This window comes from Solibacillus daqui (assembly GCF_028747805.1).
In the GTDB taxonomy this organism is placed as follows: Bacteria; Bacillota; Bacilli; order Bacillales_A; family Planococcaceae; genus Solibacillus; species Solibacillus daqui.
In genome coordinates, this window is the sequence record NZ_CP114887.1 from 1,040,244 (window position 1) to 1,270,929 (window position 230,686).

Below are 230,686 nucleotides of genomic sequence, written 5' to 3' on the forward strand. Positions count from 1 at the left end.
TAGCAAAACAAGCAAATGGTGCTGCAATGATTCGCTATGGCGAAACAGCGGTATTAGCAACTGCAACAATGTCAAAACAAGCAAAAACAACAGACTTCTTCCCGTTAACAGTTAACTATGAAGAACGTTTATATGCAGCAGGTAAAATTCCAGGAGGTTTCATTAAACGTGAAGGCCGTCCATCTGAGACAGCTGTATTAACATCTCGTTTAATCGACCGTCCAATTCGTCCTATGTTCCCAGACGGCTTCCGTAACGAAGTTCAATCGATTTTAATGGTTATGTCTAACGACCAAGATTGCCCATCAGACGTTGCTGCAATGTTTGGTTCATCGTTATCATTAGCTGTATCTGATATCCCATTTGATGGCCCAATTGCGGGTGTACATGTTGGTTATATCGATGGCGAATTTGTATTGAACCCAACGTTAGAGCAATCAGCAAAATCAACAGTGCACTTAACAGTAGCTGGTAACAAAGATGCAATCAACATGGTAGAAGCAGGCGCTTTAGAAGTTCCTGAAGAAATTATGTTAGAGGCAATTATGTTCGGTCATGAAGAAATAAAAAAATTAATCGCATTCCAAGAAGAAATCGTTGCAGCAGTTGGTAAAGAGAAAATCGAAGTTGTACTTTTCGAATTAGATGCAGAATTAACGGCAGCGATTAAAGCGGCGTGTGAAGCAGATATGAACACGGCAATTCAAACAGTGGATAAGCAAGAGCGCCAAGAAAATATTACAGCTGTAAAAGAACGTGTAATTGAATCTTATGAAGCACAAGAAGCTGATGAAAATACAATGAAGCACGTACATTCAATCTTAGATAAAATGGTGAAAGATGAAGTACGTCGTTTAATTACAGACGATAAAATCCGTCCAGATGGTCGTAAACAAGACGAAATCCGTCCGTTATCATCTGAAACAGACCTTTTACCTCGTGTACATGGTTCAGCAATGTTCACACGTGGTCAAACACAAGCGGTTTCGATTACAACATTAGGTCCTTTAGGTGATGTACAAATCATTGACGGATTAGGTGTTGAAGAAACAAAACGCTTCATGCATCACTACAACTTCCCAGCGTTCTCTGTAGGGGAAACGGGTCGTTATGGTTCTCCAGGTCGTCGTGAAATCGGTCACGGTGCACTAGGTGAGCGTGCTATTTTAGCTGTATTACCATCTGAAGAAGAATTCCCATATGCAATTCGTTGTGTAGCGGAAGTGTTAGAATCAAATGGTTCTACTTCTCAAGCATCAATCTGTGCATCAGTCATGTCTCTAATGGCGGCAGGTGTGCCGATTAAAGCACCAGTTGCAGGTATCGCGATGGGTCTTGTGAAAAAAGGCGACAACTATACAGTATTAACAGATATTCAAGGTATGGAAGACCACCTTGGCGATATGGACTTTAAAGTAGCTGGTACAGCAAAAGGTGTAACAGCACTTCAAATGGACATCAAAATCGACGGTCTTTCTCGCAACATTTTAGAAGAAGCGTTAACACAGGCAAAAATCGGCCGTATGCAAATTTTAGAGCATATGATGGCGACAATTTCTGAACCACGTACGTCGTTATCAACATATGCACCAAAAATTATTTCAATCAAAATCAACCCAGATAAAATCCGTGACGTAATCGGACCTGGTGGTAAACAAATTAACAAAATTATCGACGAAACAGGCGTTAAAATTGATACAGAACAAGACGGTACAATCTACATCGCTTCTGCTGATGAAGCAATGATTAACCGCGCGAAAGAAATTATCGAATCAATCGTACGTGAAGCAAAAGTAGGCGAGTACTACATGTCTACAGTAAAACGTATTGAAAAATTCGGCGCATTCTGTGAAATCTTCCCTGGAAAAGACGGCTTACTACACATTTCAGAAATTCAAGAAGAACGTACGAAAGCGGTAGAAGACGTATTAAAAATCGGCGATCAATTACTTGTGAAATGTATCGAAATCGATAACCAAGGCCGCGTAAACTTATCACGCAAAATCGTAATCAAAGAAGAAAAAGAGCGCGCAGAACAAGCGTAATTTTTAGGTAATATAAAAGGGAGGTTGTACACAATTGTACAGCCTCTTTTTTGGTGGATAGCAACATATAAAATATATAAGGGGATTCATGTAAGGAAATACGTGCGTTTTTTTAGGGTTTGCGTGCGAAATACAACTTTTTTACTATAAATCAACATTTTAATGAAAAATTAGGTCAACTCCAACTCATGGATATTACCCTAAAATATATCTTTCTAAAATAAAGGAGAATACAATGGTACAAATTATTACAGCTAAAAATGGTGTGCGCATCGTTGCGGAGCAGATGGCACATGTGCGCTCATTATCAGTTGGTATTTGGGTGAATGCAGGCTCACGCTATGAAACAATCGAAGAAAACGGCATCACGCATTTCATTGAACATATGCTTTTTAAAGGCACAAAAAATCGTACTGCGCGTCAAATTGCTGAGGAGTTTGACCGCATTGGTGGCGAAATTAATGCCTTCACATCCAAGGAGAACACATGCTATTATGCTAAGGTTTTAGACCATCATGGAGAAATTGCCGTAGATATTTTAGCGGATATGTTTTTTAATTCGTTGTTTACAAAAGAAGATATCGAGCGTGAGCGCCAAGTTGTGCTTGAAGAAATTTACATGAGTGAAGATGATCCCGCAGACGATGTTCATGAAAAGCTGTGGGCAGTCACGTATCCAAACGATGCACTCGGTCGACCAATTTTAGGAACATCTGAAACGTTAGCGACATTTAATGAAGCGATGATTCGCAACTATATGGCCAAGCATTATGGACCACAAAATGTCGTGATTTCTATTGCGGGTAATATTGAAGAGGGCTTACTTGAAAAAATAGAGCAGCTTTTCGGTCAATATGAAGCAAGCGAACAGATGATTATATCGAAACCTTCATTCCCAATATTCACAGCGGGGGAAGTTGAAAAGACACGCGATACCGAACAGGCACATATCGCGATTTCATTCCCAGCAATTAGTATAAAAGATGCAAGAATGTATAGCTTTATTGCGATGAATAATATAATTGGTGGCAATATGAGCTCGCGTTTGTTTCAAGATGTACGTGAAGAACGCGGTTTAGCATATTCCGTATTTAGCTATCAATCTAGTTATGAGGACGTAGGGGTGTTTACGATTTATGCATCCGCTTCCAAGCAAAACTTAGACGCCTTAAAACAGCAAATCGACCAAACATTATTTGATGTAGTCACAGGTGGCGTGACGGAAGAAGAGCTTGAAAATGCGAAAGAGCAGCTAAAGGGCAGCTTTGTATTAGGTTTAGAGGGAACAGAAGACTACATGAATCGCAACGGGGTCAATGAACTCATTCATCAACATCATCGTACGGTTGATGAAGTATTGGCAAAAATTGATGCCATATCAATGGATACGATTGATGAGCTCATTACAGAAATACTATTAACAGAACCAGCAATCGCCATTATTGGCCCAGAAAACGAAGAATAAAAAACAACAGCGCAGACAAAGTGCGCTGTTGTTTTTTTTAAAGATATTCGGCTTGTTCATAAAGTTTGATGGAAGCTTTGTATTGTTTATAGAAAATTACGAAACAGATAATCGGTGTAATAAGTGCGCCAACAAAGATTAAATCGAATAGAGAAAATAAAAAGCAAAGTAGTGTATGGGGAATGAAAACAAATAGAATATAAAAGAACATATCTGAACCCGAAAAGGATTTACTATTTGCAGGGTGTTTAAAATGTGCTTTTAATACACCACCAGTTGTAACAATGCTAAATGCAAAAATGCCAAGTGTGTAGCACAATGCAAATACGGTTATACTTCCTTTGAAATATTGATTGGCTAATACTATAAAAACGGGAATAATCATGACACTATATAAAATTATTATATATAAATAAGAGCTTTTCACAAATTGTTTGAATGAAATTGGAAATGTTCGGATTAGTTTACTAAATGGTTCACTTAAAAGATGTGCAATACAAAGCGTTGGAATATAAATTGTAAGAATTGTTACAAGTGAGACTAGGTTAATATTAATCACTTGATTTGAGTTTAAGAAACCTAAAGCAATTGCTAATACTATAAAAAATACAATGGACTTACTGGAATAACGAAGATGAAAGCGAAATAAGGTCAACATTTAAATGCTCCCCTCCTTTTTCCTAGCGATGTCATACTAAAATAGCTCAAACTAGTAATCACAAGCATCAAAAAGAAAAAATGAAGCCCATAAGAACTTGCAAACAATGTCAAATTAATTTCATTAAAAAGCATTGATAAAAGGAAAATTGTAATCATAAATGTATTCATCGGAGCTATATTTAGTGTGAGTATTCCAATATTAAGAGCAATGAGTGCTAAACAACAAGCGATAATAAACCCAAGCTGGTGTACCGTGGGAAATATAAATTCCTTTTCAATGAGTAATGTTAAAACAGTAATTGCTCCTAACGCATAGCTTACATAGCACAAAGCAACCCATCCTAAAAAAGCAAAATCAGTTTGAACAATCATTTTCGAAGGAAGTGGAGCGACGGCTAATGTCGTTGAATACTTGCTTCGTAATTCATTATATTTTGAAAACACAACTGAACAAGAATAAATAATGAGTAGTAAAGAAAAATAGAAGGGAAGCCCCGTGGCCGCTCCAATTAATAAAAAAGGGATAAGTGCTAGCGGAGTAATCCATACCCACGCCGATAGTTCTCTTAAAAAATAACGCGTCAAAAACAGCGTCATCGCTTACGCCCCCTCACAAAAAACAGCATCAATTCATCAATTGTGGGCTTTGTTAGCTCAATAACAGGACTTACAAACTCTCGCTGTACTAAATACTCCACGCCGAAAACATAGTCACGTTTACCGATTATTGCGTGATTAGGAATGACCTTAGCCTCCTCATGAGTACCTTTCCAAATACCGTAGCCATACTGCAATTCATCTTTATTTTCATGAAATAATATTTTACCTTCATGAATAAAAACAATCGAATCGGCAATTTTTTCTAAATCACTCGTAATATGTGAGGAAATTAAAATTGCGCGATCCTCCTGCTCCATAAAAGTTTGTAATAACTCAAGAACCTCATCGCGAACAATTGGGTCAAGTCCACTTGTCGGTTCATCGAGCAATAACACTTTCGGATCATAAGAAAGTGCCACAATAATACCGAGCTTAGCCTTCATTCCCTTTGACATTTTTTTAATTGCATCATATTTCGGCACATCAAAGCGTTCAAGAAATTCATAAAAAGTGTCCGTCTTCCATTTCGGATACAATTCACGATATAACGAATTAATATCTTTTGCTGTTAAATGCTGTGGGATATGTAGTTCATCAAATACCACACCAATTTGAGCTTTAATGTCGACCTCATTATCCGCAACATTTTTTCCTAAAATAAAGAGTTCTCCTTCATCAGGCTTTAATAAGTTCAGCAATAATTTCAATGTTGTTGATTTTCCTGCTCCATTTTGCCCGATAAAGCCAGCAATTGTTCCCGCTTCAACGTGGAACGAAATATTAGTAAGCTGAAATTTCTTAATCCGTTTCGAAACATTATTCACTTCAATGACATTCATGGCGATTCCTCCAATAGTAAGTCTAGTAGCTCGTGAAGCGAGTCTTTGTCAACAGAGGCTAATTTTGCAACGGACACCGCTTTTGTCAAATGAACCTCAATTTGACGAATGAGCTCTTCGCGTAAAAAATCCTGATTGCGCTCGGATACATAGCTACCTTTGCCAGCAATCGTTTCAATAAAGCCATCACGTTCTAAATTGGCATAGGCACGCTTTGTCGTCATCACACTAATTTTTAATTCTTTAGCAAGTGCACGAATTGAAGGTAGGGCATCACCCGTCATAAGCACACCAGATAAAATCGCTTGTTTTAATTGATCGGTAATTTGCTCGTAAATGGGCTGGTTGCTATTGTTACTCAACTTTATAATCATCCAATCACCACCTGTGCTTTAACTGTATATATACAGTGTACACAGTTCTCCGGCAATTGTCTATAAAAAATCTGAAAATTCAACTTTCACGCTTATAGGCGAAGGCGCATATAGTATTGGTAGCTCATATAAAGGAGGAGAAGGATGCTGTTGTCAGAGCTTGCAGAAAAGGAATTAATCGAAATGAATAATGGTGTGCGCTATGGATATTTAGCGGAGACAGAATGTATATTTGATGCAAAAACAGGGAAAATTATCGGTTTTGAAATGCCTGCGCAAATGGTAAAAATACCTTTTCAAAAAAAGAAAGGCGGAATGGTGAAGTACATTCCGTGGGAGGAAATCCGACTTATAGGAGAAGACCGAATCTTATTTCATAAAACAACATCAACGTTAAAGCAGATTGAACGATGACGGAGCGCTGGCTTGTTATAGGGACCGATGAACGGATGAAGTATTTAGCGAAACAGTTAACAAATGATTCGCGTACAGTGTATTACAAAAATCGGGATGCATGGGACGCGGAGCTAAATAAAACGGCATTAGAATTCCACCCAACCCATGTTGTGCTACCAATCCAACCACTTCATTTAAGGGTCGATCAACTTGCAGGAATCAGTCAGGCGCAGATTTTTGCGGGGAGATTGACGGATTTATGGTATGAGGTATTAAAAAATAAAGAGATCTATTTTTACTTGCAAGATGAAACGTTTATTTGGAAAAATGCAGCACTCACTGCTGAAGGTTTGTTAGCACATCTTTATGCAGAAAAGTTCAGTGTACAGCACAAAAAAGTACTCATTACAGGCTTTGGTCGTGTTGGAAAGATGCTTGCGTTATTTTTAAATCGTTTGCATGCGCAGGTCATTATTGCAGTTCGTTCTAAGGCACAGCAAGCAGAGGCGATTGCATATGGGTATGAAGGAATCGAACTTAACCAAAAAATGCCAAAAACAGATTTGATGATTAATACTATTCCAACAAAGTGGTTGAATGAAACGTATCAGCCACTATTGAACTGTCCAATATATGATGTCGCGTCTGCACCGGGGTGTTTAGATGAGCTGAAATTATCGCAATATGAATTACTGCCAGCATTGCCTGGGAAATTTTTTCCGCATGCTGCTGCAAATGTAATGTGTGAGACGGTTTTACGTTTAAGAAAGGAGCACATCAATGCTTGAAGGAAAACGAATCGGATTAGGTATCACGGCATCGCATTGTACGTATGAAGATGTTGTACCGAAAATTACAGATCTACGAAATGCGGGAGCAACAGTTGTACCAATTATTACACCGTCAGTTTTACATGCCGCAACACGTTTTGGAACAGGTGAAGAATGGATTGAAAAAATCGAAGCGCTTGCCGGGGAAAAAGTGGTAAGCTCGATTGCTGAAGCAGAGCCATTCGGACCGAAAAATCCACTTGATTGTATGGTTATTGCTCCGTTAACAGGGAATTCCCTGAGTAAATTTGCCAACGCTTCAACTGATAGTGCAGTATTAATGGCTGCTAAGGCTACACTTCGTAATGGTTCACCTGTTGTCCTCGGTATTTCTACAAACGATGCACTTGGATTAAACGGTATGAATTTAATGAAATTAATGAATGCCAAAAACATTTTCTTTATTCCATTCGGTCAAGATGATCCAATAAAAAAACCTACGTCCTGTATATCAGACTTCACGAAAATGCTCGAAACTGTCGCATATACGCTCGCTCATAAAAAACAAATACAACCTATATTTATACAATATTTTAAATAGTCAAAAATTCTAGCGCAATTCAAATAATTTATGTTACAATATCCAACATTATATACATACCGATTATTTATAGGAGAGATGAGACATGACGAAAAAATTAAATGTTGCAGTAGTTGGTGCAACAGGAGCAGTAGGATCAAAAATGATGGAGAAGTTAGTGGAGCGTAATTTCCCAATCGAGACAATCAAATTTTTAGCCTCGGCTCGTTCTGCAGGTAAAACAATTGAATTTAATGGAACACAATATAAAATCGAAGAAGCAACACCAGAAAGCTTTGAAGGTGTAGATGTAGCATTATTCTCTGCTGGAGGCTCAGTGTCTGAGGTATTAGCACCAGAAGCAGCAAAACGTGGGGCAATCGTTATTGATAACACTAGTCACTTCCGTATGGACCCAGAAGTACCACTTGTTGTACCAGAAGTAAACCGCCATGCTTTAAAAACAATTCCTAAAGGGATTATTGCCAATCCAAACTGTTCAACAATCCAGATGGTAGCAGCTCTTCAACCAATTCGTGAAAAATTTGGTTTAACAAAAATTATCGTCTCTACTTACCAAGCCGTTTCAGGTTCAGGTATTGCAGCAATTGAAGAATTACGCGAGCAAAGTGCACAGTGGGAAGCTGGCAAAAATGTAGAAGCAAACGTATTACCGGTTAAATCAGATGTAAAGCATTATCCAATCGCACGTAACGTCATTCCCCAAATTGACAAGTTTACTGATAATGGCTTTACGTATGAAGAAATGAAAATGATTAACGAAACGAAAAAAATTATGGAAGCACCTGGCATGAAAGTAGCAGCTACATGTGTACGTGTACCAGTAGTTTCAGGTCACTCAGAATCTGTATATATCGAGGTAGAGCAAGAAACAACAGTACAAGAAATTTTTGAAGCCTTAAAAGCTGCACCAGGTATTACATTGCAAGATGACATTTCACAACAGCTTTACCCGATGCCAATTTTTGCAGAAAACGAAGAAGCAACATTCGTAGGCCGTATTCGCCAAGATCTAGATAACAAAAAAGGCTTCCACTTATGGATTGTTTCTGACAATTTACTAAAGGGTGCTGCACTAAATTCTATTCAAATTGCAGAAGCTATGTTAGAGGATAACTTACTATAAGAGGGGGATTTGCTAATGGATTTTGGACGAATTGGTACAGCGATGATTACGCCATTTAAAAAAGATGGCACCATTAATTATCCTGAACTTGAGCGTATTATAAATCATCTAATTGAAAATGGAACAGATTGCATTGTCGCGTGCGGTACAACTTCAGAAAACCCGACAATGTCAACAGAAGAAAAAATTGAAGTAGTACGTTTCACAGTTGAAAAATCAGCAGGTCGTGTGCCGGTTATTGCGGGAACAGGGGATAACGAAACGGCATATTCAATTATGATGACACATAAAGCTGAAGAAAACGGTGCAGATGGTATTATGCTTGTAACACCATACTACAATAAGCCTAACCAACGCGGTATGTATGCCCACTTTGAAACAATCGCAAAAGAAACGCAACTGCCAGTCATGCTATATAATGTACCAGGTCGTACAGGTGCCAATATTTTAGCTGACACGACAATATCATTAAGCCGTGATGTTGAAAATATTACATGTATTAAAGAAGCGAGCGGTAACTTGGACCAAATGGGTGACATTATCGAAAATGTTGAGCCAGACTTTTACGTATATTCTGGTGATGACGGCTTAACCTTACCGTTACTTGCGATTGGTGGTCGCGGTATAATCTCAGTAGCCTCACATGTAGTCGGAAAAGATATGCAGCAAATGATTCGAGCGTTTGAGGAAGGTCGTCATCAGGAGGCGGCTCAAATTCACCGAGCTTTATTACCACTTGTCCGTGCGCTATTTGCACAGCCAAATCCATCGCCAATTAAATATGCGATGACAAAGCTAGGCTTTGATACTTTAGATGTACGCATGCCGATGATGGAAATGCTTCCAGAAGAAAAAGAAGCATTTGACGTGATTTGGGATACGTATCAAGCAAAAGCCGATAAATTCCGTGCCTTACAAAACAGTTAACACAAAATATCACCAACTTCGTAATGGAGTTGGTGTTTTTTACTTCTATCATTAGTTTTGATCGAAAATGAAGTACATAAAGTATATAGCTCAATAAATAGATAAATAACATTTTTTTATTTGTACTAACACCGTTTCCACCGTATAATGAAATTTAAGTGGTTGCTGTTCGGAACATTTTAGGAGGAAACAAAGTGACAAAGACAAAAAACGAATTAATCCGTGTCATCCCGCTTGGCGGCGTTGGCGAAATCGGAAAATCAATGTATGTAATTGAAATCGACGAAGAGCTTTTCGTAGTAGACAGTGGGTTAATGTTCCCAGAGGACGAGATGCTTGGAATTGATATCGTCATTCCAGATATTACGTATCTAGAAGAAAATAAAGAACGCGTAAAAGGGATTTTCTTAACGCACGGACACGAAGACGCAATTGGTTCGATCGCGTATGTGTTAAGAAAAGTAAAAGCACCTGTTTACGGCTCAAAATTATCAATCGCACTAGCAAAAGAGCATTTGAAAGAATTACCAGCACCTTACCAAGTGAAGTTCTTCGAGGTAACGAGCAATAGTCGCATGAACTTCAATTCAACGTATGTAACGTTTTTCCATACAACACACAGTATTCCGGATTCACTAGGGATTGTGTTCCATACGTCTGAAGGGGCAATCGTTCACACAGGTGAATTTAAATTTGACCAAGCTGCTAAAGGCAAATTCAAGCCGGACTTAGCAAAAATGGCGATGGTAGGGGAAGAAGGTGTATTTATGCTTCTTTCAGAGTCGATTGAAGCAGAACGCCCAGGCTATACAACGAGTGAAGCAGTCATCGCAGAGGAGTTACAAAAAACATTTCATTCTGCGCCAGGCCGTATTATTGTAGCACTTTATGCATCAAACTTTATCCGCATTCAACAAATATTCACACAAGCAGCCGAGTCTTATCGTAAAGTAGCGGTAGTTGGAAAATCATTAGAGAAAATTGTTGATATTGGTGTGAATTTAGGCTATTTAGAAGTCGATGAAGATACAATTATTCCAGTAAACGAAATCAGCAAATACGAAGACGATGAAATAATTATTATGGCAACAGGTAACAAAGGTGAACCACTTGATGCGCTAGACAAAATCGTGCGCAAACACCACCGTGATGTCAAAATTAAAAATACAGATACTGTTTTAATTACTTTCACGCCATCACCATCGATGGAAGTGCAAATGTATAACACTATGAACCAATTAGCAAAAGCCGGTGCAAATGTCTTAACATCTAACAAAAAAGTACATGTATCGGGGCATGGTAGCGCAGAAGATTTAAAATTAATGTTAAACTTCATGAAACCAAAGTATTTTGTGCCGATTCAAGGTGAATACCGTATGTTAATTGCGCACTCAAAATTAGCACAAGAAATAGGGCTACAAAAATCACAAATTTTCATCGCAGATAAAGGCGATATTATAGAATACAAAAGTGGCAAAATGCGCATGACTGGTCGTGTACAAGCTGGTAATGTTTTAATCGACGGAATCGGCGTTGGTGATGTTGGAAATATCGTATTGCGTGATCGTAAGTTATTATCACAAGATGGTATTTTTATTGTTGTTGTGACACTTAACCGTGCGCAAAAGAAAATTGCATCAGGTCCAGAAATTTTATCACGTGGTTTCGTTTACGTTCGTGAGTCAGAGCAGCTAATGGAAGAAGCTTCAGACATTGCACGTGAAGTTATCGAAAAATACGTTGGTAAAGAAACATTTGAATGGACAAACATTAAGCAAGAAATTCGTGACACTTTAAATCAATATCTATTCCAAAAAACAAAGCGTCGTCCAATGATTATTCCAATTATTATGGAATACTAGGATTAGCGAAAATTGAAAAGGGTTTTCTTACAGCAGTGTGAGAAAGCCTTTTTTGTTACTATGAAAGCAACGAAGAAGTAGGTGAATGAACTATTGGAACGAAAATCAAAATCGGGAAAAGCGAAAGCAAAACCAAAACAAAAAAACAAGCCCAAGTTAAAGGCTGATAGTAAAAAAGAGTTACATCCACTCGCATATGAAATTATCGGTATTGTTTTAATCGCACTGGCCTTAATTGAGTTTTTGGAATTTGGACTAGTCGGTAGATGGATGCATTCGATTGCGATGTTTATCTTTGGTAATCTGCATTTTATTGTGCCGTTATTATGTTTTATCATTTCGGGCATGTTAATGGTCAAACGTCGTGGAGTAGCATTTAAGACACGTATCATTTATGGTGTGTTATTTGTTGGTATGAGCTTAACAATTTTTAGTCACAGTATGTTATTTGAACAGTTGCATAATACGAATGGATTGTTATCAAATTCAGTATTAAAAGAAACGTGGCGAATTTTAATTAGCACAGATGGAATTGTCAATCGCAGTAATGCGTTGGGTGGCGGTATGATTGGTGGCTTATTATTTAGTATTTTGCACGTTCTATTCGACGCGGGTGGTGCAAAAATTGCTGCCTTTGTGTTGTTTGTAATAGGCGTGATTTTAATTACAGGAAAAGCACTTGTACCATTTTTAGTTGAAAAAGCACCTTCTGTAAAAGGAAAAATAAAATTACCAAAGCGTCGTGCCAAAGTAGAGCAGCCACAGGAAACAAAGAAACGTGCGCGTCGTCCGCAGCAAGAAATCGAGGAAGATCAATTCGCACAAAATTATGAAGAAATTGTAATCACGGCGGCAAATCATGAGCCTGCAAATGTGTCGAATTTTACTGAAGAAAAGCTGTCACCACAAGTAATAGAGTTAGAAGAAGTAGAGGTAGATGTAACGCCGCTTGTTCAGGAACCTCCTACAACGCAGCAGTCATATAAATTACCGTCTATTCAACTATTGAATGCGCCACCGCAACATGATCAAAGTGGAGAGTATTCCATCATTCAGATGAATGCCAAAAAACTTGAACAAACCTTTGCAAGCTTTGGTGTAAAGGCCAAAGTGACACAGGCTCATTTAGGACCGGCTGTTACGAAATACGAGGTGATGCCAGATACGGGAGTTAAGGTTAGCAAAATTGTGGGCTTGCAGGATGATTTAGCATTGGCACTAGCCGCAAAGGATATTCGAATTGAAGCGCCAATTCCAGGGAAATCGGCAGTAGGAATTGAAGTGCCCAATAGTGAAATTGCAATGGTAACATTACGTGAAGTAATCGAATCCAATGAAATAGTAAAGCCTGATTCAAAACTGTTTGTCAGTTTAGGTCGAGATGTAACAGGGCAAGCGATCTCTGCAGAGCTAAACAGAATGCCGCACTTATTAGTTGCTGGTTCGACAGGTAGTGGTAAAAGTGTATGTATTAATGGCATTATTGTGTCACTTTTAATGCGTGCTACACCGAGTGAAGTTCGCTTGATGATGATTGACCCGAAAATGGTTGAATTAAGTGTATATAACGGAATTCCTCACTTGTTAGCGCCTGTTGTAACAGATGCTAGAAAAGCGTCACAAGCTTTACAAAAGGTAGTAGCTGAAATGGAACGTCGTTATGATCTCTTTTCGATGTCAGGTACACGGAATATTGAAGGTTATAATGCTTACATTATGCGTCATAATATGGAAACAGGAGAGGAACAACCGAAGCTACCGTTCATCGTCGTGATTGTCGATGAGTTAGCGGATTTAATGATGGTTGCCTCACATGAGGTGGAGGATGCGATTACACGATTAGCGCAAATGGCACGTGCTGCAGGGATTCATTTAATTATTGCCACACAGCGACCATCTGTAGATGTCATTACTGGTATTATTAAAGCGAATATTCCATCACGAATTGCCTTTGCAGTATCATCAGCAGTTGATTCACGTACAATATTAGATATGGGCGGTGCGGAACGATTATTAGGACGTGGCGATATGCTGTATTTACCGGCTGGTGCATCAAAACCAGTCCGTGTACAAGGTGCATTTGTAAGCGATCAAGAAGTGGAAAAGGTAATTGACAGCGTAGTAGAGCAGCAAAAAGCACAATACGAAGAGGCGATGATTCCAACTGATGAACCAGTAGCAAATGAATTAGATGACACGGATGAGCTTTATGATGAAGCCGTACAGCTTGTAATAGAAATGCAAACCGCTTCGGTGTCATTATTACAGCGTCGATTCCGTATAGGCTATTCTCGTGCTGCGCGAATCGTTGATCAAATGGAAGCGCGCGGAGTTGTCGGACCTCCTGAAGGAAGTAAACCAAGACAAGTATTAGGAAATCGTTATAATTAAGTAAAAATTAAAGTAAATTATTTTTTCAGAAATGAATTATTTTTGTAGATTTTTTAAATAATTTCGCTCAATATTTCATTTAACATAACACATTATTAGAAATATGTTTTCTTTTTGTGTTTAAAGTGTTATATTATTTACGAATTAGTAGGAATGTTGTACATCAGATGTCTGATCTCTATGTTATGGTGGTGATATTAAGTGTCCATTAAAGCTGATCATCGTCATTTATACCTGCAAGTAATTGACCGTTTAAAGTCAGATATTGAAAAAGGGACTTATCGTGAAAACGAAAAATTACCTTCTGAGTTTGAATTATCAAAGACACTAGGTGTAAGTCGTGCAACGCTTCGTGAAGCACTTCGACTTTTGGAAGAAGAAAACATCATCGTGCGTCGTCATGGTGTTGGCACATTTGTAAATCCAAAACCGTTGTTTACATCTGGTATTGAGCATTTATCGAGTGTGTCTTCTATGATTGAAAATGCCGGAATGCGACCTGGTACGATTTTTATTAGTGCCAAGGAAGAAAAGGCAACAGAAGATGATGTGGAACGTTTCCAAACTGACATTGATGACAATGTTATAACGATTGAACGTGTAAGAACGGCAGATAATGAGCCGGTAGTTTACTGTGTGGACAGAGTGCCAGCGAATCTTTTGCCAAGTGAATTTTTAAACAATCAAAATGTTTCAATTTTTTCGGCTTTAGAGCAAACGGGCAATATTCGTGTTGCTTATGCAGTTACTTATATTGATCCGGTGGGCTTCCATGACGAAGTATCTCCAATTTTGAAATGTGGTCCAGAAACCGCTCTACTTGTTTTGAAACAGCTACATTATGATGAAAATGATCGTGTAGTACTTTATTCGAAAAATTATTTCAGAGCTGATAAATTCAGCTTCCATGTAGTACGTAAACGGGTGTAGAACAAATTTTTTAATTATTCCTGCTAATATCATCAATCAATTACCTTTGAGGGGGACTCATTTATGAAAAAGCGTAAATTTGGTTTATTAATTTCTTCTGTAGTAGCAACTGGTGCTATCTTAGCTGCATGTGGTAGCGACGAAGCTAAAGAAAAAGACACAAACAAAGGCTCTGGTAACGAAGGTGATAATTTCTCAGTAGCCATGGTAACAGACGTTGGTGGTGTTGATGACAAATCATTCAACCAATCAGCTTGGGAAGGTGTTCAAAAATTTGGTGCTGACAACGGCCTATCTAAAGGCGATGGCGGTTTCGATTACTTACAATCTCAATCAGACGCTGACTACAACACAAACTTAAACAACTTATTACGTCGTGACTTCGACTTAGTATTCGGTGTTGGTTTCATGATGGGTGACGCGATTGGTGAAGTAGCAACTGAAAATCCAGATGCTCAAATCGCACTTATTGACGCTGAAGTAGATGCGCCAAACGTAGCAAGCATCCTGTTCAAAGAGCAAGAAGGTGCATTCTTAGCAGGTGTTGTTGCTGCTGAAATGTCTAAATCAGGTAAAATTGGTTTCGTAGGTGGCGTTGATATCCCAGTTATCAACCGTTTCCATGCTGGTTTCGTTCAAGGTGCTAAAGCAGTAAACCCTGACATCGAAATCCAAGTAAACTACACAGAAGCATTTGATGACGCTTCTAAAGGTAAAATCGCTGCAAACTCTATGTACTCTTCAGGCGTAGATATTATCTTCCACGCTGCTGGTGGTACTGGTAACGGTGTATTCTCTGAAGCAAAAGAACGTAAAGCAAAAGACCCTAACGCTAACGTATGGGTAATCGGTGTAGACGCTGACCAATACGCTGAAGGACAAGTTGATGGTTCAACAAACATCACATTAACTTCTATGTTAAAAGGTGTTAACAACGCAGTAGTAGATATCTCTAATAAAGCTAAAGAAGGTAAATTCCCTGGTGGTGAAACAACTGTTTACGGTTTAGCTGAAGATGGTGTTGGCTTAGCAGATTCTCGTGGCGCAATTCCACAAGAAATTTTAGATGATGTAGAAGATTACAAACAAAAAATTTCTTCTGGCGAAATTAAGGTTTCTGAAGAAAAACCTAAAGAATAGTTCGTTTATTATTGGAGGAAATCATCATAGGTGGCAAAGGTCGCCTATGATGATTTTGTGATTTAAAGAACAGTTCGAAAAATTCTGATAAACATTGTGGTAGGATTTGAAAAGGTGTTTATTTGATTGATAGATAAATGAAAGCGTTCTATTTAGAAGTGTAATATAAAGGGAATATTCAATCTTTATCGAATAATATAAAATTGATAGATGAAAGATTTTCTTGAAAAATCTTTCATGTGTTAATTTTAAACTAATACTAATTTTTATTTTTAAATAGCCTAAAGGAGTGAATTGAGTGGAACATGTGATTGAGATGCTTGGAATCCGAAAAGAATTCGGAAACTTTGTAGCAAATAACAATATCACCCTCCAATTAAAAAAAGGCGAAATTCATGCACTGTTAGGAGAAAACGGTGCAGGTAAGTCGACTTTAATGAATGTGCTTTTCGGTCTTTACCAACCAGAAGCTGGTGAAATAAAAGTACGTGGGAAAGTAGAAAAAATTACAGATCCAAACAAAGCGAATGATTTAGGAATCGGGATGGTTCACCAACACTTCATGTTAGTGGAAAACTTCACGGTAACAGAAAATATCATTTTAGGTAGTGAGCCAACAAAATTTGGTTCTATCAACATTAAAGATGCAGCAAAGAAAATTGCAGATTTATCGAAGCAATACAATTTAGATGTAGATCCATACGCAAAAATTGAAGATATTTCTGTTGGGATGCAGCAACGTGTAGAAATTTTAAAAACGTTATACCGTGGAGCTGAAATTTTAATTTTCGACGAGCCAACAGCGTCACTAACTCCTCAAGAAATTACAGAATTAATGGCGATTTTAAAACTTCTTATTAAAGAGGGGAAATCAATCATCATTATTACACACAAACTAAAAGAAATTATGGAGGTATCAGACCGCGTTACGATTATTCGTAAAGGTGAAGGTATTGGTACAGTTGTTACAGCTGAAACGAATCCAGATCAGCTAGCTGAATTAATGGTTGGACGTCAAGTGGAGTTCAAAACAGAAAAGACAGAAGCACATCCTACTGAAGAAGTACTTTCAGTTGAAAACTTAGTTGTAACGGATTACCGTAATATTGAGAAGGTAAAAGGCTTAAATTTATCAGTGCGCCGTGGTGAAATTGTGGGTATCGCAGGGATTGATGGAAATGGTCAATCTGAATTGATCGAAGCAATTACAGGACTTCGTAAAATTAAGAGCGGTAAAGTGACGCTAAACGGTAAAGAAATTACAGGCTTAAAGCCACGTGAAATTACTGAAACAGGCTTAGGGCATATCCCACAAGACCGTCATAAGCATGGACTTGTACTGGATTTCCCGATTGGTCATAATATTGCACTGCAAACTTATTACAAAGAACCAATTTCAAAAGGTTTTGTAATGAACTATAAAAAAATTAACGAAAAAGCACGTCAAGTTATTGAAGAGTTCGACGTTCGTACGGGTCAAGGTGAAATGACGCCAGCCCGTGCACTTTCTGGTGGTAACCAACAAAAGGCGATTATTGGTCGTGAGGTTGATCGAGACCCGGATTTATTAATTGCGGCACTTCCTACACGTGGTCTTGATGTTGGTGCGATTGAATTTATTCATTCACGCTTAATCGAACAACGTGATAAAGGAAAAGCGGTATTACTAATTTCGTTTGAGTTGGATGAAGTTATGAATGTTTCCGACAAAATTGCTGTTATTTATGATGGAACAATTATTGATACAGTCAATCCAAAAGAAACAACTGAACAAGAGCTAGGTCTATTAATGGCCGGCGAAAAGCGTAAGGCGAAGGAGGGGAACGAATAATGTCTAATCGTACAATCAATATTCTCGTTCCTGTCATCTCCGTTATTTTAGGTTTATTAGTAGGTGGAATCGTGATGATAGTCAGTGGTTACAATGCCATTGATGGCTACATCGCGTTATGGAACGGTATTTTTGGTGATGCGTATTCAATAGGGAATACAATTCGTCAAATTACACCATATATTTTATCTGGTCTTGCGGTAGCGTTTGCGTTCCGTACAGGGCTATTTAATATCGGGGTAGAAGGTCAATTATTAATGGGATGGGTAGCAGCGGCATATGTTGGTTATGCAATTGAGGGCTTACCTCGTATTATCCATTTACCATTGGCTTTACTTGCAGCGGCAGCAGCGGGTGCTTTCTGGGCATTTATTGTTGGTTATTTAAAGGCCAAGCTTCATGTTCATGAAGTAATTGCTTCCATCATGTTAAACTATACAGCACTTTATGTTACAAATGCAGTCATTAGATCATTATCAGACGGTGGCTTTAAAACACCAACTGTTTTAGAATCGGCAACTTTACGTAATCAATGGCTACGTGAGTTTACAGATAACTCTAGTATGCATTTAGGGATTATTGTTGCCATTTTAATGGTATTTATTATGTGGTTCTTACTTGAAAAAACAACACGTGGTTACGAACTAAAGGCAGTAGGTTTTAACAAAAATGCTGCTGAATATGCAGGGATGAATGTAAAGAAAAACATCATTTTAGCAATGACAATTTCAGGTGTTTTTGCAGGTCTTGCTGGTGCGATGGAAGCCCTTGGTACATACCAAAACGCTTCGATTAAAGCAGCGCAATCTGGCATTGGTTTTGACGGAATCGCAGTAGCGTTACTTGGTGCCAATAACCCAATTGGTGTATTCTTCGGGGCATCATTATTTGGTTCTTTAAAATATGGGGCATTAAATATGCCAAACGCTGCTGGAATTCCAGAAGAAATCGTGTCAATTATTATTGCTGTAATTATTATATTCGTAGCTTCTGGCTATATTTTACGCGTTGGTTTAGAGAAATTCGGAAAGAAAAAGGAGGGCAAGTAACATGAGCTTTTTAGAGGTGTTATACTTTATCGTCCCTTCTGCTCTACTTTATGCAACACCACTTATTTTTACAGGTATAGGCGCATTATTTTCTGAGCGTGCTGGGGTAATTGGTCTTGGTGTTGAAGGTTTAATGGTTGTTGGTGCGTTTACAGGGATTTATGTAAACTTAGAATTTTACGATCAATTTGGTAAAGCGGTTATTTGGGTCGCATTACTTGCCGCTTTAGTAGCAGGCGCCATCTTCTCTTTAATCATCGCTATAGCGGCAGTAACATTCCGCGCAGACCAAACTGTTACAGGGGTAGCGTCCAATTTGTTAGCCGCTGCGATTACAGTATTCTTAGTAAAATTAATTTATGATAAAGGCCAAACGGATATGATCCAGGCACCGATTCGTCGTTTTGAAGTGCCATATTTATCAGATATACCGTTCTTTGGTAAGCTACTATTCCATGATGTATATGCAACAACGATTATCGCGTTAATCGTAGCAATTGGTGCTTGGTACATTTTATTCAAAACGCCATTTGGTTTACGTATTCGTGCAGTTGGGGAACATCCAATGGCAGCAGATACGATGGGGATTAACGTAGCAAAAATGCGTTATATCGGTGTTATGATTTCAGGTGCATTAGCGGCAGTTGGTGGTGCGTCATTAGCAATGACTGTATCAGGCGACTTCTCAGCTTCAACAATTGCGGGGCAAGGGTTCATTGCCATCGCAGCGATGATCTTTGGTAAATGGCATCCACTTGGTACATTAGGTGCCGCACTATTCTTCGGTTTAGCGCAAACACTAAGTATCGCAGGTGGTAATATTCCATTCATCCAGGACATCCCACCAGTAATTCTACAAATTTTACCGTATATATTAACGATTCTTGCATTAGCAGGTTTCATCGGTAAAGCAGTAGCACCAAAAGCGTCAGGTATACCTTACATTAAAGGTAAGCGATAAAATGAATTTCAAACCTCTGTACAATTTCATTGTACAGAGGTTTTTGCATTAGTTGCGGAGTAAATGCTCATATGTGCGAAATAGTGAGAGATGTGCACGAGTTTATGTCAAGCGTGGATACGTGCGATAATTCATAAATTATGTGCGCTTTTCAGAATTTACGTGCGAATACCCATAAAACACCACTCCGCGCAATCCCAATCTCCAGCAACCAAACGGCTAGAAAAGCAATATTCACTACGTAGAATATTTATTGTCCAAATCGCCATACTAAAACGAAAAACAGATGAATTTCATGGATTTCTTGCCGGTTTCGACAACTTTTGGATAATAATTTTGCACAAAGCGATACAACACATGTATAGTAGAAGAAGAATGATTTTATTAGGTAGTCAGGAGGAGTTTTTTTGTTTTTAACGACTGAAATTGCGAAAGGTGTTTCGCTTCATATACGACAAACGGCTCAATTTAAAACTATCAATTTTTCAATTAAGTGGAGAGCCCCACTTTCTGAAAAAACAGCATCAGAGCGCACGGTACTTTCAAATGTCTTGCAGCATAGTAACGAAAAATTCCCAACTTCAGCAAGCTACCGTAGCTATTTAGATGATCTATTTGGCACAGTGTTATACTTTGATACAACAAAGCGTGGCGCGGAGCATACGCTTTTATTCAATGTGGAAACGGTTAATGACCAGTATTTATCGCACGGTAATGTATTAAATGAAGCAATTGAGTTAATTCATGAAGCAATCTTTAAACCGAATTTTGAAAATGGCCAATTTAAAGAAGCAATTGTAGAACGCGAAAAAAGTATGGTTGTGCAGCGTATTCAATCTATATTTGATGACAAATCACGCTATGCACAAAAGCGTTTAACTGAAATTTTACGTCCTAATTCGCCGGCTTCATTTTCAGCGAACGGTACGATTGGCGATGTAAAAGCAATTACACCTGCCACATTAACAAAAACTTATGAAGAAATGCTAAAAAACGACGTTATCGACATTTATGTAGTAGGTGATGTCGATGTAGAGGAAATGACAGCCAAAATTAAAAAGACGTTACCATTTGCAGATCGTGGAACCGTCAACTTACCAAAAGTACCAGCATTTAATGATCAAGTACAACAATACACAAAAGAAACACAAGAAATGAAGCAAGGTAAGCTGCATATTGGTTATTCAACACCTGTGAGCTTTGGCGATGAAGATTTTGCGAAAATGCAAATCTTTAACGGTATTTTCGGCGGCTATGCCCATTCGAAAATTTTTATGAATGTGCGTGAAAAGGAAAGTTTAGCGTATTATGCCTCAAGTTCGTATTCTTCACACTATGGTTTACTATTTGTTGTATCAGGAATTGAGCCTACAAATGAAGAAAAAGCGCGCTTAGTAATCGTAGAGCAGTTAACTTCGATTCAAAATGGAGAAATTACCGATCTGGAGTTAGCGCAAACAAAAGCGATGCTTATTAACCAATTAAAAGAAGCATTAGATTCATCGCGCGGTCAAATTGAAATTTTTGACCAATATAAAGAACTGCAAGAGTCATTTTCATTAGACACATGGGTTACGCGCTGGTCAAATGTGACAAAACAAGATGTACAAGAAATGGCAAAGCAAATTAAATTACAGGCAACGTATTTCTTATGCGGTAAGGAGGAGTAACACTTGCAAACGATTGAATTTAAACAACTAGAAGAAACCCTTTATTATAAAAAATTAAACAATGGCTTAGACGTTTACATTTTGCCCAAAAAAGGCTTTTCAAAAGCATTTGTAACGTTTACGACAAAGTATGGTTCGACTGATCGTACATTCGTGCCAATTGGTGAAACAGAAGCGATTACTGTTCCAGACGGGATTGCGCACTTTTTAGAGCACAAAATGTTCGAAAAAGAAGATGGCGACGTATTCCAAAAATTTAGCGAAGTCGGCGCGCAAGCAAATGCCTTCACGTCATTTACACGAACAGCTTATTTATTTTCGGCAACCGATCATATTAAGAAAAGCACAGAAACACTATTAAACTTCGTGCAGGAGCCTTATTTCACAGAAGAAACAGTAAACAAAGAGAAGGGCATTATCGGACAGGAAATTACGATGTATGATGATCAACCAGATTGGCGTTTATACTTTGGCGCAATCGAGAACATGTACCACAATCATCCTGTAAAAATTGATATCGCCGGTACAATTGAAACGATAGGTGGCATTACAGCCGAGCATTTATATACATGCTACAACACGTTTTACCATCCATCGAATATGCTGCTATTTGTCATTGGTGCAGTAGACCCAACAGAAATGATGACATTTATCGAAAACAACCAAAACGAAAAAACATTCCCTGAAGCGACACCGTTAAAGCGTCTATTTGATGAAGAGCCATCAACAGTTGCGATAAAAGAACGTGAACTTCATATGGATGTCCAAAAACCGAAAGTATATGTAGGATTGAAAGCAAAAGATGTGAATTTAAGCGGTGAAGCGATGCTAAAGCATGAGCTATCAGTACAAATTGCATTAGAATGCCTATTTGGTCGTGCTTCACAATTCTACACAGACATTTATGAAAATGACTTAATTGATGAATCATATGGCTATGATTTCTCATTAGAACAGGGCTATGGCTTTGCATTAATCGGTTCTGATACAGAGCAACCAGATAAGTTAATAGAAGTTATTAAAGAAAAATTAGCGCAAGCAGAAAATGCAAACGTATTTACAGCAGAAGATGTAGAGCGAATCAAACGTAAAAAAATCGGCTTCTTCTTACGTGCATTAAATTCAATCGAATTTATCGCCAACCAATTTACACGCTATAAATTTAACGATATGAACTTATTTGATGTTGTGCCAATGTTAGAAACACTCACAGTAGAAGATATCGTGCAAGCATTCAAAACTATACAAGGTGAAGAACAGCAAACCGTATTCACGATTTTACCGGTTAGTCAGCGCAAGGCATAATGAAGAAATTTGCATTAGTTTGTGGATCGTCTGGTGCGATTGGCGAAGCAATTTGTCGAAGTCTCGCACAAGACGGCTGGTCGTTGTATTTGCATTACAACGCGAGTAGAGAAAAGGTACAAGTGTTGTATGCGCAATTAGCGGAAAGTTATCCACAGCAAGAATTTATTCCGGTGCAAGCTGATTTTAGTGCTGAAACAAGTGCAGAACAGCTTGCAGCACAAATTTTTTCATTGCAGGCAATTATATTTGCAAATGGCCATGCGTATTACGGGTTACTTGAAGATACATCAAGTGCCGATATGAACAAATTATGGTGTGTACATGTTCAAAATCCGATGCGAACTACGGCTCTTTTAGCAAGTAAATTACGAGCTCATAAAGTAAGCTATGTACTTGTCATTGGGTCCATTTGGGGCGATGTTGGCGCGGCAGGAGAAGTTGTGTATTCTGCAGTAAAAGGGGCACAACATAGTTTTGTGAAGGCCTATGCACAAGAGGTCGCCTTTAATGGCATTCGAGTTAATGCGATTGCACCGGGAATTATTGATACAGCAATGAATGCAAAATTAGATGCGACTGAACGCGAAGAGCTTGAGAGCCAGATTCCACTGCAGGCTTTTGGTGAAGCACGTGATATTGCCAATATGGTCGCATTTTATGTGAGTGGTAAAGCCGATTATGTTACGGGTCAAATTATTCGAGTAAACGGTGGATGGTACATATAATTCCCTCTTCTTGTTCATACTAAGTGTGCGAGAGGAGGGAAACGTATGGGTATATTGCAAAACTGGGAGCAATGGACAAGTTTTTTAGGGCAGCAAGTATCGGATGCAAAGGATAGTGGCGTACCGAAAAAGATGATCGAAAAAGCAGCAGTTCAAATTGGGGAATACTTAGCAAAAAATGTAGATCCGCAAAATGAACAGGAACGCGTGCTTTCAGATTTATGGGCTGTCGCTGAAAAAGATGAAAAGCAAGCGTTAGCGAGTTGTGTTATGAAACTTGTTCAACAAAAACCGACAAATTAACTGAATAGCAAAGAAGGATGTCACTCACAAAATATGTGTGAGTGGCATCTTTTTTTAGTGAAGAAAGGAACAAATTTTTACATTCATAGCAATAAAATTTCATTTTGCCATTATAATTTTTAGAAATAGCATATTTTTCATTAGAAATTTCTAGAAAACTAACAAAAACAATGTTTTCGAACTTTTCAATAGGTACAAAATCCGCTATGATGGAACTTAGAAGAAATAATTACGTTTCTATTATGAGGGGACAGATAAAAAATGGGCGAATGGTATTTCGAATATGAAATTCAAGTGAATCGACCAGGCTTATTGGGGGATATTTCGTCGTTATTGGGGATGCTGCGTGTAAATATCGTATCCATTAATGGGGTAGATGAGGACCGCCGTGGCATGCTATTATCGACGGACAATGAAGAATCGATACAGCGTTTTATTTCCATCGTTTCGACAATGGAAAACATTAATGTCACTAGATTTCGTCAACCAAAGCTTCGCGATCATTTAGCACTTCGCCATGGCCATTATATTCCACGCGATGCGGATGAAAAAAATACATTCCGCTTTGTTCGAGATGAGCTCGGCATATTAGTTGATTTCATGGCCGAATTATTTAAGAAAGAAGGTCATAAGTTAATAGGGATTCGTGGAATGCCTCGCGTAGGGAAAACCGAATCCATCGTAGCAGCAAGTGTCTGTGCCAATAAACGCTGGCTGTTTATATCTTCAACAATGATTAAACAAACTGTTCGTAGCTCACTGATGGGCGACGAATTTAATGGCAATAATATTTTCATTTTAGATGGTGCGGTTACTCGTCGATCGAATGATGAACGTCACCAACAATTAGTGCGTGAAATTATGGGGATGCCAATGATTAAAGTAATTGAACATCCGGACCTTTTTGTACAGCATTCATCTTATAAATTAGAGGATTTCGATTATATTATTGAATTGCGCAATCACCCAGACGAAGAAATTACGTACGAAATCATTCAAAAAAATGATGTATTTCCTGATACGAATGATTTAGGGGGTTTCGGGGGATTTAGTTTTTAGTTAATAGCAAATTTTAACGACAATGTTTGTTAAAATGATTATTTGAATATATTAAAAGTAGGTGTTTTTTTTGACGGAACTAGGAGCTCGCTTAAAAGAGGCGAGATTAGCGAAGGGATATAGCTTAGATGATTTGCAAGAAATTACGAAAATTCAAAAGCGCTATTTAATCGGAATTGAAGAAGGTAACTATTCGATTATGCCGGGTTCTTTTTACGTACGTGCATTTATTAAGCAATATGCAGAAGCTGTGGGGTTAGATGCAGAACAAATTTTAACTGAATATCGTAGTGATATTCCAATGGTGCAAAAAGAAGAAGTGGCACAATCGTTTACACATAGTCCAAGTCGACGTAAAATGACTTCTTCATCGAATAGTAAAATGATGGAGGCTATGCCGAAATTGATTGTCGCATTATTTGCGATTGTTATTTTAGTGGTCATTACAACACTTTATATGCAAAAAACAAGCAATGTTTCGGATGTAGTAGAAGATGATAATAAACCAATCGAATATGAACAAAATCAAAATTCTTTGCAAAATAAACCACAAACACCTGAAGAAGATGAAAAAGATCCTGAAGAGGACGTGCAACCAGAAGAGCCTGTGCAACAAGAGCCGGAAGTTGTTCAAGTCATCAGCCCTGGGGTTGCAGATGGTGAAAATACAACATATGAAGTAACAGGTACAGATACATTAAATATTCGAATTGAAGTATCAGGTTTAACATGGGTAGGGATTCGTAACGAACAGCGTCGAGAGCAGGTAGAAGCAAGATCATATAATGCCGGAGATGTTGTTGAGCACGATTCAACTGAAAATGGTTATGCTCGAATTCGTTTAGGAAATGCAAAAGCGGCTAAAGTATATGTAAATGATGAAGAAGTGCAATACGCTCAAGATCGTACGACACAAAATATTATTATTAAGTTAGTGAAAGAAGAACAACAAGGAGAGTAGTCATCTATTAGGATGGCTCTTTTCTTTCGGATGAAAGGTGTTAACAAATGAATATTCCAAATAAGATTACAGTGTCACGAATTTTGCTAATCCCGGTATTTGTCATTGTAATGATGTTTGACTTTGGTTGGGGAAATATGACGCTATTTGGTGCGGAAATGCAAGTAAACTATTTTGTAGGGGCACTCATCTTTATCATCGCATCTGCTACAGACTGGGTGGACGGATACTATGCGCGTAAATACAATTTAGTTACAAACTTAGGGAAGTTTTTAGATCCACTAGCCGATAAATTATTAGTATCAGCTGCGTTTATTTTACTAGTAGAAATTGACTTAGCACCTGCATGGATTGTTATTGTCATTATTTCTCGTGAATTTGCAGTAACAGGCTTGCGTTTAATTTTAGCGGGGCAAGGAGAAGTTGTTGCAGCCAACCAATTAGGTAAAATTAAAACATGGGCGCAAATTGTTGCAATCTCAGCGTTAATTTTACACAATACGATTTTTACATTAATCGGTATTCCGTTTGATGTCATTATGCTTTATGTAGCGTTATTCTTCACATTATGGTCTGGATGGGATTACTTCTATCTAAACCGTCGCGTATTATTAGATTCAAAATAAAACAAGTAAGCTTTAGTTTTTTTGTTTTAACAACTCGTACTATAATTAGTGCGAGTTTTCTTAAATTTAAGGAGGAAATCTAATGAATGTAGAGATTATTGCGGTTGGTTCGGAATTATTATTAGGGCAAATCGCAAATACCAATGCAAAATATATTTCCAGTCAGCTTTCCGAGCTCGGTATTAATGTGTATTATCATACGGTTGTTGGTGATAATAGTGCGCGATTAGTTGAAGCGATTCAAATTGCGGAGCAGCGCGCAGATTTAATTATCTTTTCGGGTGGCTTAGGGCCGACGAAAGATGACCTAACAAAAGAAACTATTGCCAAGCACTTAAATCGTGAACTTATAATGGATGACATGGCGCTACAAGCAATTGAACAATTTTTTAACAAGCAAAACCGAGTGATGACAGAAAATAATCGCAAACAGGCGCTTGTGTTAGAAGGCTGTGACGTATTAACAAATCATCATGGCATGGCACCGGGGATGTTGTTAAAGGAAGGAAAGCAACTATATATGCTACTGCCTGGTCCCCCGAAGGAACTTGAGCCAATGTTTCAGTTTGAAGCGAAGCCAAAGCTTGCGGCATTACTTCATGATGGTGGGGTCATTACCTCGCATGTGCTTCGTTTTTATGGAATTGGAGAAGCTGAGCTAGAGGTGCGTGTACAGCATATATTAGATGCGCAAACGAATCCGACTGTTGCACCACTTGCTTCTGACGGAGAAGTCACGTTGCGTATTACCGCAAAAGCTAATAACGAACAACAAGCTTACATTTTAATAGAAGATAAAAAGCGTGAAATTCTTGATATTGTAGGTGACTATCATTATGGTGACAATGATGATTCGCTTGCGTCAAAGCTTGTAGAAATGTTGCTCGAAAATAAATTAACAATCGCTGCTGCAGAAAGTTTAACGGCGGGGTTATTCCAATCCGAGCTTGCTGAGATTTCTGGAGTATCTTCAGTGTTAGAAGGTGGCGTTGTAACTTATTCAGAACAAGCAAAGACAATGCAATTAGGCATTTCTGCACAATTAATTAATCGTTACAGTGTTGTAAGTAGTGAGTGTGCATCTGAAATGGCATTAAAGGTACGGGAAAAATTAGGCACGGATATTGGAGTTGGCTTAACAGGTGTAGCTGGCCCAGGAAGTCATTACGATCAGCCGGCAGGTACGGTTTGGATAGGCCTTGCGATTGGGAATAATCCCCCAGTAACGCATCGCTTACAATTATCAGGTGCGCGTAATACGAATCGCTTACGTGCAGTGAAATTTACATGTAGCTATTTAATGCGTGAGTTGGCCAAGCTTGGCTATAAAAAATAGTTCAATAATAAAACACTGGCAAATAGGAAATTTAGTCGTTTAAAATAGGATAAACAGAGAGTTTAAAAGAAACCGAAAATATGTTCGCTTTTTTCTTGAATGTTATCTCATTAGCAAGTATAATAGAGACATAAAACAATAAAGCTTTTTCTTAAGGAGGAAATGGTTTGAGCGATCGTAAAGCAGCGTTAGATATGGCACTAAAGCAAATTGAAAAACAATTCGGTAAAGGTTCTGTTATGAAGCTAGGAGAAAATACAGACCGTAAAATCGAAACATCTTCATCAGGTTCAATTGCAATTGATGCGGCATTAGGGGTTGGCGGTTATCCACGCGGACGTATTGTGGAAATCTATGGTCCAGAGTCTTCTGGTAAAACAACAGTTACATTACATGCCATTGCAGAAATTCAAGCAAATGGTGGTACTGCAGCATTTATCGATGCGGAGCACGCATTAGATCCAGTTTATGCACAAAAGCTAGGTGTCAATATTGACGAATTATTATTAGCGCAGCCAGATACAGGTGAACAAGCCCTTGAAATCGCAGAAGCATTAGTACGTTCTGGTGCGATCGATATTATTGTTATCGACTCTGTAGCAGCACTAGTACCAAAAGCAGAGATTGAGGGCGAGATGGGTGACTCACATATGGGTCTTCAAGCTCGTTTAATGTCTCAAGCATTACGTAAATTATCAGGTGTTATTAACAAGTCAAACACACTTGCAATCTTCATCAACCAAGTACGTGAAAAAATCGGGGTAATGTTCGGGAACCCAGAAACAACTACAGGTGGACGTGCATTAAAATTCTATTCATCTATCCGTTTAGAAGTACGTCGCGGTGAAGCGATTAAGCAAGGTACAGAAATCGTTGGTAACAAAACAAAAATTAAAGTCGTTAAAAATAAAGTTGCACCACCATTCCGCACAGCAGAAGTAGATATTATGTACGGTGAAGGGATTTCAAAAGAAGGTGAAATCGTTGACATTGGTGCAGAATTAGAAATTATTCAAAAGAGCGGTTCTTGGTATTCTTACAATAATGAGCGAATCGGTCAAGGTCGTGAAAATGTAAAAGCCTTCTTAAAAGAAAATCCAGCAATTCGTGAAGAAGTTGCTGAGAAAATCCGTCAAAGCTTCGGCATCGGTGGCGATATTGGCTACACAATCGGCTCACACGATACAGCAGAAGAAGAGGAAATTGACGAATTAGAATTATTCGAAGACAAAAAATAAGCTATTCTGGACATGTCATGCGCAAAATGCATGGCATGTTTTTTTGTTGACGAAATTCACCAACATCGAATCAGATGGAAGGGGATTACTGGGTATTGGCACATATATTTTGAAAAGCGTACATACCCACTATGATTTTGCGCATAAAATCCAAAAAGTACTTCAATTTTTGGATACAGGTAATAAGATTCAAAAAAGCGTGGAGTTATGGCTATTCTTGACATAGCTAAATTGGAACTATACAATTAAACATGTATACTTTCTAAATTTTGAAATGAAATAGGCACTATGTTTGAAATTTAAACATATTAGGCCGACTGAAAGAACATCAGACATATAGGCTTAGGAGGGGGTTTTAAAGATGGAGATCATTATCCCTGCTTTGCTAGGATTCGCTGTCGGTGTCGCTGTTATCTATTTCTACATGAAAAACGTGAATGAATCAAAGGTGACTGGTGCAAAGCATGTTGCCGAGCAAATCGTTGATGAGGCGAAGCGTGAAGCAGATGCATTGAAAAAAGAAGCACTACTTGAAGCAAAAGATGAAACTCACAAATTTCGAACTGAAGCCGAAAACGACATTCGTGAACGTCGCAACGAACTTCAGAAACAAGAGAACCGTTTATTGCAAAGAGAAGAAAATCTTGACCGCAAAGATGAGGCTCTGAACAAAAGAGAGACAGGTCTAGAGCGTAAGGAAGATGCTCTAGCAAACAGACAACAGCATATTGAACAGATGGAAAGCAAAGTGGAAGAATTAGTTGCAAGTCAAAAAACAGAGCTTGAGCGTATTGCAGCACTTACTCGTGATGAAGCGAAGGAAATTATCCTGAAGGAAGTTGAAGATGAACTGACAACGGATATCGCGGTTATGACGAAGGAATCTGAAACACGCGCGAAAGAAGAGTCAGACAAAAAAGCACGCGAAATTTTATCGCTTGCACTACAACGCTTTGCAGCTGACCATGTTGCCGAAACAACAGTGTCCGTTGTAAACTTACCAAACGATGAGATGAAAGGTCGCATCATTGGTCGAGAAGGTCGTAACATTCGAACACTGGAGACACTTACAGGAATCGATTTAATCATCGATGATACACCTGAAGCAGTTATTCTATCTGGTTTCGATCCAATTCGTCGTGAAACAGCACGCCTTGCACTTGAAAAATTAGTACAAGATGGCCGTATCCACCCAGCACGCATTGAAGAAATGGTTGAAAAATCACGTCGTGAAGTGGATGAACAAATCCGCGAAACAGGTGAACAAACAACATTCGAAGTAGGTATTCATAACCTACATCCGGATTTAATGAAAATTCTTGGTCGTATGAAATATCGTACAAGCTATGGTCAAAACGTGTTAAAGCACTCAATCGAGGTAGCGCATTTAGCTGGTTTACTTGCAGCTGAGCTAGGCGAAGATGTGACGTTAGCACGCCGAGCAGGTTTATTACATGATATTGGTAAAGCGATTGACCATGAAGTCGAAGGAAGCCACGTTGAAATTGGTGTTGAATTAGCAACCAAATATAAAGAACACCCAGTTGTTATTAACTCAATTGCATCTCACCATGGTGATACAGAAGCAACTTCGGTTATTGCGGTACTTGTAGCAGCAGCAGATGCGTTATCAGCAGCTCGCCCAGGTGCACGTAGTGAGACTTTAGAAAACTATATTCGCCGCCTTGAAAAGCTTGAAGAAATTTCAGAAAGCTATGATGGTGTCGAAAAATCATTTGCGATTCAAGCTGGTCGTGAAGTACGTATTATCGTACAGCCAGAAAAAATTGATGATCTTGCATCACATCGCCTAGCTCGCGATATTCGTAAGCGTATCGAGGAAGAGTTGGACTACCCTGGACATATAAAAGTGACGGTTATCCGTGAAACACGCGCCGTTGAATACGCAAAATAATAACGAAAATTAAGCCTTAAACTAAGTGGGATTTTATAATCCTGCTTTAGTTTAAGGCTTTTGTGTTTACTTTGTTATTATAATTTTCTAATAATATCCAAAGACATCTTCTGGTCAAAATTAATTTATTAACGTAACAAAAAAGATTAATGCTGTGTAATAAATGATATAAAATTGGGATGCAAAAAGTGAATCAAATAAAAGTTGGAGCAATGTTATCATATGTTTCATTTAAATTTACTCTTGTTATATCATTAATCTATATTCCAATTTTAGTTAAAAACTTGGGACAAGCTGAATATGGTGTTTATTCATTGATGGCAGCCTTTGTATAATATTTAACAATTTTTGATATGGACCTAGGTAACAAAGCCAATGATTGAAAACAGCTAAACAATAATTAGTAAATTAATAGAATCGCAATGTAAGCATACAATTTTAGTTGTAAGCTTCAATTGCGCCCACCTGTTATTCGGGGGGGCGCTATTTGACGTTAATTTTTAATATAGGAAAAACCTATAATAGTAGTCATATATTAAATGATTCGAGACTATACTATTAAAAAGATAGAAATTGACTTTATATTAATTCATCAAAAAATAAAACAAAGTATAAAAATACTCCATCACCACTATCCCTACTCTATTATTCACAGTTAATTTCAACTAATCTACTTAATTTAGTACCAATTAGTCATGTGAAAAATAATAGGAGGAGGCGTAGTATATTCATGAAATTACCAATACAGGCCAAGCGTTATGCATTTTCGCAAATCGTGAAGTTATCACCGATTGTCGGGAGTAAACTGTTGTTTTGGAAAACTTTTAAATACCGTTTGAATTTGGAAAATCCGCAAACTTTTACTGAGAAATTGATGTGGTTGAAATTGTTTGAGGATGTAGAGTTTAAAAGAAGATTTACAGATAAGGTGAAGGCACGAGAATATATGATTACGCTGGGCTATAGCCATTTGTTGGTGCCGACTATAGGGATATTTGATGAAGTAGACGATATTATATTTGAGCAATTGCCAAGAAAGTTTGTTTTGAAATGCTCGCATGGCGCTAGACTTACGATTGTTTGTGAAAATAAAAGAGAAATGGATTACAGACAAACAAGGCTACAATTAGCGGAAATGATGGCGATGGATTATTCGTTGGAGCATGCGGAGCCTCATTATGCAATGATTCACCCTAGAATTATTATCGAGCATTTTATAGAACCTTCGACTAGCAATGTTTCGAATGAATATAAAATTCATTGCTTCCACGGGGAGCCGAAGCTTATTGAAGCGACTGTGGATTGTTCTATTCCAAAGCAGCAGACGTTAATGCTGACGTCTGATTGGCAGAATACGGATTATATGAAGAAAAAGTCTTCGCATGATGAAGCAATAGCAAAGCCAGAGCAGCTCGAGGAATTGTTGGCAATTGCTAAAAAGCTGAGCAAGCCATTTACGTACGTACGGGTCGATTTGAAAATTGTAGATGAGAAAATTTATTTTAATAACTTTACTTTTTCACCTGAAGCATGCTTATATGTCAACATTCACGAAGAGGCCAATCAAAAGCTTGGGCAATGGCTAGAGCTGGACATCGGTAAAACAAAGCAGCAAGTTTCATACGCTCGTTCTAAATAGTAATCACCTTAACTTTCAAGGTGGATGTAGCATGATACTCATTGTGTCTATTATTGCTACTTATACTGTTGAATAAGCGATCAAAGGTTGTTTTTAAAGCCTTCAACAGCAAACATTGATATCGTTGGAAAGTCAAATTATTCGGGAATGCAAAATTTTATCTCAGCTACTATGGAAACGCCGGTTGATGAAGCCGCTAGTGAATCTGAGACCGTATCTAACTTTTATCCGATTAGTGCATAATGTAAAAACTTGATCATAGATTTATCAACATTGTTACTGTACAACTAAATTTTAAAATAGTATATGGGGGCGTGTACGTTGATTTTAGTCGTTGGTGGAGCAGGCTATATTGGGAGCCATGTTGTTAAAGAACTTATTCAAACAGAGCAAGTTATCGTTTATGATAATTTATCTACAGGGCATCGTGAGGCAGTGGATGAACGTGCTATTTTTGTACAAGGGGATATAAAGGATGAAGTAAAGTTAACACAATTGTTTACACTTTTTCCGATTACTGCAGTAGTACATTTTGCTGCGGCTAGTTCGGTTGAGGAATCCGTCCGAAATCCTTGGCATTATTATGAAAATAATGTAGGTGCAACACTAAATTTACTAAAAGTGATGCGTGTCCATAAAGTAAATAAGTTAATTTTCTCTTCTACAGCTGCAACATATCAACCGATCGAGCAAGGGTTCCTCAATGAAGACAGCGCAACTTGTCCAGCAAATCCATATGGGCGCTCAAAGCGAATGGTTGAACAAATTTTAGAAGATTATACAACTGCTTATGATTTTCAATGTACAGTTTTAAGATATTTTAATGTAGCTGGAGCAGATGCATTTGCGCAAATCGGCGAAAGTCATTTACCTGAAACGCATTTAATTCCTCTTGTATTGAAGAATTTAAATGGCGAAACAGAGTCCATAAAGATTTACGGGGATGACTATGACACAGCGGATGGAACATGTATTCGAGATTTTGTACACGTTGAGGATTTGGCGACAGCACATATCTTAGCGTTGGAGGCTTTAACTATTGAGCAAACACCTTTTACGATTTATAACGTAGGCAATGAGCATGGCTATTCTGTGAAAGAAATTATTAAGACATGCGAACAGGTGACAAATAAAAAAGCGACGATTGAAAATGCTAAAAGACGTAGTGGCGATCCAGCGCGGCTTGTAGCATCATCTAAGAAAATAAGACAAGCGCTTGGTTGGGATGCGGAAAGGGACCTACAAACGATGGTTGAGCACGCTTGGAACTGGCATCAACTTCAGAAGTATTAACCGATAAAAGCCTTCTGGGAATTCGCAAATAAACTCCGAAAATCGCACATGTCTCCCGTGAATTCGCACATATACGCCAAAAAACCACACATATCCTTTCAAAGTGGTCGTACTGCTGCATGGATCAAATGCAGCAGTTTTTATTTTGCCAAAAGTACTGAATAACCTTATTCAATAATTGCTTGCTTATCAGAAACAGTGGTAAAATGGAGTAATGTTTAGCTTATGGAATTATGCTAGGGCATATGGATTAGTAGAAAGTGTGGTTTTAAAAATGAAAGTATTATTTATTGGTGATATCGTAGGTTCGATTGGTCGCGATGCGGTTGCGACGTATTTACCTCGTTTAAAAAAGAAATACAATTTAGATGTTGTGATTGCCAATGGTGAAAATGCAGCAGCAGGGCGCGGTATTACACGAAGCATTTACAATGATTTATTACAAATGGGTGTAGATGTTATCACGATGGGGAACCATACGTGGGATAACAAAGACATATTTGATTTTATCGACGATGCGGATTATTTAGTGCGTCCAGCAAACTTTTCAAAAGATGCACCTGGTCGTGGCGTGACACAAGTGACGAAAAATGGTGTGACAATTTCAGTCATTAATCTACATGGACGTGTATTTTTGCCACCTCATGAAGATCCATTTGCAATGGGCTTAGAACTTGTCGAAGAAGCACGTAAAACGTCACCACTTGTATTCGTCGATTTCCACGCTGAAGCAACAAGTGAGAAAATCGCGTTAAGCTGGCATTTAGAGGGCAAAGCGTCTGTCGTTGTTGGTACACATACGCATGTACAAACAGCGGATAACCGCATTTATCCAGGCGGAACAGCGTATATTACCGATGTTGGGATGACAGGCCCTTATGATGAAGTATTAGGAATGGGTAAAGACAATGTCATTTATAAATTTTTAACGAATATGCCAGCGCGCTATGAAGTGCCAAAAAAGGGCCGCGAAGTGTTAAGTGCATTCTTCGTTGAAATTGATGACAAAACAGGTAAAGCAGTACGTCAAGAGCGCGTATTAATAAACGAAGATAATCCGTTTCAGGCATAAATAAAAATAATAATATGAATCCAATAAACACCTATCAAATCAATGTATAGGTGTTTTTTCTTGTGAATAAGTAATTTAGTTTATTCGATATAGAAAATTAATATAAAATCGAGAACAAAAAGATAAAAAATAATATGCATATTATTGGGTTTAAAAAGAATAAGTAATAGTAGAGGTGGGGATTATGGTTGATATGCATTGTCATATAATATGGAATGAAGATGATGGTCCAAGGTCTATGGTAGAATCTATGAAGTTAATCGAACAGGCGGTGAAAGAAGGAATAACAGCACTCATTGCCACCTCACATAGCAATCATCCGCAATATGATGTGGGGTACAACGTAGTATCGGATCAAATTGACATTTTACAAAACGAAATAATAAACAACAAAATACCTCTCACACTATATACCGGTCATGAAGTACGGTTATCCGAAAAAATTATTCCACTCTATCAAGCAAATCTCATTCATACACTAGCAAACTCACAATTTTTACTATTAGAATTACCTTCCTATACTGTACCTAGTTATACTAATCACATCATTCATGCGTTGTTAATGGAAGGTATCACGCCCATTATTGCACATCCTGAGCGCAATAAAGCAATTGCCGAAAATCCAAATCGGTTAGTGCAGCTTATTCGACAAGGGGCGTTTTCACAAATAACGGCCGGCAGTTTAACCGGTCATTTTGGGCGTGCCGTACAAAAGCTGTCGCTTGATTTAGTGAGGGCTAATCTCGTGCATGTGTATGGATCTGATGTCCATAATTTAACGACACGCCCATTTCTTTTTGATCAAGGTCTTTGCTATTTAGAAAAGAAAAAAGAATTAGAGACTGTGGACATTTTACTTGAAAATAATGCGAGGATTTTACAAAATATCCCCTTCATTATTAAAGAACCTGAAGAAACTGCTACAGCGAAGTGGTGGAAAATATATTAACATGCAGTTGCAAGTACTATTAGTAAATCAACAGCGAATTTAAGCAATAACAAATAGGAGGCCATTGATGAAAAAATGGAAGTGGGCGGTTGGCATTGCCTTCGTAATATGCATTGCAAGCCTAATCGTTGTGATTAATGTTTATGGTGATATTAAAAGTACAGCAAATGAAATGTATGCCCCAATTAATAATGAAGTATCCGTAATTCGCCCACAACCAGTTGATATTACATCAAAAAAAGAGCCGTTTTCTGTCCTTGTTTTAGGAGTAGATGAACGAGAAGATGACACGGGTCGTTCTGATACGATGATTGTATTAACCGTTAACCCAACACTTCAAACAACGAAAATGCTTAGTATACCTCGTGATACGTATACGGAGATCATTGGTAAAAGCTATAAAGACAAGATTAATCATGCTTATGCATTTGGTGGGGTCGAAATGTCAATGAAAACAGTGGAAAATTTATTAGCCATTCCGATTGATTATGTTGCAAAGGTCAATATGGAAAGCTTTGTTGATATTGTAGACATTGTGGGAGGAATTACAGTTGATAACACATTAGATTTTCAATATGATGGGGAGCATTTTTCAACTGGTGAATTGAAATTAGATGGAGAAAAGGCTCTAAAATATGTCCGAATGCGCTATGAGGATCCAGCAGGTGATTTTGGTCGGCAAAATCGACAAAAACAAGTCATTCAAGGTGTTTTAAAAGAGAGTTTGTCACTTAATACTTTATGGAACTATAAATCGATTTTCAAAACATTGGAAAAAAATGTTGAATTAAACGTGGCTTTTGAAGATCTTCTGAACATTCGAAAAAACTATGGCGATAGTTTCAAAACGATTGAGCAGCTTTATTTTAAAGAAGGCACTGGTACCATGATGAATGAGATTTATTATTATGTTCCGAATGAAGCTGAATTGCTCGATATTCAAAATATGCTTAAAGATCATATGGAAATGTAAAAAAAGAGGATAGAGCTTTGTCGAATAATGGGTACTGCCCTTTTTATTGAGGGAAGTATGAATAGTCCCGTTTTTAAATGAATATGATAAAGCTTACAAACTCTTTTTTAAGAGATATAACTAAGTCTTTTTTACCTGATAAAAACATTAGAAATAGAGGGGGAACGACAACGAATATTTTAGTAACTGGCGGTGCGGGATACATTGGTACACATACTTGTATAGCGCTAATTGAATCAGGACATACAGTGGTTGTCGCTGACAATCTCAGTAATAGTAAAAGGGAGTCTATAGAAAAAATCAAACGGATTACAAACAAAGAATTTCCTTTTTACGAAATTGATATATCCAATAAACAAGCAGTTGAGACTATTTTCGAAAATCATCGGATTGATGGCGTCATTCATTTTGCTGGGTTGAAAGCTGTCGGTGAATCCGTTGAGAAACCGTCTATGTATTATGAAAATAATCTTGTTAGTACACTTGTATTGGCTAATAGTTGTTTGAAGTTTGGAATAAATCGATTTGTATTTAGTTCATCGGCCACAGTGTACGGTGAAAATGAAGTGCCGTTTGTTGAGACGATGGATTTATTACCCACTACCAATCCATATGGTGAAACAAAGGCAATGTGTGAGCGGATTTTGACAGATATCGCTAAAGCAAATCCGTCATTTTCAGTATCGTTACTACGTTATTTTAATCCAATTGGAGCACATGAAAGTGGGTTGATTGGTGAAGTACCGAATGGAATACCAAATAATTTAATGCCATTTATAACACAAGTCGCTAAAGGAATGCGAGAATATTTAAGCATCTTTGGCAACGATTATCCAACGATTGATGGCACGGGTGTTCGTGATTATATTCATGTGATGGATTTAGCAGAAGGGCATGTGGCTGCTATCAATTTTGTATCGGAAGGGGTCCATATATATAATCTTGGTACAGGTCAAGGAACAAGCGTATTGCAATTAGTAAAGGCATTTGAAGAAGCGAATGGCGTTACGATACGCTATGAAATTGAGGATCGTAGGCCAGGAGACATTGCTTCTTGCTATGCGAATGTATTTAAAGCTAGACGAGAGTTGTGTTGGATAGCAAAGCGCGATGTTGTGACGATGTGCAAAGACGCATGGCGATTTGAAAAAAATTATCAACATCAAGTAGTTTAAAAAAAGTAAGGTAAAACAAAGACGAAGGGCAAACTTAATTCCAAACTTTGTATTGGGAAATGATCATTTTTAGTATTTAAGTAATATTACTCTTTTTACTTAGGACATTTCCTGTAAACCATTTGTAAAAATTTTTCAATACGAGGAATAGAACTCTGTAACATAGTCATATAATATGAATCACGCATTATAATACTATGAACTATTATTTTGAGGGAGGATAGTTTGTGAATTATACAGTAAGGTATACAATATTTTTTATAATAGATTCACTTATTGTGTTATCAGCTATTTTTATTAGTTACTACTTATTGCATCCTACATTTCATATTTATTCTGACTCATTAATCATCTTGAGTTCAATCACATTATTAATTAGTCATCATATTATGGCCTATTTTTTCCAACTGTATAATCGTATCTGGAGTTTAGCTTCAGTTAGAGAATTGTTAACGATAGCTTATGCGGTGACTATTTCAGTTATTGCAGCGAGTGTTATGCAACTTCTAATAAAAGGTGATATCTATTTCCGAGTTATGGTTGTTACATGGCTATTGCATATTGTATTGATCGGTGGCTCGCGCTTTTTATTAAGAATTGTGCATGATAGGACATCATTTAAACCGAATGGCAATTTAAAACGAGTATTAATCATCGGCGCTGGGGAGGCAGGAACAATGCTCCTCCGTAGTATTAAGAAGAATCCATCCGAATATCAAGTGGTGGCCGTTGTAGATGATGATCGAAATAAAAAACATTTAAAATTAATGGATATTAATGTGTGTGGAACAACAAAAGATATTCCACGTATTGTGCAAGATAAAAAAATTGATGAAATTTTTTTAGCAATCCCTTCCCTAAGTAAAAAGGAAATTCGAGAAGTTTATTCACGTTGCTTAGAGACGAAAGCAACTATCAAAATTATGCCAAAAATTGAGGATGTCATGACAGGTAAAGTTTCGGTTAATGATATGCAAGAAATAAAAATCGAAGACCTACTAGGACGTGAAGAAATCAAACTCGATATGTTGGCGCTCTCCAATAATCTAACAAATAAAATAATCCTCGTAACAGGTGCTGGCGGATCCATAGGTTCTGAAATCTGCCGTCAAGTAGCACAATTCCAACCAACACAAGTCATTTTACTCGGTCACGGTGAAAACTCAATATACTCAATCCATATGGAATTATCAGAAAATATAGATTTTAAAGAAATAGAATTCATTCCAATTATTGCGGATGTACAAGATAGAGAGCGAATTTTTGAAGTGGTCGAACATTTTCAGCCAGATGTAATTTATCATGCAGCTGCTCATAAACATGTACCGATGATGGAATATAACCCACGAGAAGCAGTGAAAAATAATATTTTTGGGACAAAAAATGTAGCAGATGCGGCACATACATTTGGTGTCTCTAATTTTGTCATGATTTCAACTGATAAAGCGGTGAATCCGCCAAACATTATGGGAGCAACGAAGCGAATTGCCGAAATGATTATTCAGAATTTAGCAAAATATAGCGATACGAACTTTGCTGCAGTCCGTTTTGGTAATGTACTTGGCTCACGTGGAAGTGTCATTCCAAGATTCAAGGCACAGATTGCTGCAGGAGGCCCAGTCACCGTTACACATCCGGAAATGACTCGGTATTTTATGACCATACCAGAAGCATCAAGACTCGTATTGCAAGCTGGGGTACTTGCGCGTGGCGGAGTAGTTTTCGTACTTGATATGGGGGAGCCGTTGAAAATTGTAGATTTAGCAAAAAATCTCATTCGCTTATCAGGATTTACCGAAGATGAAATCGGTATTGAATTTTCGGGTATTCGCCCCGGGGAAAAGATGTATGAGGAATTACTAAATGCAGCGGAAATTCAGGAGGAACATGTTTATCCTAAAATCCATGTTGGCAAAGCAAATTGTATTAGCGAGCAACAATTAATGTCTATGCTAATCGAAATAGAAGAATGTGATTCAGAGAAATTAAAACAAAAGCTAGTTGATATCGCAAATGGAAGGTGGATGAAAAGTACTGATTTTCTACCTGAAATAATAGTTTGAGTAAGTAATAGATACCGGAAAGGGAGATTTGCATAATGGAGGATAAAATTTTTCTTTCATCTCCACATATGAGTGATGAAGGGTATGAGATGCAATATATTAAGGAAGCTTTTGATACGAATTGGATTTCTCCACTCGGTGAAAATGTAAATCAGTTTGAAAAAGAGCTGGCAGAAAAAGTAGGAAGCAAATCTGCAGTAGCTTTATCGTCAGGAACGGCGGCAATTCACTTGGCATTAAAAGCTGCAGGAGTAATGGATGGAGATATCGTTTTTTGTTCAACACTTACATTCGCAGCTACAGCCAATCCAATTATTTATCAAAATGCGATTCCAGTTTTCATTGATAGTGACTATGAAACTTGGAATATGTGCCCGAAATCTTTGGAAGAGGCATTTCTGAAATATCCAAATGTAAAGGCTGTTATTGTGGTCCATCTTTATGGCTTATCTGCAAATATGGAAAAAATCGTTCATCTCTGTCAAGAATATAATGTTGCATTGATCGAAGATGCTGCTGAATCACTTGGAAGCTACTATAGAGGTCAGCCTAGTGGAACGCATGGTGACTATGGTATTTATTCTTTTAACGGCAACAAAATCATTACGACCTCTGGCGGAGGGATGCTTGTTTCAAATAATGAAATGAAAATGGATAAGGTGAAATTTTGGGCAACGCAATCAAGAGACCCTGCAAGGCATTATCAACATAGCGAATTAGGATTCAACTATCGAATGAGCAATATTGTTGCTGGAATTGGGAGAGGGCAATTGAAAGTGTTAGATCAAAGAGTAGAAAAAAAGAAATATATTTTTGAATATTATAGAAACGAATTAAGTTCTCTAAAGGATATTGAGTTTATGCCAATCAATGACTGGAATGAGCCTAATTACTGGTTAAGCGCTATAACAATGAATGGAAAGATAAGACCGCTAAATGTGATAGAGGCGTTAGAAAAAGAGAATATTGAATCGAGACCTATTTGGAAGCCAATGCATCTGCAACCGTTCTTTGAAAAATATGATTTTATTGGTACTAACGTGTCGGAAGAATTGTTTGAGAATGGCGTTTGTTTACCTTCTGATACAAAGATGACGGAAAAGGATTTGGAAAAAGTTGTGGACATCATTAAAACAGTTATGTTGGTAGGTACTCATGCAAGCATGTAACCTTTCAATTTATAGCAGATTTGTAAAAAGGCCAATGGATTTCATATTAGCATTATTAGCAATTATAATACTTAGTCCAATTTTTTTTATTGTTACTATATTAGTGCGTATTAACCTTGGAAGATCTGTGATATTTAAACAGAAAAGGCCTGGCAAAGATGAACAAATTTTTACTTTGTATAAGTTTAGAACAATGACAGATGAAAGAGATGAACAGGGAGAGTTATTACCAAATAGTTTGAGGTTAACAAAATTTGGTAGGTTTCTTCGTTCAACATCACTTGATGAGCTTCCTGAACTTTTCAATATTTTAAAGGGGGATATGTCAATTATTGGACCAAGGCCTTTGGTTATCGAATATTTACCCCATTATACGGAGCAAGAAAGAATTAGGCATTCCGTGAGGCCAGGATTATCAGGATTAGCTCAGATTAATGGTAGAAATACTGTTAACTGGGAAATGCGTTTTGCTTATGATATTAAATACGTTGATAAAATTACTTTTATCGGAGATTTAAAGATAATTATAAAAACAATTATCCAAGTTATTAAGAGAGCTGATATTGGGGAGAGTGGTGTGGATACTCCAATAGACTTTGATCAGTATAGACAAGGGAAACTCGAAGTAAGTGATTCTTAAATTGTTTGAGTAAGTATAGCTTAATAAGAAATGTGTTGAAAATGGGGGATAAAGAGATGTTAACAATGATTACATTTGATGAAACAGAAAAATGGAATACGATTGTTGAAAAATTTAAAGATTTTGATGTTTATTATCTATCTACCTATTTAGAGGCATTTAAAATTCATGGCGATGGGGAACCGATACTCTTTTATTACGAGGATGAAAATATTACGGCGATCAATGTAGTGATGAAACGAGATATAGCAGCAGATGTAAGGTTTCACAACAAAGTAAATCCCCACACCTTTTATGACATCGCTACGCCATATGGTTATGGTGGCTTTTTAATAGAAGGAACGATAACAGAAGCGAATTTGCAAAAATTGAACGATGAATACAATGAACTATGTGCGAAAGAGGGCATTGTGAGCGAAATTGTTCGATTTCACCCAGTTCTAAATAATTGCGAATATGTAAGCAGCATGTATGAAATCTCTAATCTTGGTAAAACCATTACTTTAACGTTGGCTTCACAAGAAGAAATTTGGAATAACCTAAATACGAATAAAAAGAGATGGATAAAGAAGGCTTTAAAATCAGGCGTCCAAATATACTGGGGAAGGAGTCCAGAATTATTTACTGAATTTAGGAGCTTGTATCATCAGACAATGGAAAAGAATAATGCTAAAAATTACTACAATTTTAATGATGATTTTTTTCAAAGTGTGCTACAGGATATGCCCTATAATTCATTAATTTTTTATGCGCAATTTGAAAAAAGAACAATTGCAATGGTTATAACAACATTTGGAAATGGACAAATCCATCACCATTTGTCTGCATCGGATATTAACTTTCAACATCTTGGCCCAACCAATCTATTAATGTATGAAATCGCATGTTGGGGAAATGCGAATGGATTTAAAACCTTTCATTTAGGCGGAGGGGTTGGTAGTAAAGCAGATAGCCTTTATGAATTTAAACAAGGCTTTAATAAAAATTCGGATACGATTTTTTCAATAGGAAAGAAAATATTTGATGTAGAAAAATACAACCATTTGCTGAGAATTAGAAAAAAAGATGAAAATTTCGACGAATCGGAAGCTTTCTTCCCGAGCTATAGAATTTAGTTTTAATAATCAGCATTCGATTATTAAAGGTGGGGTTTAAATAAATGAAAATATTATTTCTTTCAATTAGTTACATCAAGACAATAGAGGAAAAAGGAATCTACACCGATCTGATTAGACAGTTTCGAGATGGCGGTCACCAGGTGTATGTAGTTAATCCGATTGAAAAACGCTTGAACAAACCTACTCAGTATGTGATAGAAAATGGTGTGCATTTTCTTAGGGTGAGAATAGGTAATATTACGCAAAATAATCTGATTGAAAAAGGGTTATCCACTCTAATAATTGAACGCCAATTTTTGAACGCTATTAAGCACCATTATAGGGAAGTAGTTTTTGATTTGATCATCAATTCAACTCCGCCGATCACATTTGAAAAAGTAATAAGGTTCGTTAAAAAAAGGGATAATGCGAAATCTTACTTATTACTTAAAGATATTTTTCCGCAAAATGCTGTTGATTTAAACATGTTTCGTAAAAATGGTTTGATTTATAAGTATTTTAGGATGAAGGAAAAGAGATTATACCAAATTTCCGATTATATAGGCTGTATGTCACAGGCGAATGTCGATTATATAAAGAAACATAATCCAAGAATTTCTGCTAATAAAATTGAAATATGCCCAAATAGTATCGATATTTTATCGATAAATAATAACGATGACAGCGTAAAACAGATTAGGGAAAAGTATAACATTCCTTCTGATAAAACAATTTTCATCTATGGAGGCAACCTAGGTAAACCCCAAGGAATTGATTTTCTAATCGAATGCTTGAAAGGGAATAATTATATACATCAGGCATTTTTTGTTATTGCAGGGGCTGGGACAGAATTTAACAAACTCAAACATTACTTTGATGCCGAGAAACCTACAAATGCGCGATTGCTTGAAGAATTACCAAAAGATGAATATGAGCTGTTAGCAAATTCATGTGATGTCGGTTTAATTTTTCTTGACCATCGATTTACAATCCCGAATTTCCCATCACGATTACTTTCTTACATGCAATCTTCCATGCCAGTGTTAGCTGCTACGGACGTTCATACGGATATTGGGCAAGTGATTGAACAAGGAAAATTTGGTCTGTGGTGTGAGAGTAATAATGTTGAGCAATTCAACAAAAAGATAAATCAATTTGTTGATTCAACATTAAGAGAATCAATGGGGAAAAATGCGAAAACCTATTTAGAACAAAATTATTCTAGCAAACACTCATATGAAATAATAATGAACCATTTTAAATAACTGAAAAGAGGTTATTGGATGTTTAAAGATAATATTTTATTGATTACAGGTGGTACGGGTTCGTTCGGAAATGCCGTGATGGAGAGATTTTTAGACACAGATATCAAAGAAATTCGTATTTTTTCTCGCGATGAAAAGAAACAAGATGATATGCGGAAAAAATATAACAACGATAAACTAAAATTCTATCTTGGAGATGTGCGCAATATAGATAGTTTAAAAAATGCTATGTACGGTGTTAATTATATATTTCATGCAGCGGCCTTAAAGCAAGTACCATCATGTGAGTTTTTCCCACTTGAAGCAGTAAAAACAAATATTTTAGGAACTGAAAATGTATTAAATGCTGCAATTGAAAGTGGAGTAAAAAAAGTAATTTGTCTTTCAACAGATAAGGCGGCTTATCCAATCAATGCAATGGGGATTTCAAAGGCAATGATGGAAAAGGTTTTTGTCGCAAAATCAAAAACAGTTTCTCCAGAAAATACACTCATTTGTGGAACAAGATACGGCAATGTAATGGCCTCACGTGGTTCAGTCATACCGTTATTTATTGAACAAATAAAAAAAGGATTTCCTTTGACAATAACAGATCCCCATATGACAAGGTTTCTTATGAGTTTAGAAGAGGCAGTAGAACTCGTATTATTTGCTTTTGAACATGCAGAAGCAGGTGATATTATGGTCCAAAAATCTCCAGCTAGTACAATAGGTGATCTTGCTCAGGCCTTGAAGGAGCTATTTAACGTTGACAACGAAATAAAAATTATTGGGACACGACATGGGGAAAAACGCTATGAAACGCTACTTACTAAAGAAGAATATGCAGTCGCAGTGGACTTAGCTGGATTCTTTAAGGTCCCTGCTGATCAAAGAAATCTCAACTACAATAAATATTTTGTAGAAGGTCATCCGGAACTTACAAATATCAAAGAGTACAATTCAGACAATACTAGGCAATTAAATATAGAAGAAATTAAAGAAACATTAATGCAATTAGATTACATTCAGGCAGAACTAAAGGAATGGAATAAAAATATTCATATCATGAACTAAGGTGGGATTGGATAGATGAACATTCTTGTAACAGGTGCAAAAGGATTTATAGGTAAAAATCTAATTGCAGAACTCAAAAACTGCGGAATAAATCAAATATTTGAGTATTCAAGAGATAGCGATCCATCGCTGCTCGAAAAATATGCTAAAGAATGTGACTTTGTCTTTCATTTAGCTGGTGTAAATAGACCTCAAAATGAAAATGATTTTTTTGAAGGAAATACTAACTTTACTTCTCAGCTGTTAGAGCTACTAAAAAAATTCGAAAATAATACACCTATTGTCGTAACTTCTTCTATTCAAGCTGAATTGGATAATCCTTATGGGAGAAGCAAAAAGGCAATGGAACAGTTGTTGTTTCAATATCAACAGCAAACAGGTGCCCCTGTTTATATGTATCGATTACCAAATGTATTTGGAAAATGGAGTAAACCGAATTACAACAGCGTAGTTGCTACTTTTTGTTATAACATCGCAAGAAATTTAGAAATTCAAGTAAACAACCCTGATACAGAGTTAAACCTTTGTTATATCGATGATGTTTTAGAAGAAATGTTACGAGCGTTAGTCGGAACACCAACAGAACAAGGAGAATTCTGTGTGATACCTATTACACACCAAATTGAACTTGGAACATTAGCAAATCTAGTAAAAAGTTTCAAGGATAGTAGAACGAATTTAAACATTGTAAATATGGATGATCCTCTCACGAAAAAGCTGTATAGTACGTATTTAAGTTTTTTACCTGTAGATCAATTTTCATATGACTTAAAAATGAATCTAGACAATCGTGGTTCATTTACTGAATTTATTCGAACTCCGAATCAAGGTCAAGTTTCGGTTAATGTATCAAAGCCTGGAATTACAAAAGGAAATCATTGGCACCATACTAAAAATGAAAAGTTTTTAGTTGTTAGTGGTGAAGGGTTAATACGGTTCAGAAAGTTAGGAGCCGAGGACATTATTGAATATAGGGTGAGTGGAGAAAAGCTACAGGTCGTTGATATACCTACTGGATATACACATTCCATTGTTAACGTAGGAGAAACAGATCTAATAACAGTGATGTGGGCAAATGAATGTTTCGACCCAGTAAAGCCGGATACGTACTATTTGGAGGTTTAAATCTTGAAAAAACTAAAAGTGATGACGGTAGTAGGGACTAGACCAGAAATTATTCGATTGTCTGCAGTAATCAATAAGTTAGAACAGTCTAATGTAGTGGAACATACGCTTGTTCATACAGGGCAAAATTATGATTACGAATTGAATGAAGTTTTCTTTCAAGATTTCGGTTTGAAAAAGCCAGATTTTTTCTTAAATGCAGCTACTGGGTCAGCAACTGAAACAATCGGCAATATTTTGAGTAAAATCGATCCTGTATTAGAAGAAGTACAGCCAGAGGCCTTTTTAGTATTAGGGGACACAAATAGTTGTCTATGTGCAATCGCTGCGAAAAGAAAGCAAATCCCAATTTTCCATATGGAAGCTGGTAATAGATGTTTTGACCAACGCGTACCGGAAGAGACGAATCGAAAAATTGTCGATCATATTTCAGATGTTAACTTAACGTACAGTGATATCGCTCGAGAATATCTCCTAAGGGAAGGTTTTCCAGCCGATCGAATTATTAAGACAGGTAGTCCAATGTTTGAAGTACTTCATTCGAAAAAAGCGGATATTGAAAAATCGGATGTACTCCAAAGATTAGAACTTGAGGGTGGGAAGTATTTTGTTGTTTCGGCACACCGTGAAGAAAATATTAATTCCACCCGAAATTTTCTTCATTTAGTTGAAAGTTTAAATGCTGTTGCAGAAAAGTACCAACTACCGGTCATTGTGAGTACACATCCTCGTACACAGAAAATGATTGAAGCGAAAGAAATCGAATTTAATCCGCTAGTAAAAATAATGAAGCCTTTAGGTTTTAACGATTATGTAAAACTGCAACTAAAATCAAAAGCCGTTCTGAGTGATAGTGGAACAATTAGTGAAGAGTCCTCCATTCTTGGATTCAACGCACTTAATATTCGCCAAGCGCATGAACGACCAGAGGCGATGGAAGAAGCTTCGGTGATGATGGTTGGGCTTGAAAAGGAAAGAATATTACAAGGGTTAGAAATATTAGAAACACAGGAAACAGATACATTAAGACTTGTGGGAGATTATGGGATGCCGAATGTTTCAGATAAAATGTTAAGAATTATTTTGTCGTATACACATTATGTGAATCGGGTTGTATGGGGGAGTACGTATCCATGAAAATTGCATTAATTTGCCCATCAAATATGCTATTTATGCCATACGTAAAAAGTTACGAGCAAATATTAGATGAACAACATATAGACTATGACATTATTAATTGGGATAGGTTTCAGATGGAGGAAGAAAAAGAAAATACGTATAAGGATAACAAAATCGGACATCATAGAAATTTTTTTGAATATTTAAAATTTCGGAGATTTGTGATAGAAAGATTAAGAATGGACCGGTACAACAAAATTGTCGTGTTTGGAATTCAATTAGCGTATTTACTTCATGGAATACTAAAGAAAAAATTTAAAGGTGCATATGTGCTGGATATTCGAGATTTTCATAAACTTCATCAATTTTTTAATATAAAGAAGACAATTGAGGGTTCCGCCTTTACCGTAATATCTTCGCCAGGCTTTGAAGAATGGCTGCCACATAGCAAGAAATATATCACCAATCATAATACGCAAATTAAAAGCATAAATGAAATAGAGACGGTTGAAAATATGTCCTACAAAGAACAAATTTCGGTTGCAAATATTGGTGCACTAAGGGACTTTTCGATTAATAAGGACTTCATTAGTGTCTTAAAAAATAACCGAAAGTTTGTGTTGAATTACTATGGGGAAGGCAATAGTAATCAACATATAAACGACTATTTGGTTGGCAATCAGATTCGAAATGTTAGATTAACAGGAAGGTATTATCCTGAGGAGGAAGAACAATTTTATCATCAAAACGATTTTATCAATGTTCTTCGATACAATGATGGCATCAATAATAAAACGGCATTACCGAATCGATTATATAATGCCTTAATTTATGGGAAACCCTTAATCGCATTCAAAGGAACCTATTTAGCAGAAATTATCTCCTTGAATCATATTGGGGTTGTTTTACATTCCTTTGAATTCGCAGAGAATGACCTTTTGCAATATGCATCGAAATTTAATTCAGCTAACTATTACAAAGGTAGAAAAAATTTTTTGGAGAAAGTTTTACAAGATAATATTCTCTTTGAAAAGCAGTTCAAAACATTCATCCGATATTGAAATAGATTGAGGAGCAACTTACATGGTTTTTTATTGTTTTTTTCTTTTCGTAATCATGGGTGTCATGGTCTTAGATAAAATGAGCACCTTTATCCATTGTAGCAATGTACAACTTAGTGATGATAGTAGAATTCTTCCAAATGAATATGCTAAAAAGAATGTCTTTTTAATGGTTGCCTTTCTTTTGTTATTTTGCTTTTCTGCCTTTCGTTTCGATGTTGGTTGGGATTATTTAGCGTATTATGACACGGTTAAATATAATATCCAAACGAATATTGTCGGTGGTGAAGAGTTCGCAACCATTCTATTGATTGAGCTTTCTAGGTCGATAGGTATCTATAATTTGTTTTTCGTAGTCAATTCATTTATTTGCCTTTTTTTAATTTACAAAACGATTAATAAATATAGTGTAGATCCATGGCTTAGTTTACTGTTTTTTTTATGTTTTCCACTTTACTTTTTAAATTCCTTAAGCGTCATCCGTTTTTTTACTGCATTAGCGATTACCTTTTATGGATTTAAATACATTGAACAAAAGCGACCGATTCCATACATTGTTTTAGTAGTGATAGCTATTTTATTTCATAAAGCATCATTAATAGCATTTGTCTTTTATTTAGCAAGATATATAAAGTTAGGCACCTTTAAGCTGGTAATCCTTTTAGCCTCACTTCCTGTTATTGCGAATCTGTTAAATGGCCTAGTTTTAAATTATTTACCTAAATATGCTGTTTATACGAAAGAAACAGCAAGTCAGGAAGGTACTAAGGCAATTGTTTTTTTCTTAATCCTAGCTTTTATTGCACTATTATTAAGAAAGAAAATTACAGATGATGATGAGCCATCAAGGATTTACTTAAATATTTTTTTCATGGGAATCGCGATTTATTTAATGTTCTATGCCCAGGGAACAATGGGACATCGATTATCGCTGTTTGGTACGATTTATGGATTATTAGTTGTACCAAAGATGATTTCTTTATTTAACAATGCAATCGTTCATTTTTATTTGAAGTTACTATTTTATACGTTATTAGTCGCCATGTTTCTATATATCATAAATAGCGGAGCAGCTACGTACATCCCATATCGAACCATTTTTGAGTAATCGTTTTAGCTGTAGTAGTGAATTGAAGTAGATAAGAAGTGATCATTCGTAGGTTTTGTAAAAAGGGGTGTATGAATTGGGCAATGAAGTAACAAAGGCAAAAATCGTTTCCTCATTATTATGGAGTTTATTGCAACGAAGCGGGGTTCAAGGAATTCAACTACTGATAACTCTTATATTAGCTCGATTGCTTTTGCCAGAAGATTTTGGATTAATTGTGATTGTGACGATCTTTAATACATTTGCTATCGTGATAGTACAAAGTGGATTTACGACGGCGCTCATTCAAAAGAAAAAAGTCGATCATGTCGATTTGTCCTCCGTTTTTTATGTGAATATAATATCTAGCAGTATCATTTATATGCTCCTTTTTTATCTTGCTCCTACTATTGCCTTCTTTTTTGAGCAACAGCAATTAATTTTAATTTTAAGAGTCTTATCTTTATCACTATTTTTGAGTGCATTTCATTCAATCCAATATGTGATTGTTTCTCGTAATATGCAATTTAAAGATTTGTTTCTTGCAAGCTCTATCGCCCACGCACTTTCGGGCATGATCGCAGTTGGAATGGCATACGCTGACTTTGGCGTTTGGGCACTTGTATTTCAACAATTAGCTAGTCATCTAATAACGCCTTTTTTATTAAGCTTTAAAGTAGAGTGGAGACCACAATTATTTTTTTCAATGCGAAACGTAATGCAGCTTTTTTCATTCGGTTGGAAAATACTGGTATCATCGTTATTGAATGCAATTTATAGCAATATGCACAGTGTGATTATCGGCAAACTGTTTAGCCCAGCAATGATCGGTTATTACAATAAAGCAGATCAGTTTCCGAATATTATTGTAAGTAATGTGAACGGCTCCATACAAGCTGTCATGTTACCGGCCTTGTCTTCTTATCAAGATAATCGTCAAAGGGTCAAAGAAATGGTACGGCGAACGATTGTTACAAGTTCATACGTTGTATTTCCAATGATGATAGGTTTGGCAATGATTGCTGAACCATTAGTAAGGCTATTATTGACGGATAAATGGTTACCAACAGTTCCGTTTTTACAAATTTTTTGTATGGTTTATGCGTTATATCCAATTCAAACCGCCAATTTACAGGCAATCAATGCTCTTGGGCGTAGTGATGTGTTTTTGAAACTCGAAGTACTAAAAACATTGCTTGGACTAGGAATTCTGATTATTTCAATACAATTTGGTCTCTATGTCATGGTCTTTGGTGTGTTTATTAGTAGCGTCCTATTTACTATTATTGATGCTTATCCAAATAAGCAGTTATTAAATTACGGAATGCTGGAGCAACTTCGCGATGTATTCCCGTCCTTGTTAATCGCGTTAGCAATGGGAGGCTTATTATTTTTAACTCATGGACTTGAATTTTCTATGCTCACAACCGTTTTTATTCAAATTATTTTAGGGTCCATCATCTATGTAGTTCTATCCCGGATATTTAAACTCGAATGTTATGAGTACTTACGATCGACGCTACTTAGTATTTTAGGGTCTAGTACAAAGAAATATAACTTAACTTTTTATAACAAAGAGGACAACAAAGAAATATAACTTTGTTTGAGGACTCTGTATATTCAATTTGATTTTGCAGATTTCTTTAATAAAAAATGATTTTAGTTTAGACAGGAGGTACAAATGATTGAAGAAACTTTTAATGTTAGGTGGGGCTTTATCCCAAGTTGCAGCGATTAAAAAAGCTCGGGAAATGGGCTGCTATGTGATAGTCTGTGACGGTAATGGGAATGCTCCTGGTAAACAATTCGCCCAAGAATTTTATGAAGTTTGTACGACCGACAAAGAATTAATTTTAAGCTTAGCGAAATCTTTGCAAATTGATGGAATTGTATGTTATGCAGCTGAGTCAGGGGCAGCAACAGTCGCATATGTTGCAGAAAAATTAGGTTTACCAACACATCCATATAATTCTGTAGAGATACTAACGAATAAAGAATTATTTCGAAATTTCCAAAGAAAAAATAATTTCAATGTTCCAAGGGCAGAAGGATTTCATACGTATGAAGAGGCTAAAGCCCAAATTCATAAATTTAATATGCCGGTCATGATAAAACCCGTTGATTCTTCGGGCAGTAAAGGCGTTTCGAAAATAGATTCAATTGATCAACTTGAACAAAATGCATTCGATGCCTTACGTTTTTCAAAAGTAAAACGATTTATTATAGAAGAATATATTGAAAATTATGGTCCACATATTGGCGGAGATGGATTTTCGGTAGATGGTAAACTTGTGTTTCGGTGTTTTTCGAATGAATATTTTTCAACAGATTGTATCAATCCCTTTGTTCCAGTTATAACAACTTGGCCATACACAATGCCAGAACAAATCCAAAAAAATGTTCATAACGAGATTCAGAAAGTTTTGGATTTATTAAATATGAAAACAGGTTCTTATAATTTCGATATTCGAATCGATGAAAATAAGAACGTCTATTTGATTGAGGTCACGCCGAGAAATGGTGGTGATTGGAATCCAGAGGCAATCCAATATGCCACTAAAATCGATTTAATGGAAAATACAATTAAAGCAGCTTTAGGCAAAGATTGTAGTGATGTAAAGATGGTTAAACCTACAGGATATTGGGCCACATATGTACTAAACAGTGAAAAGAGTGGCATATTTGAAGGATTAGAAATACAAGAGGACTTCTTAGAAAAAAATGTAGTGGAGTATGAATTATTAGTGAATCCAGATGACCCGATTTCAGACCTTTCTGGATCTCACGAAAAAATTGGATTAATGATACTGAAATATCAATCTGAAAAAGAGATGATGGAAAAAATGAATAATATAAAAAAATTAGTGAAGGTAAAAGTGAATGATCTTTTGATTTCGGGAAGCATTCCATTTTTATTACTACAAGAAAGAGTAGCTAATCTAATATAAAAGATGAGCTCGCATAATTTGATTCAAAAATAAACCCAATTGAGAATGAGGTAAATTATGAAAAAACTATTAATCCTTAGTGGAGACCCATACCATGTACCCTTTATTAAAAAGGCAATAGAGATGGGCTATTATACGATTACATGTGATTTTTTTGAACATAACCCAGGTCATAAATTGGCGCATGAGTATCACAATGTTAGCTATATGGATAAAGAAGCAGTTCTTTCTTTAGCTAGAGATTTAAAAATTGATGGAATCACTTGTTTTGCTGCCGATGAAGCCATGACTACAGTTTCTTACGTTGCTGAAAAGTTGGGATTACCGTCCTATTCATATGAGTCCATTAAAATAATTAATAATAAGGACTTGTTTAGAGACTTTTTAATGAAAAATAACTTTAATGTCCCTAAAGCAAAAGGATATACCTCATTTGAAGAAGCAAAATCTGAAATACTCCATTACAAAATGCCAGTGATGATCAAACCAGTGGATTCATCTGGAAGTAGAGGAATTTCAAAAATAGATACCATTGAATATCTTGAAGAAAAGATAGAATATGCTTTAAGTTTCTCAAAAGCTAAACGCTTTATCATAGAAGAGTATATTGATCGAAAAGGATATCAAGTCGGAGGCGATGGCTTCTCGGTTAATGGTGAACTCGTATTTCGATGCTTCACAAATAATCATCTTAATCCTACAAATATCAATCCGTTTGCACCAATAGGAGGAAGCTGGCCAAGTGTATTGCCGGAACATATTCAAAATAAAATTCATAGGGAAATTCAAAGATTAATCCATTTACTTGAAATGAAAACAGGTCCTTATGATTTTGATATACAAGTAGATAAACATGATCGTGTTTTTTTTATAGAAATGGGTGCAAGAGTTGGAGGGAATTTGATTCCTCATATAACGAAAAAGGCAACAGGTGTCGATTTAATTGAATATACGATAAAGGCTGCCTTAGGGGAAGATTGTAGTGATTTGAAAATGGTAGAACCTACAGGCTATTGGTCATGTTATGTGTTAAATAGTCAGAAAAGCGGGATATTTGAAGGGCTCGAAATGGACAAAGAGTTTGAGGAAAATAATATTGTAGAATATGAACTCTCCATTAAACCGAAGGATAGTTTATCTGCTTTTACAGGATCAGATAAAAAAATAGGAACAATGGTGCTGAAATATTCATCACTAGAAGAAATGCTAAGAAAAATGGATAGTATCACAGATTTTATCAATGTGAACGTAGAAGATTCTTTCGTATATTAGATACTGAAGAAATATGAAATGAAATCCCAAAGTATGATCGATACTATGGGATTTTTTTAGAGGATAAGCGTAAAATGTCAAATACTTTTTTTAGTTTTTAGACAATTTAAATACACCTACCGTAATTGGTATTTCTTACAGGTAACATAGTAGCATGATACGACAATTAGATTAACAGATACCGGTTAATAGATACCGGTTAATGAATTGTGAAAATTAATTTTTGGAAGTGATTGATTGTTAAAAATATCAGTCTTAATGAGTGTATATAATAAAGAAGCAAGATTAAAAGAAAGTATTTCTAGTGTATTATCTCAAAGCTTTCAGGATTTTGAATTAATAATTATAAATGATGGCTCGACAGATAAAAGTGGGGAAATATGTGAATATTTCAGAAAAAAAGATAGTAGGGTTAGAGTATATCATCAGGAAAATAAAGGTGTGTCCTATACACGTAATTTATCAATAAAAATGGCGGAAACCGAATTTATTAGTTTTCTAGATGCAGATGATACTTACGAGAAAACATTTTTAGAAAATATGCTAAGGAAAATTGGAAATAAGGATGTTTGTTATTGTGGTCATTTTTATATAGGTAATAAGAAAAGAAAAGCTAAAATTAATTTTAAGTCAGGGTTTATATTAATGAATTATTTAAAAAATACCACAACGCCTAACACTAATTCTTGGTTGATTAGAAAAAGTTTTTTGTTAAAACATGATTTATTGTTTAGAGAAGATTTGAACTTTGGAGAAGATATGTTGTTTTTCGCTAACTTACTTAAGCAATCTAAAGATGTCCAATGCGTTAAGAAGAGGCTTACTAATTATCATTTAGAAATCGAGGGTAGTCTTAGTGAAAATAATATTGATAAAATTAACTTAGATTTAAAATGGATGAATATTCTTATCAATGATATTTTACATTCAAAATTGTTAGTAGAAGAAAAAATGAAATTGACTAAAATTATGATAAACTACAGAATTCCGGGTGGCATAATTTACAGGGTATATCAAAATTGTGAGTTTTTAATTGAAAATAATCTCTTGGAAGAGATTATATTAAACAATACCCCACATATTGTAAATCTGAAATCAATTAATGGAATTAGGAGTTTAAAACTTATTTATTTTAAAAAAAAGATCTTGAAAATTTATAAAAATAGAATTCTCCACTCCACAAATTAAAATTGGGTTTAATGTCAAAACTTTTATTGCTTAAAAAGACAGCCCTATTTAATAAATACAATTGATTATACAATTGATCGAAATGGCTAAAGTGATAATTTTACTTTTCAATTCATATAATAAGTGAGATATCATGTCTTGTTAATTTATTGAAATTTGATTGATATTATTGGAGGCTAATAAATTGTAAATGTTTTTCAAGGAGGCAACAGTATTGGAAGAACTAATCCGTTTACAAGAAATAATCAAAATAATAAAAAAACGAATATTACTAATTATTACCTTTACTGTTATTAGTATTGGCATTGCAGCAGCTGTAAGTTTTTATTTATTGACTCCAATGTATCAAGCACAAACACAAATTTTAGTAAATCAAAAAAGCAACAGCGAGGAAACGTATTCATGGTCGCAAATGGAAACAGATTTACAATTAATAAAAACCTATAATGTGATCATTACAACCCCTGCTATTTTAAGTAAAGTAATTGAGAATTTAGAGATAAACATAATGCCAGAAGTATTGAAAAATCAAATTTCTATATCTCATGAAAATGAATCAAAGGTTGTAAATATTATAGTAGAAGATCAAAGCCCAGAGCAAGCTGTGGAAATTTCGAACACGGTGGCGGAAGTATTTAAAGAGGAAATTCCAAAGCTGATGAATGTTGATAATATAAATATTTTAACTGTTGCAAAATTAAGCGGAAATCCTACCCCGGTAAAACCAAATAAAATGCTTAATATGGCTATTGCGGCAGTTATTGGTCTAATGGTAGGTATTGGGTTGGTATTTCTACTAGAATTTTTAGACACTACAATTAAGAGCGAGAAAGACATCGAAGAACAATATGGTTTACCTGTCATAGGTGTAGTTGGCTTCATTGATGAAAAAAAAGAAAAGAAAATTTCCCTTAAATCTCGTAGAGTTAGGAGGAACGAAAATGTTTAGCTTGAGAAGTAGAAAAAAGAAAAAACAATTAATGTTATCAAAAACAGCTCGAAATTTAATTACTGTTTCAGATACGAAATCAATTATTTCAGAGCAATTTCGTACGATTCGTGCAAACATCACATTTTCAATGCCAGATCAAGAATTAAAAACGATTTTGGTCACTTCGTCTACTCCAGGCGAAGGAAAATCCACTAATGCTGCAAATTTAGGGGTTGTATTTGCGCAAGAGGGGAAAAGGGTACTGATCATCGATGGAGATTTGCGAAAACCGACTTTGCATCAAACTTTTAAAACCTTCAATAATGTCGGGCTATCTAACGTAATTGCAAAAAAGGCTACTTTAAATGAAGCGATACAGGAGACATTTATATTTAGGCTTCATGTATTAACAAGTGGTCCTATTCCACCAAATCCTGCTGAATTACTTTCTTCAAAATCGATGGATGCGTTGATTCTTGATGTGAAGAGGGATTTTGACATCGTAATTATTGATGCACCTCCATTATTATCTGTATCGGATGCGCAAATATTGGCGAATAAATGCGATGGTACAGTATTAATCGTAAATACAGGTGTTGTCGAAAAGGAAGCTGTTCGAAAAGCGCATGTAATTTTGTCTAACTCTCAATCAATAATTATAGGTGTAGTATTAAATAATTATGTAACACCAAAACATCAGCATTATTATAAGGAATATAGTTTAAGTGAATAATTTTCTGAAGAGTTATAATTTTCGGATTCTAAAGTATAATCATACCGCATACAATGACGTACAGGCAATAAAAATTGTCTAAAAAGCAGTACTAGATGAGGAGGAAATAGCTGTGGATTCATTAAAAGTATCATCTCGTTCTAATCCTAATTCTGTTGCAGGAGCACTTGTGGCGGTCATAAGAGAACAGGGCTTTGCAGAAATGCAAGCGGTAGGTGCAGGCGCGCTCAACCAAGCAATTAAAGCTGTAGCCATTGCACGAGGGTTTGTGGCACCGAGTGGAACGGATTTGATTTGTGCACCAGCCTTCGCAGACATTACTATTGCAGGGGAAGATCGAACGGCGTTAAAATTACTTGTTGAAAAAAGATCACGATAAATAAACAAACACTTACGCAAATGAAACAAATTTGCGTGAGTGTTTTTTATTTTGAGGTTTTAAGTGCCAGACTGCTTTTTTGAGTGGCTCTCCAATAAATCTATGCCGTTATTTTTTAAATTGTTTAGGAACAAAATAACGATAAATTCGTTTCATTACTTAACAAAATTGATTTCAAACTAATTTGTGTACAAAACCTTCCGTCAAAGGTCTGATTTTTTTACGCTTTATGACATTTGCAATAGTAGGAACTTACACTTCATGTTAAACTAATGAAGGAAATTTAACTAAATTCATTGGTTCTTTCCATGAATGCAGTTAAGCCTTTGGTAATCATGCACAGAGGTGTAATGGAGTTTACATAGCTGTAGCGTTATCCAGCTACCTAATAAAGTAATAACAACTACTTTATTTATATAAATAGAAAACTTAAGGAGATGTTGATATGTTACATCAGCTTTCATGGAAAGTCGGTGGGCAACAAGGTGAAGGGATCGAGAGTACAGGTGAAATTTTCTCAATGGCAATGAATCGTTTAGGTTATTTCCTATACGGTTACCGTCATTTCTCTTCTCGTATTAAAGGTGGCCATACGAATAATAAAATTACAGTTCGTCCAACAGAAGTACGTTCGATTGCGGACGATTTAGATATTTTAGTGGCGTTCGATCAAGAAACAATCGACGTGAACTATAAAGAATTAACGGCATCAAGTATCATTTTAGCTGATGCAAAATTTAATCCAACAAACCCAGAGGACTGTGTAGCACCTCTATATTCAGTACCATTTACAGAAATCGCAGCTGAACTAGGTACGTCATTAATGAAAAACATGGTGGCGATTGGGGCAACTGCAGCACTTTTAAACTTAAATGAAGAAGTATTCCAAAGTGTAGTAGATGAAATCTTTGGTCGTAAAGGCGAAGAGGTTGTTGCGAAAAACATCGAAGCGATTCAACGTGGGCGTGAAGCAATTGCTGAACAAATCGGTGATCGTGTAGGTGCATGGGAGTTAGAACCAGCAGACGGAAAACGTCGAATGTTCATGATTGGGAATGATGCAGCGGCATTAGGTGCACTAGCGGCAGGCTCTCGCTTCATGGCAGCTTACCCAATTACACCGGCTTCTGAAATTATGGAGTACATGATTAAAAAGCTACCATTAGTTGGTGGTGCGGTCATTCAAACAGAAGATGAAATCGCAGCAGCTACAATGGCAATTGGTGCAAACTACGGTGGTGTCCGTGCGTTTACTGCATCGGCAGGTCCTGGTCTATCACTTATGATGGAAGCAATCGGTCTTTCAGGTATGACAGAGCAACCGTTAGTTATTTTTGATACGCAGCGTGGTGGCCCATCAACAGGTTTACCAACAAAACAAGAGCAATCGGATTTAATGGCCATGATTTACGGTACACACGGTGAAATTCCGAAAGTCGTAATCGCACCTTCTACAATTGAAGAGGCATTCTACGATACAATCCAAGCATTTAACATCGCAGAGGAACTACAATTACCGGTTATCGTTATGACTGATTTACAATTAGCATTAGGTAAACAAACGGTGGAGCCATTTGATTACAGCAAAATTGAAATCCGTCGCGGTAAAATTGTCGATGCGGTTGAAGATGAAGAATCAAAAGATTACTTCAAACGTTATGAAAACACAGCAGATGGAGTGTCACCTCGTGTATTACCAGGCTTAAAAGGTGGTATTCACCACGTAACAGGTGTAGAGCATGATGAGACAGGGAAGCCATCTGAAGCAACGGGCAACCGTCGTACACAAATGGATAAACGTATGCGCAAGCTTAACTACTTACGTTTTGATAACGCCGTATATGTAAACGCGCCACACGAAGAAGCAGACGTATTATTAGTAGGCTTTAACTCAACGCGCGGTGCATTAGAAGAAGTACAAGAAACGTTAAATAATGAAGGCTTAAAAGTAAACCACGCTCACATCAAATTAGTGCATCCATTCCCAGCAGACGAAATGACTGCTTTAATGGATCGTGCTAAAAAGGTCATTGTGGTAGAAAATAATGCTACAGGTCAATTAGCGAACATTATGAAAATGAACATCGGTGGTCACGCGAAGACAAAATCGATTTTAAAATACGATGGTACACCATTCCTACCACGTGAATTAACAAACTTAGTGAAGGAGGAAATTTAATCATGGCAACATTTAAAGATTTCCGAAATTCAGTAAAACCGAACTGGTGCCCAGGCTGTGGTGACTTCTCTGTGCAAGCAGCGATTCAACGTGCAGCAGCAAATGTAGGTTACGAGCCAAATGAATTAGCGGTTATTTCTGGTATTGGCTGTTCAGGTCGTATTTCAGGTTACATTAACTCATACGGCTTCCACGGGATTCACGGGCGCGCATTACCAATCGCACAAGGCTTAAAAATGGCCAACAAAGATTTAAAAGTTATCGCCTCTGGTGGTGACGGTGACGGCTTTGCAATCGGTATGGGACACACAATCCATGCAATTCGCCGTAACATCGACATTACGTACGTAGTAATGGATAACCAAATTTACGGTTTAACAAAGGGACAAACATCGCCACGTTCAGCAGCTGGTTTCATTACGAAATCAACGCCAGGTGGGGCAATTGAGCCATCATTAAAACCATTAGAAGTTGCACTTACAAGCGGCGCAACATTTGTGGCACAAGGCTTCTCAACAGATATTAAAGAATTAACAGCTATAATCGAAGCAGGCTTAAATCATAAAGGCTTCTCATTCATCAACGTATTCTCACCATGTGTCACTTACAACAAAGTGAACACATATGAATGGTTCAAGGAGCATATAACGAAATTAGCGGATATCGAAGGTTATGATAACTCAAATCGTGAGCAAGCGATGCAAACTGTTATGAAACATGAAGGTTTAGTAACAGGGATTATTTATCAAGATACTGAAACAAAATCATATCAAGAAAAAATCCAAGGCTATTCGGAGTTGCCATTAACAGACATCGATATTAGCTTATCAGAAGTGCAATTCGATAAATTAGTAAAAGAATTTATGTAATCTTTACAGCACAGGGCATCTTCGCTCTGTGCTTTTTTGATTTACAAGGAATTAACAATTCTCCTAAAGTCTCTTTACACAAATTTCCTATAGTAATAATTAAAAATAAATGTAAAGAGGTAAAGTGCCGTGCGCTTTTATAAAGCAGTGAAAGTAAAAGATCGACTAGCAGTTTTAATGATTATTTGTATTTTATCGAATATCATATTAACCGTTTTTAGCTTGGATTATTTACGCAAAATGGAGCGTGAAACCGCGAGTATGTATCATGAAAAATTACTAGCGACACAGGTGTTACAGGAAGTAATGCTGCAAGTTGAAACAACAAACTCCATTTCTAATGAAACGCGGCAACAATTAAAATCCATTGCGTTTGATGGAAAGATGGAGCATTACATCAAGCAAGTATCTGCAAATCCGTCACCGAGCTTACTTGTGGAAATCAATACATATATATTAGAACGTGCGCAAAAGCAACTCGAAAACCACGAGCAGGATATTGCATTTGGCTATCGGTTAATTGTAAGCATTTCTGTTATTTTAATGGCGCTCATTTTATTTTTTGGCTTTCAAGCGATTCAATCGATTAACAAGCCGACCCGTGAGTTAAAGCGGTTATTTAAGCTTGCACAGCAGGGGGATTTAACAAAATATGCAACCTATAGTGCACGCGATGAGCTAGGGGAAACAACGAAGTACTACAACTTAATGATTGCGGATATGAAAGAGCTCCTAAAAACGGTTCGTCACGGAGCAAGTGAAGCAACAGGGGCCAATCAAGAATTAACCTATAATTTTGAGCAGATTACTAAGGGCGCGGTGCATATTGCGTCAAATGCAGATGTCATGACAAGCTCGCTACATTATGCAACGGCACAGCTTGCAGATAATACAGCATCGATTCAACAGGTGGCAGCAGGTGTTGAAGAAATTTCGCAACGAATGCATGAAATCGAGCGTGTTGTTCAAACAACCGTTTATAAAGCTTCCGATGGCGAAATTCTTGTAGAGCAAAATTTGTCACAAATGCAATCGATTGAGCATACGATGGAACAGTCTAGTAACAAGTTAATGCAATTAAAGGGGCAGTCACAAGAAATATCACAGGCGGTCCATATTATTCATGAAATTGCCGATCAAACAAATTTATTAGCATTAAATGCCTCCATTGAAGCAGCACGCGCCGGGGAGCATGGTAAAGGCTTTGCGGTTGTTGCTCAGGAAGTACGCAAACTAGCAGAACAATCGAAGCGCTTTACAAATTCCATTGCTACGATTGTCAAAGACATTCAGCAAGGCACAATTGATGCATCGCAAAGTATGGAACAGGCGATGAAAAGTGTTATGACAGGGGCAAAATATACAGAGCAGAGTGCCTATAAATTTAGAGAAATTACCGATGAAGTACATCAAATTGGGCCGCAAATCGAACAGATGGCACAGGTAATGGGCGAAATTGTGAGCCATACACACGAGGTCTCAATTAGTGCAGTGGAACTTAGCAATCGCTCCGAGGAAAATTTAGCGTCTATGCAGAAAATTCAGCAGCAAGTCGAGCTTCAAAAACAATCAACTAGTGAAATATCTGATGAAATTCGCAGCATTGCAAAAAATATGCGTTCATTGACACATGCTGTGGACAGATTCCAAGTATAAACCCAAAAAACTTTTGACGGTCTCATAAACGTCAGAAGTTTTTTGCTGTTATAATTTCTCATCTAATAATTCCCAAGGAAATTAATCTACTTTGTGGGAAAAGAGGTTATTATCAAAAAAATATGAAAATTTTAAAAAAATAGTGAAATTTATTGGGATAATTGATATTATATAATTATTAAGTCATGATACTGCTCAATAAGTGAAAGTTACATAAGATTAATTTACTAGAAAAATATGTAAAATACGAAAAGTAGCTATAAAATTGACGCTATTATTAAATTATTGATTGTAGTAAAATGGTTTTAATTGTTTTATAGATGCGTTAGTTAATAAGGATTTGGAACCTAATTGATATATAGTAAAATACGCATGTATAAATTGCATTAAAAATTGTGAATGACTAGTCGTTTGCTGTTCAAAGGAATAGAATAAAGTTAATTGTGTTCAACGTTTTAAAATCATTGCTCGTACAATTTACGTAGCATAACACTTCATATTATCAGGGGGATGAATTTTATGAACAATCAAATTCAATTAATAGTTCCAGAGTGGTTTGTATTGGATGAACTACATATTATCGAAACGGTGGTCGGTGAATCGTCAACAGAAATTGGGCTTGTTATTGCAGGAGAAAATTTTGATTCAATGAAACAATGTTGTCCTACAGTTCGGTTATATATGATTCGCTTAATTGGAGAACAATATGAACTGATGAAGGAACTTGACGCTTTTCAATTCCAGTCAGTAGAAGATGCCAAAGCTTTTAGTGAAAAATTGCCACAGTTAAATGCAATTGACTTAATTATGCTTATGAATAATCAAGAGCCGATGTTTGCTTAATAATAATATTTACCGTACTCCAAAATGGGTACGGTATTTTTTTGTGAAATTCAGGGCTAAGTGTAATTATCTATTAAAATCCGTTCTGCTACGCTACGGGAGGCCAACACGATGTTGGTCATGAATGCGTTGCCACACGATGTGGCGATTTTAGCATTTGTTCCATTGTTCCTGAGGGCGTGGCTACAACTAACTTGTATGTGCCTCTTACGGTGGCACATACAAGTGGATTTTCCGCGCACGCTTAATCCTCTAGGAGTCGCCCCCTTCACTTCGCGGCACTCTACTATAAAGTTAATATTGGATTCTATTACAAAGAAATTGAATAAAATGTACTGAATTAACTTCGTTATTGAAATAAAGTCTAAGGATGTTTTTACTTTGACGCAATAAAAGTAGCTAATTTCTATCATTTAATCAAAGATACAATATTGTATACAGCGTACTATTTTATTCATCCCCGCCGCCTCGCGATAGCGCAAGCGGTAGCATTGGACTCTTTTAACTAAATTAAGACGCAACATTTTAGTTTGGCGGGCCTTGCATGCGGCATTAAAGACAGTAGTATGGACACGTACCACTTGGCCATAATGCTGTCATGCCGTAGCCCGCCGAAATAACACTGATTTAATCTATTTTTTGTTAGTAAATTTGCTCAATGTGAGTAAAATCACAATATTAGGGCACAATTTGTGTTTTTCTAGTGCAATTTGAAATGGTAATGACTATGATGTGCTTTCTAACTAGACATTGCTTTATAATGGAGAGAGTATTTAAGATATTTTCTAAAGGAAGTGATTTTAATGGCTAGAGGTGTATATATTCACATTCCTTTTTGTCATCAAATTTGTAATTACTGTGATTTTAATAAGGTGTTTTTTAAAAACCAACCTGTTGATGAATATATTGAAGCGCTAGGCCGTGAAATGGAGTTAACAGTTCAGCAAATGCCTGAAGCGTTCGCAAATGTTGAAACGATTTTTTTAGGTGGTGGCACACCGACTGCTTTATCAGCTGTGCAAATTGAAAAATTATTAGCACTTATTGCGAAACATATTCCACTGTCAAACGTAAAAGAATTTAGTAGTGAAGCAAACCCAGATGAATTAACTGTAGAAAAATTACAGGCCCTTTTTAACGGCGGTGTAAATCGTTTAAGCATGGGCGTACAATCGTTTGATCAAGATTTACTAAAGAAAATTGGTCGTACACATTCTAACGAGCATGTGTATAAAACAATTCAAAACGCTAAGGATGTTGGCTTTACGAATATTAGTATCGATTTAATGTACGGTTTACCTGGGCAAACGATGGAGCAATGGCAACATACGTTAGAAAAGGCACTGGCACTAAAGTTACCACATTATTCGGCGTATTCATTAATCGTTGAGCCGAAAACGATTTTTTATATTCAATATGCGAAAGGAAAGCTGAACTTACCGACCGAGGATTTAGAGGCGGATATGTATGGTGTGCTTATTGACACAATGGTAGCACACGGTGTACATCAATATGAAATTAGTAATTTTGCGCATGAAGGATTTGAGTCAACGCATAATAAAATTTATTGGGATAATGATGAATACGCAGGTTTTGGAGCAGGTGCACATGGCTACTTACAAGGTGTGCGCTATTCTAATGTTGCCCCGATTAAAAAGTATATTGAACTTGTGATGGAAGGCAATCGCCCTTTATTGCATGAGCATAGTGTTACAAAAGCTGAAAAGCTTGAGGAGCAAATGTTTTTAGGTTTGCGTAAAGCAGTAGGTGTAACGCATGGAGAGTTTGAACAAAAATTTGGTCAGTCAATGGCTTCGGTATATGGAGAGACGATTCCTAAGTTACAGCGGGAAGGTTTGCTAGAAACAGACGCGCAAGGAGTACGTTTAACACGCAAAGGTCGCTTTGTTGGCAATGAAGTTTTCCAACGCTTTTTAATAGAAGATGAATGACTTAATTCAGCCGAGATTCAAACCCCGGCTGAATTAAGTCAAGCTCCCGGCGGATGTCACAGATTTTTTAGAGGGGTTTTCAAGCGAGCTTGAAAAAAATCTGGACGCAATTACGCTGAGGCGTAATTGATTGAAAAAGATTTGAAAAAAGTTGGGCGATTTCGTTGACATCAATTTAGGGATTTGTTAATTTATATAATATATTAGCACTCCATTTGAACGAGTGCTAACAGAGGTGAAAAAGATGTTAACAAATCGGCAGTTACAAATATTGCAAGTGATTGTAGATGATTTTGTGATGTCTGCTCAGCCTGTTGGTTCGCGTCAATTATCTAAAAAGGATGGCATTACGTATAGTGCAGCTACGATTCGTAATGAGATGGCAGATTTAGAGGAATTAGGCTTTTTAGAAAAAACGCACACTTCTTCAGGACGAGTTCCATCAGAAAAGGGCTACCGTTATTACGTAGACCATTTATTACAGCCTCAGATTATTACATCTGGGGAAGTTGAACAAATCCACTCACTATTTGAAAAACAAATGTTAGAGGCCGAACAACTAATTAAAGAATCGGCCAATATTTTATCAGAACTAACAACCTATACAACGATTTTGCTTGGCCCAGATGTTGCTAAGCACCGTGTAAAGAAATTTCAAATTGTTCCATTAACCGAACAAACTGCGGTTGCCATTATAGTGACAGATAACGGACATGTAGAAAATCGCACATTAACATTACCACCTGGTTTTAGCCCAGTAGACATTGAAAAGACCGTGAACATTTTAAATGAACGCTTAGTAGGGATTCCGTTATTTGAATTGCCAATAAAGCTTCAAACAGAGGCATTGTCTGTCTTGAAACAGCATGTGAATGCATCGGAATCCGTTGTACGCTCATTGCTATCCATTTCATCAGGTCAATCGGAAAACAAAGTGTATTATGGTGGTAAAACGAACATGTTAAATCAGCCTGAATTCCATGATTTGAATAAAATGCGCATGTTGATGGATTTAATGGATAAAGACAGCCAAGTGCAATCTTTATTTGATCCACAAGACTATCGTATTAGTAACAATCTGGGTATTCAAATTCGCATAGGCTCAGAAAATAATCATTTGGCTATGGAAAATTGTAGCGTCATTACCGCTTCGTTTTTAGTTGGTCAAGAACAGCAAGGAGCGATAGCCATTATCGGTCCAACACGCATGGATTATCGCCGTGTAGTGACGTTACTTGACGTGATGCGCAACAGTTTATCACAGGCCTTTTTCGAACAGAAAAAATGATGTAGATCCGAGGAGGAAAAGAAGTGACAGAAACTACAAAGACACCAGAAGAATTGCAACAAGAAACAACTACAGAAACAGAAGTAGTAGAAGAAATTGTTGTAGATGAAAACGAATTAAAAATTGCTGATTTAGAAACAAAAATAGCAGAAGAAGAAGCGAAATACTTACGTTTACGCGCTGACTACGATAACTTATCTCGTCGCAATCGTTTAGACCGTGAAGCATCAGAAAAATATCGCGCACAAAGTTTGTTAACAGAGCTTTTACCAGTATTAGATAACTTAGATCGCGCTTTACAAGTAGAAGTAACATCAGAAGAAGCGACTTCATTATTTAAAGGTGTAGAAATGGTCTACCAACAACTACTTGCTGCTACCGAAAAAGAAGGCTTAGAATTAATCGCAGCAGAAGGGGAAGCATTTGATCCAAACTTCCACCAAGCAGTAATGCAAGAACAAGATAGCGAAAAAGAAGCGGGTACAGTATTACGTGAGCTACAAAAAGGCTACAAGCTAAAAGACCGCGTCCTAAGACCATCAATGGTTTCGGTGAATGAATAAAATTCTTTGCCATGCTTAGAGCAAAGTATGGCAACATTTGAATATAAATTGTAAATAAACACAGTAGTGTTTTAATAATAGGAGGAAAACGAATTATGAGCAAAATTATCGGTATTGACTTAGGTACAACAAACTCTTGCGTATCAGTATTAGAAGGCGGCGAGCCTAAAGTAATTCCAAACCCAGAAGGTAACCGTACAACGCCATCTGTTGTAGCTTTCAAAAATGGTGAAAAACAAGTTGGTGAAGTAGCAAAACGCCAAGCAGTTACAAACCCAAACACAATCATCTCAATCAAATCTAAAATGGGTACAAATGATAAAGTAACTGTAGATGGCACTGATTACACTCCACAAGAAATTTCGGCAATGATTTTACAATACTTAAAAGGTTATGCAGAAGATTACTTAGGTGAAAAAGTAACAAAAGCTGTTATTACAGTTCCTGCTTACTTCAACGATGCACAACGTCAAGCAACAAAAGACGCTGGTAAGATTGCTGGTTTAGAAGTAGAACGTATTATCAACGAACCAACAGCTGCTGCACTTGCTTACGGTTTAGATCAACAAGATGTTGACCAAAAAATCTTAGTGTTCGACTTAGGTGGCGGTACATTCGACGTTTCGATTCTTGAGTTAGCTGACGGTGTATTCGAAGTATTAGCAACAGCAGGTGACAACAAGCTTGGTGGCGATAACTTTGACGACAAAATCATCGAATACTTAGTAGCTGAATTCAAAAAAGAAAACGGTGTTGATTTATCAAAAGATAAAATGGCAATGCAACGCTTAAAAGATGCAGCTGAAAAAGCGAAAAAAGACTTATCAGGTGTAACTGCTGCACAAATTTCATTACCATTCATCACAGCTGGCGCTGAAGGTCCATTACACTTAGAAATCAACTTAACTCGTGCAAAATTCGATGAGTTAACACATGACTTAGTAGAGCGTACAATCGTACCAACTCGCCAAGCATTATCAGATGCAGGTCTTTCTGCTTCAGAATTAGATAAAGTAATCTTAGTAGGTGGTTCTACTCGTATTCCTGCAGTAGTAGAAGCAATCAAAAAAGCAACTGGTCACGAGGCATACAAAGGCGTAAACCCAGACGAAGTAGTAGCAATGGGTGCTGCTGTACAAGGTGGAGTATTAGCTGGTGACGTACAAGGCGTGTTATTATTAGACGTAACACCATTATCATTAGGTATCGAAACAATGGGCGGTGTTATGACAAAATTAATCGACCGTAACACAACGATTCCAACGTCTAAATCTCAAGTGTTCTCAACAGCTGCAGATAACCAACCAGCAGTAGACATTCACGTATTACAAGGTGAGCGTTCAATGGCTGCAGACAACAAAACATTAGGTCGCTTCCAATTATCTGATATACCAGCAGCACCACGTGGTATTCCACAAATCGAAGTAACATTCGACATTGATGCGAACGGTATTGTATCAGTAAAAGCTAAAGACTTAGGTACTCAAAAAGAGCAAACAATCGTGATTCAATCTGATTCTGGTTTAACAGAAGAAGAAATCGAACGCATGGTGAAAGATGCAGAAGCAAATGCTGAAGCCGATGCAAAACGTAAAGAAGAGGTTGATCTTCGCAACGAAGCAGACCAATTAGTGTTCCAAGTGGACAAAACAATTACAGACTTAGGCGAGCAAATTTCAGAAGATGAGAAAAAATCTGTTGAAGACGCACGTGATGAGTTAAAAGCTGCTTTAGAAGCTGGTGAGTTAGAAGGCATCAAAGCTGCTAAAGAAAAATTAGAAGGCGTATTACAACCATTAGTAATGAAAGTTTATGAGCAAGCTGCGGCTGCACAACAAGCAGCTAGTGGTGGAGCTGAAGGCTTCGATGGTCAAGCTGACGCTAGTAAAAAAGACGACAGTATCGTAGACGCTGATTTTGAAGAAGTAAAAGACGATAAATAATCAACGTACACATATTTAATTGAAAGCCAAAGACCGCTCGCGGCTTTGGCTTTTAATTTTTAACTTGCTTCAGAAGAAGTAAGTTAGAGCCCCGGCGGATGTCACAGATTTTTAGAGGATTTTTTCTTTTAATTTCGAAAAAATCTGAACAAAAGTTAGCCGAGGTGTAATTGATAAAATATGATGTATCAAATGGTATACATCATTTTTTTAACATGTTAAAATAGACGTTATGTAAATAGAGCGGAGAGTGGAATATGAGTAAGCGCGATTACTATGAAGTGCTAGGCATTAGTAAGGGTGCCAGCAAAGACGAAATTAAAAAAGCGTATCGTAAATTATCAAAACAATATCACCCTGACGTAAACAAAGAAGAAGGCGCAGACGAAAAATTCAAAGAAGTAGCAGAAGCATACGAAGTGCTTTCAGACGACCAAAAACGTGCACGCTACGACCAATTCGGCCATGAAGATCCAAATGCTGGCTTTGGTGGTGGTGGCTTCGGAGGCGGCGGTGGTTTCGGTGGCTTCGAGGACATTTTCAGTTCATTCTTCGGTGGTGGACGACGCCAAGATCCAAACGCACCTCGCAAAGGCGATGACCTACAATTCCGTATGAACATCACGTTTGAGGAAGCGGTATTCGGTAAAGAAACAGAAATTGAAATTCCAAAAGAAGAAACATGTGATACGTGTCACGGTTCAGGTGCAAAACCTGGTACACAACCACAAGCTTGTTCACAATGTAATGGAGCAGGTCAAATTAACCAAGCGGTGGATACGCCATTTGGTCGTATGATGAATAAACGCACATGTCCAAGTTGTCGTGGTGCAGGTAAAATCATCGTTGAAAAATGTACATCTTGTCGTGGTGCAGGTAGTGTAACGAAAAAGAAAAAAATTAAAATCACAATTCCTGCAGGTGTGGATGACGGTCAACAATTACGTGTAGCAGGTCAAGGTGAAGCCGGCTTTAACAATGGCCCAGCTGGTGATTTATACATTATTTTCTCTGTTCGTAAGCATGAATACTTCGAACGTGACGGTGACGATATTTTATATGAGTTAAATTTAACATTCTCACAAGCTGCATTAGGAGATGAAATTGAAGTCCCAACAATTCACGGGAAAGTGAAGCTGAAAATTCCAGCAGGTACACAATCAGGAGCACAATTCCGTTTGAAAGATAAAGGGGTTAAAAACGTACATGGCTACGGTCTAGGTAACCAGTATGTAGTGGTGAAAGTAGTCATTCCGAAAAAGCTAACAGAAAAGCAAAAACAATTATTACGTGAATTCGCAGAAATTAGTGGCGACATTCCTGAAGAACATGGAAGCTCACTTTTCGATAAAATCAAGAAAAAAATAAAAGGTGACTAAAAGGGGAGATTGCAAGTGAAATGGACAGAACTTTCGATTTTAACAACGCATGAAGCTGTTGATGCTGTGACGAACATTTTACATGAAGCCGGAGCTAGCGGTGTAGTTATTGAAGATTCAAAAGAATTAGATAAAGAAAGAATCGATAAATTTGGTGAGATTTATGCACTAAATCCAGAGGACTTCCCAAAAACAGGTGTAGTTGTTAAAGCGTATTTATCAGCGTCTAGCTTCCTATCGGAGACAATCGAAGAAATTAAGCTTGCAATTGCCAACCTTGTGAACTTTGATATTAATATCGGTGAAAACATTCTGACAATGTGTGAAGTAGATGATGAAGATTGGTCTACAGCGTGGAAGCAATATTACCATCCTGTAAAAATTTCTGAAAGATTTACAATTGTGCCGACATGGGAAGACTATGAGCCTGTTTCAACAGATGAACTGATTATCGAACTTGACCCAGGTATGGCATTCGGTACAGGTACGCACCCAACGACGGTGATGTGTTTACAAGGACTTGAAAAGGTCGTAAATGAGGGGAACACAGTAATTGACGTTGGTACGGGTTCAGGTGTACTGTCAATTGGTGCAGCGATGCTTGGTGCAAAAAGCGTACATGCTTTAGATTTAGATGAGGTGGCCGTTACAGCAGCACGTGAAAACGTTGAGCTAAACAAAATGGAATCAATCGTAGAAGTATTCCACGGTAACTTATTGGATACGGTAAAAGAACCAGCAGATGTTGTCGTAGCGAATATATTAGCAGAAATCATTATGTCATTTACGGACGATGCGTTTTCAATCGTAAAACCAGGTGGCGTTTATGTTACATCTGGTATTATTGGCGCGAAAAAAGACGATGTTAAAGCAGCATTAAAAGCTTCAGGCTTTGTTATTGAAGAAATATTAATGATGGAAGACTGGGTAGCGATTATTTCTCGCCGTCCATAAAGTGAAACAATGCTTGGTGGGGAGATTCTCATCCACCACTTAACTGTCTCTTAATGCGGGATAAACTCTAGCAACAGCTGTTTTATACAGCTGTTGCTTTTGTATAAAGGAGAATGACAAACTAATGCAACGATATTTTGTAGAGCAGCAAAACAATGAGCAAAATGAATTTATTATTTCGGGTGAAAATGCAAGGCATATTAGCAAAGTGATGCGTATGTCCGTTGGCGATGAAATCATTATCGTTCATGACAATACAGCAAACATATGCGAAATTACAGCAATCGACCAAGAAGTTACAGCAAAAAAAACAGGGCGAACAATTCCCTCTCCTGAAATGCCAGTAAAGGTCGATATTGCTTGCGGGTTACCAAAGGGCGATAAGCTTGAACTAATAGCACAAAAAGCAACTGAATTAGGCATGCATGCATTAGTTCCTTTTGCGGCAGAGCGTTCAATCGTAAAATGGGATGATAAAAAAGCGAAAAAAAACCAAGAACGCTTACAGAAAATTGCGCAAGAGGCAGCAGAGCAATCTCATCGTACACATTTACCTGAAATCATTCAGCCCGTAAGCTTTAAGCAGCTGGTGCAAACTTTCGTTAACTATGACGCAGTATTTATTGCCGATGAAGAAGATGCAAAATTAGCTGAACGTACAAGCTTTAAGCAAAAGTTACAGGTATTAGATACTTCTCAAGAGCTGAGAATCTTATGTATTTTTGGTCCAGAAGGTGGAATTTCACGTCAAGAATCAACTGCAATGCTTGAGGCAGGAGCACAAACAATGTCACTAGGACCACGTATTTTACGTGCAGAAACCGCTCCGTTTTATGCATTAGCCGCGATTTCCTATGAGTTTGAATAATGAGGTATAATGAGAGTGACCGTGAGAAACATCTACGGCGCTCTTCTTTTTTTGAACGACGAACAAGACAAGACAGGAATTAATGATTTTTTTAAGCGTATAGGACAAAATGCCTTTCTTTAAATGGGGAATAATTATTGTTATTCATACATTAAATTTACTTATTCGAGGAATATTACCTCTAGTTTCAAATGAGATTGTGCAATAATATATATTTGAGTTATCTTTACATACGAAATAATAAGGAGAACCGATAAATGAAAAAGATTATATGGGGAGTACTTTTTATTGCGGTTGTTTTATCTCCGTGGTGGCTATATTACATAAAAACAGAGGCTCCGCTTGATGTAATTGTACTTGATGTAAGCTCTACAAATGATGAATTAAAAGAAAGAATGGGTATTTACGAGGCATTAGCATTAAATAAAGTCGTGGATCTAGAAGGCGATACTTATGAGGCGGGTAGAGATTATTTTGGTGTCAAAGTAGTCGATGCACGTAAAACGATTGAGACGAAAGAATTACCACTTCGAATAGATAAAGCAGATATCATTTATTTAGCTGATTTGCAGGGAATTCATGAACGTGATTTATCTTGGGAAAATACAACTTCGAATAAATTATTGTTCGGCGGTCTTACAGGTAGTGCATGGCGTACAATTCAGAGTAGATTACATCAAACTACGCCTAGCACACTTATTGTTGAATATAATAGTTTTACAGATGCTACTGAAGCAACAATTCGCGAACAGCTGGCTGCCCAGTTAGGTATTGAACAAAGTGGTTATCGCGCGAAATATTTCTCTGATTTAAGTGAAGCGCCTTTAGCGACTAGAGAAAGTGGGAGTGGCTTAGTTATTCAACAAAAGTCTACGAATGAAACTGTTGTATTAAAGAGTGCGAAGCCAGTTCAATTTCAATCGACTGCAAGAGGCGAGCAGATATTCGATTTTCAGCAATTTGAAGTTTTCACAGGTTGGTTTGATTTAGCGATAGCAGTGGATTCCGAGACGCTTGCAACCTATGAGCCAGACATTTCAGCACAAGATAGTGCCCAGCTACAAGCATTAAATTTACCTGCGTCATTTGCTGTTATCACGACAAATACGCGAGAGCATAATACAAATTATTATTTTGCAGGTAAATTTTCGTACCAGTCAAAACAATCATTACCAATTCCTAAGATGTATGGCTATAAATGGTTGCAGCAGCTATTTGCGAAAGATGATGCATTTTATTGGAAAAATTACGAACCAATGTTACAGCAAATATTAAAGCAAACGTCTCATCGTGAACAAAAGGAGCTTGAAGCAATATCTGTAGAGCCTGAAACATACGAAGCGTTATCGTATAATGCACGTATTGCTAATGATAAGTATGAAGTATTGCAAAATGGGCAATGGAAAGCAATAACAATTAAAGGTGTCAATATTGGAATGGCGAAGCCTGGTGCGTTTCCAGGGGAAGCAGCTATTACCAAAAGTGATTATGCGGATTGGTTCAAGGCGATTGGTGAAATGGGATCCAATGCTATTCGTGTTTATACGGTGCATCCGCCTGGGTTTTATGAGGCGTTGCTAGAATATAATACTACGCATGAACAACCGCTTTATTTATTTCACGGTGTTTGGTTAGATGAGGAGCCCGTAGAAGAAAAGTTAGATGTATACGGTGAGCCAACCGAAAACTTCCAGCAGGAAATACGACATATAGTTGATATTATTCATGGGAATGCTACTATTGAGCCGCGGCCAGGTCATGCATCAGGTACATATAAAGCCGATGTTTCTCCGTATATTTTAGGATGGATGATCGGTATTGAGTGGTATCCAAAAGCGGTAGAAAATGTGAACAAAGTATACAAAGACCAAGCACAATTTAATGGAACATATTTTTCTACAAAGGATGCACAGCCATTTGAAATTTGGCTTGCACAGCAAATGGACTATACAGCTAGTTATGAAGCACAAACGTATAAATGGATGCGTCCATTTAGTTTTACAAATTGGGTAACAACCGATTTATTAGAGCATCCTTATGAGCCAAGTGATGAGGAAGATTTAGTCTCTGTTGATCCGAATGTTATTTATGAAAAGGGAGCTTTAGAAAAAGTGGGGCAATTTGCGAGCTATCATGTATATCCGTATTATCCTGACTTTTTAAATTACACACCAAAATATGTGAATTATACAGATCATCGTGGTCAAAAAAATAACTATGCTGCCTATTTAAAGGATTTACATGCAGCCCATCGTATGCCGATATTAATTTCGGAGTTTGGGATACCTGCATCACGTGGCTTAACGCACCGTAATCCATTTGGTTGGAATCAAGGTTTTATTTCCGAACGCGAACAAGGGGAAATACTTGTTCATTTATATGAAGACATATTACATGAGGGCTTATTAGGGGGCTTAGTATTTACTTGGCAAGATGAGTGGTTCAAGCGAACGTGGAACACAATGGATTTAGATAATCCAGACGAGCGCCCTTATTGGTCAAATGCGCAAACAAATGAGCAGCAATTTGGTGTATTAAGCTTTGATACCTTAAAAATGAAAGTGGATGGAGATTCGACTGATTGGTATGGTATTACACCATTTTATGAATCAGAAGAACTTTCGATGTATGTGGAGTCTGATGAACGTTATTTATACATGAAGTTAGATGTTGAAAATACAAACTTTAGTGACACCTATTATCCGCTTATTTATATGAATACGCTAGAAGCGCAAGGCAATTCGCGCTATCATGAGATTCCTTTGTTAGCGGAGTCAGAATTTGTCCTCACGATTAAGGGGGATCAAAATGCACGTGTTGAAGTAGATGCCTATTATGATATATTCCAAAAACTATACAGTGAACAAATACAATTAGTCCCGTTTGAAGGTACAAAACAAAAAAATAGCGGTCAGTTTAATACAATCGATTATGCGCTCAATAAATCATTAACGATTCCGATTAGTAACATAACTTTGCCATTTGAAAAGTATGAAACAGGTATTTTACGACGTGGAAACGGAAATCCAAATAGCACAGACTATGATTCGTTAGCAGATTATGAAATCAACGAGCAAGAAGGGGTTATCGAAATTCGAATTCCTTGGTTATTATTAAATGTGACCGATCCTAGCCGATTAGAAGTAAGATCAGATTTATATGCCAACGAACAGTTAAAGACAGAAATTATCGATGGGATTGAGTTAGGTGCTGTACTCGTTAATAATAAACAAATCGTTGCAAATGTCCCAAAGGAAGCAAAGCAACTCCAAACATATAGTTGGAAAACTTGGAGACTACCTGAATATAAGGAACGTTTAAAAGAATCGTATTATCTATTACAAGAAAAGTTTTTAGAAGACGAAGTAAGGGAATAAGTAAGGTAACTGACCATGAGGTGTGAGATGAAAAATAGGAGTGAGCAAAAATGAAAAAAATAGTGGTAATATTTGTCGTCGCGCTCGTTGTTTTTTCACCACGCCTCTATTGGCAATGGAAAGACAGTACGCCATTAGAAGTATTAATTATCGACAAAACCGTTCCGAATGAACAATATCGGGAGCATCAAGGCTTGCTATGGTTTTTAACAAATCAAAAAATCGTCAAATCAAATGGGCAACTATATGATGGAAAAGTAGATTATTACGGCTATGATAGCTACATGCAACAACCAATGGCGAGCTATAAGCATCATCAAGCGATGGATATCATTTATATAGCGGATACCTATGGTGTGTACTCAGATGATTTAGAGCAGTTTAGTGAAGGCGACCGCTCTGAAAAAATTTATGGCGGAATGACACTACAGGAATGGAATGAAATTATGAAATCCAAACAACCGCATACGACATTAATTGCGGAATATAATTCATTTGCTACTCCAACAGAAGCAAGTGTTCGTCAAGTGATGGAGCAGCAATTGAATGTTCAATGGTCAGGATGGACAGGGCGTTATTTTGAGGATTTAATGAGCGATGAAGTTCCCGATTGGCTCATACAAAATTATGAATCGCAATATCAAAAACAATGGCCCTTTAAACATGGTGGCATTGCATTTGTACATACATCTGATCAAGTAGTGATTATTGATGAACAGGAGCTAGATGGTCCAATTTCATTTAAAATGACGTCAGCAGGTAAAGAACGCTTGCCGGGAGTTGATAATTCGGAATATCCCTATTGGTTTGATATTGTCACTCCAATTAATGATTCAGTGGTCTATGCACAATATGAATTAGCCGTTTCTCAACAGGCGCAACAATTATTAGCACAACAAGGGATCCCACTTACATTTCCGGCAGTAACTGCGGATGAACAAACAAATGTGTTTTATTTTTCAGGAGATTTTGCAGATTATACAAAGGATAATTTAATGAAATGGCAAGGAAGCGAGCATGTAATGAAGATTTTTTCGAATGAGGTATCTGACTTTATGTGGGCGACCTATATCCCTTTACTGCAAAATATTATTACTCCAACTAACTAAATGAGAGGGTGAATCGCATGATAGATGTAGAGATTAGTTATGAACCAAAGATTATCGAATACGCACAATTACAACAACTCTATGGATTACAGCTCGCGTATGTTATGCGGAAGAAAATTCACTTTTCAATTGTACTCATTGAGTATAAAGAGGAGTTTCCTATTTCCTATCATAAATTTTATGAGCAATTAAAAGAGCAATTACGAAATTCGGATTTTGCTTTTATGCAATCGGAAAACCAATATATTGTGCTATTATTGACGATTAGCAAAATTGCGGAGGCCAAATCATTTATTCAGCGAATTCAAGGTGTGTTTGCACGTATAAATATCCCCATTGTTTCAGTTATTTCAGAAGTTGCGAATGATGTACATTCGTTAGATGAGGTTTTAGCCATTAGTGAATCGGCGTTATTATATCACGAACATAAAGGACATGAGCCTGTTGTAATAAATGATTTTTTAGAAAGATCAAAAGTTGTCATTAAAGTAAGTATTATTGAAAATGACCGTATTACGCAGTCAATTTTTACTAATTTATTTCAACATATTTCGCTGGACAATGTGCAATTAGACATTCAAACGTTTAGTGATGGCTTGCAATTTATCGAATCGGATTTTTACCGCAGTGGGCATAATCATATCGTCGTTTTAAATGATATTTTACCGAAAAAAAATGGCTTAGAAGTATTGGATTATTTACGGTCATTACCAAATGAGCAAAAGTACATTATTTTATTCTGTTCGTCGAGAGTGTCCGAAGATGCACAGTTATATTGTTTCGAACACGGTGCGGATGCGTATATAGTTCGTCCATTTAATTTAAGAATCGTCGAAAAACAAATTAAAAATTATTTACGAAGGTTGTATTAACGATGATTACAAGTCAAATATTAATATTGTCGATCGTGGCAATTGTCGTCTTGCTTGGGATTGTTGCTGTCCTCTTTTTTTATTTAGTATTTATGAAAAAAAGAGAGCAACGAAAAGAGAAAAAAATTAAGGATTATTTCGAAAAGCATGAAATCGAATGGTACAATTATTTAGTCAATCATACGCCTTTAACAAAGTATCCGGGGCACAAAACAAATAAAGAGGCAGTTGATAAATTATTTGTAACCTATATGTTGACAGTCAATAATGAGGACGTACGAAATCACATCGCCACTTATGCAGAATTAAATATGAAATCGTATTATTTGAAGCAGCTACAAAGCAAACATTTAGTTCGGCGCATCAATGTATTACATCGTGCTCTATTATTCAATTTTAGCTTTGTAGTGCCAATCATTGAAAAGCAATTAAAAGCAGGCACTCCTGAATCAATTGAAGAATATATGCTACTGTTGCAAATCATCGCGAAAAATAATCCGAATTTATTTTTGGCCCATATGTATCAACCACGGTTTGACTTTCATGAATACGAGTACAATGTGCTGTTAGCAAAAATTGATCCAAACTATATTAGAAAATTTAAAGACAACTTTGAAGAGCTGCCGATTGATTTACGCTTATCATTACTTACCTTTTTTAGTTTCAATTCGAACTTTGGTGAAAGTGCTTTGCAATTTTATGAGAGCTTATTATCATCTATTTATACAGAAATTCGAATTCGTGCATTAAAGGATATTGCGTCGTTTGGGATGATTACGTCTTTGAAGCCCTATCGTACATTTTTAAAATCAGAGTTTTGGGAAGAAAGGCTAATGTTCGCGAAAATTTTACCTTTTGCAAATGACCCACAAGCGTATGAATTGTTGCGAATTTTAATGACTGATAGCGTATGGACTGTACGTAGACAAGCTGCGGTATCACTTATGTCTATGAAGCAGGGCGAACAAATTTTACAAGAAATTGTAGATAAAAAAGAAGATTTATTTGCTGCTGAGATGGCACAGGAAGTATTGAAAGTAGGCTGATTGGAATGATAGATTTTTTGCTATATTGGCTCCATGAGATTTTTGGCGTCTTTCTAATTTTTTATATGCTTTTGGTCATCGGGATATATTCGCTCATGTTAGTAGTGGCATTTTCTCATTTAAAGAAAACGCATCGCTTGGACAAGTATATTGAGAATACAGTGAATTTACAATATGCATATTCTAAACCTGTGTCGGTAATTGTACCTGCCTATAACGAAGAAATTGGAATCGTCAGTACGATCCATTCATTACTCACTATCGAGTATCCGCAATTTGAAATCATTGTTGTAAACGATGGCTCCAAAGACTCAACGTTACAAAATGTGATTGAAGCCTTTCATATGGAGCAAGTTTTTAAAACGGTGCGCAAACAATTGCCAACAGAAGATATTAATGCCATTTACCGTTCGAAAATCCATCATAATATTGTTTTGATCGATAAAAATAATGGTGGGAAAGCTGATGCGCTCAATGCGGGAATCAATGTATCGCAGTATCCTTATTTTTGTTCAATTGATGGAGATTCAATTTTGTCGGGTAAATCCTTATTACAAGTTATGAAACCGATCGTTGCTTCAAATGGTCATGTAATAGCTGCTGGCGGAAGTGTGCGAATTGCCAATGGTTCAAATTTTCAATATGGGACATTTATGCACGCGGTTTTGCCAAATAATCCAGTTGTGCTCATGCAAATTATTGAGTATTTACGTGCTTTTTACATGGGACGAATTGCGTTAAGTCGTTTTAATTTGTTGTTAATTGTATCTGGGGCATTTAGTGTGTTCTCGAAGCACTATGCGATAAAAGTTGGAGGTTACAATAGGCAAACCATTGGCGAGGACATGGAGTTAATTGTGCGTCTGCATCGTTATTTGCTGAAAAATAATATTAACAAAGCTATTGAATATGTGCCCGATCCAGTTTGTTGGACAGAAGCACCGGATAATTTAAAGGATTTGCAAACGCAGCGTCGACGTTGGCATCAAGGCTTGATTAGTAGCCTTATGCTGAATCGAGGGATGCTGTTTAATCCGAAGTATAAGCAAATTGGAATGATCTCAATACCGTATTATGTTTTTGTAGAACTTTTAGGACCAATTATTGAATTGATTGGTTATGTTTACGTTATTATTTCATTTGCTGTGGGGAATATTTATTGGCAATCGGCAATAATATTAACGACACTGTTTTTAATTTATAGTACGGTTATTTCGATGTTTGCTATTTTGCTAGAATCTTGGGGTATGAATACATACCCGCGCGCACGGGATACTTTAAAGTTAATGTTGTACTCATTAACTGAGTTATTTTGGTTCCGACCGTTAACAACCTGGTATCGAATTCAAGGGTTTTGGTATTATTTACGTGGCAAAAATGACTGGGGAAAATTAAGCCGCAAAGGTTTATAGAAGTTGAAAAAAGAATAGGCTGTCCAAATAGAGATTATTTTTTGGACAGTTTTTTTCATTGTGTGTAATGGTAATATGGTAGATCTTATTTTCTGTTATATGAATGTGATAACCTCTCCCCCAGAATTAATATGCCTGCCGGAATAAATTCTTCGTCATCTGTTGTGATGTTTTCATATTTCAAAGCCAGTAATTTTAGTGAGTCATTATTTCGAATGAAAAATGCAGCTCATGAAGTAATCCATGGGGTTAAGTTAAAAAAATAGGCTTTAACTGGCGATTTATGCTATGATTAAAAACGTTGATATTTATTCAGTATGTGTCTAAATGCTAGTAAATAGGATTAATTTTGAACGTCAAGCTAAAGCCTCCGGCGGATGTCACAGATTTATTAGAGGGTTTTTTCGAGCTAGCTCGAAAAAAAATCTGGACGCAATTACGTCATGGCGTAATTGATTGAAGTTAAAAGCAATCTTGGGCACAATCACTATGAAATGTAATAGATATATAAATGAAGAGTAACCTTGAAAGGATGATATAAATTATGAGTTACGAGCAAGTAAAAACCGTATCTCTACATACATTAGGGTGTAAAGTAAACCACTATGAGACAGAAGCGATTTGGCAATTGTTCAAAGAGCAAGGGTATGAACGAGTTGATTTTGATCACCAATCGGATGTCTATGTCATTAATACATGTACAGTAACAAATACAGGGGATAAAAAATCTCGCCAAGTGATTCGTCGTGCAATTCGTCAAAATCCAGACTCGGTTATTTGTGTAACAGGCTGTTATGCACAAACATCACCGGCTGAAATTATGGCAATTCCAGGCGTTGATATCGTTGTTGGTACACAGGACCGTGAAAAAATGCTTGGTTATATTGACCAATACCGTGAAGAGCGTAAGCCAATTAATGCAGTTCGTAACATTATGAAAAATCGTGTATACGAAGAGTTAGACGTACCAGCGTTTACTGACCGCACACGTGCATCTTTAAAAATACAAGAAGGCTGTAACAACTTCTGTACGTTTTGTATTATTCCTTGGGCGCGTGGCTTAATGCGTTCTCGTGATCCTGAAGAAGTAATTCGCCAAGCGCAGCAATTAGTGGATGCAGGCTATTTAGAAATCGTCTTAACAGGAATCCATACAGGTGGTTACGGACAAGATTTCAAAGATTATAACCTAGCACAATTACTGCGTGATATGGAAACACAAGTGAAGGGATTAAAACGTTTACGTATTTCTTCTATTGAAGCATCTCAATTAACGGACGAAGTAATCGAAGTGTTACAAAACTCAGAAATCGTTGTAAATCACTTACACATTCCGATTCAATCGGGTTCGGATACTGTATTAAAACGTATGCGTCGTAAATACACGATGGAGTTTTTCGCGGAACGTTTAGAAAAACTTAAAGTTGCTTTACCCGATTTAGCTGTCACTTCTGATGTAATCGTAGGCTTCCCAGGTGAAACAGAAGAAGAATTTATGGAAACATATAACTTTATCCGTGATCACAAATTCTCTGAATTACACGTATTCCCATATTCGCAACGTACAGGTACTCCAGCAGCTCGCATGGATGACCAAATTGATGAAGAAGTGAAGAACGAACGTGTTCACCGTTTAATTGCTTTAAATGACCAATTAGCTAAAGAATATGCTTCTCGCTTTGAAAATGAAGTAGTAGAAGTAATCCCTGAAGAACGCTTTAAAGATGGGAACAATGAAAATTTATATGTAGGTTACACAACCAACTACTTAAAAGTTGTCTTCGAGGGTAATGAAAACATGATCGGTCAATTAACGAAAGTAAAAATTACAAAAGCAGGCTATCCATACAATGAAGGGCAGTTTGTGCGTATATTAGAAGAACAGAATCATTAATTTAAGGCTCATCGATTGTAATTTATACAATTGATCCAATCATAAAAATTAGAGGCATCTCTTTTAGGTACAACCTATAAGAGATGCTTTTATTATGCAAAAAAATGATATTTTAAAAGGTAAGATTCCCTCAAATGATTACATTCCTTAAAAAAAATCATCTTTTCCGAATGAAATAATTGGAAAAGATGATTTGTGATAGGCAATAATTGAATAAATTCTTTGTAAATGTTAGTTTTCAGTTGGTTGTGGTTTTTTCTTCCACTCAATTCCGCTAGATACGCAACCAAATGTTACGATTAATAATAAAACAAATAATGTGTTGTGTAACCAATAAGGCATAGGGAATGCTCCTTTTCTATTTAGTTGCTGGCACTTATGGTGCGTAGTCATTATTTTAGCATATTAATGTGTATTAATCTATTATTCAATCATTCGATTATTAGTTGACGATGGAAAATCCCCATAGGTCCGTAATAGCAAATTGTACTAATAAAACTACTTTTTCGAGAAAGTAAAATAAGAGGCTCCCCATTCTTAACTTATTAAGGGAGATGCACGTATTGAATAGTGTATAAAACTAATTAATTTTAAATGTTTTCTCTTTTGATTATTTTTATAAATTTAGGGTAATAATCTTTATTGGTGTGTGTAGGGGGCGGAAAAAGTGAAGCAAAATCTTTCGAATGAAAAATTCACTAAATTATCTATCGTAGAAGTGCCAGATGGTGTTATTGGGAACATTCATCAATTTAGAAATTTTGATCCTTCTCGAATAGTACATTATGAATTGAAAAATGAGCGTTTGCTACTATTTATGGATGAAGAAATGCGTCTAGAGGCAATGGCTGAATTTCGAAGTACAGCTGAGGCCTTTCATTATGAGGTAGGGCGAGGAGTTCGTCCAGAGGTGGAGGCGTTTTATCGATTTGATTATAAAGATGATTTTTCGGAATTGTTATTTACAGTTGATCGAATTAAATATGAGCAAGATATTTCAGCGGAAATGATTGAAATGAGTATTGTCGAGGATGCAATAAAATATCAAATTTATAGCAGAAGGGCTATCCACGTACAGGTAAAATATATTGATTATGCAACAAATCAAATTTTTGTACAGCGAAATTATCCAGTGGTACGATAAACATTATGTTTTGGTTCCTATGTGTAAGAAGATTGAGTTGTCTGATAATTTATCTCTTAACAATAACATGCTAAACTATAGAGGTACGGACAACTAAATAAATATAAAGGGAGTAATTCAAAATGACTCAAAACTATGCAGCAATGATTGACCACACGTTATTAAAGGCAGAATCTACACAAAAGCAAGTAGAGCAAATTTGTGCAGAAGCAAAACAATACGGCTTTGCTTCAGTATGTGTCAATCCAACTTGGGTAAAATTTTGCTCACAGCAATTAGCTGGTACAGAGGTAAAAGTATGTACTGTAATTGGTTTTCCTTTAGGTGCTAATACTTCAGCTGTAAAGGCTTTTGAAACAAAGGATGCTATTGCTAACGGTGCTGGCGAAATTGATATGGTTATTAATATTGGTGCTTTAAAAGAGGGTAACTTTGATTTAGTTCGCGACGATATTAAAGCTGTAGTTGATGCAGCAAATGGTACACTTGTTAAAGTAATTATTGAAGCTTGCTTATTAACGAATGAAGAAAAAGTAAAAGCTTGTGAATTATCAGTTGAAGCAGGTGCTGATTTCGTAAAAACTTCTACTGGTTTCTCAACTGGTGGTGCAACAGCGGAAGATATTGCATTAATGCGTAAAACGGTAGGTCCAGACCTTGGTGTTAAAGCTTCTGGTGGCGTTCGTAGTTTAGAAGATATGCAATCAATGATAGAAAATGGCGCAACTCGTATTGGTGCTTCATCAGGTGTTGCAATCATGAATGGATTAAAGTCAGATTCGAACTATTAATTGTAATAGTTTCTGTTGACTCTTATGGAACTATGCGTTATACTACTTTAGTACACATTAGCTAGATGTTAATGTTGTATTGACGTGTGTTCGGAGGGAGGGAAAGAGAGATGTCAAAAACTGTCGTTCGCAAAAACGAATCGCTTGAAGATGCTCTTCGTCGCTTCAAACGTACTGTATCAAAATCAGGTACAATTCAAGAAGTTAGAAAGCGCGAATTCTACGAAAAACCTAGCGTAAAACGTAAAAAGAAATCAGAAGCTGCACGTAAACGTAAGTGGTAATTTCCCTGTAAATCCCTACGTTCATAACACGCAATTTTCAGATTCAATTGAGCAAATCAATGATATACCCCGCAGTTGCCTTTAGGCAACTGCGGGGTATTTGTATTATATTAGAAAGAATGCGTTTTTCGAGTAAACTCGAAAAATCTGATCGTAATTACATCAAGACATAATTGATAAAGCTAAAGCAAATCACGTATAATGAAGAGGTCTAGAAAGAATATCCGAAAAATTGAATAATTTAACTACATCTTTAATATTTTGAAACTTTTTGTTTTTTACTCCGTATAGTTAATGTACATAAAATTCGATGATAAAGAGAGGTGATTGAAAATTAAACGAACAAAAGTAGTTAGTTGGCTTTTTCTAATGGTGATGTCACTTGTCTTAGTATTTCCATCGATAACTGCCTTTGCAAAAGGGACGGTTTATGAAATATCTGTTAATGATGAAATTGAAATGGGGCTACATGAATATTTAAAACGGGGCTTTCAAGAAGCAACAAATGCTGGTGCAGATATGATTATTCTAAATATGCATACACCAGGTGGTTCTGTAAATGCAGCTGTTGAAATTGGGAAGCTTATTGATTCGACGGAAATTCCTGTAATAGCGTTTGTCAATACGAATGCGATTTCAGCTGGCGCATATATTGCACTACATGCCGATCAAATTTATATGATGTCTACAGCGACAATGGGTTCTGCTGCGCCAATCGATACATCGGGTAATACAGCTGGAGCTAAGGTGGAAAGCTATTGGTTAAAAGAAATGACAGCTGCCGCACAAAGTTCGGACAACAACCGAGATCCAAAATTCGCTCAAGCAATGGTTGTGGATACAATCGATTTGCCAGAACTAAACCAGCCAGCCGGTAAATTGTTAACGTTAACGGCACAAGAGGCTGAAAAAGTTGGGTATTCAGAAGGAACCGTTTCCTCTTTTAACGACCTTCTACAGAAATTAAATTTGGCTGATAGTGAAATTGTTCAAGTCGAACAAACATTTGCTGAAAAATTAGCGCGTTTAATTACGAATCCGATTATTGTACCAATTTTACTTTCAATTGGGAGTATTGGTTTAGTTGTTGAATTGTATTCACCTGGCTTCGGTATTCCAGGTACGATGGGGCTAGCTGCACTTGGGATGTTTTTCTTTGGGCATATGGTTGCCGGATTTGCGGGCTATGAATCATTGATTTTATTTGCGATTGGTCTGATTTTAGTTGTCGCCGAGTTAGTTGTTCCAGGGGGTATTATTGGGATAATAGGTGGTGTATTAATCATCGGAAGTATACTTTTTGCAGGGGAAAGCTTTGTTCATATGGCCTATTCAATATTAATCGCAATGATAATTGCAGGTATAGGAATGGTGATACTTATGAAATTCTTCGGGAAAAAACTTCATCTGTTCAACCGCCTTGTATTAAAAGATGCGACGACAACAGAGGAAGGCTATGTATCCAATACAAACCGAATTGAATTAATCGGCAAGCAAGGAAAGTCTATTACACCATTACGTCCTTCTGGTACAGTGGTACTAGATGGTGAGCGTCTGGATGTCGTAACAGAAGGTAGCTATGTTGATGGTGGTAAAACAGTGGAAGTTGTAAAAGTGGAAGGCTCGCGCATTGTTGTGCGAGAAATTTAAAGAGAAGGTGGAGAAGTAATATGTTTTTAGATGCAGGAACAATTTCATTAATTATCGGAATTGTAATCGTCTTTCTAATTTTAGCAGTTTTCTTCACATTTGTTCCGGTTGCACTATGGATTAGCGCACTGGCAGCAGGTGTAAGAGTAAGTATTTTCACATTAATCGGAATGCGCTTACGTCGCGTAATTCCTTCACGTATCGTGAATCCGTTAATTAAAGCGCATAAAGCAGGTTTAGAAATATCTATTAACCAATTAGAGTCACACTATTTAGCAGGTGGTAATGTTGACCGTGTAGTAAATGCATTAATCGCGGCGCATCGTGCAAATATTGAATTAACATTTGAGCGTTGTGCTGCAATCGACTTAGCTGGTCGTGATGTATTAGAAGCGGTACAAATGTCGGTAAATCCAAAAGTAATCGAAACACCATTTATTTCTGGTGTTGCAATGAACGGGATTGAGGTAAAGGCAAAGGCACGAATTACAGTACGTGCAAACATCGAACGTTTAGTCGGTGGTGCTGGTGAAGATACAATCGTTGCACGTGTTGGTGAGGGGATTGTATCAACTTTAGGTAGCTCTGAATCGCATTCGAAGGTTTTAGAAAATCCAGACTTAATTTCTCAAACAGTACTTTCTAAAGGGTTAGACTCTGGTACAGCATTCGAAATCTTATCGATTGATATTGCAGATGTTGATATCGGTAAAAACATCGGTGCGGAATTACAAATTGAGCAAGCACAAGCGGATAAAAATATCGCACAAGCAAAAGCTGAAGAACGTCGTGCAATGGCCGTTGCCAATGAGCAAGAGATGATTGCGCGCGTACAAGAAATGAAGGCAAAAGTAGTGGAAGCAGAAGCAGAAGTACCAATGGCGTTAGCAGAAGCTTTACGTTCTGGAAACTTCGGGATTATGGATTACATGAACTACAAAAACATCCAAGCGGATACGTCGATGCGTGATTCGATTTCAAAAGCATCGAATAACGATCATCAAGATCCGAAAAACAAATAATCGAGGAAGGGAGTGAGCACTAAATGGAAGCTTTAATTATTGCAATTGTCATTGGGATTATTAGCTCGTTATTTAAGGATAAAAACCAAAAACAACAGCCTAATAAAAAGCCGACTAAACAAATGCCGCCATTTAGCAGTCAACCTGCTCCTCGAAAACAAGATACACGACCAGATACAAAACAGCAAAATCGCCCAAAAACATTGGAAGATTTTGCGAATGAAGTATTTGGCCAGTTAAATGAAAAAACAAAGCCGGTTGTGAAGAAGGTGGAGCCAGCTCTTGAAGTAGTGTTACCTCAAGAAGTAGTTCCAAAAGTAAATGAACGGCCAAAAATGGCAGAATCAACGCGTACTTTAAAAGAGCGACCAATCGTTGAAAAGCTAAAGGAACAATCTGAAGGTCTTCAAGTTGTGCCGAAAAACAATAAAGAGCTCATGCAGGCGATTGTCATGGCAGAAGTGCTAGGCCCCCCTAAAGCTCGTCGTAAATAATGGAAAAGGGAATGTTGAACTTGGTTTCAGCATTCCTTTTTTTACGATTTGGAAAATACCTAATACAAATGCATGTTCATGTCCCTTTTAATCACTGCATATAGTGCATAAAGGGGGAAATTTTTTTTGAAAAAATTATTCGAAGCACAAAATATGTTGTCGATGAAGCAATTTGAACGGCTGCGATTTGATGGAATGTATGCACTTGAACAAATTACAGAGCAACAATATGCATGTCAGACAGATAGGTTTCACATACTAATTGAAGCAAAGAAAATTAACGTGCAGCATTTATTTGATTCGGGATTTTTATTGGACTGCGAATCATTACAAAAACTTGTAATTGAGCGTATTTCATGATGAATCATCAAGTAGTTATCATTTCAGTAAAACAAAGTGAAAATGTCTCTAAGTTTTTACAACAATTAAAATTACAACATATTCCTATACGTAAGCTAGGATTTTCAAAAGAACATTTGATGTTTGAAATTGATGTGCAGCATTTGCGAGCATTACGTAAAATTCGAAAACGCTATGCTGTGAAACTAACAATTCGGTATAAAGCGCCACATAAAATTTTGCAAAGAGACGGGACTACTCTTATCGGGTTACTATTTTTAACGATTGTTCCGGTAATTTTAGCACAATTTATTTGGCGAGTAGAGGTAGATGCAAATACAGTGGAGTTAGTGGATGAAATGGACAACTATTTGCAAAGTGAAATGGAAATAACCATGCCCATTTTTAAACGACAGTTTTATTCGGATCGGGAATTACGTCAACAGCTAATGGAACATTTTCGACAATTTTCTTGGGTACATATTACAAAGCAAGGAAGTAGAGTGACGCTTACACCACAGTTAGCACCAAAGGAAACAATATCGTTAAAACAAAGCATGAATCAGCATTTAATTGCATCGAATAGTGGCGTGATTACGCATTTTGATATTGAGCGTGGTGTACGTAAAGTAGAACCAAATATGACTGTTTATAAAGGGGATACACTTGTATCAGGTGTATTGATGCGCGATGATGAGGTGTTTGTTGTGGGGGCGCAAGGTGAGGTTTATGCGGATTATTGGCTTGAAACAACCTTTTCAATTCCAAAAACGATTGAAATGCAAGTACTGGATGAGATTAACTGGGATATAGAAATAAATTGGAATCAATTAGCTAGTAGTTGGAAAGAAAAATCGCTTACCCCGTTAAAGTCGCTTATTGTGAATACGCCTTCTCGTGTATTTCATAACAAAACGGAAACAATAAGCGAAAATGATGTTGAAAAAGTAATTTTACCATTATTACATGAAAAAATGATCCGTTCTTTGCCGCTAAAATCTACGATAAAATCTGAAAAACTTTTGCACGTCTACGCTGATGATGATACAGTAAAGGGGAAAGTCCTATATTTGGTAAATGAAAATATTGCAACACCACTACCAATTCACCAAGGAGAATGAGTATGTCACTAAAATTTATTGAGCTTCAAATCGACAATCCAAATGAAGCGGTCATGCTGTTAGGAATGTCTGATGCAAATATAACATTAATTGAAGAAACGTATGGAGTTCAAATTATTACGCGCGGTGAAGTAATTCAAATCGCGGGTGAAGATGAAGTGAAGAAAAAACATGCATATGACGTATTAGCAGCACTATTAAAGGTCATTCGTAAAAATATTAATATTGACCAGCGTGACGTTTCTACGGCTATTGAAATGGCGAATAAAGGCACGATTGAGTATTACGCAGAACTATATGATGAAGAAATTGCACGTAACACAAAAGGTAAGCCAATTCGTGCAAAAACGATTGGACAACGTGAATATATCCGTGCGATTCGTCATAAAGATTTAATTTTTGGAATTGGGCCAGCTGGTACGGGGAAAACGTATTTAGCTGTTGTAATGGCAACGCAGGCATTAAAAAATGGCTATGTGAAGCGGATTATTTTAACGCGTCCAGCAGTGGAAGCCGGGGAATCTCTAGGCTTTCTACCAGGGGATTTAAAGGAAAAAGTGGACCCGTATTTACGTCCACTATATGACGCATTGCATGACATTTATGGTCAAGAGCAAACACAGCGTCTTATTGAACGTGGAACAATTGAAATTGCGCCACTTGCTTATATGCGTGGTCGTACATTAGACGATGCTTTTGTAATTTTAGACGAGGCTCAAAACACAACACATCAGCAAATGAAAATGTTTTTAACGCGATTAGGCTTTGGTTCTAAAATGGTTATCACTGGCGATAAAACGCAAATTGATTTACCTAAAAACACGGAATCTGGTTTAATTATTGCCGAGCGCACATTAAAGTATGTAAAAGACATTCACTTCCAAATTTTAGAACAGGGAGATGTTGTCCGACATCCGCTTGTAGCAAAAGTGATTCAAGCATATTCAGATCAAGAATTATAAAATCGACCACCCAATTTCGAAATAAGTTGGGTGGTTTTTCTATGAGTAGATTCATTAATTTGAAAAACATGTAACCTTTTCGTCAACAGAGAGTAATAAATTTGTTAGAATAAATACTATAGAGAAAAAATGGAGGTGCCTGATGAAAGGAAAGTTAAACAAGCTCATCCAACTCATTAGTTTTCGGACATTATTGATTGTCATTTTGTCGATTACTGCTGTCCTGCAATTTTCACTGATGGTTGAAAATGTACGTGGGGTTACATATGATATTAAGTTGACGGAATTATCGCCAGAAACAATCCGTTCAATGAAAACGGTTGAAGATACAGCGAAAACTGAAATTGATAAGGATCATGCAGAAGAGGCTGTAGAACCTGTTTACGTTTTTAAAGAAGACATAGCTGATCATCGTGCCACATTTGTAACAACGATTTTTGATATAGTATTAGAGGCGAAAAAAGATATAGAAGAGGATGGCGAGTACACGCAAGAAGAGCAAGAGGAATTATTGCGTGCAGATTTAAAAAATATTTTAGAAAATCAGCAATCACTAACGATTTCAGATGCACAGTTAAAAAATTTGTTAGCTGCAACAACCGAACAAATAGAATCTACCCGTGATACACTAGCGTCCTTAGTGGAAGAAAATTTAGATCGCCCATTACGTAAAGAAAATTTAATCACATATCGTAATGATTTAGAAAGTAAAATTCGTCAACAGCCTGCTATTTTGGACAGCTTAATGAGTGTTGCAGTTATTGTTGGACGAGCAGCAGTTGTTGAAACAGAAATTTTAGATGAAGAGAAAACGGCAATTGCTAAGCAGCAAGCTCGTGAAGCGATAGAACCGACGCGAATTTTACAAGGACAAATTATTGTGCAAGAAGGGGAAGTCGTTACACGAGAAATTTATCGCCAGCTTGAGCTACTTGGAATGCTTGATAATAAAGTATCTATCAAGCCGATTATTGGTCTATTGTTTTTGATTTTATTGCAAATGGCATTTTTATTTGTACTATTCGATCAATCAAAAAAAGATGTATTAAAAAAGCGCAAAGATTTGTTTGTGACAGTAATTGTTTATGCGGTTGCGCTTGTGACGATGAAGATTATTGGGTTAATCGCTTCCAATTTCGATGTAATGTTGGCGTTTATCTATCCGTCAGCTATGGCGACAATGCTTGTTCGTATTTTAGCAAATGAAAAGGCGGCTAGCATTGTAACGGTAATAACAGCAGCATCAGCGGGAATCATCTTCCATGAAGGTTATGCGGCAGTGTTACAAATGGATGCGGCCCTGTATATTTTGTTTGGTGGCTTTGCTGCGTTGATATTTATGCGTAGCTTTGAAAAGCGTTCTGATATTTTACAGGCAGTAGCGATTATTACACTAGTAAATTTGATTTTTATTGCGTTTTATTTATTGATGTCTCAAACCGGTTTTGAATTTAAGGAGATTTCCTTTTATATTGGAGCTGCTATCATTTCAGGATTACTATCTGGAGCACTGACGATGGGGCTGTTGCCGTACTTTGAATCGGCCTTTGGTATTTTATCGACGATGCGCTTAATTGAACTATCGAATCCGAATCATCCATTATTGAAAAAAGTACTAACGGAAACGCCTGGTACGTATCATCATAGTATTATGGTAGCGAATTTGGCTGAGGCAGCCTGTGAGGCAATTGGTGCGGATGGCTTGCTTGCGCGTGTTGGTTGCTATTATCATGATGTAGGGAAAACACGCAGACCGCTATTTTTCATCGAAAATCAAATGGGCACTAATCCGCATGATTCATTACCTCCTGAAAGTAGCGCAGAAATTATTATTGCGCACACAACAGATGGTGCAGAACTCCTGCGTAAATACAAAATGCCGCAAGAAATTATTGATATTTGTTTGCAGCATCATGGGACAAGCTTACTAAAATTCTTCCTGTTTAAAGCAAAAGAAGAAGGGAAACAATTGGATGAAAAAACATTCCGTTATCCCGGACCGAAGCCACAAACAAAGGAAGCCGCAATTATTAGTGTAGCAGATAGTGTGGAGGCAGCTGTGCGTTCGATAAAGGAACCAAACGCACAAAAAATTCAAAAGCTTGTGCAGTCGATAATTCAAGACCGTGTACAAGATGATCAGTTTGACGAATGCGATATTTCGTTAAAAGAATTAAAAATGATTGAAGATGTATTATGTGAAACATTGAATGGGACGTTCCACTCGCGTATTGAATATCCAAAATAATTGTAGGAGGGAACAATAATGTTATTAATCGATTTTTTAGATGAAACCAATAAAGTGCAAGAAACACATATTGAATTAGTAGAAAAATTATTACAGCACGCGGCACAAATGGAAGGTATTGAAGACGGTTCGGAAGTGTCGATTACATTCGTAACGAACGAAGCCATTCATGATATTAACCGTGAATATCGTGATAAAGACCAACCAACAGATGTTATTTCCTTTGCGTTAGAAGAAATGGGTGAAGGGGAAGTGCAAATTATTGGAGAAGGCATTCCACGAATTTTAGGTGATATTATTATTTCGACAGATCGTACACGTGAACAAGCCGAGGACTTCGGTCATTCATTTGAACGTGAATTAGGCTTTTTAGCGGTGCATGGTTTCTTACATCTATTAGGCTATGACCATATGGAGCCAGAAGATGAGAAGATTATGTTCGGGAAGCAAGACGAAATTTTAGAATCATACGGCTTAGGTCGTGATACGAATGAACGCGAGTAAATTTATTAAATCGTTTCGTTATGCGGTGGCAGGTATAGTGACTGCAACAAAGGAGCAAAATTTACGCTTTCATTTATTGAGCGCAGTCATCGTTTTACTTGCAGGTATTTTTACCGGCTTAAACATGATAGAATGGCTCATCATTATTTTAGTTATAGCGCTTGTCATTGGTACGGAAATGGTCAATACTGCAATTGAACGTGTAGTTGACCTTGCTTCACCGGAAATCCATCCATTAGCGAAGCAAGCAAAAGACATCGCAGCTGGAGCTGTTCTTGTTTTTGCCATAGCAAGTGTTATAATCGGACTACTCATATTTTTACCAAAATGGTTATAATACGAATAATTTGTACTGGCGGAAGGAGCCATCTTTAATGACAATGGAACAATTAATCGAGCAATCGAAATTAGCACGTGAATTTGCGTATGTGCCCTACTCAAAATTTAAAGTAGGGGCAGCGTTACTTGCTGAGGACGGTAAGGTTTATCAAGGCTGTAATATCGAAAATGCAGGGTATAGCATGACAAACTGCGCAGAGCGTACAGCGTTTTTCAAAGCAGTTTCAGAAGGAAATATGAAATTTAAAGCACTTGCGATTGTAGCAGACACACCAGGTCCATGCTCACCATGTGGAGCTTGCCGTCAAGTAATGAGTGAATTTTGCGCACCAGACATGCCCGTTTATTTAACAAACATGAACGGTGACGTACAACAAACAACTGTGGCCGAGCTAATTCCAGGCGCGTTCACAACGGAGGATATGAAAAATGCAGGAAAATAAAGGATACAAATCGGGATTCGTCTCGATTGTTGGTCGTCCAAACGTCGGCAAATCAACATTTTTAAACCGAGTAATCGGTCAAAAAATCGCGATTATGTCAGACAAACCACAAACAACTCGTAACAAGGTACAAGGTGTATTAACACAAGAACATTCACAAACAATTTTCATTGATACACCAGGGATTCACAAACCGAAGCATAAGCTGGGAGAATTCATGTTAAAAACATCACGAAACGCACTAAAAGAGGTGGACGTGATAATGTTCATGGTTAACGCAGAGCAAGCAATCGGTAAAGGTGACGAGTTTATCATCGATTTATTAGAAGGCAACAAAACGCCAGTATTTTTAATCATCAATAAAATCGATTTAGTACACCCTGATGAATTAATCAATATTATCGCATCATATAAAGATAAATTTGATTTTGCAGAAATTATTCCGATTTCAGCATTACAGGGTAATAACGTTGAAAACTTACTTTCAACAATTGAAAAATACTTACCTGAAGGACCACAATATTACCCAGCAGACCAAGTAACGGATCATCCGGAGCGCTTCATTATCTCTGAATTAATTCGTGAAAAGGTATTACACTTAACACGCGAAGAAATTCCGCATTCAATCGCAGTCGTAATTGACCGCATTAAGCCGCATGAAGAAAAAGAAAACATGATTCATGTACAAGCAACAATTATGGTAGAGCGTGATTCACAAAAAGGGATTGTTATTGGTAAACGCGGCGCCTTATTAAAAGAGGTAGGCTCACAGGCGCGTAAAGATATCGAAATGCTACTTGGCTCAAAAGTGTATTTAGAACTTTGGGTAAAAGTACAAAAAGATTGGCGTAATAAGCAAACGCATTTACGTGATTTCGGTTTTAGAGAAGACGAATATTAATAGTTTAAACAGATGTGACGTATAATTGTCATATCTGTTTTTATTTTCCTTTGCATAAATAGTAATGTTTGATACTATTTATTAGGGAATATTTTACATAAAAGGTAGGTGAGAGGTTGAATAAGTTAAATCAATTTTTATTAGGTTTATGGATAGTTTCCCTATCCGTTTTAATATTCATTATATTGTCGATGGATAATGGACATGAAATACAAGTAGTAGAGGGGCATATGAATAATGAATCTGAGCTGGTAGCGGATGAGAAAGAAGACTCAGATGAAATTGCATCACAACCATTAATGATTGAACAAGAGCATGAACCTGAAACAGTACCAGAGCCAGAACCGGTTCCTGTTGTTACAAAAGAGACCATTCGATTAGCAATGATGGGGGATGTACTGCTGCATTATCGTTTGGCGCAGTATAAGGATTTTACATCATCCTTTGCTGCTGTTGGGTCACTAATGCAAAGCTATGATTATTTAGTAGCGAATCAGGAATCGCTCCCTGTTGGTAATAAATATGCGCTAAGTGGCTATCCACAATTTTCAAGTCCGCCTCATATTTTACGAGATCTTCAACAGGCTGGTGTCGATATGGTGACGGTTGCGAATAATCATACAGTTGATAAGGGTGAGGGTGGTATTCGAACATTATTTGAAAATTTGGATGCACAACAGATGCCCTACGTTGGCGCATATAAGAATCAAGAAGATAAAAATACAAAGCGCATCATTGAATTAGGCTCGATAGAGATTGGTATGCTTGCATATACATACGGCACAAACGGCTTGTATTTACCGAAAGGCTCACCATTTATCGTAAATTATATCGATGAAACAACAATGAAAGCAGATATAGAAGCTATTCGTAGTGAGGTAGATGTGCTTGTAGTTTCGATGCACTGGGGTTCTGAATATGCATATGAAGAAAATGATTATCAACGCACTTATGCCAAAATGTTAAATGAGGCTGGTGTGGATATTGTATTTGGTACACACCCACATGTATTGCAGCCATATAAAAAGTGGATAAGTGAATCTCAGCATGAAACACATGTTTTTTATTCGCTAGGTAACTACTACTCAACAATTTTAACAGTTCCAAATTCTATGATTGGTGGCATTGCGAGTATGGAAATTACAAAGGAAGGCGATGTAATAACGATTAATAATCCTACACTGGATGCAACTTCAGTCTTATTGGATGCTGATGGTGTGTATCGTGTTTACCCGCTAAAGGATGTAGAGGCGCGTTCTGTGAAAAATTTAGAATGGGTGAAGCAAGTTGTTGGCTCTGAAGTAAGCGTCCATTAGCCCCTATTAACGGCTGTCATAGATTCGCTTTACGCGAGTAAAAGGCCAAGGTTAGTCGAATTACACCGATGCGTTATTGCTATCATTTGAAAACAAGCTTTTAGCGTCCGAATACTTTATAATGAAAACTATGATAGATAGTAAAGGATGTGCAATCGATGCTACATAAATGGGAAGGCATCATTTTAAAAGCGCGTGCTTACGGTGAATCAAATAAAATTGTTACGTTAATGACACGTGAAGCTGGCAAGGTAGCTTGTATGGCTCGTGGTGCAAAAAAACCAACAAGTCGATTAGCGGGGGTTACACAGCCCTTTATGCATGGATCATTTTTAGTGCAGCGAACATCCGGGATGGGGACACTACAGCAAGGTGAGCACTTTAATACGATGCGCCATATTCAAACGGATATTATGGCAACAGCTTATGCGAGTTATATTGTTGAATTGGTTGATCGCTTAGTTGAAGAGAGTGGACCAGTGCCACATGCATTTGAAGTATTACTACAAGCGTTAAATGCTATTGAGGAAGGTCATGATCCAGAGGCTATAACACTTTTTGTCGATTGGAAGATGCTCCCGTATGCTGGGGTACAACCGATTCTTCATGCGTGTGCGGGGTGTGGTGCGGTTGATGGGGAATTTGCATTTTCATTCCCACAGGGTGGTTTTTTATGTCATCGCTGCTTCCACTTAGACCCTTATATTATCCGTTTATCACCTACTCAGTTGAAGCTGATTCGAATGTTTTATACGGTGCCAATTGAACAAGTCGGAAAGCTAGAGTTAAAGCTGCAAACGAAGCAATTTATAAAAAAAATTGTTACGACAATTTATGAAGAACAAACAGGCATTCGTCTGAAATCGCGAAGTTTCATCGAGCAATTAGAGCGAACACCGCTACTACAGCCTAAACCGAAAAAAGAAGAATAAGAGATTGAGCCAGTCCGTTTGTGCGGCTGGCTTTTAACTTGCTACAGCTAGTTAAAGCCTCTGGCGGATGTCACAGATATTTAAAGGGTTTTTTCGAGTGTTCTCGAATAAAATCTGGACGCATTTACGCCGAGGCTTAAATGATATGGAGGGAAGTTCAATGATTCAATATCAAAACGAGCAATTGACAGTATTTCAAAGTGCGCTTTATCAAACGACATGCGCTGTAATACAAACGGAAAAAGCAATAATTATAACTGACCCAAATTGGTTGCCTCATGAAGTTGAGGCGATTAAAGCTTATGTTGAAAGCAGAATTGGAAATCGTCAACTATATGTGATTTTTACGCATAGTGATTTCGATCATATTATCGCTGCAGGGGCATTTCCGCAGGCGATAAAAATTGCGAGTGAAGCATTTGTTAATCTTGCAGATAAGGAAAAGGTGCTCAACGATATTGTTGATTTTGATGCACAATATTATATAACTCGTGATTATCCGATTACTTATCCAACCATTGATATTGTGATTCGACAAGATGGGCAACAGGAAGTACTTGGTGATGTGATGTGTAGCTTTTATCTTGCACCAGGGCATACGGAGGATGGGATTTTTACAATTGTCGAACCCCTAGGCATAATGCTTGTAGGAGACTATTTGTCGAATGTAGAATTTCCGTTAGTTAGCAATATAACGGAATATGAAACGACCTTACAAAAGGCGAAGTATTTGTTAGAACAGTTTGAAGTGCATGCTTTAGTATCAGGGCATGGACAGATGACAACCGATCAATTAGAAATGGAAAATCGTATTGAGGAATCTCAGGATTATTTAACGAATCTACAACAAGGTGTTAATCAAGAACACGCACTAGAAGCAAGGTATTCTTATTATCGCTCGTTAAAGGCATTGCATGAAGCGAATAAAAAAGTGGCTGCGCGAAAAAAGTAAATACTTTTCGCGCAGTGCTTCGTTCGTGTATTAATTATCCGCTGCAGGCGGTGCTTCTGCGGTGGTCGAAATAAAATTTCCACCATCCTCGGCGCAAAGGAGGTGTCCCAGAATCACTTCTCGGACACATCCTTTTTTATGTTAATCGGTAGCGTCATTTAAACGTTCTAGTATACGGCGTTTTCGATAAAGCATCATGCCTGCTTCAGCAATATCTTCAATCATGGATTTATTGATAAATGCTCCGAAAATCATACCGGCAATCGGAATCATTTGGAACAGCTTTTTCATTCCGAAATTGTCGCGATATGTATAAAACACCTCTTGCCAGCCTTTTAATTGAGACATCATATTTTCACCAGAACGGGCATTTTCAAAGCTATTCGTCAGCTCTATTAAAATTTTCTCTTTTCCAACGATATCTGATGAGGCGAATTGAATACACTTGACGATAAAAACTCGTTCTTGTTTTTCATTCGGATCGTAGCCATGAATAATAGCGATTTCCTGTAAAGTTTTTAACGCAATTCCTAAAATAACAGGAATATCAATTGCTAGTGTGAAAATGCCGCCAAAGCCAGTGGAAGCACCTTGGACAGTTGCGATATTTGCGCGGCTTTTTTGCAGTTTTGCACTGAGCTCTACCATATCGCTAATCGGCATTTGCTTGATGTCTTCAAGTGAAGTGACGTTGTGCAATGTATGCTTTTGAATATGGCGTATCGTTGATTGCTGGTTTACTAAATATTTGCCACCATTTTGAACGTAACTTACAAGTTCGTCGATTAATAAGGCGATTTTCTCATGTACAAATTTTGGTGTTAGTTTATCTAATAGTTTAAAAGGGATACGACCGAGTTTTTCCCAAAACCATAGGCCGCTTTGATCTTTCTCCCATTTTTGAATATCAGTTAAATATTGTTGTAGCTGTTGTTTGGTTTCCATAGTAGCCCTCCTATTGGATGCGTTTTTTACTATACGTTTCCAAGTGAGAAAGGTTTCAAAAAGTTATTCGAATTGCGTTAATAGTGGTGCTACATCATTTTTTAAGTGCTCATAAAATGATGTTTCAAGCTGTAGCTGCTTATGATGATCTTTATTTGAAAATAATGCATGAAATGTATCGATTTTTTCTTTTGAAAAACGAAAATGATGATTAAAATGCTCGCGCTGCGTATCATCGCTTAAGTACATATAACCACGAATAATCGTATACAGCTGATTGTATTTTTGATTTGCGAGTTGATAAGCTTCGCGGCTGAATTGACCGAGTGAGGTACTAGGATCATCAAATGGACGGTAGAAATCACGTGCCTCACGATAGCTTTCAAGTTTTGAATTGGCACTATATAAAATATGATGATTTGCGCTATGGTCAGTGCATTCGAAATAGAGAATTGCACATACAAGCTCGGAAATTTTATCGTATGTATCAAGTGTTTTTTTGGGAGCTTCTTTCAATTGAAAAAACATGTATATCCCTCCAAACGTGGTTGTCAGAAAATTATAACTCATTTTTGGAAATATTGTTCATTTTGTTCGCAAAAAATGGATAAAAAGTGTAGTAGCATAGTAATTACGTTAAATTGTAAGGGATGGTGGCGTTATGAAATATGAAATTGTGTTATTTGATTTGGATGGAACGATAATCGATCCGAAAGAGGGCATTACAAAAAGTGTACAATATGCATTAGGAAAAATGGGGGTAGCAGTGGAAAACTGTGAGGCGTTAGAAAGTTTTATCGGCCCACCTTTGCAACAATCATTTAAGGAGCAATTCGGTTTTAGTGACCATCAAGCAAATGAGGCCATCAGCTATTACCGAGAGCGTTATAAACCAACAGGTATTTATGAAAATACAGTGTATGAGGGTATGAACGAATTATTAGCTGAACTAAAATCTGCTGGCTGTCAGTTGGCAATTGCGACATCAAAGCCAACAGTGTTTGCACAAAATATTGCAGAACACTATGATTTCGCACGTTATTTTGATGTGATCATAGGTAGTGAATTGGATGGTTCACGTACATTAAAGGCAGAGGTAATTGAAGAGGCATTGAATCGATTAGGGAACCCTGAAATCTCAAAATGTGTCATGATTGGTGACCGGAAATATGACATTATTGGTTCAAAGACAAATGATATGGAAAGCGTGGGGGTGGAATTCGGCTATGGCTCGAAGCAAGAATTAGCCGAAGCGAACGCAACTTATATTGCGCAATCAATAGCGCAATTACGTGACGTACTAATGAAATAAACGTAAAAAGAAGCTGTTCTCCGCAAATGGGGAACAGCTTCTTATGGTTTAGATTAAAATTGTAAGTACTTCTCGATATAAGCCTTTACATCAGCGATCGGCATGCGAAATGTGCTCGGATTTACCATGCTAAAGCATCGTAATCCACTCGCAAGTCCGTATCTTAAATCGAAATGTTACTTAGAATACAAGGTGTTTTTCAATATAAGCTTTTACATCTGTAATCGGCATACGGACTTGCTCCATTGAATCGCGGTGGCGTACTGTTACTTGTCCGTCTTCTTTTGAATCGAAGTCGTATGTGATACAGAATGGTGTACCGATTTCGTCTTGACGACGGTAGCGTTTACCGATTGATTGAGACTCATCAAAATCAACTGGGAATGCTTTACGTAATTCAGCCCATACGTCGCCAGCTTCTTCTGATAATTTTTTTGATAATGGTAATACCGCTGCTTTGAATGGTGCTAAAGCAGGGTGGAAGCGTAATACTGTACGTGTATCGTCGCCTTCTAATTGCTCTTCTTCGTAAGCGTCGCATAAGAATGCTAACGTTACACGGTCAGCGCCTAAAGATGGTTCGATGCAGTATGGTACATAACGTTCGTTTGTTACTGGATCAATGTAAGTGAAATCTTCGCCTGAATGCTCCATATGTTGTTTTAAGTCGAAATCTGTACGGTCTGCGATACCCCATAATTCGCCCCAACCGAATGGGAATCGGAATTCAATATCAGTTGTTGCGTTCGAGTAGTGAGATAACTCATCATCTTCGTGGTCACGTAAACGCATAGAATCTTCTTTCATACCTAGGTTTAGTAACCAATCTTTACAGAAGTTTTTCCAGTAAGAGTGCCATTCTAAGTCTTCACCTGGCTTACAGAAGAATTCTAATTCCATTTGTTCGAATTCACGTGTACGGAATGTGAAGTTACCTGGTGTAATTTCGTTACGGAATGATTTACCAACTTGTGCGATACCAAATGGCGTACGTTTACGCATAGAACGTTGCACATTTTTAAAGTTAACGAAAATCCCTTGAGCTGTTTCAGGACGTAGGTAAATTTCATTTGATGAAGATTCTGTTACACCTTGGTGTGTTTTGAACATTAAGTTGAATTGACGGATGTCAGTGAAATCGATTTTACCGCAGTCAGGACAAGCTACTTCTAACTCTTCCATCTTGGCTTTCATTTGGTCGAATGTCATACCATCAACGATAATTTCTTTACCTGTTTTTGTTAATGAAGCATCTTCAATTAATTTGTCGGCACGGTGACGCGCTTTACATGCTTTACAGTCAATCATTGGGTCATTGAAGTTACCAACGTGACCAGAAGCAACCCAAGCTTTAGGATTCATTAGAATTGCTGCGTCAAGACCTACATTGTGTTCAGATTCTTGAACGAATTTTAGCCACCATGCTTTTTTAACGTTGTTTTTTAATTCCACACCTAATGGACCGTAATCCCAAGTGTTTGCTAAACCGCCGTAAATTTCAGAACCTGGGAATACGAAGCCGCGGTGTTTTGCTAAAGATACGATTGTTTCCATTGATTTTTCTGCCATGAAAAATTCCTCCTAAATAAATAATCTTTTGTGCCTCTGCATCATTGCGTCCAGAGGCTTATCTATATTCATCAAATGGCTAAGCATTTGGGTGAATATAGATAAAAAGCACCCATCTCCGGGCACAGAAGCTATGCCCGGGGACGAGTGCATCAAATGTGATTTACCCGCGGTTCCACCCCGCTTGTTTTTATGTAAAATAAAAACCTCTTTAATAAAATAGCTCAGGGGTGCCGTTTCTCAAATCCAATTGTAGGCTTACACTATCCCTACTCGCTTGTGTTAGAATTGATACTTATTATTCCCGTCATCGCTTACATATAAAATTAAATGTTAGAACAACTTTTTCGTTCGCTCATATTGTAACAAAAGATTCTTTTCTTCGCAATATAGAACAAAATAGTATATAATAATTAAGGAATAAGTATAACATTATTTTGAAGCGGGTGAGTCTAATAGAACTCAATAAACGTCAAGATGCGATCTTGCAAATTGTAAAAGAAAACGGCCCAATTACGGGTGAGCATATAGCTGAGCGCCTCGGTTTAACACGTGCAACTTTGCGACCGGATTTAGCAATATTGACAATGGCGGGATTTTTAGATGCGCGACCAAGAGTCGGCTATTTTTATGCGGGGAAAAAGTCTGCAGTTGTATTAACGGAGTCAATGCTTAACTTAAAAGTAAAAGATTTTCAAGCATCTCCTGTAGTCGTACTTGACCAAATGACGGTGTACGATGCGATTATTCATATGTTTTCAGAAGATGTCGGAACACTATTTGTCATTGATGGCGATGAAATCTTACAAGGTGTATTATCGCGTAAAGACTTGTTACGCTCGAGTATCGGTTCTCAAGATTTAAATAAAATCCCTGTGCACATGATTATGACACGTATGCCAAACATTGCCTATTGCAAGAATTCAGATACCTTAGTTGATGCAGCTAAAAAACTAATTGAACGTGCAATTGACTCGATGCCAGTTGTTAAAGAAACAGAAGCAGGAGTTCAAGTTATTGGTCGATTAACAAAGACAAATATTACTCGTGCCTTTATTTCTTTGGCAGAAACTCATGATTTATAGGTGAACTATGAAAAAGATTACGATATTCGTTGTTTCGGACTCAGTCGGTGAAACGGGGGAAGCGGCAGCAAAGGCAGCGGTTAGCCAATTTCGTCCAAGTTTTGAGAATGTAAGAATTCGCAAGTTTCCTCACATTAATAATGAAGAGTTGTTAGAAAAGATTGTTCATATCGCGGTATTAAATGAAGCGACTATTATTTTTACATTGGTTTCTAGAGAGATGCGTAGGGAAATGCGGGAGCTCGCACAACAGCATCAAATTTCAGCTATCGATTTATTAGGCTCGATGATGGATTTAATCGAAACATCAACAGGGGAAGAGCCGCTACAAAGACCTGGTCTTGTACATAAACTTGATGATGATTATTTCAAAAAAATTGAAGCGATTGAATTTGCAGTGAAATATGATGATGGGCAGGACCCACGTGGGATTCCATTAGCTGATATTGTATTGATTGGAGTTTCGCGTACATCTAAAACGCCGCTCTCTCAATATTTAGCTCATAAAAGTTATAAAGTAGCGAATGTACCACTTGTGCCTGAAGTAACACCACCAGAAGAATTGATGCAAATCGACCCGAAAAAATGCTTCGGTTTAGTCATCACACCAGAAAAATTAAACAATATTCGAAAAGAACGTCTCATAACACTTGGTCTTACAGAAGATGCCTTTTATGCGCAACAGGCACGAATTGAGCAAGAAATTAGCTATTTTTATAGTATTGTTGATAAAATAGGTTGTCAGGCAATCGATGTTACAAATCGTGCGGTTGAAGAAACGGCTCATAAAATTATTGATTTATATGAACGAGAATATAAATAACTTCGAAAACCACCTCGAAAAATATTTTATGAGGAGGTTTTTTAAGGTTTTAAGCGAAACAATAAAAGACACTATATATGTAGAAATTTTATAATTCTATATCTGATTGTTATCGTTTTCTCAAAAAAATATAGCAGTATAAGCCTTTTTGTTTTATAATAATAAAATTGTGGTAAAAATATTAATTATAGGGACTTACAATAATTATTCTAAAAAATTTGTCGAAATTTAGAGGATTTTTGTAATAAGTCTCGAAATATTTAGATGGTGATAAAGTGGCTGGGAAAATACCTGAACATGTAATTGAGCAGATTCGTTCACAGTCTGATATAGTCGACGTTATAAGTGACTATATGCAGCTAACGAAAAGAGGGCGCAACTATTTTGGATTATGTCCATTCCATGGGGAGCAAACACCCTCTTTTTCCGTGTCTCAAGAAAAGCAAATTTTCCACTGTTTTGGCTGTGGTGCAGGTGGAAACGCCATTACATTTGTTATGGATATTGAACACATTCCATTTCCAGATGCACTTGTAAAGCTAAGCCAGCGTGCAGGGATTCCGCTCGAAGTGGAACTTGTAGGCGAACAACAGGCGGAAAACAATCCTTTTTCGAAAAAAGAACAACAAATGCGAGAAGCACATGCATTTGCGGTAGAGTTTTATCATCATATATTAATGAATACAGAAGATGGAGAGCAAGCGTTAAATTACTTGCTTGAAAGAGGATTTACACGCGACCAAATCGAAACACATCAAATAGGATGGGCAATGCCAAATTGGGACACACTGTCTATACTATTGGATCGTAAAGGATTTGATTTAGAAGATATGGCAGAGAGCGGACTTATCATCCATAAAGAGAATGATAATAGCTATTTTGATCGCTTTAGAGGGCGCATAATGTTCCCGATTCGTGATGAAAATGGTAAGACAATCGCTTTTTCTGGTCGGATTTTAAATACGAATGGCGACGATGCCAAATATTTAAATAGTCCAGAAACGCCAATTTTCCATAAAAGTCAGGTGCTTTACAATTTAGATAAAGCACGTGCTTCGATTCGTAAGACAAGACAAGTAATTTTAATGGAAGGCTTTATTGATGTATTAGCAGCAAATCGTGCAGGTGTTTTTAATGCAGTTGCGACGATGGGTACGTCTCTTACATCCCAGCATATTACAAAGCTAAAGCGCTTAGTGCAGCAAGTTACAGTTTGCTATGATGGTGATAATGCTGGTTTTGAGGCGGCCAAACGTGCAGCGCAAATGCTTCACGAAGAGCAATTGAAAGTGGAAGTTTCGGTATTACCAGATAAACTTGATCCGGATGAATTTATCCGAGCAAATGGTGCTGAAGTTTTTAAAAATCAAATTATTGATAAGCCGCATGCCTATATTGCATTTATGATGATGCATGCAAAGCGTGGAAAAAACTTTCAATTTGAAAATGATACATTGCAATATATTCAGGAAGTATTAGAAACGTTAAAAGGTGATACTTCTCCAACAGAACGAGATTTATATATTCGTCAAATCGCAGCAGATACGAACATTTCACCTGAGGCTATTAATGCACAGCTTCGAAAATTAACAGCAGATACTGTGAAAGAACAAAAGCGAAGTCAAGTTGTGTTACAAACGCCACCAAGTGAACTCGCGATGCAAGAGCGTAAAAGAGATGCAACAGATCGCGCTGAAAGCTTGTTATTAGCGCATATGTTGCATGATGTAAATGTAGTCAATAAAGTGCTCAAAGGTGGAAACAATGAGCCCTTTATTCACGAAGAATATTTAGCAGTTTTTGTTCGTTTAATTGGTTTTTACGAAGAATATGAAATGGCAGATTTTCACCGCTTTGTCGAGGTGTTAAACGACGCTGAGTTGCGCAAAATTGTAATGGAAGCAGCTTATATTGATCGTGATCCTGAACACGGTGAAGCTGAAATCACGGATTGCCTAAAGCAAATCGAAAAGCGTCGCCTAGAATTACAAATTGAACAATTAAAACACAATCAAAAAGAAGCGGAAAAGATGCACGAACATAGACGGGCTCTTGAAATCGCCCAACAAATTATTGATCTTAGCAGAAAAATAAAAATGGGCATTTAACGCGATTTGTTTTTAGAAGGAGGAAGGTTTATGGCGGATAAGTCAAAACATTCAAAAGATACGATGGTAAACGGTGTTTCATTAGAACAAATTAAAAAACAACTATTAGCAAAAGCAAAATCAGTTGGCGAAATTTCGATGAAAGAAATTTCAGATACATTAGCATTTTTTGAATTAGAAAACGAAGAAATTTTCAACTTTGCAGATGAAATCGAAAAAAGTGATGTAACAGTTGAAGGTAAAGAAGAATTTGAAGAAGAAGCACTTTCAAAGCAAGAATCAAGCGAGGAAGTTTTTGATTTAAACGATTTAAGCGTTCCTCCTGGCGTTAAAATTAATGACCCAGTTCGTATGTATTTAAAAGAAATTGGTCGAGTAGATTTACTTTCTGCTGAAGAAGAAATTCGTTTAGCAGAACGTATTGAACAAGGTGACGAAGAAGCGCGTAAACGATTAGCTGAAGCGAATTTACGTCTTGTAGTTTCGATTGCTAAGCGTTATGTAGGGCGCGGAATGTTATTCTTAGACCTAATTCAAGAAGGAAATATGGGGCTTATTAAAGCAGTTGAAAAGTTTGACCACCGTAAAGGGTTCAAATTCTCAACTTATGCAACATGGTGGATTCGACAAGCGATTACTCGTGCGATTGCTGACCAAGCACGTACAATTCGTATCCCAGTACACATGGTAGAAACAATTAACAAGTTAATTCGTGTACAACGTCAACTTCTTCAAGACTTAGGTCGCGAACCATCTCCAGAGGAAATCGGAGAAGAAATGGATTTAACTCCTGAAAAAGTACGTGAAATTTTAAAAATTGCACAAGAACCAGTTTCGCTTGAAACACCAATCGGCGAAGAAGATGATTCACATTTAGGTGATTTCATCGAAGATTCAGAAGCCCAATCTCCAGCAGATCACGCGGCTTACGAATTATTAAAAGAGCAATTAGAAGACGTGCTAGACACATTAACAGACCGTGAAGAAAACGTATTACGATTACGTTTCGGTTTAGATGATGGCCGTACGCGTACATTAGAAGAGGTAGGGAAAGTATTTGGTGTTACACGTGAGCGTATCCGTCAAATTGAGGCTAAGGCATTACGCAAGCTACGCCACCCATCTCGTTCAAAACGCTTAAAAGATTTCTTAGAATAAAATTGGTTTAACTTTTTTGGCGGAATCTCCCTACTTCTATAAGTGGGGATGAATGGCAAGTATGTACTTAATTCAGTAGAGCTTCAAACCCATTAAGCTAAAGGAACAACGTCTAAGAGCGTCACGACCTGTGACAACGGCTTTGTACTAATATCGTGTTGGCACAATGCCACGGTAGACGCCTTGGTATAATTGATAAGAGATTGTTCGGAAAGGAATTTCTGAACAATCTTTTTTTGAGGCTAATTTGAATTTGTTAGTATAAAGGTAATGGTTTTTGAATCTATGATGCTACTTTTTACTGATGATTCGTTGACATTAATTACTTACAATAAAAGGGATAATAAAATACATATTACTAGATTTGGAGCGAAATTATGTCAAATCAAAAAAAGCAAATTATTATAAATGAAATTACATTTTGGAAACAAAATAAGCTATTACCTGGGCATTATTGCGATTTTTTAATGACGCTCTATTCAGAAGGCAATCATAGTGAAGAAATTGAAGGCAAAGCTAAAAATGCAGTAATAAGCATTGAGAAACGTAAAAAGCTTAGCATGGCAACATTTTTTCCAATAGTTGCGTCTGTAATCGTTTTGTTGCTTTTCACAATCCAATATGAATGGGTAGTGATTGGCGTTGCTGGTGTTTTTGCTTCCTGCTGCTTAGTTGGAGCGATGTATTTCGCCAAGAAAAATAAGATATTGGCGACGATGCTACAACTAGCGACTGCACTTGCCGCACTAGGTGTTACATTAAAAGTTTGTACCTCTTATTTTGATGGCAATAATGAAATGCTCTATATATTACTGCTTGTGAACTGTATATTTTGGTTATTAAGCGGAATTATTATGCGTATTATTTATTTTTCCATTTCAGGCGTGCTTGGCTTAATTATTATTATTGGCACGTGGATGTATTTTTAATAATGAACCAAGGCTCGTTTCATTTCCAAATAGGAATGAAACAAGCTTTTTTTCTGGAAATTTTAGGTTAACTGCGAATCTTTGAGTCTTAGAAAAAAAGTGACTCGAATGCTGAAATCGCCACTTCGTATGGCAACGCATTCTAACCAACATCGTGTTGGATTCCCCAAGCAAAGCAAAACGACCCTTATAAAAATAACCATAGGAAACAAAAAAACATTCAAAATAATAATGTCTGCGAAAATATGAATATAACGAATATTTCTCTAAAATGTATGTATTTTCTGTAAAAATAACAATTTTTAGATTACAATAAACTTGTAAACTACGTTGGTTGAGAGGATGAATACAATGCATTTTGATTTATCGACAGAGCAAGCAATGTTACAAAAAATGATTCGGGAGTTTTCAGATGAAGTGGTAGCACCAGGGGCGGTAGAACGTGATCGAACAAAAGAATTTCCACTTGAAATTTTTAATGAGCTTTCGCAAATGGGCATTATGGGCTTACCGTTTTCTGAAGAATATGGTGGGAGTGGTGCAGATACAATTAGCTTTGCGATTGTAACGGAAGAATTGAGCCGTGTATGTGCATCAACTGGTATTACGTATTCGGCGCATATTTCTTTAGGTGGTGCGCCTTTGAATTTATTTGGCACAGAAGCACAAAAGCAAAAATACTTAGTGCCGATTTGTACAGGGGAATCATTTGGCGCATTTGGATTAACAGAACCAAATGCCGGATCAGATGCAGGGGGAACAGAAACAACGGCCACGCTTAATAATAGGGAATTCGTAATTAATGGTACGAAGGTGTTCATTACAAATGCGAGCTATGCCAAGCATCTAGCATTGACAGCAATTACAGATCGAGTTGGTAACCAAAAAGAAATTAGTTCGATCATTGTACCGACCGATGTGCCTGGTTTTACAATTAAATCAGATTATGAAAAAATGGGCCTACATGCCTCGAATACGACTGAATTGATTTTGCAGGATGTGCATGTACCAGAGGAAAACTTGCTCGGTGTTCGTGGTAATGGATTTAAGCAATTTTTAACAACGCTTGATGGTGGACGAATTGGTATAGCCGCAATGGCAGTTGGGATTGCGCAAGGTGCATTAAATAAAGCGCTACAATATTCGAAAGAGCGCAAGCAATTTGGCAAAGCATTAGCGGACTTTCAGGCAACACAGTTTAAACTTGCCGATATGGAGGTAAAAATCCAATTAGCAAGAACATTTGTTTATAAAGCGGCATGGCTTAAAGATCAAGGACGTCCTTTTAGTAAAGAAGCAGCGATTGCCAAATACTATGCTTCAGAAATGGCCATGGAAGTATGTGATGAAGCAATTCAAATCCATGGTGGCTATGGTTATATGAAAGAATATGAAGTGGAACGTTTTATGCGCGATGCAAAACTGCTTGAAATTGGTGAAGGGACTTCCGAAGTTCAAAAAATGGTTATTGCAAGACATATCTTATAATGTTATATAAAAATGGAAGAAATGTTACAAAGCTAGTAAAACTTGTTGGTTAGGTCTTTTCGTTTTTTACAGAATCAAGTACAATTAGAATTGTTTACTAGACTTTTGTTTAGTTAGAAAAACATATTTCGTGTCATAATGGCTCGAAATAACGTCTTTTCTGTTGTGGATTTACTAGAAAAGTTTATTCTTTTTTACCCACAATAAAAAGAATAATTAATGAGGGAGGGGAACTCAATGAAAAACAATCCACTTATTCCTTACGTTCTTATCATGGTATTCGGTATCGGTCTAATTTTCTTCATGTCATTTGAGGGTGCTGCTGATAAAAACAGTGCGGATGGGGAAGGTTCAGGTGCAACAGCTGAAATCAGCGGTGAAGAAGTTGCTCAAAAGAACTGTATCTCTTGTCACGGTGGTGACTTACAAGGTCAAGGTCCTGCGCCTGCAATTGCTGGTTTAGATGCTGCTCATATTCAAGAAGTAGCGTTAAACGGTCAAGGTGCGATGCCTGCTATCTTAAAAACAGAAGCAGAGGCTCAAGCAGTAGCTGAATATATTTCAGGACTATAATTGTAGAAAGTGTAGAAGTAGAACAATCTATTTCTGCACTTTTTTGTTTTGTAAAAGACTTAAGCGAGACGTGTCATAGAAATTTTTATATAATGAAAGTAATTTGTTATATAGAAAAGAGGAACTATTTTTATGAACGCTCAAAAATTATCAAAACGATTGGAAACAGTGGCGTCATTTGTACCAACAGGAGCAGTCGTAGCTGATATCGGCAGTGACCACGCTTATTTACCATGCTACTTAGTACATAAAGGGATTGCAGCACGTGCGGTTGCGGGTGAAGTCGTAAAAGGTCCTTACGATTCAGCCGTACGTCAGGTGCGCACAGAAGGGCTATCAGAAAAAATTACGGTGCGTTTAGCAGATGGCCTTGCAGCAGTAGAAGAAGCAGATGGTATCACAGCTATTACAATTGCAGGTATGGGTGGTCCGTTAATCGTATCCATTTTAGAAAAACACCCACAAGCCTTAAAAAATGTGACGCGTCTCATTTTACAGCCGAATATCCATGCAAAGGCGATCCGCGAATGGGCACTTGAACATGGATGGGCATTGCAGGATGAAGTGATTTTACAAGAAGATGGCAAAGTGTATGAAGTACTAGTATTGCAACGCGGTTCGATGGATTTAAATGAAGCACAAACATTACTAGGACCAAAGTTAATGAACACAAAAAGTGCGGTATTTGTGGAAAAATGGTCTCGAGAAGTAGCAAACTGGCAGCGTGTACAACAAGCGATTAGTAATGCCGAACAAACAGACGAAAATAAGGCAAAGTTTGATGAATTAACACATTTAATTGCGTTGGTACAGGGGGCGATTGCGTGAAAAACGTAAACGGTAACGAAATCATTCAACTTTTTGAATCATGGTCACCAAAAAAGTATGCCTGCATGCCGAATGACCCGATTGGCTTAGCGATTGGAACTTTAAATAAACAGGTATCAAAGGTGTTAGTGACATTAGACGTTACGCATGAAGTCGTAGAAGAGGCAATTGCACAGGGCTGTGAGTTAATCATTGCCCATCACCCACCAATTTTTATGAAACTATCCAATTTACGTACAGATAATCCACAAGGTGCGCTGTACGAAAAGTGTTTAAAAAATGATATCGCGGTTTACGCGGCGCATACAAATTTAGATGTCGCTCCAGGCGGTGTTAATGATTTATTAGCGGATGCCTTACAACTAGAAAATCGACAAATTTTAGATTATTCTTACGAAGAAAAAATGATGAAGCTTGCTGTATTTGTACCAGTTGCTGAAAGTAATAGGATGCGTGAAGCGTTAGCAAAAGCTGGCGCAGGTCAAATCGGGAATTATGAGGCATGCAGCTACACAGTTGCAGGTGAGGGACGTTTCCGCGCATTAGATGGAGCGAATCCGACTGTAGGAGAAGTGGGCGAATTGCATGTGGAGAGCGAAGAAAAAATTGAAGTAGTGTTCCCACAATCAATAAAAAATAAAGTATTGAAAGCGATGTTAAATGCACATAGCTATGAAGAGCCAGCTTATGATTTATTTATAATGGATATAGTAACAAACGAGCAAGGCTTAGGTCGAATTGGTAAGCTGAAAGAGCCGATGACATTGCACGAATTTGCAGAGTTTGTGAAGGTGCAGTTAGATGTACCTGCATTACGCGTAGTAGGGCCATTGGATCGTGTCGTTCAGAAGGTTGCGGTTGTTGGTGGAGACGGCAACAAATACATTAAAACTGCAAAATTTGCGGGGGCGGATGTATTTGTGACTGGAGATATTGGCTTCCATATGGCGCAAGATGCAGAGGTGAATGGCCTATGCATCGTCGACCCAGGACATCATGTGGAAAAGGTAATGATTAAAGGGGTAGCAGAAAAAATGACTGCCTTATGTGGGGATAAAAAACTTCCAGTAACATTCATTCAATCAACAATCCATACAGAGCCGTTTAAATTTATATAAAAGCAAAAAAAAGTTGTTCATTTTGATAATCCGAAATGAGCAACTTTTTTAGGTTGTAAAATTATTTTGGCTGTTGCATTAAATAAGAATAGGATAATACTAAGCCGACAACATAAAGCACACATAAAAAATAGAGTGGTACTAGATGAATGAAGCTTGTGTATCCAATTGCAAAATGTGTTCCAATCCCCGCTAAAAACGCAGGAAGTGCACCAAAAGCAAGAGTAAACCATAGCCAGCGTTCGCTTGCGCGGAATCCCCAAAGTGATAAGCAAAGTACAAGTATACCAACACTGACAAGCGCACTACCAAAACCAGCTCGGTCATGGGCAATTACAGGAATTAAACGGTCGCTAATAGCTTGTAGCGTAGCTGCGTCCATGCATAAAAAGCTAATATCTGTTGTAACGAAAACGGTTGTAATGCCAATTGTCGAAATTACCAAGCCGCCGATTAATAATGAAAATCCGAGTATGACAAATAAAAGTTGTCCATAAACAGCACGTTTCCATGCAAGGTCATTTGTGTCATGCCAACTTTGCGGACTGGCTTTGAGATTCTTTCTTTCACGCCAGCTCATAATGTAGATAGGGAGAAGTGCCAACCAAAATAATCCATGTAACCAATCAAAATAACCATAGCCGATGAATAGTAAAATACCTAAAAAGCCAATGATTGCGGCACTATGAGAGGTTAATTTCGCCCAATGAAGCTGCCGACGTAATCCAAAATAGGCTAGTGTCATATACAAAATACCTGCAGAAATCATCGTCCCCGCGAGCGACATCCGATCATGTGCCATAAATGCTATTATTTTTGGATTAATTAATAATAATTGACTACTCGTTAGTCCAATAAATTTTTCATCGTACTGTAAAATGACAGTTGTTAGTGCAAAATAGAGTGCAATGAAGCCACCAATAAAAATCGAAAGGCCAAATAGAAAGGACCAATGCCATTGCGATGTAGAATGGGAGGGCATTTTATCTACTAAAAGCCGTTCGTGTATTCGCTTTGGTAACCCTGGACCTGCATTTACATAGCCTTCTGTTAGCATCATTAAATCTGCTCCCGCTTTATTTAAAATAAGCGCATCTGAAGGAGCGTTTATTGCTCCATTCGTAATGATTGGGAGATTTGAAAATTGCTTTTTCATGAGCTGGACGGCTTCTTGAAGTAGATTTAACCCATCTGCTTGTTCGATTAGGCGGTCTCCTCTATTTGAATATGGGGCGTCAATTACAACGCCAGATATGGAGTTTGCAAGCTGAATTGAGGACTGCACCTGATTTGCCGAGAGAATTTGATAGATCGGTACGCCAACTTCATAACGAAGCAACTCAAGCTGTTTTGAATATAAAAAGAAACCATCAACAAACGGTGAAAGCTGTTCCATACAGCGCTGTAAATCTACTGTACATAGGCTTTCATCTAAGCGAGCAAATAGCGGCACATGAAATTTATTTGCAACAACGACCTGTAATGCTCGTTTTAGTGTTACCTTTTCACTTGAAGTGGAAAAGGCAATCTGATTTTGCTGCCATTGTGGGGCGATTTGGGTAGTAGGTGCTCGGAAAACAATCGGGCCAATTTCAATATAGCCAAAGCCCAGCTCTTGAAAGGCCTTGGTTCCGGTTAATTCAGGATCAAGCATGCCACTCAAACCAATGGGCGACTTAAAATTTGTGTTGTTTAACTGTTTATGCAAAAGTGAGCTTGTTGCATTGTGCCCTAAAAATTCAATAACATGTTTCCCACCTGGCAGAGAAGCTATGGTACTCATGGAATAATGGATAAATTGCCGGCTTTTTTTAGCTTCAATTTTCGAAAATGCGATTTTTTTTAATGGATGATATGACCAATCAGGCATAAAATTTCACCTCAATTTTTTCCAATTATCTAATAGTTTAACATAGCTACTGTTTGAAAAGAGAAACAGGAAAATTTAACTTCGTGCGGAAAATCCTGAGTGACCACCATCGTGTTAGGCTAAGTCCCGGCGGATGTCACAGATTTTAAGGGGATTTTTTCAAGTAAACTTAAAAAAAAATCTGGACGGGATTACGCTGAGGTGTAATTGATAATACAAAAAAGCCCCTCATTGATGCATGAGGAGCTTTTGTAATTATGCTTTTACAGGAATTGCTTTTGCAGCCATTTCCTCGTCAAAGTCATTTTCTGATTTAGAAATAACGACACATGCTACCCCATTACCAATTAAGTTGGTTACAGCACGTGCTTCTGACATGAAGCGGTCAACCCCGATTAATAATGCAATCCCTTCAACTGGAACCATTGGGAATGCGGCAAGTGTTGCAGCTAATGTGATGAAGCCAGAACCTGTTACACCAGCAGCCCCTTTAGATGTTATCATTAATACCCCTAGAAGTGTTGCAATTTCTAACCAAGATAAATCTACACCGTAAGCTTGTGCAATGAATAATGCCGCCATTGATAAGTAAATAGAAGTCCCGTCTAAGTTAAATGAATAGCCTGTAGGGACAACTAAACCAACAACTTGCTTTCCGCAGCCATAGTTTTCTAACTTGCGCATCATTGATGGCAATGCCGATTCAGAAGAAGATGTACCAATTACGATAAAGATTTCTTCTTTAATGTATGCGATGAAACGGAAGATGTTGAAGCCGAAGTATTTCGCGATTAAACCTAATACAATAACAATGAATAAGAACATTGTAATATAAACGGCTGCCATTAATAAACCAAGTGATTTTAACGAATCTAAACCAAAGTTACCAATTGTGTATGCCATTGCACCGAATGCACCGATTGGTGAGAATTTCATTACAATTCCTACGATTCTGAAGAAGATTTCGGATACTTGCTCAAAGAACGTAATAACTGGACGAGTTTTTTCACCTAAAGATGCAGCAGCGATACCGAATAGTACAGCAGCAAATAATGTTGGAAGTAATGCACCTGACGCAATCGCACCTACGAAGTTTTCTGGAATAATGTCATAGATGAACCCACTTAAACCAGCTTCACTATTTGCATCCGCAGCGTCTGTATATTTAGAAATATCCGCATCCGCAGCTTTTGATGTGTCAATTCCAGCACCTGCGTTTACAGTAACAGCAACCACAATACCGATTGCAAGTGCGATAGTTGATACGATTTCGAAGTAAAGTAATGCTTTCCCTCCGATTTTCCCAACCTTTTTCATATCGCCCATGCCACCAATACCGATAACAACTGTTAGGAAGATAATTGGTGCAATTAACATTTTAATTAACTTGATGAATAAATCAGCTAAGATTTTTAAGCTTGCTCCAAATTCAGGCCAAATTGCCCCTACGATTACCCCTAAAATAATCGCGATTATAACTTGGATAGTTAGATTTTTTAATAGTTTCACGATTGCTTCCTCCTAGAAAAAATTTGGTAGATAAGTATGTATAAATTTCTCAAAGAAATCTACATAAGAAAAGCGGCATTTTTCGTTAAGTAAAGCGAAATGTAATTTTCTTATATGATAACGTTTACATTTGCAATGATAGCGTATGATTATTCAAAATATTTATTTTGATAATAAAAAACTTATCGTTCTTTTTGTTCAAAATTGCTCGAAAAATACGGGAGCTATTGATACATAGGGGGTTTTGTTGTTATATTACTGATGTTTCTAAAATTGAATTTGTACTATAACAAAATAAAAAAGCTACTTATTTTGATAAGTAGCGAAGTTTTGTTCATTATGTTCAATTATTTACTTCTGAAAGTTCCTCTCGAAGTTGTTTTAAATAGTTTTTTGAAATTTGTTGCTCATAGTATTGATAAATAGGTTGCAGTACTTCTTTCCATTCGTTACGTTGTGCTTCTGTTAATGTATAGAGCTGTGCTTGACCAGAGCGTTGAAGCTGTTGTAAATTTTCGGCATTGAGTTTGACTGCCTCGTCATGCTGCCAGCGTTGAAGCTCATTGATGGATTCCGTTATTATTTGTTGTTGTTGCTTTGTTAGGCTGTTCCAAAAATCTTCGTTCATTAAAACGCTATATGCCAAAATCCCATGATTAGATTGTGTAATATGTGGGTGCATCTTGTAATAGCCTTTTGAGTAGATGTTAGAGATTGTGTTTTCCTGACTGGCAATTGTGTCATTTTGAATCGACGCATACAAATCATTAAATGACGTTACAATAGGCTCTGCATGGAGTAATTGGATTTGTTTAATCAGTACTTTACTTGGCATTGAGCGCATCGTTAGACCTATGAAATCAGAAGTGTCTAGCAACGGACCATTTTTTGCTGCCATTTGTTTAAAGCCATTGTGCCAAAAGGTAAGTCCATGGATATGTATAGATTCAAGTTCTTTTAGAAGCTGTTCACTTAAGGGACCATGTAGCACTTCATATACTTGTTCATTGTTTTCAAATAAGAAAGGTAGGTCGAGTACTTGCCATGATGGGAGCTCTTCGGTCAGTTTTGAAAAGGTTGGTGCAATCATTTGGATGTCACCCTCTTTTAATGCAGCAAGTTCGTTTTTATCATTGTATAAAATTCCGTTTGGATAAATATGAACAATCATATTGCCGTTAGATTTTTCATTAATTAGCTCGGCAAATTTACTCGCAGCAAGTCCTTTTGGGGTATTTTCAGCAACAACATGACTAAAGTTGATAACGATTTGATCCTTAAGTCCGATTTGTTCATCATCATAGGGAAGATCGCGCTGATTCCAAAAATCAAAGCGAAATGAAATGGAAATAATTAGTGCAGCAATTGTTATAAAAGCTGTAATGATATAAAAACGCATAATAATCGCCTCTTTTTCTGGAATATTAAAAATAGTTTGCAAAATTGACTACAAATAGAAGTTGTTTGTTATATTATATAGCAAAAAGGAGGCGGAAAATGAAAACAAAACAATTAACGATGAATGGAAAAATTGTATTACTAACTTTTTTCATAATCGCCTTTTCCTTTTTAGTTGCAGGTACATTATTATTAAGTAATTTAGCGCAAAATAATGAAGAAACATTAGGGCAGCGCGCCATGCTTGTTGCACGTACGATATCTGATTTACCGGATATCCAAAAACAATTAGAACAAGATAATTTACAGCTTGCTCAAACCAATATTAATAAAATGATATACGATATTAAAATAATAAATAAAGCAGAGTACATAGTTGTCATGAATATGGACCGCATCAAATTATCGCATCCATCTCCAAATCAGCTTGGACAAAAAAGCAACTCGACGGATATTGACGCAGCATTTAGTGAAAATTATTATATTTCAAAAGCAATAGGAGAACAAGGGAAAATGGTGCGAGCATTTGTACCTATTTTAAATGATGCAAGAAAGCAAATTGGTGTCGTAGTTGTAGGCTTTGCGCTCCCTACGTTTTTAGATATATTAAAGCAACATGTAAATGAAATTTTTGTAACAGTCGTGCTGTCTATTTTATTTAGTATTTGGGGTGCACATACATTAGGCCGCCATATTAAACATCAGATGTTTGGCCTTGAGCCTCAAGAAATTGCGAAGGTATATGTAGAACTTAATGAAACCTTCAACGCGATGCATGAAGGAATTATCGCTGTCGATAAAGATATGATTATTACGATTTTCAATAAAAAGGCGAGCAAAATTTTAGGAGTTAGGGGTAATCCGAAAAAATATATAGGAAAGTATATTTTTGACGTGTTACCTGATACGCGTTTGCCAGAAATTGTGGAAAGTGGTCGCACTGTGTACAACCAAGAAATTTATGTGAATAGTCATAGCATTTTAAGTAACCGTATTCCCATTTTTGTAAACGGAAAAACGGTAGGTGCGGTTGCAGTATTCAAAGATTTAACTGAATTTAAGCAGCTTGCAGAAGAATTGACTGGTGTAAAGGCGTTTGTACAAGCACTTCGTATCCAAACACACGAGTATAAAAATAAACTTCATACAATCGCCGGATTACTGCAGTTAGGGCATCATCAGCAAGCGCTTGATTATTTATCTCAAGTGAAAATTCAGCATGATGAAGTAACAAAATTTTTAAACGAGCGTATATATAATGAAAATATTTCGGGGCTGTTACTGAGTAAAATTAGCCGTGGTAAAGAACTAGGAATCGACGTGAAAATTGACGAGGAAAGTCAATTAACCCATTTTCCAGCGCTTTTAGACCACCATGATTTTGTACTGTTGTTCGGGAATTTGATTGAAAATGCATTTGATGCACTAGTAGGTGTCGAACGTGAGTATAAGGAAATACTCATTTCGATTGATGATAATGATGGGATGATTGCCATTATGGTATCGGATAATGGAGTAGGCATACCGCAAGAGCATCAGGAACATATTTTGGAAAGCGGTTTTTCAACAAAGCAAAATGCTAATCGGGGAATAGGTTTGTTTTTAATTAATGAAATTGTTAAAAAAGGTAATGGAACAATTGAAATATCAAGTGAAGTAAACAAGGGGACAACATTTATTTTGACATTTGAGTTTTAATGAGGGGGCTTTTCACTTGAAAACGATTCAAGTATTGCTAGTAGAAGATGATCCTATGGTACGCGAAGTGAATCGCCAGTTTATCGAGCGTGTTGAAGGGTTTAAAGTTATGGATATGGCATCAGATGGTAAAAAAGGAATCGATAAAATTAAAGCGCTGAAGCCGGATTTAGTTGTGATGGATATTTTTATGCCAGAGCAAGACGGTATCGAGACACTGCATCAAATTCGTTCTGAAAATTTAAACGTGGATTGTTTAACGGTGACTGCAGCGAATGATGTACAGACGATTCAGCAAATTTTACATCTAGGTGTGTTTGATTATATTATGAAGCCGTTTACGTTTGAACGTATGGAGCAAGCACTAATTCAATATCGCAAGTTCAAAGAAAAGATGTCTTCAGCAAGTGATGTATCGCAAGCCGAGCTAGATGAAATGATTGGACAAGCGTGGCAGCCAATAAATGAAGAACCAGAGCAATTAGTAAAAGTATCGCAGCATTTACCGAAAGGCTTTAACCGCGCGACGATGGACAAGGTGCTTATATATTTAAAGGAATGTGAAACAGGGGCATCTGCTGATGATGTGGCATCAGGAATTGGAGTAGCTCGTGTTACAGCGCGTCGTTATTTGGATTATATGGAAAAAAACAAAATGATTCGTGTAGACATCCAATACGGCAGTGTAGGTCGTCCTGTAAATCAATACTTTTTTGGTGAATAAGTAAAGAGATTAAAAAAAAGTGTCCAAGAAATAGTTCTCGGACACTTTTTTTATATTAATGGGGCATGATTTTTTCAACGGGCTTTGGTTCTTTAATTTTCGGTAGAATTTTGTCGAGTGTTACTGAACGAACGATAGTATGTGTGGAAGGATCATTTTTGTCGTACTTTTCGATGAAAGCAAGCACTTCTTTTACGATAGGTGTTGGTGTTGATGCACCTGCTGTAATCGCAACCGTTTCAACATTATCAAACCATTCTAGCTTTAACTCTGAAATATCAGAAATACGGTACGATGGTGTACCGGCGATTTCTACAGATACTTGTGTTAAACGATTGGAGTTGTTTGATTTTGGGTCGCCAACTACGATTAATAAATCAGCGGCACCCGCTTGTTCTGCAACCGCTTCTTGACGAACTTGTGTTGCTAAGCAAATTTCTTTGTGTACTTCGATATGCGGGAACTTTTCTTTTAAACTATCCATTAAAAAAGCAACGTCCCATTGACTCATTGTCGTTTGGTTCGTAACTAAAATTTTATCACTGACAAATGTCAAATTGTCGATATCACGTGTTGATTGAACAAGGTGAACATGTTCAGGAGCAACCCCGATTGCGCCTTCTGGTTCTGGGTGTCCCTTTTTACCGATGTAAACAATTTCATAACCTTCCGCTGTTTTTTCACGAATTAAATCATGTGTTACCGTAACATCAGGGCAAGTTGCATCAATTGCTACAAGTCCTTTACGTTTTGCAATTTCACGGATTTCAGGTGATACACCGTGAGCAGTGAAAATAACAGTCCCTTGTTCAACTTGCTCAATAATTTCTTTACGGTTTTCACCGTCTAATGTGATAATTCCATCTTGTTCGAATGCATCTGTTACATGTTTATTGTGTACAATCATACCTAAAATGTAGATTGGTCTTGGTAAAGTTTTATCAAGTGCTGCATTTCGTGCGATAACCATTGCATCTACAACACCATAGCAATAACCACGTGGGGTAATTTTAATGACTTTCATTGTACGAAACTCCCTTCAAAGCTCTGTAATATTTATTATATAGGACGTTATAGGATTATTCAAAGTTCGGTTACTAATAAATAGTGGTATTTGCGTAATTGATTAGTAGCAAGCTTCGTAAGAAAAGTCGTTGATTGTTCAAAACTTTGTGATTTTTTGCTTTTTTAACAGAAAATTGTACTAGATGTTTTGTATAATGATAGCAATAGTATTTTGGAGGGATGAAATATGGCATTTTCATTTTTTAAAAGAAAGAAGGACTTAAAAAATCAAGTGGAGTTTTGTATGACGAATATTTCACTTGGTTCGGCCGATGTTTATGATGTTTTACTGGAACGTGATGATGTAGAAATCACAGAATCAGGCTGTACATCAAATTGTGAAATATGCGAGTGTCAGCTATTTGCAATTGTTAATGGTGAATTGATAGAAGAGGAAACAGCAGAGCAGTTATTAAAAGCGGTTGAAAAAGAATTAGAGGAAAGCTCAGTTATTGCATAAGGTGATAGCTCTATTGCATGCACATTAGAGCTTTTTTATTTGACTCAATACGGAATATAAAATTTATTTTTAATATTATAGAGGCTGCTAAAGAAGCCAGGCCGATTTTTCTTGAATTTTGATTCAAAAAGTACAAATAATCGAGGGAATTTTCCAATTCATAAAATTTTATGTATCATTACTGTGTGAGGTGAAAATATGATTTTTGTATTTGATTTAGATGGTACTATTTGTTTTCAGGGGGCACCGTTAGATAAGAAAATTGTGAACGCATTACATACGATTCAAGCGCAGGGGCATGAAATCATTTTTGCATCGGCACGTCCGATTCGTGATATGTTGCCGGTTCTTCCAGAATCTCTACATCGTTGTCGCATGATTGGCAGTAATGGTGCTTTTACGTATGTAGGTGGGCATATAGAAGTGGAATTTTTACAGTCAAATATTCAAAAGCAAATTATTGAGCTAGTTGAAAAGTATCAATTAGCGTATTTGGCAGATAGTGATTGGGATTATGCGTATACAGGAAGTGTCGATCACCCCATGTATAAAGGTATTGATAGTGCAAATAAGGCAACTAAACGCTCGATTTATGAGCTAGAGGGTTTTTCCAAGGTATTATTATTTAATCCGCCAACAAATGTTATGCAGCATGTAAAAACATGGCCAGTTACAACGTTTGAATATACAGAAGAAGGAATTCTGGATATTTTTTCACAGCATTTAAACAAAATTAAAGGGCTTGAACGTTTAGGTGTGTCACAATATATTGCATTTGGTAATGATATTAATGACCGTCTAATGTTTGAGCAGGCTCTTCACAGTGTTTGTGTTGGTATGCATAGTGTTGGAGAAGTGGCGACCGAGCGAATAGCAGAAGCAGACGTGCATTTGAAAATTGTAGAGCTAGGTCAAATTTGGGGCAACCAATAGGGGTGGAACAATGATTCGCCAAGTGTTTGAGAATAAGGAAGTATATATGGATCTACTGCTATTAGCAGATGAACAGGAAAGTATGATTGCTCGTTATTTAAAGCGCGGGGAGTTATTTATTTTTGAAGACATACAAGGTGATGTAAAAGCGGTGTGTGTTGTAACTCATGAAAGAAATGGATTGTTTGAATTAAAAAATTTAGCGACGAAGCCTACCGAACAGCGTAAAGGCTACGGCAAGCAAATGGTGGATTTTGTTTGTGAACATTTCAAAAAGCGTGGTCATACAATGCAGGTTGGGACTGGAGATAGTCCGCTAACGATGCCATTTTACGAGGCATGTGGGTTTACCAAGTCACACCAAATTGATAACTTTTTTATCGATCATTACGATCATCCTATTTTTGAAGCAGGTCAGCAGCTTGTACATATGATTGTATTATCGAAAAAATTAAACTCGTGAAGCTACCATTTTCCAAGCTACTTCATTATTTTGTTTGGTACAGGGACCGCTTTACCAAACTGTTTAAGCTTAACGCTCATTGACTTTCAAGACGTCAAATGGATCTGCGGGAGCGATATTTAGCATAGGTTACTATTTACTCGTCAGCGCTACAATCTATGGTATTTGCATTTTCCATAACGGAACAGTCCTTGCGATGCCACTATATTTTTTAGTACTAGGGATTGTTATGCTTCTAATAAGCCTACCCTTACTTAATAAAAAGGTGCATCGAATGTTTCATAATCGAGCAATATGGGGGAAGAAAATGAAGATATTAGAACTACCAATTGAATTTGAATTTAATGGACAAAAAAATTATATTTATCCAAGCTTAATTATATCAAATAATGAATTAACATTGGTCGATACAGGTTATACAAATTTTTTAACTTTAATTGAAAATGAAATTTTAAAAAATGGATATGAAATGGAGAATTTAAAGAATATAATCATTACCCACTATGATGATGATCATATAGGTTCCTTATATGATTTCAAAGAAAAGTATCCATGGATTAACATTATATCTAGTGAAATTGAATCAATATACATTAGTGGTGAAATGAAGTCAGAGAGATTGGTTCAAGCCGAAGAAATGCTAGAAAACATGCAAAATGAGGAAATCGAATTTGGTAAATGGTTTATACAGCAATTAAAGAATTTGAAGCATGTTTCAATTGATGAAAAGGTCCATGATGGTGATATGATTCTAGATAACAAATGTAGAGTAGTAGCAACACCTGGGCACACTTCAGGGCATATTTCATTATATTTTCCAAGTTTAAAAAGTGTAATTACAGGTGATGCAGCTGTTCATGAGAATCATGAATTGGTGATTGCTAATCCACACTTTTGTTTAAATATTGAGAAAGCAGAACAGTCTTTGAGAAAAGTAAAAAATCTTAAAGCTGAAATTTACTATTGTTATCATGGTGGGAAATTTACTATATAAATTGGGACTAAACGTAAATATGCTGTAGTTTTAAGTATATTTTTACCTTGATGGCAGAGATATACTTAATTTTATTTTTTGGAAGTTTTATGATTTGTATAATATTTTTATAATTTATAATCCTGAATTATTTCAAGATTAACTTTCATGTAGTCAAAATTGTATCTAATAATTTTTTAACAACTTGAAAGAGGATTACTACACACGAACTGTAGTAATCCTCTTATTATTTTACTTCAAAAGAAAATAACTTTATTAGCTATTTCAACTACTCCCACTTACTCATTGGGTTCGGGAAACGATAAATTTATCAAGGGTATCCATAAAGATGCCACAATAATTCATGCTATTTGGTGTGAACTATTTTTTCTAATATTAAAACTAAACCGTTACTAAAACACTTTTAGATTCATTCTAACGGGGGTTGGAAAATTTTTGGTAAGGATGGTTTTGGTGTTCTTGGTTCATTTGGCTGTTGTGGTTGACGTGATCCGCGTTGCTGTCTAGGTGGTTGTTCTACAGGTGCTACAATTGTTGAAGATTCTAGTATATCTGGGGAACTTTTAAAACCTCGGTACATTCTCCATAAGGCTGGAAGATTTTTAAGCATTGGCGTTGCTTGTTGGATATAAGGTGTGAATTTTTGCGCATTTTCAAAGAGGCTATTGGCACCTGATAAAAAACCTTCCAAGCGAGGTGTTCCAGCAGCAGCGTTTGCTACCGGCATCTGTGGCGGCATGGGAGGCATAGAGTTCATGGGCATAGAATTCATCGGCATAGCATTCATGGGCATAGTATTCATAGGCATGCGCGCATTCATCGGCATGTTCATCATATATGGTGCATACATCGGAAAGCGTGGGGTAACGGGCATTTGCGGCATCATTCCCCCAGGAGGCATGTAAAATGGTCGTCGCATAATGAGCTCCTTCCTCAATTTCGTCATCAAAAGTTGCATTTCTTTTAAAATTTTGTCTTAACTGTTTGACGGCAGTTCTATTTATCGTTATGATATGCAGATGGTCACTAAAATGTACGAAACATGGTACAATAGGACAGATGTAAGGAGGTACGAAAAATGTCAAAATATACTGATTATCAATTCAAGCCATTTTTGCAGGACGCCATTGCAAAACTTGGATTTACAGAACCGACACCTATCCAAAAAGAGATAATTCCACTCGTATTAAAAGGTAAGAGTGCAATCGGACAAGCGCATACAGGTACAGGGAAAACACATAGTTTTTTATTACCTATCGTACAGCGTATTGTAGAAAACAAACAAGAAGTACAAGCGGTAATCACTTCACCAACTCGTGAATTAGCGCAACAAATTTTTGATGCGTTAAACCAATTAGTAGAAGGTACAGAAATTTCGACTAAGCTATTTATTGGTGGTACGGACAAACAACGTACAATCGATCGTTTAAAGACACAACCTCAAATTGTTGTCGGTACACCAGGTCGTATTAAAGACTTAGTAAAAGAAAACGCACTTTTAGTACACACTGCGCCGATTTTAGTAATCGATGAGGCAGATTTAGCATTCGACATGGGGTTCATTGAAGAAATTGATGGCTTTGCTTCTCACATGCCTGAAAAATTAGAAATGTTCGTGTTCTCAGCAACGATTCCAGAAAAATTAAAGCCGTTCTTAAAGAAATACATGGATTCACCAGTTCATGTTCATATGAATGACAAACGCCCGGTTGCGGAAGGTATTGATTTTGTATTAGTACCTGTACGTTCTAAATCACGTAATTCTCGTTTAATGGACGTTATTAAAGGTATTAACCCGTTCTTAGCGGTTATTTTCTGTAACACACGTAAAACAGCGGAACATGTTGCTGGCTATTTAGCAGAGCAAGGCATTCGCGCAGGTCAAATTCATGGGGATCTTTCTCCACGGGATCGTAAAAAAATGATGAAGCAAATTCGCGATTTAGAATTCCAATACATCGTAGCGACAGACTTAGCTGCACGTGGTATTGATATTCAAGGAATTTCACACGTGATTAACTATGAAATTCCTGAAGATTTAGAGTTCTTCATTCACCGTGTAGGTCGTACTGCACGTGCTGGTTCAAAAGGTACTGCCATCACATTATTCAATCCAGAAGATGAAGATGCATTAGTACGTGTTGAAAAAATGGGTATTCCATTCGTTCAAAAAGACATTAAAAATGGTGAATGGACCGAATTAAAAGACCGTCACCAACGTGCTAGCCGTAAAGGTGAGCGTCAAGAAGACGAAATTGATGTAAAAGCCAAATCAATGGTACGTAAGCCAAAGAAAGTAAAACCAGGCTACAAACGTAATATGCGTTGGGAAATGGACAAAATCAAGAAACGCGAACGTCGTATTAAACGTCGTACAAATAAATAAAATTGCGAATACGGCTGCTTAGAAAACTCTATGCAGCCGGTTTGTTGTTTAGGGGGAAAAAGGATGTTATTAGGATCACACGTTTCGATGAGCGGTAAAAAAATGCTGCTTGGCTCAAGTGAAGAGGCACTAAGTTACGGTGCCAATACATTTATGATTTACACAGGCGCACCTCAAAATACGCGTCGTAAACCAATCGAAGAATTAAACATTATGAAGGGCCTACTGCATATGCAAGAAAACGGTATGTCAAATATCGTTGTACATGCACCTTATATTATTAATTTAGGAAACACAACAAAGCCTGAAACATTTGAGCTTGGTGTTAACTTCCTACAAGAAGAAATCAAACGTACGGCGGCACTTGAAGCTACGCAAATCGTTTTACATCCAGGTGCTCACGTGGGTGCGGGTGTTGATGCAGGGATAGCTAAAATTGTCGAAGGATTAAATGAAGTATTAGCGCAAGATTACCCAGTTCAAATTGCACTAGAAACTATGGCAGGGAAAGGTACTGAAATTGGCCGTAACTTTGAAGAACTAGCACGAATTATTGATGGAGTGAGTAATAATGAACGTCTTTCGATTTGTATGGATACGTGCCACATTCATGATGGAGGCTATGATATCGTCAACGATTTTGATGGTGTGTTAAATGAATTTGACAAAACAATCGGCTTAGATCGTTTAAAAGTATTACACATTAATGACTCGAAAAATGTACGTGGTGCGGCAAAAGACCGTCATGAAAACATTGGCTTTGGTGAAATTGGTTTTGACACATTAAAATATATCGTACATCACCCACAGTTAATGCACTTACCTAAAATTTTAGAAACGCCATTTGTAGGTAGTGATGCGAAAAACAAATTAGCGCCGTATAAACATGAAATCGCCATGTTACGTGATGGAGAATTTCGTCCAGAGCTAATCGATCAAATGCGCGGATAATTTGAATAAACACCTTTTGCACTATTTTAACGCAAAAGGTGTTTTTTTACTTTTCATTACTAAGTTTTTGATATAATTAATTGATAGTATATGGAAAATATTAGAGTGGGGGTAATTTATGAAGAAAGTAATTCAGCTGTTGGCACTTAGTATCTTGTGTTTAGCATTACCATTGCAAAGCTTTGCATCAATTAATAGTGCAGTGATTTCAAATTTAGGTTCAGGAGATGCTGCGGTGACAATTCGTGATATTGATACAGGGAAGATTGTTTATTCGCATAACGGAAATAAATTAATGCGCCCTGCTTCGAATATGAAGCTCGTATCTGGTGCGGCTGCATTAGGTATTTTGGGTGAGGATTATCGCTTTACAACTGACCTTTATATTGATGGTAAAATTCAAAATAACGTACTCAACGGCAATGTATACATAAAAGGCAGTGGCGATCCTACATTAACGAAGGCAGATTTTATTGAGTTTGTATATATATTAAAGCAAAAAGGCATCCGTAAAATAAACGGTAATTTAATAGGGGATGATAAGGCTTTTTCGGGTAGTACATTACCAGTTGGAGTTGAGAAGGTTGATGAATCGTATTATTTCGGTGCAAGAACTTCAGCAATTACGATGTCACAAAATGAGGATTTTGATGCAAGTACCGTCATTATTAATGCAACTCCAGGCAATATTGGCTCAAAGCCAAGCTATACAATTCAACCGAATTTAAGTGGTTTGGTCATTTCGAATCAAGCAAGAACAGTGAGGAATGGACAGAAAAACACCTTAAAGATTGAACGAGTTTACAATTCAAATAAAGTCATCATATCGGGTGATCTACCAAAAGGTAGTAGTAAGAAGGAATGGGTTACATTACTAGATCCATCTGTGAACACAATGCAAGCAATAAAATTAGTTATGCAAGGATCAGGGATTACATTTAGTTCAAATTCAAAAATTGTATTAGCACCAGTAAAAGATGATGCGAGATTATTGTACACAAACAAATCAAAGCCATTAGCAATGATATTCCCTGCTTTTATGAAGCTAAGCAATAATAGCATTGCCGATATTTTAGTGAAAACAATGGGAAGACAAGAATTGGATGAAGGAAGTACAACAGCAGGTACAAAAGTGTTGAAATCATATAGTCAATCCATTGGTTTGGCAGTAGATAACTGGCGCTTTGTAGATGGATCTGGTTTGGCTAATTCAAATCGAGTAACGTCAAACGGTTTATCGCAGTTATTATTTGCCGTGCAGCAAGAGTCATATTTTAACACGTACTTTAACTCGCTTCCAGTGGCGGGAAATAGTGAGCGTATGGTGGGCGGTACATTGCGAAAACGGTTAACGGCAACAAACTTACAAAACCGTGTTTTTGCAAAAACGGGCTATATTCCTAATGTCTACACATTATCAGGTTATATTAAGGGGAATAGTGGTAAGCAATATATTTTCTCTATTCTATTAGAAAATAAAGCGAATGGAATAACGTACATTGATCGTACAGTGACGGAGCTTGTAAAAAATTTATAAGGTAGGTAAATAAGTATGCAGAAGATTTTATTAACTGGTTTCGAACCATTCTTGTCGAATCCAATTAATCCAACAAAGGATATCGTAGAGGGACTAAATGGCAAAGTATTTGGGGATTATGAAGTGATTGGCAGCGTGTTATCGGTTGACTTTAAACAAGCACCACAACAGTTTTTAGCTTTGATAAAGGAAGTACAGCCGACCATCATTATTTCATTAGGCTTAGCAGCCGGCAACACACGCATAATGCCTGAGCGTGTCGCAATTAATGTCAAGGATGGCGAGAAGGATAATAGTGGTGTTGCATTTGTAGATGCACCAATTCATGAAGATGGAGACGCTGCTTATTTTTCAACATTGCCAATCCGTAATATCGTCAATCGTTTAAATGAAGCAGGCTACCCAGCAGCGATTTCAAATTCTGCTGGTACGTATTTATGTAATAACATCATGTATGAAGGATTACATTATGCAAAATCTCACTGCACTGTTCAAGCAACGGGCTTTATTCATATTCCTGCTTCGTTTGAATTAGCCATTCAAAATGGACGTATTGCAGGTTGGTCACAGGTGGATTTACAAGCTGCAATCGAGCTAGCAATAACAGAATGCATTGCAAATGATTAAAAATTGTCATAATTAGCAAGGTAGTAAGCCAGCTTTAACGTTGATTTGGCGCTTTATATCAAAATTCGATAAAATTCTTCTAAAAACGATATGTAATAACGAGAAATAAATTATTGTTGTATAACGTCTTCCTGTTGTAATTTTATTAGTAGATAACAGGAAGGCGGGGAGAAATACGATGAACAAAGATTATCGAAAAGCAATGCCAATTTTACCAATTCGTACGGTGATGCAAATTACGAATTTATCAGCTCGACAAATTCGCTACTATGAGGAGCATGAATTAGTGGAGCCAATGCGTACTGATGGCAATCGTCGTATATTTTCGCTCCAAAACGTCGATGAATTATTAGAAATTCAAGAGCTATTGGAAGAAGGCGTCAATATCGCGGGTATTAAAAAAGTATTTGCGTTGAAGCGTGCGAGCAATAGCCATACATATCGTGGTAAAACAATTAGCAATGAAGAGTTACGGGCAATGGTGCTAAGAGAATTGCAGGCGTTATCGTAATTGTATGCATTTCTTGTGGAAAAACGAAAAGTAATCGTTCACTTTGCACCGAGGATGGAGGTTAGATTGTTCTGTATCAGGTGCAATTCTGAGTTCCATTCCCGTTGAATTGAAAAACCTTGAAGCATAAAACCTCCTCACTTGTGCACATTACATAGTGGGAGGTGAACATCAATGGGAAATAAAAACGGCAATCATAACAATCGAAACAGCAAGAAGACAATGAATGCAAGAACGCATAATCCTTTTGGTACCTACAAAAACAAAGATTTAGATGCCAGCAATAGTAATAATAACAACCCTAATGATAATCTAAACGAAGAATTCTCAGCAGAATTTGATGCCAAACTCAAAAATGCAAATAATAAAACGAATCATGACAAACATCAACAATCCAATAAAAATAAATAGCCAAACCTATCTTTTGTAAAAAATCAGGATCTCATAACACTATGCGTTATTGATTAAATTATGGAGGTGGACAAGCAATGGCGAAGAAAGGTAAAACAAGCTTTAAAAAGAAAAAGAAAGATGATAAGCCTAAAACTAACAACAAACGTGAAGAATATGCACCAGAATTCAACGCAGTAATTCATAATAATGTTCAAAAACCTAAGCAGTAAATAAAAATGGTTAGAAAATAGATGCTTCAAGAAGTGAAAGGTAAAACTTCAGGAGCATCTATTTTTGTTGTTATTTCATTTGCTTAGCGCACTTTACATACCTATATTCAAGCAATAGCATCGTATTAACATCCAGAAAATAGCGTACTTGTTATCGATTGATTTCCCCTAAGTTGCACAAACTATAAATGAGGTGAGAAGATCAATGAAATTCAAAAAAATTGGAGTACGTATTGTTTTAATAACGGCTTTATTTATGCCGTTAAACACGCTACCGATAGTTCATGCCCAGCAAGAAGCACCTGCTTATGCGAAGTGGGGCATACTCGCCATGGAAGAAACTCAAAAAAGATATCCTGGTGCAAAAATAATCGATTATTTGCATCAAGGAAGGGAAATAAAAGGAATCGTAACGATTGAAAAGTTTAAATTATGGTTAAAAAAGGGCGACAAAGAATTTGGTGTATTTGTAAGCATCGTGTTTGTAACGGATACAGAAAAGATAGTTGTGATAGAATTTCAAGAAACTGACAGATAATAAACGGTGTTATATTGAAGTATGTGCATTTAAATGATTTTTTTTCATTGATTTCCTTATAAATTGAACTTTTATAATGTTGGGGTTTATGAATTAAATCCCAACTAGCCTCATTAATTTTTTATAGCGCTGTTCACCAAGTAACTTATGCAATTTTTGTAATACTTCATTGGGAATACCGGTAATTGCCCAGCTAATATTGGCGTGCTTCATGATTTTACGTAGCTTTTTAATTTCCTCCAATGTTAATTCAATATCATTTTTTTTGGCGAATTGCTGAAGCTGTTCATCATTCATTTGTTGCAATCTATTTAACAATTCCAAATTCCTCATTATAGCTCTCCTTTAAAGTTTTTTTCCTTTACATTGTAAAAAAAGTCTACTATACTAATTTGATGTAAATCGTAATGATTTTGAATTAGAAAGAAGCGAAAAAAATGAACAAACCATTGATTGAATTGAAGGATGTTTCCTTTCAATATGAATACACACAAGTATTAAAAAACATTTCTTTACGCGTGAATGAGGGCGATTTTTTGGCGTTAATCGGTCAAAATGGCTCTGGTAAATCGACGCTATTAAAATTGATTTTAGGGTTATTAAAGCCGATGTCTGGGGAAATTAAATTATTTGATGAGCCAGCAAACCAGTTTAAACACCGCGAATGGATTGGCTATGTGTCACAGAAATCTAATGCCTTTAACTCTGGTTTTCCGGCAACTGTTGAAGAAGTAGTAAAAAGTGGCTTATCACAAAAGGTTGGACTGTTTAAGCGTTATCCAAAAGATGCAGACCTTTTAGTGAAGGCGGCCTTGAAAGATGTTGGCATGGAGCAATTTATGAAGCGGAATATTGGACAGCTTTCAGGAGGACAGCAGCAGCGTGTATTTATTGCGCGCGCATTAGTAGCTGATCCAAAGCTACTTATTTTAGACGAGCCAACTGTTGGGATTGACCGTGAAAACGTGCAAGCATTTTATGATATGCTCGCTCATTTAAATAGGCATCATAAAATGACTATGATTTTAGTAACACATGATGTCGATACCGTATCAGACCGTGTAAGCCACGTGGCATGCTTAAATCAAACAATTCATTTCCACGGTTATAAAAATGATTTTGATACGATTTCGGAAGAACAGATTGAAAGCTGGAACGGTCACACTGTTCGAAAGATTCATTAAGAGGAGTAGGCCATTATGATCGAAGCAATATTAAACTATGAATTTTTACAAAACGCCTTTTTCTCAGGGCTCATTATTGGTGTCATTGCCCCGTTACTGGGAGTATTTATTGTTGTTCGTCGTCTGTCGCTAATCGCGGATGCGCTGTCACATGTAACGCTTGCAGGCATTGCTGGAAGTCTTTACATAAGTCAGTCTTTTGCCGGTTTGGCGCTGCTTAATCCGATTTACTTAGGAATTGTTGCGTCGGTAAGTGGTTCAATCTTAATCGAGCGCTTGCGACGTTTGTATAAGCACTATGAAGAGCTTGCAATTCCAATTATTATGTCGGGTGGTATCGGGGTTAGTGCGATTTTAATTTCACTAGCAAGTGGCTTTAATACAGATTTAATGAGCTATTTATTCGGCTCGGTATCTGCTGTTTCGAGACAGGATTTATTTGTTGTCATTGCGATTGCGATTGTCGTGGTGATATTCTTAGTATTATTTTTCAAAGAATTATTCGTTCTATCTTTTGACGAAGAATATGCAAAAGCAAGTGGGTTGCCGGCAAAATGGATTCATTTGTTATTTATGGTTGTTGTGGCACTTGTCATTGCAGCTAGCATGCGTATTGTTGGGATATTGTTAGTATCTAGCTTAATGACATTACCGGTAGCAGCAGCAATGCGTTTAGCACATGGCTTTAAACAGGCGATTATTTTAGCGATTGTATTTGGTGAACTTGCGGTATTAATAGGTTTAGTGAGTGCATTTTATTTAAATTTAGCGCCAGGTGGTACGATTGTCGTAACTTCAATTATCATTCTATTATTTGTCATTATCATTAAAAAAATGGTTTTAAAATTATCAACTAAGGTGGAAGGGGAAGAAGCACAGTGAATACAACACGCGCGTGGGAAATATTAAAAGACAATGGCTATAAAAAAACAGATAAACGAGAGTTAATTTTGGGTATGTTTGCGGCTACGGATAAATATTTGACTGCCCGTGATTTACTGCAAGTGCTGAAAAAAGACTTCCCAGGCATGAGCTTTGATACGATTTATCGTAACTTAGCAACGTTTGTTGAATTAGATATTTTAGAAGAAACCGAGCTAAATGGTGAACGTAATTTCCGCATGCATTGTGAATCGGATCATCACCATCATCATTTTATTTGTCGCGATTGTGGGAATGTGAAGGAATTATCACTGTGTCCGATGGAGATGCTTGGAGAAAAGCTGCCAGGTTATGCAATAGAAGCTCATAAATTCGAAATATATGGAAAATGCCCGAGCTGCTTATAAAGGTATAAATTTTATGTTTTAATCCATGAAATCGATGTGAATTTAAAAACTATTTGCATAATTTCATCAGTATGATAAAGTAAACTTTACAAATTGAATAGTTTGCAAGAAAGAGATGCCTAGTGCATAAATGGGAATTCGGTGTAAATCCGAAGCTATATCCGTAACTGTAAGCGTAGATGAAAGTAAGCAAAATACCACTGCTAAAAGCGGGAAGGTGCTTATGTTTAAAGTGAAGCGCGAAGCCAGGAGACCAATCTTTTTCTGATCGTAACACACCTCTTCGGAAATAAAGAGAATGTACGGCAGCCATACATCAAATGAGCGTTTTTAAATATACCTTTTTGATTTTATGAAGCCATCCATTTTCTGGGTGGCTTTTTTCATGCCATTTAAAATTTCAAAGAGCAATGAATTTGAAGTGAGGTTGAGAAAGTTGAAGAAGGATATTCGTTATTCGTGCTATCCATTCATGCGTGAAAAATCGAGTTGTGTTGATTATGAAATTCGTACAGATTCACTAACGACACGTATTGGTGCAGTTATTCCGACATTAGTGGATGATGAACGCGGTCGGATTGTATTAGAAGATTTACGTCTCATACAACCGCTTGCTTATCACGTAAATGGTTCAGTGCGCGGAAAATTAGCGATTACAGAAGATGACTTAAAGTGGTTAAGCGATCGTTATGATTTTTATGTGAGTGAAGTAAAAGAAGCCATTCAGCAGTTTTTATTACCTCAAGGGGTGGAAAGCGCGGCTCGTCTTCATATTTGCCGTAGTGAAGCGAAAAAATCATATCGCGCATTACATAAAGTAAGTGAGGAAAGAGATGTTCCTGAAATTTTATTCGACTTTTTAGGCTTACTTGCCAATGTATTGTTTGTGATGGCTGTGTACATGAACAAGCAACACGAATGTGATGAAATTGTCTTTACCTCAAAATCATATCCAATGAAAAAGAAAAAGGAGCAAAACAATGAACTTTAAAATGAAATGGGTTGCACCTGTTGCAGCAGCACTACTTTTAGCAGCATGTGGAGCAGACGAAGAAAAAGCATCAAAAGATCCAGTTAAGCAAACTGAGGCAGATGGTCCCTACACAGTTGTAGATGACCGCGGTATTGAAGTAACTTTCGAGGAAGTACCAGAAACAATCGTATCATTACAGCCAAGTAATACAGAAATTTTATTTGAATTAGGTGTCGGTGCTCAAATTGTTGGTGCAACAGACTATGATACATATCCAGAAGCGGCACAAAAAATCGAACGTGTTTCTACGTCAACAGTCATTAACGCAGAACGTATCGTTGAGTTAAATCCAGACGTAGTCGTAGCTTACACAGCCGGTGATGAGGCACAAATTGCACAGTTAGAAGACACGGGCTTAAAGGTGTTTGTCATCGCTTCAGCTACATCATTTGACGATGTCTACACAGATATCATTCAGCTTTCTGAAGTAATGGGCGTTGAGGAAAAGGGAAATGAAGTCGTAGCAGACATTAAAGGACAAATTGCAGCAGTTCAAGAGAAAACAAATACTGTAGATGCAAAGAAAAAAGTGTACTATGAAGTATCACCAGCTCCAGACATTTGGACAACTGGTAGCGATACATTCCAACAAGAAATTATGAATACAGCCGGTGTTGAAAATATTTTCGCAGACCAAAATAGCTGGTTAAGCGTAACAGAAGAAGATGTAATTACACGTAATCCAGAAGTAATTATTACTCCAGCAACTTATATGGAAAATGCAGTGGATGAAATTTTAGGTCGTGCAGGCTGGGATCAAATTCAGGCAGTTTCAGATAAGGCTGTTGTGTTAGTAGATGGAGATGTTATGTCTCGCCCGGGGCCACGTATAGGTGAAGCGGTAGAAATTATGGCAGAAGCCGTATACCCAGAATTATTTAAATAGGCTTATAATAATAGAACATGCCTGATTGTAGGTGTGTTCTTTTAATTATTTGCAAAGGTGGACTACAATGATCTTTATAACTGGCGGAGTACGTAGTGGTAAAAGTGCCTATGCCGAGCAACGTGCCCTAGCTTTGGGGGACGAAAAACATTATTACTATTTTGCAACGGGTGCCGCGTTTGACGAAGAAATGAAAAAGCGAATTATACGACATCAGCAAGATCGCATACAGCAAGAAATCAAATGGACAACAGTGGAAATGCAAGTGGAAATACCTCAACAAATCAATCAATTATCATCTAATGATGTTGTATTATTTGAATGTGTTACGACATGGCTTTCAAATGTGCTCTATTTAAGTGAACAGCAAAAAAATCGTAGCGAATATATCAATAACTGCATCGAATCCCTACAAAAGCAATTGCAAAATTGGCAAGTACAAGGTGCTACAATAATAGTTGTATCGAATGAAGTATTAGACGAGCTGCCTTCAAAATATGAGGAAGTGAATTTATATCGCAAGTTGTTAGGAAACTTGCATCAATGGCTTGTGCAGCATAGCCATGAAGCTTATGAAGTACAGTTTCAACTTGTACAACGATGGAAATAGGGGGTGAGCAGGTTGAAAAATGCAAGTCAAGGTTTCTTATTAGCGTGGCAGTTTTTTTCTTTCATACCGATAAAAAAGCAATTAGATATGAATAAAAGCTCGATTACGTGGATGTATGCGAGTTTACCGCTCGTTGGTTTAGTAATTGGTGCAATGATAAGCTGTGGTGCGTATTTACTTGTTAGCTATAGCGATATATCCAATTTATTATTGTCGATTTTACTTGTAATTGGCATGGTTATTTTTACTGGTGGGTTACATTTAGATGGCTTTATCGATATGTGTGATGCCTTTTTTTCATATGGTGATAAAGATAAGCGATTGCAAGTGCTAGATGATCCTCGCACAGGCGCTTTTGGTGTGTTAGGGATTGTATCATTACTTTTGTTGAAGCTTGGTTTTGTTTATGAAACACTAGCACAAGGGCAGCTAGCAATGCTTGTGTATATTGTCATTATTCCATATATTGCGCGCATCGGGATGCTTGTGTATTTTGTAACAATGAATACGTCGAAACAAACAGGTTTAGCCGCCTATTTTAAAGAGCAGGTAGTAAGAAAGCAGCTCATTATTTATAGTGCAGTGCTGTTTACACTACTGAGTGCGGCGCTGATATATACTGGGATTTATAGCTTCTTTATTTTAGTAGCCATAATGCTAGCTGTAGTTGTAATTTACCGTAAATGGTCGTATCGGAATTTTGGGGGTATGAGTGGTGATTTACTCGGTGCATTAGGTGAAAGCTTGGAGGTTGTTTTATGGCTAACAGTGTTACTGTGCATTTAATTCGGCATGAAAAAACGGATGCTAATATAAAGCGCAAATATATCGGCTGGACGGATGAGCCAATTGTTGAAAATGTAAATATGAGACCGATTTTGCAGCCAGACATTGTCTATGGTAGTGATTTAATGCGCTGTGAACAAACTGCCAATCGCTATTTCCCGCAGGCAAAATTTAAAGCATACCAAAGTTTACGTGAGCTTCATTTTGGCGACTTTGAAATGAAGACGTATGAAGAATTACAACATAATAAAATGTATCGTGCATGGATTGATGATCCGTACAATGTAACACCGCCAAATGGTGAAAGCTTTGAACAATTTAAGCAGAGAGTAGTTCAGACGTTTATGCAAATCGTTGAAGCGCAACAAGACTACACTTTCATTGTGCATGGTGGCGTTATTCGAATACTTCTTTCGCAATTTGGACTTAAAGAAAAAACATTTCAACAAGTGATGGCCAATCATCGGACCATTTATACGTTACAATGGGCAACACTTGAGGATTTTATAGGAGGTACGAAATGCACGTCATACTCGGAGGCGCACATAACGGGAAACGTGCGTATGTAGAAAGAGAAATCTTAAAATTCAAACAAAGAGATACAGTGTTTTTTGAAGGGATAATACCCGATTCATCGTATGAAAATGCAGGAAAAGTACTTGTTATTAGTGAATTTGAAAAAATCATTGCACCTTTTTTAAATCAACCCGAACAAATTATTGCGCAGGAAATATTTGAGCAAATTGAACATCTGGCACAAAATAATTTATTGTACTGTATATGTACTGATACGAGCCGTGGTATTGTACCAATAGAGAAAGAGGCACGTCAATTACGAGATACATGTGGACGTTTGTATCAATTACTATGTGCGCACGCCGACGCAGTAACGCGCGTATGGTATGGAATTCCTCAGCAACTAAAAGGAGATAGTTATGGAGAAAAATAAATTACGACTAATTATTTTAACGGCTTTAATTGCCGCAATTTGTGTGATTGGCAGCATGATTAAAGTGCCAGTAGGAATGATTACAACTGCGGCACTTGATTCGGCCCCGGCTTTTATTAGCGCGGTTTTTTTACCACCTGTTTTTGCAGGAGCAGCAGGTGCGTTTGGACATATTGCAACAGGGTTAACTTCAGGATTTCCACTTGGCGTATTTCATGTTTTAATTGCGATTGAGATGTTTGTTATTGTAGCTGTTTTTGCCTGGTTACATCGAAAAGAGTATCACTTTTTGAAATGGGTTTTTGCGATTGTAGCGAATGGCATTATTTCACCGTTACCGTTTTATTTCTTAATTTCGCCAGCGTTTTATATCGGTGCATTGCCTTCATTATTCATTGCGACTGTAATCAATGTTGCGATTGCGGCGGTTGTCATGCCAGTTCTTAAAACCGTAATTCATCGTGTTGGGGTGAATGCATGAGAAATGCAATTGAAGTGAATGATTTCATCGTGACGATTGATAATTCGGGCTGTATTGGTAGTAAAGATTTGGACGCAGTGCACGTACCAGACGAAATTACTGCCTATTTCACTGCGCGTACAGCAATATTAGAACAGCTTTGTGCAGGCGCTAAGCCAATTCAATTATTAATGGCCAATTTTTCGGGTGATGAGGTTTGGGCAAGTTACGAACAGGGCTTTCAACGTGCCTTTGACGAAATGAAGCTTGCCATGCCACCGCTTACTGGTTCGAGTGAGTCCAATTTTCAAGCGCTACAATCGGCCGTGTCTTTAACGATTATTGGTCAGAAAAAATTTCAACGCACGATACAAGACTGTGCATTTTTTGTTGTAGGCGAGCCACTTGTTGGAAATGATGTGTTAGCTAATCCAAATAAAGTAGCAAAATTACATGAGCTTTATGAGGGCTTAGTAGATGAAACCATTGCAGCAATTTGGCCAACTGGGTCGAAGGGTATTGCAACGGAAATCGAACGCTTTATCGGCAATGGCTATACAAGTAATGTGGAGTTACATACTTCTGCTGGGCCATCCTGTGCAGTACTAGTCGCGGTACAATACCAAAATATACAGTCATTTAAAGAGAAAATCTCTGCGCCAATATATGAAATTACTGCTCTAAAAAAATATTTTGAATAAATATTACAAAATTATAAATTTTCTAAAAATAAAGTGGTATGATAGAGTGTATCAATCTATTTTTAGTTAAGGAGCATGAACAATGACAACGTATCAAATTTCAACGAAGTTAATAACAAATAAAAAAGAGAAAACGCCTGCTGATCAGCTTGGCTTTGGTCAAGTATTTACAGATCATATGTTTGTGATGGACTATGTGGAAGGGCAAGGCTGGGTAAACCCAACAATTACCGCATATGCTCCAATCGAATTAAGCCCGGCTGCAATGGTATTCCATTATGGTCAAGCGGTATTTGAAGGCTTAAAGGCATATTTGACAGAAGATGGGGAAGTACAATTATTCCGTCCAGACCGCAATTTCAAACGCTTAAATGATTCAAATGCGCGCCTATGTATCCCAGCAATTGACGAGGAACTAGCATTACATGCGTTAAAAGAATTAATTCGTGTGGATCGTGAATGGGTTCCTTCTTCACCAGGTACATCACTATATATTCGTCCATTTATTATTGCGACTGAGCCATATTTAGGCGTAAATCCTGCAAAGAACTATAAATTTATGATTATTATGTCGCCGGTAGGCTCTTATTATAAAGAAGGCATTAATCCGGTGAAAATTTTAGTAGAGCAGCATTATGTACGCGCTGTAGTAGGTGGTACAGGTGAAGCAAAAACAGCAGGTAACTATGCGTCAAGTTTAAAAGGTTCTGAATTAGCGGCACAACAAGGCTACTCACAGACACTTTGGCTAGATGGTAAGGAAAATAAATATGTTGAAGAAGTAGGAAGCATGAATATCTTCTTCAAAATTGATGGTAAAGTGATTACACCAGCATTAAACGGCAGTATTCTACCAGGGATTACACGCGACTCGATGATTCAAGTGTTAAAATCGAAAAACATCCCAGTAGAAGAGCGTGCGATTGCGTTTGAGGAAGTATTAACTGCAGCGAAAAACGGTACGCTTGAGGAAGTATTTGGCACAGGTACAGCAGCTGTTATTTCTCCTGTAGGTGAGCTGAAATGGTTAGATGAAATTATTGCTATCAATGATGGACAAATCGGGGAAGTAACGCAAATGCTATATGATACATTATTAGGTATTCAATATGGTACATTAGAAGATCCATTTGGTTGGACGATTAAGCTATAACATAAAAGTAACGCCACGAGCGCTAGTATTAGCTCGTGGCGTTATTCTTTATTTTTCCCTGCACTTCAATCAATTCATAAGGTGTGAATTTTCTAATAAAGTAACAAGCCCTTTGCTAATGAAATTTCACTTTTAGCACAGTCCTGTTGTTTCTTATTACTTCACTAATTCCTCAACTTGTGAAAATACTTCATGTGGAACAGAAGTGGATCGTTCCAAAGTATTTTTTCCGACATACGTTTCGATTAAATTCTTCACATCAATTCCAGATGATGCTTTTAACGTTTCTTGCAAACCAGCCATTAAATCTGTAGCGTAGCCCGTAACTTTGCCAGCACCGCCATTTGCGCCACTACCTGTATCAACGACTGTAATCTTATCAATATTTGATAATGGGCTTGCAATTTGTTTTGCGTATTCTGGTAACATTTTCACGATCATATCAAGGACAGCCGCTTGACCAAATTGCTCAAAGGCTTCTGCGATTTTTTGTTTTGCTTCGGCTTCGGCTAAACCACGAAGGCGAATAATTTCTGCATCAGCTGTACCTTGTGCGCGCTCAGCATCGGCTTTTGCTATACCATCTAAGCGAATGCGCTCTGCATCAGCTTGTGCTTGCATTTCAATACGGTATTTATCTGCGTCAGCTTGAGCCAATTGCTTCGATTTTTCGGCAATGGCACGTTGCTCAATCGCATAGCGCTCAGCATCGGCCTTTTTCTTAACTTCTGAATCATATTGACGTTCACGACGTAAAATTTCACGTTCTTCTAATTCAATTTGCTTTTGACGTTCGATGATTTGAATTTGCATTTCCTGTTCGGTTACTTCTTGCTTTGCACGAGCTGTTTCTAATTCATAAGCTTGGTCAGCACGGGCTTTTGCAATATCTTGCTCACGACGATATTCTGCTACTTTTAATTGATTATCTTTTTCTGCCTCGGCAATTTCAGTAGCACGGGCTAGTTCTGCTTTTTGAGCCTCTTGAGCTGCTTGCGCACGTTTAATACGTGTTTCCTTATCCGCTTCAGCTGTAGCGATATCCGCATCACGCTTCACTTGTGCAATACGCGGCTTTCCGAGAGACTCTAAGTAGCCATTTTTATCACGTACATCTTTAATCGTAAACGAAACGATGATTAAGCCCATTTTCGCTAAATCCTGAGAGGCGACACGTTGTACTTCTTGCGAGAATTTATCACGATTTTTATAAATTTCCTCAACGGTCATTGAGCCAAGGATTGAACGCAAATGCCCTTCTAATACTTCACGAGCCTCGCCTTCACGCTCGTGCTTATCTTTACCTAAAAATTGTTCAGCAGCTGTAGCAATTTCAGAAATGGACCCGCCGATTTTAATAATTGCTGTTCCATCTGCCATAACAGGTACGCCTTGCTCTGTATAAACTTCAGGAGTAGTTACTTCAAGTTTACTTGATAGTAAGCTTAAAGGTCTTGCTTGTTGGAAAACAGGGAATACAAATGTACCACCACCGCGGATAATTTTAATGCGATTGCCCGATTCATCGGTATGTACATTGTTATTTCCTAAATAGCTACCCGTAACAATAAGTGCTTCATCTGGACCTGCTGTGCGGTATTTCATAATATAGACCGCTACAATAGCAAGAATTAAGAATAAGACAACGCCAATGGCAATAAGTGTACCTAACATAAACATCCTCCTCGAATATTAAAATGTAAATTCTTCGTTTTCATAGATTGCTACAAAAGCTGTTCCTTCACGAACTTCAATGATTAAAACGTGGGTATTATAAGGAATTTCTAAATTGTGAAAACTAGCTGCTCGTTTTGAAATAATGCCATTTACCCCTTCAATCACAATTTCTCCAAAGCCGTCTAACGGAATAGGGACAATTACTCGAGCAACTTGGCTTTCAAGTGATTCATCAGTATAGGCTAATGAAACTTCGGCAGAGCGTAGTGGAACAAGTAAGAAAAAATAAAGTAGTGCGGTAAAAATGCTCGCGATAAAAAGTGCGATTACTAAAATGATAAAGCTTGTAAATGATGTGAAGTGTTCGAAAATGTATCCAGCTGCGGCTGTAAAAGTGATAAATGATAAAATAATTGCTGGATCGAAAATAGGGATTGTGTCTAAAGAAGTGTCTGCCACGTCAGCGAAAAATAAATACAAAACAGTACAGCAGCCGATGACGATTAAAATGGTTAAGTAAATCACTTCTAATGAGTACCCAAACATGTTACACCTCCTTTTATTTAATTAATATATACGGAGCGAAAAGGAAAAAGTTTCAGAAAAAACAAAATTTTAGAAAAAAGTAAAATCATTTCCGAATGAGGAAATGATTTTTTACTTGTGTTTGTATGGGGCTATTTTTTTGAATGTATGCCATCATTAGTTTTGGGACAAATTCGCTAGTTTCGTAAATAGGATTTTTATGAAACATAGCATAATCATGTGCACCAGTTGCTCGGTAGCTATTGATGACAACACTAAATATTTCGTTGTCTTGCATTTCATGTCCATTATATTCACATGAGACAACTCGCTGACCAACAGGATGACTTAAACAAATTTCATAATCCAAGCCTCCCCAAAGATCATAAACAAAAGGCTGTGGCTGTGGGTAATGGACATTCATACTAAAATCGATTTTGTCTTGCGTATTGATAGCGAATACACTGGCACTTAATTCGAGTGCTTCTCGAATTTCAGCACCCGTCATTTCAATTTTTACTAATCGATTTTGGCGCGGTAAATTATGTAACACATCTTTTCGAGTAATTTGCTTTTGGAATCCACCGTTTTGATGATACGGAAGCTCGATAACTGATAACTGTGCCATTGTATAGTGCATTTGCATGTCGTGCAGAAGCTGTACATAACCTGTTTGCATGGTGCGAGGTGTGAAAAAATCGCTGTATTGTAAATCGCATGCGCTCTCGCCAATCATTTCATTTTTCCACCTATCAAATGTAGCATCAGTAAATGAAGGTAATGATTCATCCACGTAAACTAATGTTGGTTCATGTGTAATATTGTCGCCCTCGATTGAGACATCGATTTGTGCAAAACATTTAGCATTGGCTCCAGGCTGAACGACAGAGATACCATTTATTTTTGTAGCAATTTCTAAATGCTGATGTCCAGTGATGAAAAGGTCAATACCATCAATTTCACGAAGCATGCGATAACCCTCATTTTCGCCTTCTAGCAAATCAATCAGATGACCGGTCTGTAAATCTCGTTCAAAGCCACCGTGGTAGCATAAAATAACGAAATCTACCTGTTCATTTGCGCGTACATGCTTAACGGTTCTTTGCGCAGCGTTAAATGCTTGTTCAAAATGTAATGATTTCGTTGCATTGCCCTCATCCCAAAAGGGTGTAAAATGTGTCACAACGCCAATAACCGCAACGCGTATTCCATGAATGTCTTTAATAACATAATCTTTAGCAAACCCATTAATATTGGCTGCAATCCAAGGGAAATTGCATGCACTACGCATTCTTTCAATTGCATTAAGAGGATAATTGAATTCGTGATTTCCGAATACAGCAACATCATATTGAAGTGCATTGGCCATGTTAATTTGTGGATGTTCACATCGCTGTATATTTTCATAAAAATAGCTTAAGTGACTCCCTTGCAAAAAATCGCCATTATCGATTAAAAGATCGGGTTGTCGGCTATTTATCATGGAGGCAAGCTGTGAAAAACGTTCGGTATGTCCGTGTATGTCACTTGTTGCGATAATTGAAAATTTCATGTACATACTTCCTTTGTGCTTCGTTGTTGCTATTATAGCGCGAATTATTGCGCAATAGTGATGAAAATGATTAAATGAAGATGAAGAGCAAATAATGAGGAGTGATTTTCATGATTACAGTAACAAACCGTATTAAAGTAAAAAAAGGATTTGCTACAATGATGGCACCAAAATTTGCACAGCCAGGGCCATTACAACAATTTAAGGGCTTTCAAAAAGTTGAAGTATTAATTGCTACTCAATTTGAAGAGTATGATGAGATGAGCGTTGTAATGTATTGGGATACAAAAGAGGATTTTGCTGTTTGGCGTGAAAGCGATACTTTTAAAGAATCACATAAACGTCCAGCTGGTGGGCAAGGCGAGTCACTGATGCTAGGCTCTGAAATTGTTATTGCTGAAGTAGCAGCTTCCATTTCAAAATAACGAGCAACAATTTTGTCTAAGAATAAAAATAGCCTGTCGATTTGTAAACGACAGGCTCCTTTTATAATGTTTGATACGATTCATTATTGAGAAAGTCTTGGTAGAAGAAACTTGCTTCGTCACAACATTTTTTGACGAGACGTTCAAATTCATTGGAAGAATTCAAATGCTGAATCAAAATTTTCACTAGTATCGCTTGATCTTTCATAAAGGGTTGTAATAATTCCTTACTTTGCAAATGCATTAAATAATAGTGACATTGCTGATTGCGTTTAATTAAGGGACGCTGGTTAGCGATTTTTAAGATTTTTATATACCAATTATTTATTTGCTTTGTTAGTAGGATTGATAAAATATAGATATGTTCTTTTGTAGTGTCTGGATGAGAGCGGAAATAATTAATATAGTAATCATTTTTCAAAGCATTAAACATTATATGGTTCGAAGAATAGTAGAGTATTTTATCGAAAGACTCGATAATATCTTCTTCTTCGCGATGTAATAGCACCCAAAAATTAAATGCAGAAATCCACATATCTTCCGTATTATAATAACTAGTATTATCAATCGGTATCGTCAATAAGGGATTCATTTTTTCAGCTAATTGCCGGAAATCTAAGACATACTGCTCATTGATAAAAAATAAACTGTGCTCAAGTGTGATCTGATTATACATAGATTTTCCACCTCTTTTAACTTGCTTCAGCAAATTCTTTTTGTACCATAAGCAAAAGGACGGGTACAGAAGTCTCCTTTTCAGCAAGGGGCCAAACCCAGGCTGAATGGAGGAACTCAGGCTAAGACGCCGCGTCGTGCGGCAACACCTGAGTGACCAACATCGTGTTGGCCCAAGCCTCTGGCAGATGTCACAGATTTTTTAGAGGAGTTTTTCGAGCCTGCTCGAAAAAATCTGGACGCAATTACGCAAAAGCGTAATTGATTATTGCTACTAGATTTGGTGTAGTTATGATCTATTGTTTAAACTTCCTATGAAATATCAATAAAACCAACAATTAGGTCTTATGATTGTACTTATTATCGCCAACTTTGGATAGATTTTCATCTAAAAAGCGATATATAGTTCAATTGAATAGTAGAAATCCTAAAATAGTATGATGTTGAGGGAACATTATTCCTCGAATATTCACATAAATGAATTTGAAATTACAAGGTAAAAGGTAGGGGAAACCGACTTATGATGAACATGGAGCAATACTTTTACGATGGTCAATTTTTAAAAAGCTATAAAGCAGCACTACAGGATCTAACAAATGAAAGTAGAAAACAGTATTTAGTAATATTCGAGAAGTATGAATACGCAAATTTCCCTCAGCCATCTGAACAGCTTCAACAGAGTATAGAACGTGCTAATGAAAGCTATGAGGAATTAGATGAGGTCGAACAAATACGTGCGATTCAAGATGAAGCACAATTTGCACAAGCTATTAAAGAACTTGAAAATGACGCACGTACAGCCGGTGATGTGCGGAAAGCGGAATCCTTTTTCGTGCAAGCTCAGTTATTTTTAATGGCACATCATTACGATGAAAGTATTCATTGCTTTATGCAAACAGTAAAGCATAATCCAAATAAGGCATTATATTATGGCTTTGCAGGGCAAACGATGAATCGTTTTAGTTGGTCGCCGTTTGATACATTACCTTACATAGAACGCGCCATTGATTTGGATCCACAAAATGCACGTTGGTATTGGAATAAGGCACTGGTATTAACCCAGTTATATAAAGATCTGCAAGCAGAGCCGTTTTTAGAAAATGCGCTAATTGCGATTGAAAAAGCAAATGAAGTTTGTCGTGAAGACCAAATATCATTACGAAATGGTATCGACTCAACGTTGGAAAATTTAAAGGAATATTTATTTAATTAAACGGGGGCACAGCATGAAGAGCAAAAAGTTTTTGTCATGGAAAGGTATTTCGATTTATTTAACGATTATTTTATTTTTAGTCATTTTCATTCAAATGATGGATCAAAATAAGCGTGATGAAAAAGAAGGGCAGTACTTAGCAGAAATCGAAAAGGCTTATTTACATCTTGTTGATTTTCAAACGTATATTTTAAATGATGAAGTGCAAGTAGATGACAACAAGCATGTATTAGTGATGGCGCAGAGGGATTTCCAATATCAGTTAAGCCTGTTTATCGATATTTTTGGTAATAAGGAAAAAGGTGAGGTTAGCTTGTATGACTTTTATGCTGAAGCAGACAAAGCGTTGCAAGCCTTTTATGACGCCTCTACAAAAGAGCAACAAACGGCTGCACACGAACAGCTACTTGCAATCAAACAGCCTCTATTTACACTGATTGGCGATCAAAAATAAAACGAAAAAAGCTCACAGGACGAAAATTCGTTTTGTGAGCTTTTCATTATTTTTTCTTTGATTTGACAAACGCTATCACTAAGCAAATAACTTGAATTACCACTATGGCAATTAACATATAAAAGTCATTTTTTGAGCCGCTTAAGTTCAATTCATCAACTAAAATTCCTGAAATATAGAATAGCTGTGCACTTAGAAGGATGATAAACGTCCCAATAAATAGCATGATTTTTGGATTAATCGCAAAACGCAGTACGATTATAACAAATAGTGCACTGAAGATTAACATCAATGTGAATAATGGATCCAGTAATGTTAAAGTACCGTCCTTGGCAAAGTTTTCGTACGTATAATTCATAAAGGCAACTCCTTATTTTACAAGTCCATTTTGGAACGCATAGACAACAGCCTGGGTGCGGTCTTGAACTTCTAATTTACTTAAAATATTACTAACATGTGTTTTTACCGTTTTTAAGGCAATAAATAATTCCTCGGCAATTTCTTGATTCGCTAAACCGCGCGCCATACATTGCAATACTTCCATTTCGCGCTCTGTTAAATGGTCATGTAATGCAGGGGCAACTCCACGCATACGCGCCATGACCTTTGTTGTTGCTTCGGGTTCTAGTACCGTTTCACCTGCAATCGTTTTACGAATCGCATCGGCAATTTGCTTGGCATTACTTGTTTTTAAAATATAGCTTACGGCACCAGCTTCTAACGCAGGATATAGCTTATCATCATCAATAAAGCTAGTTACCATCATCACTTTTGCTTGCGGCCAGCTTGCTAAAATTTCGGCAGTTGCTTGTGCCCCATTTTTAATAGGCATGACATTGTCCATGAGCACAATATCAGGCTTTAGGGAAAGTGCTTTTTCTATCGCTTCTTGGCCATTCGATGCTTCTCCGATTACTTCAATATCCGGTTGTGCAGAAAGGTAAGCGGCTACACCAATTCGAACCATTTCATGGTCATCTGCAATGACGACTTTAATCATTTGTTTGTTCCTCCTTCTTTAATGGAACTTTTACTTCAACAATTGTCCCCTTGTTTGGAACGGATACAATTTTATACGAACAACCAATTTCTACCGCACGCTCTGCGATATTGCGTAGGCCGTAAGAGGAGGTTTTATCACCGTCATTATCGAAGCCAAGGCCGTTATCTTGAATGCGTAAAATGGCTAAGTCGTCACGCGAAATAAATAATAGCTCGACTTCGTTCGCTTTTGCATGACGTAGCGTATTGGATAATGCTTCTTGGGCGATGCGGAAAAGATGGTCTTCTTCGGCTTTTCCTAGTGTAATTTCTTCGATTTGATAGTCAATATTAAAGTACACTTTTTCTTGAAGCTCAACAATTAAATCCTCTAATCCTTCTGCCAAGCTTTTATTGCGCAGTGCGACAGGGCGTAGATGTAACAGCAACGCGCGCATTTCAAGTTGGGCTTGCTGTACGACTTTCTCGACTTGGGCTAGCTGTTTTTGTGAATGTTCGTTAGCTTCTTGCTCAGTTAATGCAGATAGAAGCATGGATGCCGCAAAAAGCTGCTGTGATACAGAGTCGTGTAGTTCACGTGCTAAACGCTGGCGCTCGGCAAGTAGGCGTTCTTGAACAATCGCATCGTTTGTTTCTACCTTTTCACTTGCTAGGCGCTGTAATGATGAACGCTGTGTTTCGATCAGTTCGTTTGCATCATGCAATGCTTTTTTTAGAGAGCTATTTGCATGTTTTACTTTTTGAGGAAAATCTGGCTGTGCCACTTTTTTGACAAGACGTGTCGTTTGATTTTCCTTTAGTTTTACGGCAATAGTCATCCAAATGGCAATAAAAAAGCTAAAGCTTGCTGCGACAATGACCATTATTGCAGCGAGAGGCAGATCAAATTCGCGATTATCTATTAAAAAGCGCCATGTATCCTCCTGCGGTGCGCCGTATAAAAAAATTAAAATATTGAATGCGAAAGATAGAAAAAGTAATAAGAGAATCGTTAAGCGGACTAAAAAGGCAATCATGCGCGTTGCACCTCCACATCCCCAATCCAAGTAGTCACATAGATGACAAGTATACGTTTTGCATCTTGTGGGCCGTCGTCAAATTGTAATTGCTCATTCACACATTGTTTTGGTGCATAGCTGAAACATGTCGCTTGGCCGTATAGTGTTGAATAATTCAATTGAACGGTTACTTCGTAGGGGACGACAATACGAATTTTACCAAGTGACTGCTGAATGACGATAAGCGACTTTCCAGGTGGTAAAATGGTTTCAGTCGCATCAATTGTTATATCTCCAATAAAACGTTGTATATGCACATCCTGCCACTGATAGCTTTCTGTTGGTGCATTTGTAGTACCGATTAACTGATTTTGCTGCGCAATAGACGTTATATGTTTTTTGATTTCTAGTACTTGCTCTTTTTTCGTTAAATATTGATACAGTAAAAAAATTAGAGTACCAATAATCAGTAGGCGCAATGTCCAAATGTTAATGACAGCTAAAAATAAAAAGAAAAGTCCAGCCCATAGTAAGTATTGCTTTTTCTTTTTAAAGCTAAAATACAATAGGGCTGCACCAATAATCAGTAAAAACACCGTACCATTATTGAATAATGTCAATTCGATTAACACGACAAGGGCAAAGCAAATCACAATGATAGCAAGGTGATCGGTTGTAATCTTCGGCATGATGTCCCTCCTTAAACGTACAAAATGGAGAAAGCACTTTAAGGCTTTCTCCTTGAACTTGATTCAGCAAAATCTTTTTGTACCATAAGCAAAGCGACAGGTACAGAAGTCCTCCACTTCTATAAGTGGGGGACACTCTTAGTTTAGCTAAAGCGCTAGTATATTTGCTCTATTATACCATTATTTTGGTTGATCGATTAGTTTTTGCTCTTTTTCTAATTGTGCTAAACGCGCTTCAAATGATGTGACTTCATATTTACGCTCGATGTTTTGTGATAAGTCGTCAATATAGCTTGATAGCTCATCAAAATTATCGGCATTATTTGTTGTTAACACTTTATCCATTTGATAGTTGGCACGTACGACATTTTCTTTACCCATTAATTGCAGTTGGCGTACTTTCATGTCTTTAATTTTATGCTTCATTGTTTCGAATTTACGCTCAAGTGCGAAGTATTCGTTGTTTGCTGCATCAATACTTGTTAGTAATGCTTGTTTGCGTGTAGTATAGGCAGCTACTTCATCTTGTGCAAAGGCAATTAATTCAGCTTCTTCTGTGCTTTGTGCAATTGTTAATTGTGATTCGCGTTTTTCAAGCATATCAATTGTTTGTGAAAATTGTACTTCTAACTCTTTTTTCAGTTGACCTTGGCGTGCCAGTAATTTACCTGTTTCTTCTGTTTGTTTCTCTGCTTCACGAATGTATTGGTTTAACATTTTGATTGGATTTTTTTCTACCTTCTTATCGAATAATTCGTGTAAGTCTGCTTGAATTGAGTATTTGAACTTTGTTAATAAATTTTTCATTATGCATTCACTCCTTATTATTTGTTTAAGTTAGCCCATTCGCGTTCGAAATTTGTAAACGGATCGTCTTCTTTTTTAGAGAGAATTTCGACCTTTTCGTTATTACGTGCTTTGTAAATGTAGAATACAATTCCGATTGCGACTAAGCCGATAAAGCCTGGGATGTTTGATAATGCGCTTATTAAACCAGCAAGTGCGACAACTAAGCTCATTACTTTTCCAAAAGTACTTGTGCTTTCTGTGTAATAATGTAAGCCTGCTGCAAGTAGTAAGCCTGATACTAGTAATCCAGCAACCGGTGCTAATAAACCAAACGCGATAATCGCTGCTACAAAGCCTGCTGAATATAAGAAAAACTTCTTCATTGTATTGTTCCTCCTCGTATTTGATGTCTTAATAGTACCGTGTATGCAACTCTTTCATAACGACCTGTAATTGTATTTTCAACTAGGTCTAGAGGCTGAGGGTGAGTAAGCCTAAATTGTTCAAATTAAATATATAGAAAGACTATTCTTTTTAGTGTATAATCCTTCATGGAGAGTTTTTCTCGGTACATAGGTAGCGGAGGAGGTTGGACAAGTTATGACATGGGCATGGATTTTAGGTATTATTATTGCTTTAATCGCGGGTGTTGCAATCGGTTTCTACGCAGCTCGACAATATATGATGAAGTATTTAAAAGAGAACCCACCTATTAACGAACAAATGATTCGTGTAATGATGGCACAAATGGGACGCAAACCATCTGAAAAGCAAGTACGTCAAATGATGTCGCAAATGAACAAGTTCCAAGATAAATAATGAAATCAAGGCTACCTAATGGTTCGCTTGCGGATTGTTGTGGTGGCTTTTTTGTGCGTTTTTTTTAGAGAGGTATTAATTTTGTATGAGGTGTCTGTTATTGCACAGCTATTCACAAGAAAATGAGTCTACAATTTTATATGAAACGAAACAGCCAGTCACCGGAACAATACCGTCGACTGGCTGATATTATTGATGCTGTCAGTAAACTTCATTTTCAGCCGCTATTTTAATGAAATAACTGCGTACAAGACGAAAAATAAAACCATCATCATTAAAATAAAAAAGTTTGAAATGGCGATACTATTAATGAAAATCATAACGATAAAGCATAGTAAAAAGATTAGAAGTATTAAAAAATAATGCTTTTTTAATTTTACATTTGCCTCACGAAACGGATGGAATACAAATAAAGTAGCAACTACATACATTAGCATAGCAAAGAAAATAAATTCAAGAATAAATACCGTATTCATTTTTGCCTCAAATAAAAGGCGAACGGAAATAGTAATCATACTAATTGCCATTAAAATGAATAAATGGCCATAAATAATTCGGTGGCCGGTAGCCTGCGTCGTTTTATTCACTTTAAAATCTAAGTTATCAAAGTATTGCCAGCCCATCGAAATAATTAAAATGAAAAATAACGCGCCGTACAATATATTTTCCCATTCTCCCGGATGCGGTTGAATGATCACAATAGTACTGACAAGCATTTCACCAAATAAAATCGTTGTAAACTGGCTAAATCTTTCAATGAGATGCTCGCTATTTACGGGACTCTTAATGAGATATTTACGACCAAAAAGTGGCACGATGATATCGATTAAAATACCTGCATATAAAAAACCATAGCGCCACCACGAGTCAAAAAATACAGAGCAGAGCGAAATGACAATCCCTACCCAAAAATATCTCCCTAAAAATTGCGCGGCCTGTTTTTGTGCTTCGGTCTCAACCCGAGCAACTACGCTATACTGGATCGCCGTTAACGCACGTACACCTAAATAGCCGACTAAAAAGGGAATAAAATAAGAATCAAAGTCTGTATTTAAGCTGGCAATCATAATTAACGAAAAAATCATTTGGGTAATCAGAAAAATTCGATGATGGATTAAATCTTTGCCGAAACGATTGGTAAATAGCGTTTGACCAACCCAGCTCCACCAAATCGGAATAAAGATTAAAATAAATTTAAAAATAAATTCGGTCGGTATTTCTCCATCCTCAACGTGAAATAACACGCCTGTAACGACGGATATTGCACCAACAAATAGTAAATCTGAAAAAAGCTCTAACCAAGTCACTTTTTTAATTTCCATATAAAAAACCCAGTCCTTACTAAATAAAATGTAATAATTTTGTTTAATCCTGAAACATAAAGTTTCACAATTAATGGTTACGTGTTCACTCTAATTTACCACCTCATCCTGTTAAATGCCATATAGCTGGGGATTTCCTTTCTTGGTGAATAGGAAAGTATAAGTTTTTAAGGAAATCCACATAAGAAAAGACATCAATTCGCGCTATAAAAATCTGAATATTCTATTGATTCTATCGTCCCAGTGGTCTAATCTAAAGAAGGAATACAATTTGGAGGGACGCAAAATGACGACTGAGAAAACAAACGTAGAAAGCTTTGACTTAGATCATACAAAGGTAGTTGCTCCATATGTACGCTTAGCTGGTACAAAACAAGGCGTAAAAGGGGATGTTGTAACAAAATACGATATTCGCTTTAAGCAACCAAACAAAGAACATATGGAAATGCCAGCGCTTCACTCATTAGAGCATTTAATGGCTGACCGCATTCGCAATCATTCAGATGCCGTAGTAGACCTATCGCCTATGGGTTGCCAAACAGGCTTCTATGTATCATTCATTAATTATGATGATTACGAAGGTATCTTAGCAATTTTAGAAAAAACAGCACAAGATGTGTTGGCAGCAACTTCAGTACCTGCATGTAATGAAGTACAATGCGGTTGGGCAGCGAGCCATAGTTTAGAAGGTGCACAGGCGTTAGCGAAAGAGTTTTTAGACAAACGCGCAGAATGGCATATTGTTTTTAATGAAGACTAAAAAGCTGAACGTTACGGTAATGAAATCGTAGCGTTCAGCTTTTCACTTATAATAATGTATGAGTATCGCTTCGGTAGGCGGGCACAAAATCATGTAAAAACTTCGCTACTGCTTGCTCGTAATCACCAGGATTTTCATTAAATGACTTAGCATGCGCCCCTTGATCAAATAATTTGAGTCTTTTCGGCTCAGGCTTAGCTTCGTATAATTCCTCGGCCATTCTAGAAGGAATGAAATCGTCTGGTGTGCTGTGGATAAACATTACAGGCTTTTCGATATGTTTAACTGCAACGATTGGCATTACTTCTTTTACTGAGTAGCCATCTCGAATACGCATGAAAAAGTCAGCAAAGGAAATCGTATATTTGGCATCAATTGGCACTGTATTTTCAAAAATTTCTTTTAACAAAGCGGGGAAGTTAGAAAAGGCACAATCCGAAATATAAAAGTCCGCATCATCAGCAATTGTTCCAGCATATAACAGCGTTGTCGCAGCGCCCATGGATTCACCGTGAATGCCTAAAATCGCATCTGGTCCAATTTCTTCGCGCACTTTAGCAACAACTGCTTGTAAATCAAATTTCTCGTAATGGCCGTAGCTTGTCGTTTTTCCTTCTGATTCGCCATGACGACGATGGTCATAAACAACCGCGTTAAAACCAAGTCGTTCGAACAAACGTGCATAGCGCATAGAATTGATTTTGTTTTCCGTAACACCATGACAAATGATCACGGTATTTTTCGTTTCTAACGGTTTTAAAAAAATGCCGCTTATCATATAGCCGTTTGGGGATTTGATTGATAGTAACTCTTTTGGACATCCCTCGTACCATGCCTCATCAAAACGCTTTGAGGTAATTTCACGCTCTAAAATGAAAGCATCGTCTTTTTTCTTAATATACATAAGGCGATTTGTCATTACGACACCTGTTACCGTTGTCGCAGCGGCAAGCAATGTTGTCACGATACTTCCAGATAAAAATAACGTACGCTTTTTCATATGAAGTCACTCCCTTGATAACTTTATTATTCAATGAACATCGAACAGAAATCAACTAAAATGTACCAAATAATGTTAGTGAACTTGGGTGTTAAAAATGGAAAATGTTTGATAAAATTTTTAATAAGCAACATTGTTTGCTATGGGATGGAGTATGAAAGGGGCAAAGGTTTATGACACAAGAAGTAGTAATTGTAAGTGCAGTACGTACCGCAATTGGTGCGTTCCAAGGAACATTAAAAGATATTGCAGCACCAACATTAGGTAGTATTGTCATTAAAGAGGCTTTACAACGAATTAATTTAGATTCAGCACTTGTAGATGAAGTCATTATGGGAAATGTATTAGCAGCAGGCACAGGTCAAAATCCAGCGAGACAGGCGAGTATCCAAGCCGGGATTCCATCTGCAGTACCCGCCATGACGATTAATAAAGTATGTGGCTCGGGTTTAAAAGCAGTTCATTTAGCAGCGCAAGCAATTTTAGCGGGAGATGCAGAAATCGTTATCGCAGGTGGCTTTGAAAATATGAGCCAGGCACCCTATATTATGCAAAATGCTCGAGAAGGCTTCCGAATGGGCGACCAAAAAATTATTGATACCATGATTAAGGATGGATTATGGTGCGCATTTAACGATTATCATATGGGCGTTACTGCGGAAAATTTATGCGATCAATATGACATTACTCGTGATGAACAGGATGCGTTTTCAGCACGTTCACAACAACAAGCGGCACAGGCAATTGCAGAAGGAAAGTTCGCACAGGAAATCGTACCAGTTGAAATTCCGCAGCGTAAAGGGGAGCCGATTGTATTTGCACAAGATGAGTACGTGAAATCTGGCACAACAGCAGAAAAATTAGGTAGTTTACGTCCAGCATTTAAAAAGGATGGTTCGGTAACTGCAGGAAACGCATCAGGTATTAATGATGGAGCGGCTGCGGTTGTTGTTATGTCAAAGCAGCGTGCATTAGAGCTCGGCATTAAACCAATGGCGACTATTGTTGCAAATGCAAGTGCAGGTGTTGATCCGGCAATTATGGGTATTGGTCCGGTTCAAGCGGTAAAAAAAGCTTTAACAAAAGCAAATTTAACACTAGACGAAATGGATGTAATTGAAGCGAATGAAGCATTTGCAGCACAATCAATTGCTGTGGATCGCGAATTGGCATTCAATCATGATAAACTAAATGTTAATGGCGGTGCGATTGCACTTGGACACCCTATTGGAGCAAGCGGGGCACGTATATTAGTAACGCTATTACACGAAATGCAAAAGCAAGACGCAAACTATGGTTTAGCCACACTTTGCATTGGTGGTGGTCAAGGGGTAGCAACAATCATTAAACGTTAACAAATGAAAAAGGTGAGTACAATGGCAAAAAAGAAACAACAACGTCAAACTTCAGAATTTGAATTACCAAAAGAAAAAGCTGCAACATTGGCCGATCAACTGGGTGGAGATGTACTAGCAAAATTAAAAGCGGCGAAGCAGGAAATGGTTGCCGATGAGCAAGCAAAAGAGGAAGAACGTATTGCAAAAGCGAAGTTCGAGAAAAAGCAACGCGAAAAAAATATGAGCTTTGAAGAATTATTTAACCAATACGGTGACCAAGGCTCGAAGTTTTAGTTAGAATAACACATTTCGCGCTATTTTGACGCGAAATGATGTCGTTTCTTATTTTGATTTTTCCGAAAAAAGGTAGTGCTGAAAAAAATCAGCGCTACCTTTTTACATAATGATACATAACAAGAATGAGTTTTGCGATGAGTAAAAATGTCAACGCGCCACACGCGTCTAACATAACATCACCCATCACCCCTATTCGTCCGGGTATCATGCTTTGGCGATATTCATCTAAACTTGCAATGACCACAACGCTTAAAAAGCTAAGTATCATTGGAAATCGCCATTTTAAGCGATTGTAAAAGCTAAATAAAATTAGTGCTAAAAGCCCGTACCCAAAGAAATGAGTACCTTTACGAATCAAAAATTCAATAAATTTAAAATAACCTTTCGTCTCAACGGAAACAATGCCACCCCAATAATGAAACTGGAGCTGACTAAGCCAATGCTCTAACGGTTTATCCTGTAAAACATCTTGCAGCAAGGGAATTAGTGATTGCTGTTCGTAACTCATGTTCGACATGATGACGACAACAATCAAACCAGTCACTACGAAAAAAATCGATTTTCTCATCGGTGATCGGTATAACGGTCCTGACGCGTATAATGAGCCAATTGATTGATATTGTCGATTGATTGAGCTTTTTCATAGGCTGCTAAGTTTTGCTGTAATTGCTGTATCGTACGGGCACCAATGACTGTTGAACTCACAGCACTATGTTGCAAGTTAAACGCAATTGCCGCTGCATGTACATCTCCGTAAAGTGCTTCAATTTTTTCTAAAAGTATTGTTGCCTGTGCTTCATCGTAGCTCATAAATGGTTTTAAGCGTTTGCGCCATTCATTTGTTAAGAGCCCTTTTGCGACAGAACCACGCGTCACGACAGAAGCCCCATTCTGTTCGATTGACTCGAAAAACTCACTTGCACGCTCATCAAGAATATTAAATTGCATCATATTGCTTATCGCAGCGCTATTTTTCAAAAAAGGTAAGAAAGCGTTAGGACGAATTGATGAAATCCCGTATTCACGAATTAACCCTTCTTTTTTTAACCCTTCAAATGTATCGATAATTTCTTCCCAATTATCATCTAGTGTGCCGCCATGTAGCTGATAGACGTCAATATAATCTGTTTGCAAGCGACGCAAGCTATCTCGCACAGCATTGTTAATATAGCTTGCTGACGTATCCCAGCACCAGCTATCCTTGCCGTCTTGCCAGCGATTACCTACTTTTGTTGCTATAATAATGTTGTTACGGTGCGCTTTCAATGCTTCACCTACAACCTTTTCATTTTCTCCACGGTCATATAAATCAGCTGTATCAAAATAATTAATACCTGCATCGATTGCGGTATCAATGATTTGCTTGGCTTCCTGAGCGATAGGAGGAAGAGACATACAGCCTAGACTGACTTCTGAAATTTTGATTGCGCTATTTCCTAAAGTACGATTTTTCATTGGAACACCTCCATCATTTCTTTATTTTAGAATTTCCATTTCTAATGGTACAATGAAAACAAGTTGCAGAACAAGTGGAGGCGATATGATGAATAAGTTTGAAGAGCGCACAATCCAATCAACTCCTATTTTTAATGGGAAAGTAATTTCATTAAAGGTGGATGATGTGACATTGCCAAACGGGGCTACATCAAAGCGAGAAATTATTAATCATCCAGGCGCAGTTGCAGTCATTGCGATTACTGAGGATAATAAATTGCTTCTAGTGGAGCAATATCGAAAAGCATTAGAGCGTTCCATTATCGAAATCCCAGCAGGCAAGCTCGAAAAGGGTGAGATGCCAATTATGACAGCACGCCGCGAACTAGAAGAAGAGACAGGCTATACAACAGACGACTTAACATTTGTCCAAGCGTTTGCAACCTCTCCTGGTTTTGCAGACGAAATTATTCATATTTATGTTGCAAAAAATTTAACAAAATTAAAAGTCGCAGCAGAGCTCGATGAAGATGAATTTGTTGAGTTAATGGAAGTTACCGTACAAGAGGCTGAGGCGATGGTCGCAGATGAGCGCATTTATGATGCCAAAACGGCCTTTGCAATTCTTTGGATGAAATTACAACAATAAAAAATAATGCATACCGTCTGTCAATCAGCATAAGTTGTATGGACAAGGGGGCGGTCTGTGTGCGAAATTATTTAACAATTCAATACACATCGATGATTGTCATATGTTTTATATGTGGCGTATTGTGTTATCAACTATTTGAAATGGCTCAAATCAAGCAAGTGATTACAATTTTTGATCAACGATTATTATCATTGGAAAAGCCTACAATCTTTTGGAATGTAGTTCCTTTTCTTGTGAGCATAATTATTGTATTATTCTTTTCAACACATCAATATTTAGCAAAAATAGCACTCATTTTTATTGCTATAAAAATGACATTTTTAGGACTGAGCTCTGTTTTTTTATTGGTGCAGCATGATTCTATAAAAATGTACGCGTATTGGTGGTTTCCGTTTCAATTGTTGTATGGTATTTTACTAATCATGCTTTATGAAGTGATGAAACGTCAACAATCTAGTAGGGCACTTAAACGGAAATTACCTTATAATAGAGTGCTTATTTTATTATTTGTGTTTGTTTTAATAGGGACTTTAGAAAATTTCGCAATAACTTACTTATTTAAATAAATCATTGTCTTGTAATAAGATTTAGACATTTGGTATAATGGAGTGAGTTTAGGAGGGCGTCACATATGGAGAGCCGAATTGATCGAATTAAAAAGCAACTGCATAGTGCGAGCTATAAGCTGACGCCACAGCGAGAAGCGACAGTAGCGGTATTACTTGAGCATGAGGAAGATCATTTAAGTGCTGAAGATGTTTACTTATTAGTAAAAGAAAAAGCACCTGAAATTGGTTTAGCAACAGTGTATCGTACGTTAGAGCTTCTAACAGAGCTGAAAATCGTCGATAAAATTAACTTTGGTGATGGTGTATCTCGTTATGATTTACGTCAGGAAGGTGCAAAGCATTTCCACCACCATTTAGTTTGTATCGAATGTGGCGCAGTAGATGAAATTCAAGAAGATTTATTAGAAGATGTAGAAGCAATCGTGGAAAAACGCTGGAACTTTATGATTAAAGATCACCGCCTAACATTCCATGGAATTTGTTGGCGTTGTCACGATAATAGTGATGACTCTGGAGAAGACAAATAGTAATCTATGATCAAAAAAGGGGGTGTCCGAGAAGTGATTCTGGGACACCCCCTTTGCGCCGAGGATGGAGGCCAGCACGATGCTGGTCATGAATGCGTTGTCACACGATGTGACGGTTTTAGCATTCGTTCCTATTTCGACCACCGCAGAAGCACCGCCTGCAGCGGGTAATTAATACACGAACGAAGAACTGCGCGAGAAGTATTTACTTTTCGCGCAGCCTTTTTTTCTGCTTAAATATTGTTAGCAGGGAATAGGTGAAAAAGTTTTATAACAGTTCTAAAACGTCATGAAGTTTTTTCACATCTAAATATTGAATTTGTAATCCATCAATCTCGTGGATTTTAAATTCATAGTTTTCGAATATAAATGATTCGTCCGATTGTAGTTCAGGCATGTTCGCAAAGTACCAACCACCGATTGTATCGATATTTGGATCTTCAATATCTAAGTGTAACAACTTACAAACATCGTCAACTAACACTTTCGAATAAATTAAGTAATGGTCATCACCAATTTTACGAATGTTTGGGATTTCATCATCGTCAAACTCATCGCGAATTTCTCCAACAAGCTCTTCTAAAATATCTTCTACTGTTACCATACCACTAGTTCCACCATATTCATCTAACAAAATCGCAATATGAATACGTTTCTTTTGCATAATTTGTAGTAGGTTTTGAATTGGTGTCGTTTCTATAATACGAATCATTGGATTGATATAGTCTTCTAGTTTAAAAGATGCAGAAACAATACGATTGTTCATTCCTAATGTTAGGAAGTCTTTAATATTTAAAAAACCTAAAATATTGTCGCGGTCACCGTCGTAAACTGGGTAACGAGTGTAGCGTTCTTCTGATATTTGCGTTAAAACCTCTTCAAAAGTTGCCGTTATGTCAAAGCCAACTATATCTGTACGGGGTACCATAATTTCACGTGCGATCTTGTCATCGAACTCAAATACATTGTTTACATATTTTAATTCAGTCATGTTAATTTCGCCTGATTTGTAGCTTTCAGATAATAGCAAGCGTAATTCTTCTTCTGTGTGTGATAGTTCATGCTCACTTGCTGGTTGCATACCGAATGCTTTTAATAAAACACGTGCAGAACCATTTAGCAACCAGATTAATGGAAACATCAGTTTATAGAATAATTGAATTGGTTTTGCAAATGCTAATGTAATCGCTTCAGCCTTTTGGATTGCAATTGTTTTTGGTGCTAATTCACCAACAACTACGTGGAAAAATGTTGCAAGGAAAAATGCGCCACCTAATGTAAACCAATGTACATAGTCAGTAGGAATGCCGATTGCGTCAAACAGCGGATGTAAAATAAATTCAAACGTTGATTCCCCGACCATACCAATACCAAGTGCTGTTACAGTAATCCCTAACTGACACGCTGATAAATATTCGTCCAAATGAGTTGTTACATTTTTGGCTGCCAATGAGCCGGTTTTTCCTTCAGCAACAAGCTGATCAATACGAGATTGACGGACTTTAACAATAGCAAACTCAGTTGCAACGAAAAAGGCTGTCAAGGCGATTAATACCGCGAAAATAATTAAGTTAATGACTGTGGTCAAACAAGCGTTCTACTCACGAAGTAGAACGTTCACCTCCTAGTTATTTAAAATTAATAATAGTGATTGCATAAGTGCAACACTTTCAGGTGACACTTTTTTCCGCAATTTTTTTCGCTCTGTGTCATCTAGATGCTCCATTAATATCGTGACGTCATGCTCAAGTTTGCGCATTTGTAGACGGATGTCCTGAACATCGATTTCTTCTGGTGCATCCTCTGTAGGTAATAGCATTTTATGAATTTCTTCTAAACATTTACCTTGTTGTTTTTGCTGTTCAATCCAATGAATACGTTCGATCATTGTTTTATCGTAGTAGCGATAATTGGATGCCGAACGCTCTACAGTAAGCAGATTTAAATTTGTATAATAATCGATAGTTCGTTTTGTCACACCTGTCGCAGAGGCAAGTTCTCCAATTTTTAATTTGTCGATCCCAAGTTATCACTCCTATCCAAAACGTTACACTTGTAAGGATAACGTATAATATTCAAATTGTAAAATAAACATTAACGGTGGAAAATTTTTGGTAGAAAAACAGTTTCAAGATGAATTTATGCTGCGCTTAAATAATTGGAAAGTGTTAAAATAATAAGACTAAATAGTAAGTGAGGCGATAAATATGCAAGCATTGAAAGATCCAATTGATGATTACCTTCATTTTATAAAAGTAGAACGCCAATTATCAGACAATACATTGCAATCTTATAAAAGAGATTTAGTATCTTATGCGCGTCATTTGTTTCATGAGCAAAAACTTGCTGACTTCAATCAAGTGCTACGCGATAATATTTTATTGTATTTAGATAGTTTGCGTGCAGTAGGAAAATCAAGTAAAACCGTTTCGCGACATATTTCATCAATTCGTTCTTTTCACCAATTTTTATTGCGTGAAAAAGTATGCGACAATGATCCGACGGTGCATCTAGAAATGCCAAAAAAAGAACAGACTTTACCGAAAGTGCTTTCAATAGAAGATATTGATGCACTCATTTCAGCACCATCAATTGAAAAGCCTCAAGGAATACGAGATATTGCAATTTTAGAGATGATGTATGGCTCAGGTATGCGGATTAGTGAATTGATTGCATTAAATCTTGAAGATGTGCATATTACGATGGGCTTTGTGCGTGTATTTGGTAAAGGGGGGAAGGAACGTATTATTCCACTAGGGCGTGGTGCACTTACAGCATGTACCAATTATTTAAATGAGGCAAGACCGCATCTGCTCGGCAATGCCCCGAAAAATGATGCGTTTTTTATTACACAAAGAGGGAAACGATTCACTAGACAGGGCTGCTGGAAAATTATAAAAGAACATGCTCAAACGGCCGATATCACAAAAGAAATTACACCTCACGTGCTGCGTCATTCATTTGCGACCCATTTAATCGAAAACGGAGCAGACCTACGTGCAGTACAGGAATTATTAGGACATTCCGATATTTCCACAACGCAAATTTACACGCATGTAAGTAAAACAAGATTATCTGAAGTATACAAACAATTCCATCCGAGGGCGTAAAGCTAATAAATTTATGAAAACCTTTTCAAAATCGGATGTCTGACCTTTATTTGTTGCAACTTATTATGTAAAATAAGAGTGTAGAAAGAGGAGTGAACAGTATAATGCAACCTTTTAAAAAAATACATGTAATCGTAATGGACTCAGTAGGCATTGGTGAAGCACCAGATGCAGACAAATTTGGTGACGTTGGCTCACATACATTAGGACATATCGCAGAAAAAATGAACGGCTTAAACATGCCAACAATGGAGAAAATGGGCTTATCGAACATTCGTGAGCTACAAGGAATCGCAAAAAGCGAATCACCAGCTGCCTATTACGGTATGATGCAAGAAGCTTCTGTTGGGAAAGATACAATGACAGGGCATTGGGAAATCATGGGCTTAAACATCGACAAGCCATTTAAAGTATACCCTGAAGGCTTCCCACAAGATCTAATTACAAAACTAGAAGCAGCTACAGGACGCAAAGTACTTTGTAATTTACCATACAGCGGTACAGCGGTGATCGATGATTATGCGAAAGAACATATGGAAACTGGTGCAATTATTGTTTATACATCGGCGGATCCAGTCTTACAAATTGCGGCTCACGAGGAAATTATTCCAGTAGATGAATTATATAAAATATGTGAAATCGCACGTGAATTAACATTAGATCCTAAATTTTTAGTGGGTCGCGTTATTGCACGTCCATTCGTAGGTGTGCCAGGGAACTTTACACGTACGTCGAATCGTCATGATTATGCGTTAACGCCATTTGGTCGCACAACGATGGCTGAAATGAAAGATGAAGGTTTAGATGTTATTGCGATCGGTAAAATTTCTGACATCTTTAATGGTGATGGTGTCACAGAAGCCATTCGTACGAAAAATAATACAGACGGAATGGACAAAATGGCGGATGTCGTTCGTCGAGACTTCAATGGGTTGAGCTTCTTAAACCTAGTAGATTTCGATGCGAACTTCGGCCACCGTCGTGATCCGATCGGTTATGGCGAAGCGTTAGAAGAGTTTGACCGTCGTTTACCAGAAGTGCTTGAAGCATTATCTGAAGATGATTTATTAATAATTACGGCTGACCACGGCAATGACCCAACTTTCCCTGGTACAGACCATACCCGTGAATATGTTCCGTTAATCGTATATTCACCACGCTTTAAACAAGGTACTGAATTACCATTACGCGAAACATTCGCAGATATCGCAGCAACAGTTGCAGCAAACTTTAACATCGCTGCACCGGAATTCGGAAAGAGCTTCTTAAATGAGTTGAAATAAGGGGGAAAATCAACATGAGAATGGTTGACATTATTGAAAAAAAGCGTAATGGCGAAGAACTATCTACACAGGAAATTCGCTTCTTTGTAGAGGGCTATACAGATGGGTCAATTCCCGATTATCAAGCAAGTGCTTTATGTATGGCGATTTATTTTCAAGACATGACTGATCGTGAACGCGCGGACTTAACAATGGCAATGGTAGAATCAGGCGACCAAATCGACCTATCTTCAATTGCTGGTGTGAAAGTAGACAAGCACTCAACTGGCGGTGTAGGTGATACAACAACTTTACCACTTGCAGCAATGGTAGCAGCAGTTGGTGTTCCAGTTGCGAAAATGAGTGGTCGTGGTTTAGGTCATACAGGTGGTACGATTGATAAATTAGAATCAATTGAAGGGTTCCATGTTGAATTATCGAGCGAACAGTTCTCGAAACAAGTAAATGAAATTGGCATGGCGGTTATCGGACAATCTGGTAACTTAACGCCTGCTGATAAAAAGCTATACGCATTACGAGATGTTACTGGTACCGTTTCAAGTATTCCTTTAATCGCTGGTTCTATTATGTCGAAAAAAATTGCAGCTGGCGCAGATGCTATCGTTCTTGATGTGAAAACAGGTGACGGTGCATTCATGAAAACAGTGGAAGATTCAATCAAACTTGCACAAGCAATGGTGAAAATCGGAAACAATATCGGACGTAAAACAATGGCCATTATCTCAGATATGAGCCAACCATTAGGTTTTGCAATCGGTAACGCACTTGAAGTTCAAGAAGCCATCGATACGTTAAAAGGTAACGGTCCAGCAGACTTAAACGAGCTTTGCTATACATTAGGTGCTCAAATGGTTGTTGTTGGCGGTAAAGCTGAAACAATCGAAGAAGCACGCAAAATGCTCGAAGATGTTGTAGCAAACGGCTCAGCATTAGAAGTGCTAAAAAAATTCATCGCTGCTCAAGGTGGCGATGCTTCAGTAGTAGAAGACCCATCTCGTTTACCACAAGCAAAATTCAAAATTGAAGTACCGGCTAAACAAGATGGCTATGTTGCAAAAATCGAAGCAGATGATATCGGCACAGCTGCGATGCTACTAGGTGCAGGTCGTGCAACGAAAGAATCTGAAATCGATTTAGCAGTTGGTTTAGTACTGCATAAAAAAGTAGGTGACCAAGTGGCACAAGGTGAGTCATTAATGACGATTCATGCCAACACTGAAAATGTAGACGACGTATTAGAAAAAATCTATGCGCATTTCCACATTTCTGCTGATAAGGTAGAAGTACCAAAATTAATCGAAGCGATTATTACAGAGTAGTTTATAGAAAAGCTTATTGCGATTAGAAATTTTGCAGTAAGCTTTTTTGCTCTTTGAAAAATTTTAAAATGTGATAAAATGTGTATATTAATACTATTTTGTGAATAATATTTTCTGTTTTAATCATTAATTTGTAAAGAAGGGGTCTTATGCAATTGAAGTGGTCGGGGAGATTTGAGGGGTATACATTTGCACATTTTAAAAAGGATTTAATTTCGGGAACAATTGTTGGGATTATCGCAATTCCACTGGCGATGTCTTTTGCAATTGCATCAGGAGTAAAACCCGAATATGGCATATACACCGCGATAATTGCAGGGATATTAATATCGCTACTAGGTGGATCAAAATACCAAATAGGTGGGCCAACTGGTGCCTTTGTTCCGGTTTTACTTGGGATTGTACTCGTTTACGGATATGAAAATCTATTAATTGCTGGACTCATGGCGGGGGTCATGCTTGTTTTAATGGGTGTATTTAAGCTTGGCACACTCATAAAGTTCATTCCGAGACCTGTGACAGTTGGCTTTACAGCAGGGATTGCGGTCATCATTTTTACCGGACAAGTTGGTAATTTTTTAGGTCTATCGAATATGCAACAGCATGAAAAGTTTCATATGAATGTGCTAGAAATTGCTTCAAATATGAGCACATTCAATTATTATAGTGTGCTTGTAGCGGGAATTTGCCTTGCGCTTATTTTACTAACACCTCGCCTATTACCAAAAGTTCCAGGTACGCTTGTTGGCATTATTGTGTCTACTATTATTGCAGTGCTGTTTTTACAAGGACAAGTAGCGACAATCGGTTCCACATATGGTGAAATACCAAATACGTTACCTCAATTTCAAATACCTGAAATTACATTTGAACGAATCTATTTGTTAATTGGTCCTGCATTTGTTATTGCGATGCTTGGCGGGATTGAGTCATTATTATCTGCTGTTGTCGCAGATGGAATGACAAACAGTAAGCATAATAGTAATCGTGAACTAATCGGACAGGGAGTTGCTAATATTGTGACGCCGTTATTCGGGGGGATTCCTGCGACAGGTGCGATTGCACGTACGGCTACAAATATTAAAACTGGCGCAACTTCACCAATGTCCGGCATCATCCACGGGGTATTTGTACTGTTAACATTAGTATTGCTCGCACCGCTTGCCGTGCATATCCCACTTGCGAGTTTAGCACCGGTGCTAATGATGGTGGCATGGAATATGAGTGAACGTCATCATTTTTTACATATTGTAAAGCTCAAATCAGGGGATTCGCTTGTACTTGTTATTACGTTTTTATTAACCGTATTTACGAGCTTAACATTTGCGGTGCAGGTAGGCTTAATTTTAGCGGTTATCCTATTTGCGAAACGAATGAGTGATATGCTAACGGTAACAAAGGTGCTACCGAATTTAGAAGAGCATGGTGGGAAGTTGCAATCGCAAATGGTGTCAGATACACATGATTGTCCGCAAATTAGTGTTTATACAATTGATGGACCATTATTTTTTGGCGCGGCTCAAACGTTTGAACAATCAATATTAAATACACTTCATTATCGACCAGCAGTATTTATAATGCGCTTAGGAAAGGTACCTTATATTGATTCAACCGGTGAGGAATATTTCCGAAGCATCGTACGTGATTTCCAAAACAATGGTGGGATGATACTTGTCAGTGGTGTACAGCCAAGTTTACAAATCATGCTTGAACGCAACGGATTACTTGAATTGATTGGTGCGGATCATTTTTATGCATCAACAGGCGAGGCAATTTCTGAAGCAATTTCAATTATTAATCAAAACAAATGCTTTGGCTGTAAGCATTTTGCGTTTCGTGAATGTCAGCAGCTTGCGAATGGTGAGCAATTAGAACAACCAAAACAACTTATAGAAACAACCATTTAACTTGTCTCAGAAGGGGGTAAAACCCCGTGAAGAAAATTTGTTCCACGGCGTATGTCACAGATTTTTTTTCGAGCAAGCTCAAAAAAAATCTGGAAGCAATTACGCTGAGGCGAAATTGATCGAAACAACTGTCTAAAAGGGTAGCATCCTTTTTCAGACGGTTGTTTTTTTGTTTGGTGGATAAAAAAGTATAAGTTTTTTAATGTAACCTACATAAGAAAAGACATCAACTCGCGCTCTTTTGCGCGAGTTGTATTTTTCTAACCGAAAATGATTAAAACATAGAATTTTTACCTATACTGCATCTAGCTGTCGTAAATCCACTACTTATAGCGAACGTGCACTTGTTTTGTCAACGTGATAGGAAAACGACTTTAGTTGCCGAATATCGAAGCTAGAAGGAGGCGGCATGTATGAATTTTAATGTAACGATGTACCCGAATCAGCTATTAATTGTGAAGCTTTATGGAGAGCTCGATCATCATCAAACCGAAAAAATACGCGGAGATATTTCGAAAGCAATTTTGCAAGGAGATGTACGGCTGCTTGTTTGGAATTTAGAGCATTTGCAATTTATGGATAGCGCGGGAATTGGATTAGTACTTGGGCGAATGCGTGAACTAAGGGCAGTAGATGGAGAAACAATGCTGCTTAACCCATCACCAACAATGCAAAAAATCTTTCAATTTTCAGGGTTATCAAAATTTATATGCTTTGCGACAGAGGAACAGGTCATTTTACGTAGCAAGGGGGATTTTCAATGGATAACGAAATGACACTTACATTTTTAGCGCGTAGTGAAAATGAAAGCTTGGCACGTATTGCGGTAACAAGCTTTATGGCGCAATTAGATCCGACCGTTGAAGAACTGTCTGAATGCAAAACAATCGTATCAGAGGCAGTATCGAATGCGATTATTCATGGCTATGCAAATAATCCAAACGGCATGATTACAGTCCATGCCACGCGCTTTGGTGCAGAAATAAGTGTGGCAATTAAGGATGAAGGCTGTGGAATTGCCAATATTGAGCAAGCACGCGAGCCATTATATACTACAAAACCAGAGTTAGAACGTTCAGGCATGGGCTTTACGATTATGGAAAGTTTTGCTGATTTTTTACAAATCGAATCAACGCTTGGTGAAGGAACAATTATCACTTTTACAAAGCAAATTTCCCCACTACAAGCATTTGTGACGTAACGACTATAGGGGGGTGGAGAGAATCGAACAGTCATCTGAAACGTTATTAACACAAGCGCATATGCGTGAGCTTATCGCAATGTCTCAAGAAGGGGACACAGAGGCCAGAAAACGGATGATCGAAGGCAATACGAGGCTCGTGTGGTCAATTGTACAGCGCTTTGCTTCAAGAGGTGTAGAGCTTGAAGATTTATTTCAAATTGGCTGTATAGGGCTTATGAAATCTGTAGATAAGTTTGATTTATCCTATGATGTGAAATTTTCGACCTATGCCGTACCGATGATTATCGGGGAAATTCAACGATTTTTACGAGATGACGGAATGGTGAAAGTTAGTCGTTCAATACGCGAGCTTAATTTTAAAATTCGTCATGCGACGGATGAATATTTAAAAACAAATGAAAAATCACCGTCAATTGCAGAGCTCGCTGCGATTTTACAAGTATCACCGGATGAGATTTTAATGGCTACAGATGCAATGCGTGACCCAGCGAGCCTACACGATCAACTGTTTGAAAATGATGGGGATTCGATTACGCTTATGGATCAAATGCGTGACGATAAATCCCAGCTTGCTTTTGATTATATTACGCTCAAAGATTTATTGAAACGTTTAGGAAAACGAGAGCAATCGATTATCTATTTCCGCTATTATTTGGATTTAACACAGACGGAAATTGCGGACAGGCTCGGTATTTCACAAGTGCAAGTATCACGTTTGGAAAAAAAGATTTTAGCGCAATTAAAAACATGGATAGAACTACCAATATCAAGTAAGCGGTGAAAAAATGAAGAATCAACTATTTACATCAAAAGAGATTGCAAAAGGATTCTTAGAATCACGCTTTGACACGGATCACACTTTTGACGTATGCGTAAAAGAAATCACAATCAAAAATCTCCCGACACTGACAGTATATATTAGTGGATTAGTAAACGGAGACAGCTTGACCAAATTGTTAGCGAATTTGCAATGGGAACAGCATGAAGAAATAGATGATGAAAATGTCTATTTTGAAGAGCATTTTAACTATCACGATAAAGAACAAGTAACATCAATTGATGATTTTCTACTAGGTATTTTAAGTGGCCGAATAGGATTTATCACGTTGAGTGGCTATGCATTTTTAGCGGAGTTTCGCCAATATCCAGGCAGAAGTCCAGAAGAACCGGATAATGAAAAAGTAATTCGTGGTTCTCGCGACGGCTTCGCAGAAAATGTCATCCAAAATGTAGCGCTTATTCGTCGGCGTATTCGCAGTACAGAGCTTCGCTATCAAATGCATCGTGTTTCAACTTATGGTCAAACCGATGTTGTTATTGCTTATATGGGCGATTTGGTGAATGAGGATCACTTACAATGGATTATCGAGCGACTAAGCCAAATTAAGCATGATGGTCTAACGATGAGTGATAAATCATTAGAAGAATGGCTGTTTAAGCAAAGATTCCATCCGCTACCATTTGTTCGTTACACAGAAAGACCTGATATTGTTGCTGCACATTTATTAGAAGGGCATATTGCGATTATTGTGGATACATCTCCTTCAGTTATGCTTATGCCAGTGACGATGTTTCATTTATTACAGCATGCCGAGGAATATCGCCAAGCACCTCTAATTGGCACGATGATGCGTTTATTACGTTTTGGTGCAGTGCTATTAAGTTTTTTACTACTACCATTTTGGTACTTGCTCATAACAAATGAGCATATAATACCTGAACAATTATCGTATATAGGTATAAGTGATAAAAGTGAAGTACCGCTATTTTTGCAACTTATGATAGCAGATACCGGGATTGAATTTTTGCGAATAGCAGCTATTCACACCCCGACGCCATTATCGACTGCAATGGGTTTAATTGCTGGGATTATAATTGGTCAAATTGCAATTGATGTTGGATTGTTTTCTAGTGAAGTGGTACTATACACGGCCATTAGTGCGATATTTACGTTTGCAATACCCAATTATGAATTAAGTATTTCGGTGAAGGTATTCCGTTTATTGCTACTTTCGGTAACAGCACTATTTGGCATAAATGGATTTTTTATTGGAATTTTTGCGATATTCACGTATTTATGCGCATTAAAACCGATGAAAGTCCCTTATTTATGGCCGCTTGTTCCATTCTTCCCTAAAGCATTCTTACGAGTGTTTATTCGCTTTCCAATGTCAGATGACGCGTTGCGACCATATATCATTGGTGCTAAACAGCGAAAACGCGCATGAACGCACATTGCATGACACACTTTCCTATGTTAAAGTTCTCATATAATATTTTGTGATTTTTATGAATATTAGTGCGACTAATCGTAGTTAGGGGAGAATGACATGCATTTTTATGGTACACAACAAGTAAACGAACAAGGAAATTTAATGATTGGTGGCGTTGACACAGTAGAGTTAGCAAAACAATATAGAACACCTTTATTCGTTTACGATACTGCGTTAATCCGAAAACGCGCGCGTGGCTTTATTGATACATTTGAAAAATTAGGTGTAACAGCACAAGTTGCATATGCTTCAAAAGCATTTGCCTGTGTAGCAGTGTATCAATTAGCTGCACAAGAAAATTTATCACTTGATGTTGTATCAGGAGGCGAATTATTTACTGCCATTAAAGCAGGATTCCCAGCAGAACGCATTCACTTCCACGGTAACAATAAATCGATTGCTGAACTTGAGTTAGCATTCGATACGAAAATTGGCTGTATCGTAGTAGATAATTTCTATGAAATCGCTGTTTTAAAAGAAATCGCTCAAAGAAAAAATCAAAAGATGAACGTATTATTACGTGTGACACCTGGTGTTGAAGCACATACACATGACTTTATTACAACAGGTCAAGCGGATTCGAAATTTGGCTTTGACTTAAATAACGGTCAAGCAGATGAAGCATTTAAACAAGTTGTTAATGATGAATTCATCAACCTTTTAGGTTTACACTGCCATATCGGTTCGCAAATTTTCGAAACAGAAGGTTTTAGCTTAGCGGCTGGAAAAGTAATGCAAAAGATGGGTGCTTGGAAACAAGAACATGACTTTGAAGCAACAGTACTAAACTTAGGTGGCGGCTTTGGTATTCGCTATACAGCAGAAGACAAGCCGCTTGAACCTCATGAGTATGTAGCTGATATGATTAAAACTGTGCAAGCAGAAAGCGAAAAATTAAGCTTAACAATGCCTGAAATTTGGATTGAGCCAGGCCGTTCGTTAGTAGGAGATGCGGGAACGTCTCTTTACACAATTGGCTCGCAAAAAACAGTACCTGGCTTGCGCGAATATATCGCGGTTGATGGTGGGATGAGCGATAATATCCGACCAGCATTATATGATGCAAAATATGAGGCTGTTATTGCGAACAAAGCGAACAACGCAAAAACAAGTACATATACTGTAGCAGGAAAGCTTTGTGAATCTGGTGATAAATTAATCATCGATGCTGCCTTACAAAAGGTGGAAACAGGTGATATTTTAGCAATGTTCTGTACTGGGGCATACGGCTATTCAATGGCATCAAACTACAACCGTGTTCCACGTCCTGCAGTAGTGTTTGTAGAAAATGGGGAGCATCAATTAGCTATTCAACGTGAAAGTTATGAAAATTTAGTTGTAAATGATCTACCGTTAACATTAAAAAAGGGTGAGTAATCGTTGAAACTATCGAAGCAGGCGAAATGGGGTTTGGGGCTGTTAGTAGGTATTATTATGTGGTCTCTACTTTTCATTTACGTAATTAGTCCATTAGTTAATAAAATGTCAAATTAGTAAACTGTCACTCACATTGTAACGTTGGAAAATTGTGTTATTGCATTTCTTTTCATCTTTTGATAGGATTTGCAATGGTAGAATTGAGGGAATGTGAAAATGTTAGTTCGGTATAAAAAAGCACTTGAAAAAATTGCGATGGGATTAATTTCATTAATGCCACAAGAAAAAGATATCAAACGCTTAATGGAAACCATTCAACAATATGATCAAAACGAAAATTGGACGTTGTATTTGTGGAAAAAGGATGACGAATATGTAGGTGCTGTCGGGATTGTGGAAGAAAACGATGTAGTAACATTGCAACATATTACGGTAATCCCATCTTATCGTGGCGAAGGTGTAGCTTTAAAAATGTTACAAGAGCTTAAAGAAATGGGCTATGACAAAATTGTTGCCAATGATGAGACACATTCATTTGTTCAAAAGTGTAAACCTATATTAAATAACGAAGCAGATAATTAACTTTGCTTCAATATAAAAAGATGAAATGGTACATAGGCCATTTCATCTTTTTCATTTTCCTATTGGTTCCTTGATGTTTTATCATTTGTGTTTTTTAACTTATTCGCTTCACGCAAAGCGATAATATCGGAACGGTCACGTAGCATATGTTTATTAAGTAGGAAGTGTGGGTCAAGTGTTGGTGTTGCTATGATTTTATCAAGCACAGCTATGTGAAGCTCCGGATGGTTAATCGGAATTTTAATACGCGTGAACTTTTCGTGAGCTGTTATACGTTTATGTTGTAGCTGCATGTCCTCTATCAATTGTTCAAAGTAGACATAATCAAAATATGGTGAATTTTTATTGCTTTTAAAATTGTTGATCGCTTTTTGAAATATCCGATCGGCGCCATTGAAATTTTCGCGACGCCAATGATACATACCTGTAGCAAGCTGGACATAGCCTACAAGTGAGTGAAGTTTTTCACCAGGTGCGACTTCCTTCCAATATTCTTCTAATACTTCATGGCATTCAAAATAGTCCTCATTGCCATTAAAATAAGCACAGTACTCAATAAACAGTGGGTGAAACAAAGGATGCATTGTGGACTCCTTTCGAATATACTTAATGATGGATTAAAACAAATGATACCAATGATAGCTGTAAATTTTAGTATAGCATGTATCAAATAATTATAATGTATGGTGTGTTTTGAGCTTCGAAATCTATTAACGATACTCGTATGTTTAATTATACAATTAATCCAATTTTAAAAGATAGGTGACTTGAATATGTCTTATGAAGTAAAGCTAGAGGCTTTTAGTGGGCCACTGGATTTATTGTTACATTTAATTAACCGCCTGGAAATTGATATATATGATATTCCAATGGCAGAGCTGACGGAACAATATATTGACCATATCCATGCGATGCAAACGCTTGAGCTAAATGAAGCAAGCGAATACTTAGTTATGGCGGCAACATTACTTGCTATTAAAAGTCGCACGCTCATTCCGATTAATGAGGGCGAAATTGATGCGGAAGAATTCGAAGTCGATGAAATGGATCCACGTGATGAATTAGTAGCACGTTTAATCGAGTATAAAAAGTACAAGGAAGCAGCAGTCCAATTACAAGAACTTGAAAGTGAACGTGGGCAAGTGTTTACAAAAGCTCCTGCTGATTTATCGGAATATATGCCGAAAGAGCAAATGACATTATTCGATACAAATGTCAATGTATACGATATGTTAAGCGCATTCCAAAAGTTATTGCGTCGCAAACAGTTGAAAAAGCCATTATCAACAAGAATCGCACGTCAGGAAATTTCAGTAAAAGAACAAATGCAGACGGTCGTCAATATTTTAAAGCAATCAGGTGGGAAAATGCTGTTTTCACAGTTATTCGAATCAGATGACAAACCAATGCTTGTACTGACATTTTTAACATTACTGGAGCTGATGAAACGTCAAGTTGTTTTTGTAGAACAAGAAAATAACTTTGACGATTTATCTGTATTGCTAAAGAAGGAGGAAATTGACGATGAACTCGAACAAATTATTGAGCCGAATTGAGGCATTATTATTCGTAGCAGGTGATGAAGGTATGACAGCAAAACAGCTTGCACAATATATTGAAGTGGAAATAATGGATATTGAAGCAGGGTTAAGCGAGCTACAATCACAATATGATGACGAAGAATCACGCGGCATCACATTAAAAGAGCTTGCGGGTACCTATCAACTAACAACAAAACCAGAGGTAGCAGATACATTAAAAAGATTAATTGAAAACCCGACCAACCAAGTATTAACGGCAGCTTCTTTAGAAGTACTTTCAATTATTGCGTACAAGCAGCCGATTACTCGTGCAGAAGTAGAAGATATACGAGGGGTGAAAAGTGAGCGACCTATTGCAACGCTTGTATCCCGCGCATTAGTGCAAGAAGTAGGTCGAGCAGAAGGAACAGGCCGTGCGATTTTATATGGTACAACGAAGGAATTTTTAAATTACTTTGGCTTAAAAAATATTAATGAGCTTCCACCATTGCCAGAAGATGTGGATGCAGATGATGAACAACCGACTGATTTATTTTTAACGAAATTCCAGGAAACATTTAATCAAAATTAAAAGGAGTGGTCCGTTGAAAAAATGGATAGTGAGTTTAGTAATTATTCTGTTTGTTGGCTTTCATTCAAATCAAGTAAGTGCTGCCTATGCAAGTTATGTAGTTATTGATGCCGAAAATGGTCGTACATTGGTCGGACAAAATGAACACGAGCGCTTACCAATAGCAAGCTTAACAAAAATTTGGACGGCTTTAATCGTACTGGAACGTAGTGAGTTAACGGATTTAGTGTATGTTTCAAGTCGTGCAGCTTCAGTGGAGGGTTCTTCAATATATTTAGAACAGGGACAAACCTATACAATCGACTATTTAGTACATGGCCTTATGATGCAATCAGGCAATGACGCAGCAACTGCATTAGCCGAGCATGTAGGTGGCTCTATTGAAGGCTTCGTCTATTTAATGAATGAAAAGGCAAAATTGTATCAACTTACAAACACCTATTTCACCAATCCAACGGGCTTACATGATGATAAGCATTTATCGTCTGCCTATGATACAGCAAAAATGCTACAAATTGCGATGCAAAATGAGGAATTTCAAAAAGTTGCCTCAACAAAAGTTTTTTCGCAAGGTATGACTTGGAAAAACAAGCATCGCTTACTTCACGAAGATGTTGGGGCAATCGCTGGAAAAACAGGGTACACAAAAGTAGCAAGCCGCACACTTGCTACTTTTTTTAAACGGGAACAAAAATCATTTGTGGTCGTCACATTAAATGAAGGGAATGATTGGAATATTCACAAAGAATTGGCTAACTATATAGATGCAAATTTTTCGAATGAAGTTATTGTAAAAAAAGGTATTTACAAAACGAATGGCCTGTCCGTTTCGGTTGAAGAACCGATCCAAATGCTTTTAAGAAAAGGAGAGGAACCAAAGCTTCAGCACATACTTCTTGTATCTAGGCATCCTGAGTCAAAGCGAGCGGCTTGGCGCGTATTTGAAGGCGAACGTGTCGTCGCATCAAAACTTGTACAAATTAAGGCGCGTTAAGGTGCACAAATTATTGAGATGAATTTAAATGCTAAACTTTCGATATGCAATCGACAAGATGTGACAAATATAGCATATTCTCTTTTCTAATATAGCGAAGTATGACATAATCAAAAACGTAAAAACTGTGAATACGTACGCTGTGAAGCTTGCGTTATTTGCGAACTATCAATCAATGAGGTGAACTTATGGAACGATTACAGAAAGTGATTGCATACGCAGGTGTAGCATCACGTCGTAAAGCAGAGCAATTAATTTTAGAAGGTAAAGTAAAGGTAAACGGAAAAGTTATTAAAGAACTTGGGACAAAAGTTTCGAATTCGGATGATATCGAAGTAGAAGGTGTGAAATTAGAAAAAGAAGATAAAGTGTACTTCTTGCTCTATAAACCACGTGGTTATATTTCCGCTGTCACTGATGACAAAGGTCGTAAAACAGTAACAGATATTTTCAAAAAGCATGTACATCAACGTATTTTCCCAGTTGGTCGTTTAGATTACGATACAACAGGCTTACTATTATTAACGAATGATGGGGAGTTCTCAAACCTAATGACGCACCCAAAATTCAAAATTGATAAAACGTATATCGCGCGTGTTAAAGGTGTACCAACGAAGCAAGGGTTAATGAAGCTACAGGGCGGAATTAAGCTTGAAGATGGTAAAACGGCACCAGCGAAAGTAAGTATGACAAGCTTCGATGAAAAAGCAGGCAAAGCGATTTGTGAAATTACCATTCACGAAGGCCGTAACCGCCAAGTACGTCGTATGTTCGAAGCAATTGGCACACCTGTTGTGAAATTAAAACGTGAGCGCTTTGCATTCCTAGATTTAACAGGTCTTTCACCAGGTGAATACCGTCAGTTAACGAAGCACGAAGTAAAATTATTACGCGTATTAGCCGAAACTGGTAAAATCGATTCCAATAGATAGGTAGTGGAAACGTTCATAAAGGATTCAAAATAAAGCAATTTTAATTTTGTAATAATTTGCTATAATTACAAACAGTAGTTGCGAAAAAGGAAGGAGGTTTTCTGTTTGGAACAAAAGAAAAAGCGTTCTATTATGCGCGGTGTGATTCTTGCAATTTTAGCTTTAGCCATTGGATATTCTATATATGCCGCCGTAACGAAGGATAAAATAGAATTGATTACAGCTGGTGCTGAGGCGCCGGACTTTGAAGTGGTCGATTTAAATGGTGAAAAACATCGCTTAAAGGATTATAAAGGTCAGGGTGTGTTACTAAATTTCTGGGGTACATGGTGTGAGCCTTGTGAACGAGAGTTTCCTGCAATGGAACGTCAATACGAGTCATTTAAAAAGCAAGGTGTAGAAATAATTGCTGTGAACTTTGCGCAATCTGAATTTGAAGTAAACAAATATGTGACAAATATGGGCATGACATTCCCGGTTGCTATAGATAAAACAAAAAGTGTATTCACTGCCTATAATATCGGCCCACTACCAACTTCGATTTTTATTAAACCAGATGGTACGATTGACCGAGTAATAACAGGTGAAATGAGCGAGGTAGAAATCATTCAATATTTAGAATCAATAAAGCCGGAATAGGAGTTTTTACGCAATGAATAAAATACTTTGTGAATGCGGGCATGAAAATTCAGAAGGCACGAATCTCTGTCAAAAATGCGGTTCTCCTTTATCGGAAGAGGAAAAAAGCAAAAAAATTGCAGACATGCGCTATGAAGGTACAGCCATTCGTTCAAAAACTTATAACAAGTCAATTATTGATAAAATTTGGAATTTCTTTTCGAGTGTTAAGGTAGGGATTGCACTCATTATCATCAATTTAATAGCAGCATCGATTGGTACGATTTTACCGCAGGAATTTTACATAAGTGTCGCAACAGACGCGGAAAAAAAGCAGTACTACTCAGATGTTTATGGTTGGTTCGGTGAAATTTACTATGCGTTAGGTTTATCGGATCTTTATTCATCCCTATGGTTCCAAATACTTGTATTAATGTTAGGTGTGTCCATAATTATTGCCAGTATTGACCGTGGTTTCCCGTTACATAAATCTTTAAAAAATCAACGAGTAAAACGACATATTAATTTCATGAAGCGTCAGCGAGTAGTTGCAAACGGTGTTGCTACTGGGCAACAAGAGCAGACATTAGAATTAGTTGAACAAAAATTGAAAAATTTAAAATACAATGTACGCCGTGAAGATAACGCAGTCATGGCTGAAAAGGGCCGTTTTTCTCGTTACGGTGCCTATGTCAATCATGTCGGCTTAATCGTCTTTATAGTTGGAGTTATGCTGCATTTAGTGCCAGGCTTTTACGTTGATGAATCCATGTGGCTACGTGAGGGTGAAACACGTGCAATTCCAGGTATGGATGGTTATTTCTTGAAAAATGATAAATTCATTTTAGAAACGTATGACAATGATCCACAAGGTGAGCAACTAAAGCAAGGTATTAATACGATGGCAAAAAACTATCAAACAAATGTCACCTTGTACAAGCAAGCTGATGACGCGGTTCCTGGACAAGCTGATAATTTACAAGAAGTGAAGTCTTATGAAATCCGTGTCAATCACCCATTAAAGCATGATGGATATGCGGTATATCAAATGGATTACCGTTTAAATGAGTTAAAAACGATGATTTTTGATTTATCGAATAAAGCAACTGAAGAATCGCTTGGTCAAATTAGCATCGATTTAACAAACCCGCAAGATGAGTACGATTTAGGAAATGGCGCTAAAGTACGTTTAATGGGCTACTACCCTGACTTCTCAGGCTTTAAAGAGGGCGTACCGCAAACAGCGACACAAACACCAAATAATCCGGCGTTCATTTTCAAAATGATTACGCCTGAAACGCCAGATGGAGAAACAAGCTTTGTAGCGATACAGCAAACGCTTGAGCCGGATGGGGAAAATATGTACAAAATGAAGTTTTCAAATGTAGAAATGCGTAATATGTCGGGCTTAATGGTTCGCCATGATAAAACAATACCGATGTTATTTGTGGGTGGTATTATTTTCATGATTGGTGTAGCGATTGGTTCATATTGGAATCACCGTCGTATTTGGATAGAGCAGCTTGAAGATGGAACGATCCATTTAGCTGCACATACAAATAAGAACTGGTTTGGCATCAAAAAGGATTTAGATGCACTAACTAGCCACGCACATTTACCACAATATATTGACCAACATGAACTAGATAATAATGAAAAGGCTGATACAGAAAAGGAAGGTAAAACCTCATGAGTTTAATCGATTTAAGCGGTAACTTGTTGTACGTTGCGTTCATTTGCTATTTAATCGGAACATTTGCATTTGCGGGTTCCATTAAAGAAAAAAATGATACAGCGGCAAGTCGTGCAGACAAGTATGGTAAATTTGCAATCGTTCTAACAATCATTGGTTTTGTAGCGCAATTAGGTTATTTCATTACACGATGGATATATACAGGACATGCCCCTGTTAGTAATATGTTTGAGTTTACAACGGCATTTGGTATGTTTATTGTTTTGTCGTTTATCATAATTTACTTTATGTATAAAGTTTCAGTACTAGGGGTAGTTGCACTTCCGATTGCTTTGTTAATCATTGGGTATGCGGCAATGTTCCCTAGTGAAGTAAGCCCACTTGTTCCGTCACTACAAAGTCATTGGTTAACGATTCACGTAATTACGGCAGCATTTGGACAATCGATTTTTGCGATTAGTGCGGTTGCTGGGTTAGCATACTTACTAAAAAATGTAGACATGTCGAAAAAATCACGAGAGAGCTTTTGGTTAGAAACGGTGATGTTCTGCTGTGTGCTTGTAGTAGGTTTTATCGTTGCGACGATTACATTTACAGCTATGGATTACAAAGCGGAATTTGAATACGTTGATACTTTAGATAATGTAAGTACAACAACTTATAATATGCCAGCATTATTTGGTATGAACGAATATAAAGAGCTGACAGAAAATAAAATGACACCCCTTGTAGAATTACCAGCATTAATTGATGCGCGTAAATTAACATCAGTTGTTTGGTCTATTCTTTTTGGTACGATTTTATACGGATTAATTCGTTTAATCTTCCGTAAAAAAGTAGCAACCATGCTACAACCATTAGTGAAACGTGTGAATTCTACTTTATTAGACGAAATTGCCTATCGCGCGATTTTAATTGCTTTCCCGATATTTACGCTAGGTGCACTGATTTTCGCAATGATTTGGGCACAAAAAGCATGGGGGCGTTTCTGGGGGTGGGACCCAAAAGAAGTATGGGCGCTTATTACGTGGTTATTCTATGCAGCCTTCTTACACCTACGTCTTTCAAAGGGCTGGGAAGGAAAAAAGACAGCTTGGTTAACAGTAATTGGGTTCGTAATTATTATCTTTAACTTAGTTGTTGTAAACTTAGTAATTGCTGGTTTACACTCTTACGCATAAATTTAACAAAATATCGTATTTTTAGAAAAGTTCTTCCTTGTTTGGTTGAGCTTTTCTTTTCAATTGCTATTTGAACAGGTACAATAGAAAAGAGAAACAGAGTTTTGAAAGGGGTAACACCAGTGTCTGAAAATATATCTGTATTAATCGTTGATGATGAGGATCGTATTCGTCGCTTATTAAAAATGTATTTAGAACGTGAAGGATATTTAGTAGAAGAGGCCGAAAATGGAGAACAAGCTCTTGAAATGGCTATGGAAAAAGATTATCACTGTATACTATTAGATATTATGATGCCTGAAAAAGATGGACTAGAAGTATGCGCGGAGTTACGTGAAAAGAAAACGACGCCAATTATTTTACTTACAGCAAAAGGTGAAGAAGCAAACCGTGTACAAGGGTTCGAACTTGGAGCGGATGATTATATTGTAAAGCCATTTAGTCCCCGTGAGGTTGTGCTGCGTTTGAAAGCGATTTTACGTCGCTCAGCAGTGTTCTCACCGGTAAATAATTCATCGTCATCTAAAGATTTAGTTGTGTTTCCACATTTAACAATTGACCATGATGCGCACCGTGTAACAGCTGACGGTACAGAAGTAAACTTAACACCAAAAGAGTATGAGTTGCTTTACTTCTTAGCAAAATCTCCTGACAAAGTATTTGACCGTGAGCAATTATTAAAAGAAGTATGGCATTATGACTTCTTTGGGGACTTACGTACGGTAGATACACATGTAAAACGTTTACGTGAAAAGTTAAATCGTGTTTCTGAAAATGCGGCGAAAATGATCGTAACGGTTTGGGGAGTTGGCTACAAGTTTGAGGTCGTAAATGATTAGAATAGCAACAAGTATCGTCGGGAAGCTATGGGGAACCATTTTGCTTCTCGTTTCGTTTGTCCTGTTCATTTTCACGTTATTCATGTTAGAGCTTTTAGAGAAATATAATAATGAACAATCCGAAATGTCATTGCGTCAAACGGCGGCAGCGATTGTGAGCATTGTTGATCATGATGAATTAGACGATAAACAATTTGCCATTATTTCCGAATTATTAACCGAAACAACGAACGTACTGATTGCAAAAAATTCGGATGAAGTGCTTTATTCTGTACAAGAGGGCGTTAATAAAGAGGAAATTCAAGAAAAAATTATTTCAAGTAAGGTATTTGAAAAGGTATATGCTACCGACGAGCCGATTGTTAAAGAACTAACACTGCCATCGAATACCAAAGAAAATAAAAATAGCAATTACATTGTGCTTGGATTCCCATTAAAGAGCGAAGCGGAAACGCATGGAGCTGTCTTTATGTATAAAAATCCAGAGGCATTGCACCAAACAAGTAAGGAAACGACAAAAATTGTCTTTATCGCAGCGGCCATTGCTTTTGTATTAACAACAATTTTTGCTTTTTTCTTATCTTCTAAAATTACATTACCGCTACGGAAAATGCGTGAACATGCCTTTGAATTAGCAAAAGGGCGCTTTGATTCGAAATTAGATACGAAACAAAATGACGAAATTGGTCAGTTGGCTGTTGCATTTAACCAAATGGGACGCCAATTAAAGCACCATTTAGAAGTTATTCATCAGGAAAAAGAACAGTTGTCTAGTGTTTTAACGTCGATGTCAGATGCCGTTATTACATTTAACCGTGATAAGACGATTTTAGTAAGTAATCCACCTGCTGAACGCATGCTACAAAAATGGTTTGTTACAAGAGGTTTAGATAGCTCAAAACCGATTCCTGTTGAGTTTTATCATATGCTAGATCATGTTTTAAGTTTTGAAGATCAACTTGAAGAAGAGCTGGAAATTGGCAAATCTTATTACAGTATTTCGATTAGCCCGCTCTACAGTGGCGAGTCAATTCGTGGCGCGGTTGCTGTCATTCGCGATAAAACAGAAGAAACGAAGCTTGAAAAGTTAAAATCAGACTTTATCGCCAATGTTTCACATGAATTACGCACACCGATCGCAATGCTACAGGGCTACTCTGAAGCGATTTTAGATGGAGTTGTGGAATCTGAGGAAGAACGTAATGACATGATACGTGTTATTCATGATGAATCCCAGCGTATGAGCCGCTTAGTAACGGATCTATTGGATTTAGCTCGCATGGAAGCGGGTCATATGACGCTCTATAAAGATGATGTACCGCTAGTATCAGTTATTGATCGAATGACACATAAATTCGATCAGCGTGCTAAGGAACATCAAGTACAATTAAAGTTTGAAACGATGATTCCACAAGAAACGATTATTCCGATTGATGAAGACCGCATTGAACAAGTGTTAACTAATTTAATCGACAACGCGATTCGCCATACGTCACAAAATGGCTTCGTTACCGTGTCGATTACAGAAGACCAAGGATATGCAAAAATCGAAGTAAGCGATACAGGGCAAGGCATTCCACAAGACGATTTACCATACGTGTTTGAACGTTTCTACAAAGCCGATAAAGCTCGCACACGTTCAAAAGGTGGGACAGGTCTTGGATTAGCAATTACAAAAAATATCGTAGAAGCACATGAAGGTAAAATCACTGTAACAAGCATAGAACAACAAGGCACTACGTTTACATTCCATTTGCCGCTTAAATAAATAGGGTTGTAGTCTAACATTTGCTACTCTTTAAATTCACCATTTACAACTGAATGGTGAATTTAATTTTTTAACTTGCTTCAGAAATTTTTTGTACCGAAAGCGAAGTGACAGGTACAGAAGCCCCAACTTCTATAAGTTGGGTTGAATGCTAAATATGCAAATCTATACAGTGGGCGTTCAAACCCCGGCTGAATCAAGTTAATGCCCCGGCGGATGTCACAGATTTTTTAGGGGAGTTTTTCGAGCGAGCTCGAAAAAAATCTGGACGCAATTACGCCGAGGCGTAATTGATAGTACCAAATCTATAAAACTTAATAAAATTACGATAAACTTGTTACAACATGTAACTTTTTTTGCATTGAGACGACAAATTATTGAAATGGAGGTGGGATGGGTGCAACAATCCATTTTCCATCGGTTATACGATATGTATCATCACGATGTTTTTAACTTTTTGTATTATATTGTGAAAAACCGCACAGCTGCTGAAGATCTTTCTCATGAAGTTTATATAAGAGTATTGAATGCCTATGACCGATTTGAAGGGAAAAGCAGCGAAAAAACCTGGCTATTTTCCATTGCGAAAAATGTTGCAATTGATTACTTCCGAAAAAAGCAGGTTCGGGATAAACATGCATTTACCGCATTTGATTGGGAGACAGAGCAGCTCGTATCACATAGCCCATCACCAGAACAGTTTGTAGAGTTAAGTGATCAGCTTAGGCAATTACTAGAAGCGTTAGAACAATGTACAGGTGATCAAAAAATGGTCATTATTATGCGCTTTATGCAAGAATTGTCGATTCAGGAGACTGCCGAAATTTTAGGGTGGACTCAAGGGAAAGTAAAAACAACGCAGCACCGGGCATTAAAAAATTTACGTTTAATATTGGAGCAGCAAGATGGAAAGGGGGGCGATTCATTATGAACAAGGAGCAATGGGATGATGAGAATTTAGAAAACCTTTTCAAACAAGCGCCGAAAGTAAATGATCTTCGAACAAAAGATGTAGTACTACAGCGTTTAATTGATGAAGGCGCATTTGATGAAAAACCGCCTCAATTACAAAAAGTAGCACAAAAAAGAATTCGCTGGACACCATTAATTGCCTCGATTGCGTCATTATTTATTTTAGTATTAATAGGTTCACAATTTATAGGGAACAACTCGATTTCAATGGAAAACAGTGCGCGTGATGAAGGAGAAAAGGAATCAACTAGTGACGCTATGGAAGCAAAAATGGCTGACCAATCTGAGGAATCTTCATTGATGACAACGCGTGCTTTTGTAAATGCGACGACACAACAAACACTTGTATACGAATCGCAATTAGAAGGTGTTACATTATTTGAAATGGGCTTATCAGTTGGTACAGAAAGTATTCCAGTAAGTTTTTTAATCCCAAATGATATCGTTTTAAATAAAGTAGGCACAGATCATCCAACGAATTTGCAATTGTATGAAACATTTGCATCGAAAATAGATGAAACAGCTTTAGGCTTTAGTGAGTATCACCCATTTAAAGGAACATTTCATGAACAAGAGGACGGAATAATTCATACATTACCTGATGGACATAATTATGATGCAAGTTCAGCAAACATTTCAAATTATACCGGAGCATTAATCAATACGTTTGGAGATGCTTATAAGGAAGTACAGCTTGAAAATGAACAAGGTGAACCTTTATTTTTCAATCATTTGGGTAATTTGACAGAGCCAATTCAATTACAAGGTGAACAAAGACAATACAATTATTTTGTCTATCAGAAACAAGATGGCTCATATTATTTAAGCCCAAATTTCCATACGAGCTTTTCAACAGTTGAAGAAGCATTAAACAATATGGCAGTTGAATCAAATGATCTATATCAATCAGCCATTTTACCTGATGTGACATTTAATACAGAAGTAAAAGATAATATTGTAACGATTACATTCGATCAGCCGCTTGATTTAGAACAATTTGAGCCAACAGCAGCGATGCGTATGATTGAAGGAATGCTATTAACGGCAGCAAGTTTCGATAAACAAATTAAATTTGAACATATTGTACAAGATAATTGGAGTGGTTTTGACTTCACAAAGCCTTTAGAGAAGCCAATAGGAGCGAATATCGTTTTATATAACTTTTAACTTGATTCAGCAGGGTCTAAATCCTCGACTGAATTGTGGTACGAAGGCTAAAAGCGTCACGTCCTGTGCTAACGCCTTCGTGATCAACTTCGTGTTGACCTAATGCCCCTTGCGGATGTCACAGATTTTTTTAGAAGTGTTTTTCAAGCGTGCTAAAAAAAATCTGGAGGTAATTACGTCGGATCGTAATGAATCTAATCAAATAAATTTACTCGGAATTGTAAGCAAAGGTCTTTACAATTCCGTTTTTTATTTTATAATAGTAATTGTAGTAAAGTTATTCGTACTTTACGAACAAATTTCATATTGATTCATCTTCGGGGCAGGGTGTAATTCCCGACCGGCGGTAATAAAAGTGTCAACTTCTGACCATTTACTTGGAGGACGTTGCGTCAAAGCTTTTTCAGCCCGCGAGCCACAATTTGTGTGCAGGATTTGGTGAGATTCCAAAGCCGACAGTATAGTCTGGATGGGAGAAGGTGAAGGTACGGTCGTCATTTTATGAAAATGTCGCTTGTTCGTAGTGCCAATTTTTTCTTATGCAAATTGTGGGATATTTTTTGCATACACGAAATTGGTCTCATACTACAACAATGCGAATAGACCCTTTATTTAAGTGTGCCTATTTCTCCCTTATGCTTGTTTGTGCATAAGGGTTTTTTCGTGGAATGAAGTGAATCGTCCTTTCTTCTTGCGAGACTGAATCAGCAAAGAGGAGAGATTGCAAATGCAAAAAAGAAGTTTAAAGTTACGCTCGTTCGTAACGATTGCGATGCTTAGTGGGGTATCATTCATATTGATGTTATTAAATTTCCCGCTACCATGGTTCCCGGTGTTTTTACAAATTGATTTCAGTGATGTGCCAGCATTAATTGCGGCTATTACAATGGGGCCGGTTGCCGGTATTATGGTCGAGCTAGTAAAAAACGTACTAGATTGGATTTATACAGGAGCGCCAGAGGGTATACCAGTAGGACATATGGCGAACTTTGCGACAGGTGTATTATTCATTTTACCAGCGTACTTCATTTATAAAAAATTCCCTTCAGTAAAAGGGTTAATGTCAGGTCTAGTTGTTTCGACAGTAGTAATGTCACTAGGTATGGCGGTATTAAACTATGTAGCATTTTTACCACTTTACACGTATTTACTAGGCTTTGAATATAATATGTATGAAACTGTTGTCTTAGGGATTTTACCGTTTAACATTGTCAAAGGTGTGATAATGTTAGTCGTGGTAACAATGCTCTATCGTACAATGCGTGTGTGGATTGAAAATCAACGTAAACAATATTCACTTTAAATAATTTATAACAAGCTATAGAGATGCAGTGTTTTGCTGTATTCTATAGCTTTTTTGTATTTTTTATTACATAAAAGGGGGATAATATTCTAGGATACGCGGTTAAGAATAACTATTCGCTATTGTATTCGACGTAATAGCCTGTTATCATAATGACTATTGTTGTAAAAATCAATATATTTCGTTTATTAGACAACGTAGAAAACATCATGGGAGCGAATGAAATGGAGAAAAAAATACCATTTTCAACATACGCAGTGATCGGAACGATGCTGTTCGGTATGTTTTTTGGGGCGGGTAATTTAATTTTCCCAATCCAAATGGGGCAGTTAGCTGGGACAAACTATTGGTTTGCGCTAACAGGCTTTTTAGTAACGGCGATTGGATTGCCATTTTTAGGGATATTGGCGATTGGCTTATCGGGAAGTAATGGACTACGTGATTTAGGGAGTAAGGTTCATCCGATTTTTGGGCTAGTCTTTGCCTTGGCATTATATTTAACAATTGGGCCATTCTTTGCGATTCCGCGTACTGCAACTGTACCGTTTGTAGTAGGGTTTGAGCCGTTTATTGATCCAGCACAAACGAAAATTTGGCTAGCGGTATTTAGTTTTGTGTTCTTTGCGATTGTGTTTTATTTTTCGTTAAATCCGGCGAAAATTATGGACATTATCGGAAAATATTTAACGCCAGCATTTTTAATTTTCCTATTTATTTTAATTGGTATCAGTTTATTTTCACCGATGGGTAGTTTTGTTGAGCCTACGGGTAGCTATATTAACGAAGCGTTTATGACGGGCTTTAAAGAGGGTTACAATACGATGGACGCCCTTGCGTCATTGGCATTTGGGATAATTGTTATTAATGCGATTAAACGGACTGGTATTACAGATAAAAAAGAAATTGCAAAAGCAACGTGGAAATCAGGAATTTTTGCGATGGCTTTAATGATGCTTATTTATGGGCTAATTGCTTATATGGGTGCATCTAGTGTGACATTGATCGGTACGTTTGATAATGGCGGACAAATTTTCGCTGCAGTTGCGGATCATTATTTTGGTTCTTATGGGGCGATTTTATTAGCGGTTATTATTGTGCTAGCATGTTTAAAGACGAGCATCGGGCTAATTACATCTTGTAGTGAGTTTTTCCATGAGGTGTTCCCGAAAATTAGCTATAAAGTATTTGTAATTGTACTATGTGTGGTGTCATTTACAATTGCGAACTTTGGATTAACAAACATTATTACATATGCGATTCCGGTATTATTGTTCTTATATCCATTAGCGATTGTGTTGATTATTTTAGCGTTAGCAGGGCCTTTGTTTCACTATAAGCAGCCGATATTTGCGGTTGCGATGTTATTTACCTTCTTTATTAGTATAATTGATGGTTATAATGCATTAGTGGCGAGTGTGCCTGCATTTGAAGTTAGCTTTTTAACGAAATTAGCAAGTGTCTATGCGGATATGTTACCGCTTTATTCAATTGGTTTAGGGTGGATTGTACCTGCTGTTGTGGGTGCGGTTATTGGCTATTTTGTTTCACTTATAAAAAAATAAAATGAAGGGACTGAGCGAAAAGTATTTACTTTTCGCGCAGTGCTTCATTCGTGTATTAATTATCCGCTGCAGGCGGTGCTTCTGCGGTGGTCGAAATAAGAACGAATGCTAAAACCGTCACATCGTGTGACAACGCATTCATGACCAGCATCGTGCTGGCCTCCATCCTCGGCGCAAAGGGGTGTCCCAGAATCACTTCTCGGACACCCCTTTTCTGCATTAAAAAGCCACCCGAAATAATTCGGATGGCTAAAATTGTTAATGTACGTCGCGTTTTTGGAAGTTACCACCTTTAACTTCAACAACTTCGTAAACCGTTACGAAAGCATTTGGGTCGATTTCACGGATAATTGTCTTCATTTTGCTTTCTTCCATACGGTTAATAACACATGTAATTTCTTTGAATTCTTGGTTTGAATACGCACCTTGTACGGTTGCAAAAGTTGCGCTACGGCCTAAACGGTCACGAATTGTTTCGACCATATTGATTGGCTCGCTTGTAATGATTTTGAAAGTTTTCGATCCACTTAATCCTTCTTCAACAATGTGGATGACTTTAGAAGCGATAAAATAGGCGATTGCTGAAAGTAACGCCCCTGTAAATCCAAATACTGTAGAGACGATTATGAAAACGAAGAAGTTTAAAAATAGAATTAAATCACTTGTTCCAAATGGTAACTTACGAGAAAGTAATACGGCTAACATATCAAGCCCATCTAAAGCACCACCATTACGAAGTGCAAGACCCATTCCTAAGCCTAAAATAATACCTCCGACAACTGTAATAAGTAATGCATCGCCAGTGATGATTGTAGGCACGTGATGCATTAACATTGTACCCGCTGATAATGAAGCAATCCCGATGACAGAATTAATTGCAAAGCTTTTACCTATTTGCTTATAGCCTAGGTAAATAAATGGAATGTTAAGTACAGCAATTAGTATCCCTAGTGATACGGGGGTTAGTTGTGATATTACGATACTAATTCCTGTAACTCCTCCATCAGATACATTATTTGGGATTAAGACTGCCTCTAAACCGTAAGCGGCTATTAACCCTCCGATAATAATGAATAGCTTTTGTCCGATTGCTTTTGTAATATTTTTCTTTGCCATAAATCTCCTCCTAATAAACTACTACTATTAATTATACATGAATAGTGAGTTGATTGCTTTTTGTTGCGCTGAATAATGTGAATTCTCGATTAAACAATAGAAAACTTGTAAATTATTCTTAGTGATTAGATTTATTTTGAAATAAATGAATTGAATGATATGCGATTATCTTGTTTCGATTAAAGAACTGTACATTTTTAATGTAATGTTATATGATATTACGTCGATAAACTAAAAAAGGGAATAATTGATAGTGAAAAGAGGTGTCCAAAGTGACTGAAGAAAAAACGTTGCAAAATGCAACTTGGAAACGTGATATTACATTATTTTTAAGTAGCCAAACGATTTCACTGTTTGGTTCTTCGCTTGTGCAATATGCAATGATGTGGTATATCACGCTGTCGACGCAATCCGGTATGATGATGACGATTTACATTATTTGTGGTTTTATCCCGACATTTATACTTTCACCTGTAGCGGGAGTATGGGCGGATCGCTTTAATCGCAAAAAGTTGATTGTTTATGCGGATGGAATGATTGCTGTATCGACACTTATTTTAGCGATATTATTTTTAATGGGTTATCAATCGATTTGGTTATTATTCGTCATGGCAGCGATACGGGCACTTGGCACGGGTATTCAAACACCTGCTGTAGGTGCAATTTTGCCGCAAATCGTACCGGAAGAACATTTGATGCGAATCAATGGCATTAATGGTTCGATTCAAGCGATTACCATGTTTGTTTCGCCAATGGTTAGTGCGGCGTTGTTATCTCTAACAACAATGGAAGTGATATTCTTTGTTGACGTAATTACGGCTGCAATTGCGATTATTGTGTTGGTAACATTATTGAAAATTCCTTTGCATAAAAAGGCGGCGAGTAATGAGCAAGTTGGTTATTTGCAAGACTTTAAGTTAGGGATTGACTATATTCGAAAGCATCCATTTTTAAAAAGCTTCTTCGTGTTCTTTGCGCTGTTATTTGTCATGATGGCACCCGCAGCGTTTTTAACCCCACTGCAAGTGACGCGAACGTTTGGTGACGATATTTGGCGTTTAACGGCTATTGAAATTGCCTTTTCGGTCGGGATGATGATTGGTGGAGCGGTTATTGCGACATGGGGAGGATTTAAAAATCGTGTGTATACAATGATGTTAGCTGGAGTTGTCATGGGTATATGTACGATTTTGTTAGGTGTGTTACCGATCTTTACGTTGTACTTAATTGCAATGGGAATATTTGGTATGTCAATGCCGATTTTCAACACACCAACGATGACTATTATACAGGAAAAAGTTGATCCTGATTATTTAGGCCGTGTATTTGGTGTGTTTGGAATGATTTCAACGTCAATGATGCCATTGGGAATGTTAGTATTTGGGCCTTTAGCGGATGTTGTTTCTGTTGAGCAACTACTAATTTGGACAGGTGTGGCAATGTTCGTTGTCACAGTTTGTATTAAATTAAGCAAGGCGTTAATTGAAGCTGGGAAACCATCGATTAAAACAGAGTAAAAAAATTGGGAAAGCCATTTACTACATGAATTTATGTAGTAAATGGCTTTTTTTTTGTATAGAAACCTTACACAAAACGGATGGATACTTCCAAAAAACATTCGAAAAGTTAGATGAAATCCATCTAAAAAACATATGTTAGTTTTTATAACATTAAATTGACAAGGTATCTAACATTGATGTAAAGTTAGAAACAAGAAAGGGAGGCGAGCTGATGAGTCGGGAGTTTCGAAGAGCAATGCCGTTATTGCCAATAAGCATGGTTATGCAATTAACAGAATTAACGGCTAGACAAATTCGCTACTACGAAGAACACGAGCTAATCGTCCCTGCCAGATCAGAAGGGAACAGGAGGATGTTTTCCTTAGATGATATCGATGCATTACTAGAAATTAGAGAATTACTAGAACAAGGCATTAATATGGCGGGCATTAAAAAGGTGTTTGCGATGCGAAATAATAATTATGTTAGAAGTACTGACACGGTACTAATGTCAGATGCAGAATTACGGTCCATATTACGTGAGGAAATGCAGCAGGCGCAGGCGTCAAAAAAAACTTCGCTACGACAAGGTGACTTATCGCGTTTCTTTCAATATAAAAATGAGCAGTAACCATTAAAAAAGGAGAGTGTTGAAGTATGATAAATCCAGTGGTAAATGGAACAAGAAAGTTAACAAAAGAGGATATCAAAAAAATCGTTGTGGACAAAAATGTTAAGTTTATTCGTCTTCAATTCACAGATATTTTAGGGACAATCAAAAACGTTGAAATTCCAGTAAGCCAATTAGAAAAAGCATTAGATAATAAAATGATGTTTGATGGTTCATCAATTGAGGGCTTCGTACGTATCGAAGAATCTGACATGTACTTACGCCCAGACTTAGATACTTTCATGATTTTCCCGTGGACAGCTGAAAAAGGTAAAGTAGCACGCTTGATTTGTGATATCGCTCGTCCAGATGGTACACCATTTGAAGGAGACCCTCGTTCGAACTTAAAACGTATGTTAAAAGAAATGGAGGCCCTAGGTTTCACAGGCTTCAACTTAGGACCAGAGCCAGAATTCTTCTTATTCAAATTAGATGAAAAAGGCGAACCAACATTAGAGTTAAATGATGATGGTGGATACTTCGATTTAGCGCCAACAGACTTAGGTGAAAACTGCCGTCGTGATATCGTATTAGAACTTGAAGAAATGGGCTTTGAAATCGAGGCATCTCACCACGAGGTAGCTCCTGGTCAGCACGAAATTGATTTCAAATATGCAAACGCGATAGAAGCATGTGATAACATCCAAACATTTAAATTAGTTGTAAAAACAATTGCACGTAAACACGGTCTACATGCGACATTTATGCCAAAACCACTATTCGGAGTAAACGGTTCAGGAATGCACTTCAACTTATCGTTATTCCAAGGTGACAAAAACGCATTCTGGGATGAAGGTGCGGATTTACAATTATCAAAAACAGCGAAACATTTTATGGCGGGCGTATTAAAGCACGTGCAAGGTTTCACTGCGGTAACAAACCCAACAGTAAATTCTTACAAGCGTTTAGTACCAGGATATGAAGCACCTTGCTACGTGGCATGGTCTGCGCAAAATCGTTCACCATTAATTCGTATTCCAGCTTCACGAGGATTATCAACTCGTATTGAATTACGTTCAGTTGACCCATCTGCAAACCCGTACTTAGCAATGGCTGTAATTTTAGCAGCGGGCTTAGATGGCGTGAAAAACGAAATCGAACCACCAGCACCAGTTGACCGCAATATTTACGTGATGAACGCAGAAGAACGTGCAATAAATGGGATTGATAGCTTACCAGGCTCTTTAGATGCAGCGTTAGCGACATTAGCAAAAGACCAAATAATCATTGATGCTTTAGGTGACCACATCTATGCAAACTTTAAGGAAGCGAAAGAAGTAGAATTCGATATGTTCCGCACAACGGTTACGCAGTGGGAACGCGACCAATATATGAAGATGTACTAACAAAAAAGCGTTGGAGCGACTTGCTCCAACGCTTTTTTTTAGTTATTTCATTGCTCCAATTTCTCCATGTATTCATCAACATTATGAAATAAAGCAAATTGTGTATTACTGAAAGGAGAAAGTATCTAAGTCTTTTTAGCTTTTCTTTGTTTGTAAGCAATGTAAGTCGTTTTTAAAGATGCGTAACTTCCAATAGCGGCATATCCATAAAACCATCCCATAAATAAACCAGCAAGTAAATTACCCCTGTGGCTAATGAAAATAGAGATAAGTAAACCGATAATTAAAGCTATTGTCGGAATCCATACAGGTTTAATATGGAGTACCTTTTTTAACAGTTGAGTAAGAATCATTACAACTGGGACAGCTATTACGGCATCCCAAAAATTTGTATGTATTGTTGGGAATAATTCCATATTTCACCTCGTTGAAAAGTACTTTTGTTACATTTTCAACTAATATCAATGCTTTTATACATTTCAAATGGCGCTCCACATATATACATTGATACAGAATCCGTACAACCGTTACGCAGTGGGAACGCGAACAATATATGATGATGTACAAAGAAACAAGGGTTGGAGCGACTGGCTCCAACCCTTGTTTTTAACTTATTTCACTACTTTGACTTAATATGGTTACAAGCGCTTTAGAAAGTTTTTCAGGAGGATATGGTTTTGTAAAGTACTTATCTACTTTATATTTATCAACATATTCTCTAGTTTCATCTAATGCAGATGAAATAAGGATCGGGATATTTTTTGTTTCGTCTCGTTCTTTTAGTTGAGCGATTAAGTCCCAACCATTAATGTCATCTCCAAGCATTAGGTCAATGATGATTGCGACAAGTGGTGTTTGAAGGGCTTCTTCAAAGGCTCTTTTAGGATTATCGTGGTAAATAACCGTGAATCCTTTACTTTTTAATTCTTCTGATAAAAGTAAGGCTAAACTTAAATCGTCTTCGATTATCATAACATTTAAACCGGTTTGAATATCAAAGTCATTTTCTTCAAAGCTAGTATTTAAAGTGTTTTTTTGATTGAGCGGTAAGTTAAAGATTACGGTAGTACCATTACCTTCTTCTGATTCTATCCAAATGTCCCCGCCATGTTTTTTTATAATTTCTCTACTAATAGATAGTCCTAACCCGGTTCCACCGATTTTTCGTCTGGACGTATTGTCAATTCGTTTAAATTTTTGGAACAGTTTTGGAATTTCGAGTTTAGGTATTCCTATGCCTTGATCTTTAATGCTAACTTGTAGCATATGATTGATATTTTCAAGTGTAATTGTTACATCTCCACCAGCAGGAGAGAATTTGATAGCATTACCTATCAAGTTAATAAATAATTGTACAAGTCTTTCTTGATCGCCAAGAATATTGACATATTTAGCCTTGTCAATTAAATGGACGTGATGCTTTTGCTCGTGACGGAAACGGTTAACGATGTCTATCGCCAATTCATCTACCGACAGTTGCTGCATCGTATATTGTTGCCTACCAGATTCCATTCTTTGTAAATCTAAGAAATCGTTAATTAAATTTGTTAGGCGAACCGCTTCTTTATGAATCGTTTCGATATATTTTTTTTGTCGCTCTGGTTTTACTTCTTTTGCTAATAAAAGCTCTGTAAACCCAAGAACACTAGATAATGGCGTGCGCAACTCATGGCTGACAGTGCTTACTAATTCGGATTTCATTTGATCGATTTCGTATTCTTTTGTAATATCGCGATGAACGAACATTGTGCCCATCTTTTCATCATTTTTATAAACACTCGTTGCGTATACCTCAATAAATAGCTGTGTATTTTGTGAAATCGAATAACGGAAAGTTCGTGTATCGGTAAAATCTTCGACAATGGACTTTGTGAAAAACAGCGCTAATTCATCAGGTTGGTCACAAATTTCTTGGAAATGCTTCAACGACACATGCTGGGAATCATTTTCGTCATTGTTCGAACCGATAATTGTAGACAATGCTTTATTATTTAATACAACTTCACCTGAAACTGAAACGAGTTGTATCCCTTCGTTTACCGTATCAATAATATTTTGGTTTAGCTGTCTTGAACGTTCAACTTCTTCATACATATGGATACGTTCGAAAGCAATGGACACTCGATTCATTAAGCCATTTAATTCTACAAGTTCTTGCTTAGTAAATGGATATCCTTCGCGTGTTGCCATTAAGACAGCTACAAGATGCCCCTCTGAATTAAAAATAGAAGAGTAAAGGTCATAGCAAAAATAGTGATTTTGTGCAATTTCTTGTGCATTTACTGGAATTTCTCGTGTGATGACAAAGGATTTTTCTTCTTTTAATCGGGATTGTTTATCAATATTTAAATTGCTAACAAGCTGTTCGGCTGTTTGCTCTGATAATCCTTTAGAAACATAAACATGGCCTTCGATAAAATATAAAATACTTGTATCAAAGTTATAAATATCTGTTAAATAGTTATGCAAGTTTTTTAATAGATGCTCTTTATCCAATGTGAATGTTAAAACGTGATTCAGTTCGTTATACTTTTGCAATTGATCGAGTGATCGCTGTAATTGCTCTTGATTTCCTTGTAGTTCATCTTGTTGTGCGACTAACTCTTCATTTTGAGTAGTGAGTACCTCTTCTTTTTCTTGAATCGAGAGGGTCATTTTATAAAACGAATTTGCTAATATCCCGAGCTCGTCCTCTTTTTTTACAAGATCCCCAAGATCAATAAATCGCCCAGAAGCCAATTCATTTGTTGCATTTGTTAACTGTTCAATTGGTTGAATCAAATTGAAGAGCACTCTACGCATAATAATGGCGACAAATAATACAATGAGTGCGCCTAATAAAATCGAGATTAACGTAAATTGTTGTGCTTTATCTACAGCTGTTGAATACAGATTGTTTAAATTTTCTTTTGTATTAGTATCATACATTTTCGTATAGGAGATAAATTGATTAATGAGATCATTTGCACCATCGCTTGATAATTTTCGTAAAGATTCATAGTCATCTGCATCTACATAACTTAATGCATTCGGAAGAATAACGGCTTGATAATTTTCATTAAATTCTACTAAATCTTTATATAATTCTTTTTCCTCATCAGTTAGAGGAAGCTTTGAAAATTGATTTAAATAGTTTTCAAATGCCGCTATATTTTCGTGCATTAATTCAAGTTCTTGTGGATTTTTAAACGCATAATACCCTCTAGCTCTAAATATAATTCCGTTATATGATTCGGCTAAGCCATCGACAATTTGTGCTTTTCCACTAACTGATTCAATTTCTACTTTTAATCTATCATTTGTTGATTTTATATAAAGAACAAAAATAATCATAATGACAGAAAAAATGATTACTAAAGTAACGAGCATTTTAAGAAATTGATTGCGAATATTTTTTTCAAGCAATGGAAAAGAATTAGACATCTAATATTCCCTCCACTAAACTCATTAATTCAATCGGGCTAAACGGTTTGGAAACGAAAAAGTTTGCCCCTTTTTCTAATGCAATTTGACGATCTGACTCTTGCGCTTTCGCAGTAAGCATTAAAATTGGGGTGTTTTCTTTTACCTGTGCTGGAATACGTTCAATGACTTCAAGTCCTGTCAAGTTAGGCATCATATAATCTAAGATGACAAGATCATAAGGTTGTTGATTGATTTTATTGAGCGCATCTAATCCGTCATCCGCTTCGTCAATTTCATATCCTAAATCTTCTAACGTATCACAAATAAGCATTCTTAAAATTTCTTCATCATCTGCTACTAGTATTTTCTTCATATCGTTACCTCTTTCTAATTTTTACATAAACATTCGGTTAATTAAATTTTGAATTCGATTTGAGACATCTGTAATGTTAAAAGGTTTCACAATATAGTCGTTCGCTCCATTTTTTAACGCTTCAACGACATGCTCATTGCCTTTTCTTCCTGTTAACATAGAAACAATAACTTCGTTGGACGTGTGCTTCTCTCTAATTTTCTTCAGCACTTCAATGCCGTCCATTTTCGGCATCAATCCATCAAGTAATATAATGTATTTTGAATTCGGTTCATACCAATTAGAATTCAGGAAATTAAGCCCATTACTAAATTCCATTACTTCAATTTCATAGTTTTCGTTAATCGTCCAATTTTTAAAGTAGTTGGCAACCATGTTTCGGATAATGAATACATCATCAATGACAATAATTTTAATATTTACTTTCTTTGTTACAACGTCGGCTATATTATCAAATATTACCGAGCGATCTCTCCCAGATTGCTTCGCTTCATACAGTGCTTGATCGGCCTTTTCTAACATTTTTTTAGGGTGGAGAAGACATGCATTGGCCTCAATTAACCCTGCTGAAAAAGTTACATTGAAATTAACTCCATTCGCCGTGAAATCTTTATTCACCATTGCTTGACGAATTATTTCAATCAGAGAATAGGCATCTTGTACGGAAGTTTGAGGCAAGAGCATTACAAACTCTTCGCCACCATAGCGACAGAAGATATCTTGTTCTCGCTTTAATTCCATCACCAATGCGGCGAAGCCTTTTAAAACTTCATCGCCAACTAAATGACCGTATGTATCATTCACTTTTTTAAAGTAATCTAAATCTAAAATTACAACTGAAAAAGGTGTTTGATTGCGATTGTATTGTTGAATTAAATATTCAAATTGTGATTCTAAAAATTTTCGATTATATACTTGTGTTAATTCATCAATGATGATCGAGTGCTCTAATTCTTTTTTAAATGCTAATCGGTTCGTAACATAAGATATTAATATTTTTTCATCAATTGGCTTTGGAATGAAATCTAAAGCCCCTAATTCATATGCTTTCACATGATTTGCCTTGCAGTCATTTGCACTAATAATTGTTACAAACATTCGGTCTTTTTTGATCTTTTTCAGCGTTTCTAAAATAGAAAACCCATTGCCATCTGGTAGCATAATGTCTAAAAATACGATAGCGGGCTTTAGTTCGTAAATTAACTCCAACCCACGCTTTTCATTATAAGCAATAACAACGGTATAGCCATTTTTCTCTAAAACTCTTTTTATATACGAAATAAAAATAATATCGTCATCAATGACTAAAATTAATTCCTGATTTAACGTATGGTTTGGAATGGCTAGCTGTGTATCTTCATTCATTGGGTCTGCATTTGTTTGATAAAAATGAATGCCTTCAATGAGTGTGGAAAGAAAAGCCTTCCATTCAGTTTTAATCCATTTATTATTGCTTGTTTCATCTAGTAAATATAATTTTTCATTCGCAATTTGCGAGAAATCATCTAACCCAATAGTGCCTGCGGTTCCTTTTAAATTGTGAAGAAAACTATAAATTTCTCTTTCGGTAATAAACTCTTGCTCAGACCAAGTTTTAAATTTTTCGAGCATTTGTTTGTAGATTAATTGCTGATATTTTAAAGTATCCATTTACTTTCTCTCCATTAATTGTTTTCTATATTACATAGTATATCCTTATGAACAAGAAAACTAGATTAAATTAACCATATTAATGGTGAATTTTTGGAACTGTTAAAGATTTGCACACTCAAAAAAATTGACGAGGATAATGCTACATTACGGTGATTGGATTTTTATTTGTTATTTGAGTCATCGCTTTCTAACTAAAATTACTTTTGGTCTAATAAAAATGAAAATTCTGTGTTATTTTTAGATATAAGTGGAAAAAAATCAAAAGGAAGCTAATGGTATGAAAAGAAGCTCGTGGAATTTTCGTTTTTTTAAATACAATATGATTTTGGCCATTATTATTATTTTTATCGTGCTAATTTCGGCTTATTATGTGTTAGGTCAAATCGTTGAAAAGGAGATAGGTGAGCGCGCTGTAAATGTAGCAGAGGTTACTGCACTTCATCCTGTAGTGATTGAAGGGCTGAAAAAAGATACGACATCACCTGAAATTCAAGAAGTCGCCAAACAGATTCAAAAAAGCGCGGAGGCCGAATATGTTGTAATCGGTGATGAAAACGAAATTCGCTATGCACACCCTGTGAAAGAGAGAATTGGTCAACGAATGGTAGGGGATGATAACGAAGAGGCGTTAATTCATGGACGATCCTATATGTCGATTGCAGAAGGGACTTTAGGTGAAGCGCTTCGAGGGAAGGCTCCTGTTTTCGATGAAAATCGCAATATCATTGGTGTCGTGTCAGTTGGATATTTATATGAGGATATTTTTTCAATGAATATTAATTATACGAAAAATTTATTGCTTGTTTTGGCAATAGCAATCGTATTATCGGTTCTCTTATCTAGCTATTTGGCAAATAAATTAAAAAAACAACTACTCAATTACGAGCCACAGGAAATCGTCAAAATTTTATCAGAACGAAATGTGATTTTAGAAACAATTCGTGAAGCGATAATCATGGTAGATCGTAACGGCATCATTACATTAAGTAACCAAGCCGCAAATGATATTTTAACTAGTAATAATTCGGTAATTGGTGAAAATATAAAACAAGTACTACCAAATACGCAATTACTACGTGTTATGGAAACAGGTAAAGAGCAGCTAAATCGTGTGATGACCATTAATGGAACAAAAACGTTGGTAAACCGCATACCACTTGTAAATAATGGGGAGGTTTCTGGCGTGGTAGCAAGCTTTAGACCGTTTGAAGAGATTGATTTAGTCGCAAATGAATTATCCCAAGTTAAGCAATTTATTGAATCGCTTCGAGCACAAACTCATGAATATAATAACTTTTTGTACACAATATCGGGGTTGATTCAATTAAATGAATATGAGGAAGCATTGTATTTGATTCATTCGGAGCGTCTAGGGAATCATGCATTAATTGCGTTTATTAATGAGCATATTAAAGATATGTTTATTAATGGTTTAATAATAGGATTTTATAATCGGGCGAAAGAGTTGAAGGTTACACTTGTGTTAGATGAGGATAGTAGTTGTGGGAAGCTCGGTCATCTCATGGAGAAGCATATGTTTATCTCGATATTGGGGAATTTAATGACAAATGCATTTGAGGCAGTAGAACATTTGGAAGAAGAAGAGCGAATCATCCGCATTTATATTTATGAAAGTGAAAAAGAGGTTATTTGTGAGATAGAGGATTCAGGGGAAGGTATTCGAGAAGATCAAATGAAAGAAATATTTAAATTAAAGAGCTCCACAAAAGATAAAGATACGAGGGGCTATGGTTTACATATTGTACAGGATAATTTAAAAGCACTAAACGGCACGATTGCAATCGAAAAAGGCGATTTAGGCGGTGCATTATTTATTGTTTCAATTCCAAAAGAGGGGTGATTGGTTTGAGCAAGCAGATCGAAGTGTTAATTATTGAAGATGATATACGAATTGCGCAAATCCATGAAAAGTTTTTAAATCAAATCGAGGGATTTAAAACAATCGGGATGGCACATACAATTGAAGAGGCAAAAATGTGGATAGAAACTTTAAAGCCAGATTTGGTATTATTGGACATTTATTTCCCAGATGGTCTAGGAGTTAGCATTATCGATATGATTGCAGAGCACAAGATGCAGACGGATATTATTTTAATTACGGCTGCAGCAGAGATAGAGATTGTGAAAAAAGCCTATACTAGCGGTGTGACGGATTTTTTATTGAAGCCAATTACATTGCAAAAATTTACGTATTGTTTAGAGAAATATAAAGAAAAGCATCAAATTTTATCGTCCAATCAACATTTTCAAGCAGAGCAAATCCAAAAACTTTGGGATCATTATTCCGTTCCAAAGATTGAGCAAAATAAAAGCCCAAAAGGCATCGATATAATTACCAAAAATAAAATTATTGAATTTGTGATGACCATTGATGGAGGAATTACAGCGGAAAGCTTAGGTGCTGAAATAGGGATAAGTCGTACAACGGCGAGACGATATTTAGAGCACTTAATGGAAGAAAAGATTATTTTTGTCGAACATGTATATGGCTCGGTTGGTAGACCAGAGCGAAGATATTTTAGTACACGCAGCTGATTAATTCGGCTGCTTTTTTTCTGTTAAGAAAACTAAAGCGCCAGCCCCCTCGTCCAATTCGATCCTTCCTGTAAAAGTGGTAGAACGTGTACTTTTGCGTCGGGTCCTCCAATGTCACTCGGGGCTGAACAGGCGCTTTACCGCTTTTGTTCTGTGAACATTATGAACAAAATGAATTTTATGTAATTAAAAGTTAATATTTCGCTAATATATAAAATTTACAAATTATCCTTTTTAATAAAGATAGCGCTTACAAAGAGTGCAAAACATTTAGGGGGGATTTCTTTATGTCATTCAAAAAGAAATTATTAGCACTATTTTCTGCAACTACGCTGAGCTTAGCATTAGCAGCTTGTAGTGATAGCAGTGATGGGGAAAGCAAATCAACAAGCGATTATCCGAAAAACAATATTACAATTGTTGCGCCATCTGGAGCTGGTGGGGGCTGGGATTTAACGGCTCGTGCAATCGGTAAAACAATGAATGAGACAGGTTTAATTGATAAATCGATTACAATCGAAAATCAACCTGGTGGTGGCGGTGCGGTATTCATGGCATCGTACGCAACGAAAGAAGCGAAAAATGATTATATGTTAATGGTGAAATCACCACCAATTTTAATAAATAATTTAAAAGCAGAAGGAAATAGTCCATATGGCTATAAGGATACAACACCGCTTGCACAATTAACAAAAGACTATGGGGCGATTGTTGTAAAAAATGATTCGCCTTACCAAACAATTAAAGATTTACTTGATGCAATTAAAGCAGATCCATCAGCTTTAACTTTAGCAGGCGGTTCTGCACCGGGCTCTATGGACCATTTAATTACAATTTTACCTGCTTATGAGTATGGAATTGACCCGAAAGCAGTTAAATACGTGTCTTATGACGGCGGCGGGGAAGCAATGGCTGCATTATTAGGTAGTAATGCAGACGCAATCGGTACAGATATCTCGACAGTAACTTCATATGTAAAGAGTGGGGACGTTCGTGTATTGGCGGTAACTTCACCTGAAAAACTAGCAATCGAAGGCTTAGAAGATATTCCAACTTTATATGATGAAGGCATTGAAACAGAGTTCACAATTTGGCGTGGTATTTTTGGGCCGAAAGATATGTCTGAAGGTGCAAAAGATTACTGGATTGAAAAATTAACAGCTTTAAATGATAAAGAAGAGTGGAAATCAGCGTTAGCACGTAATGGTTGGGAACAAGAATTCCGTGCAGGGGATGACTTTACAAAATTCTTAGAAGAACAAGAGGCATCTATCGTAGAAATTTTAACAGCTTTAGGTATGCAGAAGTAATGAAGTAATGCGGGCAATTTAAGCTGCTCGCATTTCCTTCTAGGAGGTAGGGGCATGAATTTAAAATTCGATCAAATTGCGAGTGTTGTCTTTTTAGCAATCGGGATTTTGGTAACTGTAGAATCTCAAAAAATCTCAAGTAGCGCATATGGCTCTACAATTGGACCAAATACATTTCCAATGGGCTTAGGCATATTATTGATTGTTTTAAGTGTTTTGTTATTCATTGAAACGATTCAAAATAAGAAAACCTATAAAATTGTTGGGGAACATGAAGATATTAAATCGCCTAATTATAAACGATTTATCATCATTTTTTTATCGGCATTAGGTTATGTACTACTGTTGGACGTATTAGGCTATTTAATAACGACGTTTGTATTCTTGGTTATCGGATTCCAAACTTTAGAGCGCGGAAAAATACTGACATCTATTATTATAGCGGCAGTGTTTTCGAGTGTGATTTACTTTGGATTCGTCAATGTATTAGGCGGTTCATTACCAGGATTACCATTCTAGAGAGGGGGGATACACGATGGATACATTAGGATATTTATTTGACGGTTTTGCGATTGCATTTCAGTGGTACAACATTCTTTTTGCATTATTAGGCGTAATTATTGGAACAGCCGTTGGGGTTTTACCGGGAATTGGGCCAATGTCAGGGGTTGCATTATTAATCCCGGTAACTGCTACTTTAACGTCTGGTCTTCCATTAGAAGTAGCTGCGACTAGCTCAATCATCTTACTAGCAGGTGTTTACTATGGGGCAATGTATGGTGGATCTACAACATCTATTTTATTGAATACGCCTGGTGAGTCCTCTTCAGTTGTTACGACATTAGATGGTTATCAAATGGCCAAACAAGGTCGTGCGGGCTCAGCTTTATCAATTGCAGCAATTGGTTCATTCGTGGCGGGGATTGTATCGTTAATTGGTTTAGTGTTATTGGCACGTCCTCTTTCAAAAATAGCGATTAACTTTGGCCCAGCGGAGTATTTCTCATTAATGTTATTAGGTTTAGCGGCAGTGAGCGGATTGGCAGGTAAATCGATTACAAAAGCATTAATTATGACAGTTATTGGCTTATTGTTGGGGACAATCGGAATCGATGTAGTATCGGGAATTGCTCGTTTTACATATGACCAACCAGTCCTATTTAGTGGTATTGAATTTTTAACAATTGCAGTTGGTTTATTTGCACTTGGTGAAGTGTTTAAAACAATCTTTGAAAAAGACGGAGAAGATGAGCCAGTAGCCAAAATTAATCGGGTATTACCTACTAAGCAAGATTTAAAAGATAGTGCAGCGCCAATTGGTCGTGGTTCGTTATTAGGGTTCTTCCTAGGTGTATTACCTGGTGCTGGAGCTACATTAGCGTCATTCTTCGCTTATATCACAGAAAAGAAGATTAGTAAAAATCCAGAATCATTCGGTAAAGGCAATATTGCAGGAGTTGCTTCACCTGAGTCAGCAAATAATGCAGCATCTGGTGGTGCAATGATTCCATTATTAACGTTAGGTATCCCGGGTTCAGGAACAACGGCGATATTAATGGGTGCATTCATTATGTATAATATTCAGCCAGGTCCGCTCTTATTTTCAGAGCATCCAGATGTAGCTTGGGGTTTAATAGCAAGTATGTTTATTGGGAACTTAATGTTGTTAATATTAAACATGCCAATGGTAAAAATCTTTGCGAAAATTATTGAAACACCGAAGAAATATCTATTGCCAATCATTATTGCCATCTCAATTTTTGGGGTATATGCCGTTCAATATACAACGTTTGATTTATTATTGTTATTGGCTTGTGGTGTACTAGGGTATTTCTTTGCGAAAAATGATTTTCCGGTGGCTCCATTAGTACTAGCACTTGTATTGGGCCCGATGCTTGAAAATAATATGCGCCGTGCTTTAACAATTTCGAATGGTGATTATAATATTTTCGTTGCAAAGCCATTATCGTTAGTGTTCTTAGTTGTTGCGATGTTATGGATTATTATTCCAATAGTTTTAAAGTTACGTGGTAAAAATGTTATTATAAATGAAGAAGCTTAAGGGAAGAGAAGTCGTCAATTGGCGGCTTTTTTTCGTATTAGCAGGACAATCCGAATAAAGAAAGGTTGGTAGGAAATGAAAATCGTTCAACAATATGTTCTTGGTAGTGCAGATGTATTGCAAGTAGAGGAAGTAGCAATACCAACAATTGAGGAGCATGAAGTGTTAATTAAAGGTTACTTTACAAGTATCAATTTTGCAGATATTAAGGCGCGGACAGGAGTTAAAGGTGAGCCAACATTTCCTTTTACAATCGGGCTTGATTTAGTTGGAGAAATTGTGGAAAGCAAAAGTGAGAATTTTAAGGTTGGTCAAAAAGTAATGGCTTTTCCGAAAAATGGGTCTTACCGAGAATATGCTATTGCGTCAGAGCACCTCACATTTTTGCTTCCAGATGAAATTGATTTAAAACAAGTTGCTGCGATGCCGACTGTCATGATTTTAAGCTATATTTTACTGATGCAAATTGCACAGGTGAAGGAAACGGATACGATTGTTGTTCATAGCGCGAGTGGTGGTGTTGGTTCGAGCTTGATTCAGCTAGCAGTAATAATAGGTGTAAAGCAAATCATTGGCACGGTTGGCTCGGTTCAAAAGGCGAGCTTTGTAGAAAATTTAGGCGCGAATGCAGTTTATACGTATGATAATTTTGTTGAAGGAGTGAATGAGCGAACGAATGGCAAAGGTGCAGATGTCATTTTTGATTCGGTAGCAGGTGCAGTGACTACAAAAAGCTTGCATTGTTTGGCAAATTACGGAACACTTGTACAGTTTGGGAATAGTAGTGGTCAACCAGGAACGTTTTCAACCAATGATGTACATAATAGTTGCCGTAATGTAAAAGGATTTAGTTTAGGAACAACGAGAAAAGAAGATCCTTCAAGATTAAAGCCTGTTGTAGAAAAAATTATTTCGTATATTGAAAAGGGTATGCTACAAGTTCCGATAGAACGTATTTATTCATTAAACGACATACAAGAAGCACATCAATTGATGGAAAGTCGTGCACATCAAGGGAAAATCCTAATTCAACTGAACGGTGAAATAGTATAAAAAGAGTTTTGAAATAGAAATCATTCCATCACCCATTGCTGGGCTTACAATGGAAAACTATCCGATGTATTACGAGGCCTCATGACAATTGCCTAGCTAAGGTAGCCTCCAATAAAGAAACCTCGTAAAACAATTTGGACTAAAAAATTATCTTTCTTCCAATGTTAAAAGAAATAATCTGTAAATAATGAATGCCCCTAGGTACGCTCCAGTAACCAAGAAAATGGGCTTCAAAAAGAGTGCATGTATTGTTGTCATAAATACAGTATCATCAACAATTACTTGATAAATGGATGTAGCTGCAATATTACCAAAAATTATTGTCGATAGAACGGCAACTATATTGAAAAACATGTTGAATTTATTGCTTGAATGATTTAGGAAAAGCATTAAAGCAGGGGCAACTATGCTTGACATAACTAATAAGAATTTCAAAATATCACTCCTTCTTATTTTCCCATTATGTCCTTGCTCATCTGTATATAAACAAAGCAAATAACCGTAGCGAGTTCAGGCGCTCCGGTTTCTTTTTGCTTAATTAAGTGACAAATAATTATTGATTAAAGGGAATTATTTAGAAACAAGTAAACTAAAAATTTATAGAAAAAAATTAAGTTGTGAATATTGGTGGAAACAGTAGGGTGGTATTAATTTATAGGAATGCAAATTTTTATGGGGAAATCTTTTTATGTTACTTTCTATAATTCTATTAAGAATATTTGTAAATTACGAATAGTTGGATTATTCTAATATAAGATACTTAATTTTCCAAAAAATGAATAGAAAGGGTGTTGTTTGTGCTTCGAGCGTTGAAGGTTGGGCTGTTGATTGAGCGCACCAATCGTAAAAACTTAGTGGCGATACTAGCTGTTATAGTTGTCATGTTGGGCATGATGTTTTTCATCAAGGCTCAAGAGGTTGGGCAGCAGCTTGATGAAAAGAAGAGCGATTTTTACTATGGACGTGCTGCGTTGTCAAAGTTCCAGGTAAAGGATGCTTCCGAAGATGGAGATGGCAGTGATCTCTTCAAAAATTTGACGAAACAAAATAGTTCGATTGCACTGCAAATTGCGGGGCTGACGATGGAAAACTATCCGATGTATTACGAGGCGTCAATGCGCACAGCTGAGCTTCGGAAAGAGGCGTTTGACATGGAGGACTATGATAAAGTTGCGGATTTATTACCAACGAAACTCGAAAATACGCTCAACTATATGTATTTTAAACATTTAGTAGACGCCAAAAAACAAGAGGTTAGTAATTTATCGCAGTACATACCGTTTTTACTGTATTTCTTTAGTATTGCGGGCTTTGGCTGGTATATCTTTATTAGCTTTTATACGAGCTCAATTTTGCTGGATGATTTTGAACATACAAGCTTAATGAAGGGCTATCCTGTACGTTTTGACCAATACATCATATCAAAATGTATTATAGCATTTGGTTATGTCTTAGCCTTTATTGCACTTATATTTATTAGTGCTTTACCAACTTTAAGAAATGGCTTTGGAGATCTATCAGAGCCTGTACGTATTTTTTTAGGAGAACCAGCGATTGTTTCAAGTATCTCCTATATTGGACTTGCAGTATTATACATGATTGTAATTTCGATTTTTGTTATGCTCCTATCGATCATTTTGAACGTCTTATTAAAAAATATGTATTTAACGCTATTTATCCACTTTATTTTATTCTTTTTACCAATTTTATTTCCAAGGCTTATTAGTATGCTCCCATACAATCCTTTTAATTTTATGAGCTTTAATGATATTTTATCAGGTCTTCCAGTTGATTTAGAAAAGTCAACGCTGATTACAATGAATCAAGGATTACTTATTATGATCATTTGTATTGTTATCATGTTGTTCGTGATACAGCGCTTTTTCTCAACAGGAAAAATTAAACGGGCGTAAGGGGGACTAGCTATGTGGGGATATTTTAAATTTGAAATAAAGCAATTTTTTACAAACAAAAAAAATCTTGCGGTATTCGCTTTACTAACATTTGCGGCTATTTTTTATGCGTTTAAGCTAGCACCCGCTTATGATCCAATTGAAAAGGTAGACTATGATGAAATTGAGGCAAGGTATTTAACGCGTGAGGAATTTTTAGATTCGATGTTCGGAAAAAATTTATGGGAATATCATCCGACTGTCGGGTACGCTGTCGATACATATAAAGTCTTGAACCCATTTGATAAGCAGCGTTTAGAAGCTCTTGATGAAGGTGATTTACAGAAATATGCAGCAGCTACAAGCCAGTGGTATTTTGTTACAAATATGAACACATATCGTAATGATTTATTAGCATACAATCCACGCTATTATACGGAAGACAGACGATTTGCTGAAGAAGAAGCCTACTTTGCCTATTTTGAACAATTTCAGCGCTATGATTCGTATGAAAGAGTATGGTATGAGTTGACAATTGAAATTTTTGAACAACGAACAGCACTTCAAACATTAGAACGCTTATTGAAAGGTCCTTTACCATACATTATTTTAATTGCAACGCTACTACTTACAATCGATATCGTAACCAAAGATCGTCTTCACCCATCCATTTTAAAGGGCTTCCCAATTGCAGATTGGAAGCGGTTATTAGTGAAGGCAATTGTAGGATTAACAGGTAGTGTACTTCTTTGGATACCGATTTTTGTTGGAATAATCATTATTGGCTTCCAATTTGGTTTTGGAAATTTCGATTTGCCTACCCCTGTATTTGGCTATGACATGATTGCACAAAATGAAGGTAAATTTGTGTATATGTCAATAGGTATGTTTTTGCTACGCTGCTTCTTATTATTAGCAGCATGGATGTTAGTCATCATTTCAGCAGTACTATTATTTAGTATTTTATTCCGTCAAGAAATGCTCAATATGGTAGTTGTACTATTACTAATTTTTGGTGAACGCTTTTACACAAGTCGATCCATCGGTTATTTCTGGGATGTCCAAAATTATCCTACATCGTATGTACAAGTAGGGAAAATCGTCTCAAAATATCAAAACTTCTATTTTACAACACCGAAATTACATGACATGCTCGGACTAAAATTACTTTTAATCACTGCAGTAATACTAATCGTGCTAACGTTAGTGGTTTCGCTATCGAAGCGCTTTAAGTTAATTAAATAGGAGGGTCTAACATGATCGATATTCAAAATATTACAGTGCAGTTCGGTGACCGGAAAGTACTAAATGATATTGCAATTCAGTTCCACCAAGGAGAAATGATCGGCCTTGTTGCTCCGAATGGAACAGGAAAGTCTACGCTTATGAACGTCATTATGAATTATTTAGTACCAACAAAAGGTAAAGTTGCATTCCGTAATGGACTTGCATATTCTAGTAAAACGAACGAAGTAAAAATCCATCAATTCGTGTCATTGATGCCAGATCAAAGTGATTTGTACAACTATTTATCAGGTCGTGACCATTTAAAAATGTTTGCAATGATGTGGGGCTCAGACAAAAAGCTTATTGATGAAACAATTGAAGTGTTAAACATGGGGCATTACGTCAACAAAAAAACAGGTACGTACTCACTTGGTATGCGACAACGATTATGCTTTGCAATGCAAATTGTAGCGAATACCGAAATTATGATGATGGATGAAGTAATGAACGGACTTGACCCAAATAATGTCGAAATCATTTCGCGATTATTGATGAAGAAAAAAGCAGAGGGTAAGCTCATTATTATCGCGTCGCATTTACTCGATAACTTAGAAAAATATGCAGACCGTATTTTCTTATTTAATGAAGGAAAGCTTATCGATGCGAACGAAATTATTGATGGTTTTAGTCATGCCAAAATCAAAACGATTCGCGTGAAAAACTTAGACGAATCGATTAAACGTGATTTACAACAAAGCTATCCATCAATAGATCAGCAAACATTAATGAATGATATGACGCTGCTACATTTACCACATTCAGAGGCGAGCTTACTTAGTGAGCTGACGACGTTTTTAGTTGATAAAGATGTTACAGACTTTAACTTTGGTAAAGTTACGTTAAATGATTTATACGCGCTTTATTATCATGAGGTAATATAAAAGGAACCTTCGTCAATATGAAATTGACGAAGGTTTTTGATTTATACGCTACTTATTTCTATGAATACATTGTTTGGACAACTCAAAATAATACGGTTGACAATATACCTATAGGGGTATATGATAGGGCTAGTAAAAGATTTATCAAAATTCACGGAAATGTAAAGGGGAATTTGAATGAAGAAAATTGTAATCGTTGGTGGCGTTGCGGGTGGTGCATCTGCAGCAGCACGAATTCGCCGTTTAGATGAACAAGCACAAATTGTCATGTTTGAAAAAGGTCCCCATGTTTCGTTTTCAAACTGTTCGTTACCGTTTTACTTAAGTGGTGTTGTAACAGATTCGAAAAAATTAGTTATGATGAACCCAAACTCGTTTGAAGCAAAATATAATATTGATGCACGTGTTAATAGTGAAGTTGTTACGATTAATCGTGACAAAAAATTAGTAACAGTAAAAAATGTAGTAACAGGTGAAAGCTATGAAGAAGCGTATGATGTGTTAATTTTATCACCTGGCGCAAGTCCAATTGTACCAAAGCTTGAAGGTGTTGAATTACCGCATGTATTTACAGTGCGTAATGTTGTAGATATTGAAAAATTACACAATGCAATTGTTGAAAAGGATGCAAAAAATATTGCCGTAATCGGTGGTGGCTTTATCGGCGTGGAAGTGGCTGAAAACTTACGCCTTGCTGGTCGTAATGTGTCATTAGTTGAATTTGCACCTCAAATTTTAACACCATTTGATGATGATATGGTACAAATTTTGCATAAAGAAATGATGGATCACGGTGTGGATTTAGTTGTTGGGGATGGCTTAGCGTTAATTAATGAGCAGGCCATTACGTTAAATTCAGGTAAAGTGATTGATGCGGATATCGTGGTCTTAGCGATTGGGGTACGTCCTGAAACGACATTAGCAGTAGAAACAAATCTTGAAATCGGTGAAACAGGGGCAATCGCTGTTAACCAAAACTATCAAACGAGTGACCGTAATATTTATGCAGTAGGAGATGCGATTGAAGTATATCACCGCTTAATGAACAAAAAAACACGTTTAGCACTTGCAGGACCGGCACAAAAGCAAGCACGTGCGATTGCAGACCATATTTACGGTATTCCGAACCAAAATCGTGGTGTGATTGGTTCATCAAGCATTCAAGTGTTTGATTTAGCAGCTGCATCAACAGGGTTAAATGAGCGTACAGCGAAGCAATTAGACATACCAACAGAAGCGGTGTATGTTATTGCACCAGATAAAGTAGGATTAATGCCATCTAGTAATCCGTTACATTTTAAGTTAATTTACGAAGTGCCAACAGGTCGTATTTTAGGTGCGCAAGCGATTGGTAAAGGGAATGCCGATAAGCGTGTTGATGTGATTGCGACACTCATTTCAATGGGCGGAACAATAGAAGACTTAAAAGATTTAGAGCTTTCGTATTCACCAATGTTCTCAACAGCTAAGGACGTGTCAAATATGGCGGCCCTAGTAGCATCGAACATTATGGCAGGGCGCTTCAAGCAAGTCCGCGTTGACGAAGTTCGTGGGTTAGTAGAATCAGGTGCAGTCATTATTGACGTACGTGAGCCAAATGAATTTGCAAACGGTGCATTAAAAGGTGCAATCAATATTCCATTAGGTGAAATCCGTACTCGCATGAATGAAATTCCAAAGGACGTCCCAGTATATGTACATTGTCGTTCATCACAACGTAGCTATAATGCGGTAATGGCACTTGAAAACAGCGGCTATGATAATGTATATAATATTTCAGGTTCGTTTTTAGGAATTAGCTTATACGAATATTTCAATGACCAACAACTAGGCCGTGAGCCGATTGTAACAAGCTATAATTTTAAATAAGTTAAATATGGTGGGGATAATAAATTTTATTTCCACCATAACTTTTCGGTTGACATATACCTGCAGGGGTATTATTATAAGGTTAAGCAAAACGGAGAAAGAGGTGAGCTTATGCAATACGATGCAAAGGTAACAGCACGTATGAAACGAATTGAAGGTCAGCTTCGTGGCGTACTTCGCATGATGGAAGAAGAAAAAGATTGCAAAGAAGTCATCACACAGTTAAGTGCAATTCGTTCTGCAGTCGATCGAACAATCGGTGTTATTGTATCCGACAATTTAGTTGAGTGCTTGTCTAAAGAAGCTGAAAATGAATTAGACAAAAACGAATTGGTCAAACAAGCAGTAGAATTATTAGTAAAAAGTCGATAAGGCTTTTTATTTTTCAAAATAAAAATACCTATAGGGGTAAGGAGATAATATGGAAAAGAAAAAAACAACCATCGTTTTATTTAGTGGAGATTACGACAAGGCAATGGCAGCCTATATTATTGCCAATGGTGCGGCGGCTTATGATCATGAGGTAACAATTTTCCATACGTTCTGGGGTATTAACGCATTACGTAAACAGGAGCCAGTTCAAGTGAAAAAAGGCTTCCTAGAAAAAATGTTTGCGAAAATGATGCCACAAGGTGCTGAAAAATTAGGATTATCGAAAATGCAAATGCTTGGCATGGGTCCAAAAATGATTAAGCATGTAATGGAAAAGCATAACGCGCTTACATTAACACAGCTCATTGAAATGGCACAGGAGCAAGATATTAAGCTAATTACTTGTACGATGACAATGGATTTACTTGGACTTCAAGAAGCCGAGTTGCTAGATGGCGTTGAATATGCAGGGGTTGCCGCATATTTAGCAGATGCTGAAGATGGAACAGTAAACTTATTTATATAAGAGGTGCTAAATGGAAACGATCATCATCATTGCAGTTATAGTTACATTTTTTGCATGGCGCATGAAGCCAGCAAAAGGAATTCAAACAATTTCTACAGCGAAAGCGCAAGAAATTATCAATGACAAAGATAAAGTATTTATCGATGTGCGAACGCCAGCGGAATATAAGGCGCGGAATGTCCGACAATTTAAAAATATGCCGCTTGGTACAGACTATTCGAAATTACCGAAAGACAAAGAAATTGTAGTCATTTGTCAAAGTGGAATGCGTTCGATGCAAGCGTGTAAGCAATTAAAAAAATTAGGCTTTGAAAAAGTAACCAATGTCCGCGGTGGCATGAGTGCTTATTAAGAGGAGGAACAAAAAATGAAAACGATCTTACCACAAGAAGTGCAAGCAAAATTACAAGCAGGCGAAGCGTTAAACTTAATTGACGTACGCGAAGTTGATGAAGTGCAAGCGGGTCATATTCCTGGTATTACACATATTCCACTTGGATTATTTGAATTCAAAATGAATGAACTTGATAAAAATAAATCGTATATTATGGTTTGTCGTTCTGGTGGGCGCAGTGGCCAAGCAACAGCATTTTTAGACTCACATGGTTTTAATGTAACAAACATGGTTGGTGGCATGCTCGAGTGGGCTGGAGACGTAGAATAATTTTTTTTGAAAGAAAATATACCCTGTTAGGTATAAATGGAGGCTTACAATGATTCAATCACATATACAGTTAGATGCAAAAGGTCTTGCATGTCCAATGCCAATTGTGAAAACAAAAAAGGCAATGGCAGATGTAGCAGAAGGTCAAGTGTTAGAAGTGCAAGCAACAGATAAAGGCTCAGTAGCAGATTTAGCGGCTTGGAGTAAAACAACTGGTCATCAATACATTGGGCATCAAGAACAAGATGGTGTGTTTTTCCACTATATTCGTAAATGTAATCCAGATGTAAATGAAGCGGCGGATAAAACATTTGAACACACGATTTCAAATGAAGAAGCAGTAGCAAGTGAAGGCTTAATTTTAGACGTACGTGAAGCGGCGGAATTCGCATTTGGTCATATTCCAAATGCAAAATCAATTCCAATGGGTGAATTACAAGGTCGTTTCAATGAATTAAACAAAGACGAAGCGATTTACGTCATTTGCCGTACAGGTACACGCTCAGATTTAGCAGCTCAGCAATTAGTTGCAGCAGGATTTACAAACGTATATAACGTCTTACCAGGTATGACTGGCTATGAAGGCGAATTAAAGAAAGAGGTACAATAATATGTCAAACAAAGTAGCGATTATCGCAGCAAACGGTGGTCTTTTCGATGCTTATAAAGTATTCAATATCGCAACAGCTGCAGCAGCATCAGATAAGGAAGTAGAAATTTTCTTCACATTTGAAGGCTTAAACTTAATTCATAAAGAAGCAATGCATGCTCTAGAAATGCCAGCAGGAAAAGAGCATTTTGCAGAAGGTTTTAAAAATGCGCAAGTTCCATCTATTCCACAATTAGTAGAAATGGCACAGGAGCTAGGTGTAAAGTTCATCGCTTGCCAAATGACAATGGACGTAATGGGCTTAACGAAAGAAAACTTCGTGGATGGCATTGATGTAGGCGGCGCTGTAACATTCTTAGAGTTCGCGAAAGACGCAGCACCAACATTAACATTCTAATGAAATTTGATAGGGAGGGCTCTCTCTATCAAAAAAATTTAAATAAAAATATACCTATGGGGGTAATTGGAAGATGGTAGTGAAAACTTGGAAAGCTGCGGATGTTGCCCGCTATGTAATTGACAATAAAGAATTATTTATTTTAGACGTACGTAATGAAGACGCATTTGAAGACTGGAAAATCGACGGCCACAAATTTGAATACTTAAACATTCCATACTTTGAGTTATTAGATGGTGTAGAAGAAATTTTACCAAAAATCCCTACTGATAAAGATGTATTAGTTGTTTGTGCGAAGGAAGGTTCGTCAATTATGGTAGCAGAAATGCTATCGGATGCAGGGCGTAATGTTGGTTATTTAGCAGGTGGTATGAAATCATGGTCAACTTATTTAGAGCCTATTAAAGTAGGAGACTTAAACGGTGGTGGTGAATTATATCAATTCGTTCGTTTAGGTAAAGGCTGTCTTTCTTATATGGCAATTTCTGAAGGTGAAGCAGCAATTATTGATGCGGTGCGCTTTACAGAAGTATTCACGAAGTTCGCTGAAGAAAAAGGTGTAGAGATTAAACACGTATTCGACACACACTTACACGCAGATCATATTTCTGGAGGTCGTCACATTGCAGCTGCTACTGGTGCAACCTATTATTTACCACCAAAAGATGCAGAAGAAGTCGTGTTTGACTTTACAGCTTTAGAAGACGGATTAACAGTGCAATTAGGTTCTTCTCAAATTGAAGTTGGCGCACTTTATTCACCAGGTCATACAATCGGTTCAACATCATTTGTAATCGATGCAAAATATTTATTAACAGGTGATATTTTATTCATCGATTCAATCGGACGACCTGACTTAGCTGGTTTAGCTGAGGACTGGGTAGGCGATTTACGTGAAACATTATACAAACGTTACCGTGAACTAGTAGCAGATTTAGTTGTATTACCAGCACACTTCATGATTATTGAAGAATTAAATGAAGATGGAACAGTTGCAAAACGTTTAGGTGATTTATTCGCTGAAAACCACGGTCTAAACGTAGAAGATGAAGCAGTATTCCGCAAAATGGTTACTGACGGATTACCACCACAACCTAATGCTTATCAAGAAATTCGTCAAGTGAATATGGGTAAAATCACTCCAGATGACGAAGAGCAAACAGAGATGGAGATTGGTCCAAATCGTTGCGCTGTGCGCTAACGATTTAGACCAATCAAGAAGAACAAAAGCTAAAAACGCCACGTCGTGTGGCAACGCTTTTGTGACATGCAGCGTGCTGTCTCAAACCGTTGCGCAGTACGCTAATTAGCCAAAGTAAAACTATTATGAAATGTTACACATACGCTTGCCTCACGCTCAAGAGGCAAGCAACCGTCTTGTACGGTAAAATCGATAATCGCTTACAAATTATAAGAAAAGAGGAACTTAATATGAATATTACAAAAACTTTAGACGCAAAAGGCATTGCTTGCCCTATGCCAATCGTACGTACAAAGAAAACAATTGACACAATTAACTCAGGTGAAGTACTTGAAGTATTAGTAACAGACAAAGGGGCTTTAAGTGATTTCCCAGCGTGGTCAAAAGCAAGTGGACACACAATTTTAGAAACAAAAGAAGAAGATGGTGTACATTTCTTCTACATTCAAAAAGCATAACAATGTTATAGGCGAGTAGGGCATTGTTCTACTCGCTTTAACTTGATTCAGTGGGGTTCAAAGTACGACTGAATACGCCTCGGAGTAATTGATTACTTAGAAAGAAGGAAAAAGCAATGGAAATTGATTTATCATTCACATATATTGCTGTCATTTTTGCGCTTGGATTTATTGGTTCGTTTATTTCGGGCATGCTCGGGGTCGGGGGTTCCATTATTAAATACCCAATGCTGCTGTACATTCCACCATTATTCGGTTTGGCGGCATTTACTGCACACGAAGTATCAGGCATTAGTGCCGTACAAGTATTTTTCGCGTCAATTGCGGGTGTTTGGGCCTATCGTAAAAGCGGCTTATTAAATAAAGATTTAATCATCTACATGGGGGCATCCATATTAATTGGTAGCTTTATCGGTAGTTATGGGTCAGGCTTTTTATCAGAAGATGCCGTTAATATCGTCTATGGTTTACTCGCAGTTATTGCAGCGGTTATGATGTTTATTCCACGTAAAACCGTAGAGGATGCAAGCGTAATTACTTTTAATAAAGCATTGGCGAGCTCATTAGCATTAATTGTCGGGATTGGATCAGGTATTGTCGGGGCAGCAGGTGGCTTTTTACTTGTACCGATTATGTTAACTGTATTAAAAATTCCAACACGTGTGACAATCGCGACGAGTTTAGCGATTACATTTATTTCGTCAATTGGTGGTAGTGTCGGTAAATTGATGACAGGTCAAGTCGAATACTGGCCAGCCTTTTTAATGATTATTGCAAGTATCATAGCTGCTCCACTCGGCGCAAAAGCTGGGCAAAAAATGAACATCAAAATTTTACAAGCCTTACTTGCAATCCTAATAGGTGCAACGGCTATTAAAATATGGGTTGATATCTTGTTATAACAAATTGCGAAGTAAGTTTTCACTTATTGATATGAAATTGCTAAGTGAAATCAATTAATTTTTTAAAATGAAAAGAAGCGCTACTTCACAATTTCGAAGTAGCGCTTCTTTTATGTTTTTATGTTTAATAATGTGTAGCTAAGGTCGTGTTGGCTTGAATTTTTTGGTGAATTTGTTGTTCGATTTCGGCTTTTGACTGTTTTAATGTTAGCTCTAAAATATCAAATATGACCATTGAAACTTGCTGTAGCATTTGTGCATCTTGTGAAGCCAGTTTCTTTTCTTGTTGCTCTAATTCTTGCTCTTTGCGAAGAATAGTATTCATGAGCTGTGCGATTTCCAAATGATTATTTTTGCCCAAAATTTGAGAATGATTGCGTTGGCGATTTGTTATGCGTTCGTCCCATTCGCTTGCTTCATTGGAAAAAATGTCGAGCATTTTTCTTGCTTCATCGTAGCTAAGTAATTGTTCAAGCTGACAGTTATCGCTTTCTACCGGGTGATATAATGTGACACCTGGTTGCAATTTTGACTGTAAAACATAGTACTGCATCGGTGTTCCAGTGAAGTTTTGTTCTACTATGCTATCGATTTGGCAAATTCCATGTGATTTATACAAAGTAAGATCACCAATTTTGTACATGTTTATAGCCCTCCTAAATGTTGTTAATTCTATTATAGGTGAAATAAAATTTTGCGTCAACTAAGTTGACTTTTAACTTGATTCAGAAAATACTAATTCTCGATAAGCAATGCGGGAGGTATGAAAGTCCTCCATTCAGTGGAGTTTAAAATCGGGCTGAATCAGGGAACAAAGGCTAATGCCCCCAGCGGATGTCACAGATTTATAGAGGAGTTAATTTAGGATGTTAGCCTAAGTTCATCAAATCCATGCAATAACGGCTAACTGATCTACATTAGGCTGGCCCAAGCCCGAAAAAACCTAGCCGAGAGTTAGCCGGCGTAATTGATAATAGTAATTGAAAAAATAAAAAAGGTTTAGTATGATGCTTGAGAAGTTATTGAACGGACAGTAAGGAGTGCAACACATGAATGATTTAATAGAATTATTATATCGACAACGTAAGCAGTTAAGCCATGTAGCGGAGACAATGTGGAACAGCAAATATGAATTACATTTAACAAGCTCAGAATGGTCTGTATTAAAGAGTATTTTTGAAGGGAAAAGAACCGTCCCAGAGCTTGTTGTTCAGCTAGATATTACAAAGCAGGGCGTACACAAGTTTTTACAATCATTGCAAGATAAAGAGCTGATTAAAACAGAGCTTGTAAAGGGAACAAAGCTACAAAAAGTCGCTTCATTAACAGACAAGGGTCAGGATGCAATGCGAAAAAGTTTGGCACTAGATTATGAAATTTCAGAAATGGTGCGTTCTTCAATCGGTCAAGAGCAATACGAACAGCTTATTTCGATATTAGGAAAACCATTAATTTCTAATTAAAGTGACACATTATGCCTTTATTAAACGTATTACTATTAAAGGAGTGGAACAATATGAAAGAAAAAGAATTTATTACGCAAGAGCATATTGCAACACGCAATAAATTTCGAACATTAGGGCCAATTGTTTTAGGGGCAGGGATATTGTGTGTAGTTATAGCAGGTATTGATTTTTTTACTTTAGATTTCTTTGAATCTCCTAAATATTTTTACCTATTTTTTATTGGCTTGCCATTACTTGCAATTGGCTTTTATTTCACTGGCCTAGGTTATGGTTCGAAATTGGCTGCCTATCAAAGTCGTGAAATGGCACCAGTTGCAAAGGACACATTTAATTATTTAGCGAATGAAACGACAGGGAGCATTGAGAAAATTGCACAGGCTGCACAGAAGGGGAAAAGTGCTGTTGTGGAAGCGAAGCAATGCGGCAATTGTCAAGAATTAAATAAAATCGATGCAAAGTTTTGCAATGAATGTGGCAATGCGTTGTAATGAAAAAAGGAGTGTTCGATTTACTTTCGATTCACTCCTTTTTCGATTTAAAGAATCCCTTTATCAGAAAAAATCGCGTCAATGCCGAGTTGTTCCATTTGCTGAGCGATTTTTTGGTTATTAACTGTATAGGCACGGACAATGATGCCTCGTTGAATCGCAAGCTGAATAATCGAGCGCATGCCGTAATAGTAAGGAATATGGATGGCCTGACAATCAAAATTTCGTACGTATTCATCAAGGTTTGTAATGAGTGAAGCAAATAACAGTGCACAGTTGATGTTTGGCTGAATCTGCTGAAAACGGGCAATTGTTTCGTGATTAAACGATGATACAATGATACGTTCTTTTTGTTGGAATTTTTCAATGGCATTGGCAACAAGAATTTCAATACCGGGATATTCAAATACATCAGACTTAATTTCGATATTGATTTGGTGTTTGGTGTCTTTGAAAATATCAAGAACCTCTTCCAATGTACAAATTTGTTCGCCTGCAAATTTTTCTTCAAACCATGAGCCAAAATCATAGGTTTTTAATTCGGCTAATGTTAAGTCCTTCACAAAACCAGTGCCATTTGATGTGCGGTCGATTGATTCGTCATGAATAACGACTAAATGTTGATCCTTCGTTAAATGCACGTCAAATTCTACTCCCCAGCAGGAAAGTTTTGCAGCTTGTTGAAAAGCAATTGCAGTGTTTTCAGGGAAGCTAGCACTAAGTCCACGATGGGCAAGAATTTTCATAATTGACCACCTTTAGCGTTCACATGCAATGCCATCATTGTCACGATCGCTCTTATTATTTTTTGCGTATAATTCAGCTGAAACGAAAGGCTTATACTTCGTTTTTCCACCAACATTTTTAACAGTAGCGCTTTTGGCAATACCACCAGAATAAATGGCATTAATTTCTTTGCAATTTTTGTATTCAACAATTTTTACTTTTGTCGATGCCTCTGCTTCAATTGTAGAGATGGTAACACTTCCTATTAATGCAACACTCATAAAAATAGGGTAAATGTATTTTTTCAAATTAAAATCCTCCGCAAAATGTATTTTTCAACATTTTACCAAAAAAAGAAACGAATTCACAAGGAAGGATGTGAATTCGCTAAAATAACTAACCCATAATATGATAGCCGCTATCGATGTAGATTGTTTCGCCAGTAACGCCACGAGATAAATGGCTAAGCATAACAATGGTCATATCTGCTACTTCTTCTTGATTCGTATTGCGTTTAAGTGGTGCATTTTCTTCAATTTTATGCAAAATTTCATTGAAGCTTGGCACACCTTTTGCAGCTAATGTTCGAATCGCACCAGCCGAAATCGCATTGACACGGATATTTTCAGCACCTATATCAGACGCTAAATAACGCATAGACGCTTCAAGTGCAGCCTTTGCAACTCCCATTACATTGTAGCCTGGTAAGACACGTTCTGCCCCTAAATAAGACATTGTCACGATTGAACCGCCTTCTGTCATATAAGGCTTTGCAGCTTTTGCAACGGCAATCAATGAATACGCACTTGTATCTTGAGCAAAGGCATAGCCATCACGCGTTGTTTCAACGAAGCGATTGTGTAAGTCCTCGGCGTGTGCAAAAGCAACAGAGTGTACAATTCCGTGAATCACACCAAACTGCTCACCAATTTGTGTGAAGGCATTTGCAATACTTGCATCATTGTTAACATCACATTCTACAATAGTAGCTTCTTGACCAGCTAAAAGTTTTTCTATTTTACTTTTTGAGCGTTCTTTTCGATATGTGAAAATAACATTTGCTCCTACATCAAATAGTCGCTTTGCAATGCCCCAAGCTATACTACGCTCATTAGCAACACCCATAACGACAACATTTTTACCTTGTAATTGTAGTAAATCCATAAAGACACCCCTGTATAATAGTTATTATTAGTACCAACTACTAATAATAACTATAACATTGCACGCGTAACGTGTAAATCATTTTCTAGGACAAAATAAAAAACGATCTCTTAATTAAAAAAATCAAGAAATCGTTTGAGTTATTTTATTCAAATTTTAATGCGTCGCCGTCGAATGACTCATCTGCAACTTTGATTGAATCTGTTGGGCAGCCTTCAAATGCATCTTGCATATCTTCTAGTAGATCTTCTGGAACTATAGCAGTACCCATGTTATCATCTAAAATAACGATTGCAATTCCTTCATCATCATAATCATAAATGTCAGGTGCAGCAGCGCCACAAGCGCCACAAGCGATACAAGTATCTTTATCTACGATTGTATATTTTGGCATTGTTATCTCTCCTTTGTCCGTTCGCTTCCATAAAGCTCTTATTTATTCTAAATGTGTTCTTCTTACATTTCAACATAATACTACGAAAATGAGGGATTTGATTTGCTAATTCAACAAATTCTTTTAAAAATCTTACATAAATTTCAACAGGAACGAACTGTTTCCGCTGCTTTTCATCTACTAAAGGGTAAACGCTCTGGGCAAACAATTCAAGATGTAGGTCTTTATAAATTGTATCAGTTTTTTGGCCTTTTACCAAAATTACCCCGTCCAATATTTGATCAGCAAATTGATTTACTATTTGCTAAAAATTATATTGATATAGATGAGAATGGTTATTACGAAATGTCTGATAAAGGGAAAGAGCTTGCATCACAGCCGTTATCGATTACTTTTGATAGTTGGCATTATCGTGGCAATGAACATCTATTTTTCGGTCGTTTATCACTTGTTGTACAGAGTTTGTCACATCAAGTAAATGACCAGAAAGCATTTATCCCCATTGAGCGAAACGATCAAATTCAAGGGTGGGTGCGTCAATTTTTAATCGCAAATCGTTTTCAGCAACATTCACTTCAATTACAATTATATGAAGAAATGACAATGTGTTTGACAAAATTATCAGTTGAAGAACGAGTGAAAGAAATACTTATCTTCCGATTAACGGGCTACAACGAACCCGGATTTACTTGGCAGCAGTTAGCATTTGGCTATCACATGCAGGAAATGGACGTGCAGCTCTATTATATTAGTGGTTTACACGCATGGTTAAATAAAATCGAGATCGAGCAGCAGTCATCCTATTATCCGTTATTATCACAAATTGCGAAGGAAATTCGTGTGGAGGCACTGTTAACGATGTCAGCAAATGAAACAGCCCAGCTCTTTAAAAAAGGGCATTCAATCGAAGAAATCAGTCTTATTCGTCGATTAAAATCAAATACTATTGAAGATCATATTGTTGAAATGGCAATGAATGAACCGAACTTTTCTATCGATGAATTCGTTACAATGGATGACCAACAGCAAATTTTACAAACAGTTGAAGATTACGAAACAAAGCGTTTAAAAACATTAAAGGAAATTTTGCCGCATGTAAGTTATTTTCAATTGCGTTTAACATTGGCGAAAGGGGCGACAACGCAATGAATTTAGATGCAACTTTACAGCAATTTTTTGGCTATGAAACCTTTCGACCAGGTCAACGAGAAATTATTGAAGCACTCGTAAACGGGCAAGATGTTGTAGCAATTTTACCGACGGGTATGGGAAAATCATTGTGCTATCAGCTGCCAGGATATTTGTTTTCAAAACCCGTGCTTATCATTTCACCGCTACTATCTCTTATGCAAGATCAGGTTGACCAGTTAAAGCATCGTGGGGAAAAGCGAGTCGTGGCACTGAATTCGTTTTTATCACCAGAGCAAAAGCGTTATGCACTGCATTTTTTACATGAATATCGCTTTATTTTTGTATCTCCGGAAATGTTGCTTCAGCCTCAAGTGAAAGCGCGTTTGGAGCAAATGGAATTGTCGTTAATTGTTGCGGATGAGGCACACTGTATTTCACAGTGGGGGTTTGATTTTCGTCCTGATTATTTGCGAATTGGTGAAGTGTTATCGCAAATAAATCGGCCTCCAATTTTAGCATTATCAGCAACAGCTACCGATTCAGTTATTGAAGATATACAGCATTATTTAATGATGCATGACCCATTTCGTTATATGCATTCGGTCAATCGTGAAAATATTTATATGGTGAAAAAAGCATTTACTCATAAAGAAGATAAAATAGAGTGGATTAAAGATCATGTTACTAGCACATCAGGACCGGGTATTATTTATACGCAATCTCGAGCAAAAACAGAGGCAATCAGCTTGCAGTTACTTGAAAGAAATATTGCCGTAGCAGCGTACCATGCTGGTAAGGATTCTCAGGACCGTCAATTTATTCAGCAGCAATTTTTAACGGGTAAGCTAGAATGGATTGTAGCGACCAATGCGTTTGGCATGGGAGTTCATAAAGACAATGTCCGACAAATCATCCATGAAACAATGCCGTCCACGTTATCAAACTATATGCAAGAAATCGGGCGTGCTGGGCGAGATGGTCAAGACGCGGTAGCATTTTTACTACATGCGGAGGGTGATGAGCAATATGCAAAATTTATCGGAACTGAGGATTTACCAAAAGAAATACATATTGACCGATTTATGCAAGTAATCGCAAGTGGAGAACAGCCAAATGTGTTATTGGCGCGCGGAGAATTAACTGAAGTCGCCTTTCGTGTATTAAATTATTGGCTACAGCAAGAGTCGCCAGAACAAGTTAAGAAGCGTATGAAAGAGATGCAATTTAAAAAGTATGCTGAAGTGAATCTTGTGTTAAAGCTAATTGAAAACACGGATTGCATGCGTAAGCAAGTTGTCAATTATTTTGGGCAGCAGCTAATTCAAAAGCAGCAAAACTGTTGTAGCAATTGTGGAATTGATGTTGCACCGTTTTTGAAGCCTCGCGAAGAGCGACAGGAAACACAAATGACGACTTGGCAGCAGCGTTTACAGCAAATATTGGTTCGAAACTAGTAATTTTAGCACGAACCGTTTACTTTTTTGTAGATATTCGTCATAATATACGTAAATGTTTTAGTAGTTGGAGGGTTGAGAGACCATGACAAAAGAAGATTACCGTGAGAAGGTAGAGGAGCATCGTCAAGAGATCGACTTACATAATGAGTCTGGTGCAAAATTGTCACGTACTAGCCGAAATCAGAAAAAAGGTAAGAAAAAACAATCGAATCCAATTATGACACTTTTAGTTGTTGTCTTAATTTTTATTCCATTGAGCATCTTAGGTTATGTATGGTTATTTTATGAGCCAAGTGCATCAGAAGCTGAAACTGTGGAAGAAAATAAAGATAATGTTGTCTTAGAAATTGTAAAACAGAACGAGGATTCAACAAAGGATACGGCTGATGACAAAGATGACGAAGAAAAAGCTGATGATACTAAAGATAAATCAACAGATGCTGATAAAGATGCTGAGCAAGAAAAAGAGAGTTTAGCGGCTGAAGAAGCGAAAAAAGCGGAAGAGGCTCAAAAAGTTGCAGCCCAAAAAGCAAAAGCGCTAGAAGAAAAGAAAAAAGCAGAAGAAGCAGTGAAAGCACAGCAAAAAACGCATACCGTTCAATCTACGGATAATCTATACCGAATCGCCATAAAATATTATGGAGATGGAAGCCCGGCTAATATCGAAAAAATTAAATCGGCAAATAATTTAGCAACGGATAGTATTTCAACAGGGCAAGTATTAGTAATAATTCCGTAATGTGTCCATAATTTATAGCTGTATAGAGGAATAGCAAAAGACGAAACGTGACAAGCGCTCGTCTTTTTCTTTTGATTGGAGGTTGATGAAATATGGTTGTTATCACCATCATTGTGCTCACTTGCGCTGTGATAATGTTGCAGATGTGGAAGCAGGCCAATGAAAATAATGTTCGAACACATGAAGTAACAGCAGTTGGTACTGGTAAGCCAGTGCAACTCTTTTTTATTTCAGATACGCATGCACGAAAGATTAACGACAAAATGATACAGAATATTAAAGGACAGGTAGATGCAGTAATTATAGGTGGCGATTTTGTTGACCGTCGCACAACGAAACAAACACTACTGGAAAATATTCAACTATTAAAAACACTTGGTCCCATTTATTTTGTATGGGGCAATAATGATATAGAATTTGATGCACAAAAACTACATGCATTATTTTTACAACATGATGTTACAGTCCTTGAAAACGAAGTGGTGAAAATAGGGAAAGATCAAAACTTTTCTATATGTGGGGTAACATTTAGTCCAAATTTGGAACAAGTAAAAGATGCATTTCGTTCTTGTGATTTAAACAAAACAGCGTTTATTGCACATAATCCTGAACTTTTTACAAGTGTACACAAACATTTCAAGCCACTACTGAGCATCGGTGGTCATTTACATGGTGGGCAAATTCGTATTTTTGGCTGGGGCATACAGCCACATGGCTATTTTAAACAACAGGGTCGCTATTTTGAGTTAGTTAGCAATGGCTATGGCACAACTTTACTCCCAATTCGATTAGGAGCGAAACCAGAGTGTCATGTGATTAAAATAATATTCGAGCAAAATAAAACGTTTACCGTAAATTAGCAGTATAATAAGATGTATGGAACAATTTTAAGGAGATGTTAGTATGCAAAAGGTAGATGCAATCATAGTAGGTGGAGGCCCTTGTGGTTTAGCTGCTGCGATTGAACTACAAAATATTGGTTTAACACCAATTGTGATAGAAAAAGGGAATGTCGTCAATGCGATTTACAATTACCCGACGCATCAAACGTTTTTTAGTACAAGTGAAAAGTTAGCTATAGGTGATGTGCCATTTATTATTGAACAGCGTAAACCAAAACGAAATCAAGCCCTTGTGTATTATCGCGAAGTGGTAAAGTCAAAAAAAATTCGAGTAAATAGTTTTGAATTGGTGAATTGTGTAGAAAAACAAGGGGACACATTTACTGTAAAAACAGATAAAGAAACGTATGAAACGCCGTATGTAGTTATTGCAACCGGCTATTATGATCACCCAAATTATTTAAATATTGCAGGTGAAACTCTATCGAAAGTGCATCATTATTTCAAAGAGGCACATGAGTTTTTTGATTTAAATGTATTAGTCATTGGTGGTAAAAATTCTGCGATTGATGCAGCTTTAGAATTAAATAAGGCCGGTGCGCATGTAACGGTGGTGTACCGTGGAGAAGAATATTCACCAAGCATTAAGCCATGGGTATTACCCGAATTTTTAGGTCTCGTGCGTGACGGAGAAATTTCGATGCAGTTTAACACAATTGTTAAAGAAATCCGTGAACACGAGGTTGTAATAGAAATTGATGGCAATGAACAAATGATTGCAAACGATACGGTGTTTGCAATGACGGGGTATCATCCAGACCATAGTTTTATTCGTGCAATGGGAGTTGAAATCGACGATGAAACTGGACGCCCTACGTTTGATTTAGATACGATGGAAACAAATGTTAAAAATTTATTTATTGCAGGCGTAATTGCAGCAGGAAATAACGCCAATGAAATATTTATTGAAAATGGACGCTTCCACGGGGGCATGATCGCCGAAAAAATTGCACAGCAAATGAAATAAGAGGTGGATACATTGAAGAAAAAAGTAGTATTAATTACGACAGGTGGAACAATTGCAAGTACACGCAATGATAAAAATAAATTAGAGTCGGGCAAGCTGGATGGCAATGCGATTTTATCGATGTGTCAGCTTGAAGATGAAATTGATATTGAACTCATCGATTTGTTTCAAATTCCATCAATGCATATGACTTTTGAAAACTTAAATCATTTAAATGCAACAATTCAAAAATTATTTCAAGATAAAACAGTGAGTGGCATTGTTGTAACACATGGTACAGATAGCTTAGAAGAAACAGCATATTTTTTAGAGCTAACGATTGATGATGAGCGCCCGATTATTGTGACGGGTTCACAAAAGGCACCTGGCGATATTGGTACAGATGTTTATTCGAACTTACGTAACTCATTATTAGTAGCTACTAGTGATGAAGCGAAGAATATCGGGACATGTGTTGTTTTTAATGAAAAGATTATTCATTCTAAATATGTGAAAAAGGTTCACTCTTCAAGTATTAATGGCTTTGGTGCGATTGGTTATGGGATGCTTGGCTATATTGATAATGATGAAGTCATTATTTATCAAAAGCCTACGCATAAAGAGGCATATGCGATTCAAGAAAATTATCCAAAAGTTGAAATCGTACTTGCGTATTTAGGGGCAAGCTCAATTATGTTAGATGCTTTATATAATGCAGATGTAGAAGGGATTGTCCTTGTTGGGGCAGGGCGCGGACAGATTACGCCAGATATGACAAGTGCGATTGAAAAGCTATGTCAAAAGGGAACGAAAGTCGTGCTCACAACGTCGACAGAAGAAGGACGTGTATTCCCAACATATGACTACTATGGTAGTGCCAACAATTTAAAAGATAAGGGTGTAGTAATGGGTGGCGATTTCGATCCGAAAAAAGCACGCTTAAAGTTATTGTTGATGCTAGCAAACGGCAACACAAACTTTGATTCATTTATGCATTAATGAAAAAACTCGGCATACAGTTCAAAGTAGCCGAGTTTTTTTACATAAATGAAGTGATAAAATATGACCACACTTTCCCTCGCTGAATTAAATAGTGTTATAATTGTAATAGTTGATTTTTGAGGAAAGGAGCCGGCGACATGTTCATAATTTTATCTGCAGCGATTGCGCCGGGTCTGGCTCTGTTAAGTTTTTTTTATTTACGAAACCAAATGGACACCGAACCAAGACGAGCGCTCTTGCATGCTTTTATTTTTGGCGCGATAATTACATTTCCTGTGTTGTTCATACAATTTGTATTAGCAGAAGAGCAAACGTTTAGTAATCCGTTTTTTATTAATGTCATTTTTACGAGTATATTAGAGGAATTGGTGAAATGGCTTATAATTTTTGCGGTAATTTTACGTCATGTAGAATTTGATGATCCCTATGATGGCATTTTGTTTGGGGCTGCTGTTTCACTTGGATTTGCTACGGTGGAAAATGTTATTTTTTTATTGTCATTTGGTGTAGACCAAGCATTTATGCGGGCAATGCTTCCTGTTTCGAGCCATGCCTTATTTGGTGTGGTGATGGGTTATTATTATGGGAAGGGAAAATTTTCGAGCGATGAAATTCAAAAGAAATTTATTTTTCTCGCATTGTTTGCACCAGTGGGCTTACATATCATGTATAACTCGATTTTAATGCTAGAGGGTAGTTTTATTTATGCAATGTTGCCGTTTATGTTATTTTTATGGTGGTTTGCATTACGTAAAGTAAAATTGGCGCACGAACATTTAATTGAACATTTGTCGAAAAAATTTTAACAATAATAATAGCTAAGAGGTTATGTGAAGTAAATCACATAGCCTCTTTTTTGCTGAATTGGAAATAATAAAAACTTCAGATAGCTCACTTCTAAATGCAATTTCACTTTGTAGTTTTTGAGTATGTATAATCTAAGATTTTTTTTCCATCCTATGTAAAAAAGGAGTGGAAGATGTGAAAAAGATTGCGTTATTAGGCATGCTTTTCGTTGTAGTGTTTGCACCAACGAGCTCGGCATTTACAAATCAAGAAATTCAGCGCGGTGCATTTGGAGATGATGTTATCGAATTGCAGGCGAGATTGCAATATATCGGATTTTACCATGGCGAGCTTGATGGCAAGTTTGGTTATGGTACCTACTGGGCGCTACGTAATTTCCAGGAGCAGTACGGATTGCCGATTGATGGAATTGCAGGACAGGCAACAAAGAAAAAACTTGTAAACAATTCTGATTATGATGAGGAATATGTGAAAAAGCAAATAAGGTTAGGAAATCGTTTTACGTATTACGGTGGTATCCCTCTAGATCAGCAAGTAAAAGATGGGGGCGGTTCTGGCAGTTCGAATTCTTCGACATCGATGCAGCTACCTCCTGGATATACGGAGCAAGATTTGCAAATATTGGCGAACGCGGTATATGGTGAGGCGCGTGGTGAGCCATATGAGGGTCAAGTCGCTGTTGCAGCAGTTATATTAAATCGCTTAGAGTCACCTGAATTCCCAGATACGATTTCTGAAATTATTTTTCAGCCGTTAGCGTTTACAGCGGTAGCAGACGGGCAAATATGGCTAACACCAAATGAACGTGCAAAACAAGCGGTATTAGATGCGATTAATGGCTGGGATCCGTCAGAAAACGCACTGTATTACTTCAATCCGAAAACAGCAACGAGTAAATGGATTTGGACAAGGCAACAAATAAAACAAATAGGCGAGCATATTTTTTGCGTGTAAATAGGAGAGAATATGAAAAATTTAACATACTTATTAGGATTGTTTGTCGTTATTTTAGCCTTTGTTGCAGTTGATTTTTACAATCAAAATAAACAGTTAGAGCGTGCAGTATATGCGACGCAATCACGTGATTTTTCGGCAACTACTGAAAAATTATCAATCCTTCATACAGCTGTTGAGCAATCGCTACTGTTTCAAGACGAAAAAACATTAGCAACGGAACTCGATTCGATTTGGCGTATGAGTAGTGATCTTCGAAAATCTGTTGCGAATCTACCTTTGCAACCAGACGTTCAAAACGAATGGATGCGTTACTTGGGGAAAATAGGTGATAGTGCAAAGCAAGCGACGAATAAAGGCACATACGAGGATTGGCAAAAAAGTATGACGACAGTCGCATCGAATTTACATGCATTTGCAGAAGAATGGAATATTGCGACCGTTGCTTTTTATAATAACGATGGAGATTTACAAAAATGGACGAACAATCAAACCCTAGAACTTAGTGACTCTCCATTTGTTAATGTCTCCAAACAATTGAAATCATATAATGAAACAGATTTCCCTCTAACAGCAAGTGAGTCAGATTATGAAAAAAAGCGAGATTTACAGCATTTAAAGGAACAAAAAATTACAAAAGATCAAGCTGTCGAAACGTTTAAAAAATATTTTCCTCATATTGATGATGCGATTGTGACCATCTCGAAAAGTAAGGACGATGCCCCTTATCCTTTCTATCACATTCAATTTGTGCGTGGTTCACGGATTGGATATGCGGATATTACCGAGAAAGGCGGTCATTTATTATCTTTTCTAATGGAACGCCCCGTCACAAAAGAACGGAAATCACATGAAGAAATATTAAATACTGCGAAAAACTTTATGCAGAATGTTGGCTACAGTGACGTCACATTAAGCGAGTCTCGTGAAAATCATGAAGCATGGCATTTTGTTTTTACACGTACGCTAGAAGATAATTCACTTGTTTATCCAGATAGCATTCAAGTAAAGGTTGCAAAAGATACGGGTGAAATATTTGGTGTGAACGCAATGGAGTACATTCAGGAAGAAAAGATCCCAACTCAAGGTGAGATTCCAATCCAATGGGATGCCTTCTTTGCAGATAATGTAGTAGTCGAAGAAACGAAGAAAATCTATACGACGAATGCAACACTTGATCTTCGAAAATGCTATGAAGTCATTGCACGTTTGAAAACAGATCAAAATGACACATATCGAATGGTTATAGATACCGAAACGCATGAAGTGATAAAAATTGAAAAAGTTCATTAAGAATATTGAAAAAACTATTTGCATCCTATGGCTAAAATCCTAATCCCATGAGATAATAGCATTTATTATGGTACAGGCGGGGAGAGGCAAATGGAGCTGAAAATTGGAACTCAACTTACATTGGAACCAACATACACAGAACGTGTTGAAAAATTCCGTTGTCGCGTTGTAGAAACAAAAGACAATATCATTTTTATTGATTATCCAATTAATGTTGAAACAAAAAAGACGTCTTTCTTAATTGATGGCGCACAATTTCGAGTTGTTTTTAATACAGAAACAAAAGAAAGTTATTCTTTTAATACAGAAGTCTTAGGGCGTAGAGCTGGTAATGTGCATATGATTATACTTTCGTGTCCACCTAAAGAGGACTTTCTTAAAATTCAACGTCGTGAATATGTTCGTGTTGAAACACCAGTCGATGTTGCGATTGATTTTAAAGGGAGTAAATATCAATTTGTCGCCGAAGATATTAGTGCTGGTGGGATAGCAATTCACCTTAAAACCCCAGTTGATTTCACAGAAGGCGACGAAGTTCAAGCATTAGTCGTATTGCCATTTACTAATGGTGAAATTCGATATGTCGAAACGGAGGCGGTCATTGTCCGAATTTTTGAACGTGATGGCTTTCAAATTGCTTCAATCAGCTTTACTGATACCGATGATGTGGATAAGCAGCATATTGTTCGATTCTGTTTTGAACGCCAAGTATTGATTCGTAAAAAAGAATTAAATGAGCTATAAAAAATCTGAAAACGCACTTTGAAGTTCTATTTTCAAAGTGCGTTTTTTCATGAAATAGAACGTAAAAATCGAATATCTATTTCCTATTATGTTACAATATCAACGGAAAGTAGGGATTAATTTATGGCAAAAAAAATTCAAATTGCAATTGATGGTCCAGCAGGGGCAGGGAAAAGCACAATTGCAAAAATTGTAGCAGAAGCACTTCAATTTACGTATATTGACACAGGGGCAATGTATCGAGCAGTAACGTATAAAGCATTGAACGAAAACATACAATTACATGACGCACAAGCAATCGAATCAATGCTAAATCATACAACAATCGCATTACAACCTTCAGAACAAGGGCAATTAGTGTTTGTAGATGGTGAAGACGTTTCGCAGGCCATTCGTTCAAACGATGTAACTTCAAATGTTTCTGAAGTGGCAGCACATGCGAATATTCGTGAAATATTAGTTGCTATGCAGCAAAAATTAGCAGCAAATGGCGGCGTTGTAATGGATGGCCGAGATATTGCAACACATGTATTAAAAGATGCAGAGCTTAAAATTTTCATGTCAGCTACCGTTGAAGAACGTGCGCGTCGTCGTTTCCTAGACAATGAACGTCGTGGAATTGAGTCGACAATTGAATTGTTACAACAGGAAATTGCATTACGTGATAAGTTGGATAGTGAACGTGAAGCATCTCCATTAATTCAAGCAGAAGATGCGTTATTTTTAGACACAACGAATTTATCAATTGATGAAGCTGCACAAGAAATTTTAAAGTTAGCGCAAGCAAAAATGTAAGATTTTTTTAGGTCAATCCAACACAGGAACATGAAATTTCTGAAAATAAAGGGATATTTTTTGTTTTTGTAGAACTTTTCGAATAAAATAAAAAGTGGAATATGCGAAGGAGGGTTACATATGTCTGAGGAAATGAATTTAGGGTCAAACCAGCTGTTTCAAGAAGGAGATATTGTAAAAGGTGTTGCTGAGCAAGTAGATGAGAAGTCAGTAACGGTTTCAATTGAAGGAGCACCTTTCGACGGAATTATACCGATTAGCGAACTTTCAAGCTTACACATTGAAAAAGCTTCTGATTTAATCTCAGTTGGCGAACAACTGGATTTAATGATTACAAAAGTTGAAGAAGGAAATTTTGTGTTATCGAAGCGAAAAGTCGACGCGATTCAAGCGTGGGATCAGCTGGAAGTGAAATTTCAATCTGGTGAAGTCTTCGATGCAGAAGTAAAAGATGTTGTAAAAGGCGGGCTTGTTGTAGATTTAGGCGTGCGCGGCTTCGTTCCAGCTTCACTTGTTGAAGATTATTTTGTTGAAAACTTTGATGATTACAAAGGAAAAACATTAAGCTTTAAGATTACTGAATTAGATAAGGAAAAAGGTCGTTTAATTTTATCGCATCGTGTTGTAGTAGAACAACAAAAAGCTTCCAAAAAGCAGCAAGTGATTGATACTATTAAAGAAGGCGACGTTTTAGAAGGGACAGTTCAACGTCTTGCAAACTTCGGTGCATTCATCGATTTAGGTGGTGTAGATGGATTAGTCCATATTTCACAAGTGGCACATGAGCATGTAGATAATGTTTCCTCTGTACTTTCTGAGGGGCAAGCGGTAAAAGTGAAGGTTCTTTCAGTTGATCCTGCAAACGAGCGTATTTCGCTGTCGATTAAAGATACGCTACCGGGACCATGGACAGAAATCGAAGATAAAGCTGCAAAAGGCTCGGTTATTTCAGGTACGGTAAAGCGCATAGTGACATTTGGAGCATTCGTTGAAGTATTTCCGGGTGTTGAAGGACTTGTACACATTTCACAAATTGCGCATAAGCACATTAATACACCACATGAGGCATTAAAAGAAGGCCAAGTGGTAGAAGTAAAGGTACTTGAAGTAAACGAAGCAGAGAAACGCTTAGCATTAAGTATTAAAGCGCTACAAGAAGCACCAGAAAGTGAAGAAGACTTCGATTACGAGTTACCGGAAGAAAACACTGGCTTCTCATTTAGTGATGTTATTGGCGACCAATTAAAAGGCTTTAATAAAAAATAAAAGAATATAATAATGAAATAATCACACAACCTTTCTCGCATTAGAGGGAGGTTGTATTTTTTTATGGATGAGAAACTAGACTACAATTCAGTTATGCGGTACACCACAAATTGCTACGTGAAACATTACGCGGACAAGTGCCCGTTTGTTTCAAAACCAAATGCATTTCGAATAGTGTGAAAAAATGATATAATGGATAAATTCGTGTATAATACAAGAAGATAGAGTTTGGAAGGATGAAGTACAGATGACAAAACCAGTAATCGCCATCGTAGGACGTCCGAACGTAGGGAAGTCGACAATTTTTAACCGAATCGTCGGCGAGCGTGTATCCATCGTGGAAGATATTCCAGGAGTAACACGTGACCGTATTTATAGTTCGGCTGATTGGCTAGCACATGAATTCAACATTATTGATACAGGCGGGATTGAAATTGGGGACGAGCCATTTTTAGAGCAAATTCGTCAACAAGCAGAGATCGCCATTGAAGAAGCAGACGTGATTATTTTCATGACAAATGGTCGTGAAGGTGTTACTGCAGCAGATGAGCAAGTAGCAAAAATTTTATATAAAACTAAAAAACCTGTTGTCTTAGGGGTCAATAAAATCGATAACCCAGATATGCGTCATATGATTTATGATTTCTATTCATTAGGTTTCGGTGAGCCTTGGCCAATTTCAGGTTCACATGGCTTAGGTTTAGGGGATTTATTAGATGAATGTGCAAAACACTTCCCACAACCAGATGAAGAGCAATATGATGAAGATACGATTAAATTCTCATTAATCGGTCGACCAAATGTTGGTAAATCTTCGTTAGTTAATGCCTTCTTAGGGCAGGATCGCGTAATCGTAAGTGATATTCAAGGAACAACGCGTGATGCAATCGACTCACCGTATTCTTTTGAAGATCAAGATTATGTAATTATTGACACGGCAGGGATGCGTAAAAAAGGGAAAGTGTATGAATCTACTGAAAAATATTCGGTATTACGTGCATTACGTGCAATCGAACGTTCAGACGTTGTATTAGTTGTTCTGAATGCCGATGAAGGAATTCAAGAACAGGACAAAAAAATTGCTGGTTACGCGCATGAAGCGGGTAAAGCGGTCATTATCGTAGTGAACAAATGGG

Annotated in this window: 227 protein-coding genes and 2 riboswitches (2 of these 229 only partly in view); of the genes, 187 read left to right on the forward strand and 40 right to left on the reverse strand. The window is 37.2% G+C overall.

All coding sequences use genetic code 11. From position 1 onward, the window contains the following. Window positions 1-2,045, forward strand: the 3' portion of a protein-coding gene (gene pnp, locus O7776_RS04875) for a polyribonucleotide nucleotidyltransferase (protein WP_274309496.1). Its footprint begins 67 nt before the window's first position; 2,045 of the gene's 2,112 nt are visible here — the last part of the coding sequence; its start codon lies beyond the left edge, outside the window; its stop codon occupies window positions 2,043-2,045. A gap of 235 nt (window positions 2,046-2,280) precedes the next feature. Next, window positions 2,281-3,510: a M16 family metallopeptidase gene (locus O7776_RS04880; RefSeq protein ID WP_274309497.1), complete on the forward strand. Its 1,230-nt coding sequence runs from the start codon at window positions 2,281-2,283 to the stop codon at window positions 3,508-3,510. 37 nt (window positions 3,511-3,547) lie between these two features. On the opposite strand, the gene O7776_RS04885 is transcribed toward O7776_RS04880, so the two are convergent. The 4 genes from O7776_RS04885 to O7776_RS04900 are packed head-to-tail and all read right to left on the reverse strand — an operon-like array spanning window position 3,548 to window position 5,983. After that, window positions 3,548-4,168, reverse strand: coding sequence for a hypothetical protein (locus tag O7776_RS04885; RefSeq protein WP_274309498.1), 621 nt, complete (start codon window positions 4,166-4,168; stop codon window positions 3,548-3,550). Next, a complete protein-coding gene (locus O7776_RS04890; RefSeq protein WP_274309499.1) occupies window positions 4,162-4,767 on the reverse strand; it encodes a hypothetical protein in 606 nt (201 codons plus the stop codon). The genes O7776_RS04885 and O7776_RS04890 overlap by 7 nt, the downstream gene beginning before the upstream one ends. Continuing rightward, window positions 4,764-5,609, reverse strand: a complete 846-nt coding sequence (locus O7776_RS04895) for an ABC transporter ATP-binding protein (RefSeq protein ID WP_274309500.1) — start codon at window positions 5,607-5,609, stop codon at window positions 4,764-4,766. The genes O7776_RS04890 and O7776_RS04895 overlap by 4 nt, the downstream gene beginning before the upstream one ends. Continuing rightward, on the reverse strand, window positions 5,606-5,983 hold the full coding sequence (locus tag O7776_RS04900) for a GntR family transcriptional regulator (protein ID WP_274309501.1): 378 nt from the start codon (window positions 5,981-5,983) through the stop codon (window positions 5,606-5,608). The genes O7776_RS04895 and O7776_RS04900 overlap by 4 nt, the downstream gene beginning before the upstream one ends. Before the next feature lie 144 nt (window positions 5,984-6,127). Here O7776_RS04900 and O7776_RS04905 point away from each other — a divergent pair, with 144 nt between their 5' ends. The 79 genes from O7776_RS04905 to O7776_RS05295 all read left to right on the forward strand — a co-directional run bounded on the left by O7776_RS04905 (window position 6,128) and on the right by O7776_RS05295 (window position 96,988). Next, window positions 6,128-6,397 (forward strand): YlmC/YmxH family sporulation protein, encoded by a 270-nt coding sequence (locus tag O7776_RS04905; RefSeq protein ID WP_274309502.1) that lies wholly within the window; start codon window positions 6,128-6,130, stop codon window positions 6,395-6,397. Further along, complete coding sequence (locus O7776_RS04910) at window positions 6,394-7,167, forward strand: NAD(P)-dependent oxidoreductase (RefSeq protein ID WP_274309503.1); 774 nt, start codon at window positions 6,394-6,396, stop codon at window positions 7,165-7,167. Before O7776_RS04905 ends, O7776_RS04910 begins: the two co-directional genes overlap by 4 nt. Continuing rightward, on the forward strand, window positions 7,160-7,750 hold the full coding sequence (locus O7776_RS04915) for a dipicolinate synthase subunit B (RefSeq protein WP_241368037.1): 591 nt from the start codon (window positions 7,160-7,162) through the stop codon (window positions 7,748-7,750). The genes O7776_RS04910 and O7776_RS04915 overlap by 8 nt, the downstream gene beginning before the upstream one ends. A gap of 85 nt (window positions 7,751-7,835) precedes the next feature. Continuing rightward, window positions 7,836-8,876, forward strand: a complete 1,041-nt coding sequence (locus tag O7776_RS04920) for an aspartate-semialdehyde dehydrogenase (RefSeq protein ID WP_274309504.1) — start codon at window positions 7,836-7,838, stop codon at window positions 8,874-8,876. A gap of 15 nt (window positions 8,877-8,891) precedes the next feature. Next, the gene (gene dapA, locus O7776_RS04925; RefSeq protein WP_274309505.1) at window positions 8,892-9,803 is read left to right on the forward strand and encodes a 4-hydroxy-tetrahydrodipicolinate synthase; all 912 of its coding nucleotides are present in this window, start codon (window positions 8,892-8,894) and stop codon (window positions 9,801-9,803) included. Between the two features lie 194 nt (window positions 9,804-9,997). Beyond that, a complete protein-coding gene (locus O7776_RS04930) occupies window positions 9,998-11,665 on the forward strand; it encodes a ribonuclease J (RefSeq protein ID WP_241368040.1) in 1,668 nt (555 codons plus the stop codon). A gap of 93 nt (window positions 11,666-11,758) precedes the next feature. Continuing rightward, the gene (locus O7776_RS04935) at window positions 11,759-14,056 is read left to right on the forward strand and encodes an FtsK/SpoIIIE family DNA translocase (RefSeq protein WP_274309506.1); all 2,298 of its coding nucleotides are present in this window, start codon (window positions 11,759-11,761) and stop codon (window positions 14,054-14,056) included. Between the two features lie 201 nt (window positions 14,057-14,257). Next, a complete protein-coding gene (locus tag O7776_RS04940; protein WP_241368041.1) occupies window positions 14,258-14,986 on the forward strand; it encodes a GntR family transcriptional regulator in 729 nt (242 codons plus the stop codon). Between the two features lie 63 nt (window positions 14,987-15,049). After that, window positions 15,050-16,126 carry a BMP family lipoprotein gene (locus tag O7776_RS04945; protein ID WP_274309508.1) on the forward strand — a complete coding sequence of 359 codons (1,077 nt, stop codon included), beginning with the start codon at window positions 15,050-15,052 and terminating at the stop codon, window positions 16,124-16,126. 298 nt (window positions 16,127-16,424) lie between these two features. Continuing rightward, window positions 16,425-17,957: an ABC transporter ATP-binding protein gene (locus O7776_RS04950; RefSeq protein WP_274309509.1), complete on the forward strand. Its 1,533-nt coding sequence runs from the start codon at window positions 16,425-16,427 to the stop codon at window positions 17,955-17,957. Beyond that, complete coding sequence (locus O7776_RS04955) at window positions 17,957-19,006, forward strand: ABC transporter permease (RefSeq protein WP_274309510.1); 1,050 nt, start codon at window positions 17,957-17,959, stop codon at window positions 19,004-19,006. The genes O7776_RS04950 and O7776_RS04955 overlap by 1 nt, the downstream gene beginning before the upstream one ends. A gap of 1 nt (window position 19,007) precedes the next feature. After that, window positions 19,008-19,967 carry an ABC transporter permease gene (locus O7776_RS04960; protein ID WP_274309511.1) on the forward strand — a complete coding sequence of 320 codons (960 nt, stop codon included), beginning with the start codon at window positions 19,008-19,010 and terminating at the stop codon, window positions 19,965-19,967. A gap of 407 nt (window positions 19,968-20,374) precedes the next feature. Then, a complete protein-coding gene (gene yfmF / locus O7776_RS04965; protein ID WP_274309512.1) occupies window positions 20,375-21,637 on the forward strand; it encodes an EF-P 5-aminopentanol modification-associated protein YfmF in 1,263 nt (420 codons plus the stop codon). Window positions 21,638-21,640: 3 nt separating this feature from the next. Beyond that, a complete protein-coding gene (gene yfmH / locus O7776_RS04970; RefSeq protein WP_274309513.1) occupies window positions 21,641-22,942 on the forward strand; it encodes an EF-P 5-aminopentanol modification-associated protein YfmH in 1,302 nt (433 codons plus the stop codon). Further along, a complete protein-coding gene (ymfI, locus tag O7776_RS04975) occupies window positions 22,942-23,670 on the forward strand; it encodes an elongation factor P 5-aminopentanone reductase (protein WP_274309514.1) in 729 nt (242 codons plus the stop codon). Before yfmH ends, ymfI begins: the two co-directional genes overlap by 1 nt. Window positions 23,671-23,715: 45 nt before the next feature. Beyond that, window positions 23,716-23,973, forward strand: a complete 258-nt coding sequence (locus O7776_RS04980; RefSeq protein ID WP_274309515.1) for a DUF3243 domain-containing protein — start codon at window positions 23,716-23,718, stop codon at window positions 23,971-23,973. Between the two features lie 261 nt (window positions 23,974-24,234). Beyond that, complete coding sequence (locus O7776_RS04985) at window positions 24,235-25,032, forward strand: DUF3388 domain-containing protein (protein WP_274309516.1); 798 nt, start codon at window positions 24,235-24,237, stop codon at window positions 25,030-25,032. 61 nt (window positions 25,033-25,093) lie between these two features. Then, the gene (locus tag O7776_RS04990) at window positions 25,094-25,993 is read left to right on the forward strand and encodes a helix-turn-helix domain-containing protein (protein WP_274309517.1); all 900 of its coding nucleotides are present in this window, start codon (window positions 25,094-25,096) and stop codon (window positions 25,991-25,993) included. A gap of 47 nt (window positions 25,994-26,040) precedes the next feature. Next, window positions 26,041-26,619 carry a CDP-diacylglycerol--glycerol-3-phosphate 3-phosphatidyltransferase gene (pgsA, locus tag O7776_RS04995; RefSeq protein ID WP_274309518.1) on the forward strand — a complete coding sequence of 193 codons (579 nt, stop codon included), beginning with the start codon at window positions 26,041-26,043 and terminating at the stop codon, window positions 26,617-26,619. Between the two features lie 82 nt (window positions 26,620-26,701). After that, the gene (locus O7776_RS05000; RefSeq protein ID WP_274309519.1) at window positions 26,702-27,955 is read left to right on the forward strand and encodes a competence/damage-inducible protein A; all 1,254 of its coding nucleotides are present in this window, start codon (window positions 26,702-26,704) and stop codon (window positions 27,953-27,955) included. Window positions 27,956-28,122: 167 nt separating this feature from the next. Further along, the gene (recA, locus tag O7776_RS05005) at window positions 28,123-29,193 is read left to right on the forward strand and encodes a recombinase RecA (protein ID WP_274309520.1); all 1,071 of its coding nucleotides are present in this window, start codon (window positions 28,123-28,125) and stop codon (window positions 29,191-29,193) included. 361 nt (window positions 29,194-29,554) lie between these two features. Beyond that, window positions 29,555-31,108, forward strand: coding sequence for a ribonuclease Y (gene rny / locus O7776_RS05010; protein ID WP_274309521.1), 1,554 nt, complete (start codon window positions 29,555-29,557; stop codon window positions 31,106-31,108). Between the two features lie 730 nt (window positions 31,109-31,838). Beyond that, on the forward strand, window positions 31,839-32,747 hold the full coding sequence (locus O7776_RS05015) for an ATP-grasp fold amidoligase family protein (protein WP_274309522.1): 909 nt from the start codon (window positions 31,839-31,841) through the stop codon (window positions 32,745-32,747). 321 nt (window positions 32,748-33,068) lie between these two features. Beyond that, window positions 33,069-34,040, forward strand: a complete 972-nt coding sequence (galE, locus tag O7776_RS05020) for a UDP-glucose 4-epimerase GalE (protein ID WP_274309523.1) — start codon at window positions 33,069-33,071, stop codon at window positions 34,038-34,040. A 274-nt stretch (window positions 34,041-34,314) separates the two neighbouring features. After that, on the forward strand, window positions 34,315-35,112 hold the full coding sequence (locus O7776_RS05025) for a TIGR00282 family metallophosphoesterase (RefSeq protein WP_274309524.1): 798 nt from the start codon (window positions 34,315-34,317) through the stop codon (window positions 35,110-35,112). Between the two features lie 184 nt (window positions 35,113-35,296). Continuing rightward, on the forward strand, window positions 35,297-36,061 hold the full coding sequence (locus O7776_RS05030; RefSeq protein WP_274309525.1) for a tyrosine-protein phosphatase: 765 nt from the start codon (window positions 35,297-35,299) through the stop codon (window positions 36,059-36,061). A gap of 67 nt (window positions 36,062-36,128) precedes the next feature. Continuing rightward, complete coding sequence (locus tag O7776_RS05035) at window positions 36,129-37,034, forward strand: LCP family glycopolymer transferase (RefSeq protein WP_274309526.1); 906 nt, start codon at window positions 36,129-36,131, stop codon at window positions 37,032-37,034. A 77-nt stretch (window positions 37,035-37,111) separates the two neighbouring features. Beyond that, window positions 37,112-38,209 carry a UDP-glucose 4-epimerase GalE gene (gene galE, locus O7776_RS05040; protein WP_274309527.1) on the forward strand — a complete coding sequence of 366 codons (1,098 nt, stop codon included), beginning with the start codon at window positions 37,112-37,114 and terminating at the stop codon, window positions 38,207-38,209. A gap of 227 nt (window positions 38,210-38,436) precedes the next feature. Beyond that, window positions 38,437-40,272: a polysaccharide biosynthesis protein gene (locus O7776_RS05045; RefSeq protein WP_274309528.1), complete on the forward strand. Its 1,836-nt coding sequence runs from the start codon at window positions 38,437-38,439 to the stop codon at window positions 40,270-40,272. Window positions 40,273-40,307: 35 nt separating this feature from the next. Continuing rightward, on the forward strand, window positions 40,308-41,441 hold the full coding sequence (locus tag O7776_RS05050) for a DegT/DnrJ/EryC1/StrS family aminotransferase (RefSeq protein WP_274309529.1): 1,134 nt from the start codon (window positions 40,308-40,310) through the stop codon (window positions 41,439-41,441). After that, the gene (locus O7776_RS05055) at window positions 41,428-42,081 is read left to right on the forward strand and encodes a sugar transferase (RefSeq protein ID WP_274309530.1); all 654 of its coding nucleotides are present in this window, start codon (window positions 41,428-41,430) and stop codon (window positions 42,079-42,081) included. Before O7776_RS05050 ends, O7776_RS05055 begins: the two co-directional genes overlap by 14 nt. A gap of 56 nt (window positions 42,082-42,137) precedes the next feature. Further along, on the forward strand, window positions 42,138-43,196 hold the full coding sequence (locus tag O7776_RS05060; RefSeq protein WP_274309531.1) for a GNAT family N-acetyltransferase: 1,059 nt from the start codon (window positions 42,138-42,140) through the stop codon (window positions 43,194-43,196). A gap of 44 nt (window positions 43,197-43,240) precedes the next feature. Then, the gene (locus O7776_RS05065) at window positions 43,241-44,443 is read left to right on the forward strand and encodes a glycosyltransferase family 4 protein (RefSeq protein ID WP_274309532.1); all 1,203 of its coding nucleotides are present in this window, start codon (window positions 43,241-43,243) and stop codon (window positions 44,441-44,443) included. Window positions 44,444-44,461: 18 nt separating this feature from the next. Next, window positions 44,462-45,499, forward strand: a complete 1,038-nt coding sequence (locus O7776_RS05070) for a polysaccharide biosynthesis protein (RefSeq protein WP_274309533.1) — start codon at window positions 44,462-44,464, stop codon at window positions 45,497-45,499. Between the two features lie 15 nt (window positions 45,500-45,514). After that, on the forward strand, window positions 45,515-46,624 hold the full coding sequence (locus O7776_RS05075; RefSeq protein WP_274309534.1) for a capsular polysaccharide biosynthesis protein CapF: 1,110 nt from the start codon (window positions 45,515-45,517) through the stop codon (window positions 46,622-46,624). A 3-nt stretch (window positions 46,625-46,627) separates the two neighbouring features. Further along, window positions 46,628-47,761 carry a non-hydrolyzing UDP-N-acetylglucosamine 2-epimerase gene (gene wecB / locus O7776_RS05080; RefSeq protein ID WP_274309535.1) on the forward strand — a complete coding sequence of 378 codons (1,134 nt, stop codon included), beginning with the start codon at window positions 46,628-46,630 and terminating at the stop codon, window positions 47,759-47,761. Then, window positions 47,758-48,804: a glycosyltransferase family protein gene (locus tag O7776_RS05085; protein ID WP_274309536.1), complete on the forward strand. Its 1,047-nt coding sequence runs from the start codon at window positions 47,758-47,760 to the stop codon at window positions 48,802-48,804. The genes wecB and O7776_RS05085 overlap by 4 nt, the downstream gene beginning before the upstream one ends. A 22-nt stretch (window positions 48,805-48,826) precedes the next feature. Next, window positions 48,827-49,912: an EpsG family protein gene (locus O7776_RS05090; RefSeq protein WP_274309537.1), complete on the forward strand. Its 1,086-nt coding sequence runs from the start codon at window positions 48,827-48,829 to the stop codon at window positions 49,910-49,912. 76 nt (window positions 49,913-49,988) lie between these two features. Further along, window positions 49,989-51,488, forward strand: a complete 1,500-nt coding sequence (locus tag O7776_RS05095) for a lipopolysaccharide biosynthesis protein (protein WP_274309538.1) — start codon at window positions 49,989-49,991, stop codon at window positions 51,486-51,488. 88 nt (window positions 51,489-51,576) lie between these two features. Then, on the forward strand, window positions 51,577-52,839 hold the full coding sequence (locus O7776_RS05100) for an ATP-grasp domain-containing protein (protein ID WP_274309539.1): 1,263 nt from the start codon (window positions 51,577-51,579) through the stop codon (window positions 52,837-52,839). A gap of 57 nt (window positions 52,840-52,896) precedes the next feature. Further along, a complete protein-coding gene (locus O7776_RS05105) occupies window positions 52,897-54,111 on the forward strand; it encodes an ATP-grasp domain-containing protein (protein ID WP_274309540.1) in 1,215 nt (404 codons plus the stop codon). 237 nt (window positions 54,112-54,348) lie between these two features. Then, window positions 54,349-55,299: a glycosyltransferase family 2 protein gene (locus O7776_RS05110; RefSeq protein WP_274309541.1), complete on the forward strand. Its 951-nt coding sequence runs from the start codon at window positions 54,349-54,351 to the stop codon at window positions 55,297-55,299. Window positions 55,300-55,513: 214 nt separating this feature from the next. Beyond that, the gene (locus O7776_RS05115; protein WP_274309542.1) at window positions 55,514-56,248 is read left to right on the forward strand and encodes a YveK family protein; all 735 of its coding nucleotides are present in this window, start codon (window positions 55,514-55,516) and stop codon (window positions 56,246-56,248) included. Next, entirely contained in the window at window positions 56,241-56,963 is a 723-nt protein-coding gene (locus tag O7776_RS05120) for a CpsD/CapB family tyrosine-protein kinase (RefSeq protein ID WP_274309543.1), read from the forward strand. Before O7776_RS05115 ends, O7776_RS05120 begins: the two co-directional genes overlap by 8 nt. 112 nt (window positions 56,964-57,075) lie before the next feature. Beyond that, window positions 57,076-57,342, forward strand: a complete 267-nt coding sequence (locus O7776_RS05125) for a stage V sporulation protein S (protein ID WP_241368084.1) — start codon at window positions 57,076-57,078, stop codon at window positions 57,340-57,342. 445 nt (window positions 57,343-57,787) lie between these two features. Further along, window positions 57,788-59,521 (forward strand): 2-oxoacid:acceptor oxidoreductase subunit alpha, encoded by a 1,734-nt coding sequence (locus tag O7776_RS05130; protein WP_274309544.1) that lies wholly within the window; start codon window positions 57,788-57,790, stop codon window positions 59,519-59,521. A gap of 2 nt (window positions 59,522-59,523) precedes the next feature. Beyond that, complete coding sequence (locus tag O7776_RS05135; protein ID WP_274309545.1) at window positions 59,524-60,390, forward strand: 2-oxoacid:ferredoxin oxidoreductase subunit beta; 867 nt, start codon at window positions 59,524-59,526, stop codon at window positions 60,388-60,390. Window positions 60,391-60,519: 129 nt separating this feature from the next. Then, window positions 60,520-62,046, forward strand: coding sequence for a methyl-accepting chemotaxis protein (locus tag O7776_RS05140; RefSeq protein WP_274309546.1), 1,527 nt, complete (start codon window positions 60,520-60,522; stop codon window positions 62,044-62,046). Between the two features lie 519 nt (window positions 62,047-62,565). After that, window positions 62,566-62,889: a geranylgeranyl pyrophosphate synthase gene (locus O7776_RS05145; protein ID WP_274309547.1), complete on the forward strand. Its 324-nt coding sequence runs from the start codon at window positions 62,566-62,568 to the stop codon at window positions 62,887-62,889. Between the two features lie 803 nt (window positions 62,890-63,692). Then, window positions 63,693-64,841, forward strand: a complete 1,149-nt coding sequence (gene hemW, locus O7776_RS05150) for a radical SAM family heme chaperone HemW (RefSeq protein WP_274309548.1) — start codon at window positions 63,693-63,695, stop codon at window positions 64,839-64,841. 244 nt (window positions 64,842-65,085) lie between these two features. Beyond that, the gene (gene hrcA / locus O7776_RS05155; protein ID WP_274309549.1) at window positions 65,086-66,129 is read left to right on the forward strand and encodes a heat-inducible transcriptional repressor HrcA; all 1,044 of its coding nucleotides are present in this window, start codon (window positions 65,086-65,088) and stop codon (window positions 66,127-66,129) included. Between the two features lie 23 nt (window positions 66,130-66,152). After that, the gene (gene grpE, locus O7776_RS05160) at window positions 66,153-66,692 is read left to right on the forward strand and encodes a nucleotide exchange factor GrpE (protein ID WP_274309550.1); all 540 of its coding nucleotides are present in this window, start codon (window positions 66,153-66,155) and stop codon (window positions 66,690-66,692) included. 95 nt (window positions 66,693-66,787) lie between these two features. Beyond that, a complete protein-coding gene (dnaK, locus tag O7776_RS05165; protein WP_274309551.1) occupies window positions 66,788-68,635 on the forward strand; it encodes a molecular chaperone DnaK in 1,848 nt (615 codons plus the stop codon). A 257-nt stretch (window positions 68,636-68,892) separates the two neighbouring features. Continuing rightward, window positions 68,893-70,014, forward strand: a complete 1,122-nt coding sequence (gene dnaJ / locus O7776_RS05170; protein ID WP_274309552.1) for a molecular chaperone DnaJ — start codon at window positions 68,893-68,895, stop codon at window positions 70,012-70,014. A gap of 15 nt (window positions 70,015-70,029) precedes the next feature. Continuing rightward, window positions 70,030-70,968: a 50S ribosomal protein L11 methyltransferase gene (gene prmA / locus O7776_RS05175; RefSeq protein ID WP_241368094.1), complete on the forward strand. Its 939-nt coding sequence runs from the start codon at window positions 70,030-70,032 to the stop codon at window positions 70,966-70,968. Between the two features lie 124 nt (window positions 70,969-71,092). Beyond that, window positions 71,093-71,836 (forward strand): 16S rRNA (uracil(1498)-N(3))-methyltransferase, encoded by a 744-nt coding sequence (locus O7776_RS05180; RefSeq protein ID WP_274309553.1) that lies wholly within the window; start codon window positions 71,093-71,095, stop codon window positions 71,834-71,836. 257 nt (window positions 71,837-72,093) lie between these two features. After that, a complete protein-coding gene (locus O7776_RS05185) occupies window positions 72,094-75,213 on the forward strand; it encodes a glycoside hydrolase family 113 protein (protein WP_274309554.1) in 3,120 nt (1,039 codons plus the stop codon). 50 nt (window positions 75,214-75,263) lie between these two features. Next, the gene (locus O7776_RS05190) at window positions 75,264-76,322 is read left to right on the forward strand and encodes a hypothetical protein (RefSeq protein WP_274309555.1); all 1,059 of its coding nucleotides are present in this window, start codon (window positions 75,264-75,266) and stop codon (window positions 76,320-76,322) included. A 17-nt stretch (window positions 76,323-76,339) separates the two neighbouring features. Continuing rightward, on the forward strand, window positions 76,340-77,194 hold the full coding sequence (locus tag O7776_RS05195; protein WP_274309556.1) for a response regulator transcription factor: 855 nt from the start codon (window positions 76,340-76,342) through the stop codon (window positions 77,192-77,194). A 2-nt stretch (window positions 77,195-77,196) separates the two neighbouring features. Continuing rightward, a complete protein-coding gene (locus tag O7776_RS05200; protein ID WP_274309557.1) occupies window positions 77,197-78,240 on the forward strand; it encodes a HEAT repeat domain-containing protein in 1,044 nt (347 codons plus the stop codon). Between the two features lie 5 nt (window positions 78,241-78,245). After that, entirely contained in the window at window positions 78,246-79,652 is a 1,407-nt protein-coding gene (locus O7776_RS05205; protein WP_420802150.1) for a glycosyltransferase family 2 protein, read from the forward strand. 544 nt (window positions 79,653-80,196) lie between these two features. Beyond that, window positions 80,197-81,546 (forward strand): tRNA (N(6)-L-threonylcarbamoyladenosine(37)-C(2))-methylthiotransferase MtaB, encoded by a 1,350-nt coding sequence (mtaB, locus tag O7776_RS05210; RefSeq protein WP_274309559.1) that lies wholly within the window; start codon window positions 80,197-80,199, stop codon window positions 81,544-81,546. 667 nt (window positions 81,547-82,213) lie between these two features. Next, entirely contained in the window at window positions 82,214-82,690 is a 477-nt protein-coding gene (locus O7776_RS05215) for a hypothetical protein (protein WP_274309560.1), read from the forward strand. A gap of 122 nt (window positions 82,691-82,812) precedes the next feature. After that, entirely contained in the window at window positions 82,813-83,481 is a 669-nt protein-coding gene (gene deoC / locus O7776_RS05220) for a deoxyribose-phosphate aldolase (protein ID WP_274309561.1), read from the forward strand. Window positions 83,482-83,591: 110 nt separating this feature from the next. After that, window positions 83,592-83,765, forward strand: coding sequence for a 30S ribosomal protein S21 (gene rpsU / locus O7776_RS05225; RefSeq protein WP_004227078.1), 174 nt, complete (start codon window positions 83,592-83,594; stop codon window positions 83,763-83,765). A gap of 333 nt (window positions 83,766-84,098) precedes the next feature. Continuing rightward, a complete protein-coding gene (locus tag O7776_RS05230; RefSeq protein WP_274310445.1) occupies window positions 84,099-85,415 on the forward strand; it encodes an NfeD family protein in 1,317 nt (438 codons plus the stop codon). Between the two features lie 20 nt (window positions 85,416-85,435). Beyond that, window positions 85,436-86,437 carry a flotillin-like protein FloA gene (floA, locus tag O7776_RS05235; RefSeq protein WP_274309562.1) on the forward strand — a complete coding sequence of 334 codons (1,002 nt, stop codon included), beginning with the start codon at window positions 85,436-85,438 and terminating at the stop codon, window positions 86,435-86,437. A gap of 23 nt (window positions 86,438-86,460) precedes the next feature. Then, window positions 86,461-86,931 carry a hypothetical protein gene (locus tag O7776_RS05240; RefSeq protein WP_274309563.1) on the forward strand — a complete coding sequence of 157 codons (471 nt, stop codon included), beginning with the start codon at window positions 86,461-86,463 and terminating at the stop codon, window positions 86,929-86,931. Between the two features lie 126 nt (window positions 86,932-87,057). Continuing rightward, entirely contained in the window at window positions 87,058-87,291 is a 234-nt protein-coding gene (locus O7776_RS05245) for an RNA methyltransferase (protein WP_274309564.1), read from the forward strand. Beyond that, window positions 87,288-88,391 carry a sporulation protein YqfD gene (locus O7776_RS05250; protein WP_274309565.1) on the forward strand — a complete coding sequence of 368 codons (1,104 nt, stop codon included), beginning with the start codon at window positions 87,288-87,290 and terminating at the stop codon, window positions 88,389-88,391. The genes O7776_RS05245 and O7776_RS05250 overlap by 4 nt, the downstream gene beginning before the upstream one ends. Window positions 88,392-88,393: 2 nt before the next feature. Next, window positions 88,394-89,353, forward strand: coding sequence for a PhoH family protein (locus O7776_RS05255; protein ID WP_274309566.1), 960 nt, complete (start codon window positions 88,394-88,396; stop codon window positions 89,351-89,353). Window positions 89,354-89,495: 142 nt separating this feature from the next. Then, window positions 89,496-91,601 (forward strand): HD family phosphohydrolase, encoded by a 2,106-nt coding sequence (locus O7776_RS05260; RefSeq protein ID WP_274309567.1) that lies wholly within the window; start codon window positions 89,496-89,498, stop codon window positions 91,599-91,601. 15 nt (window positions 91,602-91,616) lie between these two features. After that, entirely contained in the window at window positions 91,617-92,105 is a 489-nt protein-coding gene (ybeY, locus tag O7776_RS05265) for an rRNA maturation RNase YbeY (protein WP_274310446.1), read from the forward strand. Beyond that, window positions 92,092-92,442, forward strand: a complete 351-nt coding sequence (locus O7776_RS05270) for a diacylglycerol kinase family protein (protein ID WP_274309568.1) — start codon at window positions 92,092-92,094, stop codon at window positions 92,440-92,442. Before ybeY ends, O7776_RS05270 begins: the two co-directional genes overlap by 14 nt. A gap of 37 nt (window positions 92,443-92,479) precedes the next feature. Then, the gene (locus tag O7776_RS05275) at window positions 92,480-92,887 is read left to right on the forward strand and encodes a cytidine deaminase (protein ID WP_274309569.1); all 408 of its coding nucleotides are present in this window, start codon (window positions 92,480-92,482) and stop codon (window positions 92,885-92,887) included. Then, window positions 92,874-93,788 (forward strand): GTPase Era, encoded by a 915-nt coding sequence (gene era / locus O7776_RS05280; RefSeq protein ID WP_274309570.1) that lies wholly within the window; start codon window positions 92,874-92,876, stop codon window positions 93,786-93,788. The genes O7776_RS05275 and era overlap by 14 nt, the downstream gene beginning before the upstream one ends. 116 nt (window positions 93,789-93,904) lie before the next feature. Next, entirely contained in the window at window positions 93,905-95,104 is a 1,200-nt protein-coding gene (locus tag O7776_RS05285) for a CapA family protein (RefSeq protein WP_274309571.1), read from the forward strand. Window positions 95,105-95,262: 158 nt separating this feature from the next. Beyond that, window positions 95,263-96,036 (forward strand): DNA repair protein RecO, encoded by a 774-nt coding sequence (gene recO, locus O7776_RS05290; RefSeq protein ID WP_274309572.1) that lies wholly within the window; start codon window positions 95,263-95,265, stop codon window positions 96,034-96,036. Between the two features lie 160 nt (window positions 96,037-96,196). Then, window positions 96,197-96,988, forward strand: coding sequence for an MBL fold metallo-hydrolase (locus O7776_RS05295; protein WP_274309573.1), 792 nt, complete (start codon window positions 96,197-96,199; stop codon window positions 96,986-96,988). Between the two features lie 141 nt (window positions 96,989-97,129). Here O7776_RS05295 and O7776_RS05300 read toward each other — a convergent pair whose 3' ends face one another. Further along, window positions 97,130-97,933 carry an EcsC family protein gene (locus O7776_RS05300; RefSeq protein WP_274309574.1) on the reverse strand — a complete coding sequence of 268 codons (804 nt, stop codon included), beginning with the start codon at window positions 97,931-97,933 and terminating at the stop codon, window positions 97,130-97,132. A gap of 63 nt (window positions 97,934-97,996) precedes the next feature. Next, entirely contained in the window at window positions 97,997-98,461 is a 465-nt protein-coding gene (locus tag O7776_RS05305) for a hypothetical protein (protein WP_274309575.1), read from the reverse strand. Between the two features lie 133 nt (window positions 98,462-98,594). Here O7776_RS05305 and O7776_RS05310 point away from each other — a divergent pair, with 133 nt between their 5' ends. Next, window positions 98,595-99,245, forward strand: coding sequence for an HAD family hydrolase (locus tag O7776_RS05310; protein WP_274309576.1), 651 nt, complete (start codon window positions 98,595-98,597; stop codon window positions 99,243-99,245). 180 nt (window positions 99,246-99,425) lie between these two features. Here O7776_RS05310 and O7776_RS05315 read toward each other — a convergent pair whose 3' ends face one another. Beyond that, the gene (locus tag O7776_RS05315; protein WP_274309577.1) at window positions 99,426-100,814 is read right to left on the reverse strand and encodes a glycine--tRNA ligase; all 1,389 of its coding nucleotides are present in this window, start codon (window positions 100,812-100,814) and stop codon (window positions 99,426-99,428) included. Window positions 100,815-101,260: 446 nt separating this feature from the next. Between O7776_RS05315 and ccpN the strand changes: the two genes are divergently transcribed. The 9 genes from ccpN to O7776_RS05360 all read left to right on the forward strand — a co-directional run bounded on the left by ccpN (window position 101,261) and on the right by O7776_RS05360 (window position 110,924). After that, the gene (gene ccpN, locus O7776_RS05320; protein WP_274309578.1) at window positions 101,261-101,899 is read left to right on the forward strand and encodes a transcriptional regulator CcpN; all 639 of its coding nucleotides are present in this window, start codon (window positions 101,261-101,263) and stop codon (window positions 101,897-101,899) included. A gap of 7 nt (window positions 101,900-101,906) precedes the next feature. After that, on the forward strand, window positions 101,907-102,722 hold the full coding sequence (locus tag O7776_RS05325) for a pyruvate, water dikinase regulatory protein (protein WP_274309579.1): 816 nt from the start codon (window positions 101,907-101,909) through the stop codon (window positions 102,720-102,722). Between the two features lie 275 nt (window positions 102,723-102,997). Further along, a complete protein-coding gene (dnaG, locus tag O7776_RS05330; protein ID WP_274309580.1) occupies window positions 102,998-104,830 on the forward strand; it encodes a DNA primase in 1,833 nt (610 codons plus the stop codon). Window positions 104,831-104,860: 30 nt separating this feature from the next. After that, the gene (gene rpoD / locus O7776_RS05335; RefSeq protein WP_241368124.1) at window positions 104,861-105,988 is read left to right on the forward strand and encodes an RNA polymerase sigma factor RpoD; all 1,128 of its coding nucleotides are present in this window, start codon (window positions 104,861-104,863) and stop codon (window positions 105,986-105,988) included. Window positions 105,989-106,365: 377 nt separating this feature from the next. After that, window positions 106,366-106,917 carry a hypothetical protein gene (locus O7776_RS05340; protein ID WP_274309581.1) on the forward strand — a complete coding sequence of 184 codons (552 nt, stop codon included), beginning with the start codon at window positions 106,366-106,368 and terminating at the stop codon, window positions 106,915-106,917. Window positions 106,918-107,268: 351 nt separating this feature from the next. Then, window positions 107,269-108,405 (forward strand): acyl-CoA dehydrogenase family protein, encoded by a 1,137-nt coding sequence (locus O7776_RS05345; RefSeq protein WP_274309582.1) that lies wholly within the window; start codon window positions 107,269-107,271, stop codon window positions 108,403-108,405. 237 nt (window positions 108,406-108,642) lie between these two features. Then, entirely contained in the window at window positions 108,643-108,978 is a 336-nt protein-coding gene (locus O7776_RS05350; RefSeq protein WP_274309583.1) for a c-type cytochrome, read from the forward strand. A gap of 132 nt (window positions 108,979-109,110) precedes the next feature. Next, a complete protein-coding gene (locus tag O7776_RS05355; RefSeq protein ID WP_274309584.1) occupies window positions 109,111-109,806 on the forward strand; it encodes a tRNA (adenine(22)-N(1))-methyltransferase in 696 nt (231 codons plus the stop codon). Further along, window positions 109,803-110,924: a Nif3-like dinuclear metal center hexameric protein gene (locus tag O7776_RS05360; RefSeq protein WP_274309585.1), complete on the forward strand. Its 1,122-nt coding sequence runs from the start codon at window positions 109,803-109,805 to the stop codon at window positions 110,922-110,924. Before O7776_RS05355 ends, O7776_RS05360 begins: the two co-directional genes overlap by 4 nt. A 61-nt stretch (window positions 110,925-110,985) precedes the next feature. On the opposite strand, the gene O7776_RS05365 is transcribed toward O7776_RS05360, so the two are convergent. The 3 genes from O7776_RS05365 to O7776_RS05375 form a co-directional block, all read right to left on the reverse strand. Beyond that, the gene (locus O7776_RS05365) at window positions 110,986-112,794 is read right to left on the reverse strand and encodes a beta/alpha barrel domain-containing protein (RefSeq protein WP_274309586.1); all 1,809 of its coding nucleotides are present in this window, start codon (window positions 112,792-112,794) and stop codon (window positions 110,986-110,988) included. Between the two features lie 255 nt (window positions 112,795-113,049). Then, window positions 113,050-114,303, reverse strand: coding sequence for a dicarboxylate/amino acid:cation symporter (locus O7776_RS05370; protein ID WP_274309587.1), 1,254 nt, complete (start codon window positions 114,301-114,303; stop codon window positions 113,050-113,052). A 343-nt stretch (window positions 114,304-114,646) separates the two neighbouring features. Then, complete coding sequence (locus tag O7776_RS05375) at window positions 114,647-115,702, reverse strand: DctP family TRAP transporter solute-binding subunit (RefSeq protein ID WP_274309588.1); 1,056 nt, start codon at window positions 115,700-115,702, stop codon at window positions 114,647-114,649. Window positions 115,703-115,800: 98 nt separating this feature from the next. Here O7776_RS05375 and O7776_RS05380 point away from each other — a divergent pair, with 98 nt between their 5' ends. Beyond that, the gene (locus tag O7776_RS05380) at window positions 115,801-117,399 is read left to right on the forward strand and encodes an ATP-binding protein (RefSeq protein ID WP_274309589.1); all 1,599 of its coding nucleotides are present in this window, start codon (window positions 115,801-115,803) and stop codon (window positions 117,397-117,399) included. Between the two features lie 16 nt (window positions 117,400-117,415). Next, entirely contained in the window at window positions 117,416-118,123 is a 708-nt protein-coding gene (locus tag O7776_RS05385) for a response regulator (RefSeq protein ID WP_274309590.1), read from the forward strand. Window positions 118,124-118,178: 55 nt separating this feature from the next. Here O7776_RS05385 and O7776_RS05390 read toward each other — a convergent pair whose 3' ends face one another. Beyond that, window positions 118,179-119,147: a 4-hydroxy-3-methylbut-2-enyl diphosphate reductase gene (locus O7776_RS05390; protein WP_274309591.1), complete on the reverse strand. Its 969-nt coding sequence runs from the start codon at window positions 119,145-119,147 to the stop codon at window positions 118,179-118,181. 228 nt (window positions 119,148-119,375) lie between these two features. On the opposite strand from O7776_RS05390, the gene O7776_RS05395 reads away from it, so the two are divergent. From O7776_RS05395 to O7776_RS05410, 4 genes are all read left to right on the forward strand, one after another. After that, window positions 119,376-119,648 carry a YuzB family protein gene (locus O7776_RS05395; RefSeq protein ID WP_274309592.1) on the forward strand — a complete coding sequence of 91 codons (273 nt, stop codon included), beginning with the start codon at window positions 119,376-119,378 and terminating at the stop codon, window positions 119,646-119,648. Window positions 119,649-119,846: 198 nt separating this feature from the next. Next, window positions 119,847-120,581 (forward strand): HAD-IIB family hydrolase, encoded by a 735-nt coding sequence (locus O7776_RS05400; protein WP_274309593.1) that lies wholly within the window; start codon window positions 119,847-119,849, stop codon window positions 120,579-120,581. Between the two features lie 10 nt (window positions 120,582-120,591). After that, on the forward strand, window positions 120,592-121,044 hold the full coding sequence (locus O7776_RS05405; RefSeq protein ID WP_274309594.1) for a GNAT family N-acetyltransferase: 453 nt from the start codon (window positions 120,592-120,594) through the stop codon (window positions 121,042-121,044). Window positions 121,045-121,351: 307 nt separating this feature from the next. After that, window positions 121,352-122,038 carry an MBL fold metallo-hydrolase gene (locus tag O7776_RS05410; RefSeq protein ID WP_274309595.1) on the forward strand — a complete coding sequence of 229 codons (687 nt, stop codon included), beginning with the start codon at window positions 121,352-121,354 and terminating at the stop codon, window positions 122,036-122,038. A 409-nt stretch (window positions 122,039-122,447) separates the two neighbouring features. Here O7776_RS05410 and vrrA read toward each other — a convergent pair whose 3' ends face one another. Next, complete coding sequence (gene vrrA / locus O7776_RS05415; protein WP_274309596.1) at window positions 122,448-122,957, reverse strand: VrrA/YqfQ family protein; 510 nt, start codon at window positions 122,955-122,957, stop codon at window positions 122,448-122,450. 159 nt (window positions 122,958-123,116) lie between these two features. Between vrrA and O7776_RS05420 the strand changes: the two genes are divergently transcribed. The 8 genes from O7776_RS05420 (at window position 123,117) to O7776_RS05455 (ending at window position 129,211) form a co-directional block, all read left to right on the forward strand. Continuing rightward, a complete protein-coding gene (locus tag O7776_RS05420; RefSeq protein ID WP_274309597.1) occupies window positions 123,117-124,424 on the forward strand; it encodes a DEAD/DEAH box helicase in 1,308 nt (435 codons plus the stop codon). Window positions 124,425-124,487: 63 nt separating this feature from the next. Beyond that, on the forward strand, window positions 124,488-125,375 hold the full coding sequence (locus O7776_RS05425) for a deoxyribonuclease IV (protein WP_274309598.1): 888 nt from the start codon (window positions 124,488-124,490) through the stop codon (window positions 125,373-125,375). Window positions 125,376-125,493: 118 nt separating this feature from the next. Continuing rightward, window positions 125,494-126,912 carry a D-alanyl-D-alanine carboxypeptidase/D-alanyl-D-alanine endopeptidase gene (dacB, locus tag O7776_RS05430; protein ID WP_274309599.1) on the forward strand — a complete coding sequence of 473 codons (1,419 nt, stop codon included), beginning with the start codon at window positions 125,494-125,496 and terminating at the stop codon, window positions 126,910-126,912. A gap of 15 nt (window positions 126,913-126,927) precedes the next feature. Then, entirely contained in the window at window positions 126,928-127,539 is a 612-nt protein-coding gene (locus O7776_RS05435) for a pyroglutamyl-peptidase I (protein WP_274309600.1), read from the forward strand. A gap of 178 nt (window positions 127,540-127,717) precedes the next feature. Next, entirely contained in the window at window positions 127,718-128,050 is a 333-nt protein-coding gene (locus tag O7776_RS05440; RefSeq protein WP_274309601.1) for a MerR family transcriptional regulator, read from the forward strand. A gap of 174 nt (window positions 128,051-128,224) precedes the next feature. Continuing rightward, window positions 128,225-128,461: a hypothetical protein gene (locus O7776_RS05445; protein ID WP_274309602.1), complete on the forward strand. Its 237-nt coding sequence runs from the start codon at window positions 128,225-128,227 to the stop codon at window positions 128,459-128,461. Window positions 128,462-128,538: 77 nt separating this feature from the next. Beyond that, window positions 128,539-128,673 carry a hypothetical protein gene (locus O7776_RS05450; RefSeq protein WP_255731186.1) on the forward strand — a complete coding sequence of 45 codons (135 nt, stop codon included), beginning with the start codon at window positions 128,539-128,541 and terminating at the stop codon, window positions 128,671-128,673. A 205-nt stretch (window positions 128,674-128,878) separates the two neighbouring features. Next, entirely contained in the window at window positions 128,879-129,211 is a 333-nt protein-coding gene (locus O7776_RS05455; RefSeq protein ID WP_274309603.1) for a DUF3889 domain-containing protein, read from the forward strand. Between the two features lie 93 nt (window positions 129,212-129,304). Here O7776_RS05455 and O7776_RS05460 read toward each other — a convergent pair whose 3' ends face one another. After that, complete coding sequence (locus O7776_RS05460) at window positions 129,305-129,544, reverse strand: isopropylmalate synthase (protein ID WP_274309604.1); 240 nt, start codon at window positions 129,542-129,544, stop codon at window positions 129,305-129,307. A 104-nt stretch (window positions 129,545-129,648) separates the two neighbouring features. On the opposite strand from O7776_RS05460, the gene O7776_RS05465 reads away from it, so the two are divergent. The 12 genes from O7776_RS05465 (at window position 129,649) to O7776_RS05520 (ending at window position 138,262) form a co-directional block, all read left to right on the forward strand. After that, window positions 129,649-130,395, forward strand: coding sequence for a metal ABC transporter ATP-binding protein (locus O7776_RS05465; RefSeq protein WP_241368147.1), 747 nt, complete (start codon window positions 129,649-129,651; stop codon window positions 130,393-130,395). A 15-nt stretch (window positions 130,396-130,410) separates the two neighbouring features. Next, window positions 130,411-131,277 (forward strand): metal ABC transporter permease, encoded by an 867-nt coding sequence (locus O7776_RS05470; RefSeq protein ID WP_241368148.1) that lies wholly within the window; start codon window positions 130,411-130,413, stop codon window positions 131,275-131,277. Further along, window positions 131,274-131,684 (forward strand): Fur family transcriptional regulator, encoded by a 411-nt coding sequence (locus O7776_RS05475; protein WP_241368149.1) that lies wholly within the window; start codon window positions 131,274-131,276, stop codon window positions 131,682-131,684. The genes O7776_RS05470 and O7776_RS05475 overlap by 4 nt, the downstream gene beginning before the upstream one ends. Before the next feature lie 96 nt (window positions 131,685-131,780). Further along, window positions 131,781-131,960, forward strand: a riboswitch (cobalamin riboswitch). Between the two features lie 160 nt (window positions 131,961-132,120). Next, window positions 132,121-132,675, forward strand: a complete 555-nt coding sequence (locus tag O7776_RS05480; RefSeq protein WP_274310447.1) for a hypothetical protein — start codon at window positions 132,121-132,123, stop codon at window positions 132,673-132,675. After that, window positions 132,665-133,603: an ABC transporter substrate-binding protein gene (locus O7776_RS05485; protein ID WP_274309605.1), complete on the forward strand. Its 939-nt coding sequence runs from the start codon at window positions 132,665-132,667 to the stop codon at window positions 133,601-133,603. The genes O7776_RS05480 and O7776_RS05485 overlap by 11 nt, the downstream gene beginning before the upstream one ends. Before the next feature lie 67 nt (window positions 133,604-133,670). Beyond that, window positions 133,671-134,213 carry a bifunctional adenosylcobinamide kinase/adenosylcobinamide-phosphate guanylyltransferase gene (locus tag O7776_RS05490; protein ID WP_274309606.1) on the forward strand — a complete coding sequence of 181 codons (543 nt, stop codon included), beginning with the start codon at window positions 133,671-133,673 and terminating at the stop codon, window positions 134,211-134,213. A gap of 3 nt (window positions 134,214-134,216) precedes the next feature. Then, window positions 134,217-134,999 (forward strand): adenosylcobinamide-GDP ribazoletransferase, encoded by a 783-nt coding sequence (cobS, locus tag O7776_RS05495; protein ID WP_274309607.1) that lies wholly within the window; start codon window positions 134,217-134,219, stop codon window positions 134,997-134,999. After that, a complete protein-coding gene (locus O7776_RS05500) occupies window positions 134,972-135,568 on the forward strand; it encodes a histidine phosphatase family protein (protein ID WP_241368154.1) in 597 nt (198 codons plus the stop codon). The genes cobS and O7776_RS05500 overlap by 28 nt, the downstream gene beginning before the upstream one ends. Continuing rightward, window positions 135,520-135,948, forward strand: coding sequence for a bifunctional adenosylcobinamide kinase/adenosylcobinamide-phosphate guanylyltransferase (locus tag O7776_RS05505; protein WP_274309608.1), 429 nt, complete (start codon window positions 135,520-135,522; stop codon window positions 135,946-135,948). The genes O7776_RS05500 and O7776_RS05505 overlap by 49 nt, the downstream gene beginning before the upstream one ends. After that, complete coding sequence (locus O7776_RS05510; RefSeq protein ID WP_274309609.1) at window positions 135,935-136,429, forward strand: ECF transporter S component; 495 nt, start codon at window positions 135,935-135,937, stop codon at window positions 136,427-136,429. Before O7776_RS05505 ends, O7776_RS05510 begins: the two co-directional genes overlap by 14 nt. Then, window positions 136,426-137,109: a hypothetical protein gene (locus O7776_RS05515; protein ID WP_274309610.1), complete on the forward strand. Its 684-nt coding sequence runs from the start codon at window positions 136,426-136,428 to the stop codon at window positions 137,107-137,109. The genes O7776_RS05510 and O7776_RS05515 overlap by 4 nt, the downstream gene beginning before the upstream one ends. An 82-nt stretch (window positions 137,110-137,191) precedes the next feature. Beyond that, window positions 137,192-138,262, forward strand: a complete 1,071-nt coding sequence (locus O7776_RS05520) for a branched-chain amino acid aminotransferase (protein WP_274309611.1) — start codon at window positions 137,192-137,194, stop codon at window positions 138,260-138,262. Window positions 138,263-138,418: 156 nt separating this feature from the next. Here O7776_RS05520 and O7776_RS05525 read toward each other — a convergent pair whose 3' ends face one another. From O7776_RS05525 to O7776_RS05535, 3 genes are all read right to left on the reverse strand, one after another. After that, the gene (locus O7776_RS05525) at window positions 138,419-139,936 is read right to left on the reverse strand and encodes a flotillin lipid rafts scaffold protein FloT (RefSeq protein ID WP_274309612.1); all 1,518 of its coding nucleotides are present in this window, start codon (window positions 139,934-139,936) and stop codon (window positions 138,419-138,421) included. 18 nt (window positions 139,937-139,954) lie between these two features. Beyond that, the gene (locus O7776_RS05530; RefSeq protein ID WP_274309613.1) at window positions 139,955-140,485 is read right to left on the reverse strand and encodes an NfeD family membrane protein; all 531 of its coding nucleotides are present in this window, start codon (window positions 140,483-140,485) and stop codon (window positions 139,955-139,957) included. An 85-nt stretch (window positions 140,486-140,570) separates the two neighbouring features. Beyond that, window positions 140,571-142,016, reverse strand: coding sequence for a bifunctional metallophosphatase/5'-nucleotidase (locus O7776_RS05535; RefSeq protein ID WP_274309614.1), 1,446 nt, complete (start codon window positions 142,014-142,016; stop codon window positions 140,571-140,573). A gap of 110 nt (window positions 142,017-142,126) precedes the next feature. On the opposite strand from O7776_RS05535, the gene O7776_RS05540 reads away from it, so the two are divergent. Continuing rightward, window positions 142,127-142,441: a heme oxygenase gene (locus O7776_RS05540; RefSeq protein WP_274309615.1), complete on the forward strand. Its 315-nt coding sequence runs from the start codon at window positions 142,127-142,129 to the stop codon at window positions 142,439-142,441. A 61-nt stretch (window positions 142,442-142,502) separates the two neighbouring features. Here O7776_RS05540 and O7776_RS05545 read toward each other — a convergent pair whose 3' ends face one another. Beyond that, on the reverse strand, window positions 142,503-143,117 hold the full coding sequence (locus O7776_RS05545; RefSeq protein WP_274309616.1) for a hypothetical protein: 615 nt from the start codon (window positions 143,115-143,117) through the stop codon (window positions 142,503-142,505). A gap of 519 nt (window positions 143,118-143,636) precedes the next feature. Here O7776_RS05545 and O7776_RS05550 point away from each other — a divergent pair. Both O7776_RS05550 and O7776_RS05555 read left to right on the forward strand, forming a co-directional pair. Continuing rightward, window positions 143,637-144,329 carry a tetratricopeptide repeat protein gene (locus tag O7776_RS05550; protein WP_274309617.1) on the forward strand — a complete coding sequence of 231 codons (693 nt, stop codon included), beginning with the start codon at window positions 143,637-143,639 and terminating at the stop codon, window positions 144,327-144,329. 13 nt (window positions 144,330-144,342) lie between these two features. Further along, window positions 144,343-144,783 carry an iron ABC transporter substrate-binding protein gene (locus tag O7776_RS05555; RefSeq protein WP_274309618.1) on the forward strand — a complete coding sequence of 147 codons (441 nt, stop codon included), beginning with the start codon at window positions 144,343-144,345 and terminating at the stop codon, window positions 144,781-144,783. A 46-nt stretch (window positions 144,784-144,829) separates the two neighbouring features. Here O7776_RS05555 and O7776_RS05560 read toward each other — a convergent pair whose 3' ends face one another. From O7776_RS05560 to O7776_RS05585, 6 genes are all read right to left on the reverse strand, one after another. Continuing rightward, complete coding sequence (locus tag O7776_RS05560; protein ID WP_274309619.1) at window positions 144,830-145,141, reverse strand: acyl-CoA dehydrogenase; 312 nt, start codon at window positions 145,139-145,141, stop codon at window positions 144,830-144,832. Between the two features lie 12 nt (window positions 145,142-145,153). Further along, complete coding sequence (locus O7776_RS05565) at window positions 145,154-145,783, reverse strand: response regulator transcription factor (protein ID WP_274309620.1); 630 nt, start codon at window positions 145,781-145,783, stop codon at window positions 145,154-145,156. Further along, the gene (locus O7776_RS05570; protein ID WP_274309621.1) at window positions 145,776-146,801 is read right to left on the reverse strand and encodes a sensor histidine kinase; all 1,026 of its coding nucleotides are present in this window, start codon (window positions 146,799-146,801) and stop codon (window positions 145,776-145,778) included. The genes O7776_RS05565 and O7776_RS05570 overlap by 8 nt, the downstream gene beginning before the upstream one ends. Then, the gene (gene liaF, locus O7776_RS05575) at window positions 146,798-147,472 is read right to left on the reverse strand and encodes a cell wall-active antibiotics response protein LiaF (protein WP_274309622.1); all 675 of its coding nucleotides are present in this window, start codon (window positions 147,470-147,472) and stop codon (window positions 146,798-146,800) included. The genes O7776_RS05570 and liaF overlap by 4 nt, the downstream gene beginning before the upstream one ends. A 180-nt stretch (window positions 147,473-147,652) precedes the next feature. Then, on the reverse strand, window positions 147,653-148,279 hold the full coding sequence (locus tag O7776_RS05580; protein WP_274309623.1) for a PspA/IM30 family protein: 627 nt from the start codon (window positions 148,277-148,279) through the stop codon (window positions 147,653-147,655). 17 nt (window positions 148,280-148,296) lie between these two features. Continuing rightward, complete coding sequence (locus O7776_RS05585; protein ID WP_274309624.1) at window positions 148,297-148,644, reverse strand: lmo0954 family membrane protein; 348 nt, start codon at window positions 148,642-148,644, stop codon at window positions 148,297-148,299. Between the two features lie 217 nt (window positions 148,645-148,861). Here O7776_RS05585 and O7776_RS05590 point away from each other — a divergent pair, with 217 nt between their 5' ends. Further along, window positions 148,862-149,080 (forward strand): YneF family protein, encoded by a 219-nt coding sequence (locus O7776_RS05590; protein ID WP_241368173.1) that lies wholly within the window; start codon window positions 148,862-148,864, stop codon window positions 149,078-149,080. A gap of 224 nt (window positions 149,081-149,304) precedes the next feature. Here the strand turns inward: O7776_RS05590 and O7776_RS05595 are convergent, their stop codons facing one another. After that, window positions 149,305-150,402 (reverse strand): low temperature requirement protein A, encoded by a 1,098-nt coding sequence (locus O7776_RS05595; RefSeq protein ID WP_274309625.1) that lies wholly within the window; start codon window positions 150,400-150,402, stop codon window positions 149,305-149,307. A gap of 286 nt (window positions 150,403-150,688) precedes the next feature. Between O7776_RS05595 and O7776_RS05600 the strand changes: the two genes are divergently transcribed. Beyond that, window positions 150,689-151,162 (forward strand): S-ribosylhomocysteine lyase, encoded by a 474-nt coding sequence (locus O7776_RS05600; protein ID WP_274309626.1) that lies wholly within the window; start codon window positions 150,689-150,691, stop codon window positions 151,160-151,162. Window positions 151,163-151,208: 46 nt separating this feature from the next. Here the strand turns inward: O7776_RS05600 and O7776_RS05605 are convergent, their stop codons facing one another. Beyond that, entirely contained in the window at window positions 151,209-152,162 is a 954-nt protein-coding gene (locus O7776_RS05605) for an alpha/beta hydrolase (RefSeq protein ID WP_274309627.1), read from the reverse strand. Between the two features lie 173 nt (window positions 152,163-152,335). On the opposite strand from O7776_RS05605, the gene O7776_RS05610 reads away from it, so the two are divergent. Together O7776_RS05610 and O7776_RS05615 are read left to right on the forward strand one after the other, a co-directional pair. Then, the gene (locus O7776_RS05610) at window positions 152,336-153,517 is read left to right on the forward strand and encodes an acetyl-CoA C-acetyltransferase (RefSeq protein ID WP_274309628.1); all 1,182 of its coding nucleotides are present in this window, start codon (window positions 152,336-152,338) and stop codon (window positions 153,515-153,517) included. Between the two features lie 21 nt (window positions 153,518-153,538). Further along, on the forward strand, window positions 153,539-153,793 hold the full coding sequence (locus O7776_RS05615) for a YqkE family protein (RefSeq protein WP_274309629.1): 255 nt from the start codon (window positions 153,539-153,541) through the stop codon (window positions 153,791-153,793). 94 nt (window positions 153,794-153,887) lie between these two features. On the opposite strand, the gene O7776_RS05620 is transcribed toward O7776_RS05615, so the two are convergent. Together O7776_RS05620 and O7776_RS05625 are read right to left on the reverse strand one after the other, a co-directional pair. Continuing rightward, window positions 153,888-154,364, reverse strand: a complete 477-nt coding sequence (locus tag O7776_RS05620; RefSeq protein WP_274309630.1) for a VanZ family protein — start codon at window positions 154,362-154,364, stop codon at window positions 153,888-153,890. Beyond that, on the reverse strand, window positions 154,361-155,251 hold the full coding sequence (locus O7776_RS05625) for an aldo/keto reductase (protein WP_274309631.1): 891 nt from the start codon (window positions 155,249-155,251) through the stop codon (window positions 154,361-154,363). The genes O7776_RS05620 and O7776_RS05625 overlap by 4 nt, the downstream gene beginning before the upstream one ends. Before the next feature lie 88 nt (window positions 155,252-155,339). Here O7776_RS05625 and O7776_RS05630 point away from each other — a divergent pair, with 88 nt between their 5' ends. The 3 genes from O7776_RS05630 (at window position 155,340) to fur (ending at window position 156,978) form a co-directional block, all read left to right on the forward strand. Then, window positions 155,340-155,879: an NUDIX domain-containing protein gene (locus O7776_RS05630; RefSeq protein WP_274309632.1), complete on the forward strand. Its 540-nt coding sequence runs from the start codon at window positions 155,340-155,342 to the stop codon at window positions 155,877-155,879. Between the two features lie 59 nt (window positions 155,880-155,938). Then, entirely contained in the window at window positions 155,939-156,448 is a 510-nt protein-coding gene (locus O7776_RS05635) for a hypothetical protein (protein ID WP_274309633.1), read from the forward strand. Between the two features lie 65 nt (window positions 156,449-156,513). After that, window positions 156,514-156,978 (forward strand): ferric iron uptake transcriptional regulator, encoded by a 465-nt coding sequence (gene fur / locus O7776_RS05640; RefSeq protein WP_241368182.1) that lies wholly within the window; start codon window positions 156,514-156,516, stop codon window positions 156,976-156,978. A 268-nt stretch (window positions 156,979-157,246) separates the two neighbouring features. Here the strand turns inward: fur and O7776_RS05645 are convergent, their stop codons facing one another. Both O7776_RS05645 and O7776_RS05650 read right to left on the reverse strand, forming a co-directional pair. Then, complete coding sequence (locus O7776_RS05645) at window positions 157,247-158,566, reverse strand: hemolysin family protein (RefSeq protein ID WP_274309634.1); 1,320 nt, start codon at window positions 158,564-158,566, stop codon at window positions 157,247-157,249. Between the two features lie 36 nt (window positions 158,567-158,602). Beyond that, window positions 158,603-158,956, reverse strand: coding sequence for a MerR family transcriptional regulator (locus tag O7776_RS05650; RefSeq protein ID WP_420802151.1), 354 nt, complete (start codon window positions 158,954-158,956; stop codon window positions 158,603-158,605). 229 nt (window positions 158,957-159,185) lie between these two features. Here O7776_RS05650 and xerD point away from each other — a divergent pair, with 229 nt between their 5' ends. From xerD to O7776_RS05700, 10 genes are all read left to right on the forward strand, one after another. Next, a complete protein-coding gene (gene xerD / locus O7776_RS05655) occupies window positions 159,186-160,088 on the forward strand; it encodes a site-specific tyrosine recombinase XerD (RefSeq protein WP_274309635.1) in 903 nt (300 codons plus the stop codon). 104 nt (window positions 160,089-160,192) lie between these two features. Then, on the forward strand, window positions 160,193-161,371 hold the full coding sequence (gene deoB, locus O7776_RS05660) for a phosphopentomutase (protein WP_274309636.1): 1,179 nt from the start codon (window positions 160,193-160,195) through the stop codon (window positions 161,369-161,371). Window positions 161,372-161,385: 14 nt separating this feature from the next. Next, a complete protein-coding gene (locus O7776_RS05665) occupies window positions 161,386-162,690 on the forward strand; it encodes a pyrimidine-nucleoside phosphorylase (RefSeq protein ID WP_274309637.1) in 1,305 nt (434 codons plus the stop codon). 149 nt (window positions 162,691-162,839) lie between these two features. Continuing rightward, complete coding sequence (locus O7776_RS05670) at window positions 162,840-164,597, forward strand: SulP family inorganic anion transporter (protein WP_274309638.1); 1,758 nt, start codon at window positions 162,840-162,842, stop codon at window positions 164,595-164,597. A 413-nt stretch (window positions 164,598-165,010) separates the two neighbouring features. Further along, entirely contained in the window at window positions 165,011-165,373 is a 363-nt protein-coding gene (locus tag O7776_RS05675) for an STAS domain-containing protein (protein ID WP_274309639.1), read from the forward strand. After that, window positions 165,358-165,798 carry an anti-sigma F factor gene (spoIIAB, locus tag O7776_RS05680; protein WP_241368190.1) on the forward strand — a complete coding sequence of 147 codons (441 nt, stop codon included), beginning with the start codon at window positions 165,358-165,360 and terminating at the stop codon, window positions 165,796-165,798. The genes O7776_RS05675 and spoIIAB overlap by 16 nt, the downstream gene beginning before the upstream one ends. Window positions 165,799-165,811: 13 nt before the next feature. After that, window positions 165,812-166,582, forward strand: a complete 771-nt coding sequence (locus tag O7776_RS05685) for a SigF/SigG family RNA polymerase sporulation sigma factor (protein WP_274309640.1) — start codon at window positions 165,812-165,814, stop codon at window positions 166,580-166,582. Window positions 166,583-166,586: 4 nt separating this feature from the next. Continuing rightward, the gene (locus O7776_RS05690) at window positions 166,587-168,029 is read left to right on the forward strand and encodes a spore germination protein (protein WP_274309641.1); all 1,443 of its coding nucleotides are present in this window, start codon (window positions 166,587-166,589) and stop codon (window positions 168,027-168,029) included. Between the two features lie 102 nt (window positions 168,030-168,131). Next, window positions 168,132-169,451, forward strand: a complete 1,320-nt coding sequence (gene lysA, locus O7776_RS05695) for a diaminopimelate decarboxylase (RefSeq protein ID WP_274309642.1) — start codon at window positions 168,132-168,134, stop codon at window positions 169,449-169,451. 216 nt (window positions 169,452-169,667) lie between these two features. Beyond that, window positions 169,668-170,033 carry a GNAT family N-acetyltransferase gene (locus O7776_RS05700; RefSeq protein WP_241368194.1) on the forward strand — a complete coding sequence of 122 codons (366 nt, stop codon included), beginning with the start codon at window positions 169,668-169,670 and terminating at the stop codon, window positions 170,031-170,033. A gap of 59 nt (window positions 170,034-170,092) precedes the next feature. Here the strand turns inward: O7776_RS05700 and O7776_RS05705 are convergent, their stop codons facing one another. After that, complete coding sequence (locus O7776_RS05705) at window positions 170,093-170,617, reverse strand: DUF309 domain-containing protein (RefSeq protein WP_274309643.1); 525 nt, start codon at window positions 170,615-170,617, stop codon at window positions 170,093-170,095. A 189-nt stretch (window positions 170,618-170,806) separates the two neighbouring features. Here O7776_RS05705 and O7776_RS05710 point away from each other — a divergent pair, with 189 nt between their 5' ends. The 13 genes from O7776_RS05710 (at window position 170,807) to brnQ (ending at window position 185,174) form a co-directional block, all read left to right on the forward strand. Further along, entirely contained in the window at window positions 170,807-171,589 is a 783-nt protein-coding gene (locus O7776_RS05710; protein ID WP_274309644.1) for a segregation/condensation protein A, read from the forward strand. Further along, the gene (scpB, locus tag O7776_RS05715; protein WP_241368197.1) at window positions 171,558-172,145 is read left to right on the forward strand and encodes an SMC-Scp complex subunit ScpB; all 588 of its coding nucleotides are present in this window, start codon (window positions 171,558-171,560) and stop codon (window positions 172,143-172,145) included. The genes O7776_RS05710 and scpB overlap by 32 nt, the downstream gene beginning before the upstream one ends. 13 nt (window positions 172,146-172,158) lie before the next feature. Then, window positions 172,159-173,139, forward strand: a complete 981-nt coding sequence (locus tag O7776_RS05720; RefSeq protein WP_274309645.1) for a D-alanyl-D-alanine carboxypeptidase family protein — start codon at window positions 172,159-172,161, stop codon at window positions 173,137-173,139. A gap of 188 nt (window positions 173,140-173,327) precedes the next feature. Next, window positions 173,328-174,071: a pseudouridine synthase gene (locus O7776_RS05725; protein WP_274309646.1), complete on the forward strand. Its 744-nt coding sequence runs from the start codon at window positions 173,328-173,330 to the stop codon at window positions 174,069-174,071. A gap of 105 nt (window positions 174,072-174,176) precedes the next feature. Then, window positions 174,177-174,710, forward strand: a complete 534-nt coding sequence (gene resA / locus O7776_RS05730; protein ID WP_274309647.1) for a thiol-disulfide oxidoreductase ResA — start codon at window positions 174,177-174,179, stop codon at window positions 174,708-174,710. A 13-nt stretch (window positions 174,711-174,723) separates the two neighbouring features. Then, on the forward strand, window positions 174,724-176,382 hold the full coding sequence (locus O7776_RS05735) for a cytochrome c biogenesis ResB family protein (protein ID WP_274309648.1): 1,659 nt from the start codon (window positions 174,724-174,726) through the stop codon (window positions 176,380-176,382). Next, window positions 176,379-177,563 (forward strand): cytochrome c biogenesis protein CcsA, encoded by a 1,185-nt coding sequence (gene ccsA, locus O7776_RS05740; RefSeq protein ID WP_274309649.1) that lies wholly within the window; start codon window positions 176,379-176,381, stop codon window positions 177,561-177,563. Before O7776_RS05735 ends, ccsA begins: the two co-directional genes overlap by 4 nt. Before the next feature lie 122 nt (window positions 177,564-177,685). After that, a complete protein-coding gene (locus O7776_RS05745; protein WP_274309650.1) occupies window positions 177,686-178,402 on the forward strand; it encodes a response regulator transcription factor in 717 nt (238 codons plus the stop codon). Beyond that, entirely contained in the window at window positions 178,395-180,170 is a 1,776-nt protein-coding gene (locus O7776_RS05750; RefSeq protein ID WP_274309651.1) for an ATP-binding protein, read from the forward strand. Before O7776_RS05745 ends, O7776_RS05750 begins: the two co-directional genes overlap by 8 nt. A gap of 397 nt (window positions 180,171-180,567) precedes the next feature. Further along, the gene (locus O7776_RS05755; protein WP_274309652.1) at window positions 180,568-181,101 is read left to right on the forward strand and encodes an RNA polymerase sigma factor SigX; all 534 of its coding nucleotides are present in this window, start codon (window positions 180,568-180,570) and stop codon (window positions 181,099-181,101) included. Continuing rightward, on the forward strand, window positions 181,098-182,309 hold the full coding sequence (locus O7776_RS05760) for a hypothetical protein (protein WP_274309653.1): 1,212 nt from the start codon (window positions 181,098-181,100) through the stop codon (window positions 182,307-182,309). Before O7776_RS05755 ends, O7776_RS05760 begins: the two co-directional genes overlap by 4 nt. A gap of 309 nt (window positions 182,310-182,618) precedes the next feature. After that, window positions 182,619-182,794, forward strand: a riboswitch (FMN riboswitch). 242 nt (window positions 182,795-183,036) lie between these two features. Then, window positions 183,037-183,612: an ECF transporter S component gene (locus O7776_RS05765; RefSeq protein WP_274309654.1), complete on the forward strand. Its 576-nt coding sequence runs from the start codon at window positions 183,037-183,039 to the stop codon at window positions 183,610-183,612. A 224-nt stretch (window positions 183,613-183,836) separates the two neighbouring features. Then, complete coding sequence (brnQ, locus tag O7776_RS05770) at window positions 183,837-185,174, forward strand: branched-chain amino acid transport system II carrier protein (protein ID WP_274309655.1); 1,338 nt, start codon at window positions 183,837-183,839, stop codon at window positions 185,172-185,174. A gap of 258 nt (window positions 185,175-185,432) precedes the next feature. On the opposite strand, the gene O7776_RS05775 is transcribed toward brnQ, so the two are convergent. Next, window positions 185,433-186,290 (reverse strand): YitT family protein, encoded by an 858-nt coding sequence (locus O7776_RS05775; protein ID WP_274309656.1) that lies wholly within the window; start codon window positions 186,288-186,290, stop codon window positions 185,433-185,435. Window positions 186,291-186,562: 272 nt separating this feature from the next. On the opposite strand from O7776_RS05775, the gene O7776_RS05780 reads away from it, so the two are divergent. The 3 genes from O7776_RS05780 to glnA all read left to right on the forward strand — a co-directional run bounded on the left by O7776_RS05780 (window position 186,563) and on the right by glnA (window position 189,805). Continuing rightward, complete coding sequence (locus tag O7776_RS05780; protein WP_274309657.1) at window positions 186,563-187,807, forward strand: MFS transporter; 1,245 nt, start codon at window positions 186,563-186,565, stop codon at window positions 187,805-187,807. A 214-nt stretch (window positions 187,808-188,021) separates the two neighbouring features. After that, window positions 188,022-188,420 carry a MerR family transcriptional regulator gene (locus O7776_RS05785; protein WP_241368210.1) on the forward strand — a complete coding sequence of 133 codons (399 nt, stop codon included), beginning with the start codon at window positions 188,022-188,024 and terminating at the stop codon, window positions 188,418-188,420. A 26-nt stretch (window positions 188,421-188,446) separates the two neighbouring features. Then, entirely contained in the window at window positions 188,447-189,805 is a 1,359-nt protein-coding gene (gene glnA, locus O7776_RS05790) for a type I glutamate--ammonia ligase (protein ID WP_274309658.1), read from the forward strand. Window positions 189,806-189,930: 125 nt separating this feature from the next. Here glnA and O7776_RS05795 read toward each other — a convergent pair whose 3' ends face one another. From O7776_RS05795 to O7776_RS05810, 4 genes are all read right to left on the reverse strand, one after another. After that, window positions 189,931-190,221, reverse strand: coding sequence for a hypothetical protein (locus O7776_RS05795; RefSeq protein WP_274309659.1), 291 nt, complete (start codon window positions 190,219-190,221; stop codon window positions 189,931-189,933). A gap of 190 nt (window positions 190,222-190,411) precedes the next feature. Continuing rightward, window positions 190,412-193,228, reverse strand: a complete 2,817-nt coding sequence (locus O7776_RS05800) for an ATP-binding protein (protein ID WP_274309660.1) — start codon at window positions 193,226-193,228, stop codon at window positions 190,412-190,414. Next, a complete protein-coding gene (locus tag O7776_RS05805; RefSeq protein ID WP_274309661.1) occupies window positions 193,221-193,583 on the reverse strand; it encodes a response regulator transcription factor in 363 nt (120 codons plus the stop codon). The genes O7776_RS05800 and O7776_RS05805 overlap by 8 nt, the downstream gene beginning before the upstream one ends. A 21-nt stretch (window positions 193,584-193,604) precedes the next feature. Then, the gene (locus tag O7776_RS05810; RefSeq protein WP_274309662.1) at window positions 193,605-195,233 is read right to left on the reverse strand and encodes a GGDEF domain-containing response regulator; all 1,629 of its coding nucleotides are present in this window, start codon (window positions 195,231-195,233) and stop codon (window positions 193,605-193,607) included. 280 nt (window positions 195,234-195,513) lie between these two features. Between O7776_RS05810 and O7776_RS05815 the strand changes: the two genes are divergently transcribed. The 19 genes from O7776_RS05815 to O7776_RS05905 all read left to right on the forward strand — a co-directional run bounded on the left by O7776_RS05815 (window position 195,514) and on the right by O7776_RS05905 (window position 213,276). Next, window positions 195,514-197,097, forward strand: a complete 1,584-nt coding sequence (locus tag O7776_RS05815) for an ATP-binding protein (protein WP_274309663.1) — start codon at window positions 195,514-195,516, stop codon at window positions 197,095-197,097. Next, window positions 197,094-197,792, forward strand: coding sequence for a response regulator (locus tag O7776_RS05820; protein WP_337999457.1), 699 nt, complete (start codon window positions 197,094-197,096; stop codon window positions 197,790-197,792). Before O7776_RS05815 ends, O7776_RS05820 begins: the two co-directional genes overlap by 4 nt. A gap of 287 nt (window positions 197,793-198,079) precedes the next feature. Next, a complete protein-coding gene (locus O7776_RS05825; protein WP_274309665.1) occupies window positions 198,080-199,102 on the forward strand; it encodes a Bug family tripartite tricarboxylate transporter substrate binding protein in 1,023 nt (340 codons plus the stop codon). 54 nt (window positions 199,103-199,156) lie between these two features. Then, window positions 199,157-199,621 carry a tripartite tricarboxylate transporter TctB family protein gene (locus O7776_RS05830; RefSeq protein ID WP_274309666.1) on the forward strand — a complete coding sequence of 155 codons (465 nt, stop codon included), beginning with the start codon at window positions 199,157-199,159 and terminating at the stop codon, window positions 199,619-199,621. Between the two features lie 16 nt (window positions 199,622-199,637). Continuing rightward, on the forward strand, window positions 199,638-201,164 hold the full coding sequence (locus O7776_RS05835; RefSeq protein WP_274309667.1) for a tripartite tricarboxylate transporter permease: 1,527 nt from the start codon (window positions 199,638-199,640) through the stop codon (window positions 201,162-201,164). A 75-nt stretch (window positions 201,165-201,239) separates the two neighbouring features. After that, the gene (locus O7776_RS05840) at window positions 201,240-202,217 is read left to right on the forward strand and encodes a quinone oxidoreductase family protein (RefSeq protein WP_274309668.1); all 978 of its coding nucleotides are present in this window, start codon (window positions 201,240-201,242) and stop codon (window positions 202,215-202,217) included. Window positions 202,218-203,014: 797 nt separating this feature from the next. Continuing rightward, window positions 203,015-204,130 (forward strand): ABC transporter, encoded by a 1,116-nt coding sequence (locus O7776_RS05845; protein WP_274309669.1) that lies wholly within the window; start codon window positions 203,015-203,017, stop codon window positions 204,128-204,130. 12 nt (window positions 204,131-204,142) lie between these two features. Further along, a complete protein-coding gene (locus O7776_RS05850; protein WP_274309670.1) occupies window positions 204,143-205,354 on the forward strand; it encodes an ABC transporter permease in 1,212 nt (403 codons plus the stop codon). A gap of 11 nt (window positions 205,355-205,365) precedes the next feature. Then, the gene (locus O7776_RS05855; RefSeq protein ID WP_274309671.1) at window positions 205,366-206,277 is read left to right on the forward strand and encodes an ABC transporter ATP-binding protein; all 912 of its coding nucleotides are present in this window, start codon (window positions 205,366-205,368) and stop codon (window positions 206,275-206,277) included. A gap of 177 nt (window positions 206,278-206,454) precedes the next feature. Then, window positions 206,455-208,146, forward strand: a complete 1,692-nt coding sequence (locus O7776_RS05860; RefSeq protein WP_274309672.1) for an FAD-dependent oxidoreductase — start codon at window positions 206,455-206,457, stop codon at window positions 208,144-208,146. Window positions 208,147-208,257: 111 nt separating this feature from the next. Next, window positions 208,258-208,518: a metal-sensitive transcriptional regulator gene (locus O7776_RS05865; RefSeq protein WP_274309673.1), complete on the forward strand. Its 261-nt coding sequence runs from the start codon at window positions 208,258-208,260 to the stop codon at window positions 208,516-208,518. 49 nt (window positions 208,519-208,567) lie between these two features. Then, window positions 208,568-209,044 (forward strand): DsrE/DsrF/DrsH-like family protein, encoded by a 477-nt coding sequence (locus tag O7776_RS05870; protein WP_274309674.1) that lies wholly within the window; start codon window positions 208,568-208,570, stop codon window positions 209,042-209,044. A gap of 10 nt (window positions 209,045-209,054) precedes the next feature. Beyond that, window positions 209,055-209,396 (forward strand): rhodanese-like domain-containing protein, encoded by a 342-nt coding sequence (locus O7776_RS05875; RefSeq protein WP_274309675.1) that lies wholly within the window; start codon window positions 209,055-209,057, stop codon window positions 209,394-209,396. Window positions 209,397-209,411: 15 nt separating this feature from the next. Beyond that, entirely contained in the window at window positions 209,412-209,708 is a 297-nt protein-coding gene (locus tag O7776_RS05880) for a rhodanese-like domain-containing protein (RefSeq protein WP_274309676.1), read from the forward strand. A 49-nt stretch (window positions 209,709-209,757) separates the two neighbouring features. Next, complete coding sequence (locus O7776_RS05885; protein ID WP_274309677.1) at window positions 209,758-210,318, forward strand: sulfurtransferase TusA family protein; 561 nt, start codon at window positions 209,758-209,760, stop codon at window positions 210,316-210,318. A gap of 1 nt (window position 210,319) precedes the next feature. Continuing rightward, the gene (locus O7776_RS05890; RefSeq protein WP_274309678.1) at window positions 210,320-210,715 is read left to right on the forward strand and encodes a DsrE/DsrF/DrsH-like family protein; all 396 of its coding nucleotides are present in this window, start codon (window positions 210,320-210,322) and stop codon (window positions 210,713-210,715) included. Window positions 210,716-210,788: 73 nt separating this feature from the next. Beyond that, window positions 210,789-211,916 carry an MBL fold metallo-hydrolase gene (locus tag O7776_RS05895; RefSeq protein ID WP_274309679.1) on the forward strand — a complete coding sequence of 376 codons (1,128 nt, stop codon included), beginning with the start codon at window positions 210,789-210,791 and terminating at the stop codon, window positions 211,914-211,916. 230 nt (window positions 211,917-212,146) lie between these two features. Then, window positions 212,147-212,374, forward strand: coding sequence for a sulfurtransferase TusA family protein (locus O7776_RS05900; protein ID WP_274309680.1), 228 nt, complete (start codon window positions 212,147-212,149; stop codon window positions 212,372-212,374). A gap of 116 nt (window positions 212,375-212,490) precedes the next feature. Beyond that, entirely contained in the window at window positions 212,491-213,276 is a 786-nt protein-coding gene (locus O7776_RS05905; RefSeq protein ID WP_420802152.1) for a sulfite exporter TauE/SafE family protein, read from the forward strand. A gap of 124 nt (window positions 213,277-213,400) precedes the next feature. On the opposite strand, the gene O7776_RS05910 is transcribed toward O7776_RS05905, so the two are convergent. Continuing rightward, window positions 213,401-213,919, reverse strand: a complete 519-nt coding sequence (locus O7776_RS05910; protein WP_274309681.1) for a CarD family transcriptional regulator — start codon at window positions 213,917-213,919, stop codon at window positions 213,401-213,403. Window positions 213,920-214,325: 406 nt separating this feature from the next. Here O7776_RS05910 and O7776_RS05915 point away from each other — a divergent pair, with 406 nt between their 5' ends. Both O7776_RS05915 and O7776_RS05920 read left to right on the forward strand, forming a co-directional pair. Continuing rightward, window positions 214,326-214,739, forward strand: coding sequence for a MarR family winged helix-turn-helix transcriptional regulator (locus O7776_RS05915; RefSeq protein ID WP_274309682.1), 414 nt, complete (start codon window positions 214,326-214,328; stop codon window positions 214,737-214,739). Between the two features lie 53 nt (window positions 214,740-214,792). Next, window positions 214,793-215,230 carry a zinc ribbon domain-containing protein gene (locus O7776_RS05920; RefSeq protein WP_274309683.1) on the forward strand — a complete coding sequence of 146 codons (438 nt, stop codon included), beginning with the start codon at window positions 214,793-214,795 and terminating at the stop codon, window positions 215,228-215,230. 47 nt (window positions 215,231-215,277) lie between these two features. On the opposite strand, the gene O7776_RS05925 is transcribed toward O7776_RS05920, so the two are convergent. From O7776_RS05925 to O7776_RS05940, 4 genes are all read right to left on the reverse strand, one after another. Further along, the gene (locus O7776_RS05925; protein ID WP_274309684.1) at window positions 215,278-215,976 is read right to left on the reverse strand and encodes a glycerophosphodiester phosphodiesterase; all 699 of its coding nucleotides are present in this window, start codon (window positions 215,974-215,976) and stop codon (window positions 215,278-215,280) included. Window positions 215,977-215,988: 12 nt separating this feature from the next. Further along, complete coding sequence (locus O7776_RS05930) at window positions 215,989-216,237, reverse strand: excalibur calcium-binding domain-containing protein (protein WP_274310450.1); 249 nt, start codon at window positions 216,235-216,237, stop codon at window positions 215,989-215,991. A 115-nt stretch (window positions 216,238-216,352) separates the two neighbouring features. Next, window positions 216,353-217,120: an enoyl-ACP reductase FabI gene (locus O7776_RS05935; RefSeq protein ID WP_274309685.1), complete on the reverse strand. Its 768-nt coding sequence runs from the start codon at window positions 217,118-217,120 to the stop codon at window positions 216,353-216,355. Between the two features lie 145 nt (window positions 217,121-217,265). Continuing rightward, complete coding sequence (locus tag O7776_RS05940; protein ID WP_274309686.1) at window positions 217,266-217,514, reverse strand: ferredoxin; 249 nt, start codon at window positions 217,512-217,514, stop codon at window positions 217,266-217,268. A gap of 102 nt (window positions 217,515-217,616) precedes the next feature. Between O7776_RS05940 and O7776_RS05945 the strand changes: the two genes are divergently transcribed. From O7776_RS05945 to der, 13 genes are all read left to right on the forward strand, one after another. Then, a complete protein-coding gene (locus tag O7776_RS05945) occupies window positions 217,617-218,663 on the forward strand; it encodes a YpbB family protein (protein WP_274309687.1) in 1,047 nt (348 codons plus the stop codon). Beyond that, complete coding sequence (locus O7776_RS05950; RefSeq protein WP_274309688.1) at window positions 218,660-220,099, forward strand: RecQ family ATP-dependent DNA helicase; 1,440 nt, start codon at window positions 218,660-218,662, stop codon at window positions 220,097-220,099. Before O7776_RS05945 ends, O7776_RS05950 begins: the two co-directional genes overlap by 4 nt. A gap of 85 nt (window positions 220,100-220,184) precedes the next feature. Beyond that, entirely contained in the window at window positions 220,185-220,841 is a 657-nt protein-coding gene (locus O7776_RS05955; RefSeq protein WP_274309689.1) for a LysM peptidoglycan-binding domain-containing protein, read from the forward strand. A 92-nt stretch (window positions 220,842-220,933) separates the two neighbouring features. Beyond that, complete coding sequence (locus O7776_RS05960) at window positions 220,934-221,701, forward strand: metallophosphoesterase (RefSeq protein WP_274309690.1); 768 nt, start codon at window positions 220,934-220,936, stop codon at window positions 221,699-221,701. Window positions 221,702-221,744: 43 nt separating this feature from the next. Further along, window positions 221,745-222,710: a YpdA family putative bacillithiol disulfide reductase gene (locus tag O7776_RS05965; RefSeq protein WP_274309691.1), complete on the forward strand. Its 966-nt coding sequence runs from the start codon at window positions 221,745-221,747 to the stop codon at window positions 222,708-222,710. Window positions 222,711-222,722: 12 nt separating this feature from the next. Further along, window positions 222,723-223,688: an asparaginase gene (locus O7776_RS05970; RefSeq protein ID WP_274309692.1), complete on the forward strand. Its 966-nt coding sequence runs from the start codon at window positions 222,723-222,725 to the stop codon at window positions 223,686-223,688. A gap of 140 nt (window positions 223,689-223,828) precedes the next feature. After that, window positions 223,829-224,497 (forward strand): glutamic-type intramembrane protease PrsW, encoded by a 669-nt coding sequence (prsW, locus tag O7776_RS05975; RefSeq protein ID WP_274309693.1) that lies wholly within the window; start codon window positions 223,829-223,831, stop codon window positions 224,495-224,497. Window positions 224,498-224,696: 199 nt separating this feature from the next. Next, on the forward strand, window positions 224,697-225,452 hold the full coding sequence (gene sleB, locus O7776_RS05980; RefSeq protein ID WP_274310451.1) for a spore cortex-lytic enzyme: 756 nt from the start codon (window positions 224,697-224,699) through the stop codon (window positions 225,450-225,452). Window positions 225,453-225,464: 12 nt separating this feature from the next. Continuing rightward, complete coding sequence (locus O7776_RS05985) at window positions 225,465-226,745, forward strand: PepSY1/2 domain-containing protein (RefSeq protein ID WP_274309694.1); 1,281 nt, start codon at window positions 225,465-225,467, stop codon at window positions 226,743-226,745. Window positions 226,746-226,835: 90 nt separating this feature from the next. Beyond that, a complete protein-coding gene (locus tag O7776_RS05990) occupies window positions 226,836-227,489 on the forward strand; it encodes a flagellar brake protein (RefSeq protein ID WP_274309695.1) in 654 nt (217 codons plus the stop codon). Between the two features lie 123 nt (window positions 227,490-227,612). Next, the gene (gene cmk, locus O7776_RS05995) at window positions 227,613-228,284 is read left to right on the forward strand and encodes a (d)CMP kinase (protein ID WP_274309696.1); all 672 of its coding nucleotides are present in this window, start codon (window positions 227,613-227,615) and stop codon (window positions 228,282-228,284) included. A 120-nt stretch (window positions 228,285-228,404) separates the two neighbouring features. Beyond that, window positions 228,405-229,550 carry a 30S ribosomal protein S1 gene (rpsA, locus tag O7776_RS06000; RefSeq protein WP_274309697.1) on the forward strand — a complete coding sequence of 382 codons (1,146 nt, stop codon included), beginning with the start codon at window positions 228,405-228,407 and terminating at the stop codon, window positions 229,548-229,550. A gap of 247 nt (window positions 229,551-229,797) precedes the next feature. Then, window positions 229,798-230,686, forward strand: the 5' portion of a protein-coding gene (gene der, locus O7776_RS06005) for a ribosome biogenesis GTPase Der (RefSeq protein WP_274309698.1). The gene runs 422 nt beyond the window's last position; only the first 889 of its 1,311 coding nucleotides appear in the window; the start codon lies at window positions 229,798-229,800; the stop codon falls past the right edge of the window.

Excerpts from the sequence above, each read along its gene's own strand:
- O7776_RS04880 (WP_274309497.1), top strand. The coding sequence starts at position 2,281 with ATGGTACAAATTATTACAGCTAAAAATGGTGTGCGCATCGTTGCGGAG.
- O7776_RS04885 (WP_274309498.1), bottom strand. The coding sequence starts at position 4,168 with ATGTTGACCTTATTTCGCTTTCATCTTCGTTATTCCAGTAAGTCCATT.
- O7776_RS04890 (WP_274309499.1), bottom strand. The coding sequence starts at position 4,767 with ATGACGCTGTTTTTGACGCGTTATTTTTTAAGAGAACTATCGGCGTGG.
- O7776_RS04895 (WP_274309500.1), bottom strand. The coding sequence starts at position 5,609 with ATGAATGTCATTGAAGTGAATAATGTTTCGAAACGGATTAAGAAATTT.
- O7776_RS04900 (WP_274309501.1), bottom strand. The coding sequence starts at position 5,983 with ATGATTATAAAGTTGAGTAACAATAGCAACCAGCCCATTTACGAGCAA.
- O7776_RS04905 (WP_274309502.1), top strand. The coding sequence starts at position 6,128 with ATGCTGTTGTCAGAGCTTGCAGAAAAGGAATTAATCGAAATGAATAAT.
- O7776_RS04910 (WP_274309503.1), top strand. The coding sequence starts at position 6,394 with ATGACGGAGCGCTGGCTTGTTATAGGGACCGATGAACGGATGAAGTAT.
- O7776_RS04915 (WP_241368037.1), top strand. The coding sequence starts at position 7,160 with ATGCTTGAAGGAAAACGAATCGGATTAGGTATCACGGCATCGCATTGT.
- O7776_RS04920 (WP_274309504.1), top strand. The coding sequence starts at position 7,836 with ATGACGAAAAAATTAAATGTTGCAGTAGTTGGTGCAACAGGAGCAGTA.
- dapA (WP_274309505.1), top strand. The coding sequence starts at position 8,892 with ATGGATTTTGGACGAATTGGTACAGCGATGATTACGCCATTTAAAAAA.
- O7776_RS04945 (WP_274309508.1), top strand. The coding sequence starts at position 15,050 with ATGAAAAAGCGTAAATTTGGTTTATTAATTTCTTCTGTAGTAGCAACT.
- O7776_RS04955 (WP_274309510.1), top strand. The coding sequence starts at position 17,957 with ATGTCTAATCGTACAATCAATATTCTCGTTCCTGTCATCTCCGTTATT.
- O7776_RS04960 (WP_274309511.1), top strand. The coding sequence starts at position 19,008 with ATGAGCTTTTTAGAGGTGTTATACTTTATCGTCCCTTCTGCTCTACTT.
- ymfI (WP_274309514.1), top strand. The coding sequence starts at position 22,942 with ATGAAGAAATTTGCATTAGTTTGTGGATCGTCTGGTGCGATTGGCGAA.
- O7776_RS04980 (WP_274309515.1), top strand. The coding sequence starts at position 23,716 with ATGGGTATATTGCAAAACTGGGAGCAATGGACAAGTTTTTTAGGGCAG.
- O7776_RS04985 (WP_274309516.1), top strand. The coding sequence starts at position 24,235 with ATGGGCGAATGGTATTTCGAATATGAAATTCAAGTGAATCGACCAGGC.
- pgsA (WP_274309518.1), top strand. The coding sequence starts at position 26,041 with ATGAATATTCCAAATAAGATTACAGTGTCACGAATTTTGCTAATCCCG.
- O7776_RS05000 (WP_274309519.1), top strand. The coding sequence starts at position 26,702 with ATGAATGTAGAGATTATTGCGGTTGGTTCGGAATTATTATTAGGGCAA.
- rny (WP_274309521.1), top strand. The coding sequence starts at position 29,555 with ATGGAGATCATTATCCCTGCTTTGCTAGGATTCGCTGTCGGTGTCGCT.
- O7776_RS05015 (WP_274309522.1), top strand. The coding sequence starts at position 31,839 with ATGAAATTACCAATACAGGCCAAGCGTTATGCATTTTCGCAAATCGTG.
- O7776_RS05025 (WP_274309524.1), top strand. The coding sequence starts at position 34,315 with ATGAAAGTATTATTTATTGGTGATATCGTAGGTTCGATTGGTCGCGAT.
- O7776_RS05030 (WP_274309525.1), top strand. The coding sequence starts at position 35,297 with ATGGTTGATATGCATTGTCATATAATATGGAATGAAGATGATGGTCCA.
- O7776_RS05035 (WP_274309526.1), top strand. The coding sequence starts at position 36,129 with ATGAAAAAATGGAAGTGGGCGGTTGGCATTGCCTTCGTAATATGCATT.
- galE (WP_274309527.1), top strand. The coding sequence starts at position 37,112 with ATGAATATGATAAAGCTTACAAACTCTTTTTTAAGAGATATAACTAAG.
- O7776_RS05050 (WP_274309529.1), top strand. The coding sequence starts at position 40,308 with ATGGAGGATAAAATTTTTCTTTCATCTCCACATATGAGTGATGAAGGG.
- O7776_RS05055 (WP_274309530.1), top strand. The coding sequence starts at position 41,428 with ATGCAAGCATGTAACCTTTCAATTTATAGCAGATTTGTAAAAAGGCCA.
- O7776_RS05060 (WP_274309531.1), top strand. The coding sequence starts at position 42,138 with ATGTTAACAATGATTACATTTGATGAAACAGAAAAATGGAATACGATT.
- O7776_RS05065 (WP_274309532.1), top strand. The coding sequence starts at position 43,241 with ATGAAAATATTATTTCTTTCAATTAGTTACATCAAGACAATAGAGGAA.
- O7776_RS05070 (WP_274309533.1), top strand. The coding sequence starts at position 44,462 with ATGTTTAAAGATAATATTTTATTGATTACAGGTGGTACGGGTTCGTTC.
- O7776_RS05075 (WP_274309534.1), top strand. The coding sequence starts at position 45,515 with ATGAACATTCTTGTAACAGGTGCAAAAGGATTTATAGGTAAAAATCTA.
- O7776_RS05085 (WP_274309536.1), top strand. The coding sequence starts at position 47,758 with ATGAAAATTGCATTAATTTGCCCATCAAATATGCTATTTATGCCATAC.
- O7776_RS05090 (WP_274309537.1), top strand. The coding sequence starts at position 48,827 with ATGGTTTTTTATTGTTTTTTTCTTTTCGTAATCATGGGTGTCATGGTC.
- O7776_RS05105 (WP_274309540.1), top strand. The coding sequence starts at position 52,897 with ATGAAAAAACTATTAATCCTTAGTGGAGACCCATACCATGTACCCTTT.
- O7776_RS05120 (WP_274309543.1), top strand. The coding sequence starts at position 56,241 with ATGTTTAGCTTGAGAAGTAGAAAAAAGAAAAAACAATTAATGTTATCA.
- O7776_RS05130 (WP_274309544.1), top strand. The coding sequence starts at position 57,788 with ATGTTACATCAGCTTTCATGGAAAGTCGGTGGGCAACAAGGTGAAGGG.
- O7776_RS05135 (WP_274309545.1), top strand. The coding sequence starts at position 59,524 with ATGGCAACATTTAAAGATTTCCGAAATTCAGTAAAACCGAACTGGTGC.
- O7776_RS05145 (WP_274309547.1), top strand. The coding sequence starts at position 62,566 with ATGAACAATCAAATTCAATTAATAGTTCCAGAGTGGTTTGTATTGGAT.
- hemW (WP_274309548.1), top strand. The coding sequence starts at position 63,693 with ATGGCTAGAGGTGTATATATTCACATTCCTTTTTGTCATCAAATTTGT.
- hrcA (WP_274309549.1), top strand. The coding sequence starts at position 65,086 with ATGTTAACAAATCGGCAGTTACAAATATTGCAAGTGATTGTAGATGAT.
- dnaK (WP_274309551.1), top strand. The coding sequence starts at position 66,788 with ATGAGCAAAATTATCGGTATTGACTTAGGTACAACAAACTCTTGCGTA.
- dnaJ (WP_274309552.1), top strand. The coding sequence starts at position 68,893 with ATGAGTAAGCGCGATTACTATGAAGTGCTAGGCATTAGTAAGGGTGCC.
- O7776_RS05180 (WP_274309553.1), top strand. The coding sequence starts at position 71,093 with ATGCAACGATATTTTGTAGAGCAGCAAAACAATGAGCAAAATGAATTT.
- O7776_RS05185 (WP_274309554.1), top strand. The coding sequence starts at position 72,094 with ATGAAAAAGATTATATGGGGAGTACTTTTTATTGCGGTTGTTTTATCT.
- O7776_RS05190 (WP_274309555.1), top strand. The coding sequence starts at position 75,264 with ATGAAAAAAATAGTGGTAATATTTGTCGTCGCGCTCGTTGTTTTTTCA.
- O7776_RS05195 (WP_274309556.1), top strand. The coding sequence starts at position 76,340 with ATGATAGATGTAGAGATTAGTTATGAACCAAAGATTATCGAATACGCA.
- O7776_RS05200 (WP_274309557.1), top strand. The coding sequence starts at position 77,197 with ATGATTACAAGTCAAATATTAATATTGTCGATCGTGGCAATTGTCGTC.
- O7776_RS05205 (WP_420802150.1), top strand. The coding sequence starts at position 78,246 with ATGATAGATTTTTTGCTATATTGGCTCCATGAGATTTTTGGCGTCTTT.
- mtaB (WP_274309559.1), top strand. The coding sequence starts at position 80,197 with ATGAGTTACGAGCAAGTAAAAACCGTATCTCTACATACATTAGGGTGT.
- deoC (WP_274309561.1), top strand. The coding sequence starts at position 82,813 with ATGACTCAAAACTATGCAGCAATGATTGACCACACGTTATTAAAGGCA.
- rpsU (WP_004227078.1), top strand. The coding sequence starts at position 83,592 with ATGTCAAAAACTGTCGTTCGCAAAAACGAATCGCTTGAAGATGCTCTT.
- floA (WP_274309562.1), top strand. The coding sequence starts at position 85,436 with ATGTTTTTAGATGCAGGAACAATTTCATTAATTATCGGAATTGTAATC.
- O7776_RS05240 (WP_274309563.1), top strand. The coding sequence starts at position 86,461 with ATGGAAGCTTTAATTATTGCAATTGTCATTGGGATTATTAGCTCGTTA.
- O7776_RS05250 (WP_274309565.1), top strand. The coding sequence starts at position 87,288 with ATGATGAATCATCAAGTAGTTATCATTTCAGTAAAACAAAGTGAAAAT.
- O7776_RS05255 (WP_274309566.1), top strand. The coding sequence starts at position 88,394 with ATGTCACTAAAATTTATTGAGCTTCAAATCGACAATCCAAATGAAGCG.
- O7776_RS05260 (WP_274309567.1), top strand. The coding sequence starts at position 89,496 with ATGAAAGGAAAGTTAAACAAGCTCATCCAACTCATTAGTTTTCGGACA.
- O7776_RS05270 (WP_274309568.1), top strand. The coding sequence starts at position 92,092 with ATGAACGCGAGTAAATTTATTAAATCGTTTCGTTATGCGGTGGCAGGT.
- O7776_RS05275 (WP_274309569.1), top strand. The coding sequence starts at position 92,480 with ATGACAATGGAACAATTAATCGAGCAATCGAAATTAGCACGTGAATTT.
- era (WP_274309570.1), top strand. The coding sequence starts at position 92,874 with ATGCAGGAAAATAAAGGATACAAATCGGGATTCGTCTCGATTGTTGGT.
- recO (WP_274309572.1), top strand. The coding sequence starts at position 95,263 with ATGCTACATAAATGGGAAGGCATCATTTTAAAAGCGCGTGCTTACGGT.
- O7776_RS05295 (WP_274309573.1), top strand. The coding sequence starts at position 96,197 with ATGATTCAATATCAAAACGAGCAATTGACAGTATTTCAAAGTGCGCTT.
- O7776_RS05300 (WP_274309574.1), bottom strand. The coding sequence starts at position 97,933 with ATGGAAACCAAACAACAGCTACAACAATATTTAACTGATATTCAAAAA.
- O7776_RS05305 (WP_274309575.1), bottom strand. The coding sequence starts at position 98,461 with ATGTTTTTTCAATTGAAAGAAGCTCCCAAAAAAACACTTGATACATAC.
- O7776_RS05310 (WP_274309576.1), top strand. The coding sequence starts at position 98,595 with ATGAAATATGAAATTGTGTTATTTGATTTGGATGGAACGATAATCGAT.
- O7776_RS05315 (WP_274309577.1), bottom strand. The coding sequence starts at position 100,814 with ATGGCAGAAAAATCAATGGAAACAATCGTATCTTTAGCAAAACACCGC.
- O7776_RS05325 (WP_274309579.1), top strand. The coding sequence starts at position 101,907 with ATGAAAAAGATTACGATATTCGTTGTTTCGGACTCAGTCGGTGAAACG.
- rpoD (WP_241368124.1), top strand. The coding sequence starts at position 104,861 with ATGGCGGATAAGTCAAAACATTCAAAAGATACGATGGTAAACGGTGTT.
- O7776_RS05340 (WP_274309581.1), top strand. The coding sequence starts at position 106,366 with ATGTCAAATCAAAAAAAGCAAATTATTATAAATGAAATTACATTTTGG.
- O7776_RS05345 (WP_274309582.1), top strand. The coding sequence starts at position 107,269 with ATGCATTTTGATTTATCGACAGAGCAAGCAATGTTACAAAAAATGATT.
- O7776_RS05350 (WP_274309583.1), top strand. The coding sequence starts at position 108,643 with ATGAAAAACAATCCACTTATTCCTTACGTTCTTATCATGGTATTCGGT.
- O7776_RS05355 (WP_274309584.1), top strand. The coding sequence starts at position 109,111 with ATGAACGCTCAAAAATTATCAAAACGATTGGAAACAGTGGCGTCATTT.
- O7776_RS05365 (WP_274309586.1), bottom strand. The coding sequence starts at position 112,794 with ATGCCTGATTGGTCATATCATCCATTAAAAAAAATCGCATTTTCGAAA.
- O7776_RS05375 (WP_274309588.1), bottom strand. The coding sequence starts at position 115,702 with ATGCGTTTTTATATCATTACAGCTTTTATAACAATTGCTGCACTAATT.
- O7776_RS05380 (WP_274309589.1), top strand. The coding sequence starts at position 115,801 with ATGAAAACAAAACAATTAACGATGAATGGAAAAATTGTATTACTAACT.
- O7776_RS05390 (WP_274309591.1), bottom strand. The coding sequence starts at position 119,147 with ATGAAAGTCATTAAAATTACCCCACGTGGTTATTGCTATGGTGTTGTA.
- O7776_RS05395 (WP_274309592.1), top strand. The coding sequence starts at position 119,376 with ATGGCATTTTCATTTTTTAAAAGAAAGAAGGACTTAAAAAATCAAGTG.
- O7776_RS05400 (WP_274309593.1), top strand. The coding sequence starts at position 119,847 with ATGATTTTTGTATTTGATTTAGATGGTACTATTTGTTTTCAGGGGGCA.
- O7776_RS05405 (WP_274309594.1), top strand. The coding sequence starts at position 120,592 with ATGATTCGCCAAGTGTTTGAGAATAAGGAAGTATATATGGATCTACTG.
- O7776_RS05410 (WP_274309595.1), top strand. The coding sequence starts at position 121,352 with ATGAAGATATTAGAACTACCAATTGAATTTGAATTTAATGGACAAAAA.
- vrrA (WP_274309596.1), bottom strand. The coding sequence starts at position 122,957 with ATGCGACGACCATTTTACATGCCTCCTGGGGGAATGATGCCGCAAATG.
- O7776_RS05420 (WP_274309597.1), top strand. The coding sequence starts at position 123,117 with ATGTCAAAATATACTGATTATCAATTCAAGCCATTTTTGCAGGACGCC.
- O7776_RS05425 (WP_274309598.1), top strand. The coding sequence starts at position 124,488 with ATGTTATTAGGATCACACGTTTCGATGAGCGGTAAAAAAATGCTGCTT.
- dacB (WP_274309599.1), top strand. The coding sequence starts at position 125,494 with ATGAAGAAAGTAATTCAGCTGTTGGCACTTAGTATCTTGTGTTTAGCA.
- O7776_RS05435 (WP_274309600.1), top strand. The coding sequence starts at position 126,928 with ATGCAGAAGATTTTATTAACTGGTTTCGAACCATTCTTGTCGAATCCA.
- O7776_RS05440 (WP_274309601.1), top strand. The coding sequence starts at position 127,718 with ATGAACAAAGATTATCGAAAAGCAATGCCAATTTTACCAATTCGTACG.
- O7776_RS05445 (WP_274309602.1), top strand. The coding sequence starts at position 128,225 with ATGGGAAATAAAAACGGCAATCATAACAATCGAAACAGCAAGAAGACA.
- O7776_RS05450 (WP_255731186.1), top strand. The coding sequence starts at position 128,539 with ATGGCGAAGAAAGGTAAAACAAGCTTTAAAAAGAAAAAGAAAGATGAT.
- O7776_RS05455 (WP_274309603.1), top strand. The coding sequence starts at position 128,879 with ATGAAATTCAAAAAAATTGGAGTACGTATTGTTTTAATAACGGCTTTA.
- O7776_RS05460 (WP_274309604.1), bottom strand. The coding sequence starts at position 129,544 with ATGAGGAATTTGGAATTGTTAAATAGATTGCAACAAATGAATGATGAA.
- O7776_RS05465 (WP_241368147.1), top strand. The coding sequence starts at position 129,649 with ATGAACAAACCATTGATTGAATTGAAGGATGTTTCCTTTCAATATGAA.
- O7776_RS05470 (WP_241368148.1), top strand. The coding sequence starts at position 130,411 with ATGATCGAAGCAATATTAAACTATGAATTTTTACAAAACGCCTTTTTC.
- O7776_RS05485 (WP_274309605.1), top strand. The coding sequence starts at position 132,665 with ATGAACTTTAAAATGAAATGGGTTGCACCTGTTGCAGCAGCACTACTT.
- O7776_RS05490 (WP_274309606.1), top strand. The coding sequence starts at position 133,671 with ATGATCTTTATAACTGGCGGAGTACGTAGTGGTAAAAGTGCCTATGCC.
- O7776_RS05500 (WP_241368154.1), top strand. The coding sequence starts at position 134,972 with ATGGCTAACAGTGTTACTGTGCATTTAATTCGGCATGAAAAAACGGAT.
- O7776_RS05505 (WP_274309608.1), top strand. The coding sequence starts at position 135,520 with ATGCACGTCATACTCGGAGGCGCACATAACGGGAAACGTGCGTATGTA.
- O7776_RS05510 (WP_274309609.1), top strand. The coding sequence starts at position 135,935 with ATGGAGAAAAATAAATTACGACTAATTATTTTAACGGCTTTAATTGCC.
- O7776_RS05515 (WP_274309610.1), top strand. The coding sequence starts at position 136,426 with ATGAGAAATGCAATTGAAGTGAATGATTTCATCGTGACGATTGATAAT.
- O7776_RS05520 (WP_274309611.1), top strand. The coding sequence starts at position 137,192 with ATGACAACGTATCAAATTTCAACGAAGTTAATAACAAATAAAAAAGAG.
- O7776_RS05525 (WP_274309612.1), bottom strand. The coding sequence starts at position 139,936 with ATGTTAGGTACACTTATTGCCATTGGCGTTGTCTTATTCTTAATTCTT.
- O7776_RS05530 (WP_274309613.1), bottom strand. The coding sequence starts at position 140,485 with ATGTTTGGGTACTCATTAGAAGTGATTTACTTAACCATTTTAATCGTC.
- O7776_RS05535 (WP_274309614.1), bottom strand. The coding sequence starts at position 142,016 with ATGAAATTTTCAATTATCGCAACAAGTGACATACACGGACATACCGAA.
- O7776_RS05540 (WP_274309615.1), top strand. The coding sequence starts at position 142,127 with ATGATTACAGTAACAAACCGTATTAAAGTAAAAAAAGGATTTGCTACA.
- O7776_RS05545 (WP_274309616.1), bottom strand. The coding sequence starts at position 143,117 with ATGTATAATCAGATCACACTTGAGCACAGTTTATTTTTTATCAATGAG.
- O7776_RS05550 (WP_274309617.1), top strand. The coding sequence starts at position 143,637 with ATGATGAACATGGAGCAATACTTTTACGATGGTCAATTTTTAAAAAGC.
- O7776_RS05555 (WP_274309618.1), top strand. The coding sequence starts at position 144,343 with ATGAAGAGCAAAAAGTTTTTGTCATGGAAAGGTATTTCGATTTATTTA.
- O7776_RS05560 (WP_274309619.1), bottom strand. The coding sequence starts at position 145,141 with ATGAATTATACGTACGAAAACTTTGCCAAGGACGGTACTTTAACATTA.
- O7776_RS05565 (WP_274309620.1), bottom strand. The coding sequence starts at position 145,783 with ATGATTAAAGTCGTCATTGCAGATGACCATGAAATGGTTCGAATTGGT.
- O7776_RS05570 (WP_274309621.1), bottom strand. The coding sequence starts at position 146,801 with ATGATTGCCTTTTTAGTCCGCTTAACGATTCTCTTATTACTTTTTCTA.
- liaF (WP_274309622.1), bottom strand. The coding sequence starts at position 147,472 with ATGCCGAAGATTACAACCGATCACCTTGCTATCATTGTGATTTGCTTT.
- O7776_RS05580 (WP_274309623.1), bottom strand. The coding sequence starts at position 148,279 with ATGAAAAATTTATTAACAAAGTTCAAATACTCAATTCAAGCAGACTTA.
- O7776_RS05585 (WP_274309624.1), bottom strand. The coding sequence starts at position 148,644 with ATGAAGAAGTTTTTCTTATATTCAGCAGGCTTTGTAGCAGCGATTATC.
- O7776_RS05590 (WP_241368173.1), top strand. The coding sequence starts at position 148,862 with ATGACATGGGCATGGATTTTAGGTATTATTATTGCTTTAATCGCGGGT.
- O7776_RS05595 (WP_274309625.1), bottom strand. The coding sequence starts at position 150,402 with ATGGAAATTAAAAAAGTGACTTGGTTAGAGCTTTTTTCAGATTTACTA.
- O7776_RS05600 (WP_274309626.1), top strand. The coding sequence starts at position 150,689 with ATGACGACTGAGAAAACAAACGTAGAAAGCTTTGACTTAGATCATACA.
- O7776_RS05605 (WP_274309627.1), bottom strand. The coding sequence starts at position 152,162 with ATGAAAAAGCGTACGTTATTTTTATCTGGAAGTATCGTGACAACATTG.
- O7776_RS05610 (WP_274309628.1), top strand. The coding sequence starts at position 152,336 with ATGACACAAGAAGTAGTAATTGTAAGTGCAGTACGTACCGCAATTGGT.
- O7776_RS05615 (WP_274309629.1), top strand. The coding sequence starts at position 153,539 with ATGGCAAAAAAGAAACAACAACGTCAAACTTCAGAATTTGAATTACCA.
- O7776_RS05620 (WP_274309630.1), bottom strand. The coding sequence starts at position 154,364 with ATGAGAAAATCGATTTTTTTCGTAGTGACTGGTTTGATTGTTGTCGTC.
- O7776_RS05625 (WP_274309631.1), bottom strand. The coding sequence starts at position 155,251 with ATGAAAAATCGTACTTTAGGAAATAGCGCAATCAAAATTTCAGAAGTC.
- O7776_RS05630 (WP_274309632.1), top strand. The coding sequence starts at position 155,340 with ATGAATAAGTTTGAAGAGCGCACAATCCAATCAACTCCTATTTTTAAT.
- fur (WP_241368182.1), top strand. The coding sequence starts at position 156,514 with ATGGAGAGCCGAATTGATCGAATTAAAAAGCAACTGCATAGTGCGAGC.
- xerD (WP_274309635.1), top strand. The coding sequence starts at position 159,186 with ATGCAAGCATTGAAAGATCCAATTGATGATTACCTTCATTTTATAAAA.
- deoB (WP_274309636.1), top strand. The coding sequence starts at position 160,193 with ATGCAACCTTTTAAAAAAATACATGTAATCGTAATGGACTCAGTAGGC.
- O7776_RS05665 (WP_274309637.1), top strand. The coding sequence starts at position 161,386 with ATGAGAATGGTTGACATTATTGAAAAAAAGCGTAATGGCGAAGAACTA.
- O7776_RS05670 (WP_274309638.1), top strand. The coding sequence starts at position 162,840 with ATGCAATTGAAGTGGTCGGGGAGATTTGAGGGGTATACATTTGCACAT.
- O7776_RS05675 (WP_274309639.1), top strand. The coding sequence starts at position 165,011 with ATGAATTTTAATGTAACGATGTACCCGAATCAGCTATTAATTGTGAAG.
- spoIIAB (WP_241368190.1), top strand. The coding sequence starts at position 165,358 with ATGGATAACGAAATGACACTTACATTTTTAGCGCGTAGTGAAAATGAA.
- O7776_RS05690 (WP_274309641.1), top strand. The coding sequence starts at position 166,587 with ATGAAGAATCAACTATTTACATCAAAAGAGATTGCAAAAGGATTCTTA.
- lysA (WP_274309642.1), top strand. The coding sequence starts at position 168,132 with ATGCATTTTTATGGTACACAACAAGTAAACGAACAAGGAAATTTAATG.
- O7776_RS05700 (WP_241368194.1), top strand. The coding sequence starts at position 169,668 with ATGTTAGTTCGGTATAAAAAAGCACTTGAAAAAATTGCGATGGGATTA.
- O7776_RS05705 (WP_274309643.1), bottom strand. The coding sequence starts at position 170,617 with ATGCATCCTTTGTTTCACCCACTGTTTATTGAGTACTGTGCTTATTTT.
- O7776_RS05710 (WP_274309644.1), top strand. The coding sequence starts at position 170,807 with ATGTCTTATGAAGTAAAGCTAGAGGCTTTTAGTGGGCCACTGGATTTA.
- scpB (WP_241368197.1), top strand. The coding sequence starts at position 171,558 with ATGAACTCGAACAAATTATTGAGCCGAATTGAGGCATTATTATTCGTA.
- O7776_RS05725 (WP_274309646.1), top strand. The coding sequence starts at position 173,328 with ATGGAACGATTACAGAAAGTGATTGCATACGCAGGTGTAGCATCACGT.
- O7776_RS05735 (WP_274309648.1), top strand. The coding sequence starts at position 174,724 with ATGAATAAAATACTTTGTGAATGCGGGCATGAAAATTCAGAAGGCACG.
- ccsA (WP_274309649.1), top strand. The coding sequence starts at position 176,379 with ATGAGTTTAATCGATTTAAGCGGTAACTTGTTGTACGTTGCGTTCATT.
- O7776_RS05750 (WP_274309651.1), top strand. The coding sequence starts at position 178,395 with ATGATTAGAATAGCAACAAGTATCGTCGGGAAGCTATGGGGAACCATT.
- O7776_RS05760 (WP_274309653.1), top strand. The coding sequence starts at position 181,098 with ATGAACAAGGAGCAATGGGATGATGAGAATTTAGAAAACCTTTTCAAA.
- O7776_RS05765 (WP_274309654.1), top strand. The coding sequence starts at position 183,037 with ATGCAAAAAAGAAGTTTAAAGTTACGCTCGTTCGTAACGATTGCGATG.
- brnQ (WP_274309655.1), top strand. The coding sequence starts at position 183,837 with ATGGAGAAAAAAATACCATTTTCAACATACGCAGTGATCGGAACGATG.
- O7776_RS05775 (WP_274309656.1), bottom strand. The coding sequence starts at position 186,290 with ATGGCAAAGAAAAATATTACAAAAGCAATCGGACAAAAGCTATTCATT.
- O7776_RS05785 (WP_241368210.1), top strand. The coding sequence starts at position 188,022 with ATGAGTCGGGAGTTTCGAAGAGCAATGCCGTTATTGCCAATAAGCATG.
- glnA (WP_274309658.1), top strand. The coding sequence starts at position 188,447 with ATGATAAATCCAGTGGTAAATGGAACAAGAAAGTTAACAAAAGAGGAT.
- O7776_RS05795 (WP_274309659.1), bottom strand. The coding sequence starts at position 190,221 with ATGGAATTATTCCCAACAATACATACAAATTTTTGGGATGCCGTAATA.
- O7776_RS05800 (WP_274309660.1), bottom strand. The coding sequence starts at position 193,228 with ATGTCTAATTCTTTTCCATTGCTTGAAAAAAATATTCGCAATCAATTT.
- O7776_RS05805 (WP_274309661.1), bottom strand. The coding sequence starts at position 193,583 with ATGAAGAAAATACTAGTAGCAGATGATGAAGAAATTTTAAGAATGCTT.
- O7776_RS05810 (WP_274309662.1), bottom strand. The coding sequence starts at position 195,233 with ATGGATACTTTAAAATATCAGCAATTAATCTACAAACAAATGCTCGAA.
- O7776_RS05815 (WP_274309663.1), top strand. The coding sequence starts at position 195,514 with ATGAAAAGAAGCTCGTGGAATTTTCGTTTTTTTAAATACAATATGATT.
- O7776_RS05825 (WP_274309665.1), top strand. The coding sequence starts at position 198,080 with ATGTCATTCAAAAAGAAATTATTAGCACTATTTTCTGCAACTACGCTG.
- O7776_RS05830 (WP_274309666.1), top strand. The coding sequence starts at position 199,157 with ATGAATTTAAAATTCGATCAAATTGCGAGTGTTGTCTTTTTAGCAATC.
- O7776_RS05835 (WP_274309667.1), top strand. The coding sequence starts at position 199,638 with ATGGATACATTAGGATATTTATTTGACGGTTTTGCGATTGCATTTCAG.
- O7776_RS05840 (WP_274309668.1), top strand. The coding sequence starts at position 201,240 with ATGAAAATCGTTCAACAATATGTTCTTGGTAGTGCAGATGTATTGCAA.
- O7776_RS05850 (WP_274309670.1), top strand. The coding sequence starts at position 204,143 with ATGTGGGGATATTTTAAATTTGAAATAAAGCAATTTTTTACAAACAAA.
- O7776_RS05855 (WP_274309671.1), top strand. The coding sequence starts at position 205,366 with ATGATCGATATTCAAAATATTACAGTGCAGTTCGGTGACCGGAAAGTA.
- O7776_RS05860 (WP_274309672.1), top strand. The coding sequence starts at position 206,455 with ATGAAGAAAATTGTAATCGTTGGTGGCGTTGCGGGTGGTGCATCTGCA.
- O7776_RS05865 (WP_274309673.1), top strand. The coding sequence starts at position 208,258 with ATGCAATACGATGCAAAGGTAACAGCACGTATGAAACGAATTGAAGGT.
- O7776_RS05870 (WP_274309674.1), top strand. The coding sequence starts at position 208,568 with ATGGAAAAGAAAAAAACAACCATCGTTTTATTTAGTGGAGATTACGAC.
- O7776_RS05875 (WP_274309675.1), top strand. The coding sequence starts at position 209,055 with ATGGAAACGATCATCATCATTGCAGTTATAGTTACATTTTTTGCATGG.
- O7776_RS05880 (WP_274309676.1), top strand. The coding sequence starts at position 209,412 with ATGAAAACGATCTTACCACAAGAAGTGCAAGCAAAATTACAAGCAGGC.
- O7776_RS05885 (WP_274309677.1), top strand. The coding sequence starts at position 209,758 with ATGATTCAATCACATATACAGTTAGATGCAAAAGGTCTTGCATGTCCA.
- O7776_RS05890 (WP_274309678.1), top strand. The coding sequence starts at position 210,320 with ATGTCAAACAAAGTAGCGATTATCGCAGCAAACGGTGGTCTTTTCGAT.
- O7776_RS05895 (WP_274309679.1), top strand. The coding sequence starts at position 210,789 with ATGGTAGTGAAAACTTGGAAAGCTGCGGATGTTGCCCGCTATGTAATT.
- O7776_RS05900 (WP_274309680.1), top strand. The coding sequence starts at position 212,147 with ATGAATATTACAAAAACTTTAGACGCAAAAGGCATTGCTTGCCCTATG.
- O7776_RS05905 (WP_420802152.1), top strand. The coding sequence starts at position 212,491 with ATGGAAATTGATTTATCATTCACATATATTGCTGTCATTTTTGCGCTT.
- O7776_RS05910 (WP_274309681.1), bottom strand. The coding sequence starts at position 213,919 with ATGTACAAAATTGGTGATCTTACTTTGTATAAATCACATGGAATTTGC.
- O7776_RS05915 (WP_274309682.1), top strand. The coding sequence starts at position 214,326 with ATGAATGATTTAATAGAATTATTATATCGACAACGTAAGCAGTTAAGC.
- O7776_RS05920 (WP_274309683.1), top strand. The coding sequence starts at position 214,793 with ATGAAAGAAAAAGAATTTATTACGCAAGAGCATATTGCAACACGCAAT.
- O7776_RS05925 (WP_274309684.1), bottom strand. The coding sequence starts at position 215,976 with ATGAAAATTCTTGCCCATCGTGGACTTAGTGCTAGCTTCCCTGAAAAC.
- O7776_RS05930 (WP_274310450.1), bottom strand. The coding sequence starts at position 216,237 with ATGAGTGTTGCATTAATAGGAAGTGTTACCATCTCTACAATTGAAGCA.
- O7776_RS05935 (WP_274309685.1), bottom strand. The coding sequence starts at position 217,120 with ATGGATTTACTACAATTACAAGGTAAAAATGTTGTCGTTATGGGTGTT.
- O7776_RS05940 (WP_274309686.1), bottom strand. The coding sequence starts at position 217,514 with ATGCCAAAATATACAATCGTAGATAAAGATACTTGTATCGCTTGTGGC.
- O7776_RS05950 (WP_274309688.1), top strand. The coding sequence starts at position 218,660 with ATGAATTTAGATGCAACTTTACAGCAATTTTTTGGCTATGAAACCTTT.
- O7776_RS05955 (WP_274309689.1), top strand. The coding sequence starts at position 220,185 with ATGACAAAAGAAGATTACCGTGAGAAGGTAGAGGAGCATCGTCAAGAG.
- O7776_RS05960 (WP_274309690.1), top strand. The coding sequence starts at position 220,934 with ATGGTTGTTATCACCATCATTGTGCTCACTTGCGCTGTGATAATGTTG.
- O7776_RS05965 (WP_274309691.1), top strand. The coding sequence starts at position 221,745 with ATGCAAAAGGTAGATGCAATCATAGTAGGTGGAGGCCCTTGTGGTTTA.
- prsW (WP_274309693.1), top strand. The coding sequence starts at position 223,829 with ATGTTCATAATTTTATCTGCAGCGATTGCGCCGGGTCTGGCTCTGTTA.
- sleB (WP_274310451.1), top strand. The coding sequence starts at position 224,697 with ATGCTTTTCGTTGTAGTGTTTGCACCAACGAGCTCGGCATTTACAAAT.
- O7776_RS05985 (WP_274309694.1), top strand. The coding sequence starts at position 225,465 with ATGAAAAATTTAACATACTTATTAGGATTGTTTGTCGTTATTTTAGCC.
- O7776_RS05990 (WP_274309695.1), top strand. The coding sequence starts at position 226,836 with ATGGAGCTGAAAATTGGAACTCAACTTACATTGGAACCAACATACACA.
- cmk (WP_274309696.1), top strand. The coding sequence starts at position 227,613 with ATGGCAAAAAAAATTCAAATTGCAATTGATGGTCCAGCAGGGGCAGGG.
- rpsA (WP_274309697.1), top strand. The coding sequence starts at position 228,405 with ATGTCTGAGGAAATGAATTTAGGGTCAAACCAGCTGTTTCAAGAAGGA.